Genomic DNA, 226,333 nt, shown 5'->3' on the forward strand with positions numbered 1-226,333 from the left:
CGACTCGGCCACACCCGTGGTGTCGATGTTGCGCAGCAGTGAGCCGGTGTAGGAGTCGAAAACGCTGGAGGGAAAGTGCAGATCCCCGATCTCCCCGGGGAACGCACGCCGGTACTCCTGGCGCGCGTAGACCCGGTCCAGCTTCCGCTGACTGCCCTGCGAAAGGTCGGCTCCCCGCCCGTCGAAGAACATGATGTCGACGGAGTCGGGCACCCCGGGCGTCGTCCGGATCATGATCCCGCCGGCACTGCCCCGAGCCGTCTGCTGCCGCGCCACGGGCAGCGGCACGTTCTCCAGGTCCCGTACGTCGATGGCGCTCGCCTGCAGCGCCGAGATCACCGCTCGCTTCAGCGCCCGTGCGCCTCGCGAGTGGTCACGGGCCGTGGTTACGGTCGAGCCCTTCTTGAGGGTTGTCGCGTACGCCCCCGCGAGTCGCACCGCCAGCTCCGGAGTGATCTCCACGTTCAGGATCCCGGAGACGCCGCGCGCTCCGAAGAGATGGGCTTGGCCCCGGGACTCCCAGATGACGGAGGTGTTGACGAACGCGCCGGCCTCGATCGTCTTGAACGGATAGACCCGGACATTGCCCTGGATAATCGATTCCTCACCGACGAGGCACTCGTCGCCGATGACGGCGCCGTCCTCGATCCGGGAGGCTCGCATGATGTCGGTGTTCCGCCCGACGACGCAGCCCCGCAGGTTGCTGTGCTGGCCGATGTAGACGTTGTCGTGCACCACGGTCTTGTGCAGGAAGGCACCGGCCTTCACCACGACGTTCGACCCCAGCACCGTGTGCTCACGGATCTCGGCGCCGGCCTCCACCTTGGCGTAGTCACCGATATAGAGCGGTCCGCGCAGTGTGGCGTCGGGATGGACCTCGGCGCCTTCGGCAACCCACACACCGGGCGAGATCTCGAAGCCGTCGAGTTCGACGTCGACCTTGCGTTCCAGCACGTCGGCCTGAGCCTTCACATAGCTCTCGTGCGTGCCGACGTCTTCCCAGTAGCCCTCGGCGATGTACCCATAGATGGGCTTGCCTTCCTTCATCAACTGCGGGAAGACGTCACCGGACCAGTCCACCGACACATCGGGGTCGACGTAGTCGAAGACCTCGGGCTCCATGACGTAGATGCCCGTGTTCACGGTGTCGGAGAAGACCTGCCCCCAGGTCGGCTTCTCCAGGAAGCGCTCGACCTGTCCTTCTTCATCCACGATGGTGATGCCGAATTCCAGCGGATTGGGGACGCGCGTCAGACAGACGGTGACGAGCGCGCCCTTCTCCTTGTGGAAGTTGATCAGCTCGGTGAGATCGAAATCAGTCAGTGCATCACCGGAGATCACGAGGAATGCATCGTCCTTCAATGCTTCCTCGGCGTTCTTCACACTCCCGGCAGTGCCGAGTGGCTTCTCCTCATTGGCATAGGTGAGCTCCATCCCGAGCTCTTCACCATCGCCGAAGTAATTCTTGACCAGAGAGGCCAGGAATTGGACTGTCACTACGGTCTCGGTGAGCCCATGCCTCTTCAGCAGCCGCAGCACGTGCTCCATGATGGGCCTGTTGGCCACAGGCAGGAGCGGCTTGGGCATGCTCGAGGTCATAGGGCGAAGGCGTGTGCCTTCGCCTCCGGCCATTACGACGGCCTTCATGTCGGAAGCGTCCTCCTCGATAGGCGACGATCTGGCCGACTTAGCCCGCCAATACAGGCCCGCGTATGCGACTTACGGGACCGCAAGCCTTACAGCTGCCGGACCGGCAAGCTCAATCGGCCGTGGCGTCTGCACGGACAAGTCGGCGAACCTGGACCACGTAGAGGATCCCTGCCCACCAGTACAGACTTGTACCCCATCCTGCGAACGCCCATCCGAAAATAGCAGCGAGAGTACTGATCCAGCCACTTCCATCGCTCAGGAGCAGTAGTGGAAAGGCGTACATCAGGTTGAAGGTGGCGGCCTTGCCCAGGAAGTTCACCTGGGGCGGCGGATAGCCGTGCCGCCTGAGGATCCCGACCATCACCAGCAGGACCAGCTCGCGCAGGAGCAGCACCGCGGTCAGCCACAGCGGGAGAATCTCCCGCCACGTGAGCCCGACCAGTGTCGACAGAATGTAGAGCCGGTCGGCGGCCGGGTCGAGCAGGCGCCCGAGGTTGCTGATCTGATTCCACCGGCGGGCCAGCTTGCCGTCGAGATAGTCGCTGATGCCGCTCAGCATCAGCACCAGCAGCGCCCAGTGATCACTCTTGGGCCCGCCGAACTCGGGCCTGAGGATCAACCACAGGAAGAGGGGTACGCCAACGAGGCGCGCCATGCTGAGGATGTTCGGGATGGTGAGGACTCGGTCCGTCTGGACGCGAGTCTCCTGGACCTCCACCCGGGGGCCTCCTGTGGGAAACGTGCCGATGATGCCCCCTGACCTTACCGTCAGTTGTCAGCCGGCGGTGCAGAGGGGTGGCCGAGGGACGGAACGCCAAGGGACAGAATGAACCCGGAAAACAAAAAAGCCGTGGTCCCTGGACTTAATGTCCAGGGACCACGGCTATAAAAGAAGTTCGGCGGCGTCCTACTCTCCCACAGGGTCCCCCCTGCAGTACCATCGGCGCTGTGAGGCTTAGCTTCCGGGTTCGGCATGTAACCGGGCGTTTCCCTCACGCTATGACCACCGAAACACTATGAAACTGTCAACCGCACCGTAGTCGTGGCCCGACATACGGGGTTGTTCGTGGTTTCAGAACCAACACAGTGGACGCGAGCAACTGAGGACAAGCCCTCGGCCTATTAGTACCAGTCACCTCCACCCGTTACCGGGCTTCCAGATCTGGCCTATCAACCCAGTCGTCTACTGGGAGCCTTAACCCCTCAAAGGGGGTGGGAATACTCATCTCGAAGCAGGCTTCCCGCTTAGATGCTTTCAGCGGTTATCCTTTCCGAACGTAGCCAACCAGCCATGCCCTTGGCAGGACAACTGGCACACCAGAGGTTCGTCCGTCCCGGTCCTCTCGTACTAGGGACAGCCCTTCTCAATATTCCTACGCGCACAGCGGATAGGGACCGAACTGTCTCACGACGTTCTAAACCCAGCTCGCGTACCGCTTTAATGGGCGAACAGCCCAACCCTTGGGACCGACTCCAGCCCCAGGATGCGACGAGCCGACATCGAGGTGCCAAACCATCCCGTCGATATGGACTCTTGGGGAAGATCAGCCTGTTATCCCCGGGGTACCTTTTATCCGTTGAGCGACGGCGCTTCCACAAGCCACCGCCGGATCACTAGTCCCGACTTTCGTCCCTGCTCGACCCGTCGGTCTCACAGTCAAGCTCCCTTGTGCACTTACACTCAACACCTGATTACCAACCAGGCTGAGGGAACCTTTGGGCGCCTCCGTTACTCTTTGGGAGGCAACCGCCCCAGTTAAACTACCCATCAGACACTGTCCCTGATCCGGATCACGGACCCAGGTTAGACATCCAGCACGACCAGAGTGGTATTTCAACGTTGACTCCACGAACACTGGCGTGCCCGCTTCAAAGTCTCCCACCTATCCTACACAAGCCGAACCGAACACCAATATCAAACTGTAGTAAAGGTCCCGGGGTCTTTCCGTCCTGCTGCGCGAAACGAGCATCTTTACTCGTAGTGCAATTTCACCGGGCCTATGGTTGAGACAGTCGAGAAGTCGTTACGCCATTCGTGCAGGTCGGAACTTACCCGACAAGGAATTTCGCTACCTTAGGATGGTTATAGTTACCACCGCCGTTTACTGGCGCTTAAGTTCTCAGCTTCGCCAACCCGAAAGTTGACTAACCGGTCCCCTTAACGTTCCAGCACCGGGCAGGCGTCAGTCCGTATACATCGCCTTACGGCTTCGCACGGACCTGTGTTTTTAGTAAACAGTCGCTTCTCGCTGGTCTCTGCGGCCACCCCCAGCTCATGGAGTAAATCCAATCACCAGTGATGGCCCCCCTTCTCCCGAAGTTACGGGGGCATTTTGCCGAGTTCCTTAACCATAGTTCACCCGAACGCCTCGGTATTCTCTACCTGACCACCTGAGTCGGTTTAGGGTACGGGCCGCCATGAAACTCGCTAGAGGCTTTTCTCGACAGCATAGGATCATCCACTTCACCACAATCGGCTCGGCATCAGGTCTCAGGCACAAGTGTGACGGATTTACCTATCACACGCCCTACACCCTTACCCCGGGACAACCACCGCCCGGGCTGGACTACCTTCCTGCGTCACCCCATCACTCACCTACTACCACCTTGGGTCGGCGGCTCCACCACTTCCCTTTGCCCGAAGGCTCCAGGACGGCTTCACGGCCTTAGCATTAATGGGCTCGATGTTTGACGCTTCACAGCGGGTACCGGAATATCAACCGGTTATCCATCGACTACGCCTGTCGGCCTCGCCTTAGGTCCCGACTTACCCTGGGCAGATCAGCTTGACCCAGGAACCCTTAGTCAATCGGCGCACACGTTTCTCACGTATGTATCGCTACTCATGCCTGCATTCTCACTCGTGAACCGTCCACCACTCGCTTCCGCGGCAGCTTCACCCGGCACACGACGCTCCCCTACCCATCCCAGCAGGCGTTGGCCCTATATGCTGGAATGACACGACTTCGGCGGTACGCTTGAGCCCCGCTACATTGTCGGCGCGGAATCACTTGACCAGTGAGCTATTACGCACTCTTTCAAGGGTGGCTGCTTCTAAGCCAACCTCCTGGTTGTCTCTGCGACTCCACATCCTTTCCCACTTAGCGTACGCTTAGGGGCCTTAGTCGATGCTCTGGGCTGTTTCCCTCTCGACCATGGAGCTTATCCCCCACAGTCTCACTGCCGTGCTCTCACTTACCGGCATTCGGAGTTTGGCTAAGGTCAGTAACCCGGTAGGGCCCATCGCCTATCCAGTGCTCTACCTCCGGCAAGAAACACACGACGCTGCACCTAAATGCATTTCGGGGAGAACCAGCTATCACGGAGTTTGATTGGCCTTTCACCCCTAACCACAGGTCATCCCCCAGGTTTTCAACCCTGGTGGGTTCGGTCCTCCACGACCTCTTACAGCCGCTTCAACCTGCCCATGGCTAGATCACTCCGCTTCGGGTCTTGAGCGCGCTACTGAATCGCCCTATTCGGACTCGCTTTCGCTACGGCTTCCCCACACGGGTTAACCTCGCAACGCACCGCAAACTCGCAGGCTCATTCTTCAAAAGGCACGCAGTCACGACGTACAGCACAAGTGCTGCACGCGACGCTCCCACGGCTTGTAGGCACACGGTTTCAGGTACTATTTCACTCCGCTCCCGCGGTACTTTTCACCATTCCCTCACGGTACTATCCGCTATCGGTCACCAGGGAATATTTAGGCTTAACGGGTGGTCCCGCCAGATTCACACGGGATTTCTCGGGCCCCGTGCTACTTGGGTGTCTCTCAAACGAGCCGCTGATGTTTCGACTACGGGGGTCTTACCCTCTACGCCGGACCTTTCGCATGTCCTTCGCCTACATCAACGGTTTCTGACTCGCCTCACAGCCGGCAGACTGTGAAAGAGAGATCCCACAACCCCGCACACGCAACCCCTGCCGGGTCTCACACGTATACGGTTTGGCCTCATCCGGTTTCGCTCGCCACTACTCCCGGAATCACGGTTGTTTTCTCTTCCTGCGGGTACTGAGATGTTTCACTTCCCCGCGTTCCCTCCACACTGCCTATGTGTTCAGCAGCGGGTGACAGCCCATGACGACTGCCGGGTTTCCCCATTCGGAAACCCCCGGATCAAAGCCTGGTTGACGACTCCCCGGGGACTATCGTGGCCTCCCACGTCCTTCATCGGTTCCTGGTGCCAAGGCATCCACCGTGCGCCCTTAAAAACTTGGCCACAGATGCTCGCGTCCACTGTGCAGTTCTCAAACAACGACCAACCACCCATCACCCCCGCCAAACGGCGAAGTGCACTGGGGTCGGCATTGAGGTCAGGAACAAGTCCGTACCCTCAGATACCCAACAGCGTGCCCGGCCCGACCAATTGACTCTGTGTTCCACGCCGAAGCAGTACTAACAGATCCAACCAGCCGTGCCGAATAGTCAACGTTCCACCCATGAGCTAACCACCGTCGAACATTTGCCGACGTAATGGCTCTTGGACCACCAAGCAAGCTTGGCAGTCTAGATGCTCCTTAGAAAGGAGGTGATCCAGCCGCACCTTCCGGTACGGCTACCTTGTTACGACTTCGTCCCAATCGCCAGTCCCACCTTCGACAGCTCCCTCCCACAAGGGGTTGGGCCACCGGCTTCGGGTGTTACCGACTTTCGTGACGTGACGGGCGGTGTGTACAAGGCCCGGGAACGTATTCACCGCAGCAATGCTGATCTGCGATTACTAGCAACTCCGACTTCATGGGGTCGAGTTGCAGACCCCAATCCGAACTGAGACAGGCTTTTTGAGATTCGCTCCGCCTTGCGGCTTCGCAGCTCATTGTACCTGCCATTGTAGCACGTGTGCAGCCCAAGACATAAGGGGCATGATGACTTGACGTCGTCCCCACCTTCCTCCGAGTTGACCCCGGCAGTCTCCTGTGAGTCCCCATCACCCCGAAGGGCATGCTGGCAACACAGAACAAGGGTTGCGCTCGTTGCGGGACTTAACCCAACATCTCACGACACGAGCTGACGACAGCCATGCACCACCTGTATACCGACCACAAGGGGGGCACCATCTCTGATGCTTTCCGGTATATGTCAAGCCTTGGTAAGGTTCTTCGCGTTGCGTCGAATTAAGCCACATGCTCCGCTGCTTGTGCGGGCCCCCGTCAATTCCTTTGAGTTTTAGCCTTGCGGCCGTACTCCCCAGGCGGGGAACTTAATGCGTTAGCTGCGGCACCGACGACGTGGAATGTCGCCAACACCTAGTTCCCACCGTTTACGGCGTGGACTACCAGGGTATCTAATCCTGTTCGCTCCCCACGCTTTCGCTCCTCAGCGTCAGTAATGGCCCAGAGATCCGCCTTCGCCACCGGTGTTCCTCCTGATATCTGCGCATTTCACCGCTACACCAGGAATTCCGATCTCCCCTACCACACTCTAGCCTGCCCGTATCGACTGCAGACCCGGGGTTAAGCCCCGGGCTTTCACAACCGACGTGACAAGCCGCCTACGAGCTCTTTACGCCCAATAATTCCGGACAACGCTTGCGCCCTACGTATTACCGCGGCTGCTGGCACGTAGTTAGCCGGCGCTTCTTCTGCAGGTACCGTCACTTTCGCTTCTTCCCTGCTGAAAGAGGTTTACAACCCGAAGGCCGTCATCCCTCACGCGGCGTCGCTGCATCAGGCTTTCGCCCATTGTGCAATATTCCCCACTGCTGCCTCCCGTAGGAGTCTGGGCCGTGTCTCAGTCCCAGTGTGGCCGGTCGCCCTCTCAGGCCGGCTACCCGTCGTCGCCTTGGTGAGCTTCTACCTCACCAACTAGCTGATAGGCCGCGGGCTCATCCTGCACCGCCGGAGCTTTCAACCCCCTCCCATGCGAGAGGGGATATCATCCGGTATTAGACCCCGTTTCCAGGGCTTGTCCCAGAGTGCAGGGCAGATTGCCCACGTGTTACTCACCCGTTCGCCACTAATCCACCCCGAAGGGCTTCATCGTTCGACTTGCATGTGTTAAGCACGCCGCCAGCGTTCGTCCTGAGCCAGGATCAAACTCTCCGTGAATGTTTACCCGTAATCGGGTGCACATCCGCGTTGAGCGGAACCAGGAAGAGGAATAATCTTCCGGTTCACAGCGTCCTCGCTGATGTTTTCTTCAAAGGAACCTCGTCCCGACCATGACGGCCGAAGACGGGGTATCAACATATCTGGCGTTGACTTTTGGCACGCTGTTGAGTTCTCAAGGAACGGACGCTTCCTTTGTACTCACCCTCTCGGGCTTTCCTCCGGGCGCTTCCCTTCGGTGTTTCTTATTTTGTCTTGCTGTTCTTGCTGTCTTGCGTTTCCGACTCTATCAGACTCTTTCGTGTCCGATTTCCTCGGTGCCTTTCCGGTTCCCGCTCCGGCCTTTCGGCTTTCGCGTTTCCCTTTCCGGCGAGTCCAAACTCTATCAGGACTTTCTCGGCTCCCTGACCACTCATCTGCGAGCACGCAGAAGCGGACCCAGGGATTAGGATCTGACTTGATAGATGCCGCCGAGTCCGGAGGCTTGACCGCGTCGCTCGCCTCAGGCAGGACTACGACTGTACATCGGCTGTTGGGGCGGGCGCAAATCGTTTGTGCAGTGCCCCTACTCAGTCATCCGGTACCTCTTGCGCGGAACCGGGACTTTTTATGACTTACCCTTCTGAACAGTGCGTCGTCCAGGACAGGTAGTGACGGCGGCTACGTATCTCCACCCCCTGGGAGGCTTGCCATGACCAGCGTGACGTCCCCGCTTGCCGGACGCGCCATCGGGCTCTCTGCAGTACCGGACCCCGTTTTCTCCGGCGCGATGGTCGGGCCCGGCACGGCCATCGACCCCGCGCGCGAGCCCTCCGAGGCTGTCGCCCCCGTCGACGGCATCGTCGTCTCGCTTCATCCCCATGCCTTCGTCGTCGTGGACGACCAGGGGCACGGCGTCCTTACCCACTTGGGTATCGACACTGTCCAGCTCAACGGCGAGGGCTTCGAGCTGCTCGTGAACAAGGGTGACACCGTGCAGCGCGGTCAGTCCATCGTGCGTTGGGACCCGGCCGGCGTCGAGGCGGCCGGCAAGTCTCCGATCTGCCCGATCGTGGCGCTCGAGGCCACTGCCGAGTCCCTCTCCGGTCTCATGGAGGATGGCGACGTAAAGGCTGGGGACGTTCTCTTCAGCTGGAAGTGACGTCAGCGCCGTCCCTGACGGCCGACAGGACATACACCGCGGCGGCTGGGCCCGTCGCTCTATCGGAGACGGTGAGATGGAGACAACGCTGCGAGGCGTCGGCGTGAGCCACGGAGTGGCGATCGGCGAGGTTCGGCACATGGGGACGGCGGTGCTTGAGCCGCCTGCCAAGCAGATTCCCGCGGAGGAGGCCGAGCGCGAACAGGGGCGCGCTCGCCAGGCTGTGGAAGCTGTCGCCGCCGACCTGAATGCGCGTGGTCATCTGGCGGGTGGCGAGGCACAGCATGTGCTCGAGGCGCAGGCCATGATCGCCCAGGACCCCGAGCTCATGGCCGATGTCGACCGGCGCGTCACCGTCGGCAGCTCGGCGGAGCGCGCCGTCTACGACGCGTTCTCCCACTACCGCGAGCTGCTCGCGGGCGCCGGTGAGTACATGGCCGGTCGCGTCGCCGACCTCGATGACGTGCGGAATCGTATCGTCGCCCGTCTGTTGGGCGTTCCGATGCCCGGTGTTCCGGACAGCGACGAGCCCTACATCCTCATCGCGCGCGACCTCGCGCCTGCGGACACGGCGCTGCTCGACCCCACGTTGGTGCTCGGTTTCGTGACCGAGGAGGGCGGGCCGACCAGCCACAGCGCGATTCTCGCGCGTGCGCTCGGTGTGCCCGCGATCGTCGCTCTGCCCGGTGCGGGTGAGCTGGCCGAGGGCACGGTGGTCGCCGTGGACGGCAGCACCGGTGAGATCTTCGTCGAGCCGAGCGCGGAGAAGAGGGGGCAGCTCGAGGCTTCGGCCGCCGAGCGCAGGGCCGCTCTTGCCGCGTCGACCGGTCCCGGTGCGACGTCCGACGGGCACAAGGTGCCGCTGCTGGCCAACGTCGGCGGTCCCGCCGACGTGCCGGCCGCCGTGGAGGCGGGGGCCGAGGGTGTCGGTCTCTTCCGGACCGAGTTCCTCTTCCTCGACGACAGCACCAAGGCGCCGTCGGAGGAGAAGCAGGTCGAGGCGTACCGCAAGGTGCTCGAGGCGTTCCCCGAGGGCCGTGTCGTCGTGCGTGTGCTCGACGCCGGTGCCGACAAGCCGCTCGACTTCCTGACGCCCGCCGACGAGCCGAACCCGGCGCTGGGTGTGCGCGGGCTGCGGTCGCTGCTCGACCACCCGGACGTGCTGCGTACGCAGCTGACCGCGCTGGCCAAGGCCGTCGAAGGGCTGCCGGTCTACCTCGAAGTCATGGCGCCGATGGTCGCCGACCGTATCGACGCCAAGGCGTTCGCCGATGCGTGCCGCGAGGCGGGGCTGCAGGCCAAGTTCGGTGCCATGGTGGAGATTCCGTCGGCCGCTCTGCGGGCCCGCTCGATTCTCCAGGAGGTCGAGTTCCTGTCGCTCGGCACCAACGACCTCGCGCAGTACGCCTTCGCGGCCGACCGTCAGGTGGGCGCTGTGTCCCGGCTCCAGGACCCCTGGCAGCCCGCGCTGCTCGACCTGGTCGCGCTGTCCGCCGAGGCGGCACGGGCTGAGGGCAAGAGCTGTGGTGTGTGTGGCGAGGCGGCGTCCGACCCGCTGCTCGCGTGTGTGCTGACCGGTCTCGGTGTCACCTCCTTGTCGATGGGTGCGGCGTCCATTCCTTACGTGCGGGCGACGCTGGGCAAGTACACGCTGGCGCAGTGCGAGCGTGCGGCGTCCGCCGCGCGTGCCGCGGACAGCGCCGAGGACGCCCGGAAGGCCGCGCAGGCGGTTCTGTCCGGCGAGTAGCCGAAACCAGGTGTGTGAGGGGCGCTCCATCCCGTGCGGGTGGGGCGCCCCTTGGCGTTCAGTGGCGGTGGCTCCCTCCGGGATGGGCGTCGCCGACGATGGGTGCGGCGCAGTAGTCGACGCCTGATTCCGGGGCGACGAGGTCTCCTGACACCGCGTCGGTGCAGTAGGCGTCGAAGACCTCGGCGGCGGTGAGGGGCAGCAGTCGCTCGCCGTGCAGGCGCCAGCCCTGGACGCGGTCGCGTTTTCCGTCCGCGGTGGTGCGCATCACGACGCCCGCGGCGCTGTGCGTGGCGATGCCGACCGCGAGGACCGTGGTGAACTCCAGGGCTTCGGTCTCGTCGAGTTCGGCGTTGCCCTCGGTGTCCTGTGCCGCGTGCAGTGCGGCGAGGAGTGTCTCCTGGGCGGCGGGCACGCTGCAGACGAGGTGCCGGGTGCCGGGACTTGAGGTGTCCAGGAGCTGTACGAGCAGGTCCGAGGCCCGATTGAAGGCGGCCCGGCCGATGTCGTCGCCGCAGACCGCGCACGCGCCGAGGCGGGCCAGGAGCATCGTGGCGTACTCCCAGGTGGCCCGGCGGACCGCCTCGTCGACGAGGTCGGGGAGGAGTTCGGCGAGGGGCTGGCCGTCGTACGGCACGGTGGGGCCGGTGGTGGCGAGTTCGGCGGTGAAGCGGGTGCGGCTTGCCGGGGCGTCGGGGTCGAGGCCGGTCTCGGCGCAGTACTCCGCATATTCCTCGGGGTCGAAGAGGGCGATGGCCGTGTGGCCGCCGTCGGACGCGAGTGACCTGAGGAGGCCTTCTGCCTGCCGGAGGTAGGTCGTGTGGTCGTCGAAGGTGAAGGTGCGGTAGCGGCGCATCGCCGCGAAGTCGTCCTCGTCGGCCAACAGGCCGATGGTGCCGGCGACTTCGCGGCGCAGTGCGCGTCGCATGGTGGTGTGCGGAGTGCGAGTCATGATTCCCCCTGCGGTACGTCGATCAATGCTCACTCAGAGTAATTGGGAGCACTGACAACGGCCGCTGGGGCGGGAGTCAGGAGCGCTTGCGGGCCAGTTCCTCGTAGAAGCGCAGGAGGTCGAGGTTGTCCACCGAGCCGGGGTTGACCGCCTTGTCCAGGGCCGTGCCCTGGAGCAGGCGTTTGACCGGGACCTCGATGCGCTTGCCGGTCAGGGTGTGCGGGATGGCGGGCACCTCGATGACCTCGTCGGGGACATGGCGCGGGGAGAGTTGGGCTCGGATCGTCTGCTTGATGCGGTCGCGCAAGGCGTCGTCGAGGGTGGCGCCGGGGGCGAGGTGGATGAACAGGGGCATCCAGTAGCCGCCGTCGGGCTGTTCGACGCCGATGACGAGGGATTCGCGGATCTCCGGGAGGCGTTCCACGGCTTCGTAGATGTCGGCCGAGCCCATGCGTACGCCCTGGCGGTTGAGCGTGGAGTCGGAGCGGCCGTGGATGACGACCGAGCCGCGCGAGGTCACGGTGATCCAGTCGCCGTGGCGCCAGACGCCGGGATAGGTGTCGAAGTAGCTGTCGTGGTAGCGGCTGCCGTCCGGGTCGTTCCAGAAGTGGATCGGCATGGAGGGCATCGGGTTGGTGACCACGAGTTCGCCGACCTCGTCGATGAGGGGCTTGCCCTGGGGGTCCCAGGCCTGGAGGTCGGTGCCGAGGCCGGGGGCCTGGAGCTCGCCGATGTGGACGGGCAGGGTCGGTACGGCTCCGGCGAAGCAGGAGCAGACGTCCGTGCCGCCGCTGACCGAGGCCATCCACAGGCCGCCGGGGGTCTGGTCGAACTCGTCGTGCAGCCAGCGGAATCCGTCGGGCGGGAGGGGTGAGCCGGTGGTGGCGACGCACTTGACGGTGGAGAGGTCGAAGTCGCGGGCCGGGTGTACGTCTGCTTTGCGGCAGGCCATGACGTACGCCGCCGATGTGCCGAAGAGGGTGGCCTTCGTGCGCTCTGCGATGCGCCACTGGGCGCCGGTGTCGGGGTAGCCGGGGCTGCCGTCGTAGAGGACGATCGTGGTGCCGGTGAGGAGGCCGGAGACGAGGAAGTTCCACATCATCCAGCCGGTGGACGTGTACCAGAAGAAGCGGTCGTCGGGGCCCAGGTCGCAGTGCAGGCCCAGCTGCTTGAGGTGTTCGACGAGGATGCCGCCCTGGGACTGGACGATGGCTTTGGGCAGGCCCGTGGTGCCGGAGGAGTAGAGCACCCACAGGGGGTGGTCGAACGGGACCGGTTCGAAGACGGGTGCCGTATCCGAGGCGGTGAGGGCGGCCCATTCCAGGGCGCCTTCGGGGGCCTCGGTGCCGAGCAGCGGGATGTGGACGACGGCGCGCAGGGTGGGCAGTTCGCGGCGCAGTTCGGCGACGGCGTCGCGGCGGTCGTGCTCCTTGCCGCCGTAGCGGTAGCCGTCGACGGTGAACAGGACGACCGGTTCGACCTGCTGGAAGCGGTCGAGGACGCTGCGTGCGCCGAAGTCGGGGGCGCAGGAGGTCCAGACGGCGCCGACGGCCGCGGTGGCCAGGAGGGCGACGACGGCCTGGGGGATGTTCGGGACGTATCCGCTGACGCGGTCTCCGGGGCGCACGCCCAGGGTGCGCAGCTCCGCCGCGAGGGAGCCCACCTGACGGCGCAGCTCGCCCCAGGTCACGGCGGCGGGCTGATGGGTCTCATCAACGTGGAGGAGAGCCGGGTCGCCCGCGCGCGTGGGGTCCTCGGCGGCACGCAGGGCGTGTTCGGCGTAGTTGAGCGTGGCCCCGGGGAACCATTCGGCGCCCGGCATCGAGCGGTCGCCGAGTACGCGCGCGTAAGGCGTCGAGAACCGCACGTCGAACCAGTCGGTGACCGCTTTCCAGAACGTGTCCAGTTCGTCCACGGACCAGCGGTGCAGGGCCGCGTAGCCGCCTTCGGCGGGTGCTCCGTGGCGTTCGGCGGCCCATGCCTGGAAGCGCGTGATCTGCGCGGCGGCGATCCGTTCCTGGTCGGGCTGCCAGAGCGGTGAGGGGTTCGCTGAGGACATGGGTCGGCTCCCGGGCTCTACGCGTCGTATGCGTGTGTGGTGCGCGCGTGCTGGTCGTGCGCGCGACACGGCTGACAGGGACGATGCCACGTGATCGATTTCGACACCAGGGTGTGCCTCACACAGTCGGCGTGGCGGATATGTGCCGTCGCCCCAGGTGAACGGCAGTTGAACGATGCCCATGCGCGGCTTCTTCGGTGGCAGGGTGAGCAGCATGAACGGTCGTGACCTGGTGCGTTCGATGAAGGCGGTCAGCTTGGTCGGTACGGCGCAGGGGTTGCGTGCGGTGCGGTCCTCTTGGCGCAGGCGGCGGGTGGACGCGGCGGGGCTCGCTCCCCGGGGTGTCGAGCGCACGCGGGTGCCCGGTCCGGTCACGGGGGTGGAGCCGGGGCCGGGAGGCGGGGTGGTGCGGTTCGCCCGTTCCGAGTTGCGGGTGCGGGTCACGACGGGCGGGGCCGTCTTCTGGGGCTGGGACGGTGCGGAGCCCGATCCCTCGTACGCGCTCGTCAGCGGGGGTCCGGAGGCTGACCCGCGGGCCGTCCTCGAGCCGGACAAGGAGGGCGGCTGGCGGGTGGTGTCGGAGCGGGCGACGGTGGTCGTCTCGCGGCTCGGCGCCGTGGAGCTGCGGACGCCCGGCGGTCTGATGCTGCGCCGTGATCTGCCGCCCCGCTGGTGGGAGACGGAGGACGGGGCCGTGCGCTGGCTGCAGCGCTCGCAAGTGGCGGCGGACGCGCGGTTCTTCGGACTCGGGGGACGCGCTCGGGGGCCGCGGCTGCGGAACGGCACGTACCGCCTGTGGAACACCGATCCCGGGCGTTCGTTCGGGCCTGGCGACGGCCCGTTGTACATCACCATGCCCGTGCAGCTCGTCGTGGCCGATGTCGGCTGTCATCTGGTGTTCCACGACAGCACGTGGGACGGCACCGTGGCGGTGCGCGAGGGCGCGGAGGGCGCGGGGTCGGGGCATGACAGGCCGGGTTCGTCCGAGGTGCGCATGGACGGTGGGCCGCTGCGGTGCTGGGTGATGGTGGGCACTCCCGCGCGCGTGCTGCACACATGGGCCTCGCTGACCGGTCAGCCCGCTCTGCCGCCCGCGTGGGCGCTCGGGCACCATCACGCGCGGTGGGGCTTCGGTGGTGAGCGGGAGGTGCGGCGCATCGCGGCCGGTTACCGGGAGCGGGGGCTGCCGCTGGACGCCGTTCATCTGGACATCGATCACTACGAAGCACATCAGGTGTTCACCGTCGACAAGGAGACGTATCCCCATTTGCCGCAGCTGGCCGACGACTTGCTCAGGGACGGCGTGCGCCTGGTGTCGATCGTCGATCCGGCGGTGAAGGCGGAGCCGGGCAACGAGGTCTACGACAGCGGCCGGGCGACGGACGCTTTCGTGCGGGACGCCGCGGGGCGGACGGTGCACGGGGTCGTCTGGCCGGGGCAGGCGGTGTATCCGGACTTCACGGACGCGCGGGTGCGGGCGTGGTGGGGTGGCCTGTACAAGGAACGGCTTGCCCAGGGGTTCGCGGGTTTCTGGCACGACATGAACGAGCCGGTGTCCTTCGCCGCCTTCGGGGAGCCGACACTGCCCCGTTCGGCCCGGCACGCCTTGGAGGGCCGCGGCGGTGACCACCGTGAGGCGCACAACGTGTACGGCCTCGGGATGATGCGCGCCGGGTACGAGGGCCTTGCCGAACTGCACCCCCAGGAGCGGCCGTTCCTGTTCTCGCGCTCCGGGTGGGCGGGAATGCAGCGCTACGGAGGCACGTGGTCGGGGGATGTGGCCACGGGGTGGCCGGGGCTTCGGGCGTCGCTTTCGTTGGTCCTGGGTCTGGGGCTGTGCGGTGTGCCGTACTCGGGTCCTGATGTGGGCGGGTTCGACGGCAGTCCGTCACCCGAGCTGTACCTGCGGTGGTTCCAGCTCGGGTCGTGTCTGCCGCTTTTCCGTACGCATGCCGCGCTGCGGGCCGGGCGCAGGGAGCCCTGGGAGTTCGGGCCCGATGTCCTTGAGCACGCGCGCGTGGCGCTCGTCGAGCGCCGGCGGCTGCTGCCGTACTTCGTGACGCTCGCGCATCTGGCACGGCGTACGGGAGCGCCGTATGTGCGGCCGCTGTGGTGGGGCAGTCCGGAGGACCGGGAGTTGCGTGACTGCGAGGACGCGTTTCTGCTCGGGGACTGTCTGTTGGTGGCGCCGGTGTTGGAGCCGGGAGCTGTCCGGCGCACGGTGCGGCTGCCGGCGGGCCGTTGGTACGACACGGTGACCGGCCAGATGTATGAGGGGCCCGCCCGGGTTCTTCTGGAGGCTCCCCTGTCGCGGATCCCGGTGCTCGCGCGGGCCGGTGCGGTGCTTCCGGTGCGGGGCGCCGACGGTGGGCTCGAGCTGGAGGTGTGGGCGCCGACTCCGGGGCGTACGGGAGGCGGCCTGGTCGTTCGGGACGCGGGTGACGGGTGGGAGCAGCCGGAGATCGAGCGGTTCACCGCGCGGTGGGTCGGCAAGCGGGTTGTGGTCGAGCGGGAGGGCGGGGAAGCGGGCGAGGCCGGGCTGCGGGTGACGGTGCGGGGAGGCGTGGGACCTCAGACGTAGCGCCCTTCGAACCAGGCGCGCACGGCCAAGGTGTGCAGGGGGAAGGCGAGTTCGGCGGGGCGGTGCAGCAGGTGCCAGCCTTCGGTCTCGCCCGTGGGGGCGGGGTCCGGCAGCTCGGCCGCCGGGCGTTCGGGCAGGAGACCGAAGAGCAGGAGGTAGCCGTCGGGTGCGCTGAGCGCGTCCGCGAGGCGGACGTCGCGGCTCGCGGCACTGATGCCGGTCTCCTCCGCCAGCTCGCGGACGACGGCGTCCCGCCAGTCCTCCCGGTCGTCGATGAATCCTCCGGGCAGGGCCACCGCCCCGCGCGCGGGGGCGATGGTGCGGGTCACGACGACAAGGGCGGTGCCCCTGGTGTCGTACACGGGTAGTAGCGCCACCGCCACGGGCAGCGGATTGCGGTAGACCACCGTGCCGCAGGCGGGGCACATGCGGGGCCAGGCGGAAACGTGGTCCCCGTAGGGCGTCCCGCAGCTCGAACAGTGGGAGCCCGGTACGGGTTCGGCGTGGTGCTGGGTGGCGGACACGCGCGGACTGTATCCGATCTCTGTCGGATACTCCGGTGACGGTCTTTCCCCGCGAGGGCGGATCCTGATAGATGCAGGGTTCATGACAGGACTCACCGCCGCGCTGCGGCATCTCGCCGTCACCGCCACCGCTCTCGCCGCCGTGGCCGCCGCCCCCTCTGCCGCTCACGCCAAGCCCGAACCCAAGGCTCCCGATGAGTTCGTGGCGTTGCGCGACGTCGACCCGACGATCATTCAGGAGATGCGTTACCTCACGCCGCACAACTTCGTGGGTGCGCCCATCGACGGCTACAAGAAGCCGATGTGCATCCTCACGGAGCCCGCGGCCAAGGCCCTGCACAAGGCCCAGCGGACTTTGCTGCGCAAGGGCTACTCACTGAAGGTGTACGACTGTTACCGGCCACAGCGGGCGGTCGACCAGTTCGTGCGCTGGGCCGAGGACCTCGGCGATGTGCGCATGAAGGCGGAGTTCTATCCCCACGTCGACAAGTCGCGGTTGTTCGAGGACGGTTACATCGCGGCGAAGTCCGGGCACAGCCGCGGCTCGACGCTCGATCTGACGGTCGTGAAGCTGCCCGCCCTGCCGACGCGCCCGTACATCCCCGGGGAGCCCCTCACGCCCTGCTTCGGGCCCAAGGGCGAGCGCTTTCCCGACAACTCCGTGGACATGGGGACGGGGTTCGACTGCTTCGACACCCTCTCGCACACGGACGACCCCCGGATCACCGGCAAGCAGCGTGCCAACCGTGATCTGTTGCGAGGCGCGCTCACCAAGGTCGGATTCGTCAACCTCCCCGAGGAGTGGTGGCACTTCACGTACAAGCCCGAGCTCTTCCCGGACACGTACTTCGACTTCCCCGTGGCGCGCCGCTCGCTGCAGGGGAAGTAGCGGGCGCCGGGCTACTGACGGGATCCGGTTGCCCGTGGCACACTTCTGACGTTCCGTCAGATCCAGTGTCGTGGAGGAGCCTTGCCGCATACGCGTACTCCCGTGGTCACCGGCTGGTTCGCCGGGGAGGGAGACAACTTCCGCCTTCTGGGCACGCGGTGCTCGGCCTGCGCCAGTGTCTTCTTCCCCCGCGAGGACGGCTTCTGCCGCAATCCCGGCTGCCCGGGCGGTGACCTCGACGAGGTGCCGCTCTCCCCGCGCGGACGCGTGTGGTCGTACACGGACAGCCGCTACCGTCCTCCCGCGCCCTATGTGTCCGATCCGGAACTTCCGTGGGAGCCCTACGCGTTGATCGCTGTGGAGCTGGAAGCGGAGCGGATGGTGGTGCTCGGCCAGTCGGTTCCGGGGGTCACCGTCGCCGATCTGGAGGTCGGCATGGAGGTGGAGGTCGTCCCCGGGGTGCTGGACGAAGGCGGCGGAGGCCGTGAGGCCGAAGGGGACGCAGCGACGACGTGGTACTGGCGGCCGGTGGGGGTGGGCGCATGACCAGCGAGGTGGCGGTGCTCGGCGCGGGCATGCATCCCTGGGGCAAGTGGGGCCGCAGCTTCGTCGAGTACGGCACGGCGGCGGCTCGCGCGGCGCTCGCCGACGCCGGGGTGGACTGGCGCGACGTGGGTTCGACCGTCGGCGCCGACACGGTGCGCGGCGGCTATCCCGGGTACGTGGCCGGGGCGACCTTCGCGAAGGCACTCGGCTGGCAGGGCGCCCGGGTCGCGAGCGTGTACGCGGCGTGCGCGTCCGGGGCGCAAGCCATCAACACGGCTCGTACGCAGATCCTCGCGGGCCTCGCCGACGTCGTCCTGGTGGTCGGGGCCGACGCGGCGCCCAAGGGATTCTTCCGGCCGGCCGGGGGCGAGCGGAACGACGACCCGGACTGGCTGCGGTTCCGGCTCCTCGGCGCCACCAACCCCACGTACTTCGGCCTGTACGCGCGCCGCAGGATGGCGGTGCACGGCGACACTCTGGAGGACTTCGCCCAGGTCAAGGTGAAGAACGCGGCGGCGGGTGCGCTCAATCCGAACGCGCGCTACCGCAAGAGCGTCAGCGCCGAAGAGGTGGCCGCGTCGGCCGTCGTCGCCGACCCCTTGCGGCTGCTCGACATCTGCGCGACCTCCGACGGAGCGGCGGCGCTGGTGCTCTCCAGCATGGAGTTCGCGCGGCGGCACGGCACGGCGGAACCGGTACGGATCCGAGCGGTGTCCACGGTGACGCCCACCTACCCGACCACCGTCCTCGACCTGCCCGACATCGCGACGGACTCCGCGGCCGCCGTGGCGCCGGCCGACGGGACCTTCCGCGCGTCCATCGCGCACGCGGCGTACGAAGAAGCGGGCATCGGGCCCGACGAGCTCTCCTTGGCGGAGGTCTACGACCTCTCCACCGCGCTCGAACTGCAGTGGTACGAGGATCTGGGGCTCTGCGGCGAGGGAGAGGGGGCCAAGCTGCTGCGAGAGGGGGCGACCGCTCCGGGCGGGCGCATACCGGTCAACCCCAGCGGCGGACTCGCCTCCTTCGGAGAGGCCGTGCCGGCCCAGGCCATCGCCCAAGTGTGCGAGCTGACCTGGCAGTTGCGGGGCACTGCGGGAGCGCGACAGGTCGCCGGGGCGCGTGCGGGGATCACCGCGAACCAAGGGCTCTTCGGGCACGGCTCCTCGGTCGTCGCGGTGTGCTGAGCGCTGTCACCGGCTCTCCCCCGCTCGTCACGGCGGAAGACCACGGGCGCCTCGCGGGGGAAGGACTCACGCCGGTTAACCGTTGTCGTCCGCGACCTTGACGCTCCATCACCACCGGTGAACACTTCCGGTGTCAGTCGGCATCGCCGCACTTCGGCTCCGCGCCATTCAGGGCCCCTGTACGCGCGAAGGTCTGCACGAACGGCCTGTTCAGCGGGTCATCCCCCTCTGGGCGATTCGACTGCGACGGCACGCTCGCCATGGAAGCCGGGCGGGGCGCGGGACACCCCTGCCTTCGGCTGACGTCACCGGGCACGGCCAGGCAGTAGTCGTGGAACGCACCCAGCACGGAGTACCGGGGCCACCGCCCCGGGCGAGGCCCTAGGAGCCGCCATGTACTCGAATGGGGACATCTTCGTCGGTGAGATCATCGGCACCGCGATCCTGATTCTCTTCGGCGCCGGCGTGTGCGCCGCCGTCACCTTGAACCACTCGAAGGCGAAAGCCTCCGGATGGGTCGTCATCGCCTTCGGATGGGGCTTCGGCGTGCTCGCCGGCGCGTACACCGCGGGCCCGCTCTCCGGCGGACACCTCAACCCCGCGGTCACGCTCGGCATCGCCATCGACACCGGGGAGTGGGGCGAGGTCTGGATCTATCTGCTCGGGCAGATGGTCGGCGCGATGCTCGGCGCGGTCCTCGCGTATCTCGTGTACTACGCGCAGTTCAACGCCAACGTCTCCCGGAACGTGAAGGACAAGCTGACCACCGCGCACGAGCCGACGCCGACGCTCGGTGTCTTCTCGACCATCCCGGAGATCCGCAACACGGCCGCCAACCTCGTCACGGAGATCATCGCGACCATCGCCCTGGTGCTGCCCATCCTCGCCTTCGGGCTCACCGAGGGGCTCGGCGAGTCCGGCACGCAGACGCTGATCGTGGCGTTCCTGGTCGTCGGCATCGGCCTCTCGCTCGGTGGGCCCACCGGTTACGCCATCAACCCGGCCCGCGACCTGGGCCCGCGCATCGTGCACACGTTCCTGCCGATCCCGAACAAGGGCACGTCCGACTGGAGTTACGCCTGGATCCCCGTGGCCGGGCCGCTGATCGGCGGAGCGCTCGCAGGTCTCATCTACAACGTAGCCTTCTGACGCTAGGGGTAGCCATGCCGGACAACTCCGAGAAGTTCGTCGCCGCCATCGACCAGGGCACCACCTCCAGCCGCTGCATCATCTTCAATCACGCGGGCGAGATCGTCGCCGTCGACCAGCGCGAACACCGCCAGATCTTTCCGAAGCCGGGGTGGGTCGAGCACGACGCCACCGAGATCTGGTCCAAGGTGCAGGCCGTGGTCGCGGGAGCGATCGCCAAGGCCGGGCTCCGCGCCGACCAGCTCAGCGCCCTCGGCATCACCAACCAGCGCGAGACGACGGTCCTGTGGGACCGCGCCACGGGCAAACCCGTCCACAACGCGATCGTCTGGCAGGACACCCGGACCTCGGCCCTCTGCAACGAACTGGGCGGCGCGGACGGCCAGGACAGGTTCCGGGAGCAGACCGGGCTGCCGCTCGCGAGCTACTTCTCCGGGCCCAAGGCCGCCTGGCTGCTCGACAACGTACCGGGGCTCAGGGCGCGCGCCGAGCGCGGCGAGATCGCGTTCGGAACCATCGACTCCTGGCTCATCTGGAACCTCACCGGCGGCACGGAAGGCGGAGTCCACGTCACGGACGTCACCAACGCCGGTCGCACCATGCTGATGAACCTGGCCACCCTCGAATGGGACCAGTCGATCCTGGCCGCGATGAACGTCCCCGAGGCGGTCCTTCCGGAGATCAGGTCCTCCGCCGAGGTCTACGGCACAGCCGTCGGGCAGCTCGCCGGAGTGCCGGTCGCCTCCGCGCTCGGCGACCAGCAGGCGGCCATCTTCGGGCAGGCCTGCTACGACACGGGGACGGCCAAGAACACGTACGGGACCGGCAGTTTCCTGTTGCTCAACACCGGTAACCGGCCCGTCCCCTCGAAGAACGGGCTGCTGACCACGATGGGCTACAAGATCGGCTCCGAGGCGCCCGTCTACTGCCTCGAAGGGGCGATCGCGATCACCGGCGCCCTGGTGCAGTGGTTCCGCGACCAGCTCGGCATCATCCGCAGCGCGGACGAGATCGAGACACTCGCCGCGAGTGTGGAGGACAACGGTGGCGCGTACATCGTGCCCGCGTTCTCCGGCCTCTTCGCGCCCTACTGGCGCTCCGACGCGCGCGGTGTCGTCACCGGACTCACCCGGTACGTGACCAAGGCGCATCTGGCGCGCGCCGTCCTGGAGGCGACCAGCTGGCAGACCCGCGAGGTCGTCGACGCCATGTACCAGGACTCCGGGGTGCAGCTGCGGTCCCTGAAGGTGGACGGCGGCATGACCAAGAACAATCTGCTGATGCAGCACCAGGCGGATGTCCTCGGGGTGCCGGTGATCCGGCCGAAGGTCTCCGAGACGACGTGTCTGGGCGCCGCGTACGCCGCCGGTCTCGCGACCGGTGTGTGGAACGACCTCGACGAGCTGAAGGCGCACTGGCAGCAGGACGTCGAGTGGACGCCGGTGATGGACTCGGAGGCGCGTGAGCGCGAGTACCACAACTGGCACAAGGCGGTGGAGCGGAGCTTCGGCTGGCACGAGGACGGCGTCGGCTGAGCCGGGAGCCGGGCCGAGGATGACCGCGGCCCGTACCCCGGTCGGCGGGGGTACGGGCCGTGACCGCGCACGGCCTTCAAGCCCTCACGTGGTCGCTGGTTCCCTGGCCGCGGCCGCGGTTTCCATCGCGTGCTGGACGACTCCGATGAGTACTTCCTTGACGGACTGCCGCTCGCGCGCGTCGCACATCAGCACGGGAACACCGGGGTCGAGGTCGAGCGCCTGACGCACGGCGTCGGCGGGGTAACGCGACGCGCCCTCGAAGCAGTTGACGCCGACGACGAAGGGTATGGAGCGGCGCTCGAAGTAGTCGACGGCCGCGAAGCAGTCCTCCAGGCGGCGGGTGTCGGCGAGGACCACGGCGCCCAGGGCCCCGGTGGCCAGCTCGTCCCAGAGGAACCAGAAGCGGTCCTGGCCCGGGGTGCCGAAGACGTACAGGACCAGGTCCTCGCGGAGCGTGATGCGCCCGAAGTCCATGGCGACGGTGGTGGTGTGCTTGCCCGAGACGCCGCTCGTGTCGTCCACCGGGCGGCCGGCCTCGCTGAGCAACTCCTCGGTGCGCAGCGGTTTGATCTCACTGACGGCGCCCACGAGGGTCGTCTTGCCCACGCCGAAGCCGCCGGCCACCAGGATCTTCAGCGTCACCGGCTCGACGGGGGCCTTGCCGCGCTCAGAACGCTTGAAGATCATTGCTCGCTTCTCCTGGATGAGGGGTGTCTCGTGCACCAGAGGTGACAGTGGGGTCAGTGGGGTCAGTGGTGTCGCGCGGGGCCGGGCCGTATCCGCCGCCGCCCGGAGTTTCGATCACAAGTACGTCGTCGGCGCCCACGTCCGCGAAGTCGCTGCCGTCCAGCACCTGGACACCGCCGTCGGCGCGCTCGACGCGGCCCGTGCCGAGCGCTCCGGGGCTGCCGCCCGCCATGCCGTACGGCGCCACCCTGCGGTGCTGCGAGAGCGTGGAGACCGTCATCGGCTCGCGGAAGCGGATGCGGCGCACCGCACCGTCCCCGCCACGCCACGTGCCGGCGCCGCCGCTGCCCCCGCGCACCGCGAACTCCTCGATGAGCACGGGCAGCCGCCACTCGAGGACCTCGGGGTCGGTGAGCCGGGAGTTGGTCATATGGGTCTGGACGACGGACGCCCCGTCGAAACCGTCGCCCGCCCCGGAGCCCGAGGCCACCGTCTCGTAGTACTGATGGCGGTCGTTTCCGAAGGTGACGTTGTTCATCGTCCCGGAGCCCTCGGCCTGGACGCCCAGGGCCCCGTAGAGGGCTCCGGTGATCGCCTGTGAGGTCTCGACGTTCCCGGCGACGACCGCCGCGGGCGGCTCGGGGGCGAGCAGGGAGCCGGAAGGCACGATGATGTGCAGGGGCCGCAGACAGCCGTCATTGAGCGGGATGTCCTCGGCCACCAGGGTGCGGAAGACGTACAGGACGGCTGCGTTGACCACCGCGAAGGGCGCGTTGAAGTTCGTGGCCAGCTGGGGGGACGTACCGGTGAAGTCGATGGTCGCCGAACGGGACTCGCGGTCGACCGAGACACGGACCCGGATGACGGCCCCCGAGTCGGTCGGATAGGCGAACTCGCCCTCTTCCAGGGCGTCGATGACACGGCGTACCGCTTCTTCGGCGTTGTCCTGCACGTGCCGCATGTACGCCTGGACGACGTCGAGCCCGAAGTTCTCGATCATGCGCGCGACTTCGTCGACGCCCTTTTGGTTGGCGGCGATCTGGGCGCGCAGGTCGGCGAGGTTGGTCGCCGGGTTGCGGGAGGGGTAGGGCGCGTCGGTGAGCAGGCCAAGGGTCTCGTGCTCGCGGAAGCGACCACCCTCCACGAGGAGCCAGTTGTCGAAGAGGATGCCCTCCTCCTCGATCGTGCGGCTGTTCGCCGGCATGGATCCGGGGGCGATGCCGCCGATCTCCGCGTGGTGCCCGCGCGACGCCACGTAGAAGAGGACCCGCTCCCCCGGGGTGTCGAAGACCGGCGTGATGACGGTGACGTCCGGGAGGTGGGTCCCGCCGTGGTACGGGTCGTTGACCGCGTAGGTGTCCCCGGGACGCATGCTGCTGCCCCGGCGCTGGATCACCTCCTTCACGCTGGTGCCCATCGAACCCAGATGCACCGGGATGTGCGGGGCGTTGGCGACGAGGTTGCCGTCCGGATCGAAGAGCGCGCAGGAGAAGTCGAGACGCTCCTTGATGTTGACCGACTGGGCGGTGGACTCCAGGCGGGCGCCCATTTGTTCGGCGATCGACATGAAGAGGTTGTTGAAGACCTCGAGGAGGACGGGGTCGGCCTCGGTGCTCACGGCGGAACCCTCGGGCGCCGCCACACGTTCCATGACCAGGTGCCCCTCGGGCGTCATGGCCGCCTGCCAGCCGTCGTCCACGACCGTCGTGGCGCCGTCCTCGGTGATGATCGCCGGTCCCTCGACGCTCTCGCCGGGCGTCAGTTCGTCACGGCGGTGCAGGAGTACGTCGCGCCAAGTGCCGCCCGTGTGCAGGCTGACGGTCTCCGGAGTGCCGCGGTGCGTGTCACCGGTGAGCGCGGAGAGGTCGGGCTGCTCGGTGAGACCGGTGGCCTCCACGGAGAGCGCCTCGACGACGAGGGGGCGGTCCAGGGTGAAGGAGTAGGTGGTGCGGTGGAGTTCCTCGAAGGCGCGGGTCATGCTGTCCGGCTCCGTGAGCTCCACGGTGAGCGTGGTGTCGGTGCCGTCGTAGCGCAGCTGGGCGCGGCGTGTGACGCGGATGTGGTCCTCGGGCACGTCCTCGGCGAGGAGCTCGGCGCGGGCGGCCTCTTCCAGGTCGTCGGCGGTCTTCAGGACGCGGGGCATCGCGGACGGTTCGAGGCGGGCCTCCACGGACTGCTCGCGCATCGCGGTGGTGTCGGCGAGGCCGATGCCGAGCGCGGAGAGCACTCCCGCCATGGGGGGTACGAGGACGGTGCGGATGCCGAGCGAGTCGGCGACCATGCAGGCGTGCTGGCCGCCCGCGCCGCCGAACGTCGTGAGGGCGTAGCGGGTGACGTCGTGGCCCTTCTGGACCGAGATGCGCTTGACGGCGGCCGCGATGTTGGCGACCGCGATCTGCAGATAGCCCTCGGCGACCTGTTCCGGAGTGCGGTCGTCGCCGGTGTGTTCCCGGATGTCGTGGGCCAGCTCGGCGAAGCGGTCGCGGACGAGTGTCTCGTCGAGCGGCTGATCGCCGTCAGGTCCGAACACTGGGGGGAAATGGGCGGGTTGGATGCGTCCGAGAGCGACGTTGGCGTCGGTGACGGTGAGCGGGCCGCCGCCGCGGTAGCTCGCCGGGCCCGGGGCGGCGCCCGCCGAGTCGGGGCCCACGCGATAGCGGCTGCCGTCGAAGTGCAGGACGGAGCCGCCACCCGCCGCGACGGTGTGGATGTCCAGCATCGGCGCGCGCAGCCGTACGCCCGCGATCTGCGTGGTGAAGACCCGTTCGTACTCGCCCGCGTAGTGCGACACGTCCGTGGACGTGCCGCCCATGTCGAAGCCGATGACCCGGTCGAATCCCGCGCGCTGCGACATGCGGGCCATGCCGACGATGCCGCCCGCGGGCCCGGAGAGGATCGCGTCCTTGCCGCGGAAGTGGCCCGCTTCGGTGAGACCGCCGTTCGACTGCATGAACATCAGGCGCACGCCGCTGAGCTCGTCGGCGATGTGCTGGACGTAACGGTGCAGGACGGGCGACAGATACGCGTCGACGACCGCCGTGTCGCCGCGCGGGACCAGCTTCATCAGCGGGCTGACCTCGCTGGAGAGTGAGACCTGCGGAAAGCCCGTGCGGACGGCCAGTTCGGCGATGGCCTGCTCGTGGGCAGGGTGCAGATGGCTGTGCACGCAGACCACCGCGACGGCCCGGATGCCGTCTTCGTAGGCCGCGCGCAGCGGCCCGGCGAGCTGCTCCAGGTCGGGCGCCCGCAGGACCTCGCCCTCGGCGGTGACCCGTTCGTCGGCCTCGATGACCCGGTCGTACAGCAGCTCGGGCAGGACGATCTCGCAGGCGAAGATGTGGGGGCGGTTCTGGTAGGCGATGCGCAGGGCGTCGCCGAAGCCGCGGGTGATCACCAAGGCGGTCGGCTCGCCCTTGCGCTCCAGGAGGGCGTTGGTGGCGACGGTGGTGCCCATCCGGACGACACCGATGGGGACCTCCGCCGTGTCGTCGGGGGCGTCGGGGGCGGCGCCCAGGAGTTCACGGATACCCGCGACGGCCGCGTCGGCATAGCGGGACGGGTTGTCCGACAGGAGTTTGTGCGTGAGCAGACTCCCGTCGGGACGCCGGGCGACGATGTCCGTGAAGGTGCCGCCCCTGTCGACCCATAACTGCCAGCCAGTCACGTCTCACTCCCCGCTTCCGCGCTGTTCAGAGCGCCCGGAGGCCGTTGATCACGTCGCGCAGAATACTCTCGTCCGGCAGTTCCGCAGGGGGTACGGGACGTGTCACGTGCACCAGTTCGTCGTCGACGAGATCGCCGATGAGTACGCGGATGACGCCGATGGGAAGGTCCAGTTCGGCCGCCAGTTCGGCGACCGACTGGGGGCTGTCACGGCAGAGCCCGACGATGTCCACGTGCTCCGGAGACAGCGTCCTGTCCGCCTCCGGGTCGCCGGCACGGGCCTCCGCGATGACGACCGCGATCAGATCGAGGCGGTGCTGGGCCGGGCTGCTGGTCCGGCCGCGCGTCATCGCGTACGGCCGCACCACGGGCCCGGCGTCGTCGTCGAACCAGCGAGGCGTCCCCTGTGTCCCTGTGCCGTCTTCGCTCATACCCTCCCGCTACCCTCCCGTGGGCAGGTCGGTGCGCGGCGCCGTACCCAGATGCACACCCACCCTCTTGACCAGCAGCGTCATCTCGTACGCCACCAGACCTACGTCGGAGTCCGCGTCCGCGAGGACGGCGAGGCAGCTGCCGTCGCCCGCGGCCGTGACGAACAGGAACGCGTCATCGAGCTCGACCACCGTCTGGCGGACCCTGCCCGCCTCGAAGTGGCGTCCCACGCCCTTGGCGAGGCTGTGGAAGCCGGAGGCGACAGCGGCGAGGTGCTCGCTGTCCTCCCTGGTCAGGTCCTGCGATACGCCGGTGGGCAGGCCGTCGCCGGAGAGCACGAGCGCCTTGCGGATGCTGGCGACCCGCTGCACCAGGTCGTCGAGGAGCCAGTTCAGCTCCCTCGCCGCCCCGGTATTGGCGATGCGTGCGTCGGCCTTCGGTGCGGTCATCGACCGTCCCCCTCAGATGTCGTTCCTGGTGCTGTGCCGTCAGGGGCGTCTTCGCCCGCGGCGTTCTCTTCACGGCCACGCTGCCAGCCACGCTGGAGCGAAGCCATCCGGCTGCGTACCTCGTCGGCGTCGCGCTCCTGCGGCCTGGTCGCGGCCGGGGCCGCGTCGCGTTCGGTGCGCTGGTCCGGTCCGTCCTTCAACTGCGGGGCGAGATTGGCCTGGCGGACGCGCCGGGGCAGCCCGCCGGGTGCGGAGGTGGGCGCGGGCGCCTGGGACTCCGTACGCGGGGACTCCGTACGTACGGTCTCCGTACGCGGGGACTCCGTACGTGCGGCATCCGTACGCGAGGACTCCGTGCGCCGGCTGCGGCGCGGGAGGTCCGGCGGGGCGTCGGACGCGGTGACGTCGCGGTGCGGCGGGGAGAGGTCGGGCCAGGCGGACTGCGGCTCGGGGCGGCGCGGCAGGTCGATGGGCTCGGCCGCGGGACGTCCGCTGCCACCGTCGTCACGGTCCACGGCACCGCCCTGGGGGCGCCCCACGGGGGCTTCACGGCGCTCCGGGCGCTCGGGGCGCTCCGGCGCCGCTTCATCGTCCTCCACGGCGCCACGGGGCCTGTTCTGCGCCACGGGGCGCCCGTGGGAGGAGACCAGCTTCGGGGTCCTGCGGCGGGGCAGCTGTACGGGGTCTGCGAGGGCCGGGTCCGGGTCGTCGTCGGGGGCGCCGAAGCCACTGCCGTTGCCGCGTGCCGGCAGGCCGTCGGGGCGGGTGGGCTCGCGCTCGCCCGTCTCCCGCTCGTCGCGCGCCTGTTGGTGCTGTTCGTCCCCCTGGACCCCGGCGACGCGGCGGCGCGGGCGGAAGAGTCCGCCGCGCTCGCTGTCGGTGTCGCCGAGGTCGCCGAGGTCACCGATCGCGCCCGGGAAGGGGTCGAGGCCGGCCATGCCGACCGGCGCCTCCAGCTCGACGGGGCCGTCGAGGACGGACGCGGGAAGACCCGGCAGCTGTACGGGCACCTGTCCGAGCGCGGCCTGCTTGTCGCCCGCGGTGTCGCGGCCCACGGCGTCCTTGGGCTGCGGCCGGTCGAGTCGGAACCCGATGCCGTTCGTGTCCGGTACGTCGTCGGTGAGCAGCGTCTCCGGGATGAACACCACGGCGGTGGTCCCGCCGTACGGAGAGGGCTGCAAGGAGACGCGTACGCGCTGGCGCTGGGCCAGGCGGCTCACTACGAAGAGGCCGAGGCGGTCGGTGTCGGAGAGCTCGAACTCCGGTGTCTCCGCCAGGCGGAGGTTGGCGTCGAGGAGCGCGTCGGCGGCCATGCCGAGGCCCCGGTCGTGGATCTCCAGGGTGAAGCCGTTCGCGACGTGCTCCCCGAGGACCTGCACCGCGGTGTGCGGGGGCGAGAACACCGTGGCGTTCTCCAGGAGTTCGGCCATCAGGTGGGTGAGGTCGGCGACCGCGGGCCCGGTGACGGCGATCCGCGGCAGGCGGCGCACCTCGATGCGTTCGTAGTCCTCGACCTCGGCGACGGCCGCGCGGACGACGTCCATGAGCTGGACGGGCTTGCGCCACTGCCGGGACGGGGCGGCGCCGGAGAGGATCACCAGGCCCTCGGCGTGCCGTCGCATGCGCGTGGTGAGGTGGTCGAGGCGGAAGAGGTCGGCGAGTTCGTCCGTGTCCTCGGTCCTGCGCTCCATCGTGTCGAGCAGGGTGAGCTGCTTGTGCAGGAGCACCTGGCTGCGGCGGGCGAGGTTCACGAAGACCTCGGAGACGCCGCGGCGCAGGTCGGCCTGTTTGACGGTGGCCTCGACGGCGGCGCGCTGCAGGGTGTTGAGGGCCTGGCCGACCTGGCCGACCTCGTCCTTCTCGTACGTCAGGCGCGGCGCCTCGGTCTCCACGTCGACCTGTTCGCCCGCCGCCAGGCGGCGCAGCACGCCGGGCAGCCGGACGCCGGAGGCCTCGTGGGCCTCCAGGCGCAGTCGGCGCAGGTCACGGATGAGGCTGCTGCCGATGCGTACGGACATGAAGACCGAGAACAGGAGCGCGAGCAGACCGAACACGCCCGCGACGACGACCCGCACGATCACGCCGACCGCCACCGGCTCGACGCGCTCCTGGAAGCGGTCGCCCGCCGCCTTGTCGCGCTCGGCGAGATCCTTGAGCGCCTTGCCCGAAGCGGCGTCCCAGCGCGCCGACGTGACGGCGCGCGGGGTCCCGGGCGAGGATTCGATGACGGCCTTCTCGGCCGACCTGAGCTCCGTCGTCTCGGCGCCGTTCCAGTACCGCTCGTACCCGGCGCGCTCGTCCTCCGGCAGCTGCGCGAGGTTGACCTCGTACAGCAGCGTGCGCTGGGCCCTGAGGTCGGAGATCTCCCGGATCTCGGCCTTGGTGAGCCGGCGCGCGACCAGAGCGGATCCGAGCAGCGCGTCCTCGCGGGAGAGCAGTTCACGCGCGCGGGTGACGCCGACGAGCGCCCGGCCCTGCTGGTCCATCTTCACGTCGTCGAGGCCGTGCAGGGACATCAGGAAGCCGTAGCAGGGGTCGATCAGCTTCGTGTACATCTTCAGCGCGCCCGCGCGGGTGATCGTGCCTTCCTCGACCGTGCGGCGCAGCGACTCGATGCCGTCCAGGGAGTCGAGGAGCGAGGCGAGCCGGTCGGCCGAGGGTCCGGTGACCTCGTCCCGCACGTCCGGATGCTCCGCGTTCTCCACGACCTTGGTGACCGTCTTGTCGGTGGCCGTCTGGCTGCGGCGCAGCGCGGCGAGCGCGTCGGAGGCGCGGGGGTCGGCGAGGTAGACGAGGGTCTGGCGACGTTCCTGCTGGACGACCCGGGCGGTGTCCTCGATCGGGTAGCCGATCTTCTCGACGACATTGGCGACGTCGACGAGGTCCTTGGCCGACTGGCCGGTGAGGTAGGTGGCGAAACCCCACATCGCGGTCAGGGAAATGAGCGGCACCAGCAGCAATGCCACGATCTTCCGGCGGATGGACTTCCCGCGAAAGCGCATGGCCTCCCCCAGATCGACCCCCTGCGGCCGCGCTATGGCCAGGGGCACACATGTGCGTCAACAAACGGCGTGAGCCTACTACTGACACAGGAGTAACTCGAAGGCACGTCCGGACGGATTTCAGCCGTGACGCAAAAGGGACGTCACCAGTTGTCCCTCCAATTCAGGAGATTGCATCCCGCGTGTGGCACATGCCACTCGGCACAGTCCACCTTGCCCTGGGGCCCAGTTGGCCGGATCTCTTCGCTTTTCCGAACGCTTGGGAATCTTCCCGGGCTCTCGATCGTCTTTCTGTACGGGAGTTGGGGACGTGGGGGCAGGGACGGCGGGCACCAGAGGCCCGCATGCCGTCATCAGGTGGCGTAAAGCCGCGTATACCGGGCAGCCACTGGAGAGTCGGATCCGCCGGCATCTCATCGAGCGGCCCGTGGGGCATCGGGGGAGTGACAGTTGATGGGCACGGCAGAGCGCCAGAGGACGGCCGGGGATGAGCAGGAGACATCCAGGCGTCAGTCCGGCGAGGACCGCAGGGAGTTGTGGGTCGAGGAGCCGGCGCGCAGACGGCGCCTGCCCGATCCGGTGCGTACGGCCGCGGTGCGAGCCGTGCTCATCGTCGCGCTGACCCTGATACAGGCGATGACGGCGTTCCTGTGTGCGCTGGCCGGATCCTGGCTGTCCTTCCCTATGGTGCTCAGCAGCGTGGCCAGTACGGTCGTCGCCACCTGGGGCGTCCTGGACGTGTGGGTCACTCGACAGGTGTGGAACCAGCGGCATGGGGTGGTGTCGGTCCCGAGCAGCACCGCGCGTCAGCTGCGGCGCGAACGGCGTCGGGCCCGTCGGCAGGCCCGGACGGCGGGGCGGAGCGACGAACGCATACGGCGGCGTGGCGCGGCAGGGCAGTTGTCGCACTCCTAGGTGCGGTTCCGGTTCCGGCAGACGCGTGGCCGGCAGAGCACTCCCGGCACCCACGCTTCCGGCACGTCCTCCGGCCGTCACGCCGCGACCGGCACCTCCGCGAGCATGCCGCGCCGCATCCGCATGAACGGCCTCGGCCGGTCCACCGCGAGGGCGGCCGTGGTCTGGCCCTCCCGTTCGTATGCGGCGAGGAAGCTGCCCTCGTCCAAGGAGCCTTCGAGGAGGCGCACGGTGTCCTCGGCGTTCCGCCGGCCGGCGAACTGGATGCGGGAGCCGTACTGATCGGACCAGAAGTACGGCAGCGGGCGTACGGTCTCGGCGGTATGACCGGCCAGCAAGTTGCCCACGGCGACACGGGGTTGCTCCGTGGCGCTCGTCCAGTGCTCGGCACGCACGCCGCCCACCCGGGCGACATCGCCCACCGCGACGACGTGCGGAAGACCGGTGACGCAGCCGTCGTCGCAGAGCACTCCGTCACCCACGGCGAGCGTCGAGCCCGCGAGCCAGCCGGTGTTGGGAGTGGCCCCGATGCCGACGACGACCACGTCCGCCGGGAGCAGACGGCCGTCGGCCAGCTCCACCGCGCGTACGGCCCGCTCACCGTGCAAGGCGGCGACACCGGTGCCCGTCACGAGCTCCGCTCCCCCGCGTGCGTGCAGCCCGGCACAGAAGGCCGCCATGTCCGCGCCCAGTTGCGGCAGGAGCGGCAGCGGGGCGGCCTCGACGACCGTCACCTCGTGCCCGAGCGCCACGCACGAGGAAGCCGTCTCGGCGCCGATGAAACCGCCGCCGATCACCACGACCCGCCGCGGCCCCGCGGTCAGCTCCGTGCGCAGGGCGCGGGCGTCGTCCAGAGTGCGCAGGGTGTGCACTCCCGCCAGGGAGGGCCCCGGCAGCCGACGCGCGGCGGCGCCGGTCGCGATGACCACTCCGTCGCTCGCGACGGTCCTGCCGTCCTCCAGGACGACGGTGCGGCCGCGCGGGTCGAGGCCTCGGGCGCGCACCCCGAGCAGCCACTCGGCGGCGAGTTCGTCGCTCTCCTCGTCGTCGGACAGGGCGAGTTGGTCCTCGTCGGCCTTGCCGGTGAGGAAGTCCTTGGAGAGCGGCGGCCTGTCGTACGGTGGGTGGGGCTCGTCGCCGATGATCACGAGCCGCCCGTCGTATCCCTGGGCGCGCAGCTCGCGGGCAGCGTAGAGCCCGGCGAGCGAGGCGCCCACCACGGTGATGGTCCTCATGCTGCGGAACCCTCCTCGGCCACGAGGTGGACGTGGATCGTGCCGTCGTCGACGCTCACCCGGTGGGTGCGCACGGCGCGGCGGGCGGGCAGACAGGTCGGCCGCCCGGTGCGGAGATCGAACGAGGCGGCATGGAGCGGGCATTCCACCAGGCAGCCCTCGAGCCAGCCCTCGGAGAGAGAGGCGTCCTGGTGGCTGCAGGTGTCGTCGATGGCGTAGATCTCGCCGTCGGCGTTGAACACCGCGATGGGAGGTGTGGTGTCGACACGGACGGATTCGCCCGCGGGGAGGTCTTCAAGGCGGCAGACGGTAATCATGGGCCCCCCTCTTGATCTCTCTCGGCCCGGTCCTGACACCTTCTCGGTCCAGGACCCTTCGGTAACATCCTGTTTCGTATGGCGCACGAGGGAGCGCTATGCGCAACAGAATCCGGCTGGGATGCCCACCGCGTCAAGGGCTTCCCGAAGATGCGGCTTCAACAGGCCGCGAAGTGGTGAGAGTTGAGATATGACCGGCACGCGGAAACAGCCTGATCAGAACAAGGAGCCGCGCGGGAACGAGGCCGACGAGACCCGCGAGAAGCAGCCGAAAGCAGCCCCTGCTTCCGTCCAGTCCGTGGACCGCGCGGTCAGCGTCCTGGAGATACTCGCCCGGCTCGGCGAGGCCGGGGTCACCGAGATCGCCGACGAGTTGGGGGTGCACAAGTCCACGGCGTTCCGGCTGCTCGGCGTGCTGGAGAACCGGGGGCTCGTGGGCCAGGCCAAGGACCGCGGGAAGTACTTCCTGGGGGCCGGCGTACTGCGCCTCGCGGGGGCGGCGGCAGTGCGTCTGGACATCTCCCAGGAGGGCGGCCCCGTCTGCCGTGACCTCGCCGACGAGCTGGGCGAGACGGTCAACATCGCGATCCTGGACGACGACGCCGCGGTCAACATCATGCAGGCCCGTGGGCCCGCGTCCGTGACCGCGCAGAACTGGCTGGGCAGGCGCACGCCGCTGCACGCCACCTCCAGCGGCAAGATCCTCCTCGCCCATCTGCCGACGACGCTGCGCGAGGGTTTGATAGCGCGGACGCTGCCGCGCCTGACCGAGCACACGGTGACCGGAACGGCCGCGTTGCGCGGCGATCTCGAGGCCGTCGTCGACCAGGGCTTCGCCATCGCCGTGGAGGAGCTGGAGGTGGGTCTTGCCGCCGTGGCGGCGCCGGTGCGTGCGCACGACGGCAAGGTGATCGGGGCGCTGAGCGCGTCGGGGCCCGTGTACCGCCTGACGGAGGACCGCCTCACCGAGCTCGCCAAGCGCACGGTCGCCGCGGCCGTGGAGCTCTCGCGGCGGATGGGCTACGGCTTCTGACCGACGCGCACCACGCCTGCGAGCACGCACGGAACACGAGGGCGGAACCGGCATGGCCCGGTTCCGCCCTCGCCTTGTGTCGGCGGCGTTTCGCTGTGCGCAGCTGATTTGCCAAGGGTTAACTCCCACCCCTTGACGGCCTCTTGATGGCGTTCCCAGTATGTCTCTCATAGCGCAACCCGTCGTGCAGTGCGCAACAGCAGAGGAGTCTGGTCGTGCCACACGAGGTCCGTGCCGTCGTCGCCATGAAGAAGGCCGCACCCGTCGAGGTGCAGACGATCGTCGTGCCAGATCCCGGACCGGGAGAGGTACTCGTCTCCGTGCAGGCCTGCGGGGTCTGCCACACGGATCTGCACTACCGGGAGGGCGCGATCAACGACGACTTCCCGTTCCTGCTCGGCCATGAGGCCGCCGGCACCATCGAGGCGATCGGCCCCGACGTCACCGATCTCGCCCCCGGCGACTACGTCGTGCTCGCCTGGCGCGCGCCCTGCGGAGGCTGCCGCTCCTGTCTGCGGGGCCGCCCCTGGTACTGCTTCGACTCACGCAACGCCGCCCAGCCCATGACCCTCCTGGACGGCACTCCCCTGAGCCCAGCCCTCGGCATCGGGGCCTTCGCGGAGAAGACCCTGGTCGCCGCCGGGCAGGCCGTGAAGGTGGACCCCGCGGCCCGCCCCGAGGCCGCCGGGCTCATCGGCTGTGGCGTGATGGCCGGCTACGGGGCCGCCGTGAACACCGGCCAGGTGGGCCGCGGCGACACCGTGGCCGTCATCGGCTGCGGCGGCGTCGGCAACGCCGCGATCGCCGGAGCCTCGCTGGCGGGCGCGCGCCGCGTCATCGCCGTCGACATCGACGAGGCCAAACTCGACGGGGCGACCCGGTTCGGCGCCACGCACACCGTCAACTCCCGCGGCACGGACCCGGTCGAAGCCGTCCGTGAGCTCACCGGCGGTTTCGGGGTCGACGTCGCGATCGACGCGGTCGGCACCCCGTCGACGTACAAACAGGCCTTCTACATGCGTGATCACGCGGGTGTGCTCGTGCAGGTCGGTGTGCCCGATCCGGAGATGAGGATCGATCTGCCGCTGGTCGACCTGTTCTCGCGCGGCGGCGCCCTCAAGTCCTCCTGGTACGGGGACTGTCTGCCGACGCGGGACTTCCCGATCCTCGTCGACCAGTACCTCAACCGCCGGCTCGACCTCGGCGCCTTCGTCTCCGAGACCATCTCGCTCGACCGGGTCGAGGAGGCGTTCGGCAGGATGCACCGCGGTGAGGTCCTTCGTTCGGTGGTGGTCCTGTGAACGCCGCATCCGTGCCCGCCCCCGCCCCCACCCCCGACAGGGAGCACCGGTCACCCCGCGTCGTCGTCATCGGCGCCGGCATCGTCGGCTGCTCGCTCGCCGACGAACTCACCGCACGCGGCTGGACCGACGTCACGGTCCTCGAACAGGGTCCGCTCCCCGCGCCCGGCGGATCGACCTCGCACGCCCCCGGCCTCGTCTTCCAGACCGGCCCCTCCAAGACGCTGACCACGTTCGCGACGTACACCGTCGAGAAGTTCGGCGCCCTCGAAGTGGACGGTCTGTCCTGCTTCAACCCGGTCGGCGGCCTCGAACTCGCCACCACGCCCGAGCGCTGGGCCGACCTGCACCGCAAGGCCGGGTACGCCGCCTCGTGGGGCGTCCGCGCGGAGCTGGTCGGCCCCGCCCGGTGCAAGGAGATGTGGCCGCTCATCGACGAGAGCAAGGTGCTCGGCGGTCTGCACACCCCGGACGACGGGCTCGCTCGCGCCGTGCTCGCCTGCCGTGCGCAGATCGATCGGGCACGCGCGCGTGGTGCGCGTTTCCGCGACCGGCACACCGTGACCGGCGTGGAGCAGGAGGAGGGCCACGTCACCGCCGTCGTGACCGACCGGGGCACGTTCCCCGCCGACCACGTCGTGTCGGCGGCGGGCTTCTGGGGTCCGGTGATCGGTCGCATGGCAGGCGTCGACATCCCCCTGCTGCCGCTCGCCCATCAGTACGCCACCACCGAGCCCCTGCCCGAGCTCGCGGGCGTCAACGACCCGCGCACGGAAGCCTCGAAGCCGATCCTCCGCTTCCAGGACCGTGATCTGTACTTCCGCGAGCACACCGACCGCATCGGCATCGGCTCGTACGCCCACCGCCCGCTGCCCGTCGACGCCTTCACCGTCCCGGCGTACGACGACGCACCGGACATGCCGTCCTCGTACCCCTTCACCGAGGAGGACTTCGCGCCGAGCTGGCAGGACTGCGGTTGGCTGCTGCCCGCACTGCGCGAGACCGCTGTCGCGGAGGGCTTCAACGGCGTCTTCTCCTTCACGCCGGACGGCATGCCGGTCCTCGGCGAGTCCCGTGCGCTGCGCGGCTTCTGGCTGGCCGAGGCGGTGTGGGTGACGCACTCCGCGGGCGTGGCCAAGGCGGTCGCCGAGTGGATGGTCGACGGGCGGCCCTCCGTCGACGTGCACGACTGCGACCTCGCCCGCTTCGAGGACGCCCAGCGCTCCCCCGCGTACGTGGCCGACCGCGGCGCCCAGCAGTTCGTCGAGGTCTACGACGTCCTCCACCCCCTCCAACCCATGGAGCACCCCAGGCCGCTGCGGGTGAGCCCCTTCTACGCCCGGCAGCAGGAGTTGGGAGCCGTGTTCCTGGAGGGCGGCGGCTGGGAGCGCCCGCACTGGTACGAGGCGAACGCCCCGCTCCTCGCGGGCGTCGAGGTCCCCGGGCGTGATGCCTGGTCGGCCCGCCACTGGTCGCCGATCGCGGCCGCGGAGGCGAAGGCGACCCGCGAGAAGGTCGCGCTCTACGACATGACGCCGCTGCGCCGCCTTGAGGTGGCAGGGCCCGGAGCGCTCGCCTTCCTGCAGCGTATGACCTCCAACAACCTGGCCAAGAAGCCCGGTGCGGTGACGTACACCCTCCTCCTGGACGAAACGGGCGGCATCCGTTCCGACCTCACGGTGGCCCGGCTCGCCACGGACCGCTTCCAGGTCGGCGCCAACAGCCCGGCCGATCTCGACTGGCTCCTGCGTCACGCCCCCGACGGCGTTCACCTACGGGACATCACGTCGGGCACCTGCTGCATCGGTGTCTGGGGGCCGCTCGCCCGCGACCTCGTGCAGCCGCTCACCCGCCACGACTTCTCGCATGAGGGCTTCGGCTATTTCCGGGCCAAGGAGACGTACATCGGGCATGTCCCGGTGACGGCGATGCGGCTGTCGTACGTCGGTGAGCTGGGCTGGGAGCTCTACACGAGCGCCGACACCGGGCTGCGGCTCTGGGACACGCTCTGGGAGGCGGGACAGGAGCACGGCGTGATCGCGGCCGGGCGTTCGGCGTTCAACAGCCTGCGCCTGGAGAAGGGCTACCGCGCCTGGGGTCACGACATGACGACCGAACACAACCCCTACGAGGCGGGCGTCGGTTTCGCCGTCCGCATGGACCGGGGCGACTTCGTGGGGCGTGCCGCGCTCGAACGGCGCGGCTCCCCCGCGTCCCCCCCGCGGAAGCTCACCGCGCTCCTGCTCGACGATCCGGCCGCCGTGGTCCTGGGCAAGGAGCCCGTGTATGTCGACGGACTCCCCGCCGGGTACGTCACCAGCGCCTCGTACGGCTACACGCTGGGCCGGTGCGTCGCCTACGCGTGGCTGCCGCCCCAGGAGACGGGCGCGAGCGTGCACGTCGAGTACTTCGGCGAGAAGGTGCCCGCGACGGTCGCCGAAGAGCCCTTGTTCGACCCGAAGATGACCCGCATCCGCCGGTAGCCGGTCGAAGCCCCCTCAGCGCTCTGGAGGAAGCCCTGTGTCCCCCACCTTTGACGTGATCGTGATCGGCCTCGGCGGCATGGGCGGCGCCGCCGCCCACCACCTTTCCGCGCGCGGCGCCCGTGTCCTCGGACTGGAGAAGTTCGGGCCCGTCCACAACCGCGGCTCAAGCCACGGCGGTTCACGCATCATCCGGCAGTCCTACTTCGAGGACCCGGCGTACGTTCCCCTGCTCCTGCGCTCGTACGAGCTGTACGCACGCCTGGAGCGCGACACCGGCCGCGATATAGCCATCCTGTGCGGCGGGGTGATGGTCGGCCGGCCCGAGAGCCGTACCGTCTCCGGTTCGCTGCTCTCCGCGCGGCAGTGGGACCTCCCCCACGAGATGCTCGACGCCCCCGAGATACGCCGCCGCTTCCCGACGCTCAGCCCGCGCGACGACGAGGTGGCGCTGTACGAGGCGCGGGCGGGGCTCGTCCGCCCCGAGAACACGGTCGCCGCACATCTGCAGCTCGCCACGCAGCAGGGCGCCGACCTGCACTTCGAAGAGCCGATGACGCGGTGGGAGCCGTACCGGGACGGCGTGCGCGTGCACACGGCGGAGGACACCTACACCGCGGGGCAGTTGGTCATCTGTCCCGGCGCCTGGGCGCCTCGGCTCCTCACCGACATCGGGGTGCCGTTCACCATCGAGCGGCAGGTCATGTACTGGTTCCAGCCCACCGGCGGCGTGCGGCCCTTCCTGCCGCAGAACCACCCGATCTACATCTGGGAGGACGCGGACGACACACAGGTCTACGGCTTCCCGGCCATCGACGGCCCCGACCTGGGCGCCAAGGTCGCCTTCTTCCGCAAGGGCACGCCCTGCACGCCCGAGAACATCGAGCGCACGGTCCACGAGCACGAGGTCGGCGCGATGGCGGAGCACATGAGGGGCCATATCCCCTCCCTGCCCGGACAGTTCCTCAAGGCCGCGACCTGCATGTACTCCAACACGCCCGACGAGCACTTCGTCATCGCCCGCCACCCGGCCCACCCGGAGTCGGTCACCGTCGCGGCCGGGTTCTCCGGACACGGCTTCAAGTTCGTGCCGGTCGTCGGCGAGATCGTCGCCGATCTCGCGCTGCGGGGCACCACCGACCACCCCATCGAGCTCTTCGACCCCAGCCGCCTTGCCGCCGCGCCCGCTTGAGGAGTGCCGCGCCCGCCTTAGGAGAACGCCACCGTGACGACGACCCCCGAGGCCCCGTCCGCCGCCAGCCTGATGACCACGCTGCCGGGCCACTTCTACACCGACCCCGAGATCTTCCGGCAGGAGCAGGAACGCGTCTTCGAGTCGCTCTGGTTCTGCGCGGTGCGCGCCGCCGACCTCGACAAACCCGGTGCCTTCCGCACCGTCCAGGTCGGCCGCGAGAGCGTTCTGGTCACCCGCTCCCGCTCCGGACAGCTGCGCGCCTTCCTCAACATCTGCCGGCACCGCGGCGCCCGGCTGTGCACTCAGGAGTCCGGTGAGGTGCGCCGGGCGCTCCAATGTCCGTACCACGCATGGACCTACGACCTCGACGGCAAGCTGATCGCCGCGCCGAACCTGGTGAAGATGCCCGATGTGGACCGCACCGAGTACGGCCTGGTCAAGGTCGCCCTGCGGGAGTGGCTCGGCTACGCGTGGGTGTGCCTGGCCGACGAACCGCCGTCCTTCGAGGAGTCCGTCATCGGCGCCGCCGTGGAGCGCCTCGGCGACACCGCGTCCATCGAGCGCTACGGAACCGAGTCGCTCGCCCTCGGTCAACGCGTCACCTACGACGTGCGCGCCAACTGGAAGCTGATCGTCGAGAACTTCATGGAGTGCTATCACTGCGCGACCATCCACCCCGAACTGACCGACGTACTGCCGGAGTTCGCGGACGGGTTCGCCGCCCAGTACTACGTCGGGCACGGCGCGTCGTTCGGTGAGGAGGTCAGCGGATTCACCGTCGACGGCAGCGCGGGCTTCGAGCGTCTCCCCGAGGTCGCCGAGGACCAGGACCGCCGCTACTACGCGATCACCATCAAGCCGACCGTCTTCATCAACCTCGTCCCCGACCATGTGATCCTGCACCGGATGTTCCCGCTGGCCGAGGATCGCACGGTCGTCGAGTGCGACTGGCTGTACGCACCCGAGGTCGTCGCGTCCGGCGTCGACCTCACCAAGTCGGTGGAGCTCTTCCACCGGGTCAACGAACAGGACTTCGAGGCCTGCGAGCGCACCCAGCCCGCGATGGCGTCACGCGCCTATCGCGGGGGCGGGGTGCTCGTGCCGACCGAGCACCACATCGGTCTTTTTCATGAGTGGCTGACGGACCTGCTGGGCTAGGCCGTAGGGGCCGGGCGTTTGTACATGCGCGTCGCCGTGATCTCGCCGTGCACGGTCTCCTCGGCCGGGTCCTGCTGCGGCAGGCCCGGCCGCAGGTGCTCCTCCACGCTGATGTACTTCAGGCCCGCACGCAGGTCCGCGTCGTTCCGCAACCGGATGACCAGCGGGAACTCCGCGAGCGCTGTCGTGTCGAACAGGCCGGTGGTGTACAGCAGCTGCACACCGAGCGCGTCCGACACGGCCCGCTGGAGCTCCAGGAGGTACGTGGCGTTGGCGCGGCCGATGGGGTTGTCGAGGAACAGCGTGCCCGCGTGCCGGTGCTTGTCGCGGCCCCGGTCGTTGCTGCGCAGGGCGGCCATCGTGCAGTACAGGGCGATGGCGGCGGTGAGCAGCTGGCCGCCGGAGAAGACGTCGCCCATCTGTCCGACCGGCACGCGCTCGGCACGCAGCACGGCGTCCGGCTTGAGGATCTCGACGGCGATGCCCCGCGGTTCCAGGGCGGCCTGAACTCCCCGCAGCAGCAGGGACATTCCGTCCCGCCGCATGTCGGAGTTCTTCTTGACGGCGGCCCGCGTGGCCTCGTCGATGACCTCGCCGAGGCGTTCGGTCAGCGTCGCCTGGTCGGGCTCCTCGAAACGGACGCGCAGGAATTCCTGGCCCGACCACTCCCCCAGGCCCTCGGGCAGCTGCGAGAGGCGCTGCGCGGAACGGAGCGTGGCCAGCGAGGACTCCACGAGCCCGCGCAGCCGGTCCACGATGCTGTCGCGGTTGCGCTCCAGCTGCTCCAGCTCGTCGGTGAGCACGCGCAGGCGCGGCGCGAAGGCGTCGGCCCACTTCTTGGCGTGCTCCGGAAGCGCGGACGCGGGCAGCTCACGGATCTGCTGGCGGGCAGGGGTGCGCACCTGCTCGTAACGCGTGGAGTTCGCGTGCCGTACGAGGATGTCGCTGGCCTCGCGCACGGCAGCCTCGGCGGCGGAGAGGTCGGCGGCGCAGCCGCGCAGGGAGCGCCGGGCCTCGGACGCGGACTGGCGTGCCTCTTCGAGGGAGCCGGGGTAGGGCTCGGGCTCTTCAGCGGCCGTGGCGCCCTCGGTGTCCTGGTGCTGCTCGCGCAGCAGGTCGCGCAGGAGAGCCGCTGTCTCGTCGAAGCCGCCGGCCGCGTCCTCCGTGGCGCGGTGGGCGTGCACGAGGGTCGCGTGTGCGTCCTTGGCCTGGCTCAACGCCTCGGTGTGGGCGGCCAGTTCACCGGTGGCGGTGCGCAGGAGCGCCTGCGCGTGCTCGGCGTCGGCGGGGACGAGGTCTTCGGGGAGCTCGGTATGGACGTCGGCGTCATCCTGCGGGGCGAGCCGCTCGGCCTCGCCGCGCAGCCTGCCGAGCTGCTCGCTCGCGGCGGACGCGCGGGTCTCGATGAGCTGGACCTGCGCCTCGGCGCGGGCGGACGCGGCCTGCCGGGAGGGGCCGTCGGAGCCGTCCGTGCCCTCCAGGAGCAGGGCGGCGCGGGTGCGGACCTTGTTGCTGAGGCGGTCGAGCTCGGCGAGGGCGCTGCTCTCGTCGCTCTCGGCGCGGGCCTGTTCGGCGCGCAGGTCGGCGCCGACGCCGACCTTCTCGTAGAGCTGGGACGCGGCGCGGTAGGCCTCGCGGAGGGCGGGCAGCGACGACTTGGGGGCGCTGGTGTCCTCGGGCAGGTCCTCGGGGGCGCCGGCGATCTCGGCCCGCTCGGCGCGCAGGGCGCGGGCTGTGCGGCGGGCGTCGTCGGCGGCGCGCTGGGCGGAGCGCCGGTCCTCGTCCGCGGCGCGGGCCCGGTCCAGACAGGTCTGGGCGCGGGCCTCCGACTCGACGGCGTCATCGGCGAGTTCGCGCAGCTTGGTCTGCCAGCCCGCGCGCTCGCGCAGGCGGAACGCGAGCCCCGCGAGTGCGTCGGCGACGCGCCGCGCCCGCTGGGCGGCCTCCTGCCGTTCGTCACGCGCGCGTGCCGCATCGGCCGCCGCCTCGTCGGCCTCGGCCCGGACCGTGCGGGCCTCGGCGAGTTCGGCTTCGGCCTCTTCGGCGAAGGCGCGGGCGCCGCGTGCGGCGGTGGCCAGCTCTTCGATGTGTCCGGCCGGGCAGCCGCCGCGCCATGAGGCGAGCCGTGCGGCGAGCTCGCGGTCCTTGGTGAGGCGCAGGGCGAGCGCCCGGATCTCCTCGTCGCGCTGCGCGGCCCGTGCGCGCAGGGCCGTGCGCTCTTCGTCGGCGGCGTGTTCGTCGTGCATGGCGGGGTTCGGCGGGACGAGGAAGACGTCACCGCCCTGTGCGTCCTCGCCCGGGGTCGGGGCGAGGAGGGCGGCCGCGGTGCCGACCGCGACGGCCGAGCGGGGCAGCAGGGCGGCGCCGGCGAGGGCCTCGCGGGCCCGTGCGTGCGTTGCGGGGTCGGTGATGACGACGCCGTCGACCAGCTCGGGCCTTGCGGCGAGCACGCGCGCGTGGTCGGCGGGGTCGACGGCCTGTGCGAGGTAGCGCCAGCCGGGCAGCGCGGGGATGCCGTGCTCGCCGAGGAACTCGACGGTGGCCAGGACGTCGGGCCCCGGCGGCAGGAGTCCGCCGTCGCCGAGGGCGCCCAGGATCCGGGAGTCGTCGGCCGCGGCGGTCCTCAGTTCGAAGAGCTGCCGCTCGGCGGACGCCACCCCGTCGTCGAGGAGGGTACGGAGGTCGTCGGCGTTGCGGTCCAACTCCGTGAGGGTCAGGGGACCTTCGGTCAGGGGGCGGGTCCCGGTGGCGGTGCGGGGGCCTGCTCCGTCTGCGGAGACGGCACGTGCGCCATCACCGGCAGCGCCACCTCCCGCTGCCGCGTCGGAGGCCGACGGTCCTCCCCCGGATGCCTCACCCGGACCAGCAACCCCACCGGCCTCCTCACCGGCCCCCCGGCGCGGCTGCGGCACCCCACCCTGGGAGACGGCTCCCGGGAGCCCGAGCAGCTCGGCGAGGCGCTCGTCGCCGGCGATCGACTCCGCGGCGCGGCGTTCGGCGTCGTACGCGTGCTCGGCCGCGTCCGCCGCGTCCGAGGCGCGCGCCGCGGTGAGTTCGGCGCGGGCCTCGGCTGCGGCTGCCTCCTTGGCGTGTTCGGCGGCGCGCAGGGACGTCTCGCGTGCGGTGTCCCAGGCGGCCGCCGCGGTCTTCTCGGCGTCGCTCGCGGCCAGCGCGGCGCGCGCCGGGTCGGCGTCCGGGGCGGTGTCGTCCAGCCAGCCGGCGCGGACCGCCTCCGCGGTCTCCTGCTCGACTTCGGTGAGGCGCTGGCGCAGGTGTCCGGCCTCGCTGCGGGCGCGCTGCGCCTCGGTCGCTGCGACGGTGGCGTCGCGGTGGGCGGCCTCGCCGGTCTCCTGGAGTGCGGCCGAGCGCTCCTCCTCCTCGTTCGCGAGCGATTCGGCGCCCTCGGCCGCGGTGTGCAGGACACGGACGAGGTCGGCCGCCGCCTTGGAGCGGGCGGCGAGCGCGGGCGCCGCGTCCCGCTCGGCCTCCAGGATCGCGGAGGCCACGCGCGCGGAGCGGTCGGCGGCGGCGCGGTGCCGCAGGACGGCTTCGGCGGCCTGCCAGGCGGAGTGCAGCTGACGCGCGTCGGCCAGCTCGCGGCGCTGGGCTGCGGCGGCCTTCTCCGCGACCGTGAGTGCCAAGGAGGCGTGCCGGAAGGCGAGTTCGGCGGAGATCAGCGCGGACCTGCCGCGTGCTTCCTCCGCCGTGGTGACCGTCTGCGCGGCGGCGGTGACCCGCTCGGCGAGCTCCCCCGCCTTGTTCCGCTCGGCGACGGCGCGCGCGGAGAGGCGGCGGGCGAGCGCGCGCGTGCGGCGCTCGGCTCCCGCGTGCACGTCACGCGCGCGTGAGCGTGTGTCGGCGGCGTCGACGATGCGGCCGAGCAGGTCGACGGAGCCCGCCGTGAAGTCCCGTTCGGCGATGAGTTCGGAGCGGCGGCCCAGCTTGTTGCCGAAGCCGTGCACGAGGTCGGCGAGGCCGTCCGTGTCACGGGTGTCCGTGACGGCGCGCAACAGCAGGTCGGTGAAGTCGGAGTCCTTCTTGACCGCGAAGAGGCCCGCTGCCTCGCCCTCATCGGCATTCATCTCCCGCTGGTAGCGGAAGAGTTCGGGGTCGAGGCCGAGGTCGCCGAGGTGTTCGTTCCAGCGGTCGTGGATCTCCTCCCAGTGCACTTCGAGGTGGGGGTACGCCTTGCCCGCCTCGGTCAGCGCGTCACGGAAGCCCTTCATGGTGCGCCGCCGCCCCTGGGCACCCGAAACGCCCTCCACGGAGGGCCGTACGGCGGTGGATTCGGCGACCGGCAGCGAGTCCAGGCTCATGCCGGGTCCGGGCCGGAAGGAGTACCACGCCTCGGCGAACTTCCGCGGGTCGTTGGAGATTTGCCGTCCGCGCCACTCGCTGACCTTGCCGACGACGACGCACTCGCCGGTCAGCGTGTGCTGCCACTCCAGGGCGACGTGCCCGCAGTCGTCGGCGAGGAGGAACTTGCGCAGCACTCCGGAACTGGCGCCGCCCAGCGTGTTCCGGTGGCCCGGCAGCATCACCGAGAAGATCAGTTTCAGCAGGACGGACTTGCCGCCGCCGTTCTCCAGGAAGAGCACGCCCGCGGGGGCCGGGCGGCGCGGAGGGCCGACCGGCTCGTCCTCGAAGAACTCCGCCTGGGCGGGCGCGGGGGCGGGCACTTCCGCGCCGACGCCGCGCAGGTCAAGCACGGTGTCGGCGTAGCGCGCACCGGCGGGGCCGATGGAGTAGAGGCGGACCCGGGACAGCTCGTACATGGCGGCGGACTCTCGTCGTAAGTCGTGCGGAACAGCAGGAAGGTGCGGGGTGACGTCGAGGACGCCGGCGTGTTCAGGAGTGTGTTCAGGAGTGGAAGGGCAGGCCCGCGTCGGCGGCCAGTTCCAGGTCGTCCGTGTCTTCGGGGGGCAGCAGGGTCGCGGACCCGTCCGTGACGGGCACGATGCCGAGCTCCAGGAGCTCGGCCATGGCGGCGCCGCCCGCCATGTCGCGCACCTGCAGCTGATAGCGGGCGGTGGTGCGGTACGTGCCCCCGGAGTCGTCGCCCGTGCGCTGCAGGAACCCGGAGTCGGTGAGGAACGCGACGGCCTTGCCGATGATCCCGGTGGTCGACCCGGCGAGACGGCGGGCGTCCTTGGTGGCGCCCGTCGAGCTGCGCCGGGCCCAGATCCGCCAGGCTGCCTCCAGACCGGGGGCGTCGGTCTGCGGGTCGGAGTTCTCGCCCTGTTCCTCGGCGCGCTCCTCCAGGCGGTGGCAGGCCTGACGTACGAAGGCGTCGACGCCGTTGACCGTGACCCGGCCGATGTATCCGTCGTCGGCGAGGTCCTCGGGGCGGGGGAACGCCAGGGCGGCGACGGCGAGATGGGCGAGGCCGTGCAGGAAGCGGTCGGTGGAGTCGGCGGCCGTACGGCGTGCGTAGTCGCCCATGCGGACGGCGAACACGGAGTCCTCGGCGGCCGTCACGGCCATCCCCGCGCGCGGGGACACCTCAAGGACGACGAGGCCGAGCCCGGCGGCCACGGCGTCGGCGAGCCGCGCGAAGGGTGGGTCCTCGCGGTAGCGGCGCAGCAGCTCGGCGTACTCCTGGTCGCGGGCGGGCTGGAGTTTGGGCTGGAGCCCGAAGGCGACGAGGCGCGCGGCGTCGGCGGCGTCGGCCGGGGTGATGGCGGCACTCGCGGCGGGCGCCGCCGAGGCCTCCGGCTCGCCCCACGCGGCGTGCTCTGCGGGGTGCTCGGTCACGGCTTGTGCTCCTTGCGGCGGTCGTACGTGCGAGTCGTGCGGGTGTCGGGAGCGCTCACGCCGCCTCCGTCCGGCCGGCCGCCATGCCGGCGGCGTCGAGCAGTGCCGTGCCCACGATGAGGTCGGCGCCGCCGAACTCCGGGTCGTCGAGTTCGGTGCCGTCGTCCACGGCGAACAGGAGCTTCTCCTCGCCCTGGCGGTAGGCGGTGCCGACCGGCGGGCTTGCGGCGTGGACGGCGAGGAGGGCGACCAGATACGGCAGTTCGGTGTCGCGGCGGCGTGCGTCGGCGAGCAGTCCGGACAGGCGCCGGGGCGCGTCGGCGGGCAGGTCGAGCAGCTCCATGGCGTCGGCGAGCTGCTCATCGCTGAAGCGGCTGTCGTCGGGGGTGGCGATGAGGTCGGGTTCGGGCATCTCCATGCCGAGGTGCTCCCGCTCCTGCGGCGGCGTGAGCAGTATGTCCACCAGGTCCCCGACGCGTACGGAGACGGGGGTGCGCAGTCCCGTCCCGCGCGCGAAGAACGCGCCGGTCACGCGGCTCGCCTGCTCGACGGGGAGCGGCAGGAGAGGGGCGACGAGCTGGCCGTACAGATCGAGGCCGGTCCGTGTGGTGGGGGCCGCGAAGGCCTGGCGGTCCTGCTCGGCGCGGAACAGCGGGCCCGCTTCGAGGAGGCGGGACTGGAGCTGTGTGTGGCGGCGGATGCAGTCCTTGACGATGTCGACGAGCTCTGCGGCGCGGCGCTTGTGTTCGGGGTCCTCGGACTCGTCGCGTGCCTTGCGGATGTTCGTCAGGATCGCGTTCTCGTGGCGGTAGCGGTCGGCCACGTGGTCGAGGGCCTCCGCGATCATGTCGGGGACCGCCTGGAGCCAATCGACCGCGCGGACGTTGCGCCGGGTCGCGTCCAGGGCCCTGCGGAGCGTCTCCGAATACTGCACCGTCCGATAGCGCGCCTGTTCCGCGGCGAGCTGGGCGTCGGCGAGGCGCCCGCGGTTGATGAGCACCTCCAGCTTCACCTCGGCGGCGATCTGGGCGCTGGTGACGTCGGTGTCGAGGGCGCCCACGAGGACGTTGACCGCCTCGTCCGTCGTACGGAGATAGACACCCCCGCCGTACCCGGGCACTTCTTCGATCAGCTTGAAGTCGTAGTCCCTGCGGACATAGGTGCCGTCGGGCGCGAAGGTGCCGTACACGGCGCGGAAGCCGCGGTCGACGCTGCCGACGTTGATCAGGTTCTCCAGGACCCAGCGGGCGACGCGCTCGTGCTCGGCGACGGGGCGCCGGGGGGCCTGGGCTCCGACGCGCGGGAGCAGCCTGGCCACTATCTGCTCGTGGTCGGCGCCCGTGTCGAAGTCCATGTTCAGGGTGACGAGGTCGATGGCGGAGAGGGCCACTTCCGCCATCGCGTACACCGAGTACTCGCCCGCGAGGTTGGCCTTGCGCACGTCCAGGTCGTGCAGCGGCGCCGTGCAGGCGAGCGCGCGCAGCCGCCGCGCCAGGCCCTCGTCGGCGGCCGGGCCCAGAGCGGGCCTCGGCCCCGCGCTGAGCTGGGGCGGAGCGGTGTCCGTAACGGCAGGCGAAGTCACGGTGCACAGACTAGATCCTCGGTCTGACAACGGTCGAAACGGCGCAGATCTGACAGCGCCCTGCCGCTGCCCCCGGCCGTCAGGAGGACGCCCGCTCGCCCTCCGCGACGCGTTGGCCGTAGACCTCGACGAGGCCGCGGCGGGAGTCGTCCAGGTAGACGGCGAGCAGCCGCTCGGCCTCCGCCGCATCCCCCTCCTGGAGGGTCTGCAGTATCTGCCGATTGCGTGCGAGATACGGCTCGTGCAGTCGACGCGGGTCGTCCACCACGTGGAAGGCCAGGCGTAGTTCGGCGAAGACGCTGCGCATCACCTCGTCGGTGCGGGCGCTCCCGGCGAGCGCGACCAGCTCCCGGTGGAAGTGGATGTTGGCCGTGGAGACGCCCTTCCACTTGCGCTCGCGGGCCGCCTTCGTGCCGTCCGCGACGGCGCTCGCGAGTCCGTCGAGCGCGAAGGGCGGATCGCCGAGGCCGCGGACGACCGCGCACTCCACAAGACGCCGGGTGCGGTAAATGTCCTCCACGTCCTCAATCGTGAGAACTCGGACAAATACCCCGCGATTGAGCTGGTGGACCAACAGCCGTTCGTGAGTGAGGAGACGGAAGGCCTCGCGCAACGTGTTGCGTGAGACGCCGAGCGCGCCACCGATGCTGTCCTCCGACAGGCGGACTCCCGGCGGGAAGTACCCCTCGGCGATGCGGCTCCGAAGGATGTCCGAGACCCGCTCCGCGGTGCTGGTCCGCCCCAGAAGCGCACGGTCGTCGGCCAGTCCACTCGCGTCGGCCATGTCCCGAGCCATCCCCTCAGCCATGACCGGATTCAATCGCAGATACAAGAACGAGACAACACGGGTATTGAGGGATCGTTCAACGATCCTCTACCTTGTCGAGCACGGCCCGGTCCCCGCCCGTGTCCCACGCCCTGCCCGAGTCCCACCCCTTGCCCGCTCCGCACCCTCCGTCCCCCTCCTGCGAGGTGCCCATGAGCACTCCCCCACCGCCCCAGGCCGTGTCGACCGACACCCGCCCCGTGGACGGCGAATCCCCCGACGACAACGGCGCGTTCGGCTGGCTGCGCGCCCTCGGCCCGCGCGGCCGTCGCGCCTTCGCGGGCGCCTTCGGCGGCTACGCCCTCGACTCCTACGACTACTTCACGCTGCCGCTGACCATGGTCGCGCTCGCCGCGTACTTCAACCTGGACAGTGGCCAGACCGGTTTGCTCACCACGGTCACGCTGGTCGTCTCCGCGATAGGCGGCGCGGTCGCCGGAGTCGTCGCCGACCGGATCGGCCGGGTCAAGGCACTGATGATCACGGTCATCACGTACGCCGTCTTCACCGTCGCCTGCGGCTTCGCGCCCAACTACGAGACCCTGCTGGTCTTCCGCGCCCTCCAGGGCCTCGGGTTCGGCGGCGAGTGGGCGGTCGGCGCGATCCTGGTCGCCGAGTACGCCACCGCCAAGAACCGCGGCCGCACGCTCGGCGCGATCCAGAGCTCCTGGGCGGTCGGCTGGGCACTCGCCGTGGTCGTCTACACCTTGGTGTTCCAGTTCCTCGACGAGGACATCGCCTGGCGCGTGATGTTCTGGACCGGCGCGCTGCCCGCCCTGCTCGTCGTCTACGTGCGTCGCAACGTGCACGACGCCCCCGAGGCTGCCGCGGAACGGCAGAAGAGCGCGCACAAGGGGTCGTTCACCGCGATCTTCAAACCCGGCCTCCTGCGCACCACGCTCTTCGCGGTGCTGCTGTCCACCGGCGTACAGGGCGGCTACTACACGCTCGCCACCTGGGTGCCTACGTACCTGAAGACCGAGCGCGGACTCACGGTGGTCGGCACCGGCGGGTACCTCACGTTCCTGATCTCCGGGGCCTTCGTCGGCTACCTGGCGGGCGGCTATCTCACCGACATCCTCGGCCGCAAACGCAACATCACGCTCTTCGCTTTCCTCTCCGCGGCCAGCATCCTCGCCTACACGAACATCCCCGACGGGGCCAACGGCCTTCTCCTTGTGCTCGGTTTCCCCCTCGGCTTCTGTATGTCGGCCATTTTCAGCGGCTTCGGTTCGTTCCTCAGCGAGCTCTACCCGGCCGCCGTGCGCGGCACGGGGCAGGGCTTCACGTACAACACCGGTCGCGCCGTGGGCGCCGTCTTCCCCACCATGGTCGGCTTCCTGGCCGACAGCTGGGGCGTGGGCGGCGCGCTGGTCTTCGGTGCGATCGGTTACGCCATCGCCGTGCTCGCGCTGTTCGGGCTGCCCGAGACGCGTGGGAAGGAGCTGGTGTGAGCCGCTCCACCATGGCATCGCAGCGCCCCGAGGAGGCCCGCGCGCTCTTCCGTTCGGGCACGAGCGGACCGACCGCGGGCTGGGCGGCCGGTCACACCCAGGCCAATCTGATCGCCGTGCCCGCGGACTGGGCGTACGACATGCTCCTGTTCTGTCAGCGCAATCCGAAGCCCTGCCCGGTGCTCGACGTCACGGACGCGGGCTCCTGGACCACTCCCCTGGCTCCCGACGCCGACCTGCGGACGGACCTGCCGCGCTACCGGGTGTGGGAGGACGGCGAGTTGGCCGACGAACCCACGGACGTGGTCGACCGGTGGCGGGACGACCTGGTGTCGTTCCTCATCGGCTGCAGCTTCACCTTCGAGTGGGCGCTGACGGAGTCCGGAGTTCCGATGCGCCATGTCGAGCAGGGCCGCAACGTCTCCATGTACGTGACCGCGCGCCCCTGCCGCCCGGCGGGACGGCTGCACGGTCCCATGGTGGTGTCGATGCGCCACGTGCCGCCCGAGCACCTCTCCGCGGCGATCAGGGAGACCTCCCTGCTGCCCGCCGTGCACGGCAGTCCGGTCCACTGCGGCGACCCCGCGGGGCTCGGCATCGACGATCTGGCCCGCCCCGACTTCGGTGATCCGGTGACCGCCGAGCACGGTGACATCCCGGTGTTCTGGGCATGCGGAGTGACACCGCAGGCCGCGGTGATGGCTTCGCGACCGCCGTTCGCGATCACGCACGCACCGGGGCAGATGTTCATCACCGACGCCCGTGACGAGCAGTACCGGGTGGCCTGAGAGGGCCGCCGAGCAGAACAGGAGACCTACGTAGATGACGGAAGCCCCGGCCGACGCCGTGATCGATCTGAACGCCGACCTCGGTGAGGGCTTCGGCCGCTGGCGCCTGACCGACGACGAGGAACTGCTCTCGGTCGTCACCAGTGCCAATGTGGCCTGCGGATTCCACGCGGGGGACGCGGCCACCATGCGCCGCGTGTGCGAGCAGGCCGCCGAACGCGGGGTACGGGTCGGCGCGCAGGTCTCCTACCGCGACCTGGCGGGCTTCGGACGCCGCTCCATGGACGTACCGGCCGATGAACTGGCGGCCGAAGTGGCGTACCAGATCGGCGCCCTGGAGGTCTTCGCCCGAGCGGCCGGCACGCGCGTGTCGTACGTGAAGCCGCATGGCGCGCTCTACAACCGCGTCGTCCACGACGAGGAGCAGGCCCGCGCCGTCGTCGAGGGAGTCCTCCTCGCGGATGACGCACTGCCCGTACTCGGGCTGCCCGGTTCGCGCTTCCTTGAAGTCGCCGGCAAGTCGGGACTGCCCGTGGTCACCGAGGCGTTCGCGGACCGGGCGTACACCCCGGAGGGGACGCTCGTGCCGCGCGGCCGTGAGGGGGCCGTCATCACGGAGGCGGACACCGTCGTCGAACGCTCCGTGGGCATGGCCCGGTTCGGCGCCGTCACCGCACTGGACGGCAGGCGGATCGACGTCCGCGCGCGTTCGCTGTGCCTGCACGGCGACACCCCGGGGGCGGTGGCCCTGGCCCGGCAGGTCCGGGGGCGCCTCGAAGGCGCGGGCGTCCGGGTGGAGGCCTTCGCGTGAGGGTGCTTCCGGTCGGCGACCTGGCGCTGCTCGTGGAACTCGCCGACGGTGACGAGGCGCAGGCGCTCCACGCCGAGCTGTTGCGCCGCAGGGCCGCCGGCCTCATCCGTGTGCGGGAGATCGTGCCCGCGGCCCGCACGGTGCTCCTGGACGGCCTCGACGACCCCGTGCGCGTCGGCGCGGAGCTGGCCGCCCTGGAGATTCCGCCGCTGTCGGCGCGCGCTGAGGACGTACGGGAGATCCCGGTCCGCTACGACGGGCCCGATCTGGCGGACGTGGCAGCGCACTGGGGTGTGCCGGTGGCGGAGGTGGCGCGCATTCACTCGGCGGCCGAATTCCGGGTCGCCTTCTGCGGGTTCGCGCCCGGCTTCGGCTATCTCACCGGGCTGCCTGAGCGCTATGACGTGCCTCGCCGGGCCACACCGCGTACGAGCGTCCCGGCCGGCAGCGTCGCTCTGGCGGGGTCCTACACCGGGATGTACCCGCGTTCGTCGCCCGGTGGCTGGCAGTTGATCGGCACGACCGACGCCGTGCTGTGGGACCACGCGCGCGTGCCCGCCGCGCTGCTCACCCCCGGGGTGCGGGTGCGCTTCGTTCCCCTGCCTGAAGCACCGCGGCCGGAGGAACGATGACGGACCGTGCCTTCGCCGTCGTGCGGGCCGGGGCCCTGACCACCGTGCAGGACCAGGGCCGCCCCGGGCACGCCCACCTGGGAGTGCCGCGCTCCGGGGCCCTGGATCCGGCCGCGGCCCGTCTCGCCAACCGTCTCGTTGACAACCCTCCCGACGCGGCCGTCCTGGAGACCACGCTCAACGGCTGCTCCGTGCGGCCGCGTTGCGCGGTGACGGTGGCGGTCGTCGGGGCGCCCTGCCCGGTGACGGTCGACGGCCACCCGGTGGCCTGGGGCGCGCCCGTGCGGATCCCTGCGGGTGCGCTGCTCGACGTCGGAGCGGCCGTCTCCGGGGTACGCGGTTACGTCGCGTTCGGCGGCGGAGTGGCCGTCGAACCGGTACTCGCCAGCCGCTCCACGGACCTGCTCTCCGGGCTCGGCCCTCCGCCGCTGGCGGACGGAACCGTCATCCCTCTGGGGAGCGTTGTCGCGCCCTACGCGCGCGTGGACGCCGTCCCGCACCCCGCGCCACCCCGCGAGCTGGTCCTGCGGGTGACACCCGGACCGCGCTCCGACTGGTTCACCCCCTCGGCCCTGCGCACACTGGCCACGCGCGCGTACCGGGTGTCGTCGGCGAGCAACCGCATCGGCCTGCGCACCGAAGGGCCCTCCCTGGAGCGGGCGTTCACCGATGAACTGCCCAGTGAGGGCATGGTGCTCGGCGCCGTCCAGGTGCCTCCGGACGGCCGGCCCGTGGTGTTCCTCGCCGACCACCCGACGACCGGGGGCTACCCGGTGATCGCGGTGGTCAGGGAGGCGGATCTGGCCGGGGCGGCCCAGGCGGTGCCGGGGACACCGGTGCGATTCGTCCCGGCGGCACGGCGTTGACGGCCCTCGGGGTCTCCTCCTTCTACGCGGCCTCCGGCTGCTCGGCCGCGGTGAGCGCGGCGAGGGCCGCCGTCACCGCGTGGGTGGCGCTCAGGTCGAGCCGGGCGCTGCTGCCCCGTACCTGATGCCGTACCTCGTCGGCGGCGAGGGTGAGCAGCTGGGGCAGCAGATCGGTGCACCGGCGCGCCACCCAACCGGTCCCCGCGGTGGCCAGCCACAGCAGGCTCGCCGACCGGGTGGGTGAGGGCAGTTGGGGTTCGCACGACGGCGGACTGCCCGCCGCGAGGCCCCGGGCCGCGAGCAGCGCGTGGAAGCGGGCGGCGACGAGGCGGTGACCCCGTTCACCGGGGTGCAGCCGGTCCGCGCTCCACAGGGTGCGGTCGGCCACCCACTCGTCCTGCGCGAGGTGCAGATGGGTGGCGCCGTACCGCTCGGACAGCGCGTGTACGACGGCGTTGACCGCGCGCTGCCGCCGGGCCAGGGGGCGGGCCAGCGCGCCCGGGAGGCCGAGCATGGCCCCCGGGTCGGGCAGACAGGCGGTGAGCAGCTGGGCGCCTTGCTGAGCGCAGGCGCCGTAGATCTCGTCGAGCCGCGCGGCCACGGCCCGGATGTCGAACGTGCAGCGAAGGGTGTCGTTGACGCCGACGATCACGGAGACCAGGTCGGGGCGCAGCTCCAGCGCCGCGGGGAGCTGACGCTCCAGCACGTCACCGGTCTGGGACCCGCTGACAGCGAGATTGTGGAATCCGACGCCCGCTTCAGGCGGGGCCAGCCCCGCGGCGAGGAGCGCGGCCCAGCCTCGCCACGCCTGCTCCACCGGGTCGCCGACGCCTTCGGTGAGGGAGTCGCCAAGGGCTACGAAACTCAGCGGCTTCATGAGGCACGCCCCTCCGGGGGCGCCGCCTCGAAAGCTCTCGGCTCCGCTCCAGCAGGAGCGGCCCCGATCGCCCTGCGGAACGCCTGCCCACCACCAGGACCACCCACGCATGCCTCATGCGCCCCGAGGAACGCCGCAACCGCCCCTTCCCACCCGAAACACTCCGCACGCGCGCGTGCCGTCTCCCTACGGGCCTGCTCCGGGCGGGCCAGGAGAGCCTGGACGGCGGTCGCGAACGCCGCGCCGCTGTCCGTCGCCACCGCGCCCGCGCCGCCGACGATCTCCGGGAGCGCCGACGACGCGCTGGCCACCACCGGCGTTCCGCACGCCAGCGCCTCCAGGGCCGCAAGCCCGAACGTCTCGCAGGGGCCCGGCGCGAGACAGACGTCGGCCGACGCCTGCAGCGCGCCCAACGCCGCGCGGTCCGTGAGGTGCCCCAGGAACGTCACCGGCAACCTCCGCTCGCGCGCCCGCAGTTCGAGACGGGGCCGCAGCGGTCCGTCACCCGCCACGACAAGGACCGCCGGAACACCACGGCCACGGAGGGCCTCCAGGGCGTCGAGCGCCATGCCCGGCCGCTTCTCCACCGACAGCCGGGAGCAGAGCACAAGGAGTACCTCGCCCTCACGCGCGTGGCGGGCACGCAAGCGTGGATCACGCAGCCCCGGTCGGCAGTCCACGAGATCGACACCCAGGGGCGCGCGGACGACATTGCGCGCCCCGACGCGGACGAACTCGCGCTCGGCCCACTCCGTGGTGCACACCACGCGCGCGTAGGCATGCGCGGTACGGGAGTTGAGGGCATCGGCGGCACGCAAGGCCGCCTGCCGCGGCACGCCCCAGGAGCCGAGCACACCGTGCGCCGTCTCGTGGGAGACCATCACGGCCGGGATCCTGCGGTGCCTGGCCCACGCCCCGGTCCAGCGCAGGGTCGTGCGGTCGGAGACCTCGATGCGGTCGGGGGCGAGGCGTTCGAGGACCCGGGCCACCCTGCGGCGGTCCGTGAGGACGCGGTAGCCGCCGGTGCCGGGCAGCAGCGGGCCCGGCAGGGTCACGACACGGCCCTGGTCGGTGTCGCGGACCCCGGCCCGCTCACCTGGAACGATCAGCACGGGCTCGTGCCCGGCCGCGCGGTAGCCGCGCCCCAACTCCCGCAACGCGGTACGCAGTCCGCCCGAGGAGGGGGCGACGAAGTTCGCGAGCCGCACGATGCGCAACGCATCGGAACGCGGCCCGCCGGGCCGCACCATGGCCTCCCTGTACAGAGCCGCCCTCACGCCGCCACCACCGTCCGCGCGGCAAGCACCTCGGCATAGTGGCCGACCAGCTGCTCGCCCACCGCTCCCCAGGTCCGCCCCTCGACAGCCGCGCGCCCGGCCCTCCCGTACGCCGCACGCAGCCCCGGATCAGCGACGAGCGCCCACACCGCGTCGCGCACCGCCAGGGCGTCCCGGGGCGGTACCAGGAGCCCGGTGCGGCCGGGGACGACGAGGTCGAGCGGTCCGCCGGCGGCGGGGGCGATCACCGGCACTCCGCTGGCCATGGCCTCCTGCACGGTCTGGCAGAACGTCTCATAGGGGCCGGTGTGCACGAAGACGTCCAACGAGGCGAAGATCCGGGCGAGTTCGCTCCCGGTGCGGCGCCCCAGCATGACGGCGCCCGGCAGCGCCGCCCGGACAGAGCCCTCGCTGGGGCCGTCGCCGACGACGACGAGCCGCACGCCTTCCAGGGTGCTCACTCCGGCGAGGAGTTCGACCTGCTTCTCGGGGGCGAGCCGCCCCACGTAGCCGACGATCAGCTCACCGTTCGGCGCGAGTTCACGGCGTACGGTCTCGTCCCGAAGGGCGGGCCCGAACCGGGTGGTGTCCACGCCGCGCGGCCACAGTCGCACCCGTGGCACCCCGTGCGTCACGAGATCGCGCAGGGCGGCGGACGACGGGGCGAGGGTGCGGTCGGCCGCGGCGTGGACGGCTCGGATGCGCCGCCAGGCGGTGGCCTCCCCCATCCCCATGTACGTACGGGCGTAGCCGCCCAGATCCGTCTGGTAGACGGCGACGGCGGGTACGCCGAGGCGCGCGGCGGCCGCCATGCCGCGTGCGCCGAGGACGAACGGGCTGGCCAGGTGGACGAGTTCGGCCCGGTGCGCGCTCAGCGCCGCCGACATACGGCGACTGGGCAGTGCCACCCTGACCTGCGGGTATCCGGGGAGGGGCAGGGAAGGGACGCGGATGACGGGGCAGGGCGCACTGGCGTCGCCTGCGGCGTCCGCCCCGGCCGCGGGGGCCGGGGCGATGACGAGGGGGTCATGACCGTGCGCCGCGAGCTGGCGGGCGGTCTGCAGGGCGCAGTGCGCCACGCCGTTGACGTCGGGAGGGAAGGATTCGGTGACGATGACGACACGCATACCCGTGTTGTCGTCGTGCGGGGCGTGGTCACGTCAACGTGGATCTTTCCTGGCGAGGAACGTCCCATGAGCGTTGCCCTCCGCACGCGCCCCGCCCCGGGGCGCGCCGGTTACACCTCGGCCGCGTCGGGGTCGATTCTGCTGCGGACCGCGGTCTGCACCTCGTCCTCCTCGGCGGGGTCCGCGGCGAGCCTTCTGAGCTGGGTGACCACGCGCGCGTCACCGGTCTCCGCGTGCCGGGCGGCGACCTCGCGGGTGGACTCCTCGCAGTCCCACAGGCATTCGACGGCGAATCCGGCGGCGAAGGAGGGGTCGGTGGCGGCGAGTGCGCGAGCGGCGCGGCCACGGAGGTGGGAGGAGGCGGTCTCGCGGTAGACGTGGCGAAGGACGGGGGCCGCGCAGGCGATGCCGAGCCGTCCGGCGCCGTCGACGAGGGTCCAGAGAGTCGGCGCGTCCGGGCCTTCGCCACGGACGGCCTCGCGGAGCGCGGCGAGTACGAGCTTGCTGTCCTGGGCGCCGCCCCTGCAGGCGAGTACCCGTCCCGCGGCGGCGCCGAGCGCGTCGGGCCGCTGGGCCCAGCGGCGGGCCCGCTCGATGGCGGCGACGCTGCGCATCCGTTCGAAGGACTCGGTCGCGGCGTCCGCGACGGCCCGGGAAGGGCTCTGCACAGCGTGCTCAATCAGGTCGAACACATCGGGGTCGTGCGTATCGGCGAGGTAGCGCAGGGCCGTGCCGCGCGCCCCGTCGGAGCCGTCGCGCGCGGCCCGGAGGATCTCGGCGCGGTCGTCGGGCCCGGCGACGGCGCTCAGGCAGCGGGCGGCGGGCACGTGCAGGACGGCGCCGCGTTCGAGCCCTTCCTGCGCCCAGTCGAAGACGGCCTGGACGCTCCAGCCGGGGCGTGGCCCCGAGGGTCGCATCTGTCGCTGCCAGCGGTCGAAGGAACCCTGCTCCCGCGCGGCGCGCACGCGGGCTCCGACGCCCTCCCGCGGGTCCTCCTCCCACAGTCGCCAGGGCCGCGGTTCGTAGGCGTCGCGCACGGCGGCGGCCAGTTCGGCCTCGCCCTCGGCGTCCGTGGAGAACCTGGCGAGCACGGGCACGGCGAGGGCTCGCAGGCCCGCGTCGTCGTCACGCAGCGCCAGTTCGTCCAGGGCCCAGGCCCAGTTGGTGCCGAACGCGGCGTACCGACGCAGCAGTTCGAGGGCGTCGTGCCTGCCGTACGAAGCGAGATGGCCCAGGACGGCGAGGGCGAGGCCGGTGCGTGAGTCGTCCGTGTTCAGGACGTCCTCGGCGTCGAAGAGATGCCGCTCGATCTCCTCGATCCCGCCGCGGAGATCGAGGTAGAGCCTGGCGTAGTACAGGGAGCGGTTCTCCACCTGCCAGTCGTGGCGTGGATCGTGGAGCACGCAGGTCTCGAGGGCGGCGAGCGCCTCGGAGCGGGGTGCGGTGAGTGCGTGCAGCGTGCCGTCGCCGCGGCCCCGCTGCAGCAGGCCGAGCAGCGTACCGCTGGGCGCTATGACCGGTTCGAACATGGGAAACAGCCTCACATCAAGCGTCGACGCAACCGGGAATCGTGGATTACCTGGCCGTGCGCCAACACGTCGGGCCGCCCGCCGTCTCTTGCTTGCTGTAGACCATCTTCCTCTGCCTCTCGTCGGTGGCCCGTAGGGATCCCGGACGGGAGGTCCGGGGGCGGGCCGCTCACGGTCCACGCGGTGCGGCAACTCCTGCCCCGCCGTCGCGTCCGTGAATCACGTCGTCATGATGACCCAGCGGTTCAGCCCGCCGCGACCACATTTCCAGCGCCCCCGTTGTTGCTGGTCAGGTACCCCGCTCAGGCCGCCCCGAACAGCTCGAGCAGCTCCGTCTTGGCGAACATCCGGGCGGTGTCCACCGCCGACGGCGTGCCCGCGGCCGGATCAGCGCCGCCGTCGAGCAGCGCCCGGATCACGGCGTCCTCGCCCTTGAAGACGGCGCCGGCGAGCGGTGTCTGCCCCCGGTCGTTGGCACGGTTGGCGTCACCGCCCCGCTCCAGGAGGGCCCGGACGGCTTCCGCGTGACCGTGGTAGGCGGCGAGCATCACGAGCGAGTCGCCGCTGTCGTTGGTGAGATTGGCCGGAACACCTGCGTCCACATACGCGGCGAGGGCCGCGGTGTCGCCCTGGCGCGCCAGATCGAAGATCTTGGTCGCCAGCTCCACGACTTCCGGGTCGGGGGCTTCACTCATGGACCGGACCGCCTTTCGACTGCGGGGTGACTCGGGGGGTCGTACGGCGCCGAGTGCAGCCGTACGAGTGAATCGACAGGGTACTGCCCGTGCGGGCACATGACCGGGCGCGCCCACGGCAAAGATCACGAAGGGGCCCGGACGCCCTCCGGACCCGCGCTCGGGCGGCTCAGCGGCCTCCTCCATTCGAGGGAAATCCTGGAAAATTCCCCCATTTGCACCTTTTATCGTATGGATACATGCTGTGAACCTGGAACAACTCATGGTGACTGTCCCCACCAACCAGGAGAACCGTCATGATCCTTTCCATCTCGGGCGTCGTGCTGCTCGGCATCATCGTCTTCCTGTTCTTCCGCAAGGACGGCCTCAAGGCGTCCCACGCGGTGGTCTGCGCGCTCTTCGGCTTCTTCATGGCGGGCACCGCCATCGCCCCGAGCATCAAGGCCGGCAGCGCGAGCCTGGCGAGCCTCCTCGGCGGGATCAAGTTCTGACGCCCCCTCCTCCCTGTCGTACGTTCGCACCAACTGGAGACTGACGTGGCCCGGCGCCCCCTCCCCCGCATCCTGAGCAACGGCACCGCCTCGATCGCCCGGAGCCGGGAGTTCGCGCGGTCGGCCGCCGACAGCGCCACCGACGTCCTCCACCCACTGATCACGATCACTCGTGGACTGCGCCGGCTGGCAGCGGCCGGGCGGCGCAAGTGGACCGACACCCCCAAGGACAAGCGCGGGCCCTTCCTGTTCCTCGTGGCCTCCGTCGTCCTGGTCGTGGCCCTCATGCCGTACGGCCCGCTGCTCGCCGCCATCTGCCTGATGGCGGCCGCCGCGTGGACCGGCAGGGAACGCACGGCGCCGGCCCCCACCGGCCCCGACGAGGCGCAGACCGGACGGCTGCAGTCCCTCTACGAAGCGCTCGTGCCGTACTTCTCCGTCCCCGAGGACCCGGCGCCGCTCTTCGCGCACGGCGGCGAGTGGGACAAGGCCCTCACGTCGTACGAGTTCGACGACGACGGACGTGTCTCCCATCTGGTGGTGCGCTACCCCGCGTACTTCACGGACGGCGAGGCCGAGTCCCGCACCCGGATCGAGCAGCTGCTGCACGCCAAGGCGGGCCGTGGCCGCGAGTACCACTTCGAGTGGGACGAGGAGGGCAACCAGCTCACGGTGAACGTGCTGCCCCCGCTGCCCACCGACATCGCCGCCCAGCGGTTCGTCACGGCCCCCGGCGAGACAGTGCTCGGCTTCACCGACCCCACCGGCGTCCAGCGCACCCTCCCGGTGGCGGACGGCGACGCACAGCGCGACGTACCCCCCGTCGTCTGGCGCACCGGCCCCCGCTCCACCGAACCGCACCTCCTGGTGGTCGGCGAGCCCGGCAGCGGCACCACCACCCTGCTGCGCTCCATCGCCCTGCAGGCCCTCCAGCACGGCGATGTCCTGATCATCGAGGGCAGCGGCATCGGCGACTACGCCTGCCTGACCGGACGTGACGGTGTCCTGGCCATCGAGTGCGGGCTCGCCGGCGCCCTGGCCAGCCTGGAGTGGGCGGCGCACGAGACGGAGCGGCGCCTGATCTCCGCCAACCGCGCCCGGCAGGCGGGCCACCCCGCCCCGGAGGACACCAAGCGCCCCCTGTGGATCCTCATGGACCGCCCCAGCGTGCTCGGACACCTCGCGGCGGCGGACGGCCGCGAGGACCCGCAGTCGCTGCTCCAGGTGCCCCTGCGGCACGGCAGGGCGGCCAACGTCACGGTCGTCGTGGCCGACCAGTTCGACAGCATCGACGCCCTGAGCGACCCGGTGCGCCAGCACACACGCGCGCGCGTGGTCCTCGGCCCCACGACGCTCGACCAGGTCGAGGACATCCTCGGGGTGCCGCCGCGCACGACGCCCACGTCCGACGTCCCGCCCGGCCGCGGGTACGCCCGCCTCGGCACGGGCCACGTGCACCGGCTCCAGGTGCCCGCGACGCCCGACCCGTACGACGACGCGACGAGCGAGGCACACCGGCGGGCGGTGACGGAACTCCTCCCCGCGCGGAGCACCCCGGCCGACGCCGAGACGAGCACCGCCACCGAGACCGAGCCCCCCACCCAGCCCGACACCGACGCCGAGACCGCACCGACGAAACCGAGCGCACAACCGGAGCCCGTCCCCGCCGAGGGCTGACGCCTCCCGCACGAAGCACCCCGGCCGACCCCGAGACGAGCACCACGACCGAGACCGAGCCCCCCACCGAGGCCGACACCGACGCCGATCCCGACACCGCTACGGCGAAACCAGAGCCCGTCCCCGCCGAGAGCGGACGCCCCCCGCGCCCCCCACCGCTCAGGCCACGAAGGCCCGCGGCGTCTCCACCCCCGTGCCCGCGCCCGTCTCCACCAGGCGCGCGGCCGCGGCCAGGCGCACCGCCGCTTCCTCGGCCACCGCGCCTCCCACGGTGAACGGCAGCCGCACATACCCCTCGAAGGCTCCGTCCACGCCGAAGCGCGGCCCCGACGGGACCCTGACCCCGACCCGTTCGCCCACCTCGGCGATGCGGGAGCCGGAGAGGCCGCCGGCCCGCGCCCACAGGGTGAGGCCGCCCGCCGGTACGGCGAACTCCCATCCCGGCAGCTCGCGGCGGACCGCGTCGACCAGCGCGTCGCGGTTCTCGCGTGCCTGGGCCCTGCGCACCTGCACGGCGGACTCCCAGCCGCCGGTGGACAGGAGCCAGTTCACGGCCAGCTGTTCCAGGACGGGGGTGCCCATGTCGGCGTACGCGCGGGCGGACACCAGGCTGCGGATCACGTCGGGCGCGGCCCGTACCCAGCCGATGCGCATGCCCGCCCAGAAGGCCTTGCTCGCCGAGCCGACGGTGATGACGGTCGAGCCGGCCGGGTCGAAGCCGCAGACGGGACGTGGCATCGCCAGGTCGTCGTCGAGCTGCAGCTCGATCATGGTCTCGTCGACGACGAGGACCGTGCCCGCGGAGCGCGCGGCGTCGACCAGCTTGCGTCGCTGATCCTCGGAGGCGAGGGCGCCCGTGGGGTTGTGGAAGTCCGCGACCACGTAGGCGAGCCGGGGCGCCGCGTCGCGCAGCACCTGCCGCCAGCGGTCCATGTCCCAGCCCTCGAGCCCCTCGGACATGGCGACGGGGACGAGACGGGCGCCCGTCTCTCGCATCAGCTGAAGGATGTTGGCGTACGACGGGGACTCGACGGCGATGCGCTCACCGCGCGGTGCGAACAGGTGGCAGATCGCGTCGATGGCGCCCATCGCGCCGGTCGTGACCATGATCTGTTCGGGCATCGTCGGGATGCCGCGCGCGGTGTAGCGCTCGGCGAGCATCTGACGCAGCGCGGGCAGCCCGGCAGGGAAGTCGCCGTGCGTGTGCGCGTACGGAGGGAGTTCCTCCAGGGCGCCCTGCACGGCGCGGGTGAGCCAGGGTTCCGGCGCGGGCAGGGCCGCGCACCCCAGGTCGATCATGGAGCCGAGCGCCTCGGGCGGAAGGGGTTCGAGCCCGCGCGCGGGGAGGGGGTTGCCCGCAGGGACGGCGGTCCAACTGCCCGCACCCCTGCGGGACTCCAGGAAGCCTTCGGTGCGCAGCGCCTCGTACGCGGCCGCGACCGTGGTCCGGCTGACGGCGAGCGCCACGGCCAGCTCGCGCTCGGCGGGCAGCCGCGCGGCGACCGGGACGCGGCCTTCGAGGACGAGCATGCGGATGCCGTCGGCGAGGGCGCGGTAGGCGGGCGGGCGGCGCGTGCCGGGGCCCGCGGGGCGCGTCTGCTGAGAGGCGAGCAGCCGGGCGAGCTGTGTGGCGCCCATCGCCGAAGTCCACTGAGCCACGATTCCCAGTCCACCTTCCTGGAATTGGCCATGGTTGGCATCCTGTTACGAGCCACAGAGTGTCATGCGTCAGGCCACATCACCAGCAGGGGGGCACACCTTGTCCACACCGAAGCCGCCGAAGCCACCGAAGCCGTCCAAGCCGCACCTCACCCGCAGGCTGATCCAGCTGTACGCCGGCCTGGCGCTCTACGGCGCGAGTTCCGGGCTCCTGGTGGTGGCCGGGCTCGGCCTCGAACCGTGGAACGTCCTGCATCAGGGCCTCGCCGAGCTGACGGGGATGTCCATCGGCGTCGTCTCGATCTTCGTCGGCGCCGCGGTCCTGCTGCTGTGGGTCCCGCTGCGGCAGCGCCCCGGCCTCGGCACGGTCTCCAATGTCTTCGTCGTCGGCCTGGCGATGGACGGCACCCTCGCGCTGATGCCGGAGGCGCACGGGCTCGGCGCCCGCATCCCGCTCCTCGTGGCGGGGATCGTCCTGAACGGCCTGGCGACCGGCCTCTACATCGCGGCGAAGTTCGGGCCAGGCCCCCGGGACGGCCTGATGACGGGCCTGCATCAGCGCACCGGCCGCTCGATCCGGATGATGCGGACGCTGGTCGAGGTGGCCGTGGTCGCCACCGGCTTCGCGTTCGGCGGCACGGTGGGCATCGGAACGGTCCTCTACGCGCTGGCGATCGGCCCACTGGCCCAGTTCTTCCTGCGCTTCTTCGCCGTCCCCGCTCCATCCGGGGCACGCATCGTGGCTGCCGGCGGTCAACCGGAGCAGGCGATACTGCAGCGGTGACCACGCACGTACGCCATCCCTATCTCGACCACCCCGGCCCGCTCGCCTTCGCCCATCGCGGCGGGGCGGCGGACGGCCTGGAGAACACCTCCGCCGCGTTCCGGCGCGCGGTCGGCCTGGGGTACCGCTACATCGAGACGGATGTGCACGCCACGTCGGACGGCCGCCTCGTGGCGTTCCACGACGCGACGCTCGACCGGGTGACGGACACGGCAGGGAAGATCGCCGACCTCCCGTGGAGCGCCGTGCGCCACGCGCGCGTGGCGGGCAGTGAGCCGGTGCCCCTCTTCGAAGAGCTCCTGGAGACCTTCCCCGACGTCCGCTGGAACGTGGACGTCAAGGCCGAGCCCGCCCTGCTCCCGCTCCTGGACCTGCTGCGCCGCACCGGCGCCTGGGACCGCGTGTGCGTCGGCTCGTTCTCCGAGGCGCGCGTGGCCCGCGCCCAGCGGCTCGCGGGCCCGCGCCTGGCCACCTCGTTCGGTACGCGGGGAGTGGCGGCCCTGCGGTTGCACTCGTACGGCGTCCCCGCCGTCGTGCGTCGCTCCGCGGTATGTGCGCAGGTGCCCGAGACGCACGGCGGCATCAGGGTGGTGGACCACCGCTTCGTCCGCGCGGCCCACGCGCGCGGGCTCCAGGTGCACGTGTGGACCGTCAACGACGCCGAACGCATGGCCGCTCTACTCGATCTCGGTGTAGATGGCATCATCTCTGATCACATCGAGACGCTGCGCGACGTGCTGAAGGACCGGGGAGCCTGGGCCTGACCGCCTCCGGGGCGGCAGCGGACCACGGGGAACCAGCAAGGGGGCACGGGTGGGAACCGACACCGTGCGGGCAGCGCGACCGCCCGACGAGAGCGCCGCCGGGCGACGGCGGGAGCAGCGCGGCTGGTACGTCTACGACTGGGCGTGCTCGGTCTACTCGACGAGCGTCCTGACGGTGTTCCTCGGCCCGTACCTGACGGAGATCGCCAAGTCGGCCGCGGACGGCGACGGATACGTCCATCCGCTGGGCATCCCGGTCAGCGCCGGGTCGTTCTTCGCGTACGCGGTCTCGGCGTCGGTGATCATGTCGGTCTTCGCCATGCCGCTTGCGGCGGCCGCCGCCGACCGCACGGGCCGTAAGAAGCCGCTCCTCGCGGTGGCCGCCTACCTGGGGTCCGCGGCGACGGCGGGCATGTTCTTCCTGGACGGCGACCGCTATCTTCTCGGTGGCTTCCTCCTGATCGTCGCCAATGCCTCGCTCGCCGTCTCGATGGTGCTCTACAACTCCTATCTGCCGCAGATCGCCCCTCCCGAGGAGCGCGACGCGGTCTCCTCGCGCGGCTGGGCGTTCGGTTACGCGTCGGGCGCGCTCGTCCTGGTGGCGAACCTGGTCCTGTTCCTGGCCCATGACACCTTCGGTGTCTCGGAGTCGACCGCCGTGCGCATCTGTCTGGCGTCGGCCGGCGTGTGGTGGGGCGCCTTCACGCTCGTACCGCTACGGCGGCTCCGTGACCGCAAGGCGCCACCTTCGGAGGCGTCGGCACGCGGCTTGCGGCAGCTGGCGGCGACCGTGCGCGACATGCGCCGCCATCCGCACACCCTGTCCTTCCTGCTCGCCTACCTCGTCTACAACGACGGCGTGCAGACGGTGATCTCCCAGGCGTCCGTCTACGGCTCCGAGGAGCTCGGCCTCGACCAGTCCACGCTGATCGTCGCGGTCCTCCTCGTACAGGTGCTCGCGGTGGCGGGTGCGCTCGCCATGGGGCGCCTCGCACGGACGTACGGCGCCAAACGGACCATCCTCGGCTCGCTGGTGGCGTGGACGGTGACGATCGGGGCCGGGTTCTTCCTGCCCGCAGGCGCGCCGGTGTGGTTCTTCGTGCTCGCCGCGGGGATCGGCCTGGTGCTCGGCGGTTCGCAGGCGCTCTCGCGTTCCCTGTTCTCGCATCTGGTGCCCGCGGGCAAGGAGGCCGAGTACTTCTCGGCGTACGAGATCAGCGATCGCGGCATGGCCTGGCTCGGGCCGCTGATCTTCGGCCTCACGTACCAGCTCACCGGGAGCTACCGGAACGCGATCGTCTCGCTCGTGGTCTTCTTCGTGATCGGTTTCGTCCTGCTCGCGCGGGTACCCGTACGGCGCGCGATCCGCGACGCGGGAAATTCCGTACCCGCCAGGATTTAGCAACTGAAGCCAAAGGGCGGTAGTGTACGCGTTTGGCTTACCAGGCGGACCGTTACTGCGCGCTGAAGATTCAGAAACGCAGGGTGACATCCTCTGTCAGATGTGACATACCGGGCGCTGGTGGGTACAACAAGGGGCGGCATACGACGGCGACGCATGACCCTTAACGGGAATCTTTACCGCCGACCGGACGTTGACCGGATGACGACGACAGCGACACCTGTCCTGTGGGCGACAAGCCCGGGAGGCACGATTCATGAGTGAGCGAGCTCTTCGCGGCACGCGCCTCGTGGTGACCAGCTACGAGACCGACCGCGGCATCGACTTGGCTCCGCGCCAGGCCGTGGAGTACGCATGCCAGAACGGACATCGTTTTGAGATGCCCTTCTCGGTAGAGGCGGAGATTCCGCCGGAGTGGGAGTGCAAGGTCTGCGGGGCCCAGGCACTCCTCGTAGACGGCGACGGACCTGAAGAGAAGAAGGGGAAGCCTGCGCGTACGCACTGGGACATGCTCATGGAGCGCCGTACTCGAGAGGAACTCGAGGAGGTCCTGGAGGAGCGCCTCGCGGTTCTCCGTTCAGGAGCCATGAACATCGCGGTGCATCCGCGGGACAGCCGCAAGTCCGCCTGACGGCGAACTGAAGAACACCGCACAGCACACGAAGGCCGGGGCCACTGCTCAGCAGTGGCCCCGGCCTTCGTGCTGCGCCGGTCCGCTCAGCGCGGGGGCAGCTGCGGGTCGTCCGGCTGCGCGCCGTGGGGCGGACGCTCGTCGTCCCTGATGACCTCGCCCTGGACGACCTTGCCGTCCGGGCGGTGCATGCGCGCCTGCTGGAAGGCGTCACCGAGGCCACCCCGCGTGGTGGCCTCGCGGACCTTGCGCTCGAACGTCCTCTCCGCCGTACGGCTGACGGCCTTCTGGATGGGCGGCACAAGGAGGAGCAGCCCCAGGGCATCGGAGATCAGCCCCGGCAGGATGATCAGCAGGCCGCCCAGCATCGTCAGGGCGTTGCCACCGCCCCGCTCGGAGGGATGCGGCGCGAGCCCGCTCTGCTGCTGTTGCACCGCCTCGCTCAGCTCGCGGAAGGCACGGCGCCCGGCGTGCTTGATGACCATGCCACCGAGCACGACACCGGCCACGAGCAGCAAGAACACCGTGAGTCCGCCCGCGGCGCCCGCCACGACGGTGAGCAGCCAGATCTCAAGGACCAGCCACGCGGCGATGCCGAGCGGCAGGAACCTCAGGACGCGGGAGCGCCGGGGCCGGGCGGGTCGGGTGGGCGGTACGCCAGTCGTCATGGCTCCAGTGTGCCTGGGCGCGGCTCTGACCGGCATAAGGGAGTGATCAACCAACGGTCGCCGGAGCGACGAACGGGGGTCTTGCGGCCCTTCTCAGAGCTCGCGGCCCTTCTCCAAGCTTTGCGGCCCTTCTCAGAGCTTCTTGCCGTCCTTCGGGGTCTCCTGCGCACCTTCCGCGTCCTTGCGGCCCAGAGCGCGGCCCACACGGCCCACGCGCTCCCCCACGCCCCACGCCGTGACGCGCCACAGCGCCTCGGCGACGATGTCCTGGCTCATCTTGCTGTCGCCGTGCTCCCGCTCGACGAAGGTGATGGGTACCTCGACGACGTGGAAGCCGGTCTTGATCGCGCGGCGCGCCAGGTCGACCTGGAAGCAGTAGCCCTGCGACGCGACCTCGCCGAGGCCGATGCCTTCGAGGGTCTCGCGGCGGAAGGCGCGGTAGCCGCCGGTGACGTCGCGGATCGGCACGTCGAGCATCAGCCGGGAGTACGTGCTGCCGCCGCGCGAGATCATCTCGCGGTACTTGGGCCAGTTGACGATCCGCCCGCCCGGCACCCAGCGCGAGCCGAGGACGAGGTCGGCGCCCTTGAGCGCGGTGAGCAGCCGGGGCAGCTCCTCGGGCTGGTGGGAGCCGTCGGCGTCCATCTCGACGAGCACTCCGTAGCCGTTGTCCAGGCCCCACTGGAAGCCCGCGAGATAGGCCGCGCCGAGGCCTTCCTTGCCCTTGCGGTGCAGTACGTGGACGTGGTCGTCGTCGGCCACGAGCTCATCGGCGATCTTGCCGGTGCCGTCGGGGCTGTTGTCGTCGGCGATGAGGACGTGCGCCTCGGGCACGGCGAGCCGGACACGGCCGACGATGGACTGGATGTTCTCCGCCTCGTTGTAGGTCGGAATGATCACCAGGGCCAGGCCGAGCGGGCCGAACTGCCTCCCCTGGTCACCGGTTTCGGAGACCCCACCGCCGTCGTTCACTACTGCCCCTTCGTTCGTACGCAGAGGACCACCATAATGGCCGCCTCCCGCGCGGCCACGACGGCACGGGCGGTTGAAAGGGGGAGTACTGCGGATCGGGGCCCGGCACCCTTCGGGCCGACCTGGGGCCCGCTGGCTGCGGGTCGACCGAGAGCCGTTGTCTACTGAGCGTCCGGGCCCCACCCGGGTCACACCTGCCGGCCCGGTGGAACGTTCCCTCGCGTCCGCGGCGCGGGCGCTGGACCTGGCTCCCAGTGGTGGTGCGCCGGTGCGGCACACCGCCCATGGCCCAGCGGCGTTCGACGGCTGCGTGGAATTTCTCCGGTCGGACGTCCTGTGGTGGACCCGGCCGAACCTACCGGCCGACGGCCGCGTTCTGTCAATAGCCGTTTGACCTGGGCCGATTCCAGATATGGCCAGGTCAGTGCCGAGGATACGCAGGTCGTGCGACGCGACAACGGGCCGCGATCGGCGGTACGCACCGCCGGGACATCACTCGTCCGGCCGTACATACACCGTCTTTCCGAAGACCACCGTGCGCAGACAGACGGGGAGTTCGGCGCCCGGGGTCAGGTCGGGCAGGCCGGGCGTGCCGGAGCGCGGATCGGTCGACCAGCGTGCGACGCGGTCGTCCGGGGCCTGGACCACGAGCTCCGAGGTCCGCCAGACGGCGTAGTCGGCGGGCGCACCCGGCACCAGGACGCCCGCGTCGTCCCGGCCGATCGCCCGCCAGCCGCCCCTGGTGTGGGCGGTGAACGCGGCGCGCACCGACACACGGTGCTCAAGCGTCCGGTGGAACGCTGCGGCGCGGACGGCCCCCCAGGGGTCGAGCGGGGTGACGGGGCTGTCGGAGCCGAAGGCGAGCGGGACGCCGGTGCGCAGGAGGGCCGCGTACGGGTTGAGGGTGCGGGCCCGTTCGGCGCCCAGGCGCTGGACGTACATACCGTCGTCGCCGCCCCACAGTGCGTCGAAGGCAGGCTGCACGGAGGCGGTGAGGCCCAGTTCGGCGAAGGCGGCGATCGTCTCCGGGGTGAGCATCTCGGCGTGCTCGACGCGGTGCCTCGCGGCGCGGACGCGGGCCAGGCCGACCTTCTCGGAGGCGGCGCGGATGCCCTCGACCACGGCGGTCACCGCGGCGTCGCCGATGGCGTGGAATCCCGCCTGGACCCCTGCCTCGGTGCAGGCGATGACATGTTCGGCGACGGCGGCCGCGTCCAGATAAGCGGTGCCGGTGTGGCCGGAGTCGGCGTACGGCTCGTGCAGGCAGGCGGTGTGCGAGCCGAGGGCTCCGTCGACGAAGAGATCACCCGCGGCGCCGACCGCACCCAGTTCCTTTGCACGGGCGACGCCTTCCTCGCCCTGCTGCGCCCAGTAGCCGACGACGCGCGGCCCGGCCTCGTCGGCGGCCAGGCGAAGCAGCCCCGTCAGGTCGTCCTCGCTGGAGATCTCGGGGCCCGCGCACTCGTGCACGGAGCCGATGCCGAGGGACGCGGCCCGCCGCAGCGCCGCACGCTGGGCCTCGGTGCGCTGGTGCGGGGTGAGGGCGCCGAACGCCGCGGCGCGCACCGCGTGGTGGGCGTCCGCGGTCAGCGGCGCGTCCGGGTGATAGCCGGTGCGCCCGGTGACGCCGGGGACGAGGTCGAGCAGCGCCGTGGTGACGACCGCCGAGTGGACGTCGATGCGGGTGAGATAGAGGGGACGGCCACCGGTCGCCTCGTCGAGTTCCGCGCGCGTGGGCGGACGGCCGCCCGCCCAGCGGGCCGCGTCCCAGCCGTGGCCGAGCAGGACGCGGTCGTGCGGCCGGGCCGCCGCGTGCGCGCGTACGAGAGCGAGCGCGTCGTCGAGGGAGCGGGTGCCCGTCAGATCGAGTCCCGTCAGGGCGAGGCCGGTCGACGTGGTGTGCACATGCGCATCGGTGAACGCCGGGGTGACGAGCGCTCCTTCGAGGTCGATGACCTCGTCCACGCCCCCGGCGAACGCGTCGGCGGCGCCCTCGGATCCCACCCAGGCGACGTGCCCGCGTTCGACGACCATGGCCGTGGCGAACGGATCGGCGGGGCTGTGGACCTCTCCACCGCGCAGCAGCACGGTGCGGTGGCCCTGAGGCCCGTTCTGGGGGGTGGTGCTCTCGCTCATGGGACCAGTTTGGCCCCTGCCCGTGCGGGCCCCGCGCAGGGGTCGCCCACGGGGCGGCTCAGACCTGCGGGGGCCGGGCCTCGTACGGCGTGGAGAGCACGACCGTCGTGCGCGTGGAGACGCCGGCGAGTGCGCGCAGGCGGCTCAGGAGATGCTCCAGTTCGAGTGGGGTCGCCACCCGTACCTTGAGGATGTAGTTCTCGTCGCCCGCCACGCTGTGGCATGCCTCGATCTCCGGGACGCCCGCGAGGCGTTCGGCGATGTCGTCGGGCGCGCTGGGGTCGAACGGCTTCACCGAGATGAACGCCGTGAGCGGCAGGCCGACGGCCTCCGCGTCCACGACGGCGGCATAGCCGCGGATGACTCCGCGCTGCTCAAGGCGGCGCACCCGCTGGTGCACGGCCGATGTGGACAGGCCCGTGGCCTTGCCCAGGTCGGTGTAGCTCATCCGCCCGTCCTTGACGAGCAGCTGCACGATCTGTCGGTCCAGCTCCTCCATGCGCCGAACCTACAGGGCTCTTGATCCCTCCGGATACCGCTGGGCGCGAAGGCGGCACCTTCGCCGGGCATGTGACGAACGCCACATACCTGTGACCGTGTCCAAAGGGATGCCACGATTACCTCTACGACGGGACGGGAAGTGCTTGCTGTGGTCGAGGCCGCAGCGCCTTCTCGGCCCACCCAAGGGGGAGAATCCCATGCAGAACTTGAAGCGCCCCGGTCGCTCTGCCCGCAGCAAGCAGCAGCGTTCCGACGAATCCGCGTCCGCACCCGTATCGGAGGGCGTCGAACCGGCTGAGACCGAGTTCGACGCGTACGACACCTTCGAGATGTACCGGGTCACGTGCCCCGACTGCGCGCAGCCGATCGCGCTCCTGGCCGACGAGGACGTCCTGCCCGAGCACGCGCTCTGCGCCCAGCCGTGGAACCCGTTCGGGCTCACGGTGTGCGCGGGCACGGGACGCGCCGCGGCCGATGCCGAACCCGCCGACGAGTCGATGGAGGCTCAGGAGCAGGACACCGCCCTGCTCCTGACGCTCCCTCAGGGGCTCGACTGGCGGACTCAGCCCTTCTCGCACGTCGGCGGCCACGGCTCGCGCCCGCTTCGCGTCGTGCCCCAGCCGGACCGGCGCTCCGCGGCCTGAGGGCTACCAATAGCTGCCCTGCACCATGGCCGCCAGGCTGGCGTGGTGCAGGATCAGCGTGTCCGGGTCGTCGGGGACCGCGGCCTCGCCGAAGTGCACCTGGCGGTAGGCGACGCGCAGCATCACGATGGCGTGCCGTAGCGCCGCGTACAGCGTGTGGAAGTCCATCGACCGGGGCGTGTGGCCGGTGAGTCGGGTGTAGCGCTCCTCGATGTGGTCGCGGCGCAGGAAGCCGGGCAGGCCCTCCTGCCCGAAGCTCACCGTCAGGTCCTGGAAGAAGCGGTGCAGGTAGACCATCCAGCCGAGGTCGACCTCGCGCGGTGCGAGCGCCGCCATCTCCCAGTCCAGTACGGCCGCGGGGTCGAAGCCGTCGTAGATGACGTTCCCGATGCGCGCGTCACCCCAGTTGAGGACGGGCTCACCCTCGACGTCCGGCCACCACGCTTCGAGGCGGTCGAAGGCGCTCTCGATGAGGGGCGAGCGGGGCAGGCCGTCGACCACCCAGTCGTAGTAGGCGCGTTGGGCTGCCACGTGGCGGCGCAGTGGGCTGCCGTCGCCGGGCAGGGCAAGGAACTCGGCCTCCGCGACGGGGACTTGGTCGTGGAGGTGGGCGATCAGCCGGATCGACGCTTCCTCCAGGTGCGCGCGTTCGGCTTCGCTCGCGGAGTGCAGCCAGTTCCCTTCGTACGTATAGGGCATGACGTCCGGCGGCACGCGGCCCTCGACCCGCTCCATGACGAAGAAGGGCGCGCCGAGCGGCCCCGGGTCTTCCTCCAGCCACAGCACGCGCGGCACGGGCAGGTCGGTGCGCTCGGCGACGAGCCGCATCGTGCGGTGCTGCCGCGGCAGGTCGTAGACCGGGAAGATCGTGTACGCCGCCGGGTCCGCCGCCACGCGCAACGCGCAGGCCCGCAGGGGCGGTTCGGGGTGCTCGATGTCGAAGAGGAGGGTCTCGCTCGACATGCCGTTGGACTCGGGGACGCGCACGCCGGTGGCCTTGGCGCCGGGCAGCCGCGCGGCGAGCCAGGCGGTGAGCCTGCGCGCGAGTTCCTCCGGGTCACGGGTGGTGGTGCGGGGGCGGGGTGCTGTCGCCATCACGGACTCCTCTCAGCTGTGGAATCTCAGGGCGCGACCGAGTCGAAGCCGGAGAAGCCGCTCGGGTCGTGGCGGCCGAAGCTGCCGTGCTCGAAGATGCCGTACCCCGTCCGCCCGTCGAGCGTGAAGCGGGCGGCGTGGTCGATGACCCCGTACGCGGCCCGGGGGTGTGCCTTCGGGTCCGAGAGGTCGTAGTCACGGCGGTCACTCCAGCCACGCCCCTGCCACGTGCCGTGCTGCCAGTCGTCCGCGGGTGGATAGCCGGCCCCCACGGCGAGCGGCAGGGAGGCGAGAACCTCCACGCCGAGTTCCAGGGGCTTGCGGTCGTCGGGGTCGGTGAGCTGGATGACGGCGCGCTCGGGGTGCCGGGTGCTGGAGCGGTAGGTGATGTCGGCCTGGGGCCAGCCGAGTTGGCGGTCGCGCTCCCCTGGGCGTACGAGCGTGGCGTCGTTGAGGGTGCGGTAGCCGTCCGCGTCCTCCTGGGCGATGACCATCAGGAAGCGGTCGTCGAAGCGCACCGGGCTCCAGATCCAGTGGAAGCCCTCCGTGCCGAACTCCTCCTCCAGGCGCCCGCGTTCCTCGCCGGGTATGGGCCGCACGCCCCAGCTGCGGTCACGGGTGGCGGTCCACTCCCCCGCCGTCACGGGGATGTCGTCGCCGCCGATGCGGATCGTCCCCGCGCAGCCGCCCGCCTGGACGAAGCGGCGCCCTTCGAGGGAGAGCCGGTCGCCGCGCCGCTGGATGTGGTGCGGCTCCCAGAGGGCAGGGAAGGAAGCGGTCCACGTGATGTCGTACGAGAGTGAGTTCGGGTCGTCCGGGTCGGCGGCGCACCTCAGGCGCAGCCGCCGCAGCGGTTCCTCGACGGTGATGGTCAAGGGGCCGACGGAGAGGTTCATCCGATCGTCGCCGAGCGCGTCGGATGCGCGTACGGCGTGGAGCGTATCCCCTCTGCGCAAGGTGGCGTACGCGTCGATGACACCGACGTTCGGATAGACGCCGAGTCCGAGGATGAGGAGCGCACGGCCCTCGTGGTCGAAGAGGTGGAAGATGCAGCGGTCGTAGGCGTTGCGGTCGCCCGTCGCGACCTGCTTCATGGACAGCGGCACCTGATGGATCGGGTACTCGTCGAGCGGGACGGGACGGTCGTCTGCCACGGCAAACCTCCCTGAACGCACGTCAGTTGACGGGCGCGGGGCCTATCCCGCACCCCCGGCGCGGAGTTGACGGTACGTCAGGGACGGTGACGGAGCCAGACACGTGTCAGCCCGTGTTCAGGGAGCCACTGGCCCGCCCGCAGCACGGCGTGGAGGGGCGACACAGGGGCGGCCTCCGGGCCACGCACGGGGTTGCCGCGAACGGACGCTCGAATGCGAAGGGCGGTGACCTGTCCCCCGCGTCGCGCGTTGGCCCTGCATGACCACCCCCACGCCGATGCCCATGGCGCCCCCGCCGACCGGCCGCCGCAGGCGCACCCTCCTGACGGCTCCCTCGTCCCCCGCAGAATCGGTTCCCCAGCGACCTCAGCAGCCGCATCCCCAGCCACACCAGCAGCCGTACCAGCCGCCCCCGCCCCAGCCGCAGCCGTCGCACCTCCAGGATCCGCCCATCTACCGCGCCCTCATCCGGAGCTGGGCAGAGCGGGGCAAGACCCTGCCGGGGCGCCACGACCCGGAGTGGGTGCGGCTGGCGGCGCCTCCGGTCAGGCTCGGCCAGTTCAGCGCGTCTCGGGACCCGCGAGGTGACGGGCGATGACCATCCGCTGGATCTGATTGGTGCCCTCGACGATCTGCAGCACCTTCGCCTCGCGCATGAAGCGCTCCACGGGGAAGTCCGCGGTGTAGCCATAGCCGCCGAGGACCTGTACGGCGTCCGTCGTGACCTTCATCGCGGCGTCCGTGCACATCAGCTTGGCCATGGCCGCCTGCTTGGAGAACGGCCTGCCCGCGTCGCGCAGCCGCGCCGCCGAGAGATAGAGCGCCCGGCCCGCCTCGATCTGGGTCGCCATGTCCGCGAGCATGAAGCGAAGGCCCTGGAAGTCCGCGATCGGCCGCCCGAACTGCCGCCGCTCGGTGGCATAGCGAAGCGCCTCGTCGAGTGCCGCCTGCGCCACGCCGATCGCACAGGCCGCGATGCCGAGCCGCCCCGAGTCGAGCGCCGAGAGCGCGATCGCGAAGCCCTGGCCCTCCTCGCCGATACGGCAGGCGTCGGAGACCCGTACCCCGTCGAAGTTGATCTGGGCGGTGGGCGAACCCTTCATCCCCATCTTCTTCTCGGGCGCCGCCGCGTTCAGCCCTTCGGCGTGGCCCGGCACCAGGAACGCGGAGATGCCGCGAGCTCCTTCGCCGCCGGTGCGGGCGAGCACGGTGTAGAAGTCGGCGACTCCACCGTGCGTGATCCACGCCTTCGTGCCGGTGATCACCCATTCGCCGCTGTCCCGCACGGCCTTGGTCCGCAGTGACGCGGCGTCCGATCCCGACGCCGGCTCGGAGAGGCAGTACGCCCCGAGCAGTCCGCCGCCGAGCATCGCCGGCAGGTGCTCGGCCTGCTGTTCCTTGGTGCCGTAATTCGCGAGCGCGTGGCAGGACAGGGAGTGCACGCTGACGCCGAGACCGACGGTGAGCCGGGCCGCGGCGAGCTCTTCGAGGACCTGGAGGTAGACCTCGTACGGCTGGTCGCCGCCACCGAACTCGGAGGCGTACGGAAGCCCGAGCAGTCCGGATTCGGAGAGGAGGGCGAAGACCCCGCGCGGGAAGCTTCCGGCGTCCTCCTCCTCGGCCGCGCGGGGAGTGATCTCCCGCTGGACGAGGTCACGGACGAGCGAGAACAGATCCCGCGCCTCGTCCGTGGGCAGCTGACGGTCCACCGGCTGCAGCGAGCTTCGCTCAGGCACGATCGCATCCTCCCTTTCGGCACTGCGGCGGACCCGCGGGGTAGTGCGGCGCCACCGTGTCTCACGCCCGGCCGATGGCGCCCTTCCGGGTCGCGGAAGGTGCTGTGACCAGCGGCTCTGGCGCGTTGAGTATGCCCGATCGGCGGCGGCCAGTCACTAGTTAACGACCGCTTACTCAAAAGATAACCGACGCCCGCAAGAGGGGCTCGGAATTGGTCCGAACCATTGACCCCACTGGTCTAGTCCTCCTAGAGTCCAGCCGAGCGCCTTACCGCGTTCATGCCAATTCAAGATTCATGGATTCACGGATGTCCCCCATGGCGTCCGCAGGTCAACAGCACCACGCCCCCATGCGCCCTCTCCCCCCACGAGGAGAAACGATGCTCAGACCGCACCTCCCCCGCGCCCCCTTCCGGGCGCTCGTCGCCACCGCGTGTTGTGCCGTGCTCGGCGGGGGTCTGCTCGCCGGCGCGGGCACCGCCACCGCCGAGCAGGACAAGGACTCCGCGACGAAAGCCGCGGCCGGCTCCAAGGTCGTCGGATACTTCACCGAGTGGGGTACCTACGACCGGAATTACCACGTCAAGAACGTCGAGACGTCCGGTTCGGCCGACAAGCTCACGCACATCAACTACGCCTTCGGCAACGTCCAGGGCGGCAAGTGCACGATGGGCGACGCCTATGCGGCGACCGACAAGGCGTACACCGCGGACCAGTCGGTCGACGGCAAGGCCGACACCTGGGACCAGGAACTGCGCGGCAACTTCAACCAGTTGCGCAAGCTGAAGGCCAAGCATCCGGACCTGAAGGTCCTGTGGTCCTTCGGCGGCTGGACCTGGTCCGGCGGTTTCACCGAGGCGGCCAAGAACCCGGCGGCCTTCGCCCAGTCCTGCTACGACCTGGTCGAGAACTCGAAGTGGGCCGATGTCTTCGACGGCATCGACATCGACTGGGAGTACCCCAACGCCTGCGGTCTGACCTGTGACACCAGTGGGCGCGCGGCGTACAAGGACCTGATGTCCGCGGTGCGTTCGAAGTTCGGCGGCGACAACCTCGTCACCGCGGCGATCCCTGCCGACGCGGAGGAGGGCGGGAAGATCGACGCCGCCGACTACGCGGGGGCCGCCCAGTACGTCGACTGGTACAACCCGATGACGTACGACTACTTCGGCGCCTGGGAGGCGAAGGGCCCGACCGCCCCGCACTCGCCCCTGAAGACGTACGAGGGCGCGCCCAAGGCCAACTGGAACACCGACGCCACCATCAAGAAGCTCCAGGGCCTCGGCATCCCCTCCGACAAGCTGCTCCTCGGCATCGGCTTCTACGGCCGCGGCTGGACGGGTGTCACGCAGAAGGAGCCCGGCGGCACCGCCACCGGGGCCGCCGCGGGCAAGTACGAGGCGGGCATCGACGACTACAAGGAACTCAAGACCAAGTGCCCGGCCAACGGCACGGTCGGCGGGACCGCGTACGCGCACTGCGGGACCAACTGGTGGAGCTATGACACTCCGGCGACCATCGCGGGGAAGATGGACTACAAGAACCAGGCGGGTCTCGGCGGCACCTTCTTCTGGGAGCTGAGCGGCGACACGGCGGACGGTGAACTGATCAAGGCCATCAACTGAGCAGTTCTACGCGCGAGTTGGGGGCGAGGGCCGTAGGGCTCCCGCCCCTTCCTCATGAGCACCTGCTCATGAACGCGGCGGTGCCGGGAAGGACGGCTCGAACTCCTCGATGACGCGCAGGGTGTCACCGAGGGTCCGCACCAGCAGGTCACACACCGTCTCGCGCGTCAGACCCCGGCTGCCGATCCAGTCGAGCGCGACGCCCTCGACGCTGCACAGCCAGCCGAGCAGTGCCGTGCGCGCCAGCTCCGGGATGTCGCGACGGCCGTACGCTCCGTCGGCGATCGCGCCGATCAGGGCCTCGCGCACGCCGTCGCGTATGGCGTGCACCTCGGCGTCGAAGCCGACGCCGCCGCTGATGATGGTGCGGAACGCGGCCTGGTGGTGCTCGGCGTAGCGCAGATAGCCGTCGATCGTGCTGTGCACCCGTTCCACGGGCGGCAGATCGTCGTGGCGTCCGGCACGCGCGACCAGCTCCGCGACGGAGTCCTCGATGATCGCGAGGTAGTAGCCGCGTTTGGACTTGAAGTAGTAGTAGATCAACCCCTTGGCGACGGACGCCTGCTTGGCGATGTCGTCCATCGAGAGCGCGTCGTAGGACGTGTCGGCGAACAACTTCCGCCCGATGGTGATGAGTTCGGCGCGTCGCGCCACCGAACGGTCGGTGCCGCGCGCCTGCGGGCGGGCGTCCGCGGGACGGTCGGTGCCGCGCTGTTGACTATTATTCAATTTCGGCCCTAGTCTCCAACTGCCTCGGGAATCCGCAGTATGGCAGAACCAACGCCACCTGCCGGTTCTGCGTCCGACGGCGCTCTCTCACGCACTCCCCCTACGCACATGGACCGCCGTACGGGAGGAAGACTCATGAGCGCAGCGCGTACCCCTTTGCGCGAAGGCAGAACCTCTTGGAAGAAGACGGCCGTCGTCGCCCTGCCGGCCGTCCTGGCCGTCGGCGCGATGGCCTCCGTGATGGCCGAGGGGGCGCTCGCTGCCTCCTTCGCCGTCTCCGGCACCAGCTTCCAGGTGTCATCCGGCAAGCTCACCAGCGAGGGCCTGTCCTCCTACGTACAGACCGACCGGGACATCGACGGCAAGGGGCACCCGGTGGCGCTCCTCGGTATCGGTGACGCGACCCTGTCCGACATCTGCCAGGCCGCCGAGGTGAAGACCCCGGTGGGCACCGTGGTGTTCAAGCTGACCGCGGGCGGATCGGCGGGCAAGGTCACCGCCAGCAATCTCATCATCGACGGCGAGGACCTGGAGGGCGACGCGCGCTTCGGCACGGCGGAGATCGGCCGGGACGCGTCGACTCTCGACGAGGTGCCCGGAGTCAAGGGCGAGAGGGGGAAGTTCGGGCTGCAGGCCGGCGACATCACCGTCTCGGGGGTGAAGTCCAACGCCTGGTCGGCGACCGGCGGGAACTTCCGGCTCAAGGGCATGAAGGTCGATGTCAGCATCGGCGGCAAGAAGTGCTTCTGACCGGCGGCCGAAGAGCCGGAGTCAGAGCGTGGGGCAGGGACGGCGGCGGGTGGCTCGACAGGCGGCTGCCACTGCCGGAAGCACGCAGGGTGCTGCGCAGGTGGCGGCGGACACGGCCCTTCTGGGGCGGCCTGCTGCTGGTCCTTGGCGGCGCTGAGCTGCTCCTCGTGCCGCTGTCGCCGCTGACGGTTCTGGTCAGCCTGGGGCTCGGCGGGCTCGCGGCGATCGGCATCGGGCTCGCCCTGATCGCCGCCGGGATCTTCCTGTGGCTGCTGCCGCACGCCCACCACTATGTGAGCGTCAACGCCCTGATCCTGTCGGTGCTTTCGTTCGCGGCCACGAATCTCGGCGGCTTCCTGGTGGGCATGGTGCTCGGCATCGTCGGCAGCGCGATGGGCTTCGGGTGGACGCCGGTGGCCGAGGAGGACGCGGAGGACCCTGAGCGGCCGAAGGTGCGGGACGGCCAGGGGACGCGGACGCTCGGTGTGCTGCTTCCGGTGGTCATCGTGGGGGCGACGCTGTGGGGCGGGAGTCCGGCGAGGGCGGCGCCCGGCGAGGCCATCACGGCGGGGAGGACTCCGCCGACCGTCACCACCACGCTCTTCTCGCCGAAGGGGTTCCTGCTGGCCGGTGTGCGCGAAGTTCCCACGGCTGACGGGCCGTTGAAGGTCATGGTGCTGAAGATGAAGGCCGCCTCGCTCACCGACTATCGGCTGAAGACGCACGACGGGAGCGAGGAACTCTCCCTGGGCGCCGACACCTTGGACCTCAGCGGCTCGGTCACGCTCTATCTGACCAAGTTCAAGGGCTGCCTGGAGGGGCTGCTCTGTCTGACCTTTACGCCCGACAAGCTGCCGGTGCCGCCCATCGTGCCGCCGTTCGTCTTCATGACCGACGTACAGGCCGAACAGGCCCTGGTCACCTCGGACTTGACCGTCGCGGGCGGGCTCACCCTGAAGGCATCGGCATGATCCAGATCCAGGCCGCCCTCTTCTGGGCGTACGCGATCGGCGCCACGTTCGCGCTCTCCGCGGCCCGGCAGCTCCAGGTGTGGGAGCGGATCAACGCGGGTGAGGGGCCGCGGACGCGCAGCCGTGCCGCCAATCCGTATCTCGCGCTCACCGCGCTCTTCGCGGCGGTCCTGATGGTGCCGACGGGGCTTTTCCTGCTGTGGCAGAACCCCGCGTGGGCGACCATGCATGTCGCTGACGGGCACGAGGGCGTGTGGGCGGGGTTCGTGCTCTTCTACGCGGGCGGGCTGCCCGTCGCGGCGATCACCGGGTTCCTCGTGGCGCAGGGGCTCATCCTGGTGGGGGCGGGCTACTGGGCGTATCTCCAGTGCGTGGGCGGGTACTTCCTGCTGTTCGGGACGCTGGTCCACGGCTGGGACGGCAGGGGGTACGAGCGGTTCCTCTCGCCCGGCGCGCGGGACTTCGCCGGCTGGCGGCGGGACAGCGTGGTCAACCACGTACTGGACTTCCTGACGTCCGGAACGTTTCTCGCGCTGCTGGTCTTCGGCGCGGGCCTGATCGGCACCATGCTGCTGACGGAGACCGGCTGGCTGATGGAGGGCTGGTCGCTGCCCGGCGCGGACGAGGACCGGAAAGTCCACCGGTTCCTGGCGATCGCCGTCGCGGCGGCCGGGGTCTACGGCCTGCCGTTCGTCGGCGCGCTCGTCGCGAGCGTCCTCGTCCGCCTCCTGGGCGGGTGGCTCGGTCTGCCGCTGTTCGCGGTCATCGCGGGGCTGACGCTGCTGTCGCGACGCTCGCCCGTGCGGCTGCTCTACGGGCTGGTGGGGGTGCCGCACCGGCACTGGCGCGCGGATCTCGACGCCGACCGGGGCAACCCGGAACGCGACGAGACCGGGGTCACATCAGACCGGACTGCGTGACCGAGACCGGGGTCACAACCGGGATCACAACAGACCGATCTGCGTGACGAGCATCGCGAGGACGACGACGAGCGTCCAGCCGAGGACGTGCTCGAGCACCTTCGGGCCGTCTTCCTTGGGGCCGCCGGTGCGCGTGGTGGCCCGGGGCTGTGCGGTGGCAGTGGCTGTGGCTGTGGCAGCGGTCATGGCATCACTCGATACGTATGCGTCACGCCTCTAGACGCGACGTCCGGCAACGGACTCCCCCCACTGACCCAACCACCTTGCCATCGGATTCCGCCGTCGCGGGCGAGAGCTTGGTCACTCACCGCCCAGATCCCGTGCAACTCGGGCCGAGTGCCGTGCGTCTCACTACACGTGGTGGGGCACACCCCCAGGCGCACCCCCCACCGCTCGTCCGCGCAACCTTCCGACCGAAAGGTTCCCGATGAGCACGCACCGGACGCACCGGCGGTACCGGACGCCCCACCGCAGAGCGCGATTCGCCCTCGCGGTCGCCGTCACCGTGACGGCGGCCCTCACCGGCACGGCGTCACAGGCCGCGCCGTCCGCACCCGGGACGCCCTCACCCGGAGCGCCCGGCCTGGGCGACCCGATGTTCCCGCTGGACGGGAACGGCGGATACCGCGTCGACCGCTACGCCCTCGACTTCGACTGGCAGGCCCCCAAGACGCCGTTCGAGGCCACGGCGACGATCAAGGCGACCGCCACCCAGTCGCTGTCCCGCTTCAACCTGGACTTCGGGGGCAACACCCTGCACGGCGTGCAGGTCGACGGCTCGACCGCGCGCACGTCCCGCGTCGGCGACGAGCTGACGGTCACGCCCAAGTCCGCGATCGCGAAGGGCCGTTCGTTCACCGCCAAGGTCACGTACACCGCCGACCCGACGCAGACGCGGCACCGCGACGACGCCATCGAGGACTACGGCTGGATCCCCACCGCCGACGGCACGGTGGTCTATCCGCAGCCGAACGGGGCCCGGTTGATCTTCCCGGCGAACGACCACCCCAGCCAGCGTGCGCCGATCACCTTCCGCATCACCACGCCGAAGGACCTGACCGCGGTCGCCAACGGCAAGCTGGTGAACCGCACGGAACGCCCCGGTGACCGGGTGCGCTGGACGTACGACTCCGAACAGCCGCTGTCCACGCAGCTGGTGCAGCTGGCGGTCGGCAAGTTCAAGCTGATCGACGGCAAGGGTCCCGGCGGCCTGCCCCTCCGAGACGTGGTCCCGGACGCCCTGGTCGAGCCGACAGCGGAGTACCGCGAACTCACGCCCGACCACCTCACCTGGCTCCAGGAGAAGCTCGGCCCCTACCCCTTCGACCGCTACGGGCTCCTGGTCGGCGACACGGACCTGGCCGTCGCCCTGGAGACCCAGACGCTCTCCCTCATCCCGAAGGCGGACCTGCTCGGCACGAAGGTCGACGCCGAGCGGAACATGGTGCACGAGCTGACCCACCAGTGGTTCGGCGACAGCGTGGCCCTGAAGAGCTGGTCCGACCTGTGGGTGAGCGAGGGGCACGCCCGCTTCTACGAGCGGATGTTCTCCGAGGAGCACGGCGGCGACAGCTTCGAGGCCGCCATGAAGACGGCGTACGCCGCGCACGACCAGTGGCGCCACGACTTCGGCGCCCCCGCCGAACCGACCGAGCCGAACCTCTTCAAACGCATGCGGTACGACGGCTCGGCCCTGGTCCTGTACGCCCTGCGGGAGCAGGTCGGCACCGCGAAGTTCGAGAAGATCGAGCGAGCGTGGGTGCGCGATTTCCGCGGTAGGACGGCAAGCACCCAGCAGTTCATCGACCTGGCGTCGAAGGTGGCGGGCGAGGACCTGGAAGGCTTCCTGCGGCCATGGCTGTACGGCTCGAAGACACCGCCCATGCCGGGACACCCGGACTGGGTGGTAGACCCGGTCCAGGGCTGAGGCATATCCGTCGTCTGGCGGCGGCGTTCGTGTGAAGAACGCCGCCGACCGCCGGTGCGACGGATTCCACGAGCGCTCCAGGTCTACGTTGGGATTCCCGCCGAACTGGGAGGTCTCATGTCAGACGACGAGGACGTAACGCGAGAGCGGAGGCGTCCACCGCTGCTGGGCACGGAGATGCGCGAGGCGACACTGCCGGACGGCACCCAGGCGGTGATCGTCGTCCAGGCAGGCACACCCCAGGACGAGGTCGACGAGAAGGCGGCCCGAATGCGACGGGGCACATCCGACGCGAAGTAGCCCAGCAGCACCCCGATGGACACACGGCGGCCCCTCCCGAACGAACGGGAGGGGCCGCCGCCATGGCCACTGATCGGCTCAGCCCGGCCTTTCCGCTGCCTCAGCGGATCCCCACCCCAGCCAGCGCCGCCTTCTGCTTCGCCGTGAGCTTCGCCGGGAAGTACAGGTAGCAGACGCCTCCCGTGCCGGAGACGACCTTCCCCTCCGCGTTCTTCCGCTTCGTACGGAGCCAGATGTTCTCCCACTCGCGGCGTTTGTAGACCCGGCGCACCGCCTCGTTGCTCGGCGATGCCGGGTCGTTGGCGATCACGTCGCCCTTCGGCGTGAAGCCGATCACCGTCATCAGGTGGCCCGCCGTGCCGTAACCGGCGCCCGTCAGCTCCTCCTTGAGGAACGACTGCGACGTTATGGCCGGGATGCCCGCGGCGATCAGCGACTCCAGCTCCGTGAGCGAGGTGAGGCGGGTGACCACGGCCTGGAAGTCCTTGTACGTCGACGCGTAGGCCGCGTTGAAGGGCCAGTTGCCGCAGCCCGCGTACTGGTAGTCGAAGGTGTGGCGAGCCGCGTGGCACACCTGGGGGTCGGCGTAGGACGGGTCGACCCAGGCGAGGTCGTCGGCGGTCGGCTTGCGGCCCCAGAACTCGATGATCATCTGCGAGGAGGTGGGGCTGCACCAGGCCTCGCCGCCGTTGTCGTACTCCGGATACTGGCCGACGTGGGTCTCCTGCGAGTAGCGCGGGACCGTCAGTTCCTCGGCGAGACCCGGCTTCGACGCCGGGACCGTGAAGCGGTCGGGGACGGCGGACGCCATCGCGCCGAGCCGCCACACGGTGGGCGTCTCGGTGGCGCCCGGCTTGCGGTACAGGGTCAGGCGCAGCTTGTACGAGACGAGGCGCAGGGACGTCGTCGTGTCGTCGATGGCGAAGGTGTCCGTCCAGATGCTCGACTTGCCGTCGCTCTGGTCGTCGACCGACGTACGGCGGATGTCCTTGTCCTTGTCGTCGCCCGAGGTCCAGCGGCCGAGGACGTACCACGGAGTCTTCGCCTTGTCCGAGTACGTTCCCTGGAGCTCGACCTGGAGCCACGTCCCGGTGGGTGTGCGGGCGTTCCAGGAGGCGATGACCTCCGTCGCGGGGACGGTGGGCCGGTGCACGGGCGAGGTCCACCGGGCGTACTCCCAGGTGGCGGTCTTGCCGGTGTGCGGATCGGCGTACTCGGTGGTGCCCGCGGCCTCGGCGATCTCCACGGCCGGACGGGCTCCGGAGACGGCACGGGTGCCCTCGGCGGTGCCGGCGCCCCAGTCCGCGGACGAGGACCAGAAGCGGTTGCTCACCGGTCGCTTCGCGCGCGGGGCGCCGGCGAGGCCGCCCGACGCGAGTGCCGGGCTCGCGGTGGCGGCCAGCGCTGCCACGGCCGCGGCCGCGGTGAGGACGGTTCTGCGGGACATGTCATCAGCTCGGTCCATGGCGGGGACCCCCAGTCGACGTGGGCTCCGGACGGGTCCGGAAGGGGCAGGTCAGATGCACGGCGGTAGGCCAACTATGGCTGCTGCACGCCGACTTCTGCCAGCGCTTCGACCATCACCGCTTCCGTCAATATTGGCCTCGACCACTGGCGTGAGCTGCGACGGCGCGCGGAGCGAGGAATTCCGCACCCGTACGCTTGCCCGTGATGACCGCACACGCCACCGCACACGCCACTCCCACTCCCCTGGCCCGCGTCGCAGCGGAGCTGCTGCGCCTGCCGCCGTCCTGCGGCCCGGTCCGCCTCGTCGCCGTCGACGGGCACGCGGGCTCCGGCAAGTCGACCTTCGCCGACCGCCTCGCCGACGCGCTGGGCGGCGCGCCCGTCCTGCGCCTCGACGACATCGCGAGCCACGACGCCCTGTTCGACTGGACGGAGCGGCTGCGGCGGCAGGTCGTCGTGCCACTCTCGCGCGGCGAAACGGCGCACTACGAGACGTACGACTGGCACGAGCGCCGCTTCGGACCGGAGGTCCGCGCCCTGCCGCCGGCTCCCGTGGTCCTCGTCGAGGGGGTCGGCGCGGGCCGCCGCGCCCTGCGCCCGTTCCTGGCGCGACTGCTGTGGATGGAGCTGCCCCAGCACGAGGCCTGGGGCAGGGGGCGCCGCCGGGACGGGGCGGTCCAGAGCGACTTCTGGGACGGGTGGGAACCCGCGGAGCGCCAACACTTCACGAAAGACCCTTCACGCCCCTTCGCTCAGTCTTTGGTGCGACAGTGCCGAGAGGGATATGAGGTGCTGCGAGGGCCGGATGAGGCGGATGCGCAGCGCCAAATTGTCACGGAGAGTGAGGGACCGGAGGCGATCCGCTGAACCTCCCGAAGAGCGCTCCCAGAAGTTCGCGCCAGTTTCCGCGAGTGCCTCAACTCGGCTTGACCCAGGGCCCTTACAGGACTTACGTTCTGAATGTGCGGCCTTTCGGGGTCGCCCGCAGACGCGAAGCCCCCGGTTGTTCCCCCGTGATCGGGGGCTTCGTACTGCCCTCCGAGCGCGCATTCCGGACGCTGCGAGCCGCCTTTCGCTCACCCTCGGTGACGAAGAGGCCCCTCTTCACCTGCCTGATCCCGCGCTGCGGCACCCTACGGCCGAGCGCTCCTCCGCAGGTACGATGCCTTTCGGTGCGACTTACGGACGGCTGCTCCGCGCGCCGGTTCAACGTCCGTCCGCAGCACGGCGGTTCAGCGAAGTTGCCGACGGGCACCGGCCCGGCGGTACACAAACGGGGGCACGGTTTGTGGGGGACGTGATGGACTTCGACGCGGTGGGCTCACCCGCCCCGGCCGACCTCGCCTGGCTGAGGGGCGTCGACGCCTACACGATGGGCGCCTATCCGCAGGCGGAGGAGGAGTTCCGGGCCGCGGTGCGGATGGATCCGGGGATGGCCGACGGCTGGCTCGGACTGCACGCGCTGCGCATCGACACGACGACGGCACTGCTGCGGATGTTCCAGCACCGGGACAGGTTCGGGGAACAGCGCACCCGGCACGGACGCACGCTCAACTCCTGGTACTGGCTGGGCTGGTGGGTGCAGCCCGTCCTGGAGAGCACGCGTGACCTGCTGCTCGCGCACGCCTCGCACTGGCTGGACGGACGTCATGTCCCGGAGCTGGACCGGGCGTTGGCGGGCCTGCCGCCGGTCGACGCGGATCCGCAGGTGCGGTTCCTGCACGCCTGCCGTTCCTATCTGGTCAAGGACTGGGAGCAGTTGGTCCGGCACACGGACTCGCTGATCGACGACGCGATGCTCGGCATCGAGGCGGGCCTCTTCGGAGGCATGGCCCGCGTACGCCTGGAGATGTACGGCCAGGCGGAGCCGCTGCTCTCCGCCGCCCTGATGCGCTGCCGCAGCGAGCAGCCGCAGCGCAAGGAGCTTCGCTACTGGCTGGCCCGCGCGCACGAGGGCACGGGCCGCTCGGCGGCGGCCCTGCCGCTCTACCGCGCGGTGCACCGGGTGGATCCCTCCTTCATGGACACCTCCGCGCGGCTCGCGGCGATCTCCGAGGGCGACGGATACGACGAAGTCACCGACCTGGCGGCGATCGCCCTGACCGGCTTCGGGCAGGACGTGATGGACGGCCCCGACGGGATCGATCCGCTCTTCGGCACCGAGGGCCGCGACCTGAAGGTCACCGAGCCCGAACTGCCGCCCACCGGCGGCCCGTCCGAGACCGAATCGGTGCGCGAGAAGGCCGTGATCCCCATCCAGCCGGGGCTGCAGCAGCTCCCGCCGGGGCCCACCGACCCCGCGCTCCTGGAGGCCGCGCTCGCCGAACTGGAGGGGATGGTCGGCCTCGAACCGGTCAAGCGGCAGGTCAAGGCGCTCTCGGCGCAGTTGAACATGGCGCGCCTGCGGACCGCGCAGGGCCTGCCCGTGCAGCCGCCGAAACGACACTTCGTCTTCTCCGGCCCCTCGGGCACCGGCAAGACCACCGTGGCCCGCATCCTGGGGCGTGCGTTCTACGCGCTCGGCCTGCTCGGCGGCGACCACCTGGTGGAGGCGCAGCGGGCGGACCTGGTCGGCGAGTATCTGGGCCAGACCGCCGTGAAGGCGAACGAACTGATCGACTCGGCGATCGGCGGCGTCCTGTTCGTCGACGAGGCGTACTCCCTGTCCAACTCGGGCTACGGCAAGGGCGACGCGTACGGCGATGAGGCGCTCCAGGTGCTGCTCAAGCGCGCCGAGGACAACCGCGACCACCTGGTCGTGATCCTCGCGGGCTACCCCGAGGGCATGGACCGCCTGCTCGCCGCCAACCCCGGGCTCTCCTCCCGCTTCACGACCCGCGTGGACTTCCCCTCGTACCGCCCCCTGGAGCTCACCTCGATCGGTGAGGTCCTGGCCGCCGACAACGGCGATGTGTGGGACGAGGAGGCGCTCGACGAGCTGCGCTCCATCAGCGGACACGTCGTCGACCAGGCGTGGATCGACGAACTGGGCAACGGCCGCTTCCTGCGCACGCTCTACGAGAAGAGCTGCGCCTACCGCGACCTGCGCCTGACCGGCTATTCCGGCGAACCGAGCCGTGACGACCTGTCGACGCTGCGGCTCCCCGACCTGATGCAGGCCTACGGCGAGGTGCTTTCGGGGCGGGGGCCGCAGAGCCCGCCGGGGATCTGACTCCCCGGGGACCCTGGGCCCCGCCGCTCACACCAGGGCGCCGTCCCTGACCTCCTGAGGCCTGCGCGGCACCGCCACCCGGTGCGCCGGGTCGCGGACCTCGCCCACCAGCAGCTCCAGTACGTCCTCCAGGGCGACCAGGCCGAGCACCTTGCCCGACGCGTCGGCGACCTGTGCCAGATGCGTCGCGGCGCGGCGCATCACCGTCAGGGCATCGTCCAGGGGGAGTTCGGCCCGCAGCGTCGTCATCGGGCGCCAGACCTGCTGCGGCACCGCCCGGTCCGGCTCCATGCCGTCGGTCAGGTCGAGTACGTCCTTCACGTGGAGGTAGCCCATGAAGGCGCCGTTCTCCGCGCGGACCGGGAAACGGGAGTAACCGGTGCGCCCGGTGAGTTCGATGACCTGCGCCGGGGTGGCCCCGGCGCCGACCGTCACCAGCGAGGCCCGGTCGAGCAGGACGTCCGTCACCTGGCGCGAGCCGAGCTCCAGGGCGTCCTCCAGGCGCTCCTGCTCCTCGGGTTCGAGCAGCCCCGCCTGGCCCGAGTCGCCGACGAGGCGGTTGAGCTGCTCGCTGGTGAAGACGGCCTCGACCTCGTCCTTGGGCTCGACCCCGAAGAGCCTGAGCACGACGCGTGCGCACGCCCCGAGCGCCACCGTGACCGGACGGCAGAGGCGGGCGAAGGCGACGAGGCCGGGGCTGAACCAGAGCGCGGTCTTCTCGGGGGCGGCCATCGCGAGGTTCTTCGGGACCATCTCGCCGATGACGAGGTGGAGGAAGACCACCACGGCGAGCGCGATGGCGTACCCGAGCGGATGGATCGCCCCTTCGGGGATGTGCGCCGCCTCGAAGACGGGCTCCAGGAGATGCGCGACGGTGGGCTCGGCGACCGCGCCGAGCGTCAACGAGCAGATAGTGATGCCGAACTGGGCGGCGGCCATCATCTGCGGCAGGTGCTCCAGGCCGTAGAGGACCTGACGGGCCCGCTTGCCGCCCAGCGGTTCGATCTGGCTGCGGCGCACGGAGACGAGCGCGAACTCGGCCCCGACGAAGAAGCCGTTCGCGAGGACGAGGAGCAGGGCGAACAGGAGTTGGATCATGCTCATCGGGCGGCCTCCGCCGCGCTCAGGACTTCCGGAGCCTGCACGGTCCGTACGAGACGGACACGCGCGGCGCGGTAGTGGTCGACCTGGCGCACCGCGAGCCGCCAGCCGGGGAGTTCGGCCCGGTCACCGGGGGCGGGGATACGGCCGAGCAGATCGGCGACGAGCCCCGCCACGGTCTCGTACGGCCCCTCGGGGACGTCGAGTCCGATGCGCTGGAGCGTGTCGACGCGGCAGCTGCCGTCGGCGTCCCACGCGGGGCGGCCGTCCTCGGCCGGCGCCGGGGCGATCTCGGGCAGATCGAGCAGGTCGTGCTCGTCGCGGACCTCGCCGACGAGTTCCTCGACGATGTCCTCCAGGGTGACCACGCCGGCCGTGCCGCCGTACTCGTCGACGACGACGGCTATCGGCTGCTCGCTGCGCAGTTGCTCGAGGAGCTGCCGCACGGGAAGCGTCTCCGGGACCAGGAGCGGCGCCTGCGCGATGCGGCCGACGGGCGCCCGCAGGCGCTCGTGGGCCGGGACCGCGAGGGCGTCCTTGAGGTGCACCATGCCGACGATCTCGTCGATGCGCTCGCGGTAGACGGGGAAGCGTGAGAGCCCGGTGGCGCGGGTCAGGTTCACCACGTCCTCGGCGGTGGCCGACGTCTGCAGCGCGCTGACCTTCACGCGCGGGGTCATGACGTGCTGCGCGGTCAGCTCGCCGAGGGAGAGCGTGCGCACGAACAGGTCCGCGGTGTCCTGTTCGAGGGTGCCCGCCTGGGCCGAGTGCCGGGCGAGGGAGACCAGCTCGCCGGGGGTGCGCGCCGAAGCGAGCTCCTCGGCGGGCTCGACGCCGAACAGCCGCACGAGCCGGTTGGCCGTGGCGTTCAGGAGGGAGATCACGGGCCTCAGGAGCCGCGAGAAAACATACTGCGGACCCGCGACGAACCGTGCGACCTGGAGCGGCTTGGACACCGCCCAGTTCTTGGGCACCAGCTCGCCGATCACCATCTGCACGGCGGACGCCAGGAGCATCCCCACGACCACGGAGACGCTCGGTACGGCGCCTTCCGGGAGGCCGGTCGCCGTGAAGGGGCCCGCGAGCAGATGCGCGAGCGCCGGTTCGGCGAGCATGCCGACCACGAGCGAGGTGATGGTGATGCCGAGCTGGGTGCCGGAGAGCTGGAAGGACAGCTCCTTCAGGGCGTCGACGACCGTACGGGCCCGTCGGTCACCTTCGGCCGCGGCCTTCTCGGCGTCCGGGCGCTCCACGGTGACGAGTCCGAACTCGGCGGCCACGAAGAAGCCGTTGGCGAGAATCAGCAGGAATGCCGCCCCGAGAAGCAGCAGGGAAGTCGTCATGCCGCCGCCTCCCTGGTCTTGCCTGTCCCGGTATGTCGGGAGGGGGCGGCGCATGTACTACAGGACGAACCGTCCATCGCCGGAGGGAGTCACTCCTCGGGTAGCAGGAGCCCCTGTGGACCGGGCGGGCCCGACAGGGGCGGGGCGGCACACCTTGCGTGCCCCGCCACCAGATTAATCAAGACCCGGCCACAAACGTCAGCCCTGCGGCGAGCGGGCCTCGGCGAGGGCACGCAGCGCGCGGGCGTCGCTGATGGCCCGCTGCTTGGCGATGCCCGGCTGGATGCCCATGGCGGGGAGGCTGGTGCCGTCAGTGAGGTTGAGGAAGACCCATGGGTCTCCCGGCCGCAGGTTGACCTGGACGATCTCCGCCCAGGCCAGGCGCCTGCTGGTGGCGATGTTGACGACCGTCACGCCGGACTCGTCGGCGACGACCTTGGGCCTGCCCAGGAGCATCAGGACACCGAGGAGCAGCACACCGGTGAAGATGAAGCTGAGCCGCTCCCCCGGGCTGAGTCCCGGGATGAGCAGGGCGATCACCGTGAGCACCACCAGGATGGCGACGCCCGCGGTGAGCAGGACGGCTCGGGTCCGGCCGGGCCGGAAGGTCACGGGCAGGGCGGGGAGCTCGGGAAGCTCGGACATGAGGCGGGTTCTCCTGCCGGTTCAGAGGCGGCAGGCGTGGATGGCCGTGGTCAGGATGGCCCGCGCCCCGATGGCGTACAGGTCGTCCATGATCCGCTGGGCCTCCTTGGCCGGGACCATGGAGCGGACGGCGACCCAGCCCTCGTTGTGCAGGGGCGAGATCGTCGGCGACTCGAGGCCCGGGGTGAGGGCGACGGCTTGCTCCAGGTGCTCGGCCCGGCAGTCGTAGTCCATCATCACGTACGCGCGGGCGACCAGGACGCCCTGGAGGCGGCGCAGGAACTGCTGGACCTTGGGGTCGTCGGTGCCGGCGCCGGTACGGCGGATGACGACCGCCTCGGACTTCATGATCGGCTCGCCGAACACCTCGAGTCCCGCGTTGCGCAGCGAGGTGCCGGTCTCCACGACGTCCGCGATGACCTGGGCGACGCCCAGCTCGATGGCGGTCTCGACGGCGCCGTCGAGGTGGACGACGGAGGCGTCGATGCCGCTGTCCGCGAGGTGCTTGGCGACGATGCCCTCGTACGAGGTCGCGACGGTCATGCCCGCGAGGTCCGCGATGGTGCTGGCCGTGCCCGGCTTCGCCGCGAAGCGGAAGGTGGAGCGGGCGAAGCCGAGCGGCAGGATCGTCTCGGCGTTGGCGCCGGAGTCGATCAGGAGGTCCTGGCCGGTGATGCCGATGTCGAGCTTGCCGGCCGAGACATAGATCGCGATGTCCTTGGGCCGGAGGTAGAAGAACTCGACCTCGTTGTCCGGGTCGACGAGGACGAGCTCCTTGGACTCCTTGCGCTGCTGGTACCCGGCCTCATGGAGCATCGCCGACGCAGGTCCGGACAGTGAACCCTTGTTGGGAACGGCGATGCGCAGCATGAGGACGGATTCCTTCGCGTTGATGGGGAGTTGGAGACGGTGGGGCGTACGGCTCAGAGGTGGGCGTACACGTCGTCGAGGGAGATGCCGCGGGCGACCATCATCACCTGTACGTGGTAGAGGAGCTGGGAGATCTCCTCGGCCGCGGCTTCCTTGCCCTCGTGCTCGGCGGCCATCCAGACCTCGGCGGCCTCCTCGACGACCTTCTTGCCGATGGCATGGACGCCCTTGTCGACCAGCTCGGCGGTGCGCGACGTGGCGGGGTCGCCGTTGGCGGCCTTGTGCTGGAGCTCGGTGAAGAGCTCCTCGAAAGTCTTCTTGGACATGATGTCGCTTACTTTACGCGGCTCCCCGGCCCCGCTCACCGCCAGGGTTCGGAGATCGTACGCAGCGTGGTCGCGGTGGCCACGGCCGCGGTGACCGCTTCGTGCCCCTTGTCCTCGCGGGAGCCCTCGATGCCCGCCCGGTCCAGGGCCTGCTCCTCGGTGTCGCACGTGAGGACGCCGAAGCCGACGGGGACGCCGGTGTCGATGCTGACCTGGGTCAGGCCCTGGGTGACGCCCTGGCACACGTACTCGAAGTGCGGGGTTCCGCCGCGGATGACGACGCCGAGCGCCACGATCGCGTCGTAGCCGCGTCCGGCGAGGACCTTGGCGACGACCGGCAGCTCGAAGCTGCCGGGTACACGCAGGACGGTCGGCTCGCTGATGCCGAGCTCGTGCAGGGCGCGCAGCGCGCCGTCGACGAGGCCGTCCATGACCTTCTCGTGCCACTGGGCGGCGATCACCGCGACCCGCAGGTCTCCGCAGTTCTTCACACTCAGTTCGGGTGCACCCTTGCCGCTCACGCGCTTCTCCTGGTTGTCGTGTGCCGGTACTTCTCGTAGGCCGGTTCTGCTTACTGGTTGCCGCAGGCGGACACCTCGGGGGTGGTGTCCAGCCAGGGCAGGTCGTGACCCATCCGGTCCCGCTTGGTGCGCAGGTAACGGAGGTTGTGCTCGCCCGCCTGGACCGCCATGGGCTCGCGTCCGGTGACCTTCAGGCCGTGCCGGATCACCGCGTCGGTCTTGTCGGGGTTGTTCGTCATCAGGCGCACGCTGCGGATGCCGAGGTCGTCCAGGATGCGGGCGCCCGCGCCGTAGTCCCTGGCGTCGGCGGGCAGGCCGAGTTCCAGGTTGGCGTCCAGGGTGTCGCTGCCGCGCTCCTGGAGTTCGTAGGCGCGCAGCTTGGAGAGCAGGCCGATGCCGCGCCCTTCGTGGCCGCGGAGGTAGACGACGACGCCGCGGCCCTCGTCCGTGATGCGCCGCATGGACGTCTCCAGCTGCGGGCCGCAGTCGCAGCGCAGCGAGTGGAAGACGTCGCCGGTCAGGCACTCCGAGTGGATGCGGACCAGGACGTCCTCGCCCTCGCCGACCTCACCGTGGACGAGGGCGACGTGCTCGACGCCGTCGACGGTGGAGCGGTAGCCGTACGCCGTGAAGTCGCCGAAGGCGGTGGGCAGGTGGACCTCGGCCTCGCGGCGGACCGTGGGCTCGGAGCTGCTGCGGTAGGCGATCAGGTCCTCGATGGAGATGATCGTCAGGCCGTGCTTGCGGGCGAACGGGATCAGCTCCGGCAGGCGGAGCATCGTGCCGTCCTCGCCCGCGATCTCGACGATCGCGCCTGCCGGGCGCAGGCCCGCGAGGCGGGCCAGGTCGACCGCGGCCTCGGTGTGGCCGTTGCGGACCAGGACGCCGCCGGACTTGGCGCGCAGCGGGAAGATGTGGCCCGGCCGCACGAAGTCGGTGGGCTGGTACGTGCCCGCGGCGAGCATCTGGAGCGTGGTGGCGCGGTCGGCGGCCGAGATGCCGGTGGTGACGCCGTGCGCGCCGCTCGCGTCGACGGAGACGGTGAAGGCCGTCCGCATCGACTCGGTGTTGTTCTCGACCATCTGCGGGAGCTGGAGGCAGTCGAGCTCGTCGCCCTCCATGGGCGCGCAGATCAGGCCGCGGCACTCGCTCATCATGAAGGCGATGATCTCGGGCGTGGCCTTCTCGGCCGCGATGACGAGGTCGCCCTCGTTCTCGCGGTCCTCGTCGTCGACGACCACGACGGGCCGCCCGGCGGCGATGTCGCGGATGGCCGCCTCGACGGGGTCGAGGGCGAGGTCGGAAGCGTCTTCCTCGTGACCCGTGCTGTACCAAACCGGTGCCGCGCTCATGCCGGGGCTCCTTCCATGACGGGCTGCGAGGCCGCGATGCGCGACCGCAGCCACCAGTCGCGCATGCCCCACAGGACGAGCGCGAGGTAGATGACGTACACGAGGCCGGAGAAGGCCAGACCACTGCTGAACGCGAGGGGTACGCCGACCACGTCGACCAGCAGCCAGGCGAACCAGAACTCGACCAGGCCGCGGGCCTGGGCGACCATCGCCGCGAGGGTGCCGACGAAGATGTAGGCGTCGGGCCAGGGGTTCCAGGACAGGTCCGGGACGGCGGAGAACAGGGCGCCGACCACGAGGGTGCCGACGGCCGTGCCGCCGATGAGCACCCCGCGCTCCTTCCAGGTGGCGAACCGGACGGCGATGGAGCCGTCCTGCGCCTGCTGCGTGCCGTTGGTCCACAGCCGCCAGCCCCACAGGGCCACGCCGATGACGAGCAGCTGCTTGCCGACGCCGCCGGAGAGCTGCGCGGAGGCGTAGGCGCCGACGAGGATGACGCCCGAGAGGAACTGGGCAGGCCAGGTCCATATGGAGCGCCGCCAGCCGAGGGCGAGGGCGATCAGGCCGATGGTGTTGCCCACCATGTCGGACCAGATCACGTGCTGCCCGAAGGCCGTGAAGGCTTCGGAGTTGAGCCAGTTCACTGCGTGACCTCCTGAGCGGGAGCGGGAGCGGCGGCGGTTCCGGCGCCGACGCGGTCGCCGAGCATGCGCTCGACGTACTTCGCGATGACGTCGACCTCGAGGTTGACCGGGTCGCCGGGCTGCTTGATGCCGAGCGTGGTCAGGGCGAGGGTGGTGGGGATGAGGCTGATGGTGAAGTAGTCGATCCCGGCCTCGACCACCGTCAGGCTGACGCCGTCGACGGTGATGGAGCCCTTCTCGACGACGTAGCGGGAGAGGTCCGCGGGGAGCGAGATCTTGACGATCTCCCAGTTCTCGGAGGGCTTGCGCTCGACGATCTCGCCGGTGCCGTCCACGTGCCCCTGCACGATGTGGCCACCCAGGCGGTCGCCCACGGCGGTGGGCCGCTCCAGGTTGACCCGCGAGCCCGCCGCGAGCGCGCCGAGGCTGGAGCGGTTCAGGGTCTCGGCCATCACGTCGGCGGTGAACTCCTCGCCCTCGTGCTCCACGACCGTCAGACACACGCCGTTGACCGCGATGGAGTCGCCGTGCTTCGCGCCTTCGGTGACGACGGGGCCACGCACGCGGAAGCGGGACGCGTCGTCCAGGTTCTCGACGGCGGTGATCTCGCCCAGCTCTTCGACGATTCCGGTGAACACTTCAGTGCTCCTTCGCTACGAGGTCTACGGGGGCCACTGGGGCTACGAGGGTCGCGGTGACGCGCAGATCGGGACCGATGCGGACGCTCTCGCTCACGTCGAGCCGCAACGCTTCGGTGATGGTCGTGATTCCGCCGCCGGTGAGGGCCGCGGGGCCCGCGCCGAGCAGGGCGGGGGCCAGATAGGCGATGACGCGGTCGACGGCGCCCGCGGCGACGAAGGCTCCGGCGAGGGTCGGCCCGCCTTCGAGCAGCACGGAACGCACCCCGCGCGCGTGCAGCGCGTCGAGGAGGGCGGGAATGTCCAACCCGCCGTCCACGCGCGGCAGTCGGACCGTCTCCGCATCGCTTTCCGGGGTGACGTTCTCGGCGACCGCGACGAGCGTGGGCGCCGCGTCGTCCAGGACCCGTGCTCCGGGCGTCACCGCGGTGCCGTTCGTGTCGACGACCACGCGCAGCGGTTGTACGGCGCCTTCGATGCCCCGCACGGCGAGGTGCGGGTCGTCGGCGCGCTGGGTGCCGGAGCCGACGACCACCGCGTCGCACTCGGCGCGCAGCCGGTGGACGTCGGCGCGGGCGTCGGCGGAGGTGATCCAGCGGCTGCTGCCGTCGGCGGCGGCGATACGGCCGTCGAGCGTCGCCGCGTACTTCCAGGTGACGTGGGGGCGGCCGAGCCGTACGGAGGTCAGCCAGGCGGCGTTGCCCGCGGCGGCCTCGTCCTCCAACAGGCCCGCCCGCACGTCGACTCCGGCGGTGCGCAGTCGCTGCGCGCCGCCGGTCGCGGCGGGGTTCGGGTCGCCGACGGCGTAGACGACGCGGGCGATCCCGGCGTCGATGAGCGCCTGGGCGCAGGGGCCGGTGCGTCCGGTGTGGTTGCAGGGTTCGAGGGTGACCAGGGCGGTGGCGCCGCGGGCCTTCTCGCCGGCCGCTCGCAGGGCGTGGACCTCGGCGTGCGGGCCGCCCGCGCGCTGGTGGTAGCCCTCGCCGACGATCTCTCCGGAGGCATCGACGATCACGCATCCGACGACCGGGTTGGGACTGGTGGAGCCGAGCCCGAGGGCGGCGAGCGTGATGGCACGGCGCATGGCTGCGAGCTCGTGCTCGTTCACTGCTGCCGCGGGTGCGGTGGCCACCGGGTCCTCCTGCCTCATGGGGCACGGACTCCGGGGCCTGTCGATGACGACAGAATGTACGGACTGCGGCATCGGGAGCGACGCCGGAAAACGAGACCTCTCCCCGGGAAACCCGAAGAGACGGGTATCCCAAAAACAAGCCACTCGGCGACGTGCACGAATGCCCGCCCGCCGCGCACTGCCTCCCATCCGGACTTTCACCGTCGGTCCAGGAGTTTCACCTGGTCAACCGGCCACTGGAGGTGACCGGGTCGCGGACTGTAACCGCCGGTTCGGAATTACACCGACCCCGGAGTGCGCTGCTTTTGGTACGAGGCCAGTGTGCCACGCCTGATCGACGCCCATACGGGCGAACCACTGTGGCCTGGCTCACAGCAGCCTGTGACAGGCATCTGACCGGCGGTGACGACCGCCCTCCGGCGCCGCTCTGGCACGCTGAGCGCGTGACGACCGCAGCACTGACCGATGAGTTCGAGTCCTATCGCCCCCGTATGTTCTCGCTCGCCTATCGCATGCTCTCCTCCGCCCAGGAGGCGGAGGACGCCGTGCAGGACGCGTATCTGCGCTGGAACGGCGCGGACCGGGCGGCGATCGGCCAGCCCGGCGCCTGGCTGGCCAAGGTCGTCACCAACCTCTGCCTCAACAGGCTCACGTCGGCGCGTGCGCGGCGCGAGGAGTACGTGGGGCCCTGGCTCCCGGAGCCGGTCGTCACCTCGGGCGGCACGCTCGGCCCCCTGGAGTCGGCGGAGCAGCGGGACGCGGTGTCCATGGCGCTGCTGATCCTGCTGGAACGGCTCACGCCGGTGGAGCGCGCGGTGTACGTGCTGCGGGAGGCGTTCGCGTACAGCCACCGGGAGATCGCCGGCGTCCTGGACATCGGTGAGGCCAACTGCCGCCAGCTGTACCGCAGGGCGGCGCGGGCCGTGACGGATGAGCGGGCGCGCTTCGACGCGGCGGCGGAGCGGCGTGAGGCGCTCCTTGAGTCGTTCCTCGCGGCGGCCCGCGAGGGGGACCTGGCCGGCCTGGAGAAGATGTTCACGGCGGACGTGACGTGGTGGGGCGACGGCGGCGGCAAGGCCACTGCCGCGCGCAAGCCGGTCGTCGGCCGCGAGAAGGTCCTGCGGTTCGTCGTGGGCGGCATGGAGAAGTTCGCCTCGGCCATGGACCTCTCGTACGCCGAGGTCAACGGCGCGCCCGCGATCGTCGCGCGGACGGCGGGGGCCGTGGTGGGCATCGCGTCGTTCGAGTTCCGTGACGGCCTGGTCAGCGAGGTGTGGGTGATGGTCAATCCCGACAAGCTGGGGTTCGTGGCACGGCAGCTGTCACATTCCTGACGGCTGTCCGGTTCCCAGTCGGTGAGGGACGGCACGGAAGCCGTCCACGCTGCGAAGGAGCCGAGCAATGACCACGATCCTGGTGACCGGCGGCACCGGAACCCTGGGCCGCCCGCTGGCCGAGAAGCTGCGCGCGGGCGGGCACGAGGTGCGCGTACTGAGCCGCCGCTCCCAGCCGTACGCCGTCGACCTGCGCGAGGGCGGCCCCGGACTCGACGCGGCCGTGGCGGGCGCGGACGTGGTCGTGCACTGCGCGACCACGCAGCGCGGCGGTGACGAGGTGTCGGCGGCGCGTCTCGTCGAGGCGGCCAGGCGCGCCGGGGTCCCGCACCTGGTCTACATCTCGATCGTGGGTGTGGACCGCGTGCCGCTCGGCTACTACCGCTCGAAGCTCGCCGTCGAAAGGCTGGTGGAGGAGTCGGGGATCGGCTGGACGGTGCTGCGAACCACGCAGTTCCACGATCTGGTGGCGCGGATCCTGGAGGCCTCGGCGAAGCTGCCGGTGATGCTGCTGCCCGCGGGCGTCAGTGACCAGCCGATCGAGGTCACCGAAGTAGCCGACCGGCTGGCGGAGTTGGCGCTCGCGCCGCCTGCCGGACGCGTCGACGACATGGGCGGCCCGGCGGTGTGCACGTTCACCGAGCTGGCCCGCGCCTATCTGCGGGCGACCGGTCGGCGACGGCCGCTGCTGCCGGTGCGGCTCGCGGGGAAGGCGTACCGCGGCATGCGCGAGGGCGGGCATCTGGCGCCTCGGCAGGCCGTGGGCAAGGGCACGTTCGAGGAGTTCCTCGCGGCGCGGCCGGGCGGGCAGCGGTGAGCGGGCGCGGGGCGGGGGTGCTGCGGGGCGGCCTGCTGACCCTCGCGGCCACTCAAGTCACCGTCGGCTGCTGGCAGTTGTTCGCACCGCACTCCTTCTACGGCGTCCTGTGGGTGTCGGACCTGCCGCCGTACAACGAGCACATGATGCGCGACCTGGGGGCGATGTCCCTGGCCCTCGGGGTGGTCCTCGCGGCGGGTGTGCGCTCGGCGGAGCCGCTGCTGGTGTCCGTCGGGCTCGCCGCGTATCTGACCTTCTCCGTGCCCCATCTGGTGTTCCACTCGGCCCATCTGGAGCAGATGACGGCCGGATCGGCCGCGACGCTGATGGCGCTGCTCGGGGCCGGGGTGATCGCTCCGGCCGCGCTGTTGTGGCTCAGCCTGCGGGGTGGGGGCCAGGTCCGAAGAGATCGTCCTGCGCCGCGTCCCTAGCGGCGAGCAGCGCGCCGCGCAGCACCGCCGAGCCGCCGAACGCGCTCGCGCGCACCTCGGTGTGCAGCGGCGACATGGCGGCGAGGCGGTGCGCCACACGGGCGGCGAGCGCGTCGCCGCCCGCGCGCCCGATCTCGCCGCCGAGGACGACGCAGCCGGGGTCGAGGATCGCGGCCATGGCGGCGGCGCCGACGGCGACGCGGTCGGCGGCGGCGTCGAGGAAGGCGTCGTGGCCGGACTCGACGGCGTGCCGTACGAGATCCGCGGCCTCGCGCCCGGCCGTCAGGCCGTGCTCCACGCCCAGCTCGCGCAGCGCGGCTGCGCAGGCCAGCGAGTGGAAGCCGCCCTCGCAGCCGGTGGCGGAGGGCAGCACGTGGGTGCCGGGCACCGGCAGGAAACCGATCTCGCCGGTGCCGCCGGACGCCCCGCGGCGCAGACTTCCGTCGAGCACGACGGCGGCGCCGACGCCGTCGCCGAGCCACAGGAGGACGAAGGTGTCGCGGTCGTGGGCGGCGCCGTCCCGCTGTTCGGCACGGGCGGCGAGGTTGGTCTCGTTCTCCACGAGGACGCGGGCCGGGAGCCGCTCCTGGAGGGCTCCGGCCAGACGCCGGTGCCAGGCGGGCAGCGAGGTGGTGTCGCGCAGTTCACCGGTGGCGGGGTCGATGAGGCCCGGGGCGCCGATCGCCACGGTGTGCAGCCGCTGGACGCCGCCGTCCCGGGCGGCGCTCTCCACGAGGGTGACGGCTCGCTCGACTGCGGATTCGGTACCGGAGTCGGCGCCGATGGGCGCGGACGCCTCGGCGAGCACGGCGCCGAGCAGGTCGGTGACGACCACGGAGACGCCCCCGGTGCGTACGTCGAGCGCGGCGAGATGCGCCCGGTCGGCGACGATCCCGTACAGCCGGGCGTTGGGGCCGCGACGCTGGGCACCCGCCTCCCCGACGACCGCGATGAGGCCGGAGCCCTGGAGGCGCTCGACGAGGTCGGCGACCGAGGGCCGTGAGAGGCCGGTCAGCTGTTTCAACTGGTTGGCCGTCAGCGGTCCTTCGCGCTGCAGGAGCCCCAGGGCGAGCCGGTCGTTGATGGCCCGGGCGGTGCTCGGTGATGCGGGCATGCCGGGGATCCTTCCATAAAGCCGCTATTTATCAGGCAGGGTTCCTGATAGTTTACGACGCCGTAGCGGGGCACACCTCAGGAGGGGCGGCGAATCGATGAGTGAAGTGACCTACGACGTACGACAGTTGAAGCGGGCGCGGTACGCCGTGGCCGCTGTCTTCTGTGTGCACGGCGCTGTCACCGGCTCCTTCGCGACCCGCGTCCCCTGGATCCAGGAGCACGCCGGCCTCAGCGCCGGTCTCCTCGGCCTCGCCCTCGCCTTCCCCGCGATCGGCGCCTCCGTGGCGATGCCCCTCGCGGGCTGGGTCAGCCATCGCTTCGGCGCCCGGACGGCACTGCGCGGCCTGCTCGCCCTGTGGACGATGTCGCTGATCCTGCCCTCGCTCGCGCCGAACCTCCTGACGCTCTGCTTCGCCCTGTTCGTGTACGGCGCGACGGCGGGCATGTCGGATGTGGCGATGAACGCCCTCGGTGTCGAGGTCGAGACCCGCATGAAGAAGTCGATCATGTCGGGGCTGCACGGCATGTGGAGCGTCGGCGCCCTGATCGGCTCCGCGGCGGGCACGGTCGCCGCCCACCTGGGCTCGGACGCCCGCCTGCACCACGCGCTCGCCGCCGTGGCCCTCACCGTGATCGGCCTCTTCGCCTGCCAGGGTGTGCTCGATCTCCAGGCGGAGCCCGAGGATGTGGCGCCGCCGCGCTTCTCTCTGCCGCCCAAGTCGGCGCTCCTGATCGGCGCGGTCGGTTTCTGTGCGGTCTTCGCGGAGGGCGCGAGCCTGGACTGGTCCGCGGTCTATCTGCGGGACGTCCTGGACAGCTCGGCCGGTGTCGCCGCCGCGTCGACCACCGGCTTCACGCTCACCATGGCGATCGCGCGACTCGCGGGCGACGCGGTGGTGGACCGCTTCGGGGCGGTCCGCACGGTGCGCGTCGGCGGCGTGGTCGCGGCGCTCGGCGGGCTGCTCGTGGTGGTGGCGCCCCATCCGGCGGTCGCCATGGGCGGGTTCGCGCTGCTCGGGCTCGGCATCGCGGTCGTGGTGCCGCTCGCGTTCGCCGCGGCCGGACGCAGCGGCCCGAACCCGAGCCAGGCCATCGCGGGCGTCGCCACCATCACGTACACATCGGGCCTGATCGCCCCGTCCGCGATCGGCACGCTCGCCGACGTGACGAGCCTGGTGGTCTCCTTCGGCCTGGTGACGGTCCTCGCCTGCGGCCTCGCGGTGTTCGCCGGCGTCCTGCGCACCGACGGCCGGAAGGTCACTCCGGTCGCTCCCGCGAAGATCCCGTGAGAACCAGTGGAACTTATGCCGGATTAACATTGCGCTGACTCATTCAGGTCTTGACAAAGTCGGGCGCACAGAAGGCGGAACAGAACCATGGATCTCGGCGTGCGCTGGAGACTGCACGGCGACGGGCGCACCCCCGCTCCCGGAGCAGTCGTCCGTCCCGACGAGCGGCTCTCGTGGCCGCGCACCTTCGGGCTCGGCGCCCAGCACGTGGTCGCCATGTTCGGCGCGTCCTTCGTGGCGCCCGTCCTGATGGGCCTCGACCCGAACCTCGCGATCATGATGTCGGGCGTCGCGACGGTCATCTTCCTGCTCGCCACGCGCGGCCGGGTGCCCAGCTACCTGGGCTGTTCGCTCTCCTTCGTGGGCGTGGCCGCGGTCATCCGCGCGCAGGGCGGTTCATCGGCGACCGTCACGGGCGCGGTCCTCGTGGTCGGCGCCGCGCTGTTCCTCGTGGGCCTCGCCGTCCAGAAGTTCGGGGCGCGGATCATCCACGCCGCGATGCCGCCGATCGTCACCGGCGCCGTCGTCATGCTGATCGGCTTCAACCTCGCGCCGGTCACCGCGTCAACGTACTGGCCGCAGGACCAGTGGACGGCGCTCCTGGTGATGCTGTTCACCGGTCTGGCCGTGGTGTGCCTGCGCGGATTCTGGTCACGCGTCGCGATCTTCCTGGGGCTGGTCTTCGGGTACGCCCTGTCCTGGGTCCTCGACCTGTCCTTCGGCAAGATCCACTCGGCGGACGGCTCGGGCAAGGTCGTCGACCACTGGCGCCTGGACCTCTCCGCGGTCGGCAACGCCGACTGGATCGGTCTGCCGTCCTTCCACGCGCCGAGCTTCGAGTGGTCGGCGATCCTCGTCGCGCTGCCCGTGGTCATCGCGCTGGTCGCCGAGAACGCCGGGCACGTCAAGGCGGTCGGCGAGATGACCGGCGACAACCTGGACGACAAGCTCGGCACGGCGATCTCCGCCGACGGCGCCGCCTCCATGCTCTCCACCGCGGTGGGCGGCCCGCCCAACACGACGTACTCCGAGAACATCGGCGTGATGGCCGCGACCCGCGTCTACTCAACGGCCGCGTACTGGGCCGCCGCGTGCTTCGCCCTGCTCTTCGGCCTCTGCCCCAAGTTCGGCGCGGTCGTGGCGGCCATTCCCGGCGGCGTACTCGGCGGCATCACCGTCATCCTCTACGGCATGATCGGCCTGCTCGGCGCCCAGATCTGGATCAACGCCGGGGTGGATCTGCGCAACCCGCTGAACCTCGTCCCGGCCGCCGCGGGCATCATCATCGGTGTCGGCGGCGTCTCACTGAAGATCACCGACAACTTCGAGCTGAGCGGCATCGCGCTCGGCACGATCGTCGTCATCACCGGCTACCACGTCCTGCGCGCCTTCGCCCCGCCGCACCTCAAGACGCAGGAACCGCTGCTTGACTCGGGCACTTCCACGTACGACGAGGGCGAGGAAGGCCCGGAAGCGGGCTCTCAGCCGCCCGCCAAGTCGTAGGCGTAGCCGGGCGTGAACGTGCCCGGCGCGCCCTTGCAGCCGTCGGACTCGCCCGGCAGTTTGATCCACAGATAGGCGTCGACGCGGGCCCGGCCGGTGCGCAGCGTCGGGCTCGGCCCGAGCCTGCGGCCAGCCGGGTCGCACCACTCGCCGTCCGCCGGGGCGCCGTTGCCGTTGCGGCTCGTGTCGATGACGGCGCCAAGTCCCGGCGGGCCGCCGAGTGCGGACAGGACTTCGCGGGCGTACGCGGCCTCGTCGTCGGTGCGGTGAAAGTTCGAGACGTTGGTGAAGACGCCGTCGGACGACGCGGGGGACGCCGCGCCCGCCGCGCGCAGCCGTCCGGCCTGCTTGGCCGCCGCGTTCCAGCCGGAGTGCCCGGCGTCGTAGTAGACCCTGGCCTTCGGGTTGGCGCTCTTCAGGGTGCGGCCCGCGCGGGCGAGCGAGGCATAGCGTGCGGTGCGCTGCTTCGCCGAGAGGCACTCGGAGAGCGCGATCGCGTCCGGTTCGAGAATGACGATGACCTCGCCCGAGCCGAGGCCCGCCGCGAACTTCCCGATCCACGCGTCGTACGCCGCGAGGTCCGGCGCCCCGCCCTGCGACGCGCCCCCGCAGTCGCGGTCCGGTATCGCGTACGGCACGACGACGGGCACCCTGCTCCCGGCGCTCGACGTCACCGCGCGTACCCGTGAGGTGATGGTCCCCGGCGCGTACTCCGCGAACCACACGGCGGCGGGGCGGTCGGCGATCCGTGACTCGATGAGCGGCCTGCGCGGGTCGCCGCGGTTCGCCCTGACCCAGTCGAGGACCTGGGATTCGCCGTGCCGGTAAAGGGAGTTGGCCTTCGGCGTGACGGGTCTGGGCTTCTTCGGGCGCTGCGTCGAGGGCTTCGGTCCCGGCTTCGGGGCCGCGGAGGACTTCACCGGGGACGGCTTCGCCGGGGGCTTCGAGACGGAGGGGGTCGGCACCGCGGGCAGCGGTTCGAGCGTCGGCGACTTCGTCACCTTCGGGCGCGCCCGGTCCTTGCCGCCGCCCTCGTCCAGGGCGGACACCATTCCGGTGACGGTGCCGACGGCGGCCACGACCGAGGCAGCGGCGACCATGAACCCATGGCGGGCGGCGCTCCTCCGCTCGCCCCGCCGCTCGGCTCGCCGGCCGGCGCGATGTCGTGCGCGGTTGCCTGACACAGTGCGGTTCCTCCCCTCCCCCGTGTCCCCCTGACACGGCGTGCCCGCTCCCCTCCCCAGGGGCACACACGGTCGCCGTTCCCTCGTGCGGGGGAAGCGGCCGGTGCGGTGGCGCTCGGGCCAGCCTAGGACTGGGACCCTGCCACCATGGCGCAGTTGCAGCGGTTGGCGGAGTTCACAGTCTCGGCACACGGGGTCGACGGCGTGGTGGCGCGGATGCGCGCGCTGGGCGCCGGCTTCCCGGCGGGCGACGGGGTCGGGGTCTTCAACCGGGTCTATCTCTCGGTCACCGAGGAGGTCGGCCGGCACGTCGAGCGTGGCCTTTTCCCGGACTCCGGGGCCGCCATCACGCTGGACGTCCTGTTCGCCGAGCGCTACCTGAGAGCGGTCGAGGCGGTGGCGGCCGACCGCAGGCCGCCCGCCTGCTGGCGCCCGCTGTTCCAGCTCCGGCGCCATCCCGGCGTACGACCGCTGCAGTTCGCGCTCGCGGGCATCAACGCGCACATCGGGCACGACCTTCCGCTGGCCGTCATGGACGCGTGTCGTACGCTCGGCTGCGAACCGGCGGACCTGGAGGACGAGTTCGACCGCGTGGGCGACATCCTCGTCTCGCTGGAGGAGAGCATCCGCGAAGAGCTGATGCCGGGTCCCGACCTCTTCCAGATCGCCGATCCGCTCACCCACCTGCTGGGCTCCTGGAGCCTGGAGCGGGCCAGGGACAGCGCCTGGGCGACGGCCCTGACGATGCGGGCGCTGAACCAACTGCCCGCCGTCGCCGACGAGTTCCGGGAGCGTCTCGACGGAGCGGTCGGTCTGGTGGGCCGGATGCTGCTCACGCCCCTGCCGGACTGACCCGGCCACGGTGACCCCATCGCTCTCGCGCAGCCGAGGAACTCCCTGCCGATCGCTGTACGTTGAAGGCAGTGACCCCGGATGCGAAGGAGCACCAGCATGGCCACACGACTCGGGCTCAGCCTCCCGCAGGGCCGGCAGTACAGCATCGGACGTGACGTCCCGGCCGTCGCCCGCGCGGCGGAGGAGATCGGGTACGAGAGCCTGTGGGTCTATGAACGCATCCTCTTCCCCGAGCCCGCGACCCAGGGTCTGTACGGCATCGAGGGCCTGCCCTGGCCGGACACGTACCGCTCGGTGGCCGACCCCCTGGTCACGCTGACCCTTGCCGCGGCCGCCACGGAGCGGGCCCGCCTCGGCACCAGCGTCCTGGTCGCCCCGCTGCACATCCCGTTCCAACTGGCGCGCACGCTGGCCACGTTGGACGCGGCGAGCGGCGGCCGCGTCGTCGCGGGCCTCGGCACGGGCTGGTCCCACGACGAGTACGCGGCTTCGGCGGTGGCCCCCTTCGAGCAGCGCGGCAAGGTCCTGGACGAGGTCATCGACGTCTGCCACGCGGTGTGGGGCCCGGACCCGGTGGCGTACGAAGGGGAGCTGACCACGATCGCGCCCTCGCTGGTCGGCCCCAAACCCGCCCGCCCCATCCCGATCCTGCTGCCCGCGGGCAGCCCGCGCGCCCTGCGCAGGCTCGTCGACCGCGCCGACGGCTGGATGCCGGTGGGCATGGGCGCCGAGAAACTGGCCGAGCAGGCGCAGGCACTGAAGGAACTGGCCGCCGAGCGGGGCCGCACGCGGCCGGTCCAGAGCGTCCTGCGGGCCAACGCGCGGTACACGCCGACCCCGTACGAGGGCGAGAAGCGCGCGCCCTTCCGGGGCAACGTCGAGCAGATCGTCGAGGACCTGGAGGCACACGCGTCCACGGGGGCGGTGGAGGAGATCCTCATCGAACTCGCGGGCGGCACGAGGGACGCGGAGGAGCTGAAGGACCTGGCGGCGGAGGTGTACGAGGCGGCGAGGGCGGCGGGGGTGTAAGACAGCCGCCCCGAAGGGGCGCTTGTCTTAGGGGCGCGGGGAACTGCGCGACCAGCCACAACGGACTGTCAGGTTCCCACGCGCCCCACCCGGAACGGCGGTCAGTCCTCAGGCAGCTCGACGGGAGCAATCTCGTCGTACACGTCCCCCGGACCAGGGTTGGTCGCGTCCGTGGCCCCGCCAAAGTGATGCATGACGCCCCACACGGCGTTCAGGGCGGTCGTGACCGCACCCTCCGCCCACCCCGCCGTCCAGGAGATGTCATCCCCGGCGAGGAAGATCCCCCGCTTGTCCGCCGGCAGGCGATCCTGCATGAAGTGCGTGAACAGGCGCCGCTGGTAGCGGTAGTGGCCCGGCAGGTTGGCCTTGAACGCGCCCATGAAGTAGGGCTCGTTCTCCCACGACACCGTCACCGGGTTGCCGATGATGTGCTTGCGGATGTCGACCTTGGGATAGATCTCGCCGAGCGACTTGAGCATGACTTCCATGCGCTCGTTCGCCGACAGCGGCAGCCACTTCAGGCTGTCGTCGCACCAGGTGTAGGAGAGGCAGATGGTGGCGGGCTTGTCCGGACCGTCGTCGAGCAGGTAAGTCCCGCGCGTCATACGGTCGGTGAGCGTCATCGACATGACGTCACGGCCCGTCTCCTCGTCCTTGTCCAGCCAGAACGGCCGGTCGACGGGCACGAAGAGCTTCGAGGACTCCATGTAGTGGGTCCGCTCCATCGCCGTCCAGTGGTCGATGGGGAAGAGCGTGTCGTCGCACGCGATCTTCGACAGCAGCATCCAGGACTGGGCGGTGAAGATCGCCGCCTGGTAGGTGCGGATGTCGCCCGAGGCGTCGGTGACGGTGACGCGGTTGCCCGCGGTGCGGTCGAGGCGGGTCACTGCGGGCTTCGGCAGGCCACCCTCGTGCAGCGAGCTCAGGGAGGTGCCGAGGTCCCAGTGCACGATCTTCTGCGGCTCGCGGTCCCACATCCGCAGGGGCAACTGCTGGCTGCCGCCGACGATGCCGCGGTGGTGGTCGTCGGCCTCGGTGTAGACGACGCGCAGGATCTCCAGGATGGAGTTCGGGAAGTCGGTGTCCCAGCCGCCCGTGCCGAAGCCGACCTGGCCGAAGATCTCGCGGTGCCGGAAGGACTTGAAGGCCTCGGAGTCGCAGAGGAAACCGTAGAAGGTCTGGTTGTCGAGCTTCTCGACGAGCTTGGACCAGATCTCGCGGATCTTCGGCACGTCGCGCTCGCGCAGGGCGCGGTTCATGTCGGAGAAGTCGGCACCCTCCTCCAGGCAGGAGTTCCAGGCGTTCATCACGTCGCGGTAGACCTGCGGCAGGTCGTCGACGGTCGTCGCGTAGTGGGACTCGCCCTTGAGGTCGACGACCGTCGAGGGGGTGGACTCCGCGAGCGGGTTGGGGAACGCCTGGGTCTTGAGGCCCACGAGGTCGATGTAGTGCTGGAGCGCCGTCGAGGACGGCGGGAAGCGCATCGCGCCCATCTCGGCGGTGAGGTTCTCGTCGCAGCCGTCGAAGCCGACGGTGCGCAGCCGCCCGCCGATCTGGTCGGCCTCGTAGACGACGGGCTTGAGGCCCATCTTCATCAGTTCGTACGCCGCGACGATGCCGGACAGGCCGCCGCCGATGACGGCGACCTCCGTGCCGTGCTCGGTCGCGGGTATCTGGCCGAGGCCGGCCGGGTGCGCGAGGAAGTCGTCGTACGCGTAAGGGAAGTCCGGACCGAACATGGTGATCGGCGGCTGCGCGTCGGTGTGCTGGACGGCGGTGGGCACCGTGGACGTCATGGGGTACGGACTCCTTGCGGGAACGGCAGAACGGCAGAACGGCAGAAGGGGGCAGGGGGGAGGCTCAGGCGGGTCGGACCAGGGACGCGTACATACCCGGGCGGCGGTCGCGCAGATAGGGGTTGGCCTCGCGCGACGCGGCGAGGAAGGCCGGGTCCGCGTCGGCGAACACCAGCTGTTCGTCCCGTCCGGCGCGGGTGCGGGCGACTCCGTCGGGCCCTGCCAGCGTGGAGAGTCCGACGAACTCGAACTCCCCTTCCTTGCCGACCCGGTTGACGTAGGCGACGTACATCTGGTTCTCGAAGGCGCGCACCGGCACGACCGACTCGGCGACGAACTGGAAGGGGTGCATCTGGGCCGTGGGCACGAGCAGCAGGTCGGTGCCCGCGAGGGCGTGCGCGCGGACGTTCTCCGGGAACTCCACGTCGTAGCAGATCATCAGGCCGATCCGCAGACCGCCCAACTCGGCCTGTACGACGGCCTGTTCGCCGGGCGTGAAGTGGTCGCGCTCGAAGCAGCCGAAGAGGTGGGTCTTGCGGTAGTTCGCCAGGCGCGCACCGTCGGGGCCGATCAGCTGGACGGAGTTGAAGACGTGCTCCCCGTCCCGCTCCGGGTAGCCGTAGGCCACCGCGACACCGTGGCGCAGGGCGGTCTCCGCAATCGCGATGGCGGAGGGCCCGTCGGCGGGCTCCGCCAGGCGCGCGACGTCGTCGCCGATGGCGTACCCCGTGAGGTACAGCTCGGGCGCCACGAGCAGCCCGGCCCCCGCTGCGGCCGCACGGCCCGCGGCGTCGTCGAGCGCCTTGAGGTTCTCGGCGACGGAGCCGAGCTGCCCGGAACTCTGGAGCAGGGCGGTGCGCAGCGCAGGCATGGCGGATCCTCGTGGCGTACGAAGGGGCAGGTGGGGTCCGTTAGACGGTACGGTCGGCGGCCATGCCCGGACAAGGCGCGAGCGTTGCGGGCCGCTGCTCGATCTGTTGCGCGTGCGGGGCTCGGGGCGGCGATTCGTTGCGCGGCGGAGTGGGACCGGGGTCGTAGTGGTGTCCGCCGCCGGGAGCAGGGGGCACGGACGCCGTCCCTGCCGCGCGGCGGAGGCGGATTGCCGCCCGCGGCCGGACGTGCCGACGCCCCCTGCCGCGAGACCGTGATCTGGCCCGGAAGGACCGGGTGAACGGCCCGCAACAGGAGGCTTCCCGTGAGCCGCAACATGCGCAACAGCCGCGACAGCCGCAACGCAAGCACCTGGACGACCGCCGGCCGCCTGACCGGCACTCGCAGCCGCGTGATCGCCGTGGGGACCGCCCTGCTGATGTCCGTGGGGGCGGTGGGAGCCGCCGTCGCTTCGGACAACGGCGGGACACATCAGGCGGCCTCGGACACCCGTGCCCGCGAGGCCGCCGCCCTCACCGGCAGCGCGAAGCTGTACCGGGCGACCACCGAGGACGTGACGTTCACCTTCGACGCCCATCTCGCGCGGCGCGACAACATGCGCCCCGACAAGGCGACCGGCACCTTCCGCTTCGTCCACCTCGACAAGCCGGGCGGCAAGGGCGGCTGGGCCGAGGGGCGCATCGACTGCCTGATGACGGGCGGCAAGGTCGCCACGGCCACCGGCATCATCACCGGCAGCAATCTGAAGGGCATCAAGGGCGGCCGCGTAGGCTTCACGGTCCACGACCAGGGCAAGCACGACCGCGTGGGCTACAGCTGGGCCTCGGTGGGCGGCCCCGACGGGACCAAGAAGCTGCCCAAGTGCACGAGCGCGGCCCCCTTCGAGAAGGTCAAGCAGGGCACCGGCGACTTTCACGTAAAGCCCTGGCACCCCACGTACCCGACCGGCTGACGGCTGATTCACCGGGCGGCCCCGGCGCCTCCTCCTCCGCCGCGCGGCGGAGGAGGTCACCCCCTCGCGCACGATGCGGCGGGCTTCGGCTCACGCGAGTGTGGATCACGCCCGGAGGGACCGGGCGGACCACAGCCGGACGGGGACGTCACATGAACCGCCGCTCCACCTTCATCCGAGCCGTCGCCGTCGGCGCCGCGCTCCTCGCACTCGCCGGAGCCACGGGCCCCGCGACCGCGTCCAGCACTCCGCACCCTGGGCGCGAGGCGGCCTCCCTGACCGGGACCGCCATGCTGGACCGCCGCCCCGGCGACGACGCCACGGTCACCTTCGACGCCCATCTGGACGCCAAGGGCAAGAACGACCCCACGACCGCGTACGGCACCATCAAGTTCAGCCACTACATGGAGAACCCCAAGTTCGGCGGGTCCGCCGAGGCGCGCGTGGACTGCCTGCTGACCGGCGGAAAGGTCGCCACGGTGTCGGCGGTCGTCACGAAGGCGGACGGCGGCCTGAAAGGGGCGATCGGCAAGCGCGTCGGGATGACGGTCCACGACCAGGGCAAGCAGGACCGCTTCGGCTACAGCTGGGCCATGGTCGGCATCCCGAACGACCTGCCGGACGACATGCCCAAGTGCGTGAGCGCGGCCCCGTTCGACAAGACGAGGCCGGGCAGCGGCGACCTGCACGTACTGCCGATGAAGAGCTAGGCAGGCGCTCCGGAGGAGAACCGGCGCATCAGGGGCGAGAGGACGAGCACGGACTTCGTACGCTCCACGAAGTGCTCGCCCGCGATCCGTTCGAGCACCCGCTCGAAGTGCCGCATGTCGGCGGCGAAGACCTGGACGACGGCGTCCGCCTCCCCGGTGACGGTGGAGGCGGACGCGATCTCCGGATATCTCTCCAGGCCTCGCCGGATCGCCTCCGGCGAGGTGTTGCGACGGCAGTAGATCTCGATGAAACCCTCGGTCTCCCAGCCCAGCGCGGCCGGGTCGACCCGCACGGTGAATCCCGTGATGGCCCCGGTCTCCCGCAGCCGGTCCACGCGCCGCTTCACGGCGGGCGCGGAGAGCCCGACCAGCTGGCCGATGTCGGCGTAGGAGCGGCGGGCGTCCTCGGCGAGGGCGTGCACGATGCGTTCGTCGAGATCGTTCAGTCGCACTGGGGGTGGATCACTTCTCTGCGGAGGCCAATCGGGAGCGGCTCATGCCGTACAGGAAGTAGAACACGAGGCCGACGGCCATCCAGACACCGAACACGACCCAGGTGACGGAGTCGAGGCTGAACATGTTGTAGGCGCAGAAGCCGAAGCCGAGCACCGGGAAGAGCCAGCCGAGCGGCACCCGGAAGGTGCGCGGCATGTCGGGGCGGGTCCGGCGAAGCACGATCACCGCGATGTTGACCAGGCCGAACGCGAAGAGCGTACCGATGCTGGTGGCGTCGACGAGCTTGCCGAGCGGGATGACCGAGGCGAGCGCCGCGCAGAACAGCGACACGATGACGGTGTTCACGCGGGGCGTGCCGGTCTTCTTGCTGACCTTGCCGAACACCTTGGGGACCAGGCCGTCGCGGGACATCGCGAACAGGACGCGGGTCTGGCCGTAGAGGACGGTCAGGACGACGGACGCGATGGAGATGACCGCGCCGGCGGCGAGGATCGTGCCCCACATGCTCTGGCCGCTGACGTCGTTCATGATCGCGGCGAGCGCGGCTTCGGAGCCCTCGAAGTCCGTCCAGTTCCAGGCGCCGACGGCGACGGCCGCGACCAGGACGTAGAGGGACGTGACGATGATCAGCGAGAGCATGATCGCGCGGGGCAGGTCGCGCTGCGGGTTCTTCGCTTCCTCACCTGCGGTGGACGCGGCGTCGAAGCCGATGTACGAGAAGAACAGGCTCGCGGCGGCGGCGCTGACGCCGGCGGTGCCGAGCGGCATGAAGTCGGAGTAGTTGCCCGACTTGAAGCCCATGAAGCCGATGGTGCAGAAGAGCACGAGCGCGGCGATCTTCACGATCACCATGATCGTGTTGGCCGTCGCCGACTCCTTGGCGCCGCCGAGCAGGAACACCATGGCGAGCAGGACGACGATCAGGCCGGGCAGGTTGATGATGGCGCCGTCGACCTCACCGGGGGCCGCCGAGAGGGCGTCCGGGATCGTGACGCCGATGGTCCCGTTGAGCAGTTCGTTGAGATATTCGCCCCAGCCGACGGCGACCGCCGCCACCGAGACGCCGTACTCCAGGACCAGGCACCAGCCGCAGACCCAGGCGACGAGTTCACCCATCGTTGCGTACGCGTACGAGTACGAGGAGCCCGCGACCGGTATGGAACCGGCGAGCTCGGCGTACGAGAGCGCGGAGAAGAGGGCGGTGAGACCGGCGATCACGAAGGAGATGGTGACGGCGGGCCCGGCCTTGGGGACGCTCTCGCCGAGGACGACGAAGATGCCGGTGCCGAGCGTGGCGCCGATGCTGATCATGGTCAGCTGCCACATGCCGAGGGAGCGCCGCAGCGAGCCACCTTCGCCCTTGCCACCCTCCGCGACCAGGAGTTCCACCGGCTTGCGCCGCATCAGGCGGCTGCCGAGTCCGGTGGCCCCCGGGGGGCTTGGGCGGTTCTGCGGGGGTGCGCCTTGGTCGAGCACGCGTGGCTCCTTCATCGCTGCCGGTCAGGGCGGCGGGACCGGCGGCAGCTCCCACGCATGGATGGGGACCGCCGAGCAGGCGGTCCCCGCCACACCACGTACAGCGGACGACTCTATGAGGCGCGCTTCACGTACGTAATGCAGCAACCTTGCGCAGCCCCGCATGATCGTTGCGTACTTCCCATTCCTGCGGGTCTTTGTTGCGCGGTCCGTTTCGTCCGTTGCGTGCGGGGGCGCCGGGGAGGCGATTGACACTTCGTCAGATCTATCCCATCGTGCACTCCGGCCGAGAGGGAGGCAGAAGCCCATGGACCTCGATGTGCTGTACGAGATCGACGTACCGAAGCCCTGGAACGGACCCCATCCGCACGGCCAGCGCACGGCCGAGCAGCGCGCCTATCGCGAGGCAGTGGAACAGATCCGGCTCGCGGACCGCGTCGGCTTCCGCACCGTGTGGGCGGTGGAGCACCACTTCCGCGAGGGCCGTTCGCACTGCCCCGCGCCCGAGGTGCTCCTCGGCCATCTCGCGGCGCTCACCGAGCGGATACGCCTCGGTTTCGGCGTCACCCTCACCCCGTTCGGCTTCACTCCCCCGCAGCGGATCGCGGAGAAGGTCGCGGCGGTCGACGTACTCTCGGACGGCCGCGTGGAGTGGGGCACAGGCCGTTCAACTCCCATGGAACAGACGGCATTCGGGGTCGATCGCGAGCAGTCGCGGTCCGACTGGCGCGAGGCGATCGAGATCGTGACGGGCATGTGGCGCGAGGAGTACTTCGCCTACGAGTCCGAACGGTTCAGCTTCCCCCGCCGGATGGTCACGCCGAAGCCGTTCCAGGACCCGCATCCGCCGTGCTGGATGGCGGCGACGTCCCCCGGTTCGGCGGAGGTGGCGGGCGCGGCGGGCCTCGGCCTGCTCTCCTTCTCGATCATGCAGCCGCTGGAGGTGATGGCCCGCCAGGTCGCCGCCTACCGAACGGCAGCGCGCACCCCCTCCCCCATCACGGACGTCACCACGGACCGCGTCAGCGCGTACACGCTGGTGCACGTGGCGGACCGGCCCTCGCAGCGGGTCTGGGACTCGGTGGCCTGGTGGTACCGCAACCTCGCCCAGTTCACGCTCGACTGGGAACTGCCGCACCTCTCCCCCGACGAGCGCGAGCAGACGTTCCCCTTCCTCACCCCGATCATCGAAGGGCACGTCCCCGTCGAGGAGTTCAGCGACGGCGACATGATCCTCATCGGCGACGCGGAGACCGTCGTCCGCAAGGCCAAGCGCTACGCCGACCTCGGCATCGACCAGCTCATCTGTTACGTCCAGTGGGGTTATCTGGAGCATCAGGAGATCCTGCGCACGATCGAGATCCTGGGCAAGGAAGTCATCCCGGAACTGGCGTCATACCGGCCACGGCGGTCGGCACCGTGAGCGGAGAATCCCTCGACACTTCCGACACCCTAGACACCTCCCCCGTCCCCGACTACGCCGCCCTGCACCGCCTGGACGACCACGCCATCGTCCTCCTCGGAGCGGGCAACGGCATCGGCCGCCAGACCGCGCACGCGCTCACGGCGGCGGGCGCGCGGGTCCTGTGCGTGGATCTCGACCAAGGCCGCGCGGAGGCCGTCGCCGCCGAGACGGGAGGTGTCCCGTACGTCGCGGACGTGACGAGGCGCGAAGAGGTACGGGAGCTCTTTGCCTACGCACGCCGGGAGTTGGGCACGGTGCACGGCGTCGTCGACATCGTGGGCATGGCCCGCTACGCACCCCTGGGCGAGCTGGACGACGCGTCCTGGGACTGGCACTTCTCCCTGGTCCTGCGGCACGCCTGGCTGGCGGTGCAGTACGGCGGTGAGGCGCTCGCCGACGCGGGCGGCGGCCCGCTGGTCTTCGTCGCGTCCGTGTCGGGCCTGACGGCAGCGCCCCTCCACGCGGCGTACGGCGCGGCCAAGGCGGGCCTGATCTCCCTGGTCCGCTCGGCGGCGGTGGAGTACGGCCCGCGCGGGGTACGGGTGAACGCGGTGGCGCCCGGAGTCGTCTGGACGCCGCGGGTGGCGGCCCTGATCGGCGAGGAGGGCCGCGAACTCAACGCGCGCGACGCTCCGTTGGCGCGGGTGGCCGAAACCTCGGACATCGCGTCGGCCCTGCTCTTCTTCGCCTCGCCACTGTCCTCGTACATCACCGGGCAGACGCTCGTCGTGGACGGCGGGGTAAGCGTGAAGTTCCCGTATCCGACCATCGGGGGCGCACGGTGAAGGGGCGCCCCCGATGGGGCGCGGGGAACTGCGCGACCAGCCGTGACGCACCCGCGGCCAAGTGCGCAGCTCCCCGCGGAGCGACTAGCTCCAGCTGGCGTGCAGCGGCTTGCCCTCCGCGTAGCCCGCGGCGCTCTGCACACCCACGGTGGCCCGCTCGGCGAACTCCGCCAGCGAACCCGCACCGGCGTACGTGCAGGAGGAACGGACGCCCGCGATGATCGAGTCGATCAGGTCCTCGACGCCGGGGCGCTCCGGGTCCAGGAACATCCGCGAGGTCGAGATGCCCTCCTCGAACAGCGCCTTGCGAGCACGGTCGTACGCCGACTCCTCGCTGGTGCGGTTCTTGACCGCCCGGGCCGACGCCATGCCGAACGACTCCTTGTAGAGGCGGCCGTTGGCGTCCTGCTGCAGGTCGCCCGGGGACTCGTACGTCCCGGCGAACCATGAGCCGATCATGACGTTCGACGCACCGGCGGCCAGCGCCATGGCGACGTCACGGGGGTGGCGGACGCCGCCGTCGGCCCACACGTGCTTGCCGAACTTCGCGGCCTCGGCGGCGCATTCGAGCACCGCGGAGAACTGCGGGCGGCCGACGCCGGTCATCATGCGCGTGGTGCACATGGCGCCGGGGCCCACACCGACCTTGATGATGTCGGCACCGGCCTCGATCAGGTCCCGTACGCCCTCGGCGGCGACGATGTTGCCCGCGACGATCGGCACCTGCGGGTCGAGCGCGCGCACGGCCTTGACCGCGGCGATCATCGACTCCTGGTGGCCGTGCGCGGTGTCCACGACGAGCGTGTCGGCGCCCGCGTCGAGGAGCTGCTTGGCCTTGGCGGCGACGTCGCCGTTGATGCCGACGGCGGCGGCGATGCGCAGCTTGCCGTTGGCGTCGAGTGCGGGCGAGTAGAGCGTCGCGCGCAGGGCGCCCGTGCGGGTCAGGATGCCGGCGAGGCGGCCGTCCTTGCCCACGGCGGGGGCGTAGCGGCGGTTGGCGTGGTCCAGCTTGTTGAACGCCTCGATCGGGTCGATGTCCGCGTCGAGCAGCACGAGGTCCTTGGACATGACCTCGGAGAGCTGGGTGAAGCGGTCGACGCCGTTCAGGTCCGTGTCGGTGACGACGCCGACCGGCTTCTGGTCAGCGTCCACGACGACGCCGGCGTTGTGTGCGCGCTTGGACAGCAGCGCGAGCGCGTCGGCGACGGTCTGCGTGGGGGCCAGGACGATGGGGGTGTCCAGGACGTGGTGGCGCGTCTTGACCCAGGAGATGACCTCGGTGACGACCTCGATCGGAATGTCCTGCGGGATCACGACGAGGCCACCGCGGCGGGCGACGGTCTCAGCCATGCGGCGTCCGGCGATCGCGGTCATGTTCGCGACGACCAGCGGGATCGTGGTGCCGGTGCCGTCCGGCGACGAGAGGTCGACGCCCTGACGCGATCCGACGGCGGAGCGCCTCGGCACCATGAAGACGTCGTCGTACGTCAGGTCGTACGCAGGCTGGATGTCATTGAGGAAGCGCACGTGCTGCTCATCCCAGTCGTTCAGAGGTGGCCCCCGGACAGTTAGGCCGAGGGAAAAGCACGTACTTCAGTGTCCCATGCCCGGGGCGATGCGCCGCCTGGGATGATCACCCAGCCGGGCTGCCGAAGACCTGGTCGGATCCTCCAAGCGCCGCCCCGGACGGTCACCCTCCGCTCAGGAGCGCGTGCCGAGCGCGAGAACGATCTCCAGGCCGGTCCCGCGCTCCCGGGCGTACTCCACGGCATCCGTGAACACCTCCTGGGCGACGATCCACTCCTGGGGGGCGGCCTCGGCGTACTCCTGCCAGGCGGTGACGGCGAGGAGCCGTCCGGGCGCGGCGGACGCGGCACCCAGGTCGGTGAGGCAGTCGGCGAGCGCGTCCCAGTTGCGCCCGAACCACTCGGGCAGGTCGAGCGCGCGGGCGCAGCGCTCCATGAAGGCGGCCTTGTCGCGCACGCCGCTCAGGTCGAGCGAGACGGTGGCCATACCGGCGGCACGGACGGCCTCCAGCACGGGCGTCAGCGGCTCCGGGGGCAGCTGTTCGGGCGTCATCTCAGTACCGCCTTGAAGGACGCGTAGTGGTCGTCCGTGTAGTAGGTCTCGCCACCGCTCCCGGTGACGATCCGCCGCGCGCCCCGGTCGCGTTCGCCGGGGGTGGGGACGGTGTACTCGCGGTAGTGGCCGCGCCGCTGCTTCGGCAGCTCGCCCTCGAAGTTGCCGAAGACGGAGCCGTCCTTGGCGTACGGGAACGGCCCCCCGTCATCGATGAGCCGCAACGTCCGCCGCGCCTCGGCGGGCAGCCGGCCGGCCTGGACGGCGGGCATGCCGTGCGGCGCCCATGCGGGGGCGGACGCGGAGGCTTCCGCTCTGCTGCCGCCGCCCGAGGAACACCCGGTGACGAGGACGGTCAGGCAGACAAGGGCCGCACCCAGCGCCCGGGGTACGAACCGGAGCATCATGGGCCAGATGCTCCCATGGCCGGCCCCGAGCCGCAGCGCCCCGAAGGGGCGCGGGGAACTGCGCGGCCAGCCACAGCGCGCCCGCAGGCAGTCAGCTACCGTCCGGGTCCGCCCGATCCAACGCAGGATGCGGAGTGTGCCCCATCACCATCAACTGATCAGCCGCAGCCGTGTCCGTGACGAGGCTGGTCACAAGTCCCGAACGCAGCACAGCGTCAATCGCGGCAGCCTTACGCTGCCCGCCCGCGATGGCGACCACCTCAGGAATCCGTCGAAGCCGGTCGGCTTCCACGGTGATGCACCGCTCCCCCAGGTCCCGCCCGACCCTGCGCCCCTCGGCATCGAAGAGGTGCGCGGACATCTCGGCGGCGACGCCCAGCGACGCGTAATGCGCACGCTCCTCGTCGCTGAGCATGTCGTGGACGGTGGAGATGCCGGGCTCCCAGGAGCCGATGGAGACCGCGGCGACGGTGACCTTGTCGAAGTACTCAAACGCCCGCGCGATCCCGGTCTGGTTCCGCAACGCGGCGGCCGTGGCCGGGTCCGGCAGCAGCATCGGCGCGTAGATGGGGTGGGCCTCGCCGCCCGAGACCTGCGCGGCACGCCGCACGGCCTCGACCGAGCCGCGCTCAGCGGTCCCCGCGTCGTACACACCCGTCAGCTGCACCACGGTGCACGGCGGCAGCTGGTCGAGGGCGGCGGCCATGTGGATGGTCGAGCGTCCCCACGCGAGTCCGAGGACGTCGCCCTCGGTGACCAGTTCGCCGAGCAGATCGGCCGCGACCTCGCCGAGGTTCTCGGGGTCGGGCGACTCGTCGATCTCGTCGGCGGGCGCCGGCGACTCGACGACGACCGCGTGCCGCAGGCCGTAGCGGGCGCGCAGCGCGTCCGAGCGCTCCGCGTCGAGCTCGGCGGGCACACGGATCTCGATCCGTACGAGGTCACGTTCGAGAGCCGTCTCCAGGACCCTGGCCACCTTGAAGCGGCTCACGCCGAACTCCTCGGCGATCTGGATCTTCGACTTGCCCTCGAGATAGAAGCGGCGGGCCATGGCCGCCGCCTGCACCAGCTCCGCGGGTCCCATCCGCATGGCTGACCGGCCGCCCGTCGACACGACGATCTCCTCACTGTCATTTCACGACTGTCATTTCAAGCATCTGTCGTTCACGCGTTCACACACATCGGTGTGGGCTTCGCGCGCATGGCCACGGCTTCTCGCGCATTGCCGCAGCGCAACCTGGGTTCGCCGTTCATCCTTGCAGATCTGACGTACTTGATCAGCCCCGAAGGACTGCGTTCACGTATTGGTGGCTCAGTGGCCGCACGCCCATGCCGCCGTGGACGTCGCCCCGGCCGCCTGGGTGCGCAGTGCACGTACCGCCGCGGACGGGTCGTCGGCCCCGTACACCGCCGAGCCGGCCACGAAGACGTCGGCGCCGGCCTCGGCGCAGCGCTCGATGGTCTCGGCGGAGACGCCGCCGTCGACCTGGAGCCAGAGTTCGAGGCCGTGCTTGCTGATCAACTCGCGGGTGCGACGGATCTTCGGGAGCATGATGTCGAGGAACGCCTGGCCGCCGAACCCCGGCTCGACGGTCATGATCAGCAGCATGTCGAGCTCGGAGAGCAGGTCCTCGTACGGCTCGATGGGCGTCGCGGGCTTCAGCGCCATGGAGGCGCGGGCGCCCTGGGCGCGGATCTCGCGGGCCAGGCGGACGGGAGCGGCGGCCGCCTCCACGTGGAAGGTGACCGATCCGGCGCCCGCTTCGACGTACTGCGGAGCCCAGCGATCGACGTCCTCGATCATCAGGTGGCAGTCCAGCGGTGTGTCCGTCGCTCGGGCGAGAGACTCTACGACCGGCACCCCGAGGGTGAGGTTGGGAACGAAGTGGTTGTCCATGACGTCGACATGGAGCCAGTCGGCACCTTCGACCGCCCTTGCCTCCTCGGCAAGGCGGGCGAAATCCGCGGACAGGATGCTGGGGTTGATCTGCACGGCCATGCCCCAAGACTGCCATGTCCCGTGCCCGTTGCCCTCCGCGGTCCGTAGCGTGAGCCAACGGGCTCCTTTGACCATGGACCGCGTGCCATGCTGGGCGGTCCACCGGGACGACGTGGGGCAGCGGGGGTAGCCATGCCGGACGAACGGTCGGACGTGCGGTCGCACGGGCAGCCCGGGGGCCGGCGCCGGGCGGGCCGAGGAGTGGCCTGGCTGGTGTGCGGGCGGCGCACCAAGTGGCTCGTGGTGCTGTTCTGGCTGGTGGTGATCGTGGCCGCCGCGCCGCTCGCGCAGAAGCTCACGGACGCCCAGGACAACCAGGCGTCGTCCTGGCTGCCGGGTTCCGCGGAGTCCACCCAAGTCCTGGACATCTCCGAGGAGTTCAGGCCCGAACAGATTCCCGCGATCGTGGTGTACGCCCGCGACGGCGGTCTCACCGCCGAGGACCGCGCGCGGATCACCGAGGACCTCGGCGAGCTCAAGGAGCTGCGCGCCCACGGCGTGCGGGGCCAGGAGACCCGCGGCCCGCTCTTCGACACGAAGAGGCCCGCCGCCGCCGAGGCGGCGCAGATCTTCGTGCCCATCACCATGGACGAGAAGGGCTGGGAGCGGATCACGCCCGCCGTCGAGTCCATGCGTGAGCGCGTGGGGGAGAGCGCGGGCGGCCTCTCGGTGTACGTCACGGGGCCAGGCGGTACGTCGGCCGACTTCTCCGAGGCGTTCGAGGGCATCGACTCGACGCTGCTCCTCTCGGCGGCCGGCGTCGTCATCGTCATCCTCCTGATCACCTACCGCAGCCCGGTCCTGCTGTTCGTCCCGCTGCTCGCGGCGGTCGTCTCCCTGTTCGCCGCGCAGGCGCTGATCTACCTCCTGGCCGAGCACGCGGGCCTGACGGTCAACGGCCAGAGCGCGGGCATCTTGACGGTCCTCGTCTTCGGCGCGGGGACGGACTATGCCCTGCTCCTGGTCGCTCGCTACCGCGAAGAACTGCGCCGCCACGAGGACCGGCACGAGGCGATGCAGCTCGCCCTGCACCGGGCGGGCCCCGCGGTCATCGCGTCCGGCGCCACGGTCGTGGTCAGCATGCTCGTCCTGCTCACCGCCGACATGAACTCGACGCGCGGCCTTGGCCCCGTGGCCGCCATCGGCGTCGCGGTCGCCCTGCTGGCGATGCTGTCGCTGTTCCCCGCGCTCCTGGTGGTCTGCGGCCGGTGGCTGTTCTGGCCGCTGATCCCGCACAACGGCTCGCAGGAGCCCACCGAGCGCGGCGTCTGGGCCCGCATGGGCCGCCGTATCGCCCATCGCCCGCGCCTGACCTGGGGCATCACGGCGGTGGCGCTCGCGGCGCTGGCACTCGGCCTGACGCAGCTGCGCGCCGAGGGGCTCAGCAACGCCGACTCCTTCACGGACAAGCGGGACTCGATCGTGGGCCAGGAGGTGCAGGGGAAGTACTTCCCCGCGGGCAGCGGTGACCCGCTGGTGATCGTGGCGGAGGCGGACCGGGGCGACGCGGTGCGCGACGCGGTCGCGAAGACGCGGGGTGTGGACCCCGCGAGCGTCGGCGTACCGCCGGGGACCAAGGCGGAGGCCGGGGGCCGGGTCCTGTTCGAGGCGACACCGACCGCCGCTGCCGACAGCGAGGCGGCCAAGCAGACCGTGGAGCGGGTGCGCGACGCGGTGCACGCCGTGCCCGACGCGGACGCGAAGGTGGGCGGCGGCACGGCGGCTCTCCTGGACATGGACCGCGCGACGGCCCACGACAACAAGCTGGTGATCCCGCTCGTCCTCGTGGTCGTCCTGCTGATCCTCGCGGTGCTGCTGCGCGCCCTGGTCGCGCCGCTGCTCCTGATCGCGACGGTGGTGCTCTCCTTCTCCGCCGCGCTCGGCATCAGCGCGCTCGCCTTCCGCCACCTCTTCGACTACGCGGGCGAGTCCACGGACTTCCCGCTCTTCGTCTTCGTGTTCCTGGTGGCGCTCGGCATCGACTACAACATCTTCCTGTCGACCCGCATCCGTGAGGAGGCGGGCCGCCAGGGCACCCGTGCGGGCGTGGTGACGGGCCTCGCCGCGACCGGCGCGGTCATCACGTCGGCGGGCCTGGTGCTCGCGGGCACCTTCGCCGCGCTCGGCACGCTCCCGATGGTGGCGTTCGCCGAGATCGGCTTCGCGGTCGCGCTCGGCGTCCTGCTCGACACCTTCGTCGTACGGTCCGTCCTGGTCACCGCGCTGTTCCTGGACGTGGGCCCGAAGGTGTGGTGGCCGCACGCCCTGAGCAAGGACCCGGCGGCCTCCCGTACGCCCGCTCCCGCGAAGACTGTCTCAGGCGGTCCGCCGGATCAGGGCTAGGTACATCGCGTCCGTGCCGTGCAGATGCGGCCACAGCTGGACGTCGGGCCCGTCACCGAGCGCAGGAACGCCCGGCATCAGCGGCCGCGCGTCGATGAGTTCGGCCCCCTCGTGCTGCTTGAGCACGTCGTCGACGACGGCACGGGTCTCCGCGAGGTGCGGTGAACAGGTGGCGTAGCCGACGACGCCGCCGACGCGCACGGACTCCAACGCCGTGCGCAGCAGCCCTCGTTGGAGCGGCGCGAAGCCCTCCAGGTCCTCCGGGCGGCGCCGCCAGCGGGCCTCGGGGCGGCGGCGCAGGGCGCCGAGTCCCGTGCAGGGCACGTCCATCAGGACCCGGTCGAAGGTGCCGGGCTGCCACGGCGGCCGGGTGCCGTCGGCGGCGATGACCTCGTACGGGCCCGGGTTGCCCCGCAGGGCCTGCGCGACGAGACGGGCACGGTGCGGCTGCTTCTCCGCGGCGAGGAGGGCGGCGCCCCGCCCGGAGGCGAGGCCCGCGAGCATGGCGGCCTTGCCGCCGGGGCCCGCGCATCCGTCGAGCCACTTCTCGTCCCGCCCCTCGATCGGGGCGTTCGCGAGTGCGATCGCGACGAGCTGGCTGCCCTCGTCCTGGACACCGGCGCGGCCGTCGCGCACGGCCTCGATCGACCCCGGCTCGCCGCCTTCGCTGAGCCGCACGGCGTACGGCGACCAGCGCCCCGGCAGCGCGGACTCCTCACCCACGGTGTCGAGGAGTTCATCGGCGGTGGAGCGTCCTGGGCGGGCCACGAGGGTCACTTCGGGCCGCTCGTTGTCCGCGTCCAGAAGGTCCTCGATGCCCGCGCGTCCGCCGCCGAGCGCGTCCCAGAGCGCGGAGACGACCCAGCGCGGGTGGGAGTGGACGACGGCGAGGTGGTCCTCGGCGTCCTCGTCGTAGGAGGGCGCGACCTTCGCCACCCACCCGTCGAGATCATCGGCGGCGACCTTGCGGAGCACCGCGTTGACGAACTTGGCCCGCCCGTCGCCCAGTACGACCCGTGCCAGTTCCACGGAGGCGGAGACGGCGGCGTGCGTCGGGATGCGCGTCCCGAGCAACTGGTGAACGCCCATGTTCAGCACATCGAGGACCGGCGGGTCGACCTCGCGCAGCGGCCGGTCGATGCAGGCGGCCACGATCGCGTCGTACGTCCCCTGCCTGCGCAGTGTCCCGTAGACCAGCTCGGTGGCGAGCGCCGCGTCACGCGCGTCGAAGTCGCCCTTGTCGCGCGCCTTGCGCAGCAGTGGCGGCAGGACGAGGTTCGCGTAGGCGTCGCGCTCGTCCACGGCCCGCAACGCCTCGAAGGCGAGGAAACGGACCGGGTCCTTCTTGGGACGGCGGTGGGGCTTGCCGGGCTTACCGGGCTTGGCTGCGGGCTTACCGGAGTTGCCCTGCTTCTGGGGACGCCGGCTGGGCTGGTCGTTCAAAGGTGCTCCGCTAATGGATGGGGGCCGAACCTGTTCAGCCTACGTCGGTCGCGCCGAGCAGCTCACCCGGGGCGATCCGCACCCCGCGCGCCCAGTCGGCACCGCGCATCGGCTTCTTGCCCTGTGGCTGGACCCAGAGCAGCTCCACGGCGTGCGAGCCGGTACCGACGTACACGTTGTTCTTTGCGGCGCCGAGCTCGCCGGGAGCGAGGTCGGTGCGGTCCGCGACGAGCGCGGACTGGATGATCTTCAACCGCTCGCCGCGGAACACCGACCAGGCGCCGGGCGCCGGGGTGCAGCCACGCACGACGCGGTCGACGCGCAGAGCGGGGGCCGCCCAGTCCACCTGGGCGTCCTCGACGGTGATCTTCGGGGCGAGGGTGACACCGTCGGCGGGCTGCGGTACGGCCTTCAGGGAGCCGTCCTCGATGCCGTCCATGGTGGCGGCGAGCAGTCCGGAGCCGGCGAAGGCGAGGCGGGTGAGCAGGTCGCCGCTGGTGTCGGTGGCCCGGACGACCTCGGTGACGGTCCCGTACACCGGCCCGGAGTCGAGCCCCTGCTCGATCAGGAAGGTGGAAGCCCCGGTGATCTCGTCGCCCGCCATCACGGCGTGCTGCACGGGCGCTGCTCCACGCCAGGCGGGCAGCAGCGAGAAGTGCAGATTGACCCAGCCGCGGGCCGGGACGTCCAGGGCGGCCTTGGGCAGCAGAGCCCCGTAGGCGACGACCGGGCAGCAGTCGGGCCCGATCTCCCGAAGTCGCGCCAGGAACTCCTCGTCGCGCGGCTTCGCGGGCTTGAGCACCTCGATGCCGGCTTCCTCCGCGCGCTGGGCGACGGGGCTCGCGACGAGCCTGCGGCCGCGGCCGGCGGGGGCGTCGGGCCGGGTGACGACGGCGGCCACCTCGTGCCGGTCGGAGGCGATCAGGGCGTCCAGGGCGGGGACGGCGACCTCGGGGGTGCCTGCGAAGACGAGCTTCATCGGTGGCTGTCGGCCTCTCGGGACGGAAACGTACGGCGAGCGCACCAGTCTATGAGCCCCTCCCCCGACCCGCGCCCCACGGGGGCGTTGACCGCGCTGGGCGGCTCCGGGAGAGCTTCGCGCGACGGCCTCACACCGCACCGCACCGCTCGCGGCGGGGGCGTACGTGTGGCCGCGCGCCCCGTGCAGATGCGTACGCGCCCCCGCACCGTGACCCCACACGAACTAGCGCGTTGGTCAAGAAAGAGTTGACCACAACGGGCCGCGCATGCGGCCCGATCCTTTTCAACGCCGGTTCGAGAGGCTTGTTCATGGCCGACCACGCAACCCACGACGCCCAGGCACGGGCCAGCCTGCACCTCCTGGTTCGGGACATCGAGCGGGTCCGCCGGCAGGTGGACGCACTGCGTACGCTCACCGCCCAGCTCGGCAACGTCTACCGCCCGCGCCGCTCGAGCCCCTCCGCGGGCTTCGTCGTGTACGGGCGTGCCCCCGCCCCGACCGTCCGCCTCGCCCAGGAGCTGCGGGACAGCGTCGAGACGCTGGTGACCGCCGCGGTGGACTTCGACCGCTCGCTGGGCTTCTCGTGGGACGCGGTGGGCTCGGCCCTCGGAGTGACCAAGCAGGCGGTGCACCGCCGTTACGGGGCCCGGCGGGCCACGACGCAGGCGGCGGCCGAAGCCGAGCGCGCCACGGAGACGATCCCCGCCCCCACGGCCGCCCGCCCTCCGGTCCCGGTCGGCGCCCCGCTCCCCTCGGTGCCCGCGGCCCGCGCGATGCCGACCCAGCCCACGGCAGGCAGCCCCGCCCTCCGCGAGGACCCCCGCCCGAACATCTTCCCGGGCCCACGCAACGGCTGACCACGGCATCGCGGCGGCTGTCTCCACCGGTTCCCCCGGCGAGGACAGCCGCCGCCGTCGTTCTCTGAGGCGGGCAGGCGTGACCGCCCCGCCGTCGTTGTGGGCAGGCGTTCCGCAGGGCCTGGGCAGCCCCGCGCAGCGGAAAGCCCCGCGCAGCGAAGCCCTCTGCCCAGGCAGTGAGGAGCCCCCCCGTTATGTTTTCCGCGGTCCTGCAAGAGGGCCGCTGGCCTCCGGGCCCGGCATGGCTGGTCCCCCCTGTCGAAGCGATGACCTGGGGGGTGGTGCCACCGGGCCCGAGAGGCGCCGTTGGAGACGCTGATGAGAGGTCCGACTACCGCCCGGCCGAGCGCAATGCCCGGTCCTTCGCAGGCGGCAGGTCTGCATAACGTGGATGCGCGCACGACGCCAACGCCCAGGCCAGCACGCACAACGTCCGTTCGGGAGGACGGTTTGAACGAGTACGACGAGATAGGCGTCTTCCTGGGCCTGGACGTGGGGAAGAGCGCTCACCACGGACACGGACTCACCCCGGCCGGCAAGAAAGTCTTCGACAAGCAACTGCCCAACACCGAACCGAAGCTGCGGCAGGTCTTCGACAAGCTCCGCGAGAAGTTCGGCACCGTCCTGGTCGTCGTGGACCAGCCGGCCTCGATCGGCGCTCTGCCGCTGACAGTGGCCCGCGACACGGGCTGCCAGGTCGCCTACCTGCCGGGCCTTTCGATGCGACGGATCGCTGACCTCTACCCGGGCGAGGCAAAGACCGATGCCCGCGACGCGGCCGTCATCGCGGACGCCGCCCGCACCATGCCGCACACCCTTCGCTCGCTTCAGCTGACCGACGAGATCACCGCCGAGCTCACCGTCCTCGTCGGCTTCGACCAGGACCTGGCGGCCGAGGCCACCCGCACATCCAACCGGATCCGGGGCCTGCTCACCCAGTTCCACCCGTCCCTGGAACGGGTCCTGGGCCCGCGTCTGGATCACCCGGCGGTCACCTGGCTGCTGGAACGCTACGGATCCCCAGCCGCGCTGCGAAGAGCCGGACGCCGCAGGCTGGTTGAGGTGGTCCGGCCCAAAGCCCCGCGCATGGCAAAACGGCTGATCGACGACGTCTTCGATGCACTCGACGAGCAGACCGTCGTGGTCCCGGGCACCGGCACCCTGGACATCGTGATCCCCTCGCTGGCCCGCTCGCTCGGCGCCGTTCACGAGCAACGACGGGCGGCAGAATCCCAGATCGCAGCCCTGCTGGAGGACCACCCTCTTTCCAAGGTCCTGACGTCGCTGCCCGGCGTCGGCGTCAGGACCGCCGCCGCACTGCTGGTCACCGTCGGCGACGGCACCAGCTTCCCCACCGCCGCCCACCTCGCCTCCTACGCCGGCCTCGCCCCCACCACCAAGTCCTCCGGGACCTCGATCCACGGCGAACACGCCCCACGGGGCGGCAACCGGCAGCTCAAACGCGCGATGTTCCTGTCCGCGTTCGCTGCCCTGCACGATCCTGCCTCCCGCACCTATTACGACAAATGCCGGGCCAGAGGAAAAACCCACACCCAAGCGCTCCTCCGCCTCGCCCGACAACGGATCAACGTGCTGTTTGCAATGCTCCGCGACGGCACCTTCTACGAACCCAGAACCCCACGCCTCGCTTGACGAAAGACATAGAGGCACCCCCCGGCGGGAAGCCGGGTGAGAGCCCTAGCCGATGTCCAGCGGGTCCACCCGAATCCGCACCGGCTCCGCCGCCCCCCGCGCCATCCGCGCGGCCTGCGCCACCTTCAGCGAAGCGGCGAGCGCGGCGCCGCTGCCCGGCGGCACCCTGATCAGAACCCGCTCCCACCGCTCCCCGGCCGGCGCAGCCCCCACCCGCCGGGCCGGCCCGGGGCCCGCCTCCGGCACGGGAACGGGGCCCAACACCACCGCGTCCCCCGGCAGTTCGGCCGCGGCGAGAAACCCGGAGAGCGCCTCCGCCGTCCCCGCCACGGAGGCCATCCGCGACACGGGCGGAAACCCCAGTTCGGCCCGCTCGGCAAGCTCCCGCACCGCATGCCCCACGGGGTCCCACCGCACAAGCGCCTGCACGGGCCGCAGGGTCGGCTCGGCGACGACCACCACGGTCCCGCCCTCCCCCTGGGGCCGCACCAGCGAAGACGCCCCGATCCACCGCCGCAACGCTTCCTCCCCGGCCCGCAGGTCGGGCCGCCCCAGCATGGCCCACCCGTCGAGCAGCAGGGCGGCGGCGTAACCGCCCTCGGCGACAGGCTCCGCCCCCGGCGTGCTCACCACCAACGCGGGAGTCCCCGTCACGGTGTCGAGGACCTGCTCACGCCCGGACGTCCGCACCGGCACCGCGGGAAACGCCCGCCCCAGCTCCTCGGCCGTACGCCGCGCCCCCACGATCTGCGCCCGCAGCCGGAACCCCCCGCACTCCCCGCAGTGCCAGGCACCTTCCTCCACCCCGCACCAGCCGCACCACAGCCCGCCGCCGTCCCGCGCCTCCAACGGCCCCGCACAGTGCCGGCACCGCGCGGGCTCCCTGCACCTTTCGCACGCGAGGCGCGGGACATACCCCCGCCGGGGCACCTGCACCAGGACGGGACCGTGCTTCAGTCCCTCCCGCACCACGTTCCAGGCCAGCGTGGGAAGCCGGGCGGCCCGGGCGGCCTCGTCCCGGGCCAGGTCGCCGTCCCCCACGGTCCGTACGAGCGGGGCGGCCCCCCGTACCTGCTCGCGGTCGGCGATCAGTGGCGCCGCCCATCCGCTCTCCACCAGCTGCGCGGCCTCGACGGTGCAACTCCAACTCCCCAGCAGAAAACCGCACTTGTCCCGCGAGGCCCGCAGTTCGAGCACCTCACGCACATGCGGGAAGGGGGCGTTGTCATCGCTGTGGCTGGCATCGCCGTCGTCCCAGATCACGACAAGACCGAGATTCCGCACCGGGGCGAACATCGCCGCCCGGGTGCCCACCACGGCCCGCACGGCACCGCGCCGCACGGAGAGCCACTCCCGATACCGCTTCTCCTGCCCCACGTCAGCGGTGAGCAGAGCGTGCTGCCCCGCCCCCATCAGCTGGGTCAGCGCCGCGTCCACCCGCGCCGCGGGCCGGCCGGCAGGCACCACGACAAGCGCCCCCCGCCCCGAAGCGAGCGTCGCCTGCACGGCCCTGGCGATCTCCTCCGCCCACTCAGGACCGGGAAGGGCGGTCCACACGGCCCGAGGCGCACCCCCGGAAGCCAGCGCCCCCAAGAACTCGGCCCCGTGCCCATACCGCCGCCAGGATCCCGCCTCGGGCGCGACCGGCGGCGCCGGAGCCTCCCCCGACTTCCGCGCTTCGGCCCGTGCATGCCGAGGCGGAACGGCCAGCTGCAGCACATCGGCGAGGCTCCCCGCATACCGATCGGCCACGGCGCGCGCCAGCCCGAGCAGTTCACCGTCGAGCACGGGCTCGGGCGACACGACCTGCGCGAGCGCGGCCAGCGGCCCGGAGTAGTCGGTCTCGGCGACCCGCTCGACGAGAAACCCGTCGATCAGTCCACCGCCCTCACGCCGCCCGCCCCGCACATTCCGCGCCCCGGCCCCGAAGCGCACCCGCACCCGCACCCCGGGCTGAGCCTGCTCGTCCAGCTCCTCGGGCACGGCGTAGTCGAAGTACCGGTCGAGATGCAGCACCCCCTTGTCCACGAGCACCCGGGCCACCGGCAGACTCTTCGCCAACGCGGCCCCCCGCCACGTCCGCGGCTTGGCCCGCGGCACCTCGGCCTTGCGCACCGCGTCCCGAATGAGCGCAAGCTGCTCCGGAGGCTCGGCCCCGCCGGACCCCTCGGACTTCCGATTCTCGCTGCTCACAGCAGCATTCCTACCAGACCCCACTGACACGGCCACGAGCCCGATATCCGCCATGGCACGACGAAGCCCGGCGCCCCCACCAGGGACACCGGGCTTCGTCAGAACTCGCCGAACGAGGCGGCGTTACAGCCCCGCAGCCTTCCTCAACGCCTCCACCCGGTCCGTCCGCTCCCACGTGAAGTCGGGGATCGCGCGGCCGAAGTGGCCGTACGCGGCGGTCTGGGCGTAGATCGGGCGCAGCAGGTCCAGGTCGCGGATGATCGCGGCCGGGCGCAGGTCGAAGACGTCGGAGATGGCGGCCTCGATCTTGTCGGTGTCGACCGTGGCCGTGCCGAACGTCTCCACGAACAGGCCCACCGGCTCGGCCTTGCCGATCGCGTAGGCGACCTGGACCTCGCAGCGGGCGGCGAGGCCCGCGGCGACGACGTTCTTGGCGACCCAGCGCATCGCGTAGGCGGCGCTGCGGTCGACCTTGGACGGGTCCTTGCCGGAGAAGGCACCGCCGCCGTGGCGGGCCATGCCGCCGTACGTGTCGATGATGATCTTGCGGCCGGTCAGACCGGCGTCGCCCATCGGGCCGCCGATCTCGAAGCGTCCGGTCGGGTTGACCAGCAGGCGGTAGCCGTCGGTATCCAGCTTGATGCCGTCGTCGAGGAGCGCCTTCAGCTCGGCCTCGACCACGAACTCACGGATGTCGGGGGCCAGGAGCGAGTCCAGGTCGATGTCCGAGGCGTGCTGGGAGGAGACGACGACCGTGTCGAGGCGGACGGCCTTGTCGCCGTCGTACTCGATGGTGACCTGGGTCTTGCCGTCGGGGCGCAGGTACGGGATGGTCCCGTTCTTGCGGACCTCGGACAGGCGGCGCGAGAGACGGTGCGCGAGGTGGATCGGGAGCGGCATCAGCTCCGGCGTCTCGTCGCAGGCGTAGCCGAACATCAGGCCCTGGTCGCCGGCGCCCTGCTTGTCGAGCTCGTCCTCGTCGCCCTCGACCCGCTGCTCGTACGCCGTGTCGACGCCCTGCGCGATGTCGGGGGACTGCGAGCCGATGGACACCGAGACGCCACAGGAGGCGCCGTCGAAGCCCTTCTTCGAGGAGTCGTAACCGATCTCGAGGATCTTGTCGCGCACCAGCTGCGCGATCGGCGCGTACGCCTTGGTCGTCACCTCGCCGGCCACGTGCACCAGGCCGGTGGTGATCAACGTCTCCACGGCGACCCGGGACTTCGGGTCCTCCCGCAGAAGCGCGTCGAGAATGGTGTCGCTGATCTGGTCAGCGATCTTGTCGGGGTGACCCTCGGTCACAGACTCCGAGGTGAAGAGACGGCGGGACACATCGCTCCCTGTGGTTGCAGCGGCTGCTGGCTGATCATTGGTGGACGGCCGGGAGCTGCGCCCGGCGTCGTCCGAGACCAGTTTATCGGTCGCACTCGGCCGCCGGACCACGTGTCTCGCCACTTGGGAGCGCTGTGACCTGCGGCACTGCATTGTGCGGTACGACGATCGGTCTCCACCAGAGGGCCTCGCGCCCGAATTTCCCGGGTTTGAGGCGCCCAGTGGTGCGATTGTGACATCCGCGCCCCGGTTTTCGCCCCTGTCCGGTGGGGTTTCGGCAGGGATTCGTCCGGAGAGCGCCGCAATTCTTTCAGGAATTCTTCGGCATACGTTCAGCCACGAGATCCCAGACCGTGTCCGCGAGCGCTTCCTTCGGCCCGTACGGCACGGGGGTCTCGCTGCCGTCCGCGCCGAGCACGACCGCCTCGTTCTCCTCGGAGCCGAACGTCTTGCGCTCGCCCACCTCGTTGACGACGAGCAGGTCACAGCCCTTGCGCTCCAGTTTGGCGCGGCCGTTGGCGAGCACGTCGTCCGTCTCGGCCGCGAACCCGACCACGATCTGGCCGGGGCGCGGCCGCTCGCCCGCGAGTTCGGCGAGGATGTCGGGGTTGCGGACCAGGGCGATCGGGGGCTGCTCCTGGCCGTCCCTCTTCTTGATCTTCCCGGTCGCGTACGTCTCGGGACGGAAATCGGCCACCGCCGCGGCCATCACCACGGCGTCGGCGTCCGCCGAGGCCTTCAGCATCGCCTCGCGGAGCTGGACGGCGGTACCGACGGGCACGACGTCGACGCCCGCGGGCTCCGGAAGTGCCGGGTTCGCCGACACGAGGGTGACGCGGGCGCCCCGCGCCGCGGCGCTGCGGGCCAGGGCGTACCCCTGCTTGCCGGAGGAACGGTTGCCCAGGAAGCGGACCGGGTCGAGCGGCTCGCGCGTCCCGCCCGCACTGACGACGACATGTCGCCCCGCGAGGTCCTGCCCGAGGTCGCCGCGCGCCAGGACACGGCGTACGACCTCGAAGAGCTCCACCGGGTCGGGGAAGCGGCCCTTGCCCGTGTCCACGCCCGTGAGACGGCCTACGGCGGGCTCGACGACGAGGGCGCCGCGGCGGCGCAGCGTGGCGACGTTCTCCTGGGTGGCCGGGTGCTCCCACATCTCCGTGTGCATGGCGGGCGCGAAGATCACCGGACAGCGGGCGGTGAGGAGCGTGTTCGTCAGGAGGTCGTCAGCGAGACCGTGGGCCGCCTTGGCCATCATGTCGGCCGTCGCGGGGGCGACGATCACGACGTCGGCGGACTGGCCGATCCGTACGTGCGGCACCTCGTGGACGGAGTCCCACACCTCGGTCGAGACCGGGTTGCCGGACAGCGCCGACCAGGTCGCCTCGCCCACGAAGTGCAGCGCCGAGGCGGTCGGCACGACGCGTACGTCATGGCCCGACTCGGTCAGCCGCCGCAGCAGCTCACAGGCCTTGTACGCGGCGATTCCGCCGCTGACCCCCAGAACGACCTTGGGCTTGCCCACTGTGCCTCCCCGCACTCGTGATCCCCGCACCTCGGGAACGTACGACTCCATGACACACCACAGGCCCGGCAGTCGCGCTGCCGGGCCTGTGGTGAAGAACTGAGAACTACGGATAAGAACTGCGACTACTTACTGAGCCGGGCCCTCGATGGCCTCGGACGTCAGGAGACCCGCGTTGATCTCGCGGAGCGCGATCGAGAGCGGCTTCTCGTGGACGTGCGTGTCCACCAGCGGGCCGACGTACTCCAGCAGGCCCTCACCGAGCTGCGAGTAGTACGCGTTGATCTGGCGCGCGCGCTTGGCGGCGTAGATCACGAGGCTGTACTTCGAGTCGGTCGCTTCGAGGAGCTCATCAATCGGCGGGTTGATGATGCCCTCGGGCGCAGTGATGGAAGAGGACACTCTCTGCCTTCCGATGGGGATTGACCTTCGAAATGGAAAGAGAAGATCAAACCGGGTTACTGAGGATGAAGAAGATCAAACAACTTTCATCAAGGCTAGCAGCTCACGCGCCACATCCTCGACGGAGGTATTGACCAGGGTCGTATCGAACTCGGCCTCGGCGGCGAGTTCGATCTTCGCCGCGCCGAGCCTGCGCTCGATGACCTCGGGCGCCTCGGTCCCGCGGCCGGTGAGCCGGCGGACCAGCTCCTCCCAGCTCGGCGGGGCGAGGAAGACCAGCTGCGCCTCGGACATCGAGTCGCGGACCAGGCGCGCACCCTGCAGGTCGATCTCCAGGAGGACGGGCTCGCCCGCCTCCAGGCGCTGGAGGACGGCACCCCGCGGCGTGCCGTAGCGGTTGCCCGCGAACTCGGCCCACTCCAGGAGCTCGCCGTTGGCGATCAGCTTGTCCATCTCATCGTCGGAGACGAAGAAGTAGTGGACGCCGTCCTTCTCGCCGGGGCGCGGCTTCCGGGTCGTGGCCGAGACCGAGAGCCAGACCTCGGGGTGTTCTTTGCGCATATGAGCGACGACCGTGCTCTTGCCGACCCCGGAGGGGCCGGAGAGCACGGTCAGCCGCGGACGTACGTCCGGGGGCACGGGGGTCGTCCCCCGGGATGTTGCAGCCATGCAGCGATTATCCAGGTTCTCAGGAGTGCCTGAGAACGTCAGGCAGCGCCACCGCCGAACTCACGCTCCAAGGAGGCGATCTGGTTGGAGCCGAGACCGCGCACACGGCGGCTCTCGGAGATGCCAAGACGCTCCATGATCTGCTTGGCGCGGACCTTGCCCACGCCCGGCAGGGACTCCAGGAGGGCGGAGACCTTCATCTTGCCGATGACATCGTTCTCCTGACCCTGCTTGATGACCTCATGAAGCGAGGCGCCGGAGTGCTTGAGTCGATTCTTGACCTCGGCCCGCTCCCGGCGAGCCGCGGCGGCCTTTTCGAGCGCGGCTGCGCGCTGTTCAGGGGTAAGGGGCGGAAGAGCCACGCCTACGTCACCTCGGATGTCGAACTGTCGGATACGGACCGGTGAGGAACCTAGTCGCCCCACACCTGGTGAGCAACGTGCAACGCACTTGCCCGTTCGCTCTCGTCGGAGACTAGCGGGCATGGCCGCCGGAGTCAGCGAGAACAGACGAAAAGTCCTGGTCAGCCTCTGCCGAGGTGTACATTCCGGGCATTTCACCCCGGATTTGGTCCGGTGAGCCATCAACGAAACGTAAGGACGTGGCCGGACACGTCGTTCGAAGACGGAAAAACACTCTCAGGGACGCTCGGAAAACCCTCACGCCGAGGCGACGGCCTCCCGGATCTCGTCCGCGAAGCGGCTCGCGGCGACGCGGAGGCCCACCACGTCGGGACCGTGACGCAGGACACCCCGGCTCACGCTCGGCACGACGTTGCGCACGGCGTACCCGAAGACCCCCGGCAGATCCGCCGGAGTGGCGCCCTGCGCCCCGATGCCGGGAGCGAGCAGCGGACCGTTGATCGCGAGGTCGTACGAGGACAGGTCCCCGAGCGTGGCTCCCACGACGGCACCGAAGGACCCCAGAGGCTCCGCGCCCGCGTTCTCCTGCGCCAGGTGCCCGAGCATCGTCGCGCCGATCGTGCGGCCGTCCTCGCGCACCGCGTGCTGCACCTCGGCGCCCTCGGGGTTGGAGGTGAGGGCGAGCACGAAGAGGCCGGTGCCGTTCTCGCGCGCGAGGTCGACGGCGGGCTTCAGCGAGCCGTAGCCGAGGTAGGGCGAGACCGTGAGGGCGTCGCTGAAGAGCGGCGAGTCCTTGTGCAGGAAGGTCTCGGCGTACGCGGCCATCGTCGAGCCGATGTCGCCGCGCTTGGCGTCCATGACCACCAGGGCCCCGGCCACGCGCAGCTCCTGGACCGCCTTCTCCAGTACGGCGATGCCGCGTGAGCCGAAGCGCTCGAAGAACGCGCTCTGCGGCTTGAAGACCGCCACCGTGCCGGCGAGCGCCTCGACGACGGTCCCGGTGAACCGCTCCAGGCCGGCGATGTCGTCGTTCAGGCCCCAGGCGGACAGCAGGGAGGCGTGCGGGTCGATGCCGACGCAGAGCGGCCCGCGCTCGTCCATGGCGTGGCGCAGACGCGTACCGAAGGGTTCCAGAGCGCTCATGCGGACTTCCTTACGTCGGCGCCGACGGCCTCGGCGAGGGTGGCGTACGAGCTCGCCCGAAGGCGTGCGGCGAGCCCCTTGTGGATGGCGCGGGACCAGAAGGGCCCCTCGTAGATGAAGGCGCTGTAGCCCTGCACCAGGGTGGCGCCCGCGAGGATCCGCTGCCAGGCGTCCTCGGCGTTCTCGATGCCGCCGACGCCCACGAGCGTGATGCGGTCGCCCACGCGCGCGTAGAGGCGGCGCAGGACCTCTAGGGAGCGCTCCTTGAGGGGCGCCCCGGACAGACCGCCGGTCTCTCCGTAGAGCGAAGGTTCGGACTGCAAACCGAGGCCTTCGCGCGCGATGGTGGTGTTCGTGGCGATGATGCCGTCGAGGCCGAGCTCGACGGCCAGGTCGGCGACCGCGTCGATGTCCTCGTCCGCGAGGTCGGGGGCGATCTTCACGAGCAGCGGCACGCGCCGCCCGCTGACGCTGCGGTCGGCCGCCTCGCGTACGGCGGTGAGCAGCGGGCGCAGCGACTCCGTGGCCTGGAGGTTGCGCAGGCCGGGGGTGTTGGGGGACGACACGTTCACCACGAGGTAGTCGGCGTGGGCGGCGAGCCGCTCGGTCGACTTCACGTAGTCGGCGGCGGCCTCCTCCTCGGGGACCACCTTGGTCTTGCCGATGTTGACGCCCACGACGGTCTTGAAGACGGCCTTGCGGGCGCCCAGGCGCTCGGCCACGGCCGCGGAGCCCTCGTTGTTGAAGCCCATGCGGTTGATCAGCGCACGGTCCTGCACGAGGCGGAACAGCCGCTTCTTGGGGTTGCCGGGCTGCGGCTCCCCCGTGACGGTGCCGATCTCGATGTGGTCGAAGCCCAGCATCGACATGCCGTCGATCGCGACGGCGTTCTTGTCGAAGCCGGCGGCGAGACCGAAGGGGCCGTGCATCCGCAGGCCCAGGGCCTCGGTGCGCAGCTCCTTGTGGCGCGGCGCGAGCACGGCGGCGATGAACGTGCGCAGCACCGGGACGCGGGCCGCGAGGCGGATCCAGCGGAAGGCCGTGTAGTGGGCCTGCTCCGGGTCCATGCGCTTGAAGACGAGGTCGAAGAAGAATTTGTACATGTGGGTGTCCTCAGAGGTCCTCAGGTGTGCTCACCAGAAGCAGGTGTGCTCACCAGAAGGGGGACACCGGATCGGTGTCCCCCTCGTGGGCTGCTAGTCGCGGGCCGCGGTCAGATGCTCCGCGTGTTCCTGGAGTGAACGGACGCCCACGTCCCCGTGGTTGAGCGCGTCGATGCCCTGGACGGCGGCGGCGAGCGCCTGGACCGTCGTCAGGCACGGCACGGAGCGGGAGACGGCCGCCGTACGGATGTCGTAGCCGTCGAGGCGGCCACCGGTGCCGTACGGGGTGTTGACGATGAGGTCGACCGCGCCGTCGTGGATCAGCTGGACGATCGTCTTCTCGCCGTTCGGGCCCTCGCCCTCGCTCTGCTTGCGCACGACCGTGGCGTTGATGCCGTTGCGCTTGAGCACCTCGGCCGTGCCGGACGTGGCGAGCAACTCGAAGCCGTGCGCGACCAGTTCACGCGCAGGGAAGATCATCGAGCGCTTGTCGCGGTTGGCCACCGAGATGAAGGCGCGGCCCTTGGTCGGCAGCGGACCGTACGCGCCGGCCTGCGACTTGGCGTAGGCCGTGCCGAACACCGAGTCGATGCCCATGACTTCACCGGTGGAGCGCATCTCCGGGCCGAGGACGGTGTCGACGCCACGCCCGTGGATGTCGCGGAAGCGCGACCACGGCATGACGGCCTCCTTGACGGAGATCGGCGCGTCCATCGGCAGCGTGCCGCCGTCGCCGGTCGCCGGGAGCATGCCCTCGGCGCGCAGCTCGGCGACGGTGGCGCCGAGCGAGATGCGCGCGGCGGCCTTGGCCAGCGGCACCGCGGTCGCCTTCGAGGTGAAGGGGACGGTGCGCGAGGCACGCGGGTTGGCCTCGAGGACGTAGAGGATGTCCCCGGCCATCGCGAACTGGATGTTGATGAGGCCGCGGACGCCGACGCCCTTGGCGATGCCCTCCGTGGAGGCCCTCAGGCGCTTGATGTCGTAGCCGCCGAGGGTGATCGGGGGCAGCGCGCACGCGGAGTCGCCGGAGTGGATGCCGGCTTCCTCGATGTGCTCCATGACGCCGCCGAGGTAGAGCTCGTGGCCGTCGTAGAGCGCGTCCACGTCGATCTCGATCGCGTCGTCGAGGAAGCGGTCGACAAGGACAGGGCGCGAGGGGCTGATCTCCGTCGACTCCTCGATGTACGCGGAGAGGCGGGTCTCGTCGTAGACGATCTCCATGCCGCGGCCGCCGAGCACGTACGACGGGCGGACGAGGACGGGGTAGCCGATCTCGTCCGCGATGGCCTTGGCCTCGCCGAAGGTGGTCGCGGTGCCGTGCTTGGGCGCCGGGAGACCGGCCTCCGCGAGCACGCGACCGAAGGCGCCGCGGTCCTCGGCGGCGTGGATGGCCTCGGGCGAGGTGCCCACGACCGGCACGCCGTTGTCCTTGAGCGCCTGCGCGAGGCCCAGCGGGGTCTGGCCGCCGAGCTGGACGATGACGCCCGCGATCGGCCCTGCCTGCGCCTCGGCGTTGACGATCTCCAGGACGTCTTCGAGCGTCAGCGGCTCGAAGTAGAGGCGGTCGGAGGTGTCGTAGTCCGTGGAGACGGTCTCGGGGTTGCAGTTGACCATCACGGTCTCGTAGCCCGCGTCGCTGAGTGCGAAGGAGGCGTGGACGCAGGAGTAGTCGAACTCGATGCCCTGGCCGATGCGGTTGGGGCCCGAGCCCAGGATGATGACCGCGGGCTTCTCGCGCGTGGCGACCTCGCTCTCCTCGTCGTACGAGGAGTAGAAGTACGGCGTCTTGGCGGCGAACTCGGCGGCGCAGGTGTCGACGGTCTTGTAGACCGGGCGGACACCGAGCGCGTGCCGCACCTCGCGGACGACGTCCTCGCGCAGGCCGCGGATCTCGGCGATCTGGTGGTCGGAGAAGCCGTGCCGCTTGGCCTCGGCGAGCAGGTCGGCGTCCAGGCGCTCGGCGGCGGCCAGCTCGTCCGCGATCTCCTTGATCAGGAAGAGCTGGTCGACGAACCACGGGTCGATCTTCGTGGACTCGAAGACCTCCTCGGGCGTGGCGCCCGCGCGGATGGCCTGCATGACGGAGTTGATGCGCCCGTCGGTCGGCCGGACGGCCTCCGCCAGGAGCTGGTCCTTGTCGCCGGGCTCGCCCACGAAGGTGAACTGCGAGCCCTTCTTCTCCAGGGAGCGCAGCGCCTTCTGCAGGGCCTCGGTGAAGTTGCGGCCGATGGCCATGGCCTCGCCGACCGACTTCATGGTGGTCGTCAGGGTCGAGTCCGCCGAGGGGAACTTCTCGAAGGCGAAACGCGGGGCCTTGACGACCACGTAGTCGAGGGTCGGCTCGAAGGAGGCCGGAGTCTTCTCGGTGATGTCGTTCGGGATCTCGTCCAGCGTGTAGCCGACGGCCAGCTTCGCCGCGATCTTCGCGATCGGGAATCCGGTGGCCTTCGACGCGAGCGCGGAGGACCGCGAGACACGCGGGTTCATCTCGATGACGATGACCCGGCCGTCCTTCGGGTCGATCGCGAACTGGATGTTGCAGCCGCCGGTGTCGACGCCGACCTCGCGGATGATCGCGATGCCGACGTCCCGCAGGGTCTGGTACTCGCGGTCGGTCAGCGTCATCGCGGGCGCGACGGTGATCGAGTCACCTGTGTGCACGCCCATCGGGTCGAAGTTCTCGATGGAGCAGACGACCACGACGTTGTCGTTCTTGTCGCGCATCAGCTCCAGCTCGTACTCCTTCCAGCCGAGGATGGACTCCTCCAGGAGCACCTCAGTGGTCGGCGAGAGCGTGAGGCCCTGTCCGGCGATGCGGCGCAGCTCCTCCTCGTCGTGCGCGAAGCCGGAACCGGCGCCGCCCATGGTGAAGGAGGGGCGGACGACCACGGGGTAGCCGCCGAGCTCGTCGACGCCCTTGAGGACGTCGTCCATGGAGTGGCAGATGTACGAGCGGGCGGACTCGCCGTGGCCGATCTTCTTGTTGACCTCTTCGACGACGCCCTTGAAGAGGTCGCGGTCCTCGCCCTTGTTGATCGCCTCGACGTTGGCGCCGATGAGTTCGACGCCGTACTTCTCGAGGACGCCCTGCTCGTGCATGGAGATCGCGGTGTTGAGCGCGGTCTGGCCACCGAGGGTGGGCAGGAGCGCGTCGGGGCGCTCCTTGGCGATGATCTTCTCGACGAACTCGGGGGTGATCGGCTCGACGTAGGTCGCGTCGGCGATCTCCGGGTCGGTCATGATCGTCGCCGGGTTCGAGTTCACCAGGATGACGCGCAGGCCCTCGGCCTTGAGGACGCGGCAGGCCTGGGTGCCCGAGTAGTCGAACTCCGCTGCCTGACCGATGACGATCGGACCGGAGCCGATCACCAGGACGGACTGGATATCGGTGCGCTTAGGCACGCTGGGCTCCTTCTGCGGTCATCAAGGATACGAAGCGGTCGAAGAGGTACGCGGCGTCGTGCGGGCCGGCGGCTGCTTCGGGGTGGTACTGGACGCTGAACGCGGGCTGGTCGAGGAGCTGGAGCCCCTCCACCACCTGGTCGTTCAGGCACACGTGGGAGACCTCGGCGCGGCCGTAGGGCGTGTCGGAGACCTTGTCGAGGGGCGCGTCGACGGCGAAACCGTGATTGTGCGCGGTGACCTCGACCTTGCCGGTGGTGCGGTCCTGCACCGGCTGGTTGATGCCTCGGTGGCCGTACTTCAGCTTGAACGTGCCGAAGCCGAGGGCGCGGCCGAGGATCTGGTTGCCGAAGCAGATGCCGAAGAGCGGGGTCCTGCGCTCCAGGACGGCCTGCATGAGGGCGACGGGGCCGTCCGCGGTCGCCGGGTCGCCGGGGCCGTTGGAGAAGAACACGCCGTCGGGCTGCACCGCGTAGATGTCATCGACGGTCGCGGTCGCGGGCAGGACGTGCACCTCGATGCCGCGCTCGGCCATGCGGTGCGGGGTCATGCCCTTGATGCCGAGGTCGACGGCGGCCACGGTGTAGCGCTTCTCGCCGACCGCGGGGACGACGTACGTCTCCTTGGTGGCGACCTCGGCGGCGAGGTTCGCGCCCTTCATCTCGGGCTGCTGGCGGACCTCGGCGAGCATCACGCCCTCGTCCGGCAGCGCGCTGCCGGAGAAGATCCCGACCCGCATCGCGCCGCGCTCGCGCAGGTGGCGGGTGAGCGCGCGCGTGTCGATGCCGCTGATGCCCACCACGCCCTGGCTGACGAGTTCCTCGTCGAGTGTGCGCCGGGAGCGCCAGTTGGAGGGCACGCGCGCGGGGTCGCGCACGACGTAACCGGCGACCCAGATCCGCTTCGACTCGGGGTCCTCGTCGTTCACGCCGGTGTTGCCGACGTGCGGGGCCGTCATGACGACGACCTGGCGGTGGTACGAGGGGTCGGTGAGGGTCTCCTGGTAGCCGGACATGCCGGTGGAGAACACCGCTTCGCCGAAGGTCTCCCCCACGGCCCCGTAGGCGCGGCCGCGGAAGATGCGGCCGTCCTCCAGGACGAGTACGGCGGGAGTCTTCGAGGCTCCCCTTGTGGAGGTCGTCATCGTGCGGTGCCTTCCGTAGTGCTGGTTTTGTTGATCATGTTGTTGATGGCCTCGACCCATGCGGCCTGCTCGGCCGCGTGGTCCGAGCGGAAGCCCGAGTCGATGAGCTTCTCGCCGTGCTCCCAGGTGACGATCAGCAGACCGCCCTCCGCGAGGACCTTTCCGGCGATGCCCTTGTCGAGGCGGGCCTCGCGCAGCTGTGCGGCCGGGACGAAGAAGTCGGCCGCTCCGGGGCGTACGACATCGAGGCCCGCGTCCGTGAGCGTCAGCTCCACGCGGCTGCGGGTACCGAGGCCGTGCGCCACGATGCGGTCGAGCCACTGCCCTGCCGTGGTCGAGCCGTGGTAGCGGCCGCTGAGCTCAAGTCTCGCCGGGCCCGGGTCATCCGGCACCACGGGAAGCGGCGGCAGGTCGCCCTGGAGCGTGCCGCGCCACTTCCAGCCCTCGCGCATCAGCCAGTAGACGAGCGCGATGAAGAGCAGCAGGCCGACGACCCAGCCCGCGCGGGCGGCCCAGTCGGTCACCTCCGCCGATTCCTTCTCGGCGGCCAGTTCCAGAAGAGATGTCACGCGAGCTTCCCGTCGACGAGCGTGGCGCGGCCCCGCAGCCAGGTGTGCGTCACGCGGCCGGGCAGCTCACGGCCCTCGTAGGGGGTGTTGCCGCTGCGCGAGGCGAAGCCCGCGGGGTCCACGACTCCACGGTAAGCCGGATCGAGGAGCGTGAGGTTCGCGGGCTCACCTGCCGAGACGGGACGGCCGTGGCCCTTCGCCTGCCCGATCTCGGCGGGCTTGACGGACATCCGGTCGGCGACCGCGGCCCAGGTGAGCAGGCCCGTCTCGACCATCGTCTGCTGGACGACGGAGAGCGCGGTCTCCAGGCCCACCATGCCCATGGCCGCCGCGGCCCACTCGCAGTCCTTGTCCTCGTGCGGGTGCGGGGCGTGGTCGGTGGCGACGATGTCGATCGTGCCGTCGGCCAGCGCCTCGCGCAGCGCCATGACGTCGCGCTCGGTCCGCAGCGGCGGGTTGACCTTGTAGACCGGGTTGTACGACCGGACCATCTCGTCGGTCAGGAGCAGGTGGTGCGGGGTGACCTCGGCGGTCACGTCGATGCCGCGCGACTTGGCCCAGCGCACGATCTCGACGGAGCCGGCGGTCGACAGGTGGCAGATGTGCACCCGCGAGCCGACGTGCTCGGCGAGCAGCACGTCACGCGCGATGATCGACTCCTCGGCGACGGCGGGCCAGCCGCCGAGGCCCAGTTCGGCGGAGACGACGCCCTCGTTCATCTGGGCGCCCTCGGTCAGGCGCGGCTCCTGCGCGTGCTGGGCGACGACCCCGCCGAACGCCTTCACGTACTCCAGGGCGCGGCGCATGATCACGGCGTCGTCGACGCACTTGCCGTCGTCGGAGAAGACGGTGACGCCTGCGGCGGACTCGTGCATGGCGCCGAGCTCCGCGAGCTTCTTGCCCTCCAGGCCGACGGTGACGGCGCCGATCGGCTGGACGTCCGCGTACCCGCCTTCCTGACCCAGGCGGTAGACCTGCTCGACGACGCCGGCGGTGTCGGCGACGGGGAAGGTGTTGGCCATGGCGAACACCGCGGTGTAGCCGCCGGACGCGGCGGCGCGCGTGCCGGTCAGGACGGTCTCGGAGTCCTCGCGGCCGGGCTCGCGCAGGTGGGTGTGCAGGTCGACGAGGCCGGGCAGCAGGATCTTGCCGTCGGCCTCGACGACGGTCGCGTCGCCCGCGTCGATGCCGGTCCCCACTTCGAGGATCGTCTCGCCGTCGATCAGGACGTCCTGGGCGTCGCCGCCGAGCACCTTCGCACCACGGATCAGGGTCTTGCTCATTACTTGCTCTCCTCGGTACGGGTGTGGGTGACGGCGGGTTCGTTGCCGCCCAGGAGCAGGTAGAGGACGGCCATCCGGGTGTGCACGCCGTTGGCGACCTGCTCGATGACCGTGCAGCGGTCGGAGTCGGCGACCTCGGCGGTGATCTCCATGCCGCGGACCATCGGCCCGGGGTGCATGACGATGGCATGCTCGGGCATCTTCGCCATGCGCTCGCCGTCCAGGCCGTAGCGACGCGAGTACTCGCGCTCGGTCGGGAAGAACGCGGCGTTCATGCGCTCGCGCTGCACGCGCAGCATCATCACGGCGTCGGAGTCCGGGAGCACCCGGTCCAGGTCGTAACTCACGTCGCAGGGCCAGGTGTCCACGCCGACCGGCACCAGGGTGGGCGGGGCGACCAGGGTCACCTCGGCGCCCAGGGTGTGCAGGAGGTCGACGTTCGAGCGCGCGACGCGGCTGTGCAGGACGTCGCCGACGAGCGTGATGCGCTTGCCGCTCAGGTCCTTGCCGAGGCCCGCGTCCCGGCCGACGAGGCGGCGGCGCATGGTGAAGGCGTCGAGCAGGGCCTGGGTGGGGTGCTGGTGGGTGCCGTCACCCGCGTTGATCACCGGGGCGTCGATCCAGCCGGAGGTGGCGAGGCGGTAGGGGGCGCCGGAGGCGCCGTGCCGGATGACGACGGCGTCGACGCCCATCGCCTCCAGGGTCTGGGCGGTGTCCTTGAGGGACTCGCCCTTGGAGACGCTGGAACCCTTGGCGGCGAAGTTGATGACGTCGGCGGAGAGGCGCTTCTCGGCGGCCTCGAAGGAGATCCGGGTCCGCGTGGAGTCCTCGAAGAACAGATTGCAGATCGTGCGGCCGCGCAGGGCGGGAAGCTTCTTGATCGGCCGGTCGGCGACCCGGGCCATCTCCTCGGCGGTGTCGAGGATGAGAACGGCGTCGTCGCGGGTGAGGTCGGCGGCCGAGATGAGGTGACGCATCATCTGGGTGTACTCCGTCATGTGGAGGTGTGCGGGCATGCGGGCGCGCAGGGGTGTGCCCCCGGGCTCGCAGGGATGCCGGTCCTACGCGGAAGCGGGCTTGGCACCGAGCAGCACGGCGTCGCGGCCGTCCTCCTCGGCGAGCTGGACCTTGACCGTCTCCCGCAGCGACGTGGGGAGGTTCTTGCCGACGTAATCGGCGCGGATCGGGAGTTCGCGGTGGCCGCGGTCGACGAGGACGGCGAGCTGCACCGCGCGCGGGCGCCCGATGTCGTTCAGACCGTCGAGGGCGGCGCGGATGGTGCGACCGGAGAAGAGCACGTCGTCGACGAGGACGACGAGGCGGCCGTCGATGCCGTCACCGGGGATCTCGGTGCGGGCCAGTGCGCGCGGCGGATGCATCCGCAGATCGTCGCGGTACATCGTGATGTCGAGTGAGCCAACCGGGATACCGCGTCCGGTGATTTCTTCGAGTTTCTCGGCGAGTCGCCGTGCGAGGAAGACGCCGCGGGTGGGAATGCCGAGCAGCACCACGTCTTCGGCGCCTTTGGCGCGCTCGACGATCTCGTGCGCGATGCGGGTCAACACCCGTGCGATGTCCGGGCCTTCGAGAACCGGCCGGGCGACATCGGGTTCGTTCGTGTCGTTCGAGTCCATATGAAACGGACCTCCTTCTCCGCCTCACGGGACGGACCTTAAAGGACGTCGGAATTGCGCCATCAACGCTACCAGCACCGGCAACACCGCCGGTCACGACCCTCCTGACGGGGGTCGGTACGGACCATTCGGCTTGACGCAGCCAAGTAACGCTGCGTAACCTCACAGTGAGTTACCGTTCTTCGTCCGGGGAGCTATATGTCCAGCGAATACGCCAAACAGCTCGGGGCCAAGCTCCGCGCCATCCGTACCCAGCAGGGCCTTTCCCTCCACGGTGTCGAGGAAAAGTCCCAGGGCCGCTGGAAGGCGGTCGTGGTCGGTTCGTACGAACGCGGCGACCGCGCCGTGACCGTACAGCGCCTTGCCGAGCTGGCGGACTTCTACGGCGTCCCGGTCCAGGAACTCCTGCCCGGAACCGCGCCGGGCGGCGCGGCCGAGCCGCCGCCCAAGCTCGTCCTCGACCTTGAGCGTCTGGCGCACGTGCCGCAGGAGAAGGCAGGCCCCCTGCAGCGGTACGCCGCCACGATCCAGTCGCAGCGCGGTGACTACAACGGCAAGGTGCTCTCGATCCGCCAGGACGACCTGCGCACCCTCGCCGTGATCTATGACCAGTCGCCCTCGGTCCTCACCGAGCAGCTGATCAGCTGGGGCGTCCTGGACGCGGACGCGCGCCGCGCCGTCGCCCACGACGACGTCTGATCCCTCAAGGGGTACTTGAGCAGAAACGTAACGCCGGGGTGGCCGGAACCGATCGGGTTCCGGCCACCCCGGCGTTTTACGTACGCATCAGGCGCCCCAGGGGGCCACAGAGACCCCCAGGAGCCCCACGGACGCCGGAGAGCCCGCAGCGACGTGCTGCGGGCTCTCTGAGCGGCGTAGAAGGCTTTCGCCTCCTCGGGCTTGCCTCGTCGGACTTGCCTCGTCGGGCTTACGCCTCGTCGCGGCGCAGGCTCGGCTTCAGATCCTTGAAGCGGCCGAGCAGGCCGTTCACGAAGGACGGCGAATCGTCCGTGGAGAACTCCTTGGCGAGCTGCACGCACTCGTCGAGCACCACGGCGTCCGGCGTCGCGTCGACCCAGATCAGCTCGTAGGCACCGAGCCGCAGGATGTTGCGGTCCACGACCGGCATCCTGTCCAGGGTCCACCCGACGGCGTACTGCGAGATCAGCTCGTCGATGTGGCGCGCGTGCTCCGCGTACCCCTCGACCAGCTCCATCGTGAACTCGCTCACCGGCGGCTGCCGGGTATCGGCCCGCGAGTGGCGCACCCAGTCCGCGAGGACCGTCACTACGTCTGCGCCACGCTGGTCGGCCTCGAAGAGAATCTGGAAGGCGCGCTTGCGGGCCGTATTACGAGCAGCCACGGTTAGCTGTTCACCCGGCCGAGGTAGCCGCTGTCACGGGTGTCGACCTTGATCTTCTCGCCGGTGGTGATGAAGAGCGGCACCTGGATCTGGTGGCCGGTCTCCAGCGTCGCGGGCTTGGTGCCGCCGGTGGAGCGGTCGCCCTGGACGCCGGGCTCGGTCTCCTGGATGACCAGCTCGACGGCGGCCGGCAGCTCGACGAAGAGGACTTCGCCCTCGTACTGCGCGACGGTGGCCGTGAAGCCCTCGATCAGGAAGTTGGCGGCGTCACCGACGGACTTGCGGTCGACGTGCAGCTGGTCGTACGTCTCCATGTCCATGAAGACGAAGTAGTCGCCGTCCATGTAGGAGAACTGCATGTCGCGCTTGTCGATCGTCGCCGTGTCGACCTTGACGCCGGCGTTGAACGTCTTGTCGACGACCTTGCCGGACATCACGTTCTTGAGCTTGGTGCGCACAAAGGCAGGGCCCTTGCCGGGCTTGACGTGCTGGAACTCGACGACGGACCAGAGCTGGCCCCCGTCGAGCTTGAGCACCAGGCCGTTCTTGAGGTCGTTCGTGGAAGCCACGGTTGCGGAATCTCCTGGACTGACGGAACGACCGCGGCGCACGCACACAGCTCGGAGAGCTAGAGCGCGAGCAGTTCCTTGGTCGTAATGGTGAGTAGCTCGGGTCCGCCGTCCGCCTCGGGGCGCACGACGAGCGTGTCATCGATCCGGACACCACCCCGTCCCGGGATGTGAACCCCCGGTTCGACGGTGACCGGCACGCAAGCGTCCAGTTTACCCATGGCCGCGGGGGCCAACTGCGGGTCCTCGTCGATTTCGAGCCCCAGCCCATGTCCCATCAGCGGAGCCAGGCCATCCGCATACCCCGCGGAGTCCAGTACATGACGTGCCGCACGGTCGACATCGCGGCAGGCGGCGCCCGGCGCGAGAGCCTCCCTGCCCGCCCGCTGAGCGGCGAAGACGAGGTCGTACAGCTCGATCTGCCAGTCCGCGGGAGACGTCCCGATGACGAACGTACGCCCGATCTCACAGCGGTAACCGCGGTAGCCGGCCCCCAGGCACACGGAGAGGAAATCCCCTTCCTCCACCCGCCGGTCCGACGGCCGGTGGCCGCCGCGGCCGGAGTTCGGCCCGGTGCCCACGGAGGTCGGGAAGGCGGGCCCGTCGGCGCCGTGGTCGACCAGACGGCGTTCGAGCTCAAGGGCGAGGTGGCGTTCGGTACGCCCGACAAGGATGGATTCGAGCAGTTCGCCGAGTGCTTGGTCGGCGATCTCGGCGCCGATCCGCAGGCAGGAGATCTCCTCCTCGTCCTTGACGAGCCGCAGCTGCTCGACCGCTCCCCCGAGATCCGTGAGCCGCAGCCGCGGCGCGACCGACCTCAGCGCGCGATGCCGGGCGACCGTGAGGTCGTGCTCCTCCACGGCGAGCGAATCGGTGCCCTGCGCGGCCGCGAGATCGGCGCCCGCGACGGCCGGGTCGCCACCGGCCGCGTCGAGCAGCTGCACCCGCAGCTGCTCGTCGGGGCGCCCCTCGCCCTGCTCGTCGCCGAGTGGCCTCGCACACAGCAGCAGATCCTCGCCGCTGCCCAGCAGGAGTACGGCCCCCTGTGGCGCCGCCCCCGCGAGATACCGCACGTTGGCGGGGCGGGACACCAACGCCGACGCGCTGCCACCCGCGGCACAACGCTCCCTCAACCGCTCTCGGCGGGCCGCGTACACCTCAGACATGGAACGAGCCTATGAGCGGCGGCGCGGGGCGGCCCGTTCAACGCCGCCGACCGAGCGGGCCCATGGCGTTCTCGCGGTCTCAGGCGTCGACGGGGGCTACCACTGCGGCGGGCTCGCGATGGACCGGGCGAGGACCTCGTCAAGGACCCGGGCGGTGGCGGGCACGTCCAGCTGGGAGTTGTCGATGATGGGCAGGCCCGAGCCGTACCACCCCGCCATACGGCCGTGGATGCGGGCCACTTCCTCGTCCGTGAGGCGGCGGTTGCCACTGCGCTCGGCGTTGCGCTCCAGGACGATCTCCAGGCCCGGCAGCAGGACCACCGGCAGGAGGCCGGGGCCCACGTGACGCTTCCAGCCGCCGAGGCCGACGACCGGGCGGTCGGGGAACACCGCATCGTCGAGGACGCAGGAGATGCCGTTGGCCAGGAAGTTCCGTGCGGCGAAACCGCAGGTGCGGCGGGCCAGGCGGTACTGCGCCTCCGAGTGGTCGTTCCACCCCGACTGGGGGTCCGCGAAGCCCGAGCGCACCCATTCCCGTACGTCGTCGAGGCTGATGTGGGCGGTCGGCACCCTGCGGTGCTCCGCCCAGTACTTGGCGACGCTGGTCTTGCCCGCGCCCGCGGGGCCGATCAGGAGGACGGCCAGCGTGGTGGCGCCGGTGTCCGCCTGGGCCGTGCCGGGCGGCGGGCTCGGCATGGCGACGGGGCCGCCGGGCGGGAGCTGGATGTGCCCCGTCGTGTCCGGGGTCGGGGGCAGCGGGCCGCCCCCGGGGGCCTGGCCGTGCTGCGGGGCGCCCGGCGCCACGTGCTGCGGCGTCGGGGCGTGCGCCTGCGGGGCCGGTCCCTGCGGATGAGGGGCCGTGCCCTGCGGGTGCGGTGCGCCGGCGAAACCCGGCGCGGGAGGCGGTGGGCCGCCCGGCGCTGCACCCGGCGGCGGACCGCTCGGGTGCTGTGCGGCCGGGGACCAGCCGGTGGCCGGTCCGTGCCCCGGCTGATGGGGCGGCGGCAGCGGAGACCCCACTGCGTGCTGCATCCGGTGCCACTCCGTCTCGTGCGACTGACGCTGGTCGGGCGGCGGCCGGGGCCACCCGTTACCGAACGGTACCGTCCCCGGCCGACGTTGTGTGAACGGCCGGGGAGGCCGCAGGGTGCCCGTGGCTTGTTCTGCCGGGCCGATTCAGCGCTTCTCGGGCGCTAGTTCGCCACTTCGCCGTACGCGGCGAGGAGTACCGCGGGGTCGGGTCCCTCCAGGACGGTGGGCTTGCCCAGACCGTCGAGGACGATGAAACGCAGCAGGTCACCGCGGGACTTCTTGTCGACCTTCATGGTCTCCAGGAGCTTGGGCCACTGGTCGTAGCGGTAGCTCAGGGGCAGGCCGACCGACTCCAGGACGGTGCGGTGCCGGTCGGCCGTCGCGTCGTCGAGACGCCCGGCGAGGCGGCCGAGTTCGGCCGCGAAGGCCATGCCCACGGAGACCGCGGCGCCGTGCCGCCACTTGTAGCGCTCGTTCTTCTCGATGGCGTGCGCGAGGGTGTGGCCGTAGTTGAGGATCTCGCGCAGGCCCGACTCCTTGAGGTCGCCGGAGACGACCTCGGCCTTGACCTTGATGGAACGCTCGATCAGCTCTGCGGTGTGCGGCCCCTGCGGGCTGCGCGCCGACTGCGGGTCCTCCTCGATGAGTTCGAGGATCACCGGGTCGGCGATGAAACCGGCCTTGATGATCTCGGCGAGGCCCGACACGAAGTCGTTGACCGGCAGCGAGTCGAGCGCGGCCAGGTCGCACAGCACACCCACGGGCGGGTGGAAGGAACCCACCAGGTTCTTGCCCTCGGCGGTGTTGATGCCGGTCTTGCCGCCGACCGCGGCGTCCACCATGCCGAGCACGGTGGTCGGCACGGCGATCCAGCGCACTCCGCGCAGCCAGGTCGCGGCCACGAAGCCGGCGAGGTCCGTGGTGGCTCCGCCGCCGACACCGATGATGAGGTCGCTGCGGGTGAAGCCGGACTGGCCGAGCGCCTTCCAGCAGTACGCGGCGACCTCGGCGGTCTTGGCCTCCTCGGCGTTCGGCACCTGGATGGCGACGACCTCGAAGCCCTGGCCCGCCAGGTCCTCGCGCAGCGCGTCGCCCGTCTCGGCGAGCGCCTCCGGGTGGATGATCGCGACGCGCTTGGTGTGCTCGCCGATCAGGCCGGGCAGCTCACCGAGGAGCTGCCGTCCGACGAGCACCTCGTACGGGTCGGTGCCCGCGGTGCCGCCGACCTGGATGCGGGTGGGCGTCTGCCCCGACGTCTCGGCCATCTCCGTCATGCTTCCTTCAACTCCAGTGCGTCGAGGACCGCTTGGGCTACCTCTTCGGGGGTGCGGTCGTCGGTGGCGACGACGGCGCGGGCGACTTCGGCGTAGAACTGGCGGCGGGCGTCCATCAGCTCGCGCCACTGCTTGCGCGGATTGACCGCGAGCAGCGGGCGCGCGACGTTCAGGCCGGTCCGCTTGACCGCCTCCTCGACGTCCATCGACAGATAGACCACGGGGTGCGGGGCGAGGAGCGCGCGGGTCGACTCGTCGAGGATCGCGCCGCCGCCGAGCGCGAGGACACCCTCGTGCTCGGCGAGCGCCGTGCGCACGGCTGCCCGCTCCAGGTCGCGGAAGTGCGGCTCACCCTCGTCCACGAAGATGTCCGCGATCTCCCGGCCCTGTGCGGCCACGATGTCGGCGTCGGTGTCGCGGTAGACGGTGCCGAGGCGCTCGGCGAGCAGCGCGCCCACCGTCGACTTGCCCACGCCCATCGGCCCGACCAGAACGATCTGCGGGCCGGTCACCGGATCTGGAGGCTGTCGAGGTACGACCGCACGTTGCGCCGGGTCTCGGGCACGCTGTCGCCGCCGAACTTCTCGGCGACGGCGTCGGCCAGGGTCAGCGCGACCATCGCCTCGGCGACGATGCCGGCGGCCGGGACCGCGCACACGTCGGAGCGCTGGTGGTGCGCCTTGGTGGCCTCGCCGGTGGCGACGTCGACGGTGGCGAGCGCGCGCGGCACGGTCGCGATGGGCTTCATCGCGGCACGCACGCGCAGCAGTTCACCGGTGGTCAGGCCGCCCTCGGTGCCGCCGGAGCGGCCGGAGGTGCGCCGGATGCCCTCGTCGGTGGAGACGATCTCGTCGTGCGCCTTGGAGCCCGGCACCCGCGCCAGGTCGAAGCCGTCGCCGACCTCGACGCCCTTGATGGCCTGGATGCCCATGAGCGCGGCGGCGAGGCGGGCGTCGAGCCGCCGGTCCCAGTGCACGTGCGAGCCGAGACCCACGGGCACGTCGTACGCGAGGACCTCCACCACACCGCCGAGGGTGTCGCCGTCCTTGTGGGCCTGGTCGATCTCGGCGACCATCGCCTTGCTCGCGTCCGCGTCGAGGCAGCGCACCGGGTCGGCGTCCAGCTTCTCGACGTCGGCGGGGGTCGGGTAGACGCCGTAGGGAGCCTTCGCGCTCGCCAGCTCGGTCACATGGCTGACGATCTCGATCCCGGCCGTCTCCTTGAGGTACGAGCGGGCGACCGCGCCGAGCGCGACACGCGCCGCGGTCTCGCGGGCGGAGGCGCGCTCCAGGATCGGGCGGGCCTCGTCGAAGCCGTACTTCTGCATGCCCGCGAGGTCGGCGTGGCCGGGCCGCGGGCGGGTCAGCGGGGCGTTGCGGGCCAGGTCGGCGAGGATCTGCGGGTCGACCGGGTCGGCCGCCATGACCTGCTCCCACTTGGGCCACTCGGTGTTGCCCACCATGATCGCGACCGGCGATCCCATGGTCAGGCCGTGCCGGACGCCGCCCAGGAAGGTGACCTCGTCACGCTCGAACTTCATACGCGCACCGCGCCCATAGCCGAGGCGCCGCCGGGCCAGGTGGTCCGCCACCATCTCCGTGGTGATCGGCACGCCGGCGGGAAGACCCTCCAGCGTCGCGACAAGTGCGGGTCCGTGGGACTCTCCCGCGGTCAGCCAACGCAACCTGCTCAACGGTGCTCCTCTTGCTCGCGCCTGGAACTGCGTGGCGCGACCGGGTGCGCGGCCCTGGCCCGCCACCCCCGATCCTCCCACGTCGGCGGGCCGGACCTGGCCTCCGGTCCAGAAAGCGGACGCCTCAGCGCGCGGCCAGCGCGTGCTCCCCCGCCTTGCGCATGGCGGCCAGCGGCGCGGGCGTACGCCCGGTCATCTGCTCGACCTGCAGCACCGCCTGGTGCACGAGGAGGTCAAGACCGCTGACGACGGCGCCTCCGTACATCGACCAGCGGGCCGCCAGAGCGGTGGGCCAGGGGTCGTACAGGACGTCGAAGAGGGTGGCGGGCCGCTCGGGCACGGCGGCGGACAGCGCGTCGGTGGCGCCGGCCGGAGTCGTGGCGATCACGAGCGGCGCGCTCAGCGCCCGCTCGGCGTCCGCCCAGTCCTCCGTCCGCACCTCGACCCCGAGCCGCTCGCCCCACTCCCGCATCTCGGCCGCACGCGCCTGACTGCGTACGTACGCGACGACCTCGCCCGTGCAGATCCGCGCGAGCGCGGCGAGAGCGGACGAGGCGGTGGCGCCCGCGCCGAGGATCGCGGCCGAATCGACCTGCTCGATGCCGCGCTCCCGCAGGGCGGCGACCATACCGGGGATGTCGGTGTTGTCGCCGACGCGGCGGCCGTCGTCCGCGAAGACGACGGTGTTGACCGCCTCGACGGAAGCGGCGGTCCCGCTGATCTCGTCGAGCAGCGGGATCACCGCGCGCTTGAGCGGCATGGTCAGCGAGAGCCCGGCCCACTCGGGACCGAGGCCTTTCAGAAACCCGGGCAGGGCCGCCTCGTCGACGTCGAACAGGTCGTACGTCCAGTCGGCCAGGCCCAGCTCCCCGTATGCGGCGCGGTGCAGCACCGGGGAGAGGGAGTGGGCGATCGGGGAACCGAGTACCGCAGCTCGGCGCATCTGGGCGCTCATTGACCGTTCTGTTCCTTCAGGTTCTCTTCGTACTTCTCGCGGTTCCGGTTCTGTTCCTCGTTCGTCTTCGCGAAGAGCGTCTTGTCCTCGCTGACGGAGACGAAGTAGTACCAGTCGCCCTTGGCCGGATTCAGCGCGGACTTCAGTGCCACTTCGCCCGGGTTGCCGATCGGGCCGGGAGGCAGGCCCTTGATCTTGTAGGTGTTGTACGGGTCGTTGATCTTGCGGAGTTCATCGACCGAACCTGTCGCCAACTCCGACTTACCGCGCAGGTAGTTGACCGTCGAGTCGAAGTCCAGGAGGCCGTACGTCTCCGTGTTGCCCGGCTTGAGACGGTTGTAGACGACCGTCGCGACCTTCTCGAAGTCGTGCTTGTACTTGCCCTCGGCCTGGACGAGGCTCGCGACCGTCAGAACCTGGAGCGGGTCCTTCAGATTCAGCGCGGCGGCCTTCGACTTGAGGTCGATCGCCTCGTACTGCTCATTGGCGTGGGCGACCATCTTCTTGAGGACGTCCTCGGGCTTCTGGCCCTTGGCCACGGGATATGCGGCGGGATAGAGGAACCCTTCCAGCGGGTCCTTGATGTCCTTGTTCGTATTCGCCCAGGAAGGAAGTCCGAGATCCTTCCATTTCTTCTGGGCGACGTCCTCGGTGGTCCCCTTCTTGAGGTCAAGACGGGAATCGACCTGCTCATAGACCCAGGCGTTCCGCCTGCCCTCGGGAATGATGAGGTTGTTGCGGCTCTTCGGGCTCAGCATGAGGTCGACGGCGCTCTTGGCGGACATTTCCTTTTTGAGGGTGTAAACACCCGCCTGGATCGTGTCGCCCCTGTCGTTCTGCGCCTGCGCGGAGACGAAGGCGTCGACGCTCTTGACGACCCCGGCTTCCTTCAGCTTCTGGCCGATCACATAGCCGCCGGACCCCTTGGGAATGTCGACGATCGTGACGCCCGAGCCCTCGCCCGCGTAATCCGGCGACGTACCGAATCGGTCCTGGTAGAACTGATAGCCGAAATAGCCGACCCCGCCGAGCCCGCCGGCGAAGACCACCGTCACGACCAGGCACGCGCAGCCGCTCCTGCGCTTCTTCGGCTTCTTGCCACCCCGGCCGCCGCGGCGGTCCCCGCGACGTCCCGGCGGCGTGTCGTCGTCCTCGTCGTCGTCGGCGCCCGAGAAGAAGGCGTGCTCGCCCTGGTCCGGGCCCGGGTCCCAGTCCTGCTGCGGCTCCGGCTCGCCGCGACGGCGGGACGGCGGCTCCGGCGGCGGGTAGGCGTCGGGAGTGCCGTAGAAGTCGGGGCTCTCCGCGCCGTAGCCGCCCGGCTGGTGGCCGTAGGGGTCCGACGGGTCGGCGGTGTACGGGACATGGCCCTGCTGCTGCCCGGTGTCCCAGCCGCCGTTGTACTGCTGGTCAGGGCCGCCGTTGTACTGCTGCTGACCGGTGGGCCCGCCGTTGTACTGCTGCTGACCGGTGGGCCCGCCGTACTGCTGCTGGCCGTACGCCTGCTGCTGGCCCGTGCTCCAGTCGTCGTACTGCGACTGCTGCTGGGGGTGCTGCGGCTGCTGAGGGTCGTACTGCCCCTGGCCGCCGTAGGGGGACGGGCCGCTCGCGGCCTGCTGTCCTCCCCATCCGCCGTCCCCGTACAACGGGTCCTCGGGATGCCACGGTTCGGAGCCTGGACCCCGGCCATACTCAGTCATCGATCCCCTACAAGCCGCGAGGCGGGGCCGCCGTCTGAGTGGGAGGGCAACCGTTCCGCCTCTTGATGCTGTGCGGCAGCTGTTCGAACACCGCCGCATCGCGCGGAACGTTACCGTATCGCGATCAGATGACCACTTCGACGCCCTCGCCCGGAGCTTTACCTGACGCCCGTTCGGACTCCAGTGCCTGCTGAAGGATGACGACGGCCGCCGCCTGATCGATGACAGACCTGCCCTTTTTGGACTTCACGCCCGAGGCGCGCAGCCCCTGACTGGCCGTCACTGTGGTCATCCTCTCGTCCACGAGCCTCACCGAAATGGGGGCGACCATGCGGGCGAGGTCCTGTACGAACACGCGGATCTTGGCGGCCGCGGGGCCCTCGCCCCCGTTGAGGGAGCGAGGGAGACCGACGACGATCTCGATCGGTTCGTACTCGTCGACGAGCTGCTTCAACCGGCGCTTGGCGGCCGGGACATCGCGCCCCGGCACCGTCTCCACCGGCGTGGCGAGGATCCCGTCGGGGTCGCACGAGGCGACCCCGATCCGGGCGTCACCGACGTCGATGGCCAGACGCCGGCCCCTGCGCATGCCCACTGAAGAGTCGTCCATCAGGCCGTCTCTGCCACGAGGCGCTCGACGGCGGCCATGGCGTCACCGATGGCCGCGGCGTTCTGGCCGCCGCCCTGGGCGACGTCCGGCTTGCCGCCGCCACCGCCACCGAGGGTCTTGGCGGCCGTACGGACGAGGTCGCCGGCCTTGAGGCCGCGCTCGCGTGCGGCTTCGTTCGTGGCGATGACCGTCAGCGGGCGGCCATTGGCCGTCGTGAACAGGGCGACCACGGCCGGGCGGTCGCCGGGGATGCGGTGGCGGACGTCGAGGACCAGCTTGCGCAGGTCGTCGGCGCCCGTGCCGTCCGGCACCTGGCCGGTGGCCAGCGCGACGCCTCGTACGTCCTTGGCGGACTCGACGAGACCGGCGGCGGCCGCGAGGACCTTCTCCGCGCGGAACTTCTCGATCTCCTTCTCGGCGTCCTTCAGCTTGCCGAGCATGGCGGAGACCTTCTCGGGCAGCTCCTCGGAACGGCCCTTGACCAGCTCCTGGAGCTGGGCGACGACCGTGTGCTCCTTGGCGAGGAAGTTGTACGCGTCGACGCCGACCAGGGCCTCGATGCGCCGCACGCCCGAACCGATGGACGATTCGCCGAGCAGCTTCACCAGGCCGAGCTGGGCGGTGTTGTGGACGTGCGTGCCGCCGCACAGCTCCTTGGAGAAGTCGCCGATGGTGACGACACGGACCCGCTCGCCGTACTTCTCGCCGAACTCGGCGATGGCGCCCTGCTTCTTGGCGTCGTCGATCGACATGACCTCGGCCTGCACGTCGAGCTCGTGCGCGAGGACTTCGTTGATCTTCTGCTCGACGTCCGTCATGACGGCCGTGGGCACGGCCGACGGGGAGCCGAAGTCGAAGCGGAAGCGGCCCGGCTGGTTCTCGGAACCGGCCTGGGCGGCCGTCGGGCCGAGCGCGTCGCGCAGCGCCTGGTGCGTGAGGTGCGTGGCGGAGTGGGCGCGGGCGATGGCACGGCGGCGGTGTACGTCGATCGAGGCCCAGACCTGGTCGCCGACGGTGATCTCGCCGACCTGGACGACTCCCTTGTGGACGTGCACGCCGGGGACCGGCTTCTGCACGTCACGGATCTCGACGACCGCGCCGTTCTCCAGGCGGATCCGGCCCGAGTCGGCGATCTGGCCGCCGCCCTCGGCGTAGAAGGGGGTGCGGTCGAGGACGACCTCGACCTCGTCGCCCTCGCGCGCGGCGGGGGACGAGGCGCCGTTGACCAGGAGGCCGACGATCACGGCCTCGTTCTCGGTGAGGGTGTAGCCGGTGAAGTCCGTGACGCCGGAGTTGTCGGCGATCTCGCGGTAGGCGTGCAGATCGGCGTGGCCGGTCTTCTTGGCCTGGGCGTCGGCCTTCGCGCGCTCCCGCTGCTCCTTCATCAGGCGCCGGAAGCCGTCCTCGTCCACGGACAGGCCCTGCTCGGCGGCCATCTCCAGGGTGAGGTCGATCGGGAAGCCCCACGTGTCGTGCAGCAGGAACGCCTTGTCGCCGGCGAGGACCTTGCCGCCGGCGGCCTTGGTCTCGGTGACGGCGGTGTCGAGGATGTTCGTGCCGCCCTTGAGGGCCTTGAGGAAGGCGGCCTCTTCGGCGAGCGCGACGGTCTCGATGCGCTTCCGGTCGGATCGGAGCTCGGGGTACTGCTCGCCCATCGACTTGATGACCGTGTCGACGAGCTCGTGGACGACCGGGCCCGTGGCGCCCATCAGGCGCATGTTGCGGATGGCGCGGCGCATGATGCGACGCAGGACGTAGCCACGGCCTTCGTTGCCGGGCGTGACGCCGTCACCGATGAGCATCACGGACGTGCGCATGTGGTCGGCGACCACGCGCAGGGAGACGTCCGAGCCCTGCTCGGCGCCGTAGCGGACGCCGGTCAGCTCGGTGGCGGTGTCCATGACGACGCGCAGGGTGTCGGTCTCGTACATGTTCTGTACGCCCTGCAGGATCATCGCGAGGCGCTCGAGGCCGAGGCCGGTGTCGATGTTCTGGCTCGGCAGGTCGCCGAGGATCTCGAAGTCCTCCTTCGAGGTGCCCTCGCCGCGCTCGTACTGCATGAAGACCAGGTTCCAGATCTCCACGTAGCGCTCGTCGTTGACCGCCGGGCCGCCCTCGACGCCGAACTCGGGGCCTCGGTCGTAGTTGATCTCGGAGCAGGGGCCGCAGGGACCGGGGACGCCCATGGACCAGTAGTTGTCCTTCTTGCCCAGGCGCTGGATGCGCTCGGCGGGGACGCCCACCTTCTCGCGCCAGATGGTCTCGGCCTCGTCGTCGTCGAGGTAGACCGTCACCCACAGACGCTCGGGGTCGAGGCCGTAGCCACCGTCCGCCACGGAGCTGGTGAGCAGCTCCCAGGCGTACATGATGGCGCCTTCCTTGAAGTAGTCGCCGAAGGAGAAGTTGCCGCACATCTGGAAGAACGTGCCGTGCCGCGTGGTCTTGCCGACCTCTTCGATGTCGGGCGTACGCACGCACTTCTGCACGCTCGTGGCGCGCGAGAACTGCGGCTTGACCTCACCCAGGAAGTAGGGCTTGAAGGGCACCATGCCCGCGGGGACGAGGAGCAGAGTCGGGTCGTCCGCGATGAGCGACGCCGAAGGGACGACGGTGTGCCCGCGCTCCTCGAAGAAGCTCAGCCAGCGGCGGCGAATCTCGGCCGACTCCATCAGTGGTCCTCATTCCGGTTGTACGAGTACTTCGTGTTCGAGAGGTACTTGCCCTGCTTGTTCTTGTCGGTCCTGCTGGTCTTGCTGATCGTGCCGTCCTCGATGGCCACGACCACGCGGCGCTGACCGGGCAGTTCCGGGTCGGCCGGGGCTTCCAGGCCCAGGGCCTCACCCAGTTCGGCCTCGCGCTGTGCCATGCCGTCGCGGACGTCGAGAGCGAAGTCCTTGAGCTTGTGACCCGCCTCGACCGCCTTGTTCGCGGCCTGGGCCGCGAGGCTTTCGGGGGTCAGTTGCTTGATCTTGCGGTTGACCTTGGTGGTGGCCCACACACCGGCAGCGGCGCCCGCGGTGAACCAGAACGTACGGCGGAACATCGCTGCGTCAGTCCTTCTTCCGCTTGCCCCGCCGCCGCGCTGAGGGGACGGTGCGCCCCACGATCACGGTACGTCGGGCGGACGCCGGGGGCACATTGGTTGATTCGGGTCCTGCCTTGCGGCCCAGGGCTCTGCGCACCCCGTAACCGAACGCCGCGACCTTGACGAGGGGCCCGCCGAAGGTGGAGGCCACCGTCGTGGAGAGCGCCGACGCGTTCGAGGTGACTTCCTGGACGTCCGACGCGATGGCGTCGACCCGCTCGATCTGCGTCTGCGCGGAGCGCACCGCGGTGGAGGCGTCCGCGAGCAGCGGAACGGCCTGCTCGGTCACTTCCGCGACGAGCTTGGTGGTCGCCCTGAGCGTCTGCGCCAGCCTCACCAGCACCACGGCCAGGAAGGAGACCAGGATCGCCCAGAAGACGGCCACCAGGATCCCGGCCACCTCTCCACCGGACACTGTGCACCGCTCCCTGATCGTCGGTCCCGAACATCGAAAAGTCGTCCCCCGACCCTATCGCGCCGGGGCGAAGGCTCCGCACCGCATTACCGCGCGGGAGCAAGGGAGTTACCTGAAGTGATTGTACGGACTGCTTACGGATGGGTACGCTCCGTATCTCATGCGACGCGATCAGGGCACCGGTAACCGGCGGCACGGCTCCCCAGCACGCCCGCCGAGACCCGGCAACCTCCCTCTGGAGCTGAACGCCTTCGTCGGACGCACCGGCGAACTCGCCTCTCTGGCTGCCGCGTTGGAGTCCGGACGCCTGGTCACGGTGACCGGGGTCGGCGGTGTCGGCAAGTCGCGCCTGGCTGTCCGGGCCGCCTGCGGCGCCGTGCCCGCGGACGGCGCCTGGCTGGTGGAGCTCGCCGGGGTCAGGAACCCGGATCTGGTGGAGCACGCGGTCGCCGACGCGCTGCGCCTGACGGACCACACGCACCGCACACCGCGCGAGGTCCTGCTCGACCATCTCGCGGAGCGGGAAGTCCTCCTCGTCGTCGACGGGTTCGAACACCTCGTGGAGGCGTGCGCCTCACTGGTGGGGGATCTGCTGCACCACTCCCCCGGGCTCCGCGTGCTCGCGGTGGGCCGCCGCCCCCTCGACACCGGAGGCGAGCGGATCTTTCCGCTCGCGCCGCTGCCCGCCCCGGACGCGGCCGTGCTCTTCGCCGACCGTGCGGCGGCGGGGCTCCCCGGCTTCACCCTCGACGAGGAGAACGAGGCCGACGTGGCGGAGCTCTGCCGCCGCCTGGACGGGATCCCGCTCGCCGTCGAGCTGGCGGCGGGGCGGCTGCGGGCCCTCTCGCCCGCCCAGCTCCTCGCCCGGCTCGACGACCGCTTCACGCTGCTCACCGGGGTGCGGCGCGATGTGCCGCCGCGGCACCAGACCCTGCGGACGGCCATCGGCTGGAGCCATGAGCTGTGCACGGCGGGCGAGCGTCTGCTGTGGTCGCGGCTCTCGGTGTTCTGCGGTCCCTTCGACCTGGAGGCGGCGGAGTACATCTGCAGCGGCGACGGCCTGCACGCCGACGACGTACTCGACGTACTCGGCGAGCTGCTCGCGCAGTCCATCGTGACCCGCGAGGAAGGGCCGGCCGGCGTCCGCTACCGCATGCTCGACACGGTCCGGGCGTACGGCGCCGACTGGCTGGAGGCGTCCGGCGACGCGGCGCGGATGCGGCGCAGGCACCGCGACTGGTACATGGGCCTCGCCACGTGGTGCGAGCTGGACTGGTTCTCGCCGCGCCAGGCGCGGGTCGCCGAGCTCGTCGACTGTGAACTGCCCAATCTGCGGGGCGCGTTGGAGTACTGCCTGACCGAGCCGGACGAGACGCATCTGGGCCAGTACCTCGCGGGCAGCCTGTGGTTCTACTGGGTGGGCTGCGGGCGGCTCGCGGAGGGGCGGCACTGGCTGGACCGCGCCCTGGAGCTGGACGGCGGCCACGACGAGTCGCGCCTCAAGGCGCTGTGGGTGCTCGGCTACGTCGCGGTCCTTCAGGGCGACACCGTCGCCGCGCTCGCCGCGCTGCAGGAGTGCAAGGACGAGGCGGAACGTACCGGCAGCTCCATCGCGACCGCGTACGCCGTGCACCGCATCGGCTGCCTCGCCCTGCTCTCGGACGACATGGAGCGCGCCGAGACCTTGCTGCGCTCGGCCCTTGAGCAGTACCGCGAGATCGGCGAACTCAACAGCAACGTCCTCATGGGCCAGGTCGAGCTGGCGATGGCCCTCGCCTTCCGCGGGGAGCTGGCCGCCGCGGTGGAGCTCTGCGAGGACGTACGCCAGGTCTGCGAGGACCACGGCGAGCGCTGGACTCTCGCGTACGCCCTCTACGTACTGGGCTTCGCGGCCTGGACGCGCGGTGAGGCCGCGACCGCGCGCGAGCTTGTCATGCGGTGCCTGGCCCTGGACCACGCCTTCAACGATCTGCTCGGCACGGTGCTCGCGATCGAGCTGCTCGCCCTGTTCACCGCGGTGGAGGGCGATCCCGCGGAGGCGGCGGTGCTGCAGGGCGCCGCGTCCCGCATCTGGCCTTCGGTCGGCCTTCCGCTGTTCGGCTCGGGGAACTTCGGCGGGCCGCACGCGCTGTGCGAGTCGCAGGCCCGCGAGCAGCTCGGCGATGCCCGCTACGAGGAGTGCGTGGCCGTCGGGGCCCGTCTCGCCCCGGACGCGGCGGTGTCGCGCGCCCTGCGCACCGGCACCCGGAGCAACGCGAAAACCCGCCGCCTGCCCCACCACGAAGGGAGGGCGGGCGACGGGCTGAAGCAGGGAGAGCTACGTCCGGGTCAGCGGGCGTAGTACTCGACGACGAGCTGCTCGTCGCAGATCACGGGGATCTCCTTGCGGTTCGGGTCACGGTCCAGACGGAAGGCCAGGGCCTTCAGGTTCACCTGGAGGTAACGCGGGATCTCGCCGTCGGGGGCGAAGCCGCCCTCACGGGAGACCTGGAACAGCGGCTTCTCGCGGCTGCGCTCGCGGACCATCACGACGTCGTCGGGACGGACGCGGAACGACGGCTTGTCGACCTTGCCGCCGTTGACCTCGATGTGGCCGTGGCTGACCATCTGACGGGCCTGGTAGATCGTGCGGGCGATGCCCGAACGCAGGATCAGGGCGTCGAGACGGCGCTCGAGCTCGATGACCAGGGCCTCGCCGGTCTTGCCTTCGGCCTTCTTGGCGCGGTCGTAGGCACGGGCCATCTGCTTCTCGCTGATGTCGTACTGCGCGCGCAGACGCTGCTTCTCGAGCAGACGGACCTTGTAGTCCGAGTTCTGCTTGCGCCCACGGCCGTGCTCGCCCGGCGGGTAGGGGCGGGCCTCGAAGTACTTGACGGCCTTCGGGGTCAGCGCGATGCCGAGGGCACGCGACTTCTTGACCTTGGGGCGGGACTGGTTCGGCATGAACCAACCTCTCTGTTCATTGTGAAATCGGCTTCACCAGGGTTAGGGGAGGTCGCATCCGCAGCCTGGGAAACCCATCGGATCCGGTGGTGCTGGATCCGGCGGGCAGCCGCTCCCTGGTCTGGGCACTATGTGCAGCACGCGAGTGGCCCACCGACCGCTTCCCGGAGTACGAGATGGTGGTGGGCTGCCCGCGACACCTTCGACGGTGCGCGACGCTCCTGGAGATCCCTGGACGGTGAGGTCCTGGGCTCCGGCTGGATGTCCCGTTCTGGTGGTGCCGGTACGAGACCGGACACGGGACGCAGCACTTCGGGCAAGTGTACCGGGTGCCGAGGGGTGCCTCGGCCGCGGGCGTCTCGGGGCACCTGCCTCAGCCGCAGGTGGCGAGGAGGTCCTGGAGGGCCAGTTTCTCGGGGGCCGTGACCGTGAGGGCGTACTTGGCCTTGATCCCGGTCCAGCGGCGGCCGTACTCACACCAGTATTCCTTGCGCGGGGGCTTCCACTTGTCGGGGGTCTGACTGCTCTTCGTGTAGTTCGTCGCCTTGTCGGCGGCGAGCAGGACGTCCAGGTCATTGGCGTATGTGAGGCGCCGCTCGGCGGTCCACGCCCAGGCTCCGGCCCGCCAGGCGGCGCCGAGCGCGACGACGTGGTCGGTCTGGATCTGCGAGGCGCGACGGTAGGAGTACGGCAGCTCCTTGCCGGTGTACGGGTCGTGCAGGACGCCGGAGAGGACCACGCAGGGGTTGCGGTCGCCCTCGCGCAGGTCCTTCAGGTCGCGTCGAAGGACGTCGTCACGGGTGTCGCAGCCGTTGCGGCCGCCGGGGGCGTCGGTGTCGTCGGACCAGCCGACGCCGAACGCGGAGCGCTTGTACGTCTGCCAGTTCTTGCCCCATGCGACGGTGAGGCCGGTGAGCTGGTCGCGGGCCTGCGCGGCGGTGGGCGGGAAGCCGGGGCCGACGAGGGCGGCCGTGGGCGACGGTTTCGCCGTCGACTCCGTGGCCTCCTTCGCTGTCCCGGTCGCGCGGCGGGACTCGGCGCGCTCCAGCTGCGGTGGCGTGCAGGCCGTGGCGAGGGCGGCAACGAGCAGGAGGGCACCCGCGCGCGATCCCGCTGCTGTGCCCATGGCGCCGAGCGTAGGCGGGAGCGCCGGGGTCCGCCCGCCGGAAGCCGGGCGGCTACTCCCCCTTGAGGCGCTCCCGAACCCGCTCCACCACGTCCGCGTACCGCGCCTCGGCCCCATAGCGCGTGGGTTGGTAGTAACGCTTGGCGGCGACGGTGTCCGGTGCGTACTGCTGGGCGGCGATCGCGCCCGGCACGTCGTGCGGATACACATAGCCCTGGGCGTGGCCGAGTTTGGCCGCTCCCTTGTAGTGCCCGTCGCGCAGGTGGGGCGGGACGGGGCCCGCGAGGCCCGCGCGGACGTCGGCCTGGGCTGACTGGATGGCGATCGTCGCGGCGTTCGACTTCGGGGCCAGGGCGAGGGCGATCGTCGCGTGGCTGAGGGTGAGCGCTGCCTCCGGGAAGCCGATCATCGCGACGGCCTGGGCGGCGGCGACCGCGGTGGGCAGTGCCGTGGGGTCGGCGAGGCCGATGTCCTCGCTCGCGGAGATCATCAGGCGCCGTGCGATGAAGCGGGGGTCCTCGCCCGCCTCGATCATCCTGGCCAGGTAGTGCAGGGCCGCGTCCACGTCCGAACCGCGGATGGACTTGATCAGGGCGCTCGCGACGTCGTAGTGCTGGTCGCCGTCCCTGTCGTACTTCACGGCCGCGCGGTCGACCGACTCCTCCAGGGTCTGGAGGGTGATCTCCTTCTCCCCCTTGGCGATAGCCGAGCCCGCGCCGGCCTCCAGGGCGGTGAGCGCGCGCCGGGCGTCGCCGCCGGAGATCCGCAGGAGATGCTCCTCGGTGTCCTCGGGCAGCTCCACCGCGCCGCCGAGGCCCCGCTCCTCGGCGAGCGCCCGGCGCAGCAGCCCGCGCAGGTCGTCGTCCGTGAGGGGTTCGAGCGTGAGGAGGAGGGAGCGGGACAGGAGCGGGGAGATGATCGAGAAGTACGGGTTCTCGGTCGTCGCCGCGATGAGCGTGACCCAGCGGTTCTCGACGGCGGGTAGCAGGGAGTCCTGCTGGGCCTTGCTGAAGCGGTGGATCTCGTCCAGGAAGAGGACGGTCTCCTTGCCGTGGCCGCCCATCGCGCGCCGGGCGCCCTCGATGACCGCGCGGACTTCCTTCACTCCGGCGGTGATCGCGGAGAGCTCCACGAAGCGCTTGTTCGTGGCCTTGGAGACCACGTAGGCAAGGGTCGTCTTGCCGATGCCGGGCGGTCCCCACAGGAACACCGACGACGGTCCCGCCGGTCCTCCGCCGCCCTCGCCGACCAGCCTCCGCAGGGGCGAGCCCTGCTTCAGCAGATGCTGCTGGCCGACGACTTCTTCCAGGGTGCGCGGGCGCATCCGGACGGCCAGGGGACTCGTCGACGGGTCCTTCTCCTGGCGGTCCTCGGCGGCTGCGGTGAACAGATCGGGCTCCACGGTTCGAACCCTACGTCAGCCCACTGACAACGCCCCCGGCGCTGTCAGCTGGTCCAGAAGTCCCACCAGCGGGTGAGGATCAGCATGCCGATGATGCCGACGTGCAGCACCGGAAGCACCCAGGTGAACTCGGCGAAGAACGTACGCAGCCAGGACGGCCCGGGCAGGAAGCCGTTACGGACGTTGAACGAGGTCACGTACCAGAACATGACGATCGTGGCGACCCAGGCCAGGCAGCACCACAGGCACAGCGAGTTGATCTCGTACAGCGACTGGTACATCAGCCACGTGCAGAAACCGACGCCGAAGAGCATGCCCGCGTTCAGCGTCAGCCAGTACCAGCGCGGGAAACGCGCACGGCCCAGCAGACTCATGCCGACACAGATCACGACGGCGTATGCGGCGATGCCCAGCATCGGGTTCGGGAACCCGAACACCGACGCCTGCTCGCTCTTCATGATGTTGCCGCAGGAGACCACCGGATTCAGGCTGCAGCCGGGCGTGAAGTCCGGGTCTTCGAGGAGCTTGAACTTGTCCAGCGTGATGACCCACGCCGCGAGCAGTCCCGCCGCACCCGTGATCACCAGAAGCAGCGCGAACGCACGGCTCCCGCCGACACTGCGTGGCGCGTCCGCGTCCCTTCCCCCGTGGTCGTGATCCTGCTGGGAGGGGCGGCTTCCGCTTGCCGGGGTCGTCTTGCTCATCACGCCGTTCCGTCGCTTGGGGGGCCTGGGGGCAGGGACATTGTGCCGCACGCACGCGGGTCTCCACCGTTCGATGGAGATAAGGAGGTACGTGCGAAGGGCCCCGGGCGTTCGGTTCGCCGGGGCCCTTCGTCTGCGCGCGCGAGGCTAGGCCAGCTTGCCCTTCAGGACGGCCACGATCTCGTCCACCGCGACGGCGTCCTGCTCCCCGGACTCCATGTCCTTGAGCTGGACGACACCCTCGGCAAGATCACGCTCACCGGCGACGATCGTGAAGCGTGCGCCGCTGCGGTTGGCGTTCTTCATGGCTCCCTTGAGGCCCTTGCCGCCGTACGAGAAGTCGGCGGCGACGCCCGCCCTGCGCAGCTCGGTCACCTTGGCGAACAGCACCCGGCGCGCCTCGTCGCCCAACGGCACCGCGAACACACTGGTCGCCGAGGGCAGTTCGAGTTCCACGCCCTCCGCCTCCAGGGCGAGGACCGTGCGGTCCACGCCGAGCGCCCAGCCGACCGACGGCAGCGAGGGGCCGCCGATCATCTCGGACAGGCCGTCGTAGCGACCGCCGCCGCCGACCGCGGACTGCGAGCCGAGGCCGTCGTGGACGAACTCGAAAGTCGTGCGGGTGTAGTAGTCCAGGCCGCGGACCAGCTTCTCGTCGTCCTCGAAGGCGACGCCCGCCTCCGTGATCAGCTCGCGGACCTGCTCGTGGTACGCCTTGCACGCGTCGCACAGGTAGTCGCGCAGCATCGGGGCGCCGACCAGCTGCTTCTGGACGTCGTCGCGCTTGTCGTCGAGGACCCGCAGCGGGTTGATGTCGATACGTCGACGTGTCTCCTCGTCCAGGTCGAGCCCGCGCAGGAAGTCCTGCAGCGCGGCGCGGTAGACGGGGCGGCACTCCTTGTCGCCGAGCGAGTTCAGCAGGATGCGGAACTGGCGCAGGCCGAGCGCGCGGTACGCCTGGTCCGCGAGGATGATCAACTCGGCGTCGAGGGCCGGGTCCTCGGCGCCGATCGCCTCGGCGCCGACCTGCGAGAAGTGGCGGTAGCGGCCCTTCTGCGGGCGCTCGTAGCGGTAGTACGAGCCGGAGTACCAGAGCTTGACCGGGAGGTTGCCCGCCTTGTGCAGGTTGGCCTCCAGGGCCGCGCGCAGCACGGAGGCGGTGCCTTCGGGGCGGAGGGCGAGCTGGTCGCCGCCCTTGGTCTCGAAGGCGTACATCTCCTTGGAGACGATGTCGGTGGACTCGCCGACTCCGCGCGAGAACAGCTCGACGTTCTCGAAGCCGGGGGTCTCGACGTAGCCGTAGCCGGAGTTCTTCAGGGGCGCGGAGATGGCCTCGCGCACCGCCAGATACGTCGCCGAGTCCGGGGGCAGGAGGTCGTAGGTGCCCTTGGGGGCCTTGAAGGTGCTCACGGGTTTTCTCTCGTCACATTCCTCGTCGGGGAGCGTCGGCTCCCAGGCCGGCGGCCACCTGACGCAGATACGGGTTGGTGGCGCGCTCACGGCCGATGGTCGTGTGCTCGTTGTGACCGGGCAGGACCACGGTCGAGTCGTCGAGCGGCAGGCACACGCGCGCCAGCGATTCGAGCATCTCGTCGTGCGATCCGCCGGGCATGTCGGTGCGGCCGATGGAGCCGGCGAAGAGCAGGTCGCCCGAGAAGAACACCGAGGGAACCTCGGCGGACTCGGGGAGCTGGAACGTCACCGACCCCTTCGTATGCCCCGGCGCGTGCGCGACGGAGAAGTCCAGACCGGCGAGCTTCAACCGGGCGCCGTCGGCCAGCTCCTTGACGTCGGAGGGCTCCCCCACGGTCAGTTCGCCGAGCAGCTGCGCGCCGAGGGAACGGCCGATGGCCTTCTCCGGGTCGCTCATCATGTACCGGTCGTCGGGGTGGATCCACGCGGGTACGTCGTGCGCACCGCAGACCGGCACGACCGAGGCGACATGGTCGATGTGGCCATGGGTGAGGACGACCGCGACGGGCTTGAGCCGATGCTTCTTGAGTGCTTCCTCGACTCCCTCGGCGGCCTGGTGGCCCGGGTCGATGATCACGCACTCCTCGCCTGCGGCGGGGGCGACCAAGTAGCAGTTGGTGCCCCAGGCCCCGGCGGGAAACCCGGCAATGAGCACGATCGTCCTTCGTTCGTCGTCCGGCGGAGGTGACCGCGCGGGATCGCGGCAGATCAGAGCCTACCGGCGCTCCCGATTCCACAGCTAACCCATATACGGTACGGGGCTAACAGAAGCGGTCATCCACGCAGAGGAGAGATCACCCGGTGGTCAGCAACGATCAGCGGCGGCGTCAGCTCGCCCGGGAGAAGTTCTTGCGGCAGCAGCAGCGCCGGGAGGCCGCGCGACGCAGGGCGCGGATGCGCAACGCGGTGATCGCCTCGGCGCTCGCGGTGGTCCTGGCGGGCGGCGCCGTGTCGTACGCGGCAGGCGCCTTCGACGACGACAGCACGTCGGAGAAAACATCGAACGCGAACCCCACCACCAAGGCGGATCCCTGCGAGAAGCCCGCGGGCGGCAAGGTGAAGCCGCTCAGCTTCAAGAAGGAACCGAAGCTCACGATCGACAAGTCGGCCGACTACACGATGAAGCTCGCCACCACCTGCGGCGACATCGACCTGAACCTCTCGGCGGCCAAGGCTCCGCGCACCGTCAACTCCTTCAACTTCCTTGTGAACAAGGGCTATCTCGACCACACGAAGTGCCACCGGCTCGTCTCGGGCGGCATCTACGTCCTGCAGTGCGGTGACCCGAAGGGCACCGGCGAGGGCGGCCCCGGTTACTCGATCCCGGACGAGAACCTCAAGGACAAGAGCCTGAAGGGGAACGTGTATCCGGCGGGTACGGTCGCGATGGCCAACCAGTACAACGCCCAGGAGAAGAAGGGCCGTGACTCCGGCGGCAGCCAGTTCTTCCTGGTCTACCAGGACAGTCAGCTGCCGCCCGACTACACACCGTTCGGGACCATTTCCGATTCCGGGATGAAGGTGCTCAAGAAGATCGCCGACGCCGGCGAGAGCACCGGGCAGGGCGAGGGCGCCCCGAACGCGACGGTCGTCATCAACAAGGCGACCGTGTCGAAATCCTGACCGCCCGCGGGCAAACTTCGGACGCGCGGGGTGCGGACAGCCGCCCCGCCGGTCGCCTATCTTGGCGGTGACGAAACTGTGGACGATGCCGGGGGCCCGAGGCCCTGCGCAGGCATCATGTGGAGGAGGCGCTGTGAGCAGCGACCCGTGGGGCCGCGTCGACGAGACGGGGACCGTGTACGTGCGCAAGGCCGACGGCAGTGAGCGCGAAGTCGGTTCGTGGAAGGCGGGATCTCCTGACGAGGCCCTCGCCTACTTCGAGCGCAAGTACGACGGTCTGGTCGTCGAGATCGGACTTCTCGAGCGCCGGGTGAAAACGACCGATCTGTCGGCCAAGGAGGCCATGACCGCCATCGACCACCTGCGCCAGCAGGTGGACGAGGCGCACGCGGTCGGCGATCTGGACGCCCTCAGCACGCGTCTGGACAAGCTCGTCGAGACCGTCGACGCGCGCCGTGAAGAGCGCAAGGTCCAAAAGGCCAAGCAGTCGGACGAGGCGAGGCACGCCAAGGAGGCGCTGGTCGTCGAGGCCGAGGAGCTCGCCCAGAGCGAGCAGTGGCGGGCGGCGGGGGAGCGTCTTCGCGCCCTGGTGGACACCTGGAAGGGTCTGCCGCGCCTGGACCGCAAGTCGGACGACGAGCTGTGGCACCGCTTCTCGCATGCCCGCTCGGCGTTCTCCAAGCGGCGCAAGGCTCACTTCGCCTCGCTTGACGCCCAGCGTGAGGAGGCCCGCAAGACCAAGGAGAAGCTGGTCGGCGAGGCCGAGGCGCTCTCCGGGTCGACCGACTGGGGTCCGACGGCCGCGCGGTACCGCGACCTGATGACCGAGTGGAAGGCCGCGGGCCGCGCCCAGCGTGAGCACGAGGACGACCTGTGGAACCGCTTCCGCGGCGCACAGGACGTGTTCTTCGCGGCGCGCAGCTCGGTCTTCGCGGAGCGGGACGCCGAGCAGACGGAGAACCTGAAGCTGAAGGAGGAGCTGGCCGAGGAGGCCGAGAAGCTCGTCCCGGTGAAGGACCTCAAGTCGGCGCGCGCCGCCTTCCGTACGCTCAACGAGCGCTGGGAGGCCATCGGCCACGTCCCGCGTGACGCGCGGCCGAAGGTCGAGGGCCGGATGCACGCGGTGGAGCGCGCCCTGCAGGAGACCGAGGAAGCCGAGTGGCGCCGCACGAACCCCGAGGCGCGAGCCCGGGCCGCGGGCCTGACGGGGCAGCTGCAGGCGGCGGTGGACAAGCTGACGGAGCAGATCGAGAAGGCTCGCGCCGCGGGCAACAACGCCAAGGCCGACAAGCTCCAGAGGGAGCTCGACGGCCGCCAGGCGCTGCTCGACCAGGCGCTCAAGGGTCTGCACGAGTTCGGCGGCTGAGTTTTTCGCACACTACGTAGAGGGGCTCCCGTACGTGACGTACGGGAGCCCCTCTACGTAGTGACCCGGTTTACGGCCTGCGCGCCGACGTCACGCGGTACACGTCGTACACACCCTCGACTCCCCTGACCGCCTTGAGCACATGGCCCAGGTGCTTGGGGTCGCCCATCTCGAACGTGAAGCGCGAGGTGGCGACCCGGTCGCGGGAGGTCTGGACGGCCGCGGACAGGATGTTCACGTGCTGGTCCGAGAGGATGCGCGTGACGTCCGAGAGCAGGCGCGAGCGGTCGAGGGCCTCGACCTGGATGGCGACCAGGAAGACCGACGACTGGGTGGGCGCCCACTCGACCTCGAGGATGCGCTCGGGCTCACGGGAGAGCGAGTCGACGTTCACGCAGTCGCTGCGGTGAACCGATACGCCACTGCCGCGCGTGACGAAGCCGATGATCGGGTCCCCCGGCACCGGCGTACAGCAGCGGGCCAGCTTGACCCAGACGTCCTCGACGCCCTTGACGACGACGCCGGGGTCGGCGTTGGCGCGGCGCTTGCTGCGGCTGCGCGAGGGCGGTGTGCTCTCGGCGATGTCCTCGTTGGCGGCCTCCTCGCCGCCGAGTGCCTGGACGAGCTTCTGCACGACGGACTGCGCGGTGACGTGGCCCTCGCCGATCGCCGCGTAGAGGGACGAGATGTCGGGGTAGCGCATCTCGTGCGCGAGGGTGACCAGGGAGTCGCCCGTGAGGATGCGCTGGATCGGCAGGTTCTGCTTGCGCATGGCCCGCGCGATGGCGTCCTTGCCCTGCTCGATGGCCTCGTCACGGCGCTCCTTGGAGAACCAGCCGCGGATCTTGTTGCGCGCCCGCGGTGACTTGACGAAGCCGAGCCAGTCGCGGGACGGGCCCGCGCCGGCCGCCTTGGAGGTGAACACCTCCACCAAGTCGCCGTTGTCCAGGGTCGATTCGAGCGGCACGAGCCGTCCGTTGACCCGGGCCCCTATGGTGCGGTGGCCGACCTCGGTGTGGACGGCGTACGAGAAGTCGACCGGGGTCGCGCCCGCAGGGAGCGCTATGACGTCGCCCTTCGGCGTGAAGACGAAGACTTCGTTGCGCGACAGGTCGAAGCGCAGCGACTCCAGGAACTCGCTCGGGTCCTCGGTCTCCTTCTGCCAGTCCAGGAGCTGGCGCAGCCACGCCATGTCGTTGAGGTGGTCGTCCTTGCCGCCGGCCTTCTTCGGCACGTCCGTGCGCACCTTGGAGGCGCCCGCGACGGCCTCCTGCTTGTACTTCCAGTGCGCGGCGATGCCGTACTCGGCGCGGCGGTGCATGTCGAACGTGCGGATCTGGAGCTCGACGGGCTTGCCGTTGGGGCCGATGACCGTCGTGTGCAGCGACTGGTACATGTTGAACTTCGGCATCGCGATGTAGTCCTTGAACCGGCCGGGGACCGGGTTCCATCGCGCGTGGACGGTGCCGAGCGCGGCGTAACAGTCGCGCACGGTGTCGACGAGGACCCGGATACCCACCAGGTCGTAGATCTCCGCGAAGTCACGGCCGCGGACGATCATCTTCTGGTAGACGCTGTAGTAGTGCTTCGGGCGTCCGGTGACGGTGGCCTTGATGCGGGCGGCGCGCAGGTCGGCCTGGACCTCGTCGGTCACTATGGCGAGGTACTCGTCGCGCTTGGGGGCGCGCTCGGCGACCAGACGCACGATCTCGTCGTACATCTTGGGGTAGAGGATCGCGAAGGCGAGGTCCTCCAGCTCCCACTTGATGGTGTTCATGCCCAGGCGGTGGGCCAGGGGCGCGTAGATCTCCAGGGTCTCGCGCGCCTTCTTCTCCTGCTTCTCGCGCTTGAGGTAACGCATCGTGCGCATGTTGTGCAGGCGGTCGGCGAGCTTGATGACCAGGACGCGGGGGTCCTTGGCCATGGCGACGACCATCTTGCGCACGGTCTCGGCCTGCGCCGCCTCGCCGAACTTGACCTTGTCCAGCTTGGTGACGCCGTCGACGAGCAGGGCGACCTGGTCCCCGAAGTCGCGCTTGAGGGTGTCGAGGCCGTACTCGGTGTCCTCGACGGTGTCGTGCAGCAGGCCCGCCATCAGCGTGGCCGGGTCCATGCCGAGCTCGGCGAGGATCGTCGTCACGGCGAGGGGGTGCGTGATGTACGGGTCGCCGCTCTTGCGCTTCTGGCCGCGGTGCCAGCGCTCGGCGACCTGGTACGCCTTCTCGATCTGCCGCAGCGTGGCCGTCTCGATCTTGGGGTCGTTGCTGCGCACTATCCGCAGCAGGGGCTCCAGGACCGGGTTGTAGGGGTTGGAGCGCTGGACGCCGAGGCGGGCCAGGCGGGCGCGTACGCGGTTGGAGGAGCCGGAGCGCTCGTTCCTGGCCGCGGTGGGGCGGGGCGTGGGCGTCGTACTGCCTGCCCGGGCCTCCGTGGGGGGCTTGGGGCGGGCTTCGGCGACCGGCTTGTCACGCTGGGCGCTGTCGCCAGGTGTACTCGGTGCGGATGTGCCGCCGGGGGCGCTGGGGGGCGTGCTCTCCTGCTGCCTCGCGGGCGTCGCGTTCTTCGCGGGCGTGGCAGCATGCGCCGCCGCGCGCTTGGCCTCTGCGGCCTTGGCGGCGGTGAGTGCCTTGGAATCGTCTGGCAAGAGGCGCTCCCTGTGCGCGATCCGGGTCCCCCGGTCAGGCCCCGAAGAGCCCATGGTATCGATCCTCGACCGTCGACTCTCCTTCAGCTGGTGAGACGCCCTTCTACGAGAGAAACGCCTGAGGCGGACGCCGGATTCCTCGGGGCCCGCCTCGGGGTGTGCGTGGTGGCTGCGCGGCCGCCTCAGACGGTGAGGAGGGCCTCCAGCGGGGCGCCCTCCAGGGCCGTCTCCAGCTTGGCGCGGCCCCCGAGGAAGCCGAGCTCCATCAGGACGGCCACACCGGCGACCTGGGCGCCCGCGCGGCGGATGAGCCGCAGGGACGCCTCGGCGGTGCCGCCGGTCGCCAGGACGTCGTCGATGACCATGACGCGGTCGTCGGCGGCGAGGTCCTCGGCGTGCACCTCGATCTCGGCACTGCCGTACTCCAGGTCGTACGACTGGCTGAGCGTGGCTCCGGGGAGCTTGCCCGCCTTCCGTACGGGGATGAAGCCGAGCCCCGCGCGCAGGGCGGCCGGGGCGCCCAGGATGAAGCCGCGGGCCTCCAGGCCGACGATCTTCGTGGCGCCGTGCCGCACGGCCAGGGCCGCGAGGGCCTCGGTGAGGGCGGCGAAGGCCTCCGGATCCGCGAGGAGCGGCGTGATGTCCTTGAACATCACCCCGGGCTCGGGATAGTCGGGAACGTCCCGGATGCGGCTGAGCAGAAGTTCCTGTACCTGGGTCATCTGCCCGCACCTCGTCGTTGTTGATCCGAACGCCTCGTTCGACGCGGCGAGTAACTTTAGCAAAACCCGATGACCCCACCCCGCCCGCGCCAACCCGCCCGGTCCGCCGGGTCGGCCCCGAGGGCAACTAGTGCAAATTTACACGGAGTTGACGAAGAGCCAACCTCAGACGTTGCTCAAGTGACTGGAGTGGAAAGGCGACCGCGTGGCAAGATCATCCGTGACCGCCCCTTCTCGGGGCTAAAACGGAGGAACAGTGCATATCTCTCGAAAGATTGCCACCGGGGTCGTTCCCCTCGTGGCGATGACCGCTCTCGCCGGGGCGGCGTCTCCCGCAGGCGCCACCAGCGAAAAGACCACCAAGAACGCATCGGTCACGACCATGGCCAGTTGCAACGGCTGGCAGAACGCCGGCGGAGTCGCGGGCCGCTGGACCAAGTCCAAGGACCCGTGCTCGCTGTGGGGGCAGAAGGGCATGAAGGTCCGCTACCGCTGGGCGGCGGAGCGCGGTACACCCTGCATCAAGGTCAAGGGCTTCAAGTACAACAAGTCGACGAAGAAGTACGTGGCCAAGTGGTACAACGCGGGCTGCGGCAAGAGCGGGTTCATCAAGAACGTGCCGTGGGGGAACGTCGCGGCACACCCCGAGATCAAGATCAAGGGCTTCTCGCTGCTCAAGTGGCAGTAAGCCTCGTCGGCTCCTGAGCTGAATCTAGTACGGGCTCCGCTCCTCGCAAGAGGAGCGGAGCCCGTACTTCTGTCTTCTGTGCTTCTGCCGAAGCCGGTGGTCCGGCCTCGGTCAGCGGCGCTTCCCCGAGGGGCGGCCACGGCCGCGGCCGCGAGCCTGCGGTTGCGTACGGCGCTGGCCGCCGACCACTCCGGCGGCCGCCGGGACGTCGTCGCCCTCGGGCGTGTCAGCGTCACGCGGCGGCGCCTCGGTGTCCAGCGACTCTCCCTTGGCGGCGGCGGCCGCGCGCTTGGCGAGCACCCGCTTCTTCAGGGCCTTCATCGCCGGCTCGCGCTCCTTGAGGTCGGCGACGAGCGGAGTGGCGATGAAGATCGAGGAGTACGCTCCGGCCGCGAGACCCACGAAGAGCGACAGCGAGATGTCGTTCAGCATGCCCGCGCCGAGCGCACCGCCACCGATGAACAGGAGGCCCGCCACCGGAAGGAGCGCGACCACCGTGGTGTTGATGGAACGCACCAGGGTGCTGTTGATCGACCGGTTGGCGATCTCGCTGTAGGTGAACCTCGTCTGCTTGGCCGCGTCCTTGCCCTGCTCCTTGAGCGAGTCGAAGACGACCACGGTGTCGTAGAGCGAGTAACCGAGAATGGTCAGCAGACCGATCACGGTGCCCGGGGTGACCTCGAAGCCGACCAGGGAGTAGATACCGACCGTGATCGTGATGTCGTGGATCAGGGCGACCAGTGCGGCGACTGCCATCCGCCACTCGAAGGCGATCGCCAGATAGATCACGCACAGGACGAGGAAGACACCGAGGCCGGTCCACGCCTTGTTGGCGATCTGTTCACCCCAACTGGGGCCGACCAGATCGGCGTTGACGTCCTTCGCCGGGACGCCGAGGTCCTTGGCGAGCTCTTCCTTGATCTGGTCGGACTTGTTCGTGTCCACACCCGAGATCTGGACGCGCATCGTGTCGTTGCCGAGCTTCTGGACGATGGCCTGGTGTCCCGAGGCCTTCTCCGCCGACTCCTGGGCCTGTTCGACCGAGGCGGCAGTCTTCGGCGTGGTGAAGACCGCGCCGCCCTTGAACTCGATGCCCATGTTGAGGCCTTGGACGGCCAGGGCGACGATCGCCGTGATGGTGATCAGGACAGAGACGCCGTACCAGATCTTCCGCTTGCCGATGAAGTCGTAGCCGACTTCGCCGTGGAAGAGCCGGGCGCCGAGGTTGCCGAGCTTCGACATCTCACGCCTCCTTCGGGTCGGAGCCAGCGGAACCAGGGGTACGGCGGGTGCGGCGCAGCGGGGGCTTGGCACCCAGTCGCGTCGGGTCGATCCCGGACCACTTGTGGCCGCTCGCGAAGAACTTCTTGCGGGCCATGATCGTCATCAGCGGCTTGGTGAAGAGGAAGACCACCACGACGTCGAGCAGAGTGGTCAGACCGAGCGTGAAGGCGAAGCCCTGCACCTTGCCGACGGTGACGATGTAGAGCACCGCGGCGGCGAGGAAGGACACGAAGTCCGAGACCAGGATGGTGCGCCGGGCGCGCGGCCAGGCCCGCTCGACGGAGGGGCGCAGTGTGCGGCCCTCGCGGATCTCGTCCCGGATGCGTTCGAAGTACACGATGAACGAGTCCGCGGTGATACCGATCGCAACGATCGCACCACACACCGCGGGCAGGTTGAGTGCGAAGCCGATGGCCGGACCGAGCAAGGTCATGATCGTGTACGTGAGGATGCCGGAGGCGACGAGGCTCAGCAGGGCGATGAAGGCCAGGCCCCGGTAGTAGGCCACCAGGTAGATGACGACCAGCGCCAGGCCGATGGCACCGGCGATCAGACCGGCGTGCAGCTGCTCACCGCCGAGCGCGGCGGTGACGGTGGTGACGCTGTCCTCGTGGAAGGTGAGCGGCAGGGCGCCGTAGGACAGCATGTTCGCCAGGTCCTTGGCCGACTCCTGGGTGAAGCTGCCGCTGATCTCGGCGTTGGAGCTCAGCTGCGAGCTGACGCGCGGGGCCGAGACGACGTCCCCGTCCAGAACGATCGCGAACTGGTTCTGCGGCTCGGTCTGCTTCATCAGCTTGCCGGTGGTCGCGGCGAACTTCTTGGAGCCGTCCTTGGTGAAGTCCATCGTGACGATCCAGATGCCACGCTCGGGGTCGAGCACGGCCTTGGCGTCCTTGACGTCCTTGCCCTCGACCTCGGCCGGGCCCAGGACGTACTTCTCCCACTGGCCGGCGCTGTTCTTGCCGCAGGCCGCCATCGGGTCGCTCGGCTTGACGCCTTCGGTGGCCTTGACCCGGCTGCTCTGCTTGGTGCAGTCGAGCGCGGTGAACTTCTCCTGCAGCTCCTTCGTGGCCGCGTCCGCCGAAGGGGTCGGCGACGGGGCGTCGCTGCCCTTGGGCTTGTCCGAGGCCTTGGGCGACGGAGTGGGGTCGGCCTTCAGGGCGTCGGTGACGGCACGGCCCTTGGGGCTCTCGGTCGCGCCGGGCGAGGACGCCTCGTCCTTGCCGTCCGCGCTGTCCGCGCTGTCCTTGCCGTCCTTGTCACCCTTGTCGGTCGCCTTCGGCGAACCGGACGGGCTTGCGGAGGGATCGGGGGTCGGCGCTCCGGCCGCCATCGTCATCACGGGACGGAAGTAGAGCTGCGCGGTCGTGCCGACCTGCTCGCGCGCCTGCTTCTGGTTCGTGCCCTTGGGGATGTTGACGATGATGTTGCGGTCGCCCTGGGTCTGGACCTCGGCCTCGGAGACACCGAGACCGTTGACACGGCGCTCGATGATGCCCACGGCTGTGTCCATGTTGGTCTTGTTGACCGCGTTGGGCTTGCCGGGCTCACTCTTGGCACCGAGCGTGATGCTCGTTCCGCCTGCGAGGTCGATGCCCAGGCGCGGGGTGGTGTGACCGGAGAGGAACATCCCCCCGGTGAGCGCCACCATGGCGATCAGGATGAGGGCCAGGGAACGGCCCGGCTTCCCCTGGCCGCTCTGCCTCCGGCCCTTCTTCGGTGCTGCCACCTTCTCGTTTCTCCCTGTCCAACCGCCCGGAACCCATTACGTGCCGTGAGCGGCCATGAAGTGGTGTCGAGACCCGTCACGAGACCCACGCACCGAGGGGGCCGTGGCTGCGCGGTCCGCGCGCCACGAGCCCCGGTGGTGGCTACTTCGTGTCGGACTCGCCGTCGGTCTTCTTCGGCTCGGCGTCATCGGCCTTGGGGGCGCTGTCCGCGTCCTTCTTGCCGAGGTCGATGGGCGAGTCGTCGGAAGCGTCGGCGGCGGGCTCGTCGGTCTCGGTCAGGGAGGAGGCGTCGTCCGGGACGACGGGGTCGTCCGACTTCACGGCACTCGTGCCGTGGATGATGCGGTTGTACTCGTCGTCCTCGAGGACGGCGCCCACGGAGTTCTTCGCGTAGAACGCGTGCACGCCGGGAGCCACCTCAAGGAGGACGGCGTCGTCGTGAACCTCCTTGACGGTGGCGTACATGCCCCCGATCGTGCGGATGCCGGTGCCGGGCTGCATCTCATTGCGCATCTGCGCCGCCGCCTGCTGCTTCTTCTTGGCGGAGCGCGTCATCAGGAACATGGCCCCGATGAGCACGATGAAGGGGAGGAGGGTCACGATATTCACGGGACGGAGTTTCCTTCGCATGACCGCGCGGATAAGCGGCCTGATGGACGGGGGTGGGCACGCCGCCCACAAGGGCGGCATCGGCGGAGTCTAAGCGAGTCCGCACCTAACGAACAACGCTCAGCATGGCACCGCAGTTCCTGACCGGGCGAGTACGCGCGCCGTCACGCCCCGAACAGGTCCCCTTGTCCGATTCCGCCCGCCTGCCGCGGCGGAACAAGGCCGAGATGCGCCCATGCGGCGGGCGTCCCGACCCGGCCCCGCGGGGTCCGCGCGAGCAGTCCCTCCCGTACCAGGAAGGGCTCGGCGACCTCCTCGACCGTCTCGCGCTCCTCCCCCACGGCGACGGCGAGCGTCGACAGACCGACGGGTCCGCCGCCGAACAGCTTGAGCAGGGCCTCCAGGACCGCGCGGTCGAGGCGGTCGAGGCCCCGGCCGTCGACCTCGTAGACCTTGAGGGCGGCGCCCGCGATGTCCCTGTTGATCGCGCCGTCGGCCTTGACCTGCGCGTAGTCCCGCACGCGGCGCAGCAGACGGTTGGCGATACGGGGCGTTCCGCGCGAGCGCCCGGCGATCTCGGCGGCGCCCGCCGGGTCGATCTCCACGTCGAGCAGCTGTGCGGAGCGGTGGATCACGCGCTCCAGCTCGGCGGGTTCGTAGAACTCCATGTGCGCGGTGAAACCGAAGCGGTCGCGCAGCGGCGGCGGCAGCAGGCCCGCCCTGGTGGTGGCGCCGACCAGGGTGAAGGGCGGCAGCTCCAGCGGGATGGCGGTGGCGCCGGGCCCCTTGCCGACGATGACGTCGACGCGGAAGTCCTCCATCGCCATGTAGAGCATCTCTTCGGCGGGCCGGGACATCCGGTGGATCTCGTCGAGGAAGAGCACCTCTCCCTCCTGAAGGGAGGAGAGGATCGCGGCGAGGTCTCCCGCGTGCTGGATGGCGGGGCCGCTGGTGATGCGGATCGGGGCGCCCATCTCGGCCGCGATGATCATCGACAGGGTGGTCTTGCCGAGGCCGGGGGCTCCCGAGAGCAGCACGTGGTCGGCGGTGGCGCCCCGCGCGCGGGCGGCACGCAGGACGAGGTCGAGCTGCTCGCGGACCTTCTCCTGGCCGATGAACTCGCCCAGGTCCTTCGGGCGAAGGGCGGCCTCGACCGCCTGGTCCTCGCCGTCGGCGGACGCACCGACGAGCCGCTCGGCCGCCCCCGCGGGGGCGGTCGTGTCGTCGGTGGTCTCGTCCCAGTTCATGAGCTCGCCTCGCGATGTGGTTCTGGTGGTGAAGGGGCCGGCACGTGCTAGCGGGTGCGGTTCAGCGTCTGCAGCGCGGCCTTGAGGAGCTGGCCCACCTGCGGCTTCTCGGACGCCTCGGCCTGCGGGGTGACGGCGGCGACGGCTTCGTCGGCCTCCCGCGTCGCGTACCCGAGCCCGATGAGCGCCGCGTGCAGCTGGTCGCTCCAACCGGAGGTGACAGGGGTGCCGATCGCGGGGCCGCCCGTGCCGATGGGCTCGCCGAGGCGGTCCTTGTACTCCAGGAGCAGCTTCTGGGCGCCCTTCTTGCCGATGCCCGGGACCGCGGTGAGCGCCTTCTCGTCGCCGGTGGCGACCGCGCGGCGCAGGGCGTCCGGGCTGTGCACGGCGAGCATGGCCTGCGCGAGGCGCGGCCCGACGCCGCTCGCGGTCTGCAGGAGCTCGAAGGTCTGGCGCTCGTCGTCGTCCGCGAAGCCGTACAGGGTCAGGGAGTCCTCGCGGACGACCAGGGAGGTGGCGAGCTTGGTCTGCTGGCCGATCCGCAGGGTGGAGAGGGTGTTCGGCGCGCACTGGATGGCCATGCCGATGCCACCTACCTCGACCACCGCGGCATCGGGGGCGAGGGCGGCGACGGGGCCGCTGACGAAGGCGATCATGCGGTACGGCCTTTCTGTGCTGCCCGGGCTGTACGGGCGGTCGGGGCTTTCGGGGTCTTCGACGCGTGCAGGGCCGCCGCCTGCTGAAGGCGGTTCTGGGCCACGGCCTGCTGGAGGCGGTTCTTGGCAGGGGCGCGCCAGATGTGGCAGATGGCGAGGGCGAGGGCGTCCGCCGCGTCGGCGGGCTTGGGCGGTGCGTCCAGCCGCAGGAGGCGGGTGACCATCGCGCCGACCTGTGCCTTGTCCGCGCGGCCGTTGCCGGTGACGGCGGCCTTGACCTCGCTGGGCGTGTGCAGGGCGACGGGGATGCCGCGGCGGGACGCGCAGAGCATGGCGACGGCGCTGGCCTGGGCGGTGCCCATGACCGTACGGACGTTGTGCTGGCTGAACACGCGCTCCACGGCGAGGACTTCGGGGTCGTGCTCGTCGAGCCACTGCTCGATGCCCCGCTCGATGGCGACCAGGCGGTGGCCGAGCTCGGCGTCCGGCGGCGTCCGTACGACACCGACGCCACGCATGGTGAGCGGTCGTCCGGCCACTCCGTCGACGACCCCCACACCGCACCGGGTCAGGCCGGGGTCCACCCCCAGTACGCGCATGCGCGCCCCCTCCCCTCGTCGCGGCAACGATCTTTGACTGCGAGCCAGGCTATCCGCTGCCACTGACAACAGCGGCGGGCCGGTGGACGTGTGTCCCACCCGGCCCGCCGAAAAAGCTCAGCTCGTGGCAGCGCTACGCGTCGACCTTCTCCATGACCTCGTCGCTCACGTCGAAGTTGGCGAAGACGTTCTGCACGTCGTCGCTGTCCTCCAGCGCGTCGATGAGCTTGAAGATCTTCCGCGCACCGTCCTCGTCCAGCTCGACCTGCATGGTCGGGACGAAGTTGGCGTCGGCCGAGTCGTACTCGATGCCGGCCTCCTGGAGCGCGGTGCGGACCGCGACCATGTCGGTGGCCTCGGAGAGGACCTCGAAGGACTCGCCCAGGTCGTTGACCTCCTCGGCGCCCGCGTCCAGGACCGCGCCCAGGACGTCGTCCTCGCCGAGCTCGCCCTTGGGGACGATGACGACGCCCTTGCGGTTGAAGAGGTACGAGACGGATCCCGGGTCGGCCATCGAGCCGCCGTTGCGGGTCATCGCGACGCGTACGTCCGATGCCGCGCGGTTGCGGTTGTCGGTGAGGCACTCGATGAGCACCGCGACGCCGTTCGGGCCGTAGCCCTCGTACATGATCGTCTCGTAGTCGGCGCCACCGGCTTCGAGGCCGGCGCCGCGCTTGACCGCGGAGTCGATGTTCTTGTTCGGGACCGAGCTCTTCTTGGCCTTCTGGATGGCGTCGAAGAGGGTCGGGTTGCCGGACACGTCGGCGCCGCCCGTACGGGCCGCGACCTCGATGTTCTTGATCATCTTCGCGAAGAGCTTGCCGCGCTTGGCGTCAATCACGGCCTTCTTGTGCTTCGTCGTAGCCCATTTAGAGTGGCCGGACATCTGCCTGTCTCCTTCGCGTTACCCAACTGTACGAACGCAGAGATCCTACTAGGATCCCGCCCCCGCGTGCCCCCGCACCATCCCGACGAACAGCTCGTGCATGCGGTGGTCGCCCGTCAGCTCGGGGTGGAACGACGTGGCGAGCGCGTTGCCCTGACGCACGGCGACGATGTGTCCCTCGTGCTCGGCGAGCACCTCGACGCGCGCGCCGACCGATTCGACCCAGGGGGCGCGGATGAAGACACCCTCCACGGGGTCGCCGTCGATGCCCGCGATGTCGACGGCCGCCTCGAAGGACTCGTTCTGCCGCCCGAAGGCGTTGCGGCGCACGATCATGTCGATGCCGCCGAAGGTCTCCTGCTCCGAGCGCGGATCCAGGATCTTGTCGGCGAGCATGATCATGCCCGCGCAGCTGCCGTAGACCGGCATGCCGTCACGCACGCGCGCGCGAAGGGGCTCCATCAGGCCGAAGAGTGCGGCCAGTTTGGAGATGGTGGTGGACTCCCCGCCCGGGATGACCAGGCCGTCCACCTCGGCGAGCTCTTCGGGGCGCCTGACCGGCCTGGCCACGGCGTCCGCCGAGGCCAGGGCGATCAAGTGCTCCCGTACGTCGCCCTGGAGAGCCAGGACGCCGACTACAGGGGTGTCAGTCATCTACGTAGTGCCTTACCAGCCACGGTTCGCGTAGCGCTCGGCCTCGGGGAGGGTGTCGCAGTTGATGCCGACCATGGCCTCGCCGAGGTTGCGGGACGCGTCCGCGATGATCTTGGGGTCGTCGTAGAAGGTGGTGGCCTTCACGATGGCGGCGGCGCGCGCGGCCGGGTCGCCCGACTTGAAGATGCCGGAGCCGACGAAGACGCCCTCGGCACCGAGCTGGCGCATCAGGGCGGCGTCGGCGGGGGTGGCGACGCCACCGGCCGAGAAGAGGACCACCGGCAGCTTGCCCAGCTCGGAGACCTCCTTGACCAGCTCGTACGGGGCGCGCAGGTCCTTGGCGGCGGCGTACAGCTCGTTGTTGTCGAAGCCGCGCAGCTTGGCGATCTCGTTCTTGATCTGGCGCAGGTGACGCACGGCCTCGACGACGTTGCCGGTGCCGGCCTCGCCCTTGGAGCGGATCATGGCCGCGCCCTCGGCGATGCGGCGCAGGGCCTCGCCCAGGTTGGTGGCGCCGCAGACGAACGGGGTCGTGAAGGCGAACTTGTCGCTGTGGTTGACCTCGTCGGCCGGCGTCAGGACCTCGGACTCGTCGATGTAGTCGACGCCGAGGGACTGCAGGACCTGGGCCTCGACGAAGTGGCCGATGCGGGACTTGGCCATGACCGGGATGGAGACGGCCTCGATGATCTCTTCGATCATGTTCGGGTCGGACATCCGGGCGACGCCGCCGTCCTTGCGGATGTCGGCGGGGACCCGCTCCAGCGCCATGACGGCGACCGCGCCCGCGTCCTCGGCTATCTTCGCCTGCTCGGCGTTGACGACGTCCATGATGACGCCGCCCTTGAGCTGCTCGGCCATGCCGCGCTTGACGCGTGCGGTGCCGGTCTCGGGCGACTGGTTGCTGCTGGGGAGGGTGCTGGACACGGAGTTGACCTCGCTCGCTGAAGACGGGTTACTGCGTCTAAGAGGAAACTCCCGGCCACCAGTCCACAGCAAGGGCCAATGACTGACCGGTGGCTCATTTTTCCCGGACGCTCCTGGTCAGGGACGTGCCGGGTCTACGAAGTCGCGCGGTCGGCCAGCGCGACCGGCGGTTCGTCGTCCATCTCGAAGGCCATCGGGAACGGCGCGTGCCCCGCGAGGCGGAACCAGCGCACCGTGCGGTGCCTGCGCAGGGCGCGGGCCGCGCGTACGGCGTCGTTGTGAAAACGCCTGGCCATCGGCACCCGGCGTACGGCCGCCGCCAGTTCGGTCGCCGCCTCGTCGCCGCCGGGAGCCTCGCGCACCGCGTCGACCTGCTCCGGCTCGCCGAAGATCGCACGCAACGCCTGGCTCAGCTCGCTCTCGGCGACCTCGCGGTGCTCCTCCTCGGCCTGCCGGGCCGCGTGCGCCGCTTCGTAGAGCACGATGGAGGCCGCCGGGTCGAGCACTCCGGAGGTGGCAAGCTCCTGGGCTACCGATGCGCGGCGGAGCAGCTGGGCGTCGAGGGCGGCGCGGGCCGCGTCGATGCGGGCGTGCAGCCGGTCGAGCCGGCCCGCGGTCCAGCTCAGGTAGAGGCCGATCGCGAAGAGGGCTACCGCGATCCAGATCAGTGTCGAGGTCACCGGCCCGAGGCTAGTCGAGCCGGCCCGCCCGCATGACCGCCGGGCTCACAGGACCGCGCCGGGCAGCCCCGCGGGCGGCCAGGTCAGTCCCGCGGCCGGTCAGGTCAGTCCCGCGCGAGCCCGAACCGCGCCCGCAGGCCGGAGCGTTCGTCGGCGTCCACCGCTGCGGCCCCGTCCGCCACCGTCTCGTACACCGAGAGGATGTCGGCGCCCACCGTCGACCAGTCGAAGCGGCGCACGTGCTTGCTGCCGCGCTCGCGCAGCTCCTCGCGGCGCTCGGGGTCGCCGAGGAGCCGCAGGGCGGCGGCTGCCAGCGAGTCCGCGTCCTCGTTCGTGAACAGATCGCCCGCCGCGCCCTGGTCGAGGACCTGCGCGAAGGCGTCCAGATCGCTGGCGAGCACGGGTGCGCCCGCAGACAGCGCCTCGACCAGGATGATCCCGAAGCTCTCGCCGCCGGTGTTGGGAGCGACGTACACGTCGACGCTGGCCAGCAGCCGTGCCTTGTCCTCGTCGCTGACCATGCCGAGGAACTCCACGCGCTCCCGCATCTCGACGGGCAGCGAGGAGACGGCCTCGTGTTCGTCACCGCGGCCCGCGACGAGCAGCCGGGTGTCGGGGCGCTCGGCGAGGATCTTCGGCAGCGCCTTCATCAGCACCGGAAGGCCCTTGCGCGGCTCGTCGATACGGCCGATGAAGCCGATCGTCCCGCCCTGCCATTCGACCTTGGGCTCGACCTTCGCGAAGAAGTCGACGTCCACGCCGTTCGGGATGACGACCGCGTCGCCGCCGAGGTGCTCGACGAGGGTGCGGCGCGCGTACTCGCTCACCGCGATGCGCGCGCTGATCTTCTCCAGGGCCGGCTGCAGGATCGGATACGCCGCGATCATGGCGCGCGAACGGGGGTTGGACGTGTGGAACGTCGCGACGATCGGCCCCTGCGCCGCCCAGCACGTGAGCAGCCCGAGCGACGGCGAGGTCGGCTCGTGGATGTGGATGACGTCGAACGTGCCGTCGTGCAGCCAGCGCCGCACCCGCGCGGCCGACAGGAACCCGAAGTTGAGCCGGGCCACCGAGCCGTTGTACGGCACGGGAACGGCGCGGCCCGCCGAGACGACGTACGGCGGAAGGGGGGTCTCGTCGTCCGCGGGAGCGAGGACGGACACCTCGTGCCCGAGGCGGATCAGATGCTCCGCCAGGTCACGGATGTGGAACTGGACGCCGCCCGGCACGTCCCACGAGTAGGGGCAGACGATGCCGATTCTCACGGGGTGGTCCCCTCGCCGGGCCGCACGGAGTCGTCAGCGGCCCCCTTCGCGGGGTCGAGATCAGCGAGCCACAAGCGCTGCAGCATGTGCCAGTCCTCCGGATGGTCGGCGATACCCGTGGCGAAGGCGTCTGCCAGCGCCTGCGTCATGACAGACGTCTTCTCCGGGCGGGTACCTGTCTCGGGGACATCGACGGGAGCGTGGACGCGCCCCTTCATGACGGGCGACTCGTCGAACCAGAGGGTGGCCGGCAGCAACAGCGCCCCCGTCTGCTGCGCGAGCATCGCGGGCCCCGCGGGCATCCGCGCGGTGTCCCCGAAGAACTTGACCTCGGCGCCGGACGCCGACAGGTCCCGGTCCGCGACCAGGCAGACCAGGCCGCCCGCGCGCAGCCGGCGCGCCAGGGTGCCGAAGGCGGAGCCGCCCTCGTGCGGCAGGACCTCCATGCCAAGGCCCTCGCGGTAGGCGACGAAACGGTCGTACAGCGTCTCGGGCTTGAGCCGCTCGGCGACCGTCGTGAACGGCGTGTCCAGCTTCGTGGTGACCCACGCGCCCGCCAGGTCCCAGTTGCCCAGGTGCGGAAGGGCCAGAATCACGCCCTTGCCGGAGGCCAGGCCGTCCGTCAAGTGGTGGAGGTCCTTGATCTCGACGCCCGCCTTGATGCGCTCCCGGCTCCACGACGGCAGCCGGAACGACTCCATCCAGTAGCGCAGGTACGAGCGCATGCCCGCCTTGGACAGCTCGCGCAACCGCTCCGGGCTCGCGTCGGGCACCACGCGCGCGTAGTTGGCCTCAAGACGCAGGACGCCCTTGCCGCGCCGCTTCCACACGGCGTCGGCGATGGTCCGGCCGAGGCGCACGGCCACCGGCTCGGGGAGCTTCTTGACCGAGCTCCAGGCCACTCCGTAGAGCGCGTCGGTCAGGCGGTCCTTCACGACGTGGCCTCACTGCCCTGGGCCGGGGCCGCCGTGGCCGCGTCCGCCTCCGCGGACTCCCTGCGCACGGTCACGACGCGCTGGACCAGCGTGACGAGGCTGCCGACGGCGACGATCCACAGGGCGATGGGCAGCAGTACGTCGATGCCGGGGACCCCGAACTTGTGCAGTCCCGCGAGGCCCGCGGCGACCAGCGAGATCACCAGGCGCTCGGCGCGCTCCACCAGGCCGTTGACCGCGACGGGCAGGCCGATCGCCTCGCCGCGCGCCTTCGTGTACGAGACCACCTGGCCGCTGGCCAGGCAGAAGATGGAGACGGCGCACAGGACGTTGTTGTCGCCGGAGCCCGCGTACCAGAGCGCGAGGCCACCGAAGATCGCGCTGTCGGCGACCCGGTCGAGCGTGGAGTCCAGGAAGGCTCCCCAGCGGCTGGAGCGTCCCAGCTGCCGCGCCATGTTCCCGTCGACGAGGTCGGAGAACACGAAGAGCGTGATGACGATCGTGCCCCAGAAGAACTCTCCGCGGGGGAAGAAGACCAGCGCGCCCGCCATCACACCGGCCGTGCCGATGAACGTGACCGCGTCGGGGCTCACGCCGCGACGGATGAGAAACGCGGCGAACGGAGTGAGAACACGCGTGAAGAATGCACGCGCGTACTTGTTCAGCATGGCCTTCCCGAGGGGTCGGTGAGCCGCGCGGCCCTGTTGGCCACCGGCTGGCCCATCGTAGTCACGCCCTTGACCGACCGGCTCGCCCCCTCACGATCGCGTACGACGTATGGACGCACAGTGACCCGAGTGGAAAGCTCGAAAGCACCGCGGGCGTCGCCGGAGCCGACCCGCACGCGGCCCCCGCGTGTCCGCGAGCAGCCAGCATCCCCGAGGGGGCTGTGCCTCCTCACCGTGCACGTGACCGGGAGGCCAAGGCATGGGCGACAAGGCGAACGCACACCCCGGAGCCGCCGGCAGGGCTACAGCGGCCGACCACCCCGCCTCCGTACGGAATGTGGTGCTGGTCGGCCACAGCGGATCGGGCAAGACGACTCTGGTGGAGGCCCTCGCGCTGACCGCGGGGGCGGTGAACCGCGCGGGCCGCGTGGAGGACGGCACGGCCGTCTCCGACTACGACGACATCGAGCACCGGCAACGGCGCTCCGTACAGCTGTCCCTCGTCCCCGTCGAATGGGGCGGCTACAAGATCAATCTCCTGGACACCCCCGGGTACGCCGATTTCGTCGGCGAGTTGAGGGCCGGTCTGCGCGCCGCGGACGCGGCCCTTTTCGTCGTTTCGGCGGCCGAGGGCATCGAGGGCATCACCGGCGCGACCCGCATGGTGTGGGAGGAGTGCGCGGCGGTCGGCATGCCGCGGGCCATCGTGGTCACGCACCTGGAGTCGGCCCGCGCGGACTTCACCGCGATGACCCGCACCTGCGCGGACGCGTTCGGCGCCGACGACCCCGACGCGGTGCTTCCGCTCTATCTGCCGCTGCACGGCGCCGAGGGACCGGACGGGCACGCTCCGGTGACCGGCCTCGTGGGCCTGCTCTCGCAGCGGATATTCGACTACGCGTCCGGCGAACGGAAGGAGTCCGAACCTGGCGACGACCAGCTCCCGCTCATCGAGGACGCCCGCAACAAACTGATCGAGGGGATCATCGCGGAGAGCGAGGACGAGTCGCTCATGGACTGCTATCTCAGCGGCGAGGACCTCGACTTCAAGACCCTGGTGGAGGATCTGGAACGGGCCGTGGCACGCGGCATCTTCCACCCCGTGCTCGCGGCGGCCCCCGCCGCCGACGGCGCCCGGCAGGGCATCGGCACGGTGGAGCTCCTGGAGCTGATCACGGGCGGTTTCCCCACCCCCCTGGAGCACCCGGCGCCCGCCGTCACCACCCCCAGCGGCAAGGCGCGGCCCGCGATCACCTGCGACCCCGCGGGACCACTGGTCGCCGAGGTCGTGAAGACCGCGTCCGATCCCTACGTGGGGCGCGTCTCGCTCGTACGCGTCTTCTCCGGCACCCTGCGGCCCGACGAGACCGTGCATGTCTCGGGGCACGGCCTGGCCGACCGCGGCCACGAGGACCACGACGTCGACGAGCGTGTCGGAGCGCTCTCCTCGCCCTTCGGCAAGCACCAGCGCCCGCTCAGCAGTTGCATCGCCGGCGATCTGGCCTGCGTCGCCAAGCTGAACCGCGCCGAGACGGGCGACACCCTCTCCGCCAAGGACGACCCCCTCCTGATGGCGCCCTGGGACATGCCCGACCCGCTCCTGCCGCTCGCCATCGAGGCGCACAGCAAGGCGGACGAGGACAAGCTCTCCCAGGGGTTGTCCCGTCTGGTCGCCGAGGACCCGACGATGCGCCTGGAGCAGAACCAGAACACCCACCAGGTGGTGCTGTGGTGCCTGGGCGAGGCGCATGCCGATGTGGCCCTGGAGCGGCTGCGCAGCCGGTACGGCGTGCAGGTCGACGTCGTGCCGCACAAGGTCTCCCTTCGGGAGACGTTCGCGGGCAGGTCGGCCGGGCGGGGCCGTCATGTGAAGCAGTCCGGCGGCCACGGCCAGTACGCGATCTGCGAGATCGAGGTCGAGCCGCTGCCGGGCGGCAGCGGCATCGAGTTCGTCGACAAGGTCGTGGGCGGCGCCGTGCCCCGGCAGTTCATCCCGTCCGTCGAGAAGGGCGTGCGCGCGCAGGCCGCGAAGGGTGTGGCCGCGGGGTACCCCCTCATCGACGTACGCGTCACGCTGCTCGACGGCAAGGCGCACTCGGTGGACTCCTCGGACGCCGCGTTCCAGACGGCGGGCGCGCTCGCCCTGCGCGAGGCCGCGGCAGACGCGCGGATCCATCTTCTGGAGCCGGTGGCCGAGGTGCGGGTCCTGGTCGGCGACGACCACGTGGGTTCGGTGATGAGCGACTTCTCGGGGCGCCGCGGCCGGGTGGTGGGCACCGAGCAGGCGCCCGGCGGGCGCACGCTGGTGCGGGCCGAGGTGCCGGAGATCGAGATCGGGCGGTACGCCGTGGATCTGAGGTCGCTCTCGCAGGGCACCGCGCGCTTCAGCCGCAGCTACGCACGCCACGAGCCCATGCCGCCACAGCTCTCCGAGAGGATTCGTGAACAGGCCCAGGGCATCTCCTAGTTGAGGGCTTCCGGCGGGGCGCACGGATGCGCCCTGCCGGATGTCGGTGCGCACCGATACGCTGATGACCTGATCAACAGGTGTGCCAGGCAGGGAAGTCGGGAAAGCCGCAGCAGCGGAGATATTGCGGCGATGGGGGCGGCAGTGGCGGACGACGTATTCGACTTCAGGCCCGGGGCCCAGGTCCCGCTGTCCGGGGCCGCGGGACAGACGGCGGCGACCCACGCCCTGGCGTCGGCCGCGTACCGCGACGACAAGGTGTCGAAGATCCTCGAAGCCAACAACGAATGGCACAAGTCCGAGGTGAAGGTAGGCCTCTGGTCGCTGTTCGCGCCGAACCTGGGCGAGGCGTTCGCGCGGGCCGTGCAGGTGCGGATGCTCGGCGGCGCCCGGAAGCCGCTGATCCAGTCCTTCGGCATGGAGCCGCAGTCGATCGTCGAGCACTGCCTCGCGGCGAACAACATCCGTAAGGAGCGCGACCGCTGGCTCACCGTCGTGATGGTGCTGTGCGGGCTGCTCTTCCTGCCCGGACTGCTCCTGTGGCTGCTGCTGTTCTCGATCAAGCAGGCCGTGGTGAAACGGGACAACAAGCGCGCGAGCGCGATCGCGACGGCCGTCCTGGTCGCCGTGGGCGTCCTCGCCGTGATCTTCCTCATCAAGCTCCCGATCGGCGGCCTCCTCGGCTGGTACATCCGCGCGGCGATCGTCGTCCCCGTGGCCGGCTGGTTCTGGGCCAAGCTGATCGCCGAGCGCACCGCGCGGGACCTGCGCGACCGCTGGGCGAGCCTGCTCGCGGGCGGCGGCATCGGCGCCAAGATCCCCGAGGCGGTGCCGGGCAGCCCCGGCGAGACGGCCGCCGAGCAGCTCCGGCAGGGCCTTGCACGCCTCTCCGCCGAGCAGCAGAGCAACTCGGTCTTCTACGCAGGCCCCAAGGGAATACTGGGCATGGGCACGCGCTGGGGCAGCTGGCAGCTGGCCGAGGAGCTGGTCTCCGCCAAGGAGGGCACGGAGATCCACCCGTTCCGCAGCTGGGACGTCATACGGGCCGTGCACGACCAGCTGCGCATGCTGGAACGCGGCCCGCTGCACACCGGCGGCTTCCCGACCCCGTCGATAAAGCACTGGATCGTCTCCCCCATCGGGGAGAACGCCAAGGCGGTCGCCCGCCCCGGCGGCACGGAGGTCGAGGCCTATCAGGTCCGTGGCCACGAGATACAGCGGATCTGCAACGAGCAGCAGTTCGGAAGCGGCAACCGCCACTATCTCGGCGTCCAGTTCACGCTCTGGGACGGCCAGTTGGTCATCACGATGCTGATCACGGTGACCGTCCTGCACGAGACCCTGCGCATCGAGGTCACCGGCCACGCGCTCGGCCCGGTCCACTCGCTGTTCACCAGCAAGCCCGACCCCAAGGTCAAGAAGGTCGCCAAGCCCATCAAGTTCTGGGAGACCACGGAGCGCAAGCTGCCGCTGGTCGGCGCCGACGAGGTCGTGCGCCTCGCGGTGCGGGCGCCCTTCACGTGGTATCCGCCGGTCCTGGACCATCTCGGCGGCAAGCTGGTCCTGCCCGAGCCGTTCGGCCTGCGGCACGCCTGGGCGGACAAGCCGTGGCGCCACCGCTTCATGGCCGACGACGCGCTGCGCGCGGCCACCCCGGTGCTCCGCGTCGTGCACTCGGCGGCCATCGGGGTGCTCGCGGAGAACGGCGTGGACACGGAGAAGTTCGGTACGCGTTCCGGCTTCCTCAGCGTCGCGGTCCAGGACCCGATGCCGAGGAAGGCGGACGTGTACGACGCGTGAGGCGCGTCAGCGCGCGGTGGGCCAGGCGTCCGCCAGCATCTTGCGGGTGTCCGCGAGCAGCTGCGGCAGGATCTTCGTGTGGCCGACGACCGGCATGAAGTTCGTGTCCCCGCCCCAGCGGGGCACGATGTGCTGGTGCAGATGCGCGGCGATGCCGGCGCCCGCCACCGTGCCCTGGTTCATGCCGATGTTGAAGCCGTGCGCGCCGGAAGCGGCCCGCAGCGCCGTCATGGCCTGCTTGGTCAGCTCACCGAGCTCGGCCGTCTCCTGGGCGGTCAGCTCCGTGTAGTCGGCGACGTGACGGTAGGGCACGACCATCAGGTGGCCGCCGTTGTACGGGTAGAGGTTGAGCACCGCGTACACCCGCTCGCCGCGCGCGACGACCAGACCGTCCTCGTCGGATTTGGCCGGGATGGAGCAGAAGGGACAGCCGTCGTCGGCGCCCGGACCGCTCGGCTTGTTCTCGCCCTGGATGTACGCCATCCGGTGGGGCGTCCACAGGCGCTGGAACGCGTCCTGCGTCCCCACTCCGATCTGCTGCTCCGGCTCACTCGTCATGCTGTGCAGCATATGACTTAGCCCGATCGAAGCGTGTCGGCGGGGCGCCCGCCGACTCCTCGGCCGCGAAGCTGGGCCGATGACCGATGAAGGCCGTCAGGCCCGCTGGGAGAACCGCACGGAGGCACCGCTCGCCGTGGCCTCGCTGCTCTACCTGACCTCGTACGCGGTCCTGGTCCTGGCCGCCCCCGGGCCGCCAAGGGCCTGGCGCGACCTCTGCCTGGCGGTCCTCTTCGCCGCCTGGGCCGCGTTCGCCGTGGACTACGCGGTGCGGTGGCGGCTGAGCGGGCAGGGCGCGCGCTTCGTGCGCACCCACTGGCTGGACGCTCTCGTGGTCGCCTTGCCCCTGCTGCGGCCGCTGCGTCTCGTGCACGTCTACGAGGCCGTCCAGCGCAGGCGCGGAAGGCCGCGTCTGGCGTTGCACGCGCGCGTGGTCACGTACGCCGGTCTTTCGGCGCTGCTCATCGGCTTCACCGGGGCGCTGGCCGTCTACCAGCACGAGCACACGGCTCCGGGGGCGACGATCCGTACCTTCGGGGACGCGGTGTGGTGGACGTCGGCCACGCTCGCGACCGTGGGCTACGGCGACGTGACGCCCGTGACGCCGCTGGGGCGCGTGATCGCGGTGGGCCTGATGCTCTGCGGTCTGGCGCTGCTCGGGGCGGTGACGGGGTCGTTCTCGTCATGGCTGCTGCAGGTGTTCGCGCGGGAGGGCCCGGAGGACGACGTGAGGCCCCCGGGACGCTGAACGTCCCGGGGGCCTCTCACCTCACATCACACCTGTACGCGGCTCTCCACCACGTCGATGAGCTTGGCGAGCGCCTGCTCGCGCGGAATGCCGTTCTCCTGCGAGCCGTCGCGGTAGCGGAAGGAGATCGTGCCCGCGTTCATGTCGTCGTCACCGACGATGATCATGAACGGAACCTTCAGCTTCTGCTGCGTCCTGATCTTCTTCTGCATGCGGTCGGAGGAGGCGTCCACCTCGACCCGCAGGCCCTTCTTCTTGGCGTCGGCCGCGAACTCCTGGAGGTAGGGGATGTGCGCGTCCCCGACCGGGATGCCGACCGCCTGGACGGGGGCGAGCCACGGCGGCATCGCGCCCGCGTAGTGCTCCAGGAGCACCGCGAAGAACCGCTCGATCGACCCGAAGAGCGCGCGGTGGATCATCACCGGGCGCTGCTTGGAGCCGTCCGGCGAGGTGTACTCCAGGTTGAAGCGCTCCGGCAGGTTGAAGTCGAGCTGCACGGTCGACATCTGCCAGGTGCGGCCGATGGCGTCCTTGCACTGCACGGAGATCTTCGGGCCGTAGAAGGCGGCGCCGCCCGGGTCCGGGACCAGCGGCAGGCCCTGCTTCTCGGCGACCTTGCGCAGCGTCTCGGTGGCCTCTTCCCAGACCTCGTCCGAGCCGACGAACTTCTCCGGGTCCTTGGTGGAGAGCTCCAGGTAGAAGTCGGTCAGGCCGTAGTCGCGCAGGAGGTTCAGGACGAAGGTGAGCGTCGTGTCGAGCTCGTCCGCCATCTGCTCCTTGGTGCAGTAGATGTGCGCGTCGTCCTGGGTGAAGCCGCGGGCACGGGTCAGACCGTGCACGACGCCGGACTTCTCGTAGCGGTACACCGTGCCGAACTCGAAGAGACGCAGCGGCAGTTCACGGTAGGAACGCCCGCGCGCATCGAAGATCAGGTTGTGCATCGGGCAGTTCATGGGCTTGAGGTAGTAGTCCACGCCCTCGTCGAGCTGCATGGGCGGGTACATGCCGTCGGCGTACCAGTCCAGGTGGCCCGAGGTCTCGAAGAGCTTCCCCTTGGTGGCGTGCGGGGTGTAGACGAACTCGTACCCCTCCTCCTCGTGGCGGCGCCGCGAGTAGTCCTCCATGACCCGGCGGATGATGCCGCCCTTGGGGTGGAAGACCGCGAGGCCCGAGCCGATCTGCTCCGGGATGGAGAACAGGTCCAGCTCGCTGCCGAGCTTGCGGTGGTCGCGCTTCTCGGCCTCGGCGAGGAACTCCAGGTGCGCCTTGAGCTCGTCCTTGGTGGGCCAGGCGGTGCCGTAGATGCGCTGGAGCATCGGGTTCTTCTCGCTGCCGCGCCAGTACGCGGCGGCGTTGCGCATCAGCTTGAACGCCGGGATGTTGCGGGTGGTGGGCAGGTGGGGACCGCGGCAGAGGTCCTTCCAGCACAGGTCGCCGGTCTTCGGGTCGAGGTTGTCGTAGATGGTCAGCTCGCCGCCGCCCACCTCGACGTCCGCTCCGTCGTCGCTGGAAGCGGAGCCCTTGATGCCGATGAGCTCCAGCTTGTACGGCTCGTCGGCGAGCTCCTCGCGGGCGGCTTCGTCAGTGACGACGCGGCGCGAGAAGCGCTGGCCGCGCTTCTGGATCTCCTGCATCTTCTTCTCGATGGCCTTGAGGTCCTCGGGCGTGAACGGCTTCTCGACGTCGAAGTCGTAGTAGAAGCCGTGTCGGACCGGCGGGCCGATGCCCAGCTTGGCCTCGGGGAAGAGCTCCTGCACGGCCTGCGCCATGACGTGCGCGGTGGAGTGGCGCAGGATGTTCAGGCCGTCCTCGGAGGAGATCTCGACCGGCTCGACCTCCTCACCGTCCTGGACGGCGTACGCGAGGTCCTTCAGCTCGCCGGCCACGCGGGCGGCGACGATGGTGCGCTCGCCGGTGAAGAGTTCGGCGGCCGTAGTGCCCGTCGTCACCACGCGCTCTTCCCGCTCGGAATCGCGTTGGATGATCACACGGACGTCTGACACCGGTCTTCTCCTACCTGAAGGGGTCGCGGCAGATCTGCTCCTGCACGCGATACGAATCGTACCGAGCCCGGGGCGCCCATCGCGAAACGGTTATCCCCGGGGCCTCAGCCGCGCCCCGCCTCAGACACTCCTAGTCCCCGCTGCACGCCTCCTCGAAGAAGTCGAGATTCTCCTGGAGCGACTTCATCAGACGGTCCTTCTCCCCCTCGTCCACCTGCACCGGCACCACCCCAGAGGCCCCGGTGAGCCGCCGGAACCCGCCCCGGCTCTCGAGCCGGCCGTGCACCCGGATCGGCAGCCCGACCAGGTGGGCATGGCCCGCGATGCGGTACGACTCCTCGTCGAGCGTCATGCGTACGTGGGGGACGTCGGCGCCCGCGAGCACCCGGACCCGCACCGTGCCGTCGCCCCGTGGCCCCGACCGCCGCATCCGCACCACGGCCCCCGTGATCCGCACCGGCATCGCGGGTTCGTCCCGCAGATAGCGCGCGCTCGCCTCCCTGAGCACCGTCAGGTCACCGGGCGAGAACTCGACGGGCTCGGCATCCACGGCGCACCCCTCGGGCACCCCGGCGGCCGGCGCCCACTCCACGGCGACGCGTGCCCCTTCCGTGCCCCGCACCAGGGCCACGACGGCCTCCGTCAGCTCATGGCTGACGCCCGCCTCGACGGCGCCGTCGAAGGCGTCCATGCCACCAGTGGCGCGCTGGTAGTCGACGGCCTCGCGGACCGCGTACAGCGCCTGGTGCAGCCGCACGGCGATGAGCCGCCCGGTCAGGACGGGCACGAACGCGGTGAGCTGCCGTCCGCCAGGAGCGGGCGCGACCAGGACGCTCTCCAGGGACGCGGCGGCCGGCCCGCGGTGCCGCGCCCCGTAGTACCCGGCACGACCGCGCGCGGCCAGCGCCCCCGCGAGCAGCATCTGCCGTGCGGCCGCCCGCAGTTGTTCCTCCGCCGTCCAGGTCGCGGCGCCCGCGGGACCGGCAGGGACATCGCGCCACCAGCGGATCTCGTCGCTGGGCACGGTGAGTCCGACGAGCACGTCACGCGCGGACGGCGACCCGCTGCGCGCCAGGGCGGTGAGCGCCTCGCCGAGCAGGTCCTCGCAGTCGGGGAAGGCCCTGTTCTCCGGCACGAGCAGACTCGTGCCGCCTCCGCCGGGCCCGGGCGGGGTCCAGCGGGCGTAACGCCCCGCCGCTCCCCCGCGCCGGCGCCAGCCGTGCCGGCCGAGCAGCGCGCCGAGCACGGCGGGGTCGACCTGCGAGGGCTCGGGAGGACCCAACCGGTCCGTCGGAGCGGCCCAGTTGCCCGTGGTTTCCACGGGGTGCGGGCGAACGGGGCGTACTGGCTCTTCGATCGGGCGGTGCATCAGGGTCTCCCTCCCGTCCCGACCCGCGTCATGATCTCGCAGAGGGCCTTGTCGTCGAAGATCCGCGAGGTCGGGACGCGCACGGTCGTCCTGCGCCGGCCGGTCACCTGGTGTCCGGCGAGGTTGGTCCAGTAGCAGCAGTGCCGCAGGTCGAGCCGGTCATGGCTCGCGCGCAGCCAGTCGTCCTGCGACCGGGGCACGAGCATCACGACCAGGATCTTGTGCACCGAGACCGGGGTGCGGGCGAGCTTCTCCAGGTGCGGGTTGTCTAGCGTGAAGGAGAAAGCCGGCCCCGGGGGGTTCGGCGGTATCTGGTAGGTGCACTTGAGCTGCACCTTGATGGTGACTTCGTCGTCGACCGTGTGCCCGGGGGCGCTGTGGCTGACGTGCCAGTCGATGCCGTTGTCCGGAAAGGGCTGCGAGAGCGAGCACCCCGCCGCTGCGGCGACGGCGTGCAGATAGCCCACCTGAAGGATCTCCATACAGGCGGTGGTGGCGAGTGTGCCGCGCGGCGGTGCGATCCGCTCGGGCAGCAGCCCACCCTGTTCGGGCTGCGCGAGCGCCATGTCCAACGTGCCTTCCGAACCAGTGAATCCCCGCTTCAGGCCGGTCAACTTCCAAGCCCTGTACCTCTGTTGTCTCCGGGCCGCGTACAGCGCAAACGGCCCGGGTATCACCGGTGTGGGCAGGGGAGGAAAGCCATCTGCCGGACATGATCGAGGAGTTGCGTCACTATGACGTGCTGGTACGAGGGGCCCTTGGCCGCATTCGACACGGAGACCACGGGCGTCGACGTCGAGACCGACCGCATTGTGTCGGCCGCCGTCGTCGTCCAGCAAGGCGCGGGCACCCGCCCGCGCATCACTCGCTGGCTGGTGAACCCGGGCGTTCCGGTGCCCGAGTCCGCCACCGCGGTGCACGGCCTGACGGAGGAACATCTGCAGCACAACGGTCGCTGGCCCGCGCCGGTGATGGAGGAGATAGCGAGGGAGCTGGCGGAACAGGGCGCGGCGGGCCGCCCCATCGTCGTCATGAACGCGCCCTTCGACCTGACGATCCTGGACCGGGAGTTGCGCAGGCACCGCGCCTCGTCGCTCAGCCGGTACATGGCGGGCTCGTCGCTGTGCGTCCTCGACCCGCGCGTCCTGGACAAGCAGCTCGACCGGTACCGCAAGGGGCGCCGCACACTGACCGATCTGTGCGCGCACTACGCGGTGGAGCTCGACGAGGCGCACGACGCGGCGGCCGACGCGCAGGCCGCACTGGATGTCGTACGGGCCGTGGGGCAGCGTTTCGCCTCGCGGCTCGAACGGCTCTCGGCGGCCGAGCTGCACGCGCTGCAGGCGGTGTGGCACGCGGCGCAGGCGCGCGGGCTGCAGGCCTGGTTCGCGCGCAGCGGTACGCCGGAAGCGGTGGATCCGGCGTGGCCGCTGCGTCCCGAACTGCCAGCGGCTGCGTGACGTTTACGGGTCGCGACCGGCCCGAGGGCATGAAGTCGCGTGGCATGAAGTCGCGTGGCATGAAAAAAGCCGGTCCGTCGGTGACGGACCGGCATTCTCCGGGTGGGCGATACTGGGTTCGAACCAGTGACCTCTTCGGTGTGAACGAAGCGCTCTCCCACTGAGCTAATCGCCCGGGAACGGACTGAACAATACAGGTCCTCGCGGGTTTCCTTCAAACCGCTTCGGCGAAAGCCCTCACTCGCCTCTGAGGTGCGCCTTCAGGCCTCGCTCGCCCGCGCGCATCATCAGCGTGTGGTTGAGGAGGAAGACGGGTCTGCCTGGGACGGCGAGGCGTCGCATCAGCGGTTTGCGCACCACCACTTCCTGTTCGTAGAGCGCCCGCGCCCCGCTCGGTGCCGCCGTGACGGTCCAGCGCGCCCAGCCATCGAGATCACCGGTCATCGCGATCTCCAGGACCCCGGCCGCCGGGTCGCGGCGCCGTTCCTCGCCGGTGATGAACAGGTCGTACGGCAGCAGGGAGCGGAAGCGTGCCGTGCCGGTACGTTCGTCGAGGGATGTCACCTCCCGTACCTGGGGCCACCACGCGGGATAGTCCTCGGCGCGTTCAAGGGCGGCGTACACGTCGGCGGGCGGCGCGGGCAGCTTCCAGGTGCTGCGGAAGCGGAAGTGGCTCCAGTCCATGGACCGAGTCTGCCGGTAGGGAGCCGACTTGAGTACGTTCTGAGTATCCGCACCCATGCCCGCCGCGGTGTCCTGGACCACACTCCACGGACATGACGAACATTCCGCCCCCGGCCGAGGAGCTCCGCGTCCTCGACCTGGAGCTGCGCCGACTCGACGCGCGCAGGACGCAGTTGCTGCAACGCAGGGCTTGGCTGGTCGGCGCTCTCCAGACGCCCGTCGCACCGGGTCCCGCGCGGCCGGTGCGTGCCACCGAGGCCACACCGCCGAGCGTGCAGAACGCGCTGCTGACGCTCGGCGGCATCCTCCTGACCGTCGCGGCGATCGCCTTCACGCTGGTGAGCTGGGGACACCTGGGCATCGGCTGGCGCGGCGCCCTGCTCGCGGCCGTGACGCTGACCGCGCTCGGCGTGCCCGCGCTGCTGCTGCGCCGGAAGCTACGTTCGACGGCGGAGACGGTGGCCGCGCTCGGCCTCGCCCTGACCGTCCTCGACGCGTACGCCCTCCATGCCGCCGCCCTGCCCCGGGCCGACGCCCTCGGCTGCACGGCGGCCGCGGCCGCCGTGCTCGCCGCGCTGTGGACGGCGTACGGCCTGTCGTTCCGCGAACTGCGGCTGCCGTTGCCGCTGGCCGTCACGACCGCTCAACTCCCCCTGTTCCTCTGGGCGTACGCCTCGGACACCGGAGCCCTCGGGACGGCGGCGGCGCTTCTGGTGACGGCGGCGCTCGACGTCGCGGTCGCCCTGCGGGTGAGGCATCCGGGCGTGCGTGCCGTCGCGGCCGTGGGTGCCTGTGCCACCGGTCTGTGGGGCACAGTGGCCGCCGGCTACCTCTCCTGGTCGGCCACGGACCTGCCGGACGCGGCACGTGCGGGCGCGCTTTTGATCCTTGCCGCGGCTATCGCGCTGGTGGCGTCGTGGCTGATCACGGCACCCCCGCAGGCGACGGGTGCGGCGTTCACGGGCGGCCTGCTGGTGGTGGCCGCGGCCGGTGGCATGCTGCGCGAAACACTGCCCGCCGCCTGGACGGTCCCCGGCTACCTGGTGTGCGCCGTCGCGCTGTCGGCGGTGGTCCGCACGGCGCTGCCGCGCCCGGTCCTGCGCGGAGTCGTCGGTGCGACGCTCCCGGTGTACGCGCTCGCGACCCTGTGGGCGCTTCCCGCGTTCGTCACCGCCCTGATCGGGCCCGCGAGTTGGGCAGGGAAGGCGTGGTCGGGCGCGCCGACGGACACGGGCGAAGCGGTCGCCCTGGCCGGACTGACCGTGCAGCACCCCACCATCGCCTCGCTCGTGCTCGCCGTCGTCGCCGGAGTCACGTTCGCGGCCACCCGGCTCCCCCTTCCAACCACCGCCCTCCCCGCATACACCGCAGACCCCCGCACCACGCCAGCCCCACCCGTCACCCCGGGCACCACCACAGCCCTGAACTCAGAGCCCACCTCAGACCCGGGCCGGCCCCCCGGTGCGCCCCCAGACCCAGCCCCCGCGCCGGAACCCAGCACCAGCAGCCTCGCCCCCGCCGATGCCGCCCGCTCCGGCGCTCTGGCCCTCACCTGGGCCGCCCTTCTCATCCTCCCGTCCGCCCTTCACCTCCCTTACGGAGTCGGGGTGTCGGTGTACGTCACGCTGACCGCCGCCCTGCTCACCGTTGCGTCACGCGCCCGCTCGAAGGCGATCGCCGTCACCTCGACGGGCCTCTCGGTCATCTCCTCGGTGAGTGCCGCGCTCCTGGCCCTGGCCGCCGCGTCGGCCACGCTGGGTACTCTCGGCGCCCTGGCGGCGCTCTTCCTCGCGGCGACCGTTCTCGTCGCCCGCCGCCGGGCATCCACCGCGGGCACGGCAGCCATCGCCGCCTGCGCCACGGTCGCGTACGCCGCCGCGCTCGTCGGCGCCACAGGTGCGGCTTGGGACCTGCGCACGGACCACAGCGGACTGCTCATGCTCGCCGTACCGGCGATCGGGGCCCTCGCGGCGGCCCGGCTCGGTCGGCATCCGTCGGCAGCGCCCGCCGAGATCTCCGGGGCGGTCGTCGGCGGGTTCGCGATCGCCCTCGCCGCGGGGCATGCGACGACCCTCGCCCTGGCCCTCGCGCTCGGCGGCCTCATCGCCGCGGGCACGGCACTGCGCACGGACCGCCGGGCAGTCGGGTACGCGGCCGGGGTGCTGTTCCTCCTGGCGAGCTGGACACGGCTGGCCGCCTGGGACGTTCAGACCCCCGAGGCACCCTGCCGGTCACCGTCCCGGCACTCCTGATCGGCGCCCTGCGCCGCCACCGAACCCCCGAGACGTCCTCCTGGACGGCGTACGGACCCGGCCTCGCCGCAACCCTCCTGCCCAGCCTCATCGCCACCTGGAGCGACGCGCACTGGCAGCGTCCGCTGCTCCTCGGCACCGCGGCCCTGCTGATCACGCTGGCGGGGGCCCGGCACCGGCTGCAGGCGCCCCTGGTGCTCGGCGGCACGGTCCTCGCCCTGGACGCGCTGCACGAACTGGCGCCCTACATCGTCCAAGTGGTGGACGCGCTGCCGCGCTGGCTGCCGCCGGCACTCGCCGGGCTGCTGCTGCTCGCGATCGGCGCGACGTACGAACAGCGGCTGCGCGACGCACGCCGGGTCCGTGACGTTCTCGGCAGAATGCACTGACTCCGCTTTTCCCGAACGGCAGCCACCGGAGCCGACGGAGTATCAAATTCCTTACGCCGCACGGGAAAGCGAGCGAATACGACTGCGGCCCGGAGGCTTAAAGCCTCCGGGCCGCAGTTCCGGGGTGGGCGATACTGGGTTCGAACCAGTGACCTCTTCGGTGTGAACGAAGCGCTCTCCCACTGAGCTAATCGCCCCGGGCGCACGGAGAACATTACCGCATGTCAGCGGGTGCTTCCGACCGCCGTGGAGTCACCCGGAGGTCACTCCTTGATCTTCCATGGCATCTCGAGGCCGAACTTCCAGACGTAGACCGCGACGAGCACGGCGATGATCACCAGACCGACGGTCGTCAGGATGATGTTCCTGCGGCGCACCTTGGGGTCAAGCGCACGCTGTGCCGCCTCGGTGACCTTCCGCTTCGTCCAGCGAAGCACCAGCTGGGCCCAGACGAACTCGGTCGCCCAGATCGCCATTCCGCCGAAGATCACCAGCCAGCCCGGCCCGGGCAGCGGCAGCATCACGATGCCCGCGGCAACCACCGCGAGGCCCACGATGAACACGCCGACCTGCCAGCTGAGGTGCAGCGCCTTGCGGGCCTGGATGAACTCCGGCGCACGCGATCCGAGCGGCTGCTCGTCCTTCGTGCCGGTGATTGTTTCAGCAACCCCCGGCTCGTTACTCCCCGTATTCATACGGCCAAACCCTACCGGACGGAAACCCGTCACTGGAATGGCCGTACCCGTCGAACGGACAACCCGCCATACGAGCTACCTAAAGACACCCAAAACCCTCAGAGGGGTTTACAACGGCACCGTAGGTGGCATGTCGATTTCGCCGACGTGCGAATCCCCGAGCGCACACTGAGCGAAAGGCCCTGGCGCTTATGAACACCACGGTCAGCTGCGAGCTGCACCTGCGCCTCGTTGTGTCGAGCGAGTCCTCACTGCCTGTACCCGCAGGACTGCGGTATGACACGGCCGATCCCTATGCCGTGCACGCCACCTTCCACACCGGAGCCGAGGAAACCGTCGAGTGGGTGTTCGCCCGCGACCTCCTCGCCGAGGGCCTGCACCGGCCCACCGGTACCGGCGACGTCCGAGTCTGGCCGTCCCGGAGCCACGGTCAGGGCGTCGTCTGCATCGCCCTGAGCTCCCCCGAGGGTGAGGCTCTGCTCGAGGCCCCGGCGCGGGCCCTGGAATCGTTCCTGAAGCGAACGGACGCGGCCGTGCCGCCCGGCACGGAACACCGCCACTTCGATCTGGATACGGAGCTCTCGCACATCCTGGCCGAAAGTTAGCTCCAGGCCGCGCGAGAGCGCCCGGCGCCGTCCGACTCGGGGCGACGGCTCGGGCAGGACAACCGCACAGAAGCAGACGTACCGGCGCCGTCGCCGCGGATTCCCGCGGGGACGGCGCCGGTGCGCCGTGTCGTGAAGCCGCTAGCATCGGCCAGCATCAGCGGGCACCTCTCCCCCAGCTCTCCAGGAGCCGGGTGGGACCCCACTACCCCAGGCCAGGGAGCAAATCGTGCTGATCACCCACGACACCCGGTGCTCACTCGACGCCGTGGTCGATCTGGTGAACACCGCGCCGGACGACGAGAACGCAGCGAGCGCGGCGGGCACCGAGACGGAGGGGCTCCCGGACGTGGCAGCCCTGGGCGAGTTCGTACGAAGCCACAACATAAGTGACGTCGGAGTGCTCTCGGAGCGTGACCTGGCCGGCGTCCGGCACGTCCGGGGCCGCTTCCAGGAAGTCTTCGCGACGCCCGAACCGCAGGCCGCGGCGGCGGTGATCAACGAACTGATCGCGGCGGCGGGCACCACGCCCCGGCTCACCGACCACGACGGCTACGACTGGCACGTGCACTACTTCGCGCCCGGCGCCTCCATCGCCGACCACCTCGCCGCGGACTGCGGGATGGCGCTCGCGTTCTTCGTCGTCGCCGGCGAGCAGGAGCGGCTGCGGCGCTGCGAGGCCCCGGACTGCCGGCACGCCTTCGTCGACCTCTCCCGCAACCGCTCGCGCCGCTACTGCGACAGCCGCACCTGCGGCAACCGGCTGCATGTCGCCGCCTACCGGGCCAGGCGCAAGGAAGCGGCGGGCTGAGAGCCCTTGGCCGCGGCCCCCTGGAGCCCCGGGCCCTAGAGCCCGAGCAGATCGTGCAGGGTCCCCAGCAGGATCAGAATGCCGATCACCGCCAGGAAGATCATCAGGGGTGGCTGGGAGAGCGCGAACAGACAGCCCTTGGGCTCTTCGGTCGCGGCTCGGCCATCGGTCGGCGGGGCGGCATCGCCCTGTGCGGTGTCCAGCATCTCGCGGCGATGATGACGCAGTCCCGGGGGTACCGATGACCAACACGCCCGGAAGGCGCGGGAGTTCGCCGCATCCCGCGACCTGCGGGAATTCGACGTCCCGCCTGTTCCGACCACGGCCGACCAGCAGCGCACCTCGGCACGCCGGGCGGCTCCCTCGACCACACGAACGAGGGACGCTCACGGCCGTCCGACGCGGACGATTGTTGACGACCACGCGGCCGGGGCCGCGCCGTTCTCAGATCTGCTCTCGGATTCTCAGATGCCGTGCTTCTTCAGGATGGCCTCGATGTCGCTGAAGTCCTCCTTGGGCGCCTCCGCCTTCGGCTGGGCCGCAGGCTGCGCGGCCGGGCGGGACCCCTGCCCCAGGGAGGGCGCGGACGCCGCGGGGGCCACCGCGTCGCGCTGAGCCGCCTTCGCGGCCTTGCGTTCCTTGCGAGTGCCTCCGGAGCGGCGCTCCACGGCGCGCGTGATCATGAAAAGCAGCCAGGCGACGCCGAGGACCCCGAAGCCCGCCCATGCCTTCATGCTGAACGCGGTGTCCGCGAGCCATCCGACGACGCCGGTCATCACCAGGCCGACCGGGATGAGCGAATAGGCGGCGAGACGCGTCGCCGCGAGGAAACGCTTGCGATAGGCCGTGATCGCGGCAATGCCGAGGCCGGCCGCGGATACGGCGGAACAGACGGTCTCGGCAATCATCCGGTCCTCCAGGCGAGCGGGCTTGGACGGTGGCGCCGTCCGGCACTGTCTTCCCCTCCATCCTGCACCGGGTGGCCCTCCGCAGGCCACGCCCCGAGCGGACTTCAGGGACATATCAGGGTCACGCCTCCTCCGCAGGTTCCGGTCGGGCCCCCGCCCCGGTTGGGAGGCCCACGCGGGGCTGGAAGACTGTGACCCATGAGCGACTCCGCCCCCGCGACCCCCGCCGGCCCCCTCGTCATCGACATCTGGTGCGAGCTGCAGTGCCCGGACTGCCGGACCGCCCTCGACGACGTACGCGCGCTCCGTGCCCGCTACGGCGACCGCGTCGACCTGCGGCTTCGGCACTTCCCCCTCGAAAAGCACCCGCATGCCTTCGCCGCCGCCCAGGCCGCGGAGGAGGCCTTCGAGCAGGGGCAGGGCTGGCCGTACGTCGAGGCCGTGCTGGGCAAGGTCGAGGAGCTGACCCGCACGGGCGAACCCTTCCTGGTCGAGACCGCGCGGGAACTGGGCCTGGACGCCGAGGAGTTCGACACCGCCCTCGTCGACGGACGGCACATCCTGATCGTCGACGCCGACCAGGCGGAGGGCAAGGCGATCGGCGTCACCGGGACGCCGACGTACGTCATCGAGGGTGAGCGCCTCGACGGCGGCAAGAGCCAGGAGGGGCTGCGCGAGCGCGTCGAGGAGATCACGGACCGCCTCCTCGCGGCCTCCGGGCAGGACGCCTAGAGCAGCTGCTTGTAGACGTAGTACATGACCGGTTCGTAGCCCAGCGACTCGTACAGGCGCAGGGCCGGGACGTTGCCCGCGAAGACGTTGAGGCCCAGGCGGTCGAGGCCCGCCTCGCGTGCCTGGGTCTCCGCCAGGAGCATCAGGGACCGGCCGTGGCCGCGTCCGCGGTGTTCCTCGACCACCTCGACGTCGAAGACGAACGCGTCGTCGTCGCGCTGCGCCAGCCACAGGGTGCCGACCACCGTGCCCTCCTGTGTGAGCACGCTGAGGCGCGTGCCGGGGGTGGCGACACCCTGCGGCAGGTGGTCGGCGTGGTCGGCATCGGACTTGGCGCGCGCCTCCGCCTCGGGGACACCGCGCTCGATCCAGGTCTGCGCGTAGTCCTCCTTCTCGCGGGCCAGCCAGACCTCGTACTCGTCGTCCGTCATCGGCCGCCCCTCGATGCCCGCCGGCAACGCGGACGGCTCGGCGGTCAGGGGCTTGACCATGTGGCGGTTGCGCTCCACATAGCCGAGGGAGACGGCGAGACGGTGGGCCGCCGCGGCCTCGGCGGGCACGGCCACCTCGATCCGCTCGCAGCCCCAGCCGCGCACCACCTCCTCGGCGGCGAGCACGGCGACGGTGGCACGGCCGCGTCGGCGGTCGGGCTCCTTGATGCTCAGATCCCGCATCTCGGCGACACCGGGCCCGAACACGGGGTGCGTGGCGAGTTCTATCCCGCCCACAGGACGGCTGTTCACGCGCACTTCGTACATGCGTGACTTCGCGCCGTCAGCGCTCTGCTGAAGCGGCCCGGTCGGCCGCAGGGTCGTGGTCATCAGTGGTGTTCTACCCGCCCTGCGGCTCATGCGTCATCAGGATTGCGTGCACTTGGGGCGTCTTGCCCGGCCGGTCACGGGTCGAGGTCGTCCGCCGCCCGCTCGCCGAAGATCCGCATCGCCTTGGCGGTCACCGGTCCCGGCGCCCCCGGCAGTTCGCGTCCGTCGACCCGGTGCACGGCCTGGACGTCACGGAGCGTCGAGGTCAGGAACACCTCGTCGGCGCGGTCCAGGACGTCGAGCGGCAGATCGGTCTCGCGCGCGCCCGTCCAGTCGACGGCCAACGCGCGCGTGATGCCCGCCAGGCACCCGGAGGCGACCGGAGGGGTGTGGATCTCACCGTCGAGCACGACGAAGACGTTCGATCCCGTGCCTTCGCACAGCTGCCCCACCGTGTTGGCGAAGAGCGCCTCCGAAGCACCCTGTTCGTGGGCGCGCGCGAGGGCGACGACGTTCTCCGCGTACGAGGTGGTCTTCAGGCCGGTGAGGGCGCCACGCTCGTTGCGGGTCCACGGCACCGTGATCACGGCGGTCGTGTCGGGGCGCCTGTTCGCCTCCCCGAGGGCGACGACCAGCGTCTGCCCCTGGTCGCCGCGGTCCGAGCCGAGCGGCGAGAGGCCACCGGTGTACGTGATGCGCAGCCGTCCCAGCGGCATCGGGTTGGCGTCGATGACGGCGGCGCAGGCCGCGCGCACCTCGTCCAGGTCCGGCTCCGGCAGGCCGAGGCCGCGCGCCGAACGGGCGAGCCGGTCCAGGTGCCGGGTCAGCGCGAAGGGCCGCCCCTCGGCCGTTTTCACCGTCTCGAAGATGCCGTCCCCCACGGTCAGTCCGTGGTCGAGCACGGAGACGCGGGCGGTATCGATGTCCTGCAGGCCGCCATTGAGCCAGATCTTCACTGAGGGGTCCCTCCACTCACTTCGTACGCTCCCGACGCTACCGCCAGCAGCCGTTCCGCTTTCAGTTCGGTCTCGCGCCACTCTCCCTCGGGGTCCGAGCCCCAGGTGATCCCGGCGCCGGTGCCGAACCGCAGCAGGCCCTCCGCCCGGTCGATCCAGAAGGTGCGGATACCGACGGCCAGTTCACCGGTTCCCCGGTCGGCGTCGACCCAGCCGATGCCGCCGCAGTACGGACCGCGGGGCGAGGTCTCCAGGGCGTCGATGATGCGCAGGGCGCTGGACTTGGGGGCCCCGGTGACGGAACCGGGCGGGAACGCGGCGGCGAAGATCTCCGGCCAGCCGGCGTCGGGACGCAGCTCGCCCCGGACGGTGGAGACGAGGTGGACGAGCCCCGGATGCTTCTCGACCACGCACAGGTCGGGGACGGTCACGGAGCCGGTCACGCATATCCGCCCGAGGTCGTTGCGGACGAGGTCCACGATCATGACGTTCTCGGCGTAGTCCTTCTCCAGGAGGTCCGCCTCGGTCCGGCCCGTGCCCTTGATCGGCCCGGATTCGACGACGCGTCCCGCGCGGCGCAGGAACAGCTCGGGTGAGGCCGTCGCTATCTCGATGCCGTGTCCGGGCAGGCGGATCGTTCCGGCGTACGGAGCGGGGTTCCCGCGCGCGAGGAGCGCGGTCAGGGCGTCGATGTCTCCGGCGGCCCCACCCTCCCCGCCGTCCCCGAGGGGCGCGGACAGCACGCGGCAGAGGTTCGCCTGATAGACGTCCCCGGCCGCGATGTGTTCCCGCACACGACGCACGCCGTCCACATACGCGGCGCGGTCGAGCGACGACGTCCAGTCACCGGCGGCGGGCCCGCGCCATGCCCCAGGCACCGGCGCGGGCACCGGCTCCGCGCGTACGTCGTCGAAGCGGGCACAGACCAGTTCGCCCTCGAAGGTCGCGCAGACCGCCCAGAAACCGCGGGAGTCCAGCGCCGCTGGATCGCTGGTCACGTCCCTGAGGCCGGTCGCGAGCAGGCCGCCGAAGCGCGCCATGGGCGGGGACGCCCCGGAGGGCGGCCGGGAGGACATCTGAGGGGGGCTGTGCACGTCTGCGAGTCTATGACCGGCGTCCTGGTCGCGCCCCGGGCCGGTGACAGCGCAGCACGCTGCGCAAACGCGTTTTTGTACTGGCCCAGGAATCCGCTAGAGTTCAACACGTCGCCGGGACGCGCAAGCGGACCGGGAAAGACAAGCGGACGTAGCTCAGTTGGTAGAGCGCAACCTTGCCAAGGTTGAGGTCGCCAGTTCGAACCTGGTCGTCCGCTCGCAGGAAACGGGGGATCTTCCCGAACCCCCGCACTCCTGGTGGAGTGGCCGAGAGGCGAGGCAACGGCCTGCAAAGCCGTCTACACGGGTTCAAATCCCGTCTCCACCTCCAAGCGCGATTAGCTCAGCGGGAGAGCGCTTCCCTGACACGGAAGAGGTCACTGGTTCAATCCCAGTATCGCGCACGCAGGAAACACGCAGAACAACCGAAGATCCGGTCCGCAAGGATCCCCGCGCGATTAGCTCAGCGGGAGAGCGCTTCCCTGACACGGAAGAGGTCACTGGTTCAATCCCAGTATCGCGCACGCAGTACGCAGCACATGCAGGTTGACCCGCGCGATTAGCTCAGCGGGAGAGCGCTTCCCTGACACGGAAGAGGTCACTGGTTCAATCCCAGTATCGCGCACCATCCACCCGAAGCCCCCGGCCGTTCCCACGGCCGGGGGCTTCGTCGTTCCTCCGGTCAGGAGGAGAAGAGCATGTGCCCGAAGCTCTTGTGGCGCTTGTTGTGGCCGTAGTGCCCGCCGTGACCGCCGTGGTGGCCGCCGTGCTGGGGTGCGCCCCACTGGGGGGCGGGAGCGGCCGGGTACGCCTGCGGGGCCGGCGGCGGGGGCGGGGCCTGCTGGGCGCCCCACTGGGACTCGACCCGGCTCAGGGCCTCGAGCTCGCCGTAGTCGAGGAATATCCCGCGGCAACCGCTGCACTGCTCGATCTGGACGCCATTGCGGTTGTACGTGTGCATCGGTGCGTGGCACTTGGGACACTGCATGGTCGGCTCAACTCCTCGCCGGTCGTGACTGCTTCGCCGGAACTCTGCCCGGCTTCGGTGCGTTGCACCCTACTTCGTGGGGGTGGGGGCCAACTCCGGCGGGACGGCGGCCATTCGATCACAGGCGTCGACCACTGCCTGCTCGATCTCGTCCAGGGTGCGGCTCTCCCTGACCGACCTGGCCACGGCGAGGGCGGCGGTCTGCGCGGTGAGGGCGCGGGCCGGTACGTCGAGGGCCGGCCAGGGGTCGGTGCCGTCGGGCGGGACCGCGGGGCCGCGTGCCGCGCGGTAGGCGCCGAGGAAGCGCGTCCACTCGTCCGGGGGCAGGAGGCCGCACGCGTACCAGGCGGCGGGGCGGGCCAGGTCCCAGGCCGGGTCACCGAGCCCGAGGTCGTCGACGTCGATGAGCAGCCAGCGCCCTTCCGACGTGCGGACCAGCTGGCCCAGGTGCAGATCTCCGTGGCACAGGAGCTTGGGGGGCGGCGCGGGGGCCTCGGCGCGGGCCCAGGCGGGGAGCGTGGCCCAGGCTCGCTCGACGGGTGCGGCGGCGGGATGCGGTCCCGCGGCCCGCATGCGCGTCATCGCACGGGCGGCCTTGGTGGGCCCGCGCATGTCCGGGAGTGGGTGCGGGAGTTCGGCCGGGGGCGTGGCGTGCAGCCGGGCGAGGAGGGTGGCGGCGGCTTCCCAGGGGGCGGCGTCGGGATCGTCCCGGTCCACCGGGGTGCCGGCCTCCCAGAGGGTGACAAGCCGTCCGTGGAGCGGGATCGCCGCATCGGCGAGCGGAGGGAGGAGGGTGCCGCTCAGGGCGGCGGCGACCTTCAGGCGCGCCGTCAGCTCGGCGGGGTCCGTGCCGGGGGCGTGCGCCTTGGCGACCGTACCGCCGTGCCGGACGACGGTGGCGTCGTCCCGGTCCGCCAGGACGGCTTCGGGGGCGCAGGCGCAGGGCCGCGGGGTGCGGTGGGCCGCGTGGCGGACCTTGGCGGTCAGCTCCGGCAGCAAGGCGGTGGCGGTCACGGTTCCCCCGGGGTACTTCGAGCGGCGTTCCCCGTGAGCGTACGCGGGCCGGATATCCAGCCCGTCCGGCGTTTGAGGACGAGCGCGGCGCAGCCGGTGATCGACGGCGCTCAAGAGAGCCCCGCAGAGCCCCCGGCGCAAAGAAGTGCCCGCGCAGCTCCCCAGCTGCGCGGGCATTTCTCGTGCCGTCCGCCGCACCCCCGTCCCCACGGGGTTTCCTGGCCGGATGTCCCCGCCCGGACCGCTCATCCGGGCCCGGGGCGCCGCTCAGCGCCCCAGCATCACGCCCACGGACGACGCCTGTGTGACCACTGCTTCCCAGCCGCCGAAGACGACGACCAGCAGGGCCGCCAGGGGAAGAACCATGGCCGTCGCCACCAAGGGGTGGCGCGTACCGGACGGGCGGACGCCGAACGAGGCGAAGGCCTTGCGTCCTTGCGTGCGGACCATTGCCCGCGGTGCCGTGTCCGCCATGGTTCCTCTCCTGACCGAGTCTGTATGAACTTGAGAGCGGCGGGTGTCGGACCTCGGGGGACGAGTGCTGCACCCGCCGCTTGACCTCAAATCTAGGTGTGCGGGAGGCCTGGGTCGTCATGCCCTCGTACCGATTGGCGGGCCTCCCGGAGGATGACCGATCGTCGGTCATGTACTCCCGTGGGTGGAGATGGGGTCCTAGGTCTCAGGGTCTTCCCGGAGGGGGCGGGCCGACTGCTCCGATGTGTCCTCGCGGGGAACGGGCTGCTCGACCAGCGCCAGGACGCGGGTCGCCATGAACCGCGCCGTCCGCACGACGGACCCGCTACGGGTGACTTCGCTCACTTCGACCACCCCCCTGCGGACCGCCGTCTCCACCCGGCGGCCCGCCCGGCTCGCCACCACCTCGTACGTCCGTGTCGTGTCCCCGGCGTCCACGACTATCTCCACGCGATCACCCTTCACGGGATCAATCCCCCTTCAGCGATGGATGGTTGGGGTCGGCGGCCCCCACAACGGCCGCCCGCTCCCGTGCCCCTGACCACTCTTCAAGTTTCCCACCCGGCACTGACAATCGGTCGGGCCGTGAGGGCGCGGCCTCTGCACCTGCCCGGCCACGGAAACGTAAGCTGTGGCACGACAACGAACCGGGCAGCGGGGATGGACATGGCGATGATGCGGCTCCGGCGCGAGGACCCGCGTGTCGTCGGCTCGTTCAGACTGCACAGGCGGCTGGGCGCCGGCGGCATGGGGGTCGTCTACCTGGGGTCGGACCGGCGGGGGCAGCGCGTCGCCCTCAAGGTGATCCGGCCCGATCTGGCGGAGGACGAGGAGTTCCGGTCGCGCTTCGCGCGCGAGGTCTCCGCGGCGCGGCGCATCCGCGGCGGCTGCACCGCGCGGCTCGTGGCCGCCGATCTCGACGCCGACCGGCCGTGGTTCGCCACGCAGTACGTGCCCGGGCCCTCCCTGCACGACAAGGTCGCCGCCGAGGGGCCGCTCTCCGCGGCCGACGTGGCGGTGGTCGGTTCGGCGCTCGCCGAAGGCCTCGTAGCCGTCCATGAAGCCGGTGTCGTGCACCGGGATCTGAAGCCGTCGAACATCCTGCTGTCCCCGAAGGGGCCGCGGATCATCGACTTCGGCATCGCCTGGGCCACCGGAGCCTCGACCCTGACCCATGTGGGCACCGCCGTCGGATCGCCCGGGTTCCTCGCGCCCGAGCAGGTGCGCGGGGCCGCGGTCACACCCGCCACGGACGTGTTCGCCCTCGGCGCCACCCTCGCGTACGCGGGGATGGCGGACTCGCCCTTCGGGCACGGCAGTTCAGAGGTCATGCTCTACCGCGTCGTCCACGAGGAGGCGCAGCTCGGCGGTGTCCCGGACGCGCTCGCGCCGCTGATCAGGGCCTGCCTCGCCAAGGACCCGGAGGAACGTCCCAGCACGCTCCAACTGTCGCTCAGGCTCAAGGAGATCGCGGCCCGCGAGGCACAGGGCCTGACGGACCCGCGGCCGCCGGCGCCCCGGCAGGACCAGGACCGCCCGACGGGGCGGATGGCCGAGGAGTACGCGGACCAGCGCACCCAGCGGCGTCAGCCGCAGGGCACTCCCCCGCCGCGGCCCGGTGCGTCACGGCCGGGCTCCTCGCGGACCGGTTCCTCGCGCACCGGTTCTGCGCGCACCGGGCCCTCCCACACGGGTTCCTCACGGTCCGGTTCCTCGCGGGGCGGGTCCAGTTCCGCGCGGTCGGGTGCACGTCCCGCGCAGTCCCGGAACACCACGCGCTCCGGTGGCATGCGTCGGCCCGCCAATCCGCGGCTGCTGCGCCAGCGGCTCTTCGTGTTCGTGGTCGTGACGCTGCTCGTGGCCCTGGGGATCGCGGCGGCCCAGGGCTGCCAGGGGCCCGCGCGCGGGCTCGGCGGCAGCGGCGTGCACGATGTGCGCGATGTGCGCGATGTGCGCGATGTGCGCGATGTGCGCGACGTACAGCAGAGCCAGCGGCTGGCCACGGGGCCGGGCCCTCAGAGCTGAGGGCGGCCCGTCGCCACGGCGTAGAACGCGACGGCCGCCGCCGCCCCCACGTTCAGGGAGTCGACGCCGTGGGCCATCGGGATGCGGACCCATTCGTCCGCTGCCATCAGGGCCTTCGTGGTGAGGCCTTCGCCCTCCGCGCCGAGCATCAGCGCGACCCGGTCCATGCGGTGCGGGGCCGCCTCGTCCAGGGTCTTCGCCTTCTCGTCCGGGGTGAGCGCGAGGAGGTTGAAGCCCGCTTCCCGTACGCCCTCAAGGCCCTTGGGCCAGGATGCGAGACGGGCGTAGGGGACGGAGAAGACCGCGCCCATGGAGACCTTCACCGAACGGCGGTAGAGCGGGTCCGCGCAGTCCGGTGAGAGCAGGACCGCGTCCATGCCGAGGGCGGCGGCGCTGCGGAAGATCGCACCGATGTTGGTGTGGTCGTTCACGGACTCCATGACGACGACGCGGCGCGCCCTGGTGAGGAGTTCGTCCGACGTGGGCAGCGGCTTGCGCTGCATCGAGGCGAGGGCGCCGCGGTGCACGTGGTAGCCGGTGACCTGCTCGGCCAGGTCGGGGTTGACCGCGTACACCGGGGCCGGGACCTCGTCGATGACGTCCCGCATGACGTCGACCCACTTCGCGGAGAGCAGCATCGAGCGCATCTCGTAGCCCGCCTGCTTGGCGCGCCTGATCACCTTCTCGCCCTCGGCGATGAAGAGGCCCTCGGCGGGCTCGCGCTTGCGGCGCAGTTCGACGTCGGTCAGGCCCGTGTAGTCGCGCAGGCGCGGGTCGGCGGGGTCGTCGATGGAGATGAGATCAGCCACAGGGTGATACTGCCTTGTCCTGGGTGTGGTGCCAACGCCTTGGGGCGGGTTGGGTTACCGGTGGTTACGCGGGAGCTGGGGGGCGATCAAGCGGAGCTGCTCGGCCCCACCTTCACCACGTCGCCGATGACGATGACGGCCGGGGGCTTCACCTCGTGGGCGGCGACCTCGGCGGCGACGGTCGCGAGCGTGGCGTCCACGCGGCGCTGGGCCGCTGTGGTGCCCTCCTGGATCAGGGCGACGGGGGTCTCGGGCGACCGGCCGTGGGCGGTGAGCTTCTCGGCGATCCTGCCGATCTTGTCCACGCCCATCAGGACGACGAGGGTGCCGCGCAGCTTGGCCAGTGACGCCCAGTCGACCAGGGAGCGCTCGTCGTCCGGCGCCACGTGGCCGCTGACCACCGTGAACTCGTGCGCGACGCCGCGGTGCGTGACGGGGATGCCGGCGGCGCCGGGCACCGAGATCGAGCTGGAGATGCCGGGGACCACCGTGCAGGGGATGCCCGCTTCGGCGAGCGCCTGGGCCTCTTCCATGCCACGCCCGAAGACGAAGGGGTCGCCGCCCTTGAGACGGACGACCGACTTGCCCTGCTTCGCGTGCTCGATGAGGGCGTTGTTGATGGCCTCCTGGGCCATGTAGCGGCCGTACGGGATCTTCGCGGCGTCGATCACCTCGACGTGCGGCGGGAGTTCGTCGAGCAGGTCGCGGGGGCCGAGCCGGTCGGCGATGACCACGTCCGCCTCGGCGAGGAGGCGACGGCCGCGGACCGTGATGAGGTCCGGGTCACCGGGGCCGCCGCCGACCAGGGCGACGCCGGGGGTGCGGGTGCGGTGGTGGGGCGCCACGAGGGTGCCGTCGCGCAGGCCTTCCACGACCGCGTCACGGATCGCTGCGGTACGGCGGGGGTCGCGGCCGTGGATGTCCGTGGTGAGCACGGCGACCGTGACACCTTCGGAGCGGCCGGTCGCGGGGGTCAGGGCGGTGGCCGCGTCGGCGTCGTCCGAGCGGACGCACCAGACGCGGTGGGCCTCGGCTTCCGCGGAGGCCGCCGTGTTGGCCTCGGTGTCGCTGGTGGCGATGAGGGCGTACCAAGCGTCCCTGAGGTCACCGGCCTCGTAGCGACGGCGCTCCCAGGTGATCTCGCCCGCGTCCGCCATCGCCTCCACGGAAGGCGTCGCCGCCGGCGATACGAGGAGGATGTCGGCGCCGGCCGCGATCAGGGCGGGGAGGCGGCGCTGGGCCACCTGGCCACCGCCGAGCACTACCGTGCGGCGGGCGGTGAGGCGGAGGCCTACGGGGTAGGCGGGGCTTTCGGCCATGGCGGGTGGCTCCTCGTGCGGGGCGCGGGGCTTTGCGGGTACCGCTGCGACGGTGGGGCGGCTGTTTTCATGCTTTGACGTGCGGGTTCAGTATGGCCGGGGCAAGGTGGGGTTCTCTCCCCCAGCCCGCCCCTTCCCGAAACCGGGGCTTCGCCCCGGACCCCTGCTCGTCTGCGGGCCGTGGGCCGTTTGTGCCCACCCTTCCCCAAGCTCTCGGCTTCGCTCGACCAGGGGAGACCCCAATCGCCCTGCGGAACGCCTGCCCACAAACGGAGCGGCTACTTCTCGGTGACCCCCGCCGAGTCGAACGTGGCCACCTCGTGCATCGCGCGCGCCGCGCTCTGCACCACCGGCAGGGCCAGGAGGGCACCGGTGCCCTCGCCCAGGCGGAGGTCGAGGTCGACCAAGGGGCGCAGGCCCAGCTTGTTCAGGGCCGCCACGTGGCCCGGCTCCGCGCTGCGGTGGCCCGCGATGCAGGCCGCGAGGACCTCGGGGGCGATGGCGCGGGCGACCAGGGCCGCCGCGCCGGCGCTCACGCCGTCCAGGATCACCGGCGTACGGAGGGAGGCGCCGCCCAGGAGGAGGCCGACCATCGCGGCGTGCTCCAGGCCGCCGATGGCCGCGAGGACGCCGATGGGGTCGGCCGGGTCGGGCTGGTGCAGTTCGAGGGCGCGGCGCACGACGTCGACCTTGCGGCCGTGCATCTCGTCGTTGATGCCGGTGCCACGGCCGGTCACCTCGCCCGGGTCCGTGTCCGTGTAGACGGAGATGAGGGCCGCGGACGCCGTGGTGTTCGCGATGCCCATCTCGCCGGTGAGCAGGGCCTTGTTGCCCGCCGCCACCAGATCGCGGGCGGTCTCGATGCCCACCTCGACGGCCGCCTTGACCTCCTCGCGGCTCAGCGCGGGTCCGGTCGTCATGTCGGCCGTGCCCGCGCGGATCTTGCGGGGCAACAGGCCGGGGGTGGCCGGGAGTTCACTGGCCACGCCCACGTCGATGACGCAGACCTCGGCGCCCACCTGGTTGGCGAAGGCGTTGCAGACCGCGCCACCGCCGAGGAAGTTGGCGACCATCTGCGCGGTCACCTCCTGGGGCCAGGCGGTGACGCCCTGGGCGTGCACGCCGTGGTCGCCCGCGAAGATCGCGACGGCCGCGGGCTCCGGGATCGGCGGCGGGCACTGCCGGGAGAGGCCGGAGAGCTGCGCGGAGATGATCTCCAGCATGCCGAGCGCGCCCGGCGGCTTCGTCATGCGCTTCTGCCGCTCCCACGCCTCGCCGAGCGCCTTCGCGTCCAGCGGGCGGATGTTGGAGACGGTCTCGGCCAGCAGGTCGCTCGGGTCCTCGCCGGGCAGCGCGCGCCGTCCGTACGTCTCCTCGTGCACGACCCACGAGAGCGGGCGGCGCTTGGACCAGCCTGCCTGCATCAGCTCGGGCTCCTCCGGGAACTCGTCGACGTATCCGACGCAGAGGTACGCGACCACTTCGAGGTGCTCGGGCAGGCCGAGGGCCCTGACCATCTCGCGCTCGTCGAAGAAGCTCACCCAGCCGACACCGAGGCCCTCGGCGCGGGCCGCGAGCCAGAGGTTCTCGACGGCGAGGGCCGAGGAGTACGGGGCCATCTGCGGCTGGGTGTGCCGGCCGAGGGTGTGGCGGCCGCCCCGGGTCGGGTCGGCGGTGACGACGATGTTCACCGGGGTGTCGAGGATCGCCTCGATCTTCAGTTCCTTGAACTGCTTCGCGCGGCCCTTGGGAAGCGACTTGGCATACGCGTCCTTCTGGCGCATGGCCAGTTCGTGCATCGTGCGGCGCGTCTCCGCCGAGCGGATGACGACGAAGTCCCAGGGCTGCGAGTGGCCCACGGAGGGCGCCGTGTGGGCCGCCTCCAGGACGCGGAGCAGCACCTCGTGCGGGATGGCGTCGCTGCGGAAGCCGTTGCGGATGTCGCGGCGTTCGCGCATCACGCGCAGGACGGCTTCGCGCTCGGCGTCGTCGTAGCCGGGGGCGGCGGGCGCCCCCGCCTGCTGGGGCTGCTCCGGCTGCTGGACGGGCTCCGAGGGCTCGTCCGTGGTTTCCGCCAGGTCGGCGGCTTCGGGCGCCCCGGCAGGCTCGGCTTCGACGACGGCCACGGGCTCGGGAGCCTCGGCGGCTACGGCGGTCTCCGCTTCGGCGGGCGCGTCCACTTCGAGGGGCGTGGCTTCGAGGGGCGTGGCTTCGGGGAGCGCCGCTTCGGGGGCCGCCTCCGCCAGTTCCTGCGCCACGGCCACGGGCTCCTCTGCCGCTTCCGGTACCGCATTTGGTACCGCTTCCGGTGCTGTCTCCGACGCGGGAGTCGCCGCTGCGGGCTCCCCGCCGTCCCCGCCGTCACGCGGTGCGGGCACGGTGGCCGCGGGCTGTGGGGATGCGGGCTCGGGGGCTTCGGCGGCCTCGGTGGCTTCGGCGGTTTCGAGGAGGGTCGAGGGCTCCTGGGCGACGACGGGCTCGGGGGCCTCGGTGGCCTCCGGCGTCGCCGGAGCCTCCGGGATGTCGGCTGCCTGAGGGGCGGCCTCGGCCTCGGCCGGCTCCGGCTCGGCTTCGGGGACCTCGGGCTGCGGGGCCTCGGTGTGCTCCGGGGGTACGGACATGGCGTGCGGAGGCGTCGGCGCCAGGTGCGGCGTGGTCGGCACCGAGCCCTCGACCGGCACGAACTGGCCCAGGGGCGCGGGAGCCTGGGGGTCCGCGAAGGGCTGGTGTGCGTCGCCGGGGAGTCCCTCGCCCTGGGGCGCGTGGGCCATGGGGGCCTCTGCGTACGGTGTGGCCTGCGGGGCCTGAGGGGCCTGCGGGATGTGCGGACCCTGGGCCGCGAGCCCCGCGCCGGCGAGCGGCGCGTCCGACCAGGGCTGTGCCCCGGCCATGGCGAACTGCGGCCGGCCGGTGTCAGGAGCGTGCGCGGGCTCCTGGCTCGCTTCCGGGGCTGCGAGCGAGGACGGTTCCACGGCAGAGGGCTGGTGGGGCTGCGGCTGTACGGCCGACTGCTGCTCGGCGTCCATGGCGTCGGCGGCATCCGCGGCCTGCGGGAAGGCGACGACGGGCGTTTCGGCGTCCGGGGCGGGCTGCGGGGCCTCGGGTACCACCGCGTCCTGCGAGCCCTGTGCGTCCTGAGCGTCATGCGGTTCCGATGTGCCCTCTGCGCCCGGCGTGCCCTCTGTGACGGGAGCGGCGAGAGCAACGGGAGTGACCGGAGTGACGGGAGCGCCGTCCGGGACGACCGTTTCTGCTGGTGCGGCGGGCTGCGCAGCCTGCTCGGCCTGCTCGGCCTGCTCCTGAGAAGGCTGCAATGCCTGGGAATGCTGCGGCGCCTGGGAGTGCTGCGGCTGGGACGTCCACGGCGTCGCGCCCTGCGGCGCGTTCTCACCGAGCTGCTGCCCCTGCAGCGGCCCCCCTTCCTCGTCACGCGGGATGTCGAGGTACTCGGGCCCCACCGTGGGCGGCCCCGCGTGCCGAGCGGGCGCGGCGTGCTGCGGCGCACCGGCCGGGCCACGGTCGGCGAGGGAACGTACGGGACTCCCCGAGCCGTCGGGCACGGCGGGACCCGAGGGCCCCCGGTGCAGCGGGCGGCGGGCGGGACCGGGATGCGACGCGGGCGCCGGGGTGGGCGCACCCGGCATCCGGACGCCGTTCAGATCGACCGAGCCACTGTCGCGGCCGCCCGTCTCGTGCGGGCCGGGCTGATGCGTGGCCTGCGGCTGCCCGCCCGACTGCTGCCCGACCGCCTGCTGGGCGAACACCTGCGGGGCGAACACCTGCGGGGCCGCAGCGTGCTGCCCCGCAGCCAAGGATTGATCCACCAAGGACTGATCCATCAAGCCCTGGTCCACCAGAGCCTGGTCCATCACGGGCTGTTCCGCCAGGGAAGGCGCCGCCACAGGCTGACCCGCCGCATGCTGCCCGGCCGCGTATTGGTTGACCACAGCCTGACCCAAGCCCTGCTGCCCAACGCCCTGCTGACCAACGCCCTGCTGTTCGGGCACTCCCGGCTGGGCCTGCGGCAGCGGCTGTGCCGGCTGCGGCTCGCTCCAGGCGCCCTGGGCACCCGGCATCAGCAACAGGTCGTCTTCGTCTGCGGGGGCGACGCTCGCGGCGGGATTCTCGGAGGGGTCGAGGTAGGTGTACGCACCCGGGGCGGGGACGCCCGGCTGCTCCACCATGCCTGCGTTCTCCGGCAGTCCCTCGCCCGGGACCTGGCCGGTGTCGGTCATGCGTAACCCCTCGCCCATCGGTTAGTGCTTCTTCGACCGCCCCTCAGCCTTCGGCCGGGGAAGCCCCATTGCCCGGAGCGGCGCACCAACCGCCCGTCATCCTCAACGAGCGTGCGCGCCGCGCGGCACGAACCGCGTACGGACAACAGGCATTGTCCCGGTCGGCCTGCCGCTGCGGCGGCTTGATCCGCAACGGTCCGCTGTGGGCTGCGCCACGTTGCGCGCCCTCCGGTCCTGCCGTACCACACACCCCCCAAAACGGGTGAGCTTTCCGGACATTGACCAACTATTTGCCGGACACTCGGGTGCGGTACAACAATCGGCCAGCCTACCCCGCACGGTGTGGCAGCAGGGTCACGGGGCGCGATCGGGCAACTGTCCGGAGAGCAGGAAGACCACGGTCCGCTCCCGCTCCGTCCACGCGCGCGTGTCGAGCTCGACGGACTGGAGCAGCGCGCACTCGACCGCGTATCCGTGCTCCGTCAGGCCCCTGCCGATGAGTTCGGCCGCGTCGCGGGTCGACGCGTGCGTCACGATGCGCGCCGGGCGCCGGTCGGCGACGGCCGAGACCACCTCGGCTCCCCCGCCCCCGATCCGTACGACATCGGGCTCGGGCAGGTCTTCGAGGATGTGCGGCGCCATGCCGTGCACGACCTGCGGCTGTACGCCGAAGTGGCGGGCGACCGACGTGGTGCGCGCGCAGGCGTCGGGGTCGGCGTCGACGGCGATGACGGCGGCGCCGAAGCGTGCCGCCTCCGCGGTGAAGGCGCCGCTGCCGCAGCCGATGTCCCAGACCAGGTCGCCCACGCGGGGTCCGGTGCGGGCGAGTTGGGCGGCCCGCAGGCGGTCGCTCTCGCCCTCGCCGAGGCCGTCCTCGCCGCCGTAGGCGGGAGCGGGCAGCGCCCAGCCGCGCGGGGTGCCCGGGTCGCGTCCCGCGATCCAGCCGGTGTCGGAGGCGGCGACCGGGCCGCCGATGACGATGACGACGTTCGGGTCGCGCCAGGTGTGGTCGGCGGCCTTGTCCGAGGTGAGGACGGTGACCTGTTCGCGCTCGGTGCCGAGCTCCTCGCAGATCACGAAGGTGCGGTGCACACCCTGGAGGAGCAGGCCGAGCTCGGCCGGACCCGCGCCGGGCGAGGTGAGGACGGCGACCTTGGTGTGCGCACGGCAGACGTTCACGGCGCGGCGCAGCGTGCGGGGGTGGGCGACCACGACCTGGGCGTCGTCCCAGGGCATCCCGGCGCGGGCGAAGGCCTGGGCGACGGACGAGACGGCGGGCACGACTTCGACCTCGAGGCCGAATTCGGGGGCGCGCAGCGTGCGGACGACGCCGAAGAAGCCGGGGTCGCCGTCGGCCAGGACCACGGCGGTGCCGCGGTGGGCGGCGATGCGGCGGGCGGCCAGGCTCACGCTGCCCAGGCGGATCCGTTCCGCGGTCGGCGGCACTTCGGCGAGCGTCAGGTGGTGAGCGGCGCCCGCGACGAGTGTGGCGGCGCCGAGCGCCGAGCGCGCGGCGGCGGTCAGCGGCGAACCGTCCCAGCCGATCACCGTGACGCGGTCGGCCATCTTCGTCCGTCTCCTGGGTCTCGCGGGTCGTCTGAGGGGGCCGGGCGTCGTGTGCAGGGGCAACCGCGTGCGGCCAGGGGCGAGCGTACCTGGTGAACCTCTGTGCCGCTCCGGCGGTCAGTTCCAGTCGGAGTAGGCGCTGAACCCGCTGTCCGCGAGCTGCTCGCCGACTCCCTCCAGATCCTCGGGGAGCAGGCTCCACACGATGAGGTCGGTCCGAACGTCGATCCAGCCTCCGAAGGGATCCCCGCCGTTCCTCGTACGCGCTATCCAGGCGCCCCGCAGGACTCCCTCGCTGATGCAGCCGATCTTCTGCGCGACCTGCTGGGCGGCCGTGTTGTCGGCGGCGGTGCGCAGCTCGATGCGCTCGAAGCGCTGGTCGTTGAAGAGCCACTGGGCGGTGGCGAGCGCCGCCTCCGACGCGTAGCCCTCACCGCGGGCCCAGGGGGCGACGACGTAGTTGAGTTCGCTGGAGCGTACGCGCCAGTCGGTGTCGCGCAGTTGGACGATGCCGACCAGGCGCTGGGTGAGGAACTCCGTGACGGCCAGGGCGATTCCGCGGCCCTCGGTGCGCTCGGCGGGCGCGACGCGGGTGATCCAGTCGCGGGCGTCGTCCTCGGTGTAGGGCTGGGGCGCGGAGGTCCAGGCGGTGACCATCTCGTCGTTCATCATCTCCGCGTACGCGGAGACGTCGGCGTCCTCGAACGGGCGCAGCACCAACCGCTCCGTGCTGATGGAGATATCAGGGAAGGTGGTAGTCATGCGCTGCTCCGTAACCTGGAACCCTCGGCCTGCTGGAGAGCCCAGCATGCAGCATGTCGGCGCGCAAACGCACCACGGGGTCCGCTCCTTCATCAGGAGAGGACCCCGTGGTGAGGGCGGAAACGGACTGTGCGTCAGCTCGCCACGACGGGCAGGACGGAGCCCTTGTACTTGTCCTCGATGAACTGCTTCACCTCGGGGGAAGTCAGCAGCTCGGCCAGCTTCCTGACCCTCGGGTCGTCCTCGTCGCCCTTCTTGACGGCGAGCACGTTGTTGTACGGGTTGTCCTTGGGTGACTCCAGAAGGATGGCGTCCTTCTTGGGGCTGAGTCCGGCGTCGAGCGCGTAGTTGTTGTTGATGACCGCGGCTTCGACGTCTTCCAGGGAGCGCGGCAGCTGGGCGGGTTCCAGCGGCTTGACGGTGAGCTTCTTCGGGTTGGACGTGATGTCCTCGGGGGTCGCGTTCGCGCCGGCCCCCTTCTTGAGCCCGATGACGCCCTTGGAGGCGAGGAGTTCGAGCGCCCTGCCTTCGTTGGTGGTGTCGTTCGGGACGGCGATGGTGGCACCGGCGGGCAGCTCGGTGACGTCCTTCGTCTTCTTCGCGTACACCCCCATCGGCGGCAGGTAGACCTCGGTCACCGGCGTGAGCTCCGTCTTCTTGGACTTGTTGAAGTCCTCCAGGTACGGGGCGTGCTGGTAGAGGTTGGCGTCGAGGGACCCTTCCTGGAGCGCGGTGTTCGGCGTGACGTAGTCCGTGAACTCCGTGATCTGGAGGTCGAGTCCCTTCTTCTTCGCGAGGTTCTGCTTGATGTACGTGAGGACTTCGCCGGCCGGGGTCGGGGTGGCGCCGACGGTGAGCGTGTCGCCGTCGCCGCCTCCCGAGCCGGATCCGCTGCCGCACGCGCTCAGACCGAGCGTCAGGGCGAGCGCGCCGACGGCGACCGTGACGTGCCTGCGGGGGACGTGCCTGCGCATGATCAGAACGCCGCGACGACGGCGCCGTCGTACTTGTCGTCGATGAACTTCTTGACCTCGGGCGAGGTGAGGAGCTTGGCGAGCTTCTTCACGCGCGGGTCGTTCTCATCGCCCTTCTTCACGGCGAGGAAGTTGCCGTAGGGGTTGCCCTTGGCGGGCTCGGCGACGATGGCGTCCTTGGCCGGGCTGAGCTTGGCCTCGAGGGCGTAGTTGCCGTTGATCACCGCGGCGTCGACGTCACCGAGGGAGCGGGGCACCTGGGCGGCCTCGATCTCCTTGAACTTGAGGTTCTTCGGGTTCTTCGAGACGTCCTTGGGGGTCGCCTCGTAGCCGACGCCCTTCTTGAGCTCGATCAGGCCGTTGTCGGCCAGGAGCTTGAGCGCGCGGGCCTCGTTCGTGGTGTCGTTCGGGAGCGCGACCGTGGCGCCCTTCTTGAGGTCGTCGAGCTTCTTGACGCTCTTGGAGTACACGCCGAGCGGCTCCAGGTGCACCGTCGCCTTCGGGACGGGCACGATGTCCGTGCCGTTCTTCTTGTTGAAGTCGTCCAGGTACGGCTTGTGCTGGAAGTAGTTGGCGAAGACCTCGCCCTGCTCCACGGCGGTGTTCGGCGTGACGTAGTCGGTGAACTCCCGCACGTCGAGGTCGAGTCCGGCCTTCTTCGCCAGGTTCTTCTTGACGTAGTCGAGGATCTCGCCCTGCGGCGTGGGAGTGGCGGCGACGATGAGCGGGCCGTCCTTGTCCCCCGCGGCGGAGCCCTTGTCGGAGCCGCAGGCGGAGAGCCCGAGGGTGAGGGCTCCGGTGGCGAGGACAGCGGTGGTGATCTTGGCGGTGTTACGCACGAAAAGTGCCTTTCTCCATGGGTGGTACGCCCCGCGATGGGGTGTGCGGGGTGGGTCAGATCGAGGGGGTCGGGGGCGGCGGCGTCTTGAGCTTGAGCAGCCGCAGCTTGGGTGCCGCGCCCGAGTGGCCGCCGCGCCGGTGCAGCCTGCGGGCCGCGTAGTCGCCCGCGAACTGGATGATCGAGATGACGACGGCGAGGACGCCGACGGTGATCCACATCAGTTCGGTCTCGAAGCGCTGGTAGCCGTAGCGGATGGCGATGTCGCCGAGGCCGCCCGCGCCGACGGCGCCGGTGATGGCCGAGTAGCCGAGGATCGTGACGATGGTCGTGGTCGTGCTGGAGATCAGCGAGGGCAGCGACTCCGGCACGAGGACCTTGCGTACGACGGTCCAGGTGTTGCCGCCCATCGACTGCACGGCCTCGACGAGACCGCCGTCGACCTCGCGCACCGAGGTCTCCACGAGGCGCGCGAAGAACGGGATGGCACCGATCGCGAGCGGCACGATGGCGGCCTCGCGGCCGATGGTGGTGCCCGTGATCCAGCGCGTGAGGCCCATCAGCGCGACCATGAGGATGATGAAGGGCATCGAGCGCGCGATGTTCACGATCTGCCCGATGAGCTTGTTCACGACCGTGTTCTGCAGCAGCCCGCCGCGGTCGGTGAGGACCAGCAGGATGCCGAGCGGCAGACCGGCGACGACGGCTATCAGCGTCGACCAGCCGACCATGTAGAGGGTGTCCCAACAGGCCTGCTCCAGCAGGGGCTGCATCTCCGACCAGGTCACTTGGCACCTTCCTTGACCAGCAGCGTGGCGTCCTTCGGCGTGGTCACGGGGTCCTGGCCCGCGATGTCGACCTGCAGCCCCTGCTCGCGCAGGAACCCGATCGGCACGACGTTCTCCTCGAAGCGTCCCGGCAGCTCGATGCGCATGCGGCCGACCTGCCTGCCCGCGACGGTGTCCATCGCGGCGCCGAGGATCGAGATGTCGATGTTGTACGTGCGCGACAGCTGGGAGATGACCGGCTGGGTCGCGGCCTCGCCGTGGAAGGTCACGTCGACGACGGTGCGGTCGAGGCCCGATGCCTCGCCGCTGACCGGGAAGAGCGCGGCGGCCAGCTCGGAGCCGGGCGTCGCGAGCAGCTCGGTGACGGTGCCGGACTCGACGATCTGACCGTTCTCCATGAGGGCCGCGGAGTCGCAGACGCTCTTGACGACGTCCATCTCGTGCGTGATCAGCAGGACGGTCAGGCCGAGCTGCTGGTTGAGGTCGCGCAGGAGCTGGAGAATGGAGCGCGTGGTCTCCGGGTCGAGGGCGCTGGTCGCCTCGTCGGAGAGCAGCACCTTCGGGTCGCCGGCGAGCGCGCGGGCGATGCCGACGCGCTGCTTCTGGCCGCCGGAGAGCTGCGCCGGGTAGGACTTCGCCTTGTCGGCGAGGCCGACCAGGTCGAGGAGTTCCAGGGCCTTGCGGGAGCGCTCGGCGCCGCTGAGGCCGAGGATCTCCAGGGGCAGCTCGATGTTGTCCTTGACGGTGCGCGAGGACAGCAGGTTGAAGTGCTGGAAGACCATGCCGATGCGGCTGCGCGCCCGGCGCAGGTCCTTGCTCGCGCGGCTGCCGCGCCCCGCGAGGGCGGTGAGGTCCTGGCCGGCGACGCTGACGGTGCCGGCGGTGGGGCGCTCCAGGAGGTTCACGCAGCGGATCAGCGAGGATTTGCCGGCACCGGACTGGCCGATGACGCCGTACACCTCGCCTTCGCGGACATGCAGATCGACGCCGTCGAGGGCAGTTACTTCACGACCGCGTGAGCGGTAGACCTTGGTGAGGCCGGAAGTGGTGATCACAGGGGTTTCCGTCACTGTCGAGTGCGCGGCGCGGGTGTGGCCGGGCACGGGGCATTCGTGGGGAACGCGGCACGGTTTCTCGCGGTGGCGAAAAGAACCGGAGGAGGTGTGCGCGGGGCAGGCTCGCTTACTGGGACTCGTCCGCCCGTAAGGCGTACGTGGCACAGGGGCGCGGCACAGCGGCTTCGCTTCGGGGCGCGATGCTCAGGAGTGGTGCGGGGGCCCTCAGAAGGCGCACATTCGACACATACAACGAGCACCGGGCGTCGTGATCGCCTCGGTCGCAGGGGTGCGGCTGCTCGTCGTGGTCATGTGGACCAGTAAAACACGCGTGCGCACGCACCCCGCCCCGGTTGTCCGCTATACGGACAGCCGGTGGACGGGCACGGACGCGATCAGGCGGCTGCTCAGGCCTTGGTGGTGATCTCCACGCCACCCTCGATGGCCTGCGCGGACACGGCCGAGAGGTCCTTCACGACGACGTCGGCGGAGAGCTCGGCCGCGGTGTGCGTTGTGGCCAACGCCACGGTGGTCATGCCGGCCGCGCGTCCCGCCGTGAGACCCGCCGGGGCGTCCTCGAAGACCACGCAGCGCGCCGGGTCGACACCCAGTTTCGCCGCCGCGAGCAGGAAGGGCTCCGGGTCGGGCTTGCCGCGCGTGATGTCGTCGGCGGCGATCAGCATCTTCGCGTCGATGCCGACCTCCGCGAGGCGCGCCTCGGCCAGGCGCCGCCCGGCGGAGGTGACGACGGCCCAGCGCTCGGGCGGCAGGGAGGAGAGCAGTTCAAGGGTGCCGGGAAGCAGCACGACGCCGCCCGCGACGTCCGAGACCTCCAGCTCCTCGATGCGGGCGACAGCCTCGGCCACACGCTCCGCGGGCAGCATGTCGGCGATGATCTCGGCGGCGGGGCGGCCGTGCAGCTCGACCTGCTCGAACACCTCGGCGGCGACGCCGTACTCCCGCGCCAAGCGCCTCCAGCAGCGGTACACCGACTCCATGGAGGAGATGAGGGTGCCGTCGTTGTCGAACAGGAGCGCTTCAGCGTGGATCTTCATGGTGTCCGAGCGTACGGGGCACCCCCGGGGTGCGCGCAGCGGGCCTTCGAGGTGAGCACATCGGGCCTTAGGGGTGCGCGCATCGGGTCATAGGGCCCGTAATAAAGTCACCGCATGCTTGTTGCCCTGACGATCGCGACCGCCGTGGCCGCGCTCGCCCTCGCCGCGTGGTGCGGTTTCGCCGCCTACCGGGACCAGCCGACCAAGGACTGGCACTTCATCGGCATGGGCGTGGTGACGTTCCTGGCCACGGTCCAGCTGATCGTCGGCATCGTCCAGCTGGCGCGGGGCGAGAAGCCCGAGCAGGGCACGACGATCTTCGTGGCGTATCTGATCGGCTCCTTCGCCTGTGTCCCGGCCGCGGGCTTCATGTCCCTTGCGGAGCGCACCCGTTGGGGCTCCATCACGGTCGCCGCGGGCGGTGTGGTCCTCGCCGTGCTCCAGGTGCGGCTCTACGACATCTGGGGAGGCTGAGGTGACGGTGACCGAGCCCGAGCGGCAGAAGCAGAAGCTCATCACCGGGCCGGGGATTCTCCTGGTGTGGCTGTACGGGGTGATGGTGGTCGGCGCGGTGTCGCGCTCCGCCGTGCAGATCTCGACGGACTTCCACAAGGCGCCGCTCGCGTACACGCTGTCCGCGCTCGCGGGTCTCGTCTACGGCTTCATCACGTACTCGCTCGTGCGCGGCGGCGAGAGGGCCCGCAGGGCGGCGCTGGTGTGCTGCGCCGCCGAGCTGGTGGGCGTCCTGGCGGTGGGGGCGTGGACGCTGGCCGAGCCGTCCGCCTTCCCCGACGCCACGGTGTGGTCGGACTTCGGGATGGGCTATCTGTTCATTCCGGTGATCTTGCCGGCCACGGCGATCTTCTGGCTGACCAAGGCACGGAGGGCAAGCACCCCGTAAGGGGCGCGGGGCTGTGACCTTGTGCGGCTCCGCCGCGTGGGCGCGACCAGCCACGGACGGCCCGCGGTCGCACTCACACCCTGGTCACCTGGGTGCTCGCGCCGATCTCCTTGGCGAGCGTGATGCGGGTCAGCCGGTCGTTCACCTGCTGGGCGCCCACTGCCGCGTACCCGTGCTTGCGATACAGCTGGAGATTCTGCTCGCTGCGATGGCCGGTGTAGAGCTGGAAGCACTTGGTGGTGCCGCCCGCGCCGAGGCGCCCCTCTATCGCGTCCAGGAGCCTGCCTCCCAGGCCGTGGCGCTGCAGCCTGGGATGGACGATCAGTTTGTTGATCCGCGCCGTGCCGTCGGCGTCGACCGTGCCGCGCACCGACGCGACCACCTCGTCCCCGAGGCGGGCCACCAGCACGCTGCCGGCGGTCAGTTCGTCCTTGATGGAGTCGAGGGACTGCGTCAGCGGCTCGATGGAGTAGTCGCCGTACAGCTCGGCCTCGCTCTGGTAGCACAGGTACTGCAGTTTGAGGATCTTCTCGGCGTCCTGTCCGCCCGCCTCCGAGATGGTCACGCTCATGCCCATGTGTGCATGCCTCCCGCTCACCTGCTCCGCCGGTTGTCTATCGCTCCTTTCCCCACGGTTCAGGAGCCGCAACCTCCGCCGCGAGCATTCTGCGCAGGCATCCCAGGCAACGGGAACGTTCCGGCCCCAGGCTGCCCTGTGACATTCCCAACTCGCCTGCGATCTCGCGGTAGGTGAGGTCCTTGGGGGACAGCAGCGCCGCCATGAGGCCGGGGCAGCGGCCGGGCAGTCTGCGTACCGCCGCGTGCAGGGTGCGGTCGCGGTCGGCCCGCAGGGCGCGCTGCTCGGGTCCGCGCTCGGTGTCGTCGGCGGGCTCGGCCGCGTACGCCGTCTCGCGCTCCTCCGTACGACGGGTGCGGCGAGCCTCGGATGCCACGGCGGCCCGCAGCCAGGTGGCCGGGTCGGCGGGTGGGTCCGCGGCCTCCATACGCTCCAACAGGCGCAGCCAGACGGCCTGTTCGAGGTCGCCGGGGTCGGCGCCGGAGCCGTGTGCCGCGGCTGATGCCTCGGCGGCGAGGAGCGGGCGCAGCGTCGGGATGAGCGAGTGGGTCATGCACGGCGTGACGCGGCCGCTCCGGCACGAGGTTGCCGGAGCGGCCGTCTGTCACCCCAACCGGGGCCGGACGATCAGCTGTTGACGAAGTCCTCACGGGCGAGCAGCGCGGTGTCGCAGTTGTCGGAGAAGATTCCGTCGATGCCCGTCTCGAAGTACGCCTTGAACGCGCCGAAGGCGTCTCCGTAGGCGTTCGGGTCGGTGCCCTTCTTGAAGTTCGTGGGCAGGAAGGTGTTTTCGTTGCGCATCGTGTACGGGTGCAGGATCAGGCCCACCTTGTGCGCGTCCTTGACCAGGGTGGTCGGGGTGCCGAGGCTGCCGTCGGGCTTCTTCGGGATGATCAGGTCGAGCGTGGGGCCGATGCCCTGCGCGAACGACGCCATCCACTTCAGGCCCTCGGGCTTGACCAGGTCGGCGACGGTGCGCGGGTCGCCGGCCTCGACGAAGTCCCAGGGGCGCGAGCTCGCGCCGGACAGGAGCACGACGAGCGGCGGAGCGACGAGCTTGTTCAGGCGCTGGATGCTGCTGGGCTCGAAGGACTGCAGGAAGTTGGGCGAGCTCTTCTTGTGCCGCCCGTACTTGCGCAGGAGCTTGGCGAGCGGCTCTTCCAGGCCGAGGCCCAGCTTGCGGAAGTACGTGGGGTGCTTGGTCTCGATGTGCAGCCAGACCCGCTTGCCGCGCTCCCGGCCCTGCCGGTCGGCCCACCGGAAGACCTCCTCCAGGGTGGGCACCTCCCAGCGGCCGTCGTAGAGGGTGTTGCGCTGGCGGGTGCCGGGGATGCGCTCCTTGGCGCGCAGCGTCTTCAGCTCGGCGAGCGTGAAGTCCTCGGTGAACCAGCCGGTGAGCGAGACCCCGTCCACGGACTTGGTGGTCCTTCGGGACGCGAACTCGGGATGCGCGGCGACGTCCGTCGTCGCGGTGATGTCGTTCTCGTGACGGCATACGAGGTGACCGTCCTTGGTGGGGACGATGTCCTGCTCGATGACGTGCGCGCCCATGTCGAGGGCGAGCTGGTACGCGCCGAGCGTGTGCTCGGGGCGGTAGCCGCTCGCGCCGCGGTGCGCGACGACCGTGGGCACCGGCAGGTCCTTGTAGCCCCCGTGTCCGTGCTTGTCGTCGGCTCTCGCCACGCCGGGCAGTCCTACGACGGCTGTGCCCGCCCCGAGGACCGCCGCTCCCAGTACCGCGCGCCGACCCGGCCGCCGCTCCCCCGAACCCGAACCCGACCGACCCGACTTCTGTGTAGCCATTGAGCGCTCCTCCCGTTGCACTGCCTTGCACCTGACAAAGCGGCACGATCGTAGGTGGCCCCACGTGACGGATGGGAGACCCCGGACCGAACGGAAGGGTGACGCCGGATGGCGACTGGTGTGCGGGGCGGGGTCCTTTCGGTGGGCATCGGAACGGCGGGTACGCATCGGAACTCCGTGGCAGCGCGTGACCTCGGTGCGTGACAAGGGCCACTAGGACGCGCCACATGGGGCACACAGGGATAACGTCGTCACAGGGAGAGCGATTCGAGGGCTACACCACGCGCCCGCATGTCAACTCTGCGTATCCAGTGCGTGAACCCGATGTGCGGTGAGCGGGGACCCGCGAGTATCGTCCTCACCTGCACATACTCGTCGTCGACCCGTTGACACCGGAGGGCCCGTTGTCCCGTCTCGCGCTCATCAAGGCTGTGCTCGGACCGATCTTGCGTCTGATGTTCCGCCCCCGTGTGGAAGGCGCAGAGAACATTCCGGGCACTGGTCCGGTCATCATGGCCGGCAATCACCTCACGTTCATCGACTCGATGATCATTCCCCTCGTCTGCCCGCGTCCGGTGTTCTTCATCGGCAAGGACGAGTACGTGACGGGCAAGGGGCTCAAGGGCCGCCTGATGGCCTGGTTCTTCACCGGCTCCGGGATGATCCCCGTGGACCGCGACGGCGGCCACGGCGGTGTCGCCGCGCTGATGACCGGGCGGCGCGTCCTGGAGGAGGGCAAGCTCTTCGGTATCTACCCCGAAGGCACCCGCTCCCCCGACGGCCGTCTGTACCGCGGCCGTACGGGCATCGCCCGCCTGACCCTGATGACCGGCGCGCCTGTCGTCCCCTTCGCCATGATCGGCACGGACAAGCTCCAGCCCGGCGGCAAGGGCCTGCCGCGTCCGGGCCGCGTGACGGTGCGCTTCGGTGAGCCGATGGAGTTCTCGCGCTACGAGGGCATGGACCGCGACCGCTATGTGCTGCGGGCAGTGACGGACTCCGTCATGACGGAGGTCATGCAGCTTTCCGGCCAGGAGTACGTGGACATGTACGCCACGAAGGCGAAGGCGGCGTAGCTCGGGGCCCGGTCTTTGGCAGTGCGCCCGCTCCGGTGCTGGGGTTCTCCCCCGGTGCCGGAGCGGGCGCTCCGCTTTCCCCGCCGTTCGTCGCCTGCGGGTCGCCTGCGGGTCGCCTGCGGGTCGCCTGCGGCTGAGCGCGCAGTTCCCCGCGCCCCTTACGGGGCGCTGTCCTCCAGCTTGGAGCCCTTCAGGAGGAACCACGCCGCCACGGCCGTGGCGATGAGTACTGCCGCGCCCACGCCCGCGGCCAGGCGTAGGCCGTCGACGAAGGCGTCCTGGGCCGAGTGCAGCAGGGCCTGGGCCTCGTGGGCCGGGAGTACCGCGGAGGATTCCACCGCGCCGCCCAGCGACTCGTGCGCGGCCGACGCCACCTCGGGCGGGGTGCCCGCCGGGGCGGTGAAGTCGCGGTAGACGCCGGTGACGATGGAGCCGAGCAGGGCGATACCGAGGGCCGCGCCCAGTTCGTACGCCGTCTCCGAGACCGCGGAAGCGGCGCCCGCCTGCTCCTTGGGCACGCTGGAGAGGATGACGTCGGCGGTCACCGTGAACGAGAAGCCCGCGCCGATGCCGACGACCAGGAGCGAGGCTCCGAGCAGCGGATACCCGGTGCTCTGCTCCAGCGTGGTGAGCGCCGCCAACGCGATACCCACCGCCGCGAGTCCGCCGGCGACCACCGCGCGCACGGAGAACCGCCGCGCGACCATGCCCGCGATCAGACCGGCCGCCACCGCGCCCACCGCGGCGGGCAGTTCGGCCAGGCCCGCCTCGAAGGGCCGCCGCCCCTGGACCAGTTGCAGGAACTGGGAGAGGAAGAAGACCAGGCCGGAGAGGCCGAGCACCGTGAGGAGGTCGGCGAGGACCGCTCCGGAGAACCCCCGGTTGCGGAACAGACGCATGTCCAGGAGTGGCGCCGTCAGGGTGAGCTGGCGCCGTACGAACCAGGTGAGCGCCGCCACGCCGAGCACGGCGGCCACCGCGACGTCCCAGCGGAAGCCGTGCGCCGCCGCTTCCTTGATGGCGTACACGACGGCGATCATGCCGATGAGCGAGAGCACGACGCTGATCAGGTCCCACGGGCCCGGCGCCGGATTCTTCGATTCGGGCAGGAACTTGATGCCCACGAGGACCAGGACCGCCATCACCGGCAGGTTGATCAGAAAGACCGAGCCCCACCAGAAGTGTTCGAGCAGGAAGCCGCCGACGACGGGGCCGACTGCCGCGCCCGCCGACGCCATCGCGCCCCAGATACCGACCGCGAGGCTGCGCTCGCGCGGGTCGTGGAAGATGTTGCGGATCAGCGCCAGCGTGGACGGCATCAGCGTCGCGCCCGCGACACCGAGCAGCGCACGGGCCAGCATGAGGAGTTCGGGAGTGGTCGCGTAGGCGTTGAGGACCGAGACCGCGCCGAAGGCGACGGCGCCGACCAGCAGGAGCTTCTTGCGGCCGATGCGGTCACCGAGGCTGCCCATGGAGACGAGCAGACCGGCGATGACGAACGAGTACACGTCGCCGATCCACAGCAGCTGCGTGCCGGTCGGCTTGAGGTCCTCGCTGATGTACGGCGTGGCAAGGCCGAGCACCGTCGCGTCCACCGCGACGAGCAGCACGGCAAGGACCAGCACGGCGA

The 226,333-nt window shown here is 70.5% G+C and carries 197 protein-coding genes, 7 tRNA genes, 3 rRNA genes, 1 pseudogene and 1 riboswitch (2 of these 209 only partly in view); of the genes and pseudogenes, 71 read left to right on the plus strand and 137 right to left on the minus strand.

Annotated features, from left to right (window positions below; genetic code table 11):
• The 5 genes from ABXJ52_RS05555 to ABXJ52_RS05575 all read right to left on the minus strand — a co-directional run.
• Window positions 1-1,647, minus strand: the 5' portion of a protein-coding gene (locus tag ABXJ52_RS05555; protein ID WP_367039727.1) for a mannose-1-phosphate guanyltransferase. The gene continues 849 nt to the left of window position 1, outside the view; 1,647 of the gene's 2,496 nt are visible here — the first part of the coding sequence; the start codon lies at window positions 1,645-1,647; its stop codon lies off the left edge, out of view.
• A gap of 112 nt (window positions 1,648-1,759) precedes the next feature.
• Window positions 1,760-2,368, minus strand: coding sequence for a CDP-alcohol phosphatidyltransferase family protein (locus ABXJ52_RS05560; RefSeq protein ID WP_367039729.1), 609 nt, complete (start codon window positions 2,366-2,368; stop codon window positions 1,760-1,762).
• A gap of 176 nt (window positions 2,369-2,544) precedes the next feature.
• Window positions 2,545-2,661 (minus strand): 5S ribosomal RNA (rrf, locus tag ABXJ52_RS05565).
• Window positions 2,662-2,752: 91 nt separating this feature from the next.
• Window positions 2,753-5,876: ribosomal RNA gene (locus ABXJ52_RS05570) — 23S ribosomal RNA — on the minus strand.
• Window positions 5,877-6,178: 302 nt separating this feature from the next.
• Window positions 6,179-7,704: ribosomal RNA gene (locus ABXJ52_RS05575) — 16S ribosomal RNA — on the minus strand.
• Together the 16S, 23S and 5S rRNA genes form the textbook arrangement of a ribosomal RNA operon.
• A gap of 691 nt (window positions 7,705-8,395) precedes the next feature.
• Here ABXJ52_RS05575 and ABXJ52_RS05580 point away from each other — a divergent pair.
• Window positions 8,396-8,845: a PTS glucose transporter subunit IIA gene (locus ABXJ52_RS05580; protein WP_367039731.1), complete on the plus strand. Its 450-nt coding sequence runs from the start codon at window positions 8,396-8,398 to the stop codon at window positions 8,843-8,845.
• A 76-nt stretch (window positions 8,846-8,921) separates the two neighbouring features.
• Window positions 8,922-10,592, plus strand: coding sequence for a phosphoenolpyruvate--protein phosphotransferase (gene ptsP, locus ABXJ52_RS05585; protein WP_367039732.1), 1,671 nt, complete (start codon window positions 8,922-8,924; stop codon window positions 10,590-10,592).
• A gap of 58 nt (window positions 10,593-10,650) precedes the next feature.
• On the opposite strand, the gene ABXJ52_RS05590 is transcribed toward ptsP, so the two are convergent.
• Both ABXJ52_RS05590 and ABXJ52_RS05595 read right to left on the minus strand, forming a co-directional pair.
• Window positions 10,651-11,544 (minus strand): hypothetical protein, encoded by an 894-nt coding sequence (locus ABXJ52_RS05590; RefSeq protein ID WP_367039734.1) that lies wholly within the window; start codon window positions 11,542-11,544, stop codon window positions 10,651-10,653.
• A gap of 76 nt (window positions 11,545-11,620) precedes the next feature.
• Entirely contained in the window at window positions 11,621-13,603 is a 1,983-nt protein-coding gene (locus ABXJ52_RS05595; RefSeq protein ID WP_367039735.1) for an acetoacetate--CoA ligase, read from the minus strand.
• 214 nt (window positions 13,604-13,817) lie between these two features.
• Between ABXJ52_RS05595 and ABXJ52_RS05600 the strand changes: the two genes are divergently transcribed.
• A complete protein-coding gene (locus ABXJ52_RS05600) occupies window positions 13,818-16,184 on the plus strand; it encodes a TIM-barrel domain-containing protein (protein ID WP_367039737.1) in 2,367 nt (788 codons plus the stop codon).
• On the opposite strand, the gene ABXJ52_RS05605 is transcribed toward ABXJ52_RS05600, so the two are convergent.
• Window positions 16,175-16,708: an NUDIX domain-containing protein gene (locus ABXJ52_RS05605; protein ID WP_367039739.1), complete on the minus strand. Its 534-nt coding sequence runs from the start codon at window positions 16,706-16,708 to the stop codon at window positions 16,175-16,177. The genes ABXJ52_RS05600 and ABXJ52_RS05605 overlap by 10 nt on opposite strands.
• Before the next feature lie 82 nt (window positions 16,709-16,790).
• On the opposite strand from ABXJ52_RS05605, the gene ABXJ52_RS05610 reads away from it, so the two are divergent.
• The 5 genes from ABXJ52_RS05610 (at window position 16,791) to glpK (ending at window position 22,014) form a co-directional block, all read left to right on the plus strand.
• Window positions 16,791-17,597, plus strand: a complete 807-nt coding sequence (locus ABXJ52_RS05610; RefSeq protein ID WP_367039741.1) for a M15 family metallopeptidase — start codon at window positions 16,791-16,793, stop codon at window positions 17,595-17,597.
• Window positions 17,598-17,699: 102 nt separating this feature from the next.
• On the plus strand, window positions 17,700-18,143 hold the full coding sequence (locus tag ABXJ52_RS05615) for a zinc ribbon domain-containing protein (protein WP_367048829.1): 444 nt from the start codon (window positions 17,700-17,702) through the stop codon (window positions 18,141-18,143).
• On the plus strand, window positions 18,140-19,330 hold the full coding sequence (locus ABXJ52_RS05620) for a lipid-transfer protein (protein WP_367039743.1): 1,191 nt from the start codon (window positions 18,140-18,142) through the stop codon (window positions 19,328-19,330). Before ABXJ52_RS05615 ends, ABXJ52_RS05620 begins: the two co-directional genes overlap by 4 nt.
• A gap of 393 nt (window positions 19,331-19,723) precedes the next feature.
• Window positions 19,724-20,479, plus strand: coding sequence for an MIP/aquaporin family protein (locus ABXJ52_RS05625; RefSeq protein ID WP_367039745.1), 756 nt, complete (start codon window positions 19,724-19,726; stop codon window positions 20,477-20,479).
• A gap of 14 nt (window positions 20,480-20,493) precedes the next feature.
• The gene (gene glpK / locus ABXJ52_RS05630; protein WP_367039747.1) at window positions 20,494-22,014 is read left to right on the plus strand and encodes a glycerol kinase GlpK; all 1,521 of its coding nucleotides are present in this window, start codon (window positions 20,494-20,496) and stop codon (window positions 22,012-22,014) included.
• A gap of 84 nt (window positions 22,015-22,098) precedes the next feature.
• Here the strand turns inward: glpK and ABXJ52_RS05635 are convergent, their stop codons facing one another.
• Genes ABXJ52_RS05635 through ABXJ52_RS05655 form a run of 5 tightly spaced genes read right to left on the minus strand, consistent with a single transcriptional unit; the run spans window position 22,099 to window position 30,250 of the window.
• On the minus strand, window positions 22,099-22,704 hold the full coding sequence (locus tag ABXJ52_RS05635; RefSeq protein WP_367039749.1) for an ATP/GTP-binding protein: 606 nt from the start codon (window positions 22,702-22,704) through the stop codon (window positions 22,099-22,101).
• Complete coding sequence (locus ABXJ52_RS05640; RefSeq protein ID WP_367039751.1) at window positions 22,685-26,368, minus strand: hydantoinase B/oxoprolinase family protein; 3,684 nt, start codon at window positions 26,366-26,368, stop codon at window positions 22,685-22,687. Before ABXJ52_RS05640 ends, ABXJ52_RS05635 begins: the two co-directional genes overlap by 20 nt.
• Before the next feature lie 25 nt (window positions 26,369-26,393).
• On the minus strand, window positions 26,394-26,798 hold the full coding sequence (locus tag ABXJ52_RS05645; RefSeq protein WP_367039753.1) for a DUF742 domain-containing protein: 405 nt from the start codon (window positions 26,796-26,798) through the stop codon (window positions 26,394-26,396).
• A gap of 9 nt (window positions 26,799-26,807) precedes the next feature.
• A complete protein-coding gene (locus ABXJ52_RS05650; protein WP_367039755.1) occupies window positions 26,808-27,248 on the minus strand; it encodes a roadblock/LC7 domain-containing protein in 441 nt (146 codons plus the stop codon).
• Window positions 27,245-30,250 carry a nitrate- and nitrite sensing domain-containing protein gene (locus tag ABXJ52_RS05655; protein WP_367039757.1) on the minus strand — a complete coding sequence of 1,002 codons (3,006 nt, stop codon included), beginning with the start codon at window positions 30,248-30,250 and terminating at the stop codon, window positions 27,245-27,247. The genes ABXJ52_RS05650 and ABXJ52_RS05655 overlap by 4 nt, the downstream gene beginning before the upstream one ends.
• A gap of 453 nt (window positions 30,251-30,703) precedes the next feature.
• Between ABXJ52_RS05655 and ABXJ52_RS05660 the strand changes: the two genes are divergently transcribed.
• The gene (locus tag ABXJ52_RS05660; protein WP_367039759.1) at window positions 30,704-31,165 is read left to right on the plus strand and encodes a hypothetical protein; all 462 of its coding nucleotides are present in this window, start codon (window positions 30,704-30,706) and stop codon (window positions 31,163-31,165) included.
• 77 nt (window positions 31,166-31,242) lie between these two features.
• Here the strand turns inward: ABXJ52_RS05660 and ABXJ52_RS05665 are convergent, their stop codons facing one another.
• Together ABXJ52_RS05665 and ABXJ52_RS05670 are read right to left on the minus strand one after the other, a co-directional pair.
• Window positions 31,243-32,400 (minus strand): FAD-dependent oxidoreductase, encoded by a 1,158-nt coding sequence (locus tag ABXJ52_RS05665; RefSeq protein WP_367039761.1) that lies wholly within the window; start codon window positions 32,398-32,400, stop codon window positions 31,243-31,245.
• The gene (locus ABXJ52_RS05670; RefSeq protein WP_367039763.1) at window positions 32,397-32,717 is read right to left on the minus strand and encodes a bifunctional 3-phenylpropionate/cinnamic acid dioxygenase ferredoxin subunit; all 321 of its coding nucleotides are present in this window, start codon (window positions 32,715-32,717) and stop codon (window positions 32,397-32,399) included. The genes ABXJ52_RS05665 and ABXJ52_RS05670 overlap by 4 nt, the downstream gene beginning before the upstream one ends.
• 190 nt (window positions 32,718-32,907) lie before the next feature.
• On the opposite strand from ABXJ52_RS05670, the gene ABXJ52_RS05675 reads away from it, so the two are divergent.
• From ABXJ52_RS05675 to ABXJ52_RS05695, 5 genes are all read left to right on the plus strand, one after another.
• The gene (locus ABXJ52_RS05675) at window positions 32,908-33,750 is read left to right on the plus strand and encodes an IclR family transcriptional regulator (RefSeq protein WP_367039765.1); all 843 of its coding nucleotides are present in this window, start codon (window positions 32,908-32,910) and stop codon (window positions 33,748-33,750) included.
• A gap of 215 nt (window positions 33,751-33,965) precedes the next feature.
• The gene (locus tag ABXJ52_RS05680; RefSeq protein ID WP_367039767.1) at window positions 33,966-35,051 is read left to right on the plus strand and encodes an S-(hydroxymethyl)mycothiol dehydrogenase; all 1,086 of its coding nucleotides are present in this window, start codon (window positions 33,966-33,968) and stop codon (window positions 35,049-35,051) included.
• The gene (locus tag ABXJ52_RS05685) at window positions 35,048-37,534 is read left to right on the plus strand and encodes an FAD-dependent oxidoreductase (protein ID WP_367039769.1); all 2,487 of its coding nucleotides are present in this window, start codon (window positions 35,048-35,050) and stop codon (window positions 37,532-37,534) included. Before ABXJ52_RS05680 ends, ABXJ52_RS05685 begins: the two co-directional genes overlap by 4 nt.
• Before the next feature lie 37 nt (window positions 37,535-37,571).
• Window positions 37,572-38,726 (plus strand): N-methyl-L-tryptophan oxidase, encoded by a 1,155-nt coding sequence (gene solA, locus ABXJ52_RS05690; protein ID WP_367039771.1) that lies wholly within the window; start codon window positions 37,572-37,574, stop codon window positions 38,724-38,726.
• A gap of 33 nt (window positions 38,727-38,759) precedes the next feature.
• On the plus strand, window positions 38,760-39,887 hold the full coding sequence (locus ABXJ52_RS05695; protein ID WP_367039773.1) for an aromatic ring-hydroxylating dioxygenase subunit alpha: 1,128 nt from the start codon (window positions 38,760-38,762) through the stop codon (window positions 39,885-39,887).
• Here ABXJ52_RS05695 and ABXJ52_RS05700 read toward each other — a convergent pair.
• The 4 genes from ABXJ52_RS05700 to ABXJ52_RS05715 all read right to left on the minus strand — a co-directional run bounded on the left by ABXJ52_RS05700 (window position 39,884) and on the right by ABXJ52_RS05715 (window position 48,007).
• On the minus strand, window positions 39,884-44,662 hold the full coding sequence (locus ABXJ52_RS05700; protein WP_367039775.1) for a hypothetical protein: 4,779 nt from the start codon (window positions 44,660-44,662) through the stop codon (window positions 39,884-39,886). The genes ABXJ52_RS05695 and ABXJ52_RS05700 overlap by 4 nt on opposite strands.
• An 85-nt stretch (window positions 44,663-44,747) precedes the next feature.
• Window positions 44,748-45,641, minus strand: a complete 894-nt coding sequence (locus ABXJ52_RS05705; protein WP_367039777.1) for a hypothetical protein — start codon at window positions 45,639-45,641, stop codon at window positions 44,748-44,750.
• A 55-nt stretch (window positions 45,642-45,696) separates the two neighbouring features.
• Window positions 45,697-47,223 carry a hypothetical protein gene (locus ABXJ52_RS05710; RefSeq protein WP_367039779.1) on the minus strand — a complete coding sequence of 509 codons (1,527 nt, stop codon included), beginning with the start codon at window positions 47,221-47,223 and terminating at the stop codon, window positions 45,697-45,699.
• Window positions 47,224-47,302: 79 nt separating this feature from the next.
• Window positions 47,303-48,007 carry a GntR family transcriptional regulator gene (locus ABXJ52_RS05715; RefSeq protein WP_367048831.1) on the minus strand — a complete coding sequence of 235 codons (705 nt, stop codon included), beginning with the start codon at window positions 48,005-48,007 and terminating at the stop codon, window positions 47,303-47,305.
• A 194-nt stretch (window positions 48,008-48,201) separates the two neighbouring features.
• On the opposite strand from ABXJ52_RS05715, the gene ABXJ52_RS05720 reads away from it, so the two are divergent.
• Genes ABXJ52_RS05720 through ABXJ52_RS05740 form a run of 5 tightly spaced genes read left to right on the plus strand, consistent with a single transcriptional unit; the run spans window position 48,202 to window position 52,600 of the window.
• Window positions 48,202-49,503: an MFS transporter gene (locus ABXJ52_RS05720; RefSeq protein ID WP_367039780.1), complete on the plus strand. Its 1,302-nt coding sequence runs from the start codon at window positions 48,202-48,204 to the stop codon at window positions 49,501-49,503.
• An 11-nt stretch (window positions 49,504-49,514) separates the two neighbouring features.
• Entirely contained in the window at window positions 49,515-50,291 is a 777-nt protein-coding gene (locus ABXJ52_RS05725; RefSeq protein WP_367048832.1) for a putative hydro-lyase, read from the plus strand.
• Between the two features lie 34 nt (window positions 50,292-50,325).
• On the plus strand, window positions 50,326-51,102 hold the full coding sequence (locus tag ABXJ52_RS05730; protein WP_367039782.1) for a 5-oxoprolinase subunit PxpA: 777 nt from the start codon (window positions 50,326-50,328) through the stop codon (window positions 51,100-51,102).
• Entirely contained in the window at window positions 51,099-51,734 is a 636-nt protein-coding gene (locus tag ABXJ52_RS05735; protein ID WP_367039784.1) for an allophanate hydrolase subunit 1, read from the plus strand. Before ABXJ52_RS05730 ends, ABXJ52_RS05735 begins: the two co-directional genes overlap by 4 nt.
• Window positions 51,731-52,600, plus strand: a complete 870-nt coding sequence (locus ABXJ52_RS05740) for a biotin-dependent carboxyltransferase family protein (protein ID WP_367039786.1) — start codon at window positions 51,731-51,733, stop codon at window positions 52,598-52,600. The genes ABXJ52_RS05735 and ABXJ52_RS05740 overlap by 4 nt, the downstream gene beginning before the upstream one ends.
• A gap of 22 nt (window positions 52,601-52,622) precedes the next feature.
• Here ABXJ52_RS05740 and ABXJ52_RS05745 read toward each other — a convergent pair whose 3' ends face one another.
• The 5 genes from ABXJ52_RS05745 to ABXJ52_RS05765 form a co-directional block, all read right to left on the minus strand.
• Window positions 52,623-53,477, minus strand: a complete 855-nt coding sequence (locus ABXJ52_RS05745) for an SGNH/GDSL hydrolase family protein (protein WP_367039789.1) — start codon at window positions 53,475-53,477, stop codon at window positions 52,623-52,625.
• Entirely contained in the window at window positions 53,474-54,727 is a 1,254-nt protein-coding gene (locus ABXJ52_RS05750) for a glycosyltransferase (protein WP_367048834.1), read from the minus strand. The genes ABXJ52_RS05745 and ABXJ52_RS05750 overlap by 4 nt, the downstream gene beginning before the upstream one ends.
• 23 nt (window positions 54,728-54,750) lie before the next feature.
• Entirely contained in the window at window positions 54,751-55,881 is a 1,131-nt protein-coding gene (locus tag ABXJ52_RS05755) for a glycosyltransferase family 1 protein (RefSeq protein WP_367039793.1), read from the minus strand.
• Window positions 55,882-55,991: 110 nt separating this feature from the next.
• Window positions 55,992-57,410, minus strand: coding sequence for a HEAT repeat domain-containing protein (locus tag ABXJ52_RS05760; protein WP_367039795.1), 1,419 nt, complete (start codon window positions 57,408-57,410; stop codon window positions 55,992-55,994).
• A gap of 302 nt (window positions 57,411-57,712) precedes the next feature.
• Window positions 57,713-58,105, minus strand: a complete 393-nt coding sequence (locus tag ABXJ52_RS05765) for an ankyrin repeat domain-containing protein (RefSeq protein WP_367039797.1) — start codon at window positions 58,103-58,105, stop codon at window positions 57,713-57,715.
• A gap of 296 nt (window positions 58,106-58,401) precedes the next feature.
• On the opposite strand from ABXJ52_RS05765, the gene ABXJ52_RS05770 reads away from it, so the two are divergent.
• Both ABXJ52_RS05770 and ABXJ52_RS05775 read left to right on the plus strand, forming a co-directional pair.
• Complete coding sequence (locus tag ABXJ52_RS05770) at window positions 58,402-58,596, plus strand: hypothetical protein (protein WP_160503705.1); 195 nt, start codon at window positions 58,402-58,404, stop codon at window positions 58,594-58,596.
• A gap of 45 nt (window positions 58,597-58,641) precedes the next feature.
• Window positions 58,642-60,273, plus strand: a complete 1,632-nt coding sequence (locus ABXJ52_RS05775) for a hypothetical protein (RefSeq protein WP_367039799.1) — start codon at window positions 58,642-58,644, stop codon at window positions 60,271-60,273.
• Between the two features lie 159 nt (window positions 60,274-60,432).
• Here the strand turns inward: ABXJ52_RS05775 and ABXJ52_RS05780 are convergent, their stop codons facing one another.
• Window positions 60,433-61,932, minus strand: coding sequence for a PLP-dependent aminotransferase family protein (locus ABXJ52_RS05780; RefSeq protein ID WP_367039801.1), 1,500 nt, complete (start codon window positions 61,930-61,932; stop codon window positions 60,433-60,435).
• A 64-nt stretch (window positions 61,933-61,996) separates the two neighbouring features.
• Between ABXJ52_RS05780 and ABXJ52_RS05785 the strand changes: the two genes are divergently transcribed.
• The 4 genes from ABXJ52_RS05785 to ABXJ52_RS05800 all read left to right on the plus strand — a co-directional run bounded on the left by ABXJ52_RS05785 (window position 61,997) and on the right by ABXJ52_RS05800 (window position 65,513).
• A complete protein-coding gene (locus ABXJ52_RS05785; protein WP_367039803.1) occupies window positions 61,997-62,716 on the plus strand; it encodes a hypothetical protein in 720 nt (239 codons plus the stop codon).
• Window positions 62,713-63,480, plus strand: a complete 768-nt coding sequence (locus tag ABXJ52_RS05790) for a glycerophosphodiester phosphodiesterase (RefSeq protein ID WP_367039805.1) — start codon at window positions 62,713-62,715, stop codon at window positions 63,478-63,480. The genes ABXJ52_RS05785 and ABXJ52_RS05790 overlap by 4 nt, the downstream gene beginning before the upstream one ends.
• A gap of 49 nt (window positions 63,481-63,529) precedes the next feature.
• Complete coding sequence (locus ABXJ52_RS05795; protein WP_367039807.1) at window positions 63,530-64,882, plus strand: MFS transporter; 1,353 nt, start codon at window positions 63,530-63,532, stop codon at window positions 64,880-64,882.
• A 256-nt stretch (window positions 64,883-65,138) separates the two neighbouring features.
• The gene (locus ABXJ52_RS05800) at window positions 65,139-65,513 is read left to right on the plus strand and encodes an RNA polymerase-binding protein RbpA (protein WP_030360404.1); all 375 of its coding nucleotides are present in this window, start codon (window positions 65,139-65,141) and stop codon (window positions 65,511-65,513) included.
• An 86-nt stretch (window positions 65,514-65,599) separates the two neighbouring features.
• On the opposite strand, the gene fxsA is transcribed toward ABXJ52_RS05800, so the two are convergent.
• The 4 genes from fxsA to ABXJ52_RS05820 form a co-directional block, all read right to left on the minus strand.
• Window positions 65,600-66,181: an FxsA family membrane protein gene (fxsA, locus tag ABXJ52_RS05805; RefSeq protein ID WP_367039809.1), complete on the minus strand. Its 582-nt coding sequence runs from the start codon at window positions 66,179-66,181 to the stop codon at window positions 65,600-65,602.
• A 132-nt stretch (window positions 66,182-66,313) separates the two neighbouring features.
• Window positions 66,314-67,153 carry a polyprenol monophosphomannose synthase gene (locus tag ABXJ52_RS05810; protein WP_367039811.1) on the minus strand — a complete coding sequence of 280 codons (840 nt, stop codon included), beginning with the start codon at window positions 67,151-67,153 and terminating at the stop codon, window positions 66,314-66,316.
• Between the two features lie 492 nt (window positions 67,154-67,645).
• Window positions 67,646-69,289 (minus strand): amidohydrolase, encoded by a 1,644-nt coding sequence (locus tag ABXJ52_RS05815; protein ID WP_367039813.1) that lies wholly within the window; start codon window positions 69,287-69,289, stop codon window positions 67,646-67,648.
• A 58-nt stretch (window positions 69,290-69,347) separates the two neighbouring features.
• A complete protein-coding gene (locus tag ABXJ52_RS05820) occupies window positions 69,348-69,788 on the minus strand; it encodes an Lrp/AsnC family transcriptional regulator (RefSeq protein ID WP_160503714.1) in 441 nt (146 codons plus the stop codon).
• A 199-nt stretch (window positions 69,789-69,987) separates the two neighbouring features.
• On the opposite strand from ABXJ52_RS05820, the gene ABXJ52_RS05825 reads away from it, so the two are divergent.
• Window positions 69,988-70,434, plus strand: a complete 447-nt coding sequence (locus ABXJ52_RS05825; RefSeq protein WP_367039815.1) for a hypothetical protein — start codon at window positions 69,988-69,990, stop codon at window positions 70,432-70,434.
• Between the two features lie 3 nt (window positions 70,435-70,437).
• Here the strand turns inward: ABXJ52_RS05825 and ABXJ52_RS05830 are convergent, their stop codons facing one another.
• Both ABXJ52_RS05830 and ABXJ52_RS05835 read right to left on the minus strand, forming a co-directional pair.
• The gene (locus ABXJ52_RS05830; protein ID WP_367039816.1) at window positions 70,438-71,529 is read right to left on the minus strand and encodes a phosphotransferase family protein; all 1,092 of its coding nucleotides are present in this window, start codon (window positions 71,527-71,529) and stop codon (window positions 70,438-70,440) included.
• A 26-nt stretch (window positions 71,530-71,555) separates the two neighbouring features.
• The gene (locus tag ABXJ52_RS05835) at window positions 71,556-72,683 is read right to left on the minus strand and encodes a hypothetical protein (RefSeq protein ID WP_367039818.1); all 1,128 of its coding nucleotides are present in this window, start codon (window positions 72,681-72,683) and stop codon (window positions 71,556-71,558) included.
• Window positions 72,684-72,966: 283 nt separating this feature from the next.
• Between ABXJ52_RS05835 and ABXJ52_RS05840 the strand changes: the two genes are divergently transcribed.
• Entirely contained in the window at window positions 72,967-73,281 is a 315-nt protein-coding gene (locus ABXJ52_RS05840) for a hypothetical protein (RefSeq protein ID WP_367048835.1), read from the plus strand.
• Here the strand turns inward: ABXJ52_RS05840 and ABXJ52_RS05845 are convergent.
• Window positions 73,244-74,419, minus strand: a complete 1,176-nt coding sequence (locus tag ABXJ52_RS05845) for an acyl-CoA dehydrogenase family protein (protein ID WP_367039820.1) — start codon at window positions 74,417-74,419, stop codon at window positions 73,244-73,246. The genes ABXJ52_RS05840 and ABXJ52_RS05845 overlap by 38 nt on opposite strands.
• Window positions 74,420-74,799: 380 nt before the next feature.
• Between ABXJ52_RS05845 and ABXJ52_RS05850 the strand changes: the two genes are divergently transcribed.
• Complete coding sequence (locus ABXJ52_RS05850; RefSeq protein ID WP_367039822.1) at window positions 74,800-76,044, plus strand: glycoside hydrolase family 18 protein; 1,245 nt, start codon at window positions 74,800-74,802, stop codon at window positions 76,042-76,044.
• 66 nt (window positions 76,045-76,110) lie between these two features.
• Here the strand turns inward: ABXJ52_RS05850 and ABXJ52_RS05855 are convergent, their stop codons facing one another.
• Window positions 76,111-76,773 (minus strand): TetR/AcrR family transcriptional regulator, encoded by a 663-nt coding sequence (locus ABXJ52_RS05855; RefSeq protein ID WP_367039824.1) that lies wholly within the window; start codon window positions 76,771-76,773, stop codon window positions 76,111-76,113.
• Window positions 76,774-76,908: 135 nt separating this feature from the next.
• On the opposite strand from ABXJ52_RS05855, the gene ABXJ52_RS05860 reads away from it, so the two are divergent.
• The 3 genes from ABXJ52_RS05860 to ABXJ52_RS05870 all read left to right on the plus strand — a co-directional run bounded on the left by ABXJ52_RS05860 (window position 76,909) and on the right by ABXJ52_RS05870 (window position 79,414).
• Window positions 76,909-77,523 carry a DUF6230 family protein gene (locus tag ABXJ52_RS05860; RefSeq protein ID WP_367039826.1) on the plus strand — a complete coding sequence of 205 codons (615 nt, stop codon included), beginning with the start codon at window positions 76,909-76,911 and terminating at the stop codon, window positions 77,521-77,523.
• Window positions 77,524-77,612: 89 nt separating this feature from the next.
• Window positions 77,613-78,494 (plus strand): DUF6114 domain-containing protein, encoded by an 882-nt coding sequence (locus tag ABXJ52_RS05865; RefSeq protein ID WP_367039828.1) that lies wholly within the window; start codon window positions 77,613-77,615, stop codon window positions 78,492-78,494.
• Window positions 78,491-79,414 (plus strand): hypothetical protein, encoded by a 924-nt coding sequence (locus ABXJ52_RS05870; protein WP_367039830.1) that lies wholly within the window; start codon window positions 78,491-78,493, stop codon window positions 79,412-79,414. Before ABXJ52_RS05865 ends, ABXJ52_RS05870 begins: the two co-directional genes overlap by 4 nt.
• 24 nt (window positions 79,415-79,438) lie before the next feature.
• On the opposite strand, the gene ABXJ52_RS05875 is transcribed toward ABXJ52_RS05870, so the two are convergent.
• A complete protein-coding gene (locus ABXJ52_RS05875) occupies window positions 79,439-79,600 on the minus strand; it encodes an SCO1431 family membrane protein (RefSeq protein WP_367039832.1) in 162 nt (53 codons plus the stop codon).
• Window positions 79,601-79,841: 241 nt separating this feature from the next.
• Here ABXJ52_RS05875 and ABXJ52_RS05880 point away from each other — a divergent pair, with 241 nt between their 5' ends.
• A complete protein-coding gene (locus ABXJ52_RS05880) occupies window positions 79,842-81,341 on the plus strand; it encodes a M1 family metallopeptidase (protein ID WP_367039834.1) in 1,500 nt (499 codons plus the stop codon).
• A 117-nt stretch (window positions 81,342-81,458) separates the two neighbouring features.
• Window positions 81,459-81,641, plus strand: coding sequence for a hypothetical protein (locus tag ABXJ52_RS05885; protein ID WP_367039835.1), 183 nt, complete (start codon window positions 81,459-81,461; stop codon window positions 81,639-81,641).
• A gap of 100 nt (window positions 81,642-81,741) precedes the next feature.
• Here ABXJ52_RS05885 and ABXJ52_RS05890 read toward each other — a convergent pair whose 3' ends face one another.
• Entirely contained in the window at window positions 81,742-83,106 is a 1,365-nt protein-coding gene (locus tag ABXJ52_RS05890; protein WP_367039838.1) for a peptidase C39 family protein, read from the minus strand.
• Between the two features lie 206 nt (window positions 83,107-83,312).
• Here ABXJ52_RS05890 and ABXJ52_RS05895 point away from each other — a divergent pair, with 206 nt between their 5' ends.
• Entirely contained in the window at window positions 83,313-83,975 is a 663-nt protein-coding gene (locus ABXJ52_RS05895) for a hypothetical protein (RefSeq protein ID WP_367039839.1), read from the plus strand.
• 433 nt (window positions 83,976-84,408) lie between these two features.
• The gene (locus ABXJ52_RS05900) at window positions 84,409-86,280 is read left to right on the plus strand and encodes an AAA family ATPase (RefSeq protein WP_367039841.1); all 1,872 of its coding nucleotides are present in this window, start codon (window positions 84,409-84,411) and stop codon (window positions 86,278-86,280) included.
• A gap of 27 nt (window positions 86,281-86,307) precedes the next feature.
• Here ABXJ52_RS05900 and ABXJ52_RS05905 read toward each other — a convergent pair whose 3' ends face one another.
• The 10 genes from ABXJ52_RS05905 to ribD all read right to left on the minus strand — a co-directional run bounded on the left by ABXJ52_RS05905 (window position 86,308) and on the right by ribD (window position 94,804).
• Window positions 86,308-87,384, minus strand: coding sequence for a hemolysin family protein (locus ABXJ52_RS05905; protein ID WP_367039843.1), 1,077 nt, complete (start codon window positions 87,382-87,384; stop codon window positions 86,308-86,310).
• Window positions 87,381-88,724: a hemolysin family protein gene (locus ABXJ52_RS05910; protein WP_367039845.1), complete on the minus strand. Its 1,344-nt coding sequence runs from the start codon at window positions 88,722-88,724 to the stop codon at window positions 87,381-87,383. Before ABXJ52_RS05910 ends, ABXJ52_RS05905 begins: the two co-directional genes overlap by 4 nt.
• 198 nt (window positions 88,725-88,922) lie before the next feature.
• Window positions 88,923-89,369 (minus strand): PH domain-containing protein, encoded by a 447-nt coding sequence (locus ABXJ52_RS05915; protein ID WP_367039847.1) that lies wholly within the window; start codon window positions 89,367-89,369, stop codon window positions 88,923-88,925.
• A 21-nt stretch (window positions 89,370-89,390) separates the two neighbouring features.
• Entirely contained in the window at window positions 89,391-90,239 is an 849-nt protein-coding gene (gene hisG / locus ABXJ52_RS05920; protein WP_367039849.1) for an ATP phosphoribosyltransferase, read from the minus strand.
• Between the two features lie 53 nt (window positions 90,240-90,292).
• Window positions 90,293-90,565 carry a phosphoribosyl-ATP diphosphatase gene (locus ABXJ52_RS05925; protein WP_055564821.1) on the minus strand — a complete coding sequence of 91 codons (273 nt, stop codon included), beginning with the start codon at window positions 90,563-90,565 and terminating at the stop codon, window positions 90,293-90,295.
• A 35-nt stretch (window positions 90,566-90,600) separates the two neighbouring features.
• Window positions 90,601-91,086 (minus strand): 6,7-dimethyl-8-ribityllumazine synthase, encoded by a 486-nt coding sequence (gene ribH / locus ABXJ52_RS05930; RefSeq protein WP_367039852.1) that lies wholly within the window; start codon window positions 91,084-91,086, stop codon window positions 90,601-90,603.
• Window positions 91,087-91,136: 50 nt separating this feature from the next.
• The gene (locus tag ABXJ52_RS05935; RefSeq protein WP_367039854.1) at window positions 91,137-92,438 is read right to left on the minus strand and encodes a bifunctional 3,4-dihydroxy-2-butanone-4-phosphate synthase/GTP cyclohydrolase II; all 1,302 of its coding nucleotides are present in this window, start codon (window positions 92,436-92,438) and stop codon (window positions 91,137-91,139) included.
• Entirely contained in the window at window positions 92,435-93,022 is a 588-nt protein-coding gene (locus ABXJ52_RS05940) for a nicotinamide mononucleotide transporter family protein (RefSeq protein ID WP_367048837.1), read from the minus strand. The genes ABXJ52_RS05935 and ABXJ52_RS05940 overlap by 4 nt, the downstream gene beginning before the upstream one ends.
• Window positions 93,023-93,078: 56 nt before the next feature.
• Window positions 93,079-93,720: a riboflavin synthase gene (locus tag ABXJ52_RS05945; RefSeq protein ID WP_367039856.1), complete on the minus strand. Its 642-nt coding sequence runs from the start codon at window positions 93,718-93,720 to the stop codon at window positions 93,079-93,081.
• A gap of 1 nt (window position 93,721) precedes the next feature.
• Window positions 93,722-94,804: a bifunctional diaminohydroxyphosphoribosylaminopyrimidine deaminase/5-amino-6-(5-phosphoribosylamino)uracil reductase RibD gene (ribD, locus tag ABXJ52_RS05950; RefSeq protein ID WP_367048838.1), complete on the minus strand. Its 1,083-nt coding sequence runs from the start codon at window positions 94,802-94,804 to the stop codon at window positions 93,722-93,724.
• Window positions 94,805-95,023: 219 nt separating this feature from the next.
• A riboswitch (FMN riboswitch) is annotated at window positions 95,024-95,154 on the minus strand.
• A gap of 141 nt (window positions 95,155-95,295) precedes the next feature.
• Here ribD and ABXJ52_RS05955 point away from each other — a divergent pair.
• From ABXJ52_RS05955 to ABXJ52_RS05965, 3 genes are all read left to right on the plus strand, one after another.
• Window positions 95,296-96,186: an RNA polymerase sigma-70 factor gene (locus tag ABXJ52_RS05955; RefSeq protein ID WP_367039857.1), complete on the plus strand. Its 891-nt coding sequence runs from the start codon at window positions 95,296-95,298 to the stop codon at window positions 96,184-96,186.
• Between the two features lie 67 nt (window positions 96,187-96,253).
• The gene (locus tag ABXJ52_RS05960; RefSeq protein WP_367039859.1) at window positions 96,254-97,003 is read left to right on the plus strand and encodes an SDR family oxidoreductase; all 750 of its coding nucleotides are present in this window, start codon (window positions 96,254-96,256) and stop codon (window positions 97,001-97,003) included.
• A complete protein-coding gene (locus ABXJ52_RS05965; protein WP_367039861.1) occupies window positions 97,000-97,434 on the plus strand; it encodes a hypothetical protein in 435 nt (144 codons plus the stop codon). Before ABXJ52_RS05960 ends, ABXJ52_RS05965 begins: the two co-directional genes overlap by 4 nt.
• On the opposite strand, the gene ABXJ52_RS05970 is transcribed toward ABXJ52_RS05965, so the two are convergent.
• Window positions 97,379-98,548 carry an ROK family transcriptional regulator gene (locus tag ABXJ52_RS05970; RefSeq protein WP_367039863.1) on the minus strand — a complete coding sequence of 390 codons (1,170 nt, stop codon included), beginning with the start codon at window positions 98,546-98,548 and terminating at the stop codon, window positions 97,379-97,381. The two genes, ABXJ52_RS05965 and ABXJ52_RS05970, sit on opposite strands and share 56 nt — an antisense overlap.
• A gap of 97 nt (window positions 98,549-98,645) precedes the next feature.
• Between ABXJ52_RS05970 and ABXJ52_RS05975 the strand changes: the two genes are divergently transcribed.
• Window positions 98,646-99,839 carry an MFS transporter gene (locus ABXJ52_RS05975; RefSeq protein ID WP_367039865.1) on the plus strand — a complete coding sequence of 398 codons (1,194 nt, stop codon included), beginning with the start codon at window positions 98,646-98,648 and terminating at the stop codon, window positions 99,837-99,839.
• 87 nt (window positions 99,840-99,926) lie between these two features.
• The gene (locus tag ABXJ52_RS05980; protein ID WP_367039867.1) at window positions 99,927-101,342 is read left to right on the plus strand and encodes a solute carrier family 23 protein; all 1,416 of its coding nucleotides are present in this window, start codon (window positions 99,927-99,929) and stop codon (window positions 101,340-101,342) included.
• On the opposite strand, the gene ABXJ52_RS05985 is transcribed toward ABXJ52_RS05980, so the two are convergent.
• Window positions 101,321-102,442 (minus strand): glycoside hydrolase family 6 protein, encoded by a 1,122-nt coding sequence (locus ABXJ52_RS05985; RefSeq protein ID WP_367039869.1) that lies wholly within the window; start codon window positions 102,440-102,442, stop codon window positions 101,321-101,323. The two genes, ABXJ52_RS05980 and ABXJ52_RS05985, sit on opposite strands and share 22 nt — an antisense overlap.
• A gap of 231 nt (window positions 102,443-102,673) precedes the next feature.
• Here ABXJ52_RS05985 and ABXJ52_RS05990 point away from each other — a divergent pair, with 231 nt between their 5' ends.
• The gene (locus ABXJ52_RS05990; protein ID WP_367039871.1) at window positions 102,674-103,378 is read left to right on the plus strand and encodes a DUF5995 family protein; all 705 of its coding nucleotides are present in this window, start codon (window positions 102,674-102,676) and stop codon (window positions 103,376-103,378) included.
• A 99-nt stretch (window positions 103,379-103,477) separates the two neighbouring features.
• Complete coding sequence (locus tag ABXJ52_RS05995; protein ID WP_367039873.1) at window positions 103,478-104,410, plus strand: LLM class F420-dependent oxidoreductase; 933 nt, start codon at window positions 103,478-103,480, stop codon at window positions 104,408-104,410.
• A 101-nt stretch (window positions 104,411-104,511) separates the two neighbouring features.
• Here the strand turns inward: ABXJ52_RS05995 and ABXJ52_RS06000 are convergent, their stop codons facing one another.
• Window positions 104,512-106,206 carry an NAD(P)/FAD-dependent oxidoreductase gene (locus tag ABXJ52_RS06000; RefSeq protein WP_367039875.1) on the minus strand — a complete coding sequence of 565 codons (1,695 nt, stop codon included), beginning with the start codon at window positions 106,204-106,206 and terminating at the stop codon, window positions 104,512-104,514.
• A 64-nt stretch (window positions 106,207-106,270) separates the two neighbouring features.
• On the minus strand, window positions 106,271-107,068 hold the full coding sequence (locus ABXJ52_RS06005) for a carbon-nitrogen hydrolase family protein (protein WP_367048839.1): 798 nt from the start codon (window positions 107,066-107,068) through the stop codon (window positions 106,271-106,273).
• 447 nt (window positions 107,069-107,515) lie between these two features.
• On the opposite strand from ABXJ52_RS06005, the gene ABXJ52_RS06010 reads away from it, so the two are divergent.
• Both ABXJ52_RS06010 and ABXJ52_RS06015 read left to right on the plus strand, forming a co-directional pair.
• Window positions 107,516-108,049, plus strand: coding sequence for a Repetin (locus ABXJ52_RS06010; protein ID WP_367048840.1), 534 nt, complete (start codon window positions 107,516-107,518; stop codon window positions 108,047-108,049).
• A gap of 152 nt (window positions 108,050-108,201) precedes the next feature.
• Window positions 108,202-108,759: a Repetin gene (locus tag ABXJ52_RS06015; RefSeq protein ID WP_367039877.1), complete on the plus strand. Its 558-nt coding sequence runs from the start codon at window positions 108,202-108,204 to the stop codon at window positions 108,757-108,759.
• On the opposite strand, the gene ABXJ52_RS06020 is transcribed toward ABXJ52_RS06015, so the two are convergent.
• Window positions 108,756-109,211: an Lrp/AsnC family transcriptional regulator gene (locus tag ABXJ52_RS06020; protein ID WP_160503743.1), complete on the minus strand. Its 456-nt coding sequence runs from the start codon at window positions 109,209-109,211 to the stop codon at window positions 108,756-108,758. The two genes, ABXJ52_RS06015 and ABXJ52_RS06020, sit on opposite strands and share 4 nt — an antisense overlap.
• Before the next feature lie 10 nt (window positions 109,212-109,221).
• On the minus strand, window positions 109,222-110,691 hold the full coding sequence (locus tag ABXJ52_RS06025) for an amino acid permease (RefSeq protein WP_367039879.1): 1,470 nt from the start codon (window positions 110,689-110,691) through the stop codon (window positions 109,222-109,224).
• Between the two features lie 307 nt (window positions 110,692-110,998).
• Between ABXJ52_RS06025 and ABXJ52_RS06030 the strand changes: the two genes are divergently transcribed.
• Complete coding sequence (locus tag ABXJ52_RS06030; RefSeq protein WP_367039881.1) at window positions 110,999-112,114, plus strand: LLM class flavin-dependent oxidoreductase; 1,116 nt, start codon at window positions 110,999-111,001, stop codon at window positions 112,112-112,114.
• Entirely contained in the window at window positions 112,111-112,941 is an 831-nt protein-coding gene (locus tag ABXJ52_RS06035; RefSeq protein ID WP_367039883.1) for an SDR family oxidoreductase, read from the plus strand. The genes ABXJ52_RS06030 and ABXJ52_RS06035 overlap by 4 nt, the downstream gene beginning before the upstream one ends.
• An 84-nt stretch (window positions 112,942-113,025) precedes the next feature.
• Here ABXJ52_RS06035 and ABXJ52_RS06040 read toward each other — a convergent pair whose 3' ends face one another.
• The 5 genes from ABXJ52_RS06040 to rpe all read right to left on the minus strand — a co-directional run bounded on the left by ABXJ52_RS06040 (window position 113,026) and on the right by rpe (window position 117,426).
• On the minus strand, window positions 113,026-114,468 hold the full coding sequence (locus ABXJ52_RS06040; protein ID WP_367039885.1) for a GuaB1 family IMP dehydrogenase-related protein: 1,443 nt from the start codon (window positions 114,466-114,468) through the stop codon (window positions 113,026-113,028).
• A gap of 174 nt (window positions 114,469-114,642) precedes the next feature.
• On the minus strand, window positions 114,643-115,020 hold the full coding sequence (locus tag ABXJ52_RS06045) for a barstar family protein (protein WP_367039887.1): 378 nt from the start codon (window positions 115,018-115,020) through the stop codon (window positions 114,643-114,645).
• A complete protein-coding gene (locus tag ABXJ52_RS06050; RefSeq protein ID WP_367039889.1) occupies window positions 115,017-115,427 on the minus strand; it encodes a ribonuclease domain-containing protein in 411 nt (136 codons plus the stop codon). Before ABXJ52_RS06050 ends, ABXJ52_RS06045 begins: the two co-directional genes overlap by 4 nt.
• Before the next feature lie 91 nt (window positions 115,428-115,518).
• Entirely contained in the window at window positions 115,519-116,517 is a 999-nt protein-coding gene (locus ABXJ52_RS06055) for a sugar-binding domain-containing protein (protein WP_363211159.1), read from the minus strand.
• A 222-nt stretch (window positions 116,518-116,739) separates the two neighbouring features.
• Complete coding sequence (gene rpe, locus ABXJ52_RS06060) at window positions 116,740-117,426, minus strand: ribulose-phosphate 3-epimerase (RefSeq protein WP_367039891.1); 687 nt, start codon at window positions 117,424-117,426, stop codon at window positions 116,740-116,742.
• Between the two features lie 132 nt (window positions 117,427-117,558).
• Between rpe and ABXJ52_RS06065 the strand changes: the two genes are divergently transcribed.
• Window positions 117,559-119,769 (plus strand): MMPL family transporter, encoded by a 2,211-nt coding sequence (locus ABXJ52_RS06065; protein WP_367039893.1) that lies wholly within the window; start codon window positions 117,559-117,561, stop codon window positions 119,767-119,769.
• On the opposite strand, the gene ABXJ52_RS06070 is transcribed toward ABXJ52_RS06065, so the two are convergent.
• Both ABXJ52_RS06070 and fmt read right to left on the minus strand, forming a co-directional pair.
• Complete coding sequence (locus ABXJ52_RS06070; RefSeq protein ID WP_367039895.1) at window positions 119,743-121,212, minus strand: transcription antitermination factor NusB; 1,470 nt, start codon at window positions 121,210-121,212, stop codon at window positions 119,743-119,745. The two genes, ABXJ52_RS06065 and ABXJ52_RS06070, sit on opposite strands and share 27 nt — an antisense overlap.
• Before the next feature lie 34 nt (window positions 121,213-121,246).
• Window positions 121,247-122,191 (minus strand): methionyl-tRNA formyltransferase, encoded by a 945-nt coding sequence (gene fmt, locus ABXJ52_RS06075; RefSeq protein WP_367039897.1) that lies wholly within the window; start codon window positions 122,189-122,191, stop codon window positions 121,247-121,249.
• A gap of 311 nt (window positions 122,192-122,502) precedes the next feature.
• Here fmt and ABXJ52_RS06080 point away from each other — a divergent pair, with 311 nt between their 5' ends.
• Together ABXJ52_RS06080 and ABXJ52_RS06085 are read left to right on the plus strand one after the other, a co-directional pair.
• Window positions 122,503-123,051, plus strand: a complete 549-nt coding sequence (locus ABXJ52_RS06080; protein WP_367039899.1) for a hypothetical protein — start codon at window positions 122,503-122,505, stop codon at window positions 123,049-123,051.
• A gap of 450 nt (window positions 123,052-123,501) precedes the next feature.
• Window positions 123,502-124,704 (plus strand): IS110 family transposase, encoded by a 1,203-nt coding sequence (locus tag ABXJ52_RS06085; RefSeq protein ID WP_367039900.1) that lies wholly within the window; start codon window positions 123,502-123,504, stop codon window positions 124,702-124,704.
• Window positions 124,705-124,749: 45 nt separating this feature from the next.
• On the opposite strand, the gene ABXJ52_RS06090 is transcribed toward ABXJ52_RS06085, so the two are convergent.
• From ABXJ52_RS06090 to pyrR, 14 genes are all read right to left on the minus strand, one after another.
• Complete coding sequence (locus ABXJ52_RS06090) at window positions 124,750-126,897, minus strand: primosomal protein N' (RefSeq protein ID WP_367039902.1); 2,148 nt, start codon at window positions 126,895-126,897, stop codon at window positions 124,750-124,752.
• Window positions 126,898-127,020: 123 nt separating this feature from the next.
• Window positions 127,021-128,229, minus strand: coding sequence for a methionine adenosyltransferase (metK, locus tag ABXJ52_RS06095; RefSeq protein ID WP_367039904.1), 1,209 nt, complete (start codon window positions 128,227-128,229; stop codon window positions 127,021-127,023).
• A gap of 310 nt (window positions 128,230-128,539) precedes the next feature.
• Window positions 128,540-129,751, minus strand: a complete 1,212-nt coding sequence (coaBC, locus tag ABXJ52_RS06100) for a bifunctional phosphopantothenoylcysteine decarboxylase/phosphopantothenate--cysteine ligase CoaBC (protein ID WP_367039906.1) — start codon at window positions 129,749-129,751, stop codon at window positions 128,540-128,542.
• Window positions 129,752-129,880: 129 nt separating this feature from the next.
• Window positions 129,881-130,153: a DNA-directed RNA polymerase subunit omega gene (gene rpoZ / locus ABXJ52_RS06105; RefSeq protein WP_005319902.1), complete on the minus strand. Its 273-nt coding sequence runs from the start codon at window positions 130,151-130,153 to the stop codon at window positions 129,881-129,883.
• A 75-nt stretch (window positions 130,154-130,228) separates the two neighbouring features.
• Window positions 130,229-130,822 carry a guanylate kinase gene (gene gmk / locus ABXJ52_RS06110; protein WP_367039911.1) on the minus strand — a complete coding sequence of 198 codons (594 nt, stop codon included), beginning with the start codon at window positions 130,820-130,822 and terminating at the stop codon, window positions 130,229-130,231.
• A 38-nt stretch (window positions 130,823-130,860) separates the two neighbouring features.
• On the minus strand, window positions 130,861-131,184 hold the full coding sequence (locus tag ABXJ52_RS06115) for an integration host factor (protein WP_005319887.1): 324 nt from the start codon (window positions 131,182-131,184) through the stop codon (window positions 130,861-130,863).
• A gap of 297 nt (window positions 131,185-131,481) precedes the next feature.
• Entirely contained in the window at window positions 131,482-132,327 is an 846-nt protein-coding gene (gene pyrF / locus ABXJ52_RS06120) for an orotidine-5'-phosphate decarboxylase (RefSeq protein ID WP_367039913.1), read from the minus strand.
• Complete coding sequence (locus ABXJ52_RS06125) at window positions 132,324-133,430, minus strand: quinone-dependent dihydroorotate dehydrogenase (protein ID WP_367039914.1); 1,107 nt, start codon at window positions 133,428-133,430, stop codon at window positions 132,324-132,326. Before ABXJ52_RS06125 ends, pyrF begins: the two co-directional genes overlap by 4 nt.
• Before the next feature lie 93 nt (window positions 133,431-133,523).
• Window positions 133,524-136,832 (minus strand): carbamoyl-phosphate synthase large subunit, encoded by a 3,309-nt coding sequence (gene carB, locus ABXJ52_RS06130; RefSeq protein WP_367039916.1) that lies wholly within the window; start codon window positions 136,830-136,832, stop codon window positions 133,524-133,526.
• Window positions 136,825-137,976, minus strand: a complete 1,152-nt coding sequence (gene carA, locus ABXJ52_RS06135) for a glutamine-hydrolyzing carbamoyl-phosphate synthase small subunit (protein WP_367039919.1) — start codon at window positions 137,974-137,976, stop codon at window positions 136,825-136,827. Before carA ends, carB begins: the two co-directional genes overlap by 8 nt.
• On the minus strand, window positions 137,973-138,545 hold the full coding sequence (locus ABXJ52_RS06140) for a hypothetical protein (protein ID WP_367039921.1): 573 nt from the start codon (window positions 138,543-138,545) through the stop codon (window positions 137,973-137,975). The genes carA and ABXJ52_RS06140 overlap by 4 nt, the downstream gene beginning before the upstream one ends.
• Window positions 138,542-139,828 (minus strand): dihydroorotase, encoded by a 1,287-nt coding sequence (locus tag ABXJ52_RS06145; protein ID WP_367039922.1) that lies wholly within the window; start codon window positions 139,826-139,828, stop codon window positions 138,542-138,544. Before ABXJ52_RS06145 ends, ABXJ52_RS06140 begins: the two co-directional genes overlap by 4 nt.
• The gene (locus ABXJ52_RS06150; RefSeq protein ID WP_367048841.1) at window positions 139,828-140,808 is read right to left on the minus strand and encodes an aspartate carbamoyltransferase catalytic subunit; all 981 of its coding nucleotides are present in this window, start codon (window positions 140,806-140,808) and stop codon (window positions 139,828-139,830) included. The genes ABXJ52_RS06145 and ABXJ52_RS06150 overlap by 1 nt, the downstream gene beginning before the upstream one ends.
• A gap of 81 nt (window positions 140,809-140,889) precedes the next feature.
• Window positions 140,890-141,462, minus strand: a complete 573-nt coding sequence (gene pyrR, locus ABXJ52_RS06155) for a bifunctional pyr operon transcriptional regulator/uracil phosphoribosyltransferase PyrR (RefSeq protein ID WP_367039924.1) — start codon at window positions 141,460-141,462, stop codon at window positions 140,890-140,892.
• Window positions 141,463-141,660: 198 nt separating this feature from the next.
• Between pyrR and bldD the strand changes: the two genes are divergently transcribed.
• Complete coding sequence (gene bldD / locus ABXJ52_RS06160) at window positions 141,661-142,161, plus strand: transcriptional regulator BldD (protein ID WP_249591133.1); 501 nt, start codon at window positions 141,661-141,663, stop codon at window positions 142,159-142,161.
• 229 nt (window positions 142,162-142,390) lie between these two features.
• Here bldD and nusB read toward each other — a convergent pair whose 3' ends face one another.
• The 13 genes from nusB to ABXJ52_RS06225 all read right to left on the minus strand — a co-directional run bounded on the left by nusB (window position 142,391) and on the right by ABXJ52_RS06225 (window position 155,321).
• A complete protein-coding gene (gene nusB, locus ABXJ52_RS06165) occupies window positions 142,391-142,825 on the minus strand; it encodes a transcription antitermination factor NusB (RefSeq protein ID WP_367039927.1) in 435 nt (144 codons plus the stop codon).
• A gap of 2 nt (window positions 142,826-142,827) precedes the next feature.
• The gene (efp, locus tag ABXJ52_RS06170) at window positions 142,828-143,394 is read right to left on the minus strand and encodes an elongation factor P (protein ID WP_367039929.1); all 567 of its coding nucleotides are present in this window, start codon (window positions 143,392-143,394) and stop codon (window positions 142,828-142,830) included.
• Window positions 143,395-143,453: 59 nt separating this feature from the next.
• Window positions 143,454-144,560: an aminopeptidase P family protein gene (locus ABXJ52_RS06175; RefSeq protein WP_367039931.1), complete on the minus strand. Its 1,107-nt coding sequence runs from the start codon at window positions 144,558-144,560 to the stop codon at window positions 143,454-143,456.
• Between the two features lie 96 nt (window positions 144,561-144,656).
• Window positions 144,657-145,592 carry a Pro-rich N-terminal domain-containing protein gene (locus ABXJ52_RS06180; protein WP_367039933.1) on the minus strand — a complete coding sequence of 312 codons (936 nt, stop codon included), beginning with the start codon at window positions 145,590-145,592 and terminating at the stop codon, window positions 144,657-144,659.
• Between the two features lie 161 nt (window positions 145,593-145,753).
• Window positions 145,754-146,857: a 3-dehydroquinate synthase gene (gene aroB / locus ABXJ52_RS06185; protein ID WP_367048843.1), complete on the minus strand. Its 1,104-nt coding sequence runs from the start codon at window positions 146,855-146,857 to the stop codon at window positions 145,754-145,756.
• A 5-nt stretch (window positions 146,858-146,862) separates the two neighbouring features.
• Window positions 146,863-147,378 (minus strand): shikimate kinase, encoded by a 516-nt coding sequence (locus tag ABXJ52_RS06190; protein ID WP_367039934.1) that lies wholly within the window; start codon window positions 147,376-147,378, stop codon window positions 146,863-146,865.
• Entirely contained in the window at window positions 147,375-148,559 is a 1,185-nt protein-coding gene (gene aroC, locus ABXJ52_RS06195; RefSeq protein WP_367039936.1) for a chorismate synthase, read from the minus strand. The genes ABXJ52_RS06190 and aroC overlap by 4 nt, the downstream gene beginning before the upstream one ends.
• Window positions 148,560-148,683: 124 nt before the next feature.
• On the minus strand, window positions 148,684-149,514 hold the full coding sequence (locus ABXJ52_RS06200) for a shikimate dehydrogenase (RefSeq protein WP_367039938.1): 831 nt from the start codon (window positions 149,512-149,514) through the stop codon (window positions 148,684-148,686).
• Window positions 149,511-151,211 (minus strand): endolytic transglycosylase MltG, encoded by a 1,701-nt coding sequence (mltG, locus tag ABXJ52_RS06205; protein ID WP_367039940.1) that lies wholly within the window; start codon window positions 151,209-151,211, stop codon window positions 149,511-149,513. The genes ABXJ52_RS06200 and mltG overlap by 4 nt, the downstream gene beginning before the upstream one ends.
• 124 nt (window positions 151,212-151,335) lie before the next feature.
• Window positions 151,336-151,821, minus strand: a complete 486-nt coding sequence (gene ruvX / locus ABXJ52_RS06210) for a Holliday junction resolvase RuvX (RefSeq protein WP_367039942.1) — start codon at window positions 151,819-151,821, stop codon at window positions 151,336-151,338.
• Entirely contained in the window at window positions 151,821-154,490 is a 2,670-nt protein-coding gene (alaS, locus tag ABXJ52_RS06215) for an alanine--tRNA ligase (protein WP_367039943.1), read from the minus strand. The genes ruvX and alaS overlap by 1 nt, the downstream gene beginning before the upstream one ends.
• Window positions 154,490-154,864 carry a DUF6167 family protein gene (locus tag ABXJ52_RS06220; protein ID WP_367039945.1) on the minus strand — a complete coding sequence of 125 codons (375 nt, stop codon included), beginning with the start codon at window positions 154,862-154,864 and terminating at the stop codon, window positions 154,490-154,492. Before ABXJ52_RS06220 ends, alaS begins: the two co-directional genes overlap by 1 nt.
• A 7-nt stretch (window positions 154,865-154,871) precedes the next feature.
• The gene (locus tag ABXJ52_RS06225; protein ID WP_367039947.1) at window positions 154,872-155,321 is read right to left on the minus strand and encodes a DUF948 domain-containing protein; all 450 of its coding nucleotides are present in this window, start codon (window positions 155,319-155,321) and stop codon (window positions 154,872-154,874) included.
• Window positions 155,322-155,481: 160 nt separating this feature from the next.
• On the opposite strand from ABXJ52_RS06225, the gene ABXJ52_RS06230 reads away from it, so the two are divergent.
• On the plus strand, window positions 155,482-157,662 hold the full coding sequence (locus tag ABXJ52_RS06230) for a regulator (protein WP_367039948.1): 2,181 nt from the start codon (window positions 155,482-155,484) through the stop codon (window positions 157,660-157,662).
• On the opposite strand, the gene rpsD is transcribed toward ABXJ52_RS06230, so the two are convergent.
• The 6 genes from rpsD to ABXJ52_RS06260 all read right to left on the minus strand — a co-directional run bounded on the left by rpsD (window position 157,650) and on the right by ABXJ52_RS06260 (window position 163,624).
• Window positions 157,650-158,264: a 30S ribosomal protein S4 gene (gene rpsD / locus ABXJ52_RS06235; protein WP_160503779.1), complete on the minus strand. Its 615-nt coding sequence runs from the start codon at window positions 158,262-158,264 to the stop codon at window positions 157,650-157,652. The genes ABXJ52_RS06230 and rpsD overlap by 13 nt on opposite strands.
• Window positions 158,265-158,637: 373 nt before the next feature.
• Entirely contained in the window at window positions 158,638-159,390 is a 753-nt protein-coding gene (locus ABXJ52_RS06240) for an HNH endonuclease family protein (RefSeq protein WP_367039951.1), read from the minus strand.
• 52 nt (window positions 159,391-159,442) lie between these two features.
• Window positions 159,443-160,792, minus strand: a complete 1,350-nt coding sequence (locus ABXJ52_RS06245) for a replication-associated recombination protein A (protein WP_367039953.1) — start codon at window positions 160,790-160,792, stop codon at window positions 159,443-159,445.
• 44 nt (window positions 160,793-160,836) lie between these two features.
• The gene (locus tag ABXJ52_RS06250; protein WP_367039955.1) at window positions 160,837-161,496 is read right to left on the minus strand and encodes a vitamin K epoxide reductase family protein; all 660 of its coding nucleotides are present in this window, start codon (window positions 161,494-161,496) and stop codon (window positions 160,837-160,839) included.
• 147 nt (window positions 161,497-161,643) lie between these two features.
• Entirely contained in the window at window positions 161,644-162,906 is a 1,263-nt protein-coding gene (hisS, locus tag ABXJ52_RS06255; RefSeq protein ID WP_367039957.1) for a histidine--tRNA ligase, read from the minus strand.
• 13 nt (window positions 162,907-162,919) lie between these two features.
• A complete protein-coding gene (locus ABXJ52_RS06260; protein ID WP_367039959.1) occupies window positions 162,920-163,624 on the minus strand; it encodes an MBL fold metallo-hydrolase in 705 nt (234 codons plus the stop codon).
• 146 nt (window positions 163,625-163,770) lie between these two features.
• Between ABXJ52_RS06260 and ABXJ52_RS06265 the strand changes: the two genes are divergently transcribed.
• Window positions 163,771-164,592, plus strand: a complete 822-nt coding sequence (locus tag ABXJ52_RS06265) for a peptidylprolyl isomerase (protein WP_367039961.1) — start codon at window positions 163,771-163,773, stop codon at window positions 164,590-164,592.
• A gap of 133 nt (window positions 164,593-164,725) precedes the next feature.
• On the plus strand, window positions 164,726-165,958 hold the full coding sequence (locus tag ABXJ52_RS06270; protein WP_367039963.1) for a DUF349 domain-containing protein: 1,233 nt from the start codon (window positions 164,726-164,728) through the stop codon (window positions 165,956-165,958).
• 70 nt (window positions 165,959-166,028) lie between these two features.
• On the opposite strand, the gene ABXJ52_RS06275 is transcribed toward ABXJ52_RS06270, so the two are convergent.
• Both ABXJ52_RS06275 and ABXJ52_RS06280 read right to left on the minus strand, forming a co-directional pair.
• Complete coding sequence (locus tag ABXJ52_RS06275; RefSeq protein WP_367039965.1) at window positions 166,029-168,602, minus strand: RelA/SpoT family protein; 2,574 nt, start codon at window positions 168,600-168,602, stop codon at window positions 166,029-166,031.
• Between the two features lie 182 nt (window positions 168,603-168,784).
• Window positions 168,785-169,324 carry an adenine phosphoribosyltransferase gene (locus ABXJ52_RS06280; RefSeq protein ID WP_367039966.1) on the minus strand — a complete coding sequence of 180 codons (540 nt, stop codon included), beginning with the start codon at window positions 169,322-169,324 and terminating at the stop codon, window positions 168,785-168,787.
• 304 nt (window positions 169,325-169,628) lie between these two features.
• Here ABXJ52_RS06280 and ABXJ52_RS06285 point away from each other — a divergent pair, with 304 nt between their 5' ends.
• On the plus strand, window positions 169,629-170,012 hold the full coding sequence (locus tag ABXJ52_RS06285) for a hypothetical protein (RefSeq protein WP_367039968.1): 384 nt from the start codon (window positions 169,629-169,631) through the stop codon (window positions 170,010-170,012).
• Between the two features lie 111 nt (window positions 170,013-170,123).
• On the opposite strand, the gene secF is transcribed toward ABXJ52_RS06285, so the two are convergent.
• The 13 genes from secF to pgsA form a co-directional block, all read right to left on the minus strand.
• Window positions 170,124-171,254 (minus strand): protein translocase subunit SecF, encoded by a 1,131-nt coding sequence (gene secF / locus ABXJ52_RS06290; protein ID WP_367039970.1) that lies wholly within the window; start codon window positions 171,252-171,254, stop codon window positions 170,124-170,126.
• 1 nt (window position 171,255) lies between these two features.
• A complete protein-coding gene (secD, locus tag ABXJ52_RS06295; protein WP_367039971.1) occupies window positions 171,256-173,025 on the minus strand; it encodes a protein translocase subunit SecD in 1,770 nt (589 codons plus the stop codon).
• A 142-nt stretch (window positions 173,026-173,167) separates the two neighbouring features.
• The gene (yajC, locus tag ABXJ52_RS06300) at window positions 173,168-173,635 is read right to left on the minus strand and encodes a preprotein translocase subunit YajC (protein ID WP_367039972.1); all 468 of its coding nucleotides are present in this window, start codon (window positions 173,633-173,635) and stop codon (window positions 173,168-173,170) included.
• A gap of 164 nt (window positions 173,636-173,799) precedes the next feature.
• A complete protein-coding gene (gene ruvB / locus ABXJ52_RS06305; protein ID WP_367039974.1) occupies window positions 173,800-174,882 on the minus strand; it encodes a Holliday junction branch migration DNA helicase RuvB in 1,083 nt (360 codons plus the stop codon).
• 47 nt (window positions 174,883-174,929) lie between these two features.
• Window positions 174,930-175,538 (minus strand): Holliday junction branch migration protein RuvA, encoded by a 609-nt coding sequence (gene ruvA, locus ABXJ52_RS06310; RefSeq protein ID WP_367039976.1) that lies wholly within the window; start codon window positions 175,536-175,538, stop codon window positions 174,930-174,932.
• The gene (ruvC, locus tag ABXJ52_RS06315; protein WP_367039978.1) at window positions 175,535-176,137 is read right to left on the minus strand and encodes a crossover junction endodeoxyribonuclease RuvC; all 603 of its coding nucleotides are present in this window, start codon (window positions 176,135-176,137) and stop codon (window positions 175,535-175,537) included. Before ruvC ends, ruvA begins: the two co-directional genes overlap by 4 nt.
• Window positions 176,138-176,270: 133 nt before the next feature.
• A complete protein-coding gene (locus tag ABXJ52_RS06320) occupies window positions 176,271-177,023 on the minus strand; it encodes a YebC/PmpR family DNA-binding transcriptional regulator (RefSeq protein WP_367039980.1) in 753 nt (250 codons plus the stop codon).
• 48 nt (window positions 177,024-177,071) lie between these two features.
• Entirely contained in the window at window positions 177,072-177,677 is a 606-nt protein-coding gene (gene pdxT / locus ABXJ52_RS06325; RefSeq protein ID WP_367039982.1) for a pyridoxal 5'-phosphate synthase glutaminase subunit PdxT, read from the minus strand.
• Between the two features lie 12 nt (window positions 177,678-177,689).
• Complete coding sequence (gene pdxS, locus ABXJ52_RS06330) at window positions 177,690-178,604, minus strand: pyridoxal 5'-phosphate synthase lyase subunit PdxS (RefSeq protein ID WP_160503800.1); 915 nt, start codon at window positions 178,602-178,604, stop codon at window positions 177,690-177,692.
• Between the two features lie 134 nt (window positions 178,605-178,738).
• Window positions 178,739-179,284 carry a hypothetical protein gene (locus ABXJ52_RS06335; RefSeq protein WP_367039984.1) on the minus strand — a complete coding sequence of 182 codons (546 nt, stop codon included), beginning with the start codon at window positions 179,282-179,284 and terminating at the stop codon, window positions 178,739-178,741.
• Between the two features lie 104 nt (window positions 179,285-179,388).
• Window positions 179,389-180,549, minus strand: a complete 1,161-nt coding sequence (locus ABXJ52_RS06340; protein ID WP_367039986.1) for a glycosyltransferase family 4 protein — start codon at window positions 180,547-180,549, stop codon at window positions 179,389-179,391.
• Window positions 180,546-181,484 (minus strand): phosphatidylinositol mannoside acyltransferase, encoded by a 939-nt coding sequence (locus ABXJ52_RS06345; protein ID WP_367039988.1) that lies wholly within the window; start codon window positions 181,482-181,484, stop codon window positions 180,546-180,548. Before ABXJ52_RS06345 ends, ABXJ52_RS06340 begins: the two co-directional genes overlap by 4 nt.
• Window positions 181,481-182,152: a phosphatidylinositol phosphate synthase gene (gene pgsA / locus ABXJ52_RS06350; RefSeq protein ID WP_367039990.1), complete on the minus strand. Its 672-nt coding sequence runs from the start codon at window positions 182,150-182,152 to the stop codon at window positions 181,481-181,483. The genes ABXJ52_RS06345 and pgsA overlap by 4 nt, the downstream gene beginning before the upstream one ends.
• 259 nt (window positions 182,153-182,411) lie before the next feature.
• On the opposite strand from pgsA, the gene ABXJ52_RS06355 reads away from it, so the two are divergent.
• Both ABXJ52_RS06355 and ABXJ52_RS06360 read left to right on the plus strand, forming a co-directional pair.
• On the plus strand, window positions 182,412-184,619 hold the full coding sequence (locus ABXJ52_RS06355) for an elongation factor G-like protein EF-G2 (RefSeq protein ID WP_367039992.1): 2,208 nt from the start codon (window positions 182,412-182,414) through the stop codon (window positions 184,617-184,619).
• A gap of 132 nt (window positions 184,620-184,751) precedes the next feature.
• Complete coding sequence (locus tag ABXJ52_RS06360; RefSeq protein WP_367039994.1) at window positions 184,752-186,419, plus strand: hypothetical protein; 1,668 nt, start codon at window positions 184,752-184,754, stop codon at window positions 186,417-186,419.
• A 6-nt stretch (window positions 186,420-186,425) separates the two neighbouring features.
• On the opposite strand, the gene ABXJ52_RS06365 is transcribed toward ABXJ52_RS06360, so the two are convergent.
• The gene (locus ABXJ52_RS06365) at window positions 186,426-186,989 is read right to left on the minus strand and encodes an HIT domain-containing protein (protein ID WP_367039996.1); all 564 of its coding nucleotides are present in this window, start codon (window positions 186,987-186,989) and stop codon (window positions 186,426-186,428) included.
• A gap of 67 nt (window positions 186,990-187,056) precedes the next feature.
• On the opposite strand from ABXJ52_RS06365, the gene ABXJ52_RS06370 reads away from it, so the two are divergent.
• Window positions 187,057-187,725, plus strand: coding sequence for an ion channel (locus ABXJ52_RS06370; protein WP_367039998.1), 669 nt, complete (start codon window positions 187,057-187,059; stop codon window positions 187,723-187,725).
• A 26-nt stretch (window positions 187,726-187,751) separates the two neighbouring features.
• Here ABXJ52_RS06370 and thrS read toward each other — a convergent pair whose 3' ends face one another.
• From thrS to ABXJ52_RS06385, 3 genes are all read right to left on the minus strand, one after another.
• A complete protein-coding gene (gene thrS, locus ABXJ52_RS06375) occupies window positions 187,752-189,728 on the minus strand; it encodes a threonine--tRNA ligase (protein ID WP_367040001.1) in 1,977 nt (658 codons plus the stop codon).
• A 130-nt stretch (window positions 189,729-189,858) separates the two neighbouring features.
• Entirely contained in the window at window positions 189,859-191,100 is a 1,242-nt protein-coding gene (locus tag ABXJ52_RS06380) for a hypothetical protein (RefSeq protein ID WP_367048844.1), read from the minus strand.
• On the minus strand, window positions 191,097-191,663 hold the full coding sequence (locus tag ABXJ52_RS06385) for a DUF4365 domain-containing protein (RefSeq protein ID WP_367040004.1): 567 nt from the start codon (window positions 191,661-191,663) through the stop codon (window positions 191,097-191,099). The genes ABXJ52_RS06380 and ABXJ52_RS06385 overlap by 4 nt, the downstream gene beginning before the upstream one ends.
• A 168-nt stretch (window positions 191,664-191,831) precedes the next feature.
• Between ABXJ52_RS06385 and ABXJ52_RS06390 the strand changes: the two genes are divergently transcribed.
• Window positions 191,832-192,557, plus strand: coding sequence for a 3'-5' exonuclease (locus ABXJ52_RS06390; RefSeq protein WP_367040006.1), 726 nt, complete (start codon window positions 191,832-191,834; stop codon window positions 192,555-192,557).
• Between the two features lie 103 nt (window positions 192,558-192,660).
• Here ABXJ52_RS06390 and ABXJ52_RS06395 read toward each other — a convergent pair.
• Window positions 192,661-192,732: transfer RNA gene (locus tag ABXJ52_RS06395), tRNA-Val, on the minus strand.
• 62 nt (window positions 192,733-192,794) lie between these two features.
• Entirely contained in the window at window positions 192,795-193,241 is a 447-nt protein-coding gene (locus tag ABXJ52_RS06400) for an SRPBCC family protein (RefSeq protein ID WP_367040008.1), read from the minus strand.
• Window positions 193,242-193,333: 92 nt separating this feature from the next.
• On the opposite strand from ABXJ52_RS06400, the pseudogene ABXJ52_RS06405 reads away from it, so the two are divergent.
• Window positions 193,334-195,882: pseudogene (locus ABXJ52_RS06405) on the plus strand (hypothetical protein).
• Between the two features lie 125 nt (window positions 195,883-196,007).
• Here the strand turns inward: ABXJ52_RS06405 and ABXJ52_RS06410 are convergent.
• Both ABXJ52_RS06410 and ABXJ52_RS06415 read right to left on the minus strand, forming a co-directional pair.
• Window positions 196,008-196,079: transfer RNA gene (locus tag ABXJ52_RS06410), tRNA-Val, on the minus strand.
• A 66-nt stretch (window positions 196,080-196,145) separates the two neighbouring features.
• Window positions 196,146-196,577, minus strand: a complete 432-nt coding sequence (locus ABXJ52_RS06415; RefSeq protein WP_160503814.1) for a TIGR02611 family protein — start codon at window positions 196,575-196,577, stop codon at window positions 196,146-196,148.
• A gap of 191 nt (window positions 196,578-196,768) precedes the next feature.
• On the opposite strand from ABXJ52_RS06415, the gene ABXJ52_RS06420 reads away from it, so the two are divergent.
• Entirely contained in the window at window positions 196,769-197,182 is a 414-nt protein-coding gene (locus ABXJ52_RS06420; RefSeq protein WP_003959770.1) for an SsgA family sporulation/cell division regulator, read from the plus strand.
• A gap of 229 nt (window positions 197,183-197,411) precedes the next feature.
• A complete protein-coding gene (locus ABXJ52_RS06425) occupies window positions 197,412-197,993 on the plus strand; it encodes a CGNR zinc finger domain-containing protein (RefSeq protein WP_367040029.1) in 582 nt (193 codons plus the stop codon).
• 35 nt (window positions 197,994-198,028) lie between these two features.
• Here ABXJ52_RS06425 and ABXJ52_RS06430 read toward each other — a convergent pair whose 3' ends face one another.
• On the minus strand, window positions 198,029-198,199 hold the full coding sequence (locus ABXJ52_RS06430; RefSeq protein WP_367040031.1) for a hypothetical protein: 171 nt from the start codon (window positions 198,197-198,199) through the stop codon (window positions 198,029-198,031).
• 258 nt (window positions 198,200-198,457) lie between these two features.
• Window positions 198,458-198,901 (minus strand): hypothetical protein, encoded by a 444-nt coding sequence (locus tag ABXJ52_RS06435; protein WP_367040033.1) that lies wholly within the window; start codon window positions 198,899-198,901, stop codon window positions 198,458-198,460.
• A gap of 198 nt (window positions 198,902-199,099) precedes the next feature.
• Here ABXJ52_RS06435 and ABXJ52_RS06440 point away from each other — a divergent pair, with 198 nt between their 5' ends.
• Window positions 199,100-199,633 carry a DsbA family protein gene (locus ABXJ52_RS06440; protein WP_367040035.1) on the plus strand — a complete coding sequence of 178 codons (534 nt, stop codon included), beginning with the start codon at window positions 199,100-199,102 and terminating at the stop codon, window positions 199,631-199,633.
• Here the strand turns inward: ABXJ52_RS06440 and ABXJ52_RS06445 are convergent.
• The 3 genes from ABXJ52_RS06445 to ABXJ52_RS06455 all read right to left on the minus strand — a co-directional run bounded on the left by ABXJ52_RS06445 (window position 199,630) and on the right by ABXJ52_RS06455 (window position 202,426).
• Window positions 199,630-200,454 carry a GNAT family N-acetyltransferase gene (locus ABXJ52_RS06445; RefSeq protein ID WP_367040037.1) on the minus strand — a complete coding sequence of 275 codons (825 nt, stop codon included), beginning with the start codon at window positions 200,452-200,454 and terminating at the stop codon, window positions 199,630-199,632. The two genes, ABXJ52_RS06440 and ABXJ52_RS06445, sit on opposite strands and share 4 nt — an antisense overlap.
• Window positions 200,455-200,528: 74 nt before the next feature.
• On the minus strand, window positions 200,529-201,350 hold the full coding sequence (locus tag ABXJ52_RS06450; RefSeq protein WP_367040039.1) for an aminodeoxychorismate lyase: 822 nt from the start codon (window positions 201,348-201,350) through the stop codon (window positions 200,529-200,531).
• Window positions 201,347-202,426 carry a chorismate-binding protein gene (locus ABXJ52_RS06455; RefSeq protein ID WP_367048845.1) on the minus strand — a complete coding sequence of 360 codons (1,080 nt, stop codon included), beginning with the start codon at window positions 202,424-202,426 and terminating at the stop codon, window positions 201,347-201,349. Before ABXJ52_RS06455 ends, ABXJ52_RS06450 begins: the two co-directional genes overlap by 4 nt.
• 163 nt (window positions 202,427-202,589) lie before the next feature.
• Between ABXJ52_RS06455 and ABXJ52_RS06460 the strand changes: the two genes are divergently transcribed.
• The 5 genes from ABXJ52_RS06460 to ABXJ52_RS06480 all read left to right on the plus strand — a co-directional run bounded on the left by ABXJ52_RS06460 (window position 202,590) and on the right by ABXJ52_RS06480 (window position 203,072).
• Window positions 202,590-202,662: transfer RNA gene (locus ABXJ52_RS06460), tRNA-Gly, on the plus strand.
• A 39-nt stretch (window positions 202,663-202,701) separates the two neighbouring features.
• Window positions 202,702-202,775, plus strand: a tRNA-Cys gene (locus ABXJ52_RS06465).
• Between the two features lies 1 nt (window position 202,776).
• Window positions 202,777-202,848, plus strand: a tRNA-Val gene (locus tag ABXJ52_RS06470).
• A 48-nt stretch (window positions 202,849-202,896) separates the two neighbouring features.
• A tRNA-Val gene (locus tag ABXJ52_RS06475) sits at window positions 202,897-202,968 on the plus strand.
• A 29-nt stretch (window positions 202,969-202,997) separates the two neighbouring features.
• Window positions 202,998-203,072: transfer RNA gene (locus tag ABXJ52_RS06480), tRNA-Val, on the plus strand.
• 54 nt (window positions 203,073-203,126) lie between these two features.
• Here ABXJ52_RS06480 and ABXJ52_RS06485 read toward each other — a convergent pair.
• The 4 genes from ABXJ52_RS06485 to ABXJ52_RS06500 all read right to left on the minus strand — a co-directional run bounded on the left by ABXJ52_RS06485 (window position 203,127) and on the right by ABXJ52_RS06500 (window position 205,385).
• Window positions 203,127-203,432 carry a zf-TFIIB domain-containing protein gene (locus ABXJ52_RS06485; RefSeq protein ID WP_367040041.1) on the minus strand — a complete coding sequence of 102 codons (306 nt, stop codon included), beginning with the start codon at window positions 203,430-203,432 and terminating at the stop codon, window positions 203,127-203,129.
• Between the two features lie 69 nt (window positions 203,433-203,501).
• Complete coding sequence (locus ABXJ52_RS06490) at window positions 203,502-204,446, minus strand: aminoglycoside phosphotransferase family protein (protein WP_367040043.1); 945 nt, start codon at window positions 204,444-204,446, stop codon at window positions 203,502-203,504.
• A gap of 267 nt (window positions 204,447-204,713) precedes the next feature.
• Window positions 204,714-204,920: a hypothetical protein gene (locus tag ABXJ52_RS06495; protein ID WP_249591078.1), complete on the minus strand. Its 207-nt coding sequence runs from the start codon at window positions 204,918-204,920 to the stop codon at window positions 204,714-204,716.
• Between the two features lie 198 nt (window positions 204,921-205,118).
• Window positions 205,119-205,385 (minus strand): hypothetical protein, encoded by a 267-nt coding sequence (locus tag ABXJ52_RS06500; RefSeq protein ID WP_367040045.1) that lies wholly within the window; start codon window positions 205,383-205,385, stop codon window positions 205,119-205,121.
• A 195-nt stretch (window positions 205,386-205,580) separates the two neighbouring features.
• On the opposite strand from ABXJ52_RS06500, the gene ABXJ52_RS06505 reads away from it, so the two are divergent.
• The gene (locus ABXJ52_RS06505; RefSeq protein ID WP_367040047.1) at window positions 205,581-206,945 is read left to right on the plus strand and encodes a serine/threonine-protein kinase; all 1,365 of its coding nucleotides are present in this window, start codon (window positions 205,581-205,583) and stop codon (window positions 206,943-206,945) included.
• On the opposite strand, the gene ABXJ52_RS06510 is transcribed toward ABXJ52_RS06505, so the two are convergent.
• The 10 genes from ABXJ52_RS06510 to ABXJ52_RS06555 form a co-directional block, all read right to left on the minus strand.
• On the minus strand, window positions 206,936-207,754 hold the full coding sequence (locus ABXJ52_RS06510; RefSeq protein ID WP_367040049.1) for an RNA methyltransferase: 819 nt from the start codon (window positions 207,752-207,754) through the stop codon (window positions 206,936-206,938). The genes ABXJ52_RS06505 and ABXJ52_RS06510 overlap by 10 nt on opposite strands.
• Window positions 207,755-207,840: 86 nt before the next feature.
• Window positions 207,841-209,073, minus strand: coding sequence for a uroporphyrinogen-III C-methyltransferase (gene cobA, locus ABXJ52_RS06515; RefSeq protein WP_367040051.1), 1,233 nt, complete (start codon window positions 209,071-209,073; stop codon window positions 207,841-207,843).
• 278 nt (window positions 209,074-209,351) lie between these two features.
• Window positions 209,352-213,308 (minus strand): nicotinate-nucleotide--dimethylbenzimidazole phosphoribosyltransferase, encoded by a 3,957-nt coding sequence (gene cobT / locus ABXJ52_RS06520; RefSeq protein WP_367040053.1) that lies wholly within the window; start codon window positions 213,306-213,308, stop codon window positions 209,352-209,354.
• 354 nt (window positions 213,309-213,662) lie between these two features.
• A complete protein-coding gene (gene cbiE / locus ABXJ52_RS06525) occupies window positions 213,663-214,874 on the minus strand; it encodes a precorrin-6y C5,15-methyltransferase (decarboxylating) subunit CbiE (protein ID WP_367040054.1) in 1,212 nt (403 codons plus the stop codon).
• Between the two features lie 117 nt (window positions 214,875-214,991).
• Window positions 214,992-215,636, minus strand: coding sequence for a GNAT family N-acetyltransferase (locus ABXJ52_RS06530; protein WP_367040056.1), 645 nt, complete (start codon window positions 215,634-215,636; stop codon window positions 214,992-214,994).
• A gap of 134 nt (window positions 215,637-215,770) precedes the next feature.
• Complete coding sequence (locus ABXJ52_RS06535; RefSeq protein ID WP_367040058.1) at window positions 215,771-216,610, minus strand: MetQ/NlpA family ABC transporter substrate-binding protein; 840 nt, start codon at window positions 216,608-216,610, stop codon at window positions 215,771-215,773.
• 2 nt (window positions 216,611-216,612) lie between these two features.
• Window positions 216,613-217,449 (minus strand): MetQ/NlpA family ABC transporter substrate-binding protein, encoded by an 837-nt coding sequence (locus ABXJ52_RS06540; RefSeq protein ID WP_367040060.1) that lies wholly within the window; start codon window positions 217,447-217,449, stop codon window positions 216,613-216,615.
• Window positions 217,450-217,504: 55 nt separating this feature from the next.
• Window positions 217,505-218,236 (minus strand): methionine ABC transporter permease, encoded by a 732-nt coding sequence (locus ABXJ52_RS06545; RefSeq protein ID WP_367040062.1) that lies wholly within the window; start codon window positions 218,234-218,236, stop codon window positions 217,505-217,507.
• Complete coding sequence (locus ABXJ52_RS06550; protein ID WP_367040064.1) at window positions 218,233-219,291, minus strand: ATP-binding cassette domain-containing protein; 1,059 nt, start codon at window positions 219,289-219,291, stop codon at window positions 218,233-218,235. The genes ABXJ52_RS06545 and ABXJ52_RS06550 overlap by 4 nt, the downstream gene beginning before the upstream one ends.
• A gap of 407 nt (window positions 219,292-219,698) precedes the next feature.
• Window positions 219,699-220,346 carry an HAD family hydrolase gene (locus ABXJ52_RS06555; RefSeq protein ID WP_367040066.1) on the minus strand — a complete coding sequence of 216 codons (648 nt, stop codon included), beginning with the start codon at window positions 220,344-220,346 and terminating at the stop codon, window positions 219,699-219,701.
• Between the two features lie 114 nt (window positions 220,347-220,460).
• Here ABXJ52_RS06555 and ABXJ52_RS06560 point away from each other — a divergent pair, with 114 nt between their 5' ends.
• Complete coding sequence (locus ABXJ52_RS06560) at window positions 220,461-220,820, plus strand: hypothetical protein (RefSeq protein WP_367040068.1); 360 nt, start codon at window positions 220,461-220,463, stop codon at window positions 220,818-220,820.
• Between the two features lies 1 nt (window position 220,821).
• Window positions 220,822-221,247, plus strand: a complete 426-nt coding sequence (locus ABXJ52_RS06565; RefSeq protein WP_367040070.1) for a hypothetical protein — start codon at window positions 220,822-220,824, stop codon at window positions 221,245-221,247.
• Window positions 221,248-221,320: 73 nt separating this feature from the next.
• On the opposite strand, the gene ABXJ52_RS06570 is transcribed toward ABXJ52_RS06565, so the two are convergent.
• From ABXJ52_RS06570 to ABXJ52_RS06580, 3 genes are all read right to left on the minus strand, one after another.
• Complete coding sequence (locus ABXJ52_RS06570; RefSeq protein ID WP_367040072.1) at window positions 221,321-221,824, minus strand: GNAT family N-acetyltransferase; 504 nt, start codon at window positions 221,822-221,824, stop codon at window positions 221,321-221,323.
• 37 nt (window positions 221,825-221,861) lie between these two features.
• Window positions 221,862-222,377, minus strand: coding sequence for a sigma-70 family RNA polymerase sigma factor (locus tag ABXJ52_RS06575; protein ID WP_367040073.1), 516 nt, complete (start codon window positions 222,375-222,377; stop codon window positions 221,862-221,864).
• Window positions 222,378-222,451: 74 nt separating this feature from the next.
• Window positions 222,452-223,627 carry a glycerophosphodiester phosphodiesterase gene (locus ABXJ52_RS06580; protein ID WP_367040075.1) on the minus strand — a complete coding sequence of 392 codons (1,176 nt, stop codon included), beginning with the start codon at window positions 223,625-223,627 and terminating at the stop codon, window positions 222,452-222,454.
• Between the two features lie 512 nt (window positions 223,628-224,139).
• On the opposite strand from ABXJ52_RS06580, the gene ABXJ52_RS06585 reads away from it, so the two are divergent.
• Window positions 224,140-224,703, plus strand: coding sequence for a lysophospholipid acyltransferase family protein (locus ABXJ52_RS06585; protein WP_367040076.1), 564 nt, complete (start codon window positions 224,140-224,142; stop codon window positions 224,701-224,703).
• Window positions 224,704-224,861: 158 nt separating this feature from the next.
• Here ABXJ52_RS06585 and ABXJ52_RS06590 read toward each other — a convergent pair whose 3' ends face one another.
• On the minus strand, window positions 224,862-226,333 hold the 3' portion of the coding sequence (locus tag ABXJ52_RS06590; RefSeq protein WP_367040078.1) for an MFS transporter. It continues 67 nt past the right edge of the window; the window shows 1,472 of its 1,539 coding nt (coding positions 68-1,539); the start codon falls outside the window, past its right edge; it ends in the stop codon at window positions 224,862-224,864.

The sequence above is a fragment of the Streptomyces sp. Je 1-332 genome, assembly GCF_040730185.1.
GTDB lineage: Bacteria > Actinomycetota > Actinomycetes > Streptomycetales > Streptomycetaceae > Streptomyces.

What these genes read in the sequence shown, in the direction of transcription:
- ABXJ52_RS05580 (WP_367039731.1), top strand. Translation starts at nt 8,396, where the DNA reads ATGACCAGCGTGACGTCCCCGCTTGCCGGACGCGCCATCGGGCTCTCT.
- ptsP (WP_367039732.1), top strand. Translation starts at nt 8,922, where the DNA reads ATGGAGACAACGCTGCGAGGCGTCGGCGTGAGCCACGGAGTGGCGATC.
- ABXJ52_RS05590 (WP_367039734.1), bottom strand. Translation starts at nt 11,544, where the DNA reads ATGACTCGCACTCCGCACACCACCATGCGACGCGCACTGCGCCGCGAA.
- ABXJ52_RS05595 (WP_367039735.1), bottom strand. Translation starts at nt 13,603, where the DNA reads ATGTCCTCAGCGAACCCCTCACCGCTCTGGCAGCCCGACCAGGAACGG.
- ABXJ52_RS05600 (WP_367039737.1), top strand. Translation starts at nt 13,818, where the DNA reads ATGAACGGTCGTGACCTGGTGCGTTCGATGAAGGCGGTCAGCTTGGTC.
- ABXJ52_RS05610 (WP_367039741.1), top strand. Translation starts at nt 16,791, where the DNA reads ATGACAGGACTCACCGCCGCGCTGCGGCATCTCGCCGTCACCGCCACC.
- ABXJ52_RS05620 (WP_367039743.1), top strand. Translation starts at nt 18,140, where the DNA reads ATGACCAGCGAGGTGGCGGTGCTCGGCGCGGGCATGCATCCCTGGGGC.
- ABXJ52_RS05625 (WP_367039745.1), top strand. Translation starts at nt 19,724, where the DNA reads ATGTACTCGAATGGGGACATCTTCGTCGGTGAGATCATCGGCACCGCG.
- glpK (WP_367039747.1), top strand. Translation starts at nt 20,494, where the DNA reads ATGCCGGACAACTCCGAGAAGTTCGTCGCCGCCATCGACCAGGGCACC.
- ABXJ52_RS05635 (WP_367039749.1), bottom strand. Translation starts at nt 22,704, where the DNA reads ATGATCTTCAAGCGTTCTGAGCGCGGCAAGGCCCCCGTCGAGCCGGTG.
- ABXJ52_RS05645 (WP_367039753.1), bottom strand. Translation starts at nt 26,798, where the DNA reads ATGAGCGAAGACGGCACAGGGACACAGGGGACGCCTCGCTGGTTCGAC.
- ABXJ52_RS05650 (WP_367039755.1), bottom strand. Translation starts at nt 27,248, where the DNA reads ATGACCGCACCGAAGGCCGACGCACGCATCGCCAATACCGGGGCGGCG.
- ABXJ52_RS05655 (WP_367039757.1), bottom strand. Translation starts at nt 30,250, where the DNA reads ATGCGCTTTCGCGGGAAGTCCATCCGCCGGAAGATCGTGGCATTGCTG.
- ABXJ52_RS05660 (WP_367039759.1), top strand. Translation starts at nt 30,704, where the DNA reads ATGGGCACGGCAGAGCGCCAGAGGACGGCCGGGGATGAGCAGGAGACA.
- ABXJ52_RS05665 (WP_367039761.1), bottom strand. Translation starts at nt 32,400, where the DNA reads ATGAGGACCATCACCGTGGTGGGCGCCTCGCTCGCCGGGCTCTACGCT.
- ABXJ52_RS05670 (WP_367039763.1), bottom strand. Translation starts at nt 32,717, where the DNA reads ATGATTACCGTCTGCCGCCTTGAAGACCTCCCCGCGGGCGAATCCGTC.
- ABXJ52_RS05675 (WP_367039765.1), top strand. Translation starts at nt 32,908, where the DNA reads ATGACCGGCACGCGGAAACAGCCTGATCAGAACAAGGAGCCGCGCGGG.
- ABXJ52_RS05700 (WP_367039775.1), bottom strand. Translation starts at nt 44,662, where the DNA reads ATGTACGAGCTGTCCCGGGTCCGCCTCTACTCCATCGGCCCCGCCGGT.
- ABXJ52_RS05715 (WP_367048831.1), bottom strand. Translation starts at nt 48,007, where the DNA reads ATGGCCGACGCGAGTGGACTGGCCGACGACCGTGCGCTTCTGGGGCGG.
- ABXJ52_RS05720 (WP_367039780.1), top strand. Translation starts at nt 48,202, where the DNA reads ATGAGCACTCCCCCACCGCCCCAGGCCGTGTCGACCGACACCCGCCCC.
- ABXJ52_RS05725 (WP_367048832.1), top strand. Translation starts at nt 49,515, where the DNA reads ATGGCATCGCAGCGCCCCGAGGAGGCCCGCGCGCTCTTCCGTTCGGGC.
- ABXJ52_RS05730 (WP_367039782.1), top strand. Translation starts at nt 50,326, where the DNA reads ATGACGGAAGCCCCGGCCGACGCCGTGATCGATCTGAACGCCGACCTC.
- ABXJ52_RS05740 (WP_367039786.1), top strand. Translation starts at nt 51,731, where the DNA reads ATGACGGACCGTGCCTTCGCCGTCGTGCGGGCCGGGGCCCTGACCACC.
- ABXJ52_RS05745 (WP_367039789.1), bottom strand. Translation starts at nt 53,477, where the DNA reads ATGAAGCCGCTGAGTTTCGTAGCCCTTGGCGACTCCCTCACCGAAGGC.
- ABXJ52_RS05750 (WP_367048834.1), bottom strand. Translation starts at nt 54,727, where the DNA reads ATGGTGCGGCCCGGCGGGCCGCGTTCCGATGCGTTGCGCATCGTGCGG.
- ABXJ52_RS05755 (WP_367039793.1), bottom strand. Translation starts at nt 55,881, where the DNA reads ATGCGTGTCGTCATCGTCACCGAATCCTTCCCTCCCGACGTCAACGGC.
- ABXJ52_RS05760 (WP_367039795.1), bottom strand. Translation starts at nt 57,410, where the DNA reads ATGTTCGAACCGGTCATAGCGCCCAGCGGTACGCTGCTCGGCCTGCTG.
- ABXJ52_RS05765 (WP_367039797.1), bottom strand. Translation starts at nt 58,105, where the DNA reads ATGAGTGAAGCCCCCGACCCGGAAGTCGTGGAGCTGGCGACCAAGATC.
- ABXJ52_RS05770 (WP_160503705.1), top strand. Translation starts at nt 58,402, where the DNA reads ATGATCCTTTCCATCTCGGGCGTCGTGCTGCTCGGCATCATCGTCTTC.
- ABXJ52_RS05785 (WP_367039803.1), top strand. Translation starts at nt 61,997, where the DNA reads ATGCGTCAGGCCACATCACCAGCAGGGGGGCACACCTTGTCCACACCG.
- ABXJ52_RS05800 (WP_030360404.1), top strand. Translation starts at nt 65,139, where the DNA reads ATGAGTGAGCGAGCTCTTCGCGGCACGCGCCTCGTGGTGACCAGCTAC.
- fxsA (WP_367039809.1), bottom strand. Translation starts at nt 66,181, where the DNA reads ATGACGACTGGCGTACCGCCCACCCGACCCGCCCGGCCCCGGCGCTCC.
- ABXJ52_RS05815 (WP_367039813.1), bottom strand. Translation starts at nt 69,289, where the DNA reads ATGAGCGAGAGCACCACCCCCCAGAACGGGCCTCAGGGCCACCGCACC.
- ABXJ52_RS05820 (WP_160503714.1), bottom strand. Translation starts at nt 69,788, where the DNA reads ATGGAGGAGCTGGACCGACAGATCGTGCAGCTGCTCGTCAAGGACGGG.
- ABXJ52_RS05825 (WP_367039815.1), top strand. Translation starts at nt 69,988, where the DNA reads ATGCAGAACTTGAAGCGCCCCGGTCGCTCTGCCCGCAGCAAGCAGCAG.
- ABXJ52_RS05830 (WP_367039816.1), bottom strand. Translation starts at nt 71,529, where the DNA reads ATGGCGACAGCACCCCGCCCCCGCACCACCACCCGTGACCCGGAGGAA.
- ABXJ52_RS05840 (WP_367048835.1), top strand. Translation starts at nt 72,967, where the DNA reads ATGGCGCCCCCGCCGACCGGCCGCCGCAGGCGCACCCTCCTGACGGCT.
- ABXJ52_RS05850 (WP_367039822.1), top strand. Translation starts at nt 74,800, where the DNA reads ATGCTCAGACCGCACCTCCCCCGCGCCCCCTTCCGGGCGCTCGTCGCC.
- ABXJ52_RS05860 (WP_367039826.1), top strand. Translation starts at nt 76,909, where the DNA reads ATGAGCGCAGCGCGTACCCCTTTGCGCGAAGGCAGAACCTCTTGGAAG.
- ABXJ52_RS05870 (WP_367039830.1), top strand. Translation starts at nt 78,491, where the DNA reads ATGATCCAGATCCAGGCCGCCCTCTTCTGGGCGTACGCGATCGGCGCC.
- ABXJ52_RS05875 (WP_367039832.1), bottom strand. Translation starts at nt 79,600, where the DNA reads ATGACCGCTGCCACAGCCACAGCCACTGCCACCGCACAGCCCCGGGCC.
- ABXJ52_RS05880 (WP_367039834.1), top strand. Translation starts at nt 79,842, where the DNA reads ATGAGCACGCACCGGACGCACCGGCGGTACCGGACGCCCCACCGCAGA.
- ABXJ52_RS05885 (WP_367039835.1), top strand. Translation starts at nt 81,459, where the DNA reads ATGTCAGACGACGAGGACGTAACGCGAGAGCGGAGGCGTCCACCGCTG.
- ABXJ52_RS05890 (WP_367039838.1), bottom strand. Translation starts at nt 83,106, where the DNA reads ATGGACCGAGCTGATGACATGTCCCGCAGAACCGTCCTCACCGCGGCC.
- ABXJ52_RS05895 (WP_367039839.1), top strand. Translation starts at nt 83,313, where the DNA reads ATGACCGCACACGCCACCGCACACGCCACTCCCACTCCCCTGGCCCGC.
- ABXJ52_RS05900 (WP_367039841.1), top strand. Translation starts at nt 84,409, where the DNA reads ATGGACTTCGACGCGGTGGGCTCACCCGCCCCGGCCGACCTCGCCTGG.
- ABXJ52_RS05905 (WP_367039843.1), bottom strand. Translation starts at nt 87,384, where the DNA reads ATGAGCATGATCCAACTCCTGTTCGCCCTGCTCCTCGTCCTCGCGAAC.
- ABXJ52_RS05910 (WP_367039845.1), bottom strand. Translation starts at nt 88,724, where the DNA reads ATGACGACTTCCCTGCTGCTTCTCGGGGCGGCATTCCTGCTGATTCTC.
- ABXJ52_RS05915 (WP_367039847.1), bottom strand. Translation starts at nt 89,369, where the DNA reads ATGTCCGAGCTTCCCGAGCTCCCCGCCCTGCCCGTGACCTTCCGGCCC.
- hisG (WP_367039849.1), bottom strand. Translation starts at nt 90,239, where the DNA reads ATGCTGCGCATCGCCGTTCCCAACAAGGGTTCACTGTCCGGACCTGCG.
- ABXJ52_RS05925 (WP_055564821.1), bottom strand. Translation starts at nt 90,565, where the DNA reads ATGTCCAAGAAGACTTTCGAGGAGCTCTTCACCGAGCTCCAGCACAAG.
- ABXJ52_RS05935 (WP_367039854.1), bottom strand. Translation starts at nt 92,438, where the DNA reads ATGAGCGCGGCACCGGTTTGGTACAGCACGGGTCACGAGGAAGACGCT.
- ABXJ52_RS05940 (WP_367048837.1), bottom strand. Translation starts at nt 93,022, where the DNA reads ATGGTGGGCAACACCATCGGCCTGATCGCCCTCGCCCTCGGCTGGCGG.
- ribD (WP_367048838.1), bottom strand. Translation starts at nt 94,804, where the DNA reads ATGCGCCGTGCCATCACGCTCGCCGCCCTCGGGCTCGGCTCCACCAGT.
- ABXJ52_RS05960 (WP_367039859.1), top strand. Translation starts at nt 96,254, where the DNA reads ATGACCACGATCCTGGTGACCGGCGGCACCGGAACCCTGGGCCGCCCG.
- ABXJ52_RS05970 (WP_367039863.1), bottom strand. Translation starts at nt 98,548, where the DNA reads ATGCCCGCATCACCGAGCACCGCCCGGGCCATCAACGACCGGCTCGCC.
- ABXJ52_RS05975 (WP_367039865.1), top strand. Translation starts at nt 98,646, where the DNA reads ATGAGTGAAGTGACCTACGACGTACGACAGTTGAAGCGGGCGCGGTAC.
- ABXJ52_RS05980 (WP_367039867.1), top strand. Translation starts at nt 99,927, where the DNA reads ATGGATCTCGGCGTGCGCTGGAGACTGCACGGCGACGGGCGCACCCCC.
- ABXJ52_RS05985 (WP_367039869.1), bottom strand. Translation starts at nt 102,442, where the DNA reads ATGGTCGCCGCTGCCTCGGTCGTGGCCGCCGTCGGCACCGTCACCGGA.
- ABXJ52_RS05990 (WP_367039871.1), top strand. Translation starts at nt 102,674, where the DNA reads ATGGCGCAGTTGCAGCGGTTGGCGGAGTTCACAGTCTCGGCACACGGG.
- ABXJ52_RS05995 (WP_367039873.1), top strand. Translation starts at nt 103,478, where the DNA reads ATGGCCACACGACTCGGGCTCAGCCTCCCGCAGGGCCGGCAGTACAGC.
- ABXJ52_RS06000 (WP_367039875.1), bottom strand. Translation starts at nt 106,206, where the DNA reads ATGACGTCCACGGTGCCCACCGCCGTCCAGCACACCGACGCGCAGCCG.
- ABXJ52_RS06010 (WP_367048840.1), top strand. Translation starts at nt 107,516, where the DNA reads ATGTCCGTGGGGGCGGTGGGAGCCGCCGTCGCTTCGGACAACGGCGGG.
- ABXJ52_RS06015 (WP_367039877.1), top strand. Translation starts at nt 108,202, where the DNA reads ATGAACCGCCGCTCCACCTTCATCCGAGCCGTCGCCGTCGGCGCCGCG.
- ABXJ52_RS06030 (WP_367039881.1), top strand. Translation starts at nt 110,999, where the DNA reads ATGGACCTCGATGTGCTGTACGAGATCGACGTACCGAAGCCCTGGAAC.
- ABXJ52_RS06045 (WP_367039887.1), bottom strand. Translation starts at nt 115,020, where the DNA reads ATGACGCCCGAACAGCTGCCCCCGGAGCCGCTGACGCCCGTGCTGGAG.
- ABXJ52_RS06050 (WP_367039889.1), bottom strand. Translation starts at nt 115,427, where the DNA reads ATGATGCTCCGGTTCGTACCCCGGGCGCTGGGTGCGGCCCTTGTCTGC.
- ABXJ52_RS06055 (WP_363211159.1), bottom strand. Translation starts at nt 116,517, where the DNA reads ATGCGGATGGGACCCGCGGAGCTGGTGCAGGCGGCGGCCATGGCCCGC.
- rpe (WP_367039891.1), bottom strand. Translation starts at nt 117,426, where the DNA reads ATGGCCGTGCAGATCAACCCCAGCATCCTGTCCGCGGATTTCGCCCGC.
- ABXJ52_RS06065 (WP_367039893.1), top strand. Translation starts at nt 117,559, where the DNA reads ATGCCGGACGAACGGTCGGACGTGCGGTCGCACGGGCAGCCCGGGGGC.
- fmt (WP_367039897.1), bottom strand. Translation starts at nt 122,191, where the DNA reads ATGAAGCTCGTCTTCGCAGGCACCCCCGAGGTCGCCGTCCCCGCCCTG.
- ABXJ52_RS06080 (WP_367039899.1), top strand. Translation starts at nt 122,503, where the DNA reads ATGGCCGACCACGCAACCCACGACGCCCAGGCACGGGCCAGCCTGCAC.
- gmk (WP_367039911.1), bottom strand. Translation starts at nt 130,822, where the DNA reads ATGGCTGCAACATCCCGGGGGACGACCCCCGTGCCCCCGGACGTACGT.
- pyrF (WP_367039913.1), bottom strand. Translation starts at nt 132,327, where the DNA reads ATGAGCGCTCTGGAACCCTTCGGTACGCGTCTGCGCCACGCCATGGAC.
- ABXJ52_RS06125 (WP_367039914.1), bottom strand. Translation starts at nt 133,430, where the DNA reads ATGTACAAATTCTTCTTCGACCTCGTCTTCAAGCGCATGGACCCGGAG.
- carA (WP_367039919.1), bottom strand. Translation starts at nt 137,976, where the DNA reads ATGACGACCTCCACAAGGGGAGCCTCGAAGACTCCCGCCGTACTCGTC.
- ABXJ52_RS06145 (WP_367039922.1), bottom strand. Translation starts at nt 139,828, where the DNA reads ATGAGCAAGACCCTGATCCGTGGTGCGAAGGTGCTCGGCGGCGACGCC.
- ABXJ52_RS06150 (WP_367048841.1), bottom strand. Translation starts at nt 140,808, where the DNA reads ATGATGCGTCACCTCATCTCGGCCGCCGACCTCACCCGCGACGACGCC.
- pyrR (WP_367039924.1), bottom strand. Translation starts at nt 141,462, where the DNA reads ATGGACTCGAACGACACGAACGAACCCGATGTCGCCCGGCCGGTTCTC.
- bldD (WP_249591133.1), top strand. Translation starts at nt 141,661, where the DNA reads ATGTCCAGCGAATACGCCAAACAGCTCGGGGCCAAGCTCCGCGCCATC.
- ABXJ52_RS06175 (WP_367039931.1), bottom strand. Translation starts at nt 144,560, where the DNA reads ATGTCTGAGGTGTACGCGGCCCGCCGAGAGCGGTTGAGGGAGCGTTGT.
- ABXJ52_RS06180 (WP_367039933.1), bottom strand. Translation starts at nt 145,592, where the DNA reads ATGCAGCACGCAGTGGGGTCTCCGCTGCCGCCGCCCCATCAGCCGGGG.
- aroB (WP_367048843.1), bottom strand. Translation starts at nt 146,857, where the DNA reads ATGGCCGAGACGTCGGGGCAGACGCCCACCCGCATCCAGGTCGGCGGC.
- ABXJ52_RS06200 (WP_367039938.1), bottom strand. Translation starts at nt 149,514, where the DNA reads ATGAGCGCCCAGATGCGCCGAGCTGCGGTACTCGGTTCCCCGATCGCC.
- mltG (WP_367039940.1), bottom strand. Translation starts at nt 151,211, where the DNA reads ATGACTGAGTATGGCCGGGGTCCAGGCTCCGAACCGTGGCATCCCGAG.
- ruvX (WP_367039942.1), bottom strand. Translation starts at nt 151,821, where the DNA reads ATGGACGACTCTTCAGTGGGCATGCGCAGGGGCCGGCGTCTGGCCATC.
- alaS (WP_367039943.1), bottom strand. Translation starts at nt 154,490, where the DNA reads ATGGAGTCGGCCGAGATTCGCCGCCGCTGGCTGAGCTTCTTCGAGGAG.
- ABXJ52_RS06220 (WP_367039945.1), bottom strand. Translation starts at nt 154,864, where the DNA reads ATGTTCCGCCGTACGTTCTGGTTCACCGCGGGCGCCGCTGCCGGTGTG.
- ABXJ52_RS06230 (WP_367039948.1), top strand. Translation starts at nt 155,482, where the DNA reads ATGCGACGCGATCAGGGCACCGGTAACCGGCGGCACGGCTCCCCAGCA.
- rpsD (WP_160503779.1), bottom strand. Translation starts at nt 158,264, where the DNA reads ATGCCGAACCAGTCCCGCCCCAAGGTCAAGAAGTCGCGTGCCCTCGGC.
- ABXJ52_RS06240 (WP_367039951.1), bottom strand. Translation starts at nt 159,390, where the DNA reads ATGGGCACAGCAGCGGGATCGCGCGCGGGTGCCCTCCTGCTCGTTGCC.
- ABXJ52_RS06250 (WP_367039955.1), bottom strand. Translation starts at nt 161,496, where the DNA reads ATGAGCAAGACGACCCCGGCAAGCGGAAGCCGCCCCTCCCAGCAGGAT.
- ABXJ52_RS06280 (WP_367039966.1), bottom strand. Translation starts at nt 169,324, where the DNA reads ATGACCCAGGTACAGGAACTTCTGCTCAGCCGCATCCGGGACGTTCCC.
- ABXJ52_RS06285 (WP_367039968.1), top strand. Translation starts at nt 169,629, where the DNA reads ATGACCGCTCTCGCCGGGGCGGCGTCTCCCGCAGGCGCCACCAGCGAA.
- secF (WP_367039970.1), bottom strand. Translation starts at nt 171,254, where the DNA reads ATGTCGAAGCTCGGCAACCTCGGCGCCCGGCTCTTCCACGGCGAAGTC.
- ruvB (WP_367039974.1), bottom strand. Translation starts at nt 174,882, where the DNA reads ATGAACTGGGACGAGACCACCGACGACACGACCGCCCCCGCGGGGGCG.
- ruvA (WP_367039976.1), bottom strand. Translation starts at nt 175,538, where the DNA reads ATGATCGCCTTCGTCAGCGGCCCCGTCGCCGCCCTCGCCCCCGATGCC.
- ruvC (WP_367039978.1), bottom strand. Translation starts at nt 176,137, where the DNA reads ATGCGCGTACTGGGGGTGGACCCCGGCCTGACCCGGTGCGGTGTGGGG.
- ABXJ52_RS06320 (WP_367039980.1), bottom strand. Translation starts at nt 177,023, where the DNA reads ATGTCCGGCCACTCTAAATGGGCTACGACGAAGCACAAGAAGGCCGTG.
- pdxT (WP_367039982.1), bottom strand. Translation starts at nt 177,677, where the DNA reads ATGACTGACACCCCTGTAGTCGGCGTCCTGGCTCTCCAGGGCGACGTA.
- pgsA (WP_367039990.1), bottom strand. Translation starts at nt 182,152, where the DNA reads ATGCTGAACAAGTACGCGCGTGCATTCTTCACGCGTGTTCTCACTCCG.
- ABXJ52_RS06355 (WP_367039992.1), top strand. Translation starts at nt 182,412, where the DNA reads ATGGGCGACAAGGCGAACGCACACCCCGGAGCCGCCGGCAGGGCTACA.
- ABXJ52_RS06360 (WP_367039994.1), top strand. Translation starts at nt 184,752, where the DNA reads ATGGGGGCGGCAGTGGCGGACGACGTATTCGACTTCAGGCCCGGGGCC.
- ABXJ52_RS06365 (WP_367039996.1), bottom strand. Translation starts at nt 186,989, where the DNA reads ATGCTGCACAGCATGACGAGTGAGCCGGAGCAGCAGATCGGAGTGGGG.
- ABXJ52_RS06370 (WP_367039998.1), top strand. Translation starts at nt 187,057, where the DNA reads ATGACCGATGAAGGCCGTCAGGCCCGCTGGGAGAACCGCACGGAGGCA.
- ABXJ52_RS06385 (WP_367040004.1), bottom strand. Translation starts at nt 191,663, where the DNA reads ATGGCGCTCGCGCAGCCCGAACAGGGTGGGCTGCTGCCCGAGCGGATC.
- ABXJ52_RS06390 (WP_367040006.1), top strand. Translation starts at nt 191,832, where the DNA reads ATGACGTGCTGGTACGAGGGGCCCTTGGCCGCATTCGACACGGAGACC.
- ABXJ52_RS06400 (WP_367040008.1), bottom strand. Translation starts at nt 193,241, where the DNA reads ATGGACTGGAGCCACTTCCGCTTCCGCAGCACCTGGAAGCTGCCCGCG.
- ABXJ52_RS06415 (WP_160503814.1), bottom strand. Translation starts at nt 196,577, where the DNA reads ATGAATACGGGGAGTAACGAGCCGGGGGTTGCTGAAACAATCACCGGC.
- ABXJ52_RS06420 (WP_003959770.1), top strand. Translation starts at nt 196,769, where the DNA reads ATGAACACCACGGTCAGCTGCGAGCTGCACCTGCGCCTCGTTGTGTCG.
- ABXJ52_RS06430 (WP_367040031.1), bottom strand. Translation starts at nt 198,199, where the DNA reads ATGCTGGACACCGCACAGGGCGATGCCGCCCCGCCGACCGATGGCCGA.
- ABXJ52_RS06435 (WP_367040033.1), bottom strand. Translation starts at nt 198,901, where the DNA reads ATGATTGCCGAGACCGTCTGTTCCGCCGTATCCGCGGCCGGCCTCGGC.
- ABXJ52_RS06440 (WP_367040035.1), top strand. Translation starts at nt 199,100, where the DNA reads ATGAGCGACTCCGCCCCCGCGACCCCCGCCGGCCCCCTCGTCATCGAC.
- ABXJ52_RS06445 (WP_367040037.1), bottom strand. Translation starts at nt 200,454, where the DNA reads ATGACCACGACCCTGCGGCCGACCGGGCCGCTTCAGCAGAGCGCTGAC.
- ABXJ52_RS06455 (WP_367048845.1), bottom strand. Translation starts at nt 202,426, where the DNA reads ATGTCCTCCCGGCCGCCCTCCGGGGCGTCCCCGCCCATGGCGCGCTTC.
- ABXJ52_RS06485 (WP_367040041.1), bottom strand. Translation starts at nt 203,432, where the DNA reads ATGCAGTGTCCCAAGTGCCACGCACCGATGCACACGTACAACCGCAAT.
- ABXJ52_RS06495 (WP_249591078.1), bottom strand. Translation starts at nt 204,920, where the DNA reads ATGGCGGACACGGCACCGCGGGCAATGGTCCGCACGCAAGGACGCAAG.
- ABXJ52_RS06505 (WP_367040047.1), top strand. Translation starts at nt 205,581, where the DNA reads ATGGACATGGCGATGATGCGGCTCCGGCGCGAGGACCCGCGTGTCGTC.
- cobA (WP_367040051.1), bottom strand. Translation starts at nt 209,073, where the DNA reads ATGGCCGAAAGCCCCGCCTACCCCGTAGGCCTCCGCCTCACCGCCCGC.
- cobT (WP_367040053.1), bottom strand. Translation starts at nt 213,308, where the DNA reads ATGACCGACACCGGCCAGGTCCCGGGCGAGGGACTGCCGGAGAACGCA.
- cbiE (WP_367040054.1), bottom strand. Translation starts at nt 214,874, where the DNA reads ATGGCCGACCGCGTCACGGTGATCGGCTGGGACGGTTCGCCGCTGACC.
- ABXJ52_RS06530 (WP_367040056.1), bottom strand. Translation starts at nt 215,636, where the DNA reads ATGACTACCACCTTCCCTGATATCTCCATCAGCACGGAGCGGTTGGTG.
- ABXJ52_RS06535 (WP_367040058.1), bottom strand. Translation starts at nt 216,610, where the DNA reads ATGCGCAGGCACGTCCCCCGCAGGCACGTCACGGTCGCCGTCGGCGCG.
- ABXJ52_RS06555 (WP_367040066.1), bottom strand. Translation starts at nt 220,346, where the DNA reads ATGAAGATCCACGCTGAAGCGCTCCTGTTCGACAACGACGGCACCCTC.
- ABXJ52_RS06560 (WP_367040068.1), top strand. Translation starts at nt 220,461, where the DNA reads ATGCTTGTTGCCCTGACGATCGCGACCGCCGTGGCCGCGCTCGCCCTC.
- ABXJ52_RS06570 (WP_367040072.1), bottom strand. Translation starts at nt 221,824, where the DNA reads ATGGGCATGAGCGTGACCATCTCGGAGGCGGGCGGACAGGACGCCGAG.
- ABXJ52_RS06575 (WP_367040073.1), bottom strand. Translation starts at nt 222,377, where the DNA reads ATGACCCACTCGCTCATCCCGACGCTGCGCCCGCTCCTCGCCGCCGAG.
- ABXJ52_RS06580 (WP_367040075.1), bottom strand. Translation starts at nt 223,627, where the DNA reads ATGGCTACACAGAAGTCGGGTCGGTCGGGTTCGGGTTCGGGGGAGCGG.
- ABXJ52_RS06585 (WP_367040076.1), top strand. Translation starts at nt 224,140, where the DNA reads ATGGCCGGCAATCACCTCACGTTCATCGACTCGATGATCATTCCCCTC.